This is a genomic window from Hallerella succinigenes (genome assembly GCF_002797675.1).
Lineage (GTDB): Bacteria > Fibrobacterota > Fibrobacteria > Fibrobacterales > Fibrobacteraceae > Hallerella > Hallerella succinigenes.
On record NZ_PGEX01000001.1, the window covers coordinates 1,324,575 to 1,555,260 of the forward strand.

At 48.5% G+C, this 230,686-nt stretch carries 214 protein-coding genes, 3 tRNA genes, 3 rRNA genes and 3 pseudogenes (2 of these 223 only partly in view); 120 read left to right on the plus strand and 103 right to left on the minus strand.

Annotation, left to right across the window (positions count from 1 at the left end; translation table 11 throughout):
• Window positions 1-237: the 3' portion of a hypothetical protein gene (locus BGX16_RS05940; RefSeq protein ID WP_100425225.1), read on the plus strand. 1,251 nt of this gene lie to the left of the window's left edge; the window shows 237 of its 1,488 coding nt (coding positions 1,252-1,488); the start codon falls outside the window, past its left edge; its stop codon occupies window positions 235-237.
• A 13-nt stretch (window positions 238-250) separates the two neighbouring features.
• Here BGX16_RS05940 and BGX16_RS05945 read toward each other — a convergent pair whose 3' ends face one another.
• From BGX16_RS05945 to BGX16_RS05965, 4 genes are all read right to left on the minus strand, one after another.
• Window positions 251-472 carry a DUF167 domain-containing protein gene (locus tag BGX16_RS05945; RefSeq protein WP_100425226.1) on the minus strand — a complete coding sequence of 74 codons (222 nt, stop codon included), beginning with the start codon at window positions 470-472 and terminating at the stop codon, window positions 251-253.
• Window positions 469-942 (minus strand): DivIVA domain-containing protein, encoded by a 474-nt coding sequence (locus BGX16_RS05950; RefSeq protein WP_100425227.1) that lies wholly within the window; start codon window positions 940-942, stop codon window positions 469-471. Before BGX16_RS05950 ends, BGX16_RS05945 begins: the two co-directional genes overlap by 4 nt.
• A gap of 74 nt (window positions 943-1,016) precedes the next feature.
• The gene (locus tag BGX16_RS05955; RefSeq protein ID WP_100425228.1) at window positions 1,017-1,544 is read right to left on the minus strand and encodes a hypothetical protein; all 528 of its coding nucleotides are present in this window, start codon (window positions 1,542-1,544) and stop codon (window positions 1,017-1,019) included.
• 268 nt (window positions 1,545-1,812) lie between these two features.
• Window positions 1,813-2,151, minus strand: a complete 339-nt coding sequence (locus tag BGX16_RS05965; protein ID WP_157797898.1) for a hypothetical protein — start codon at window positions 2,149-2,151, stop codon at window positions 1,813-1,815.
• A gap of 170 nt (window positions 2,152-2,321) precedes the next feature.
• Between BGX16_RS05965 and BGX16_RS05970 the strand changes: the two genes are divergently transcribed.
• Window positions 2,322-3,674, plus strand: coding sequence for an IS5 family transposase (locus BGX16_RS05970; protein ID WP_198514820.1), 1,353 nt, complete (start codon window positions 2,322-2,324; stop codon window positions 3,672-3,674).
• Window positions 3,675-3,828: 154 nt separating this feature from the next.
• Here BGX16_RS05970 and BGX16_RS05975 read toward each other — a convergent pair whose 3' ends face one another.
• The 8 genes from BGX16_RS05975 to leuS form a co-directional block, all read right to left on the minus strand.
• Entirely contained in the window at window positions 3,829-4,125 is a 297-nt protein-coding gene (locus BGX16_RS05975; protein WP_100425231.1) for a hypothetical protein, read from the minus strand.
• Window positions 4,106-4,636 carry a hypothetical protein gene (locus BGX16_RS05980; protein ID WP_100425232.1) on the minus strand — a complete coding sequence of 177 codons (531 nt, stop codon included), beginning with the start codon at window positions 4,634-4,636 and terminating at the stop codon, window positions 4,106-4,108. Before BGX16_RS05980 ends, BGX16_RS05975 begins: the two co-directional genes overlap by 20 nt.
• Window positions 4,633-4,788 carry a hypothetical protein gene (locus BGX16_RS14555; RefSeq protein WP_157797899.1) on the minus strand — a complete coding sequence of 52 codons (156 nt, stop codon included), beginning with the start codon at window positions 4,786-4,788 and terminating at the stop codon, window positions 4,633-4,635. Before BGX16_RS14555 ends, BGX16_RS05980 begins: the two co-directional genes overlap by 4 nt.
• A gap of 32 nt (window positions 4,789-4,820) precedes the next feature.
• Complete coding sequence (locus tag BGX16_RS05985) at window positions 4,821-6,173, minus strand: IS5 family transposase (protein ID WP_198514820.1); 1,353 nt, start codon at window positions 6,171-6,173, stop codon at window positions 4,821-4,823.
• Window positions 6,174-6,608: 435 nt separating this feature from the next.
• Entirely contained in the window at window positions 6,609-7,823 is a 1,215-nt protein-coding gene (locus BGX16_RS05990) for an ABC transporter permease (RefSeq protein WP_100425233.1), read from the minus strand.
• Window positions 7,820-8,587, minus strand: coding sequence for an ABC transporter ATP-binding protein (locus tag BGX16_RS05995; protein ID WP_100425234.1), 768 nt, complete (start codon window positions 8,585-8,587; stop codon window positions 7,820-7,822). Before BGX16_RS05995 ends, BGX16_RS05990 begins: the two co-directional genes overlap by 4 nt.
• 60 nt (window positions 8,588-8,647) lie before the next feature.
• Window positions 8,648-10,381 carry a maltotransferase domain-containing protein gene (locus BGX16_RS06000; RefSeq protein WP_100425235.1) on the minus strand — a complete coding sequence of 578 codons (1,734 nt, stop codon included), beginning with the start codon at window positions 10,379-10,381 and terminating at the stop codon, window positions 8,648-8,650.
• Between the two features lie 23 nt (window positions 10,382-10,404).
• Window positions 10,405-13,098 (minus strand): leucine--tRNA ligase, encoded by a 2,694-nt coding sequence (gene leuS, locus BGX16_RS06005; protein ID WP_100425236.1) that lies wholly within the window; start codon window positions 13,096-13,098, stop codon window positions 10,405-10,407.
• A 99-nt stretch (window positions 13,099-13,197) separates the two neighbouring features.
• Between leuS and BGX16_RS06010 the strand changes: the two genes are divergently transcribed.
• Entirely contained in the window at window positions 13,198-14,040 is an 843-nt protein-coding gene (locus BGX16_RS06010) for an outer membrane beta-barrel protein (RefSeq protein WP_100425237.1), read from the plus strand.
• On the opposite strand, the gene BGX16_RS06015 is transcribed toward BGX16_RS06010, so the two are convergent.
• Both BGX16_RS06015 and BGX16_RS06020 read right to left on the minus strand, forming a co-directional pair.
• The gene (locus BGX16_RS06015; protein ID WP_100425238.1) at window positions 14,012-14,593 is read right to left on the minus strand and encodes a M48 family metalloprotease; all 582 of its coding nucleotides are present in this window, start codon (window positions 14,591-14,593) and stop codon (window positions 14,012-14,014) included. The genes BGX16_RS06010 and BGX16_RS06015 overlap by 29 nt on opposite strands.
• The gene (locus BGX16_RS06020) at window positions 14,593-16,470 is read right to left on the minus strand and encodes a DUF4954 family protein (protein ID WP_100425239.1); all 1,878 of its coding nucleotides are present in this window, start codon (window positions 16,468-16,470) and stop codon (window positions 14,593-14,595) included. Before BGX16_RS06020 ends, BGX16_RS06015 begins: the two co-directional genes overlap by 1 nt.
• Before the next feature lie 61 nt (window positions 16,471-16,531).
• On the opposite strand from BGX16_RS06020, the gene BGX16_RS06025 reads away from it, so the two are divergent.
• Both BGX16_RS06025 and BGX16_RS06030 read left to right on the plus strand, forming a co-directional pair.
• On the plus strand, window positions 16,532-16,987 hold the full coding sequence (locus tag BGX16_RS06025; RefSeq protein WP_100425240.1) for a hypothetical protein: 456 nt from the start codon (window positions 16,532-16,534) through the stop codon (window positions 16,985-16,987).
• The gene (locus tag BGX16_RS06030; RefSeq protein WP_100425241.1) at window positions 16,984-18,159 is read left to right on the plus strand and encodes a glycosyltransferase family 4 protein; all 1,176 of its coding nucleotides are present in this window, start codon (window positions 16,984-16,986) and stop codon (window positions 18,157-18,159) included. The genes BGX16_RS06025 and BGX16_RS06030 overlap by 4 nt, the downstream gene beginning before the upstream one ends.
• Before the next feature lie 5 nt (window positions 18,160-18,164).
• Here the strand turns inward: BGX16_RS06030 and BGX16_RS06035 are convergent, their stop codons facing one another.
• Complete coding sequence (locus BGX16_RS06035) at window positions 18,165-19,058, minus strand: hypothetical protein (protein ID WP_157797900.1); 894 nt, start codon at window positions 19,056-19,058, stop codon at window positions 18,165-18,167.
• Between the two features lie 34 nt (window positions 19,059-19,092).
• Between BGX16_RS06035 and BGX16_RS06040 the strand changes: the two genes are divergently transcribed.
• Both BGX16_RS06040 and BGX16_RS06045 read left to right on the plus strand, forming a co-directional pair.
• Window positions 19,093-20,484 (plus strand): TrkH family potassium uptake protein, encoded by a 1,392-nt coding sequence (locus BGX16_RS06040; RefSeq protein ID WP_100425243.1) that lies wholly within the window; start codon window positions 19,093-19,095, stop codon window positions 20,482-20,484.
• Between the two features lie 3 nt (window positions 20,485-20,487).
• A complete protein-coding gene (locus BGX16_RS06045; protein ID WP_100425244.1) occupies window positions 20,488-21,141 on the plus strand; it encodes a potassium channel family protein in 654 nt (217 codons plus the stop codon).
• Between the two features lie 6 nt (window positions 21,142-21,147).
• Here the strand turns inward: BGX16_RS06045 and BGX16_RS14560 are convergent, their stop codons facing one another.
• Window positions 21,148-21,297, minus strand: a complete 150-nt coding sequence (locus BGX16_RS14560) for a hypothetical protein (protein ID WP_157797901.1) — start codon at window positions 21,295-21,297, stop codon at window positions 21,148-21,150.
• Between the two features lie 95 nt (window positions 21,298-21,392).
• Entirely contained in the window at window positions 21,393-21,605 is a 213-nt protein-coding gene (locus BGX16_RS06050; RefSeq protein ID WP_100425245.1) for a hypothetical protein, read from the minus strand.
• A 31-nt stretch (window positions 21,606-21,636) separates the two neighbouring features.
• Between BGX16_RS06050 and BGX16_RS06055 the strand changes: the two genes are divergently transcribed.
• Window positions 21,637-23,412, plus strand: coding sequence for an ATP-dependent nuclease (locus BGX16_RS06055; RefSeq protein ID WP_100425246.1), 1,776 nt, complete (start codon window positions 21,637-21,639; stop codon window positions 23,410-23,412).
• Between the two features lie 68 nt (window positions 23,413-23,480).
• Here the strand turns inward: BGX16_RS06055 and dnaN are convergent, their stop codons facing one another.
• Entirely contained in the window at window positions 23,481-24,602 is a 1,122-nt protein-coding gene (gene dnaN, locus BGX16_RS06060; RefSeq protein ID WP_100425247.1) for a DNA polymerase III subunit beta, read from the minus strand.
• Window positions 24,603-24,613: 11 nt separating this feature from the next.
• Window positions 24,614-24,757, minus strand: a complete 144-nt coding sequence (locus BGX16_RS14565; RefSeq protein WP_157797902.1) for a hypothetical protein — start codon at window positions 24,755-24,757, stop codon at window positions 24,614-24,616.
• 75 nt (window positions 24,758-24,832) lie between these two features.
• Here BGX16_RS14565 and BGX16_RS06065 point away from each other — a divergent pair, with 75 nt between their 5' ends.
• The 4 genes from BGX16_RS06065 (at window position 24,833) to BGX16_RS06080 (ending at window position 28,581) form a co-directional block, all read left to right on the plus strand.
• The gene (locus BGX16_RS06065; protein ID WP_146139431.1) at window positions 24,833-25,102 is read left to right on the plus strand and encodes a hypothetical protein; all 270 of its coding nucleotides are present in this window, start codon (window positions 24,833-24,835) and stop codon (window positions 25,100-25,102) included.
• A 9-nt stretch (window positions 25,103-25,111) separates the two neighbouring features.
• Entirely contained in the window at window positions 25,112-25,942 is an 831-nt protein-coding gene (locus BGX16_RS14830) for a M23 family metallopeptidase (protein WP_198514871.1), read from the plus strand.
• A gap of 6 nt (window positions 25,943-25,948) precedes the next feature.
• Window positions 25,949-26,911, plus strand: coding sequence for an HAD family hydrolase (locus BGX16_RS06075; RefSeq protein ID WP_100425249.1), 963 nt, complete (start codon window positions 25,949-25,951; stop codon window positions 26,909-26,911).
• A 131-nt stretch (window positions 26,912-27,042) separates the two neighbouring features.
• A complete protein-coding gene (locus BGX16_RS06080; RefSeq protein WP_100425250.1) occupies window positions 27,043-28,581 on the plus strand; it encodes an Rne/Rng family ribonuclease in 1,539 nt (512 codons plus the stop codon).
• Window positions 28,582-28,932: 351 nt separating this feature from the next.
• On the opposite strand, the gene BGX16_RS06085 is transcribed toward BGX16_RS06080, so the two are convergent.
• The 9 genes from BGX16_RS06085 to BGX16_RS06125 all read right to left on the minus strand — a co-directional run bounded on the left by BGX16_RS06085 (window position 28,933) and on the right by BGX16_RS06125 (window position 36,362).
• Window positions 28,933-30,063, minus strand: a complete 1,131-nt coding sequence (locus BGX16_RS06085; RefSeq protein WP_100425251.1) for a hypothetical protein — start codon at window positions 30,061-30,063, stop codon at window positions 28,933-28,935.
• Window positions 30,064-30,114: 51 nt separating this feature from the next.
• The gene (locus tag BGX16_RS06090) at window positions 30,115-30,504 is read right to left on the minus strand and encodes a DUF4423 domain-containing protein (RefSeq protein ID WP_241899473.1); all 390 of its coding nucleotides are present in this window, start codon (window positions 30,502-30,504) and stop codon (window positions 30,115-30,117) included.
• A 135-nt stretch (window positions 30,505-30,639) separates the two neighbouring features.
• Entirely contained in the window at window positions 30,640-32,244 is a 1,605-nt protein-coding gene (locus BGX16_RS06095; protein WP_100425252.1) for a biotin attachment protein, read from the minus strand.
• 158 nt (window positions 32,245-32,402) lie between these two features.
• The gene (locus BGX16_RS06100) at window positions 32,403-32,594 is read right to left on the minus strand and encodes a hypothetical protein (RefSeq protein ID WP_100425253.1); all 192 of its coding nucleotides are present in this window, start codon (window positions 32,592-32,594) and stop codon (window positions 32,403-32,405) included.
• A 187-nt stretch (window positions 32,595-32,781) separates the two neighbouring features.
• Window positions 32,782-33,102, minus strand: coding sequence for an HU family DNA-binding protein (locus BGX16_RS06105; RefSeq protein WP_277000087.1), 321 nt, complete (start codon window positions 33,100-33,102; stop codon window positions 32,782-32,784).
• Window positions 33,103-33,186: 84 nt separating this feature from the next.
• Window positions 33,187-34,404 carry an AI-2E family transporter gene (locus tag BGX16_RS06110; protein WP_100425255.1) on the minus strand — a complete coding sequence of 406 codons (1,218 nt, stop codon included), beginning with the start codon at window positions 34,402-34,404 and terminating at the stop codon, window positions 33,187-33,189.
• Window positions 34,340-35,119 (minus strand): hypothetical protein, encoded by a 780-nt coding sequence (locus BGX16_RS06115; RefSeq protein WP_100425256.1) that lies wholly within the window; start codon window positions 35,117-35,119, stop codon window positions 34,340-34,342. The genes BGX16_RS06110 and BGX16_RS06115 overlap by 65 nt, the downstream gene beginning before the upstream one ends.
• Window positions 35,116-35,832 (minus strand): hypothetical protein, encoded by a 717-nt coding sequence (locus BGX16_RS06120; RefSeq protein ID WP_100425257.1) that lies wholly within the window; start codon window positions 35,830-35,832, stop codon window positions 35,116-35,118. Before BGX16_RS06120 ends, BGX16_RS06115 begins: the two co-directional genes overlap by 4 nt.
• 8 nt (window positions 35,833-35,840) lie before the next feature.
• Window positions 35,841-36,362 carry a zf-TFIIB domain-containing protein gene (locus tag BGX16_RS06125; protein ID WP_100425258.1) on the minus strand — a complete coding sequence of 174 codons (522 nt, stop codon included), beginning with the start codon at window positions 36,360-36,362 and terminating at the stop codon, window positions 35,841-35,843.
• 29 nt (window positions 36,363-36,391) lie between these two features.
• Between BGX16_RS06125 and BGX16_RS06130 the strand changes: the two genes are divergently transcribed.
• From BGX16_RS06130 to hemE, 12 genes are read left to right on the plus strand one after another with little or no spacing between them, the layout of a single operon-like run.
• Window positions 36,392-37,216 (plus strand): tetratricopeptide repeat protein, encoded by an 825-nt coding sequence (locus BGX16_RS06130; RefSeq protein WP_100425259.1) that lies wholly within the window; start codon window positions 36,392-36,394, stop codon window positions 37,214-37,216.
• A gap of 13 nt (window positions 37,217-37,229) precedes the next feature.
• Complete coding sequence (locus tag BGX16_RS06135; RefSeq protein WP_100425260.1) at window positions 37,230-38,684, plus strand: M16 family metallopeptidase; 1,455 nt, start codon at window positions 37,230-37,232, stop codon at window positions 38,682-38,684.
• A complete protein-coding gene (locus tag BGX16_RS06140) occupies window positions 38,685-40,229 on the plus strand; it encodes a M16 family metallopeptidase (RefSeq protein ID WP_100425261.1) in 1,545 nt (514 codons plus the stop codon).
• Window positions 40,230-40,236: 7 nt separating this feature from the next.
• The gene (locus tag BGX16_RS06145) at window positions 40,237-41,196 is read left to right on the plus strand and encodes a hypothetical protein (RefSeq protein WP_100425262.1); all 960 of its coding nucleotides are present in this window, start codon (window positions 40,237-40,239) and stop codon (window positions 41,194-41,196) included.
• Between the two features lie 6 nt (window positions 41,197-41,202).
• Entirely contained in the window at window positions 41,203-41,886 is a 684-nt protein-coding gene (locus BGX16_RS06150; RefSeq protein ID WP_241899474.1) for a TrmH family RNA methyltransferase, read from the plus strand.
• Window positions 41,887-41,902: 16 nt separating this feature from the next.
• A complete protein-coding gene (locus tag BGX16_RS06155; protein WP_100425263.1) occupies window positions 41,903-42,811 on the plus strand; it encodes an MlaD family protein in 909 nt (302 codons plus the stop codon).
• A 22-nt stretch (window positions 42,812-42,833) separates the two neighbouring features.
• Entirely contained in the window at window positions 42,834-43,109 is a 276-nt protein-coding gene (locus BGX16_RS06160) for an HPr family phosphocarrier protein (protein ID WP_100425264.1), read from the plus strand.
• On the plus strand, window positions 43,090-44,913 hold the full coding sequence (gene ptsP / locus BGX16_RS06165; RefSeq protein ID WP_100425265.1) for a phosphoenolpyruvate--protein phosphotransferase: 1,824 nt from the start codon (window positions 43,090-43,092) through the stop codon (window positions 44,911-44,913). Before BGX16_RS06160 ends, ptsP begins: the two co-directional genes overlap by 20 nt.
• Window positions 44,906-47,152, plus strand: coding sequence for a transglycosylase SLT domain-containing protein (locus tag BGX16_RS06170; protein WP_198514872.1), 2,247 nt, complete (start codon window positions 44,906-44,908; stop codon window positions 47,150-47,152). The genes ptsP and BGX16_RS06170 overlap by 8 nt, the downstream gene beginning before the upstream one ends.
• The gene (locus BGX16_RS06175) at window positions 47,153-48,025 is read left to right on the plus strand and encodes a DMT family transporter (RefSeq protein WP_100425267.1); all 873 of its coding nucleotides are present in this window, start codon (window positions 47,153-47,155) and stop codon (window positions 48,023-48,025) included.
• Window positions 48,012-48,854 carry a 50S ribosomal protein L11 methyltransferase gene (locus BGX16_RS06180; protein ID WP_100425268.1) on the plus strand — a complete coding sequence of 281 codons (843 nt, stop codon included), beginning with the start codon at window positions 48,012-48,014 and terminating at the stop codon, window positions 48,852-48,854. Before BGX16_RS06175 ends, BGX16_RS06180 begins: the two co-directional genes overlap by 14 nt.
• Window positions 48,841-49,854: a uroporphyrinogen decarboxylase gene (gene hemE / locus BGX16_RS06185; protein WP_100425269.1), complete on the plus strand. Its 1,014-nt coding sequence runs from the start codon at window positions 48,841-48,843 to the stop codon at window positions 49,852-49,854. The genes BGX16_RS06180 and hemE overlap by 14 nt, the downstream gene beginning before the upstream one ends.
• Window positions 49,855-49,859: 5 nt before the next feature.
• On the opposite strand, the gene BGX16_RS14570 is transcribed toward hemE, so the two are convergent.
• The 3 genes from BGX16_RS14570 to BGX16_RS06200 all read right to left on the minus strand — a co-directional run bounded on the left by BGX16_RS14570 (window position 49,860) and on the right by BGX16_RS06200 (window position 53,910).
• Window positions 49,860-50,552 (minus strand): hypothetical protein, encoded by a 693-nt coding sequence (locus BGX16_RS14570; protein WP_157797904.1) that lies wholly within the window; start codon window positions 50,550-50,552, stop codon window positions 49,860-49,862.
• A 124-nt stretch (window positions 50,553-50,676) separates the two neighbouring features.
• Complete coding sequence (locus BGX16_RS06195) at window positions 50,677-51,564, minus strand: rhamnan synthesis F family protein (protein WP_100425271.1); 888 nt, start codon at window positions 51,562-51,564, stop codon at window positions 50,677-50,679.
• 3 nt (window positions 51,565-51,567) lie between these two features.
• Complete coding sequence (locus tag BGX16_RS06200; protein ID WP_100425272.1) at window positions 51,568-53,910, minus strand: ribonuclease R family protein; 2,343 nt, start codon at window positions 53,908-53,910, stop codon at window positions 51,568-51,570.
• A 106-nt stretch (window positions 53,911-54,016) separates the two neighbouring features.
• Between BGX16_RS06200 and BGX16_RS06205 the strand changes: the two genes are divergently transcribed.
• Window positions 54,017-54,661, plus strand: coding sequence for a bifunctional 4-hydroxy-2-oxoglutarate aldolase/2-dehydro-3-deoxy-phosphogluconate aldolase (locus BGX16_RS06205; protein WP_100425273.1), 645 nt, complete (start codon window positions 54,017-54,019; stop codon window positions 54,659-54,661).
• Here BGX16_RS06205 and BGX16_RS06210 read toward each other — a convergent pair.
• On the minus strand, window positions 54,630-55,439 hold the full coding sequence (locus tag BGX16_RS06210; protein WP_100425274.1) for a menaquinone biosynthetic enzyme MqnA/MqnD family protein: 810 nt from the start codon (window positions 55,437-55,439) through the stop codon (window positions 54,630-54,632). The genes BGX16_RS06205 and BGX16_RS06210 overlap by 32 nt on opposite strands.
• A 24-nt stretch (window positions 55,440-55,463) precedes the next feature.
• Between BGX16_RS06210 and BGX16_RS06215 the strand changes: the two genes are divergently transcribed.
• On the plus strand, window positions 55,464-55,748 hold the full coding sequence (locus BGX16_RS06215; protein ID WP_100425275.1) for a hypothetical protein: 285 nt from the start codon (window positions 55,464-55,466) through the stop codon (window positions 55,746-55,748).
• Between the two features lie 6 nt (window positions 55,749-55,754).
• Here BGX16_RS06215 and BGX16_RS06220 read toward each other — a convergent pair whose 3' ends face one another.
• The 7 genes and pseudogenes from BGX16_RS06220 to BGX16_RS15235 all read right to left on the minus strand — a co-directional run.
• The gene (locus tag BGX16_RS06220; RefSeq protein WP_100425276.1) at window positions 55,755-57,386 is read right to left on the minus strand and encodes a glycosyltransferase family 2 protein; all 1,632 of its coding nucleotides are present in this window, start codon (window positions 57,384-57,386) and stop codon (window positions 55,755-55,757) included.
• A complete protein-coding gene (locus BGX16_RS06225) occupies window positions 57,383-57,886 on the minus strand; it encodes a thioredoxin family protein (protein ID WP_157797905.1) in 504 nt (167 codons plus the stop codon). Before BGX16_RS06225 ends, BGX16_RS06220 begins: the two co-directional genes overlap by 4 nt.
• On the minus strand, window positions 57,883-58,254 hold the full coding sequence (locus BGX16_RS14575; RefSeq protein WP_157797906.1) for a hypothetical protein: 372 nt from the start codon (window positions 58,252-58,254) through the stop codon (window positions 57,883-57,885). The genes BGX16_RS06225 and BGX16_RS14575 overlap by 4 nt, the downstream gene beginning before the upstream one ends.
• Window positions 58,229-59,131: a signal recognition particle-docking protein FtsY gene (gene ftsY / locus BGX16_RS06230; protein ID WP_100425278.1), complete on the minus strand. Its 903-nt coding sequence runs from the start codon at window positions 59,129-59,131 to the stop codon at window positions 58,229-58,231. The genes BGX16_RS14575 and ftsY overlap by 26 nt, the downstream gene beginning before the upstream one ends.
• The gene (locus tag BGX16_RS06235; RefSeq protein WP_100425279.1) at window positions 59,131-59,724 is read right to left on the minus strand and encodes an ATP-dependent Clp protease proteolytic subunit; all 594 of its coding nucleotides are present in this window, start codon (window positions 59,722-59,724) and stop codon (window positions 59,131-59,133) included. The genes ftsY and BGX16_RS06235 overlap by 1 nt, the downstream gene beginning before the upstream one ends.
• Window positions 59,725-59,849: 125 nt before the next feature.
• Entirely contained in the window at window positions 59,850-60,818 is a 969-nt protein-coding gene (locus tag BGX16_RS06240) for an adenine-specific methyltransferase EcoRI family protein (RefSeq protein ID WP_100425280.1), read from the minus strand.
• A gap of 30 nt (window positions 60,819-60,848) precedes the next feature.
• Window positions 60,849-61,061, minus strand: a pseudogene (locus tag BGX16_RS15235) (EcoRI family type II restriction endonuclease); the annotation flags it as partial.
• Window positions 61,062-61,234: 173 nt separating this feature from the next.
• Here BGX16_RS15235 and mnmE point away from each other — a divergent pair.
• A complete protein-coding gene (mnmE, locus tag BGX16_RS06250; protein WP_100425282.1) occupies window positions 61,235-62,587 on the plus strand; it encodes a tRNA uridine-5-carboxymethylaminomethyl(34) synthesis GTPase MnmE in 1,353 nt (450 codons plus the stop codon).
• Window positions 62,588-63,331, plus strand: coding sequence for an arylamine N-acetyltransferase family protein (locus tag BGX16_RS06255; protein WP_100425283.1), 744 nt, complete (start codon window positions 62,588-62,590; stop codon window positions 63,329-63,331). It abuts the gene before it with no gap.
• A gap of 44 nt (window positions 63,332-63,375) precedes the next feature.
• On the opposite strand, the gene BGX16_RS06260 is transcribed toward BGX16_RS06255, so the two are convergent.
• On the minus strand, window positions 63,376-64,443 hold the full coding sequence (locus BGX16_RS06260; protein ID WP_157797907.1) for a glucokinase: 1,068 nt from the start codon (window positions 64,441-64,443) through the stop codon (window positions 63,376-63,378).
• 111 nt (window positions 64,444-64,554) lie between these two features.
• Here BGX16_RS06260 and lptC point away from each other — a divergent pair, with 111 nt between their 5' ends.
• The 10 genes from lptC to rbr all read left to right on the plus strand — a co-directional run bounded on the left by lptC (window position 64,555) and on the right by rbr (window position 76,183).
• Window positions 64,555-65,259 (plus strand): LPS export ABC transporter periplasmic protein LptC, encoded by a 705-nt coding sequence (lptC, locus tag BGX16_RS06265; RefSeq protein ID WP_100425285.1) that lies wholly within the window; start codon window positions 64,555-64,557, stop codon window positions 65,257-65,259.
• A complete protein-coding gene (locus BGX16_RS06270) occupies window positions 65,256-66,506 on the plus strand; it encodes a hypothetical protein (protein WP_100425286.1) in 1,251 nt (416 codons plus the stop codon). The genes lptC and BGX16_RS06270 overlap by 4 nt, the downstream gene beginning before the upstream one ends.
• Window positions 66,503-67,240 (plus strand): LPS export ABC transporter ATP-binding protein, encoded by a 738-nt coding sequence (gene lptB / locus BGX16_RS06275; protein ID WP_100425287.1) that lies wholly within the window; start codon window positions 66,503-66,505, stop codon window positions 67,238-67,240. The genes BGX16_RS06270 and lptB overlap by 4 nt, the downstream gene beginning before the upstream one ends.
• A gap of 15 nt (window positions 67,241-67,255) precedes the next feature.
• Complete coding sequence (rpoN, locus tag BGX16_RS06280; protein ID WP_100425288.1) at window positions 67,256-68,773, plus strand: RNA polymerase factor sigma-54; 1,518 nt, start codon at window positions 67,256-67,258, stop codon at window positions 68,771-68,773.
• 156 nt (window positions 68,774-68,929) lie between these two features.
• Window positions 68,930-69,262 (plus strand): ribosome hibernation-promoting factor, HPF/YfiA family, encoded by a 333-nt coding sequence (gene hpf / locus BGX16_RS06285; protein WP_100425289.1) that lies wholly within the window; start codon window positions 68,930-68,932, stop codon window positions 69,260-69,262.
• Window positions 69,263-69,264: 2 nt separating this feature from the next.
• Complete coding sequence (gene hprK, locus BGX16_RS06290; RefSeq protein WP_241899477.1) at window positions 69,265-70,293, plus strand: HPr(Ser) kinase/phosphatase; 1,029 nt, start codon at window positions 69,265-69,267, stop codon at window positions 70,291-70,293.
• A complete protein-coding gene (locus BGX16_RS06295; protein ID WP_100425290.1) occupies window positions 70,286-71,182 on the plus strand; it encodes an MlaD family protein in 897 nt (298 codons plus the stop codon). The genes hprK and BGX16_RS06295 overlap by 8 nt, the downstream gene beginning before the upstream one ends.
• 51 nt (window positions 71,183-71,233) lie before the next feature.
• Window positions 71,234-73,990 (plus strand): CotH kinase family protein, encoded by a 2,757-nt coding sequence (locus BGX16_RS06300; protein ID WP_100425291.1) that lies wholly within the window; start codon window positions 71,234-71,236, stop codon window positions 73,988-73,990.
• Between the two features lie 43 nt (window positions 73,991-74,033).
• Window positions 74,034-75,605, plus strand: a complete 1,572-nt coding sequence (gene murJ / locus BGX16_RS06305; protein ID WP_100425292.1) for a murein biosynthesis integral membrane protein MurJ — start codon at window positions 74,034-74,036, stop codon at window positions 75,603-75,605.
• A gap of 38 nt (window positions 75,606-75,643) precedes the next feature.
• A complete protein-coding gene (gene rbr / locus BGX16_RS06310) occupies window positions 75,644-76,183 on the plus strand; it encodes a rubrerythrin (protein WP_100425293.1) in 540 nt (179 codons plus the stop codon).
• Between the two features lie 71 nt (window positions 76,184-76,254).
• On the opposite strand, the gene mscL is transcribed toward rbr, so the two are convergent.
• Window positions 76,255-76,701 carry a large-conductance mechanosensitive channel protein MscL gene (gene mscL / locus BGX16_RS06315; protein ID WP_100425294.1) on the minus strand — a complete coding sequence of 149 codons (447 nt, stop codon included), beginning with the start codon at window positions 76,699-76,701 and terminating at the stop codon, window positions 76,255-76,257.
• Between the two features lie 435 nt (window positions 76,702-77,136).
• Between mscL and BGX16_RS06320 the strand changes: the two genes are divergently transcribed.
• Entirely contained in the window at window positions 77,137-78,009 is an 873-nt protein-coding gene (locus BGX16_RS06320; protein ID WP_100425295.1) for an EamA family transporter, read from the plus strand.
• Here BGX16_RS06320 and BGX16_RS06325 read toward each other — a convergent pair.
• From BGX16_RS06325 to BGX16_RS06340, 4 genes are all read right to left on the minus strand, one after another.
• The gene (locus tag BGX16_RS06325) at window positions 78,001-78,912 is read right to left on the minus strand and encodes a hypothetical protein (RefSeq protein ID WP_100425296.1); all 912 of its coding nucleotides are present in this window, start codon (window positions 78,910-78,912) and stop codon (window positions 78,001-78,003) included. The genes BGX16_RS06320 and BGX16_RS06325 overlap by 9 nt on opposite strands.
• 68 nt (window positions 78,913-78,980) lie before the next feature.
• Window positions 78,981-79,451 carry a TraR/DksA family transcriptional regulator gene (locus BGX16_RS06330; RefSeq protein WP_100425297.1) on the minus strand — a complete coding sequence of 157 codons (471 nt, stop codon included), beginning with the start codon at window positions 79,449-79,451 and terminating at the stop codon, window positions 78,981-78,983.
• 200 nt (window positions 79,452-79,651) lie between these two features.
• Window positions 79,652-80,617 carry an aldose 1-epimerase gene (locus tag BGX16_RS06335; protein WP_157797908.1) on the minus strand — a complete coding sequence of 322 codons (966 nt, stop codon included), beginning with the start codon at window positions 80,615-80,617 and terminating at the stop codon, window positions 79,652-79,654.
• Window positions 80,618-80,628: 11 nt separating this feature from the next.
• Window positions 80,629-81,663: a tetratricopeptide repeat protein gene (locus tag BGX16_RS06340; RefSeq protein ID WP_157797909.1), complete on the minus strand. Its 1,035-nt coding sequence runs from the start codon at window positions 81,661-81,663 to the stop codon at window positions 80,629-80,631.
• 91 nt (window positions 81,664-81,754) lie between these two features.
• Between BGX16_RS06340 and BGX16_RS06345 the strand changes: the two genes are divergently transcribed.
• Window positions 81,755-82,075, plus strand: coding sequence for a hypothetical protein (locus BGX16_RS06345; RefSeq protein WP_100425300.1), 321 nt, complete (start codon window positions 81,755-81,757; stop codon window positions 82,073-82,075).
• Here the strand turns inward: BGX16_RS06345 and BGX16_RS14580 are convergent.
• Window positions 82,072-82,248 carry a hypothetical protein gene (locus tag BGX16_RS14580; protein ID WP_157797910.1) on the minus strand — a complete coding sequence of 59 codons (177 nt, stop codon included), beginning with the start codon at window positions 82,246-82,248 and terminating at the stop codon, window positions 82,072-82,074. The genes BGX16_RS06345 and BGX16_RS14580 overlap by 4 nt on opposite strands.
• 254 nt (window positions 82,249-82,502) lie before the next feature.
• Between BGX16_RS14580 and BGX16_RS06350 the strand changes: the two genes are divergently transcribed.
• Window positions 82,503-83,072 carry a flavin reductase family protein gene (locus BGX16_RS06350; protein WP_100425301.1) on the plus strand — a complete coding sequence of 190 codons (570 nt, stop codon included), beginning with the start codon at window positions 82,503-82,505 and terminating at the stop codon, window positions 83,070-83,072.
• 7 nt (window positions 83,073-83,079) lie between these two features.
• On the opposite strand, the gene BGX16_RS06355 is transcribed toward BGX16_RS06350, so the two are convergent.
• From BGX16_RS06355 to BGX16_RS06365, 3 genes are all read right to left on the minus strand, one after another.
• Window positions 83,080-83,562, minus strand: coding sequence for an FISUMP domain-containing protein (locus BGX16_RS06355; RefSeq protein WP_100425302.1), 483 nt, complete (start codon window positions 83,560-83,562; stop codon window positions 83,080-83,082).
• 57 nt (window positions 83,563-83,619) lie between these two features.
• Window positions 83,620-84,972, minus strand: coding sequence for an IS5 family transposase (locus BGX16_RS06360; protein WP_198514820.1), 1,353 nt, complete (start codon window positions 84,970-84,972; stop codon window positions 83,620-83,622).
• Between the two features lie 63 nt (window positions 84,973-85,035).
• Entirely contained in the window at window positions 85,036-86,817 is a 1,782-nt protein-coding gene (locus tag BGX16_RS06365) for an FISUMP domain-containing protein (protein ID WP_198514873.1), read from the minus strand.
• 275 nt (window positions 86,818-87,092) lie between these two features.
• Here BGX16_RS06365 and BGX16_RS06370 point away from each other — a divergent pair, with 275 nt between their 5' ends.
• Entirely contained in the window at window positions 87,093-89,459 is a 2,367-nt protein-coding gene (locus BGX16_RS06370) for an FISUMP domain-containing protein (RefSeq protein ID WP_100425304.1), read from the plus strand.
• Window positions 89,460-89,554: 95 nt separating this feature from the next.
• Here the strand turns inward: BGX16_RS06370 and BGX16_RS06375 are convergent, their stop codons facing one another.
• Together BGX16_RS06375 and BGX16_RS06380 are read right to left on the minus strand one after the other, a co-directional pair.
• The gene (locus BGX16_RS06375; protein WP_100425305.1) at window positions 89,555-89,923 is read right to left on the minus strand and encodes an Hsp20/alpha crystallin family protein; all 369 of its coding nucleotides are present in this window, start codon (window positions 89,921-89,923) and stop codon (window positions 89,555-89,557) included.
• A gap of 63 nt (window positions 89,924-89,986) precedes the next feature.
• Window positions 89,987-90,361 carry an Hsp20/alpha crystallin family protein gene (locus BGX16_RS06380; RefSeq protein WP_157797911.1) on the minus strand — a complete coding sequence of 125 codons (375 nt, stop codon included), beginning with the start codon at window positions 90,359-90,361 and terminating at the stop codon, window positions 89,987-89,989.
• Window positions 90,362-90,593: 232 nt separating this feature from the next.
• Between BGX16_RS06380 and BGX16_RS06385 the strand changes: the two genes are divergently transcribed.
• Entirely contained in the window at window positions 90,594-91,406 is an 813-nt protein-coding gene (locus tag BGX16_RS06385; RefSeq protein WP_100425307.1) for a lysophospholipid acyltransferase family protein, read from the plus strand.
• Between the two features lie 198 nt (window positions 91,407-91,604).
• Here BGX16_RS06385 and BGX16_RS06390 read toward each other — a convergent pair whose 3' ends face one another.
• On the minus strand, window positions 91,605-92,336 hold the full coding sequence (locus BGX16_RS06390; RefSeq protein WP_100425308.1) for a sulfite exporter TauE/SafE family protein: 732 nt from the start codon (window positions 92,334-92,336) through the stop codon (window positions 91,605-91,607).
• Window positions 92,337-93,211: 875 nt separating this feature from the next.
• Window positions 93,212-94,564 carry an IS5 family transposase gene (locus tag BGX16_RS06400; RefSeq protein WP_198514835.1) on the minus strand — a complete coding sequence of 451 codons (1,353 nt, stop codon included), beginning with the start codon at window positions 94,562-94,564 and terminating at the stop codon, window positions 93,212-93,214.
• A gap of 497 nt (window positions 94,565-95,061) precedes the next feature.
• On the opposite strand from BGX16_RS06400, the gene rsmG reads away from it, so the two are divergent.
• The 8 genes from rsmG to BGX16_RS06440 all read left to right on the plus strand — a co-directional run bounded on the left by rsmG (window position 95,062) and on the right by BGX16_RS06440 (window position 100,284).
• Window positions 95,062-95,712, plus strand: coding sequence for a 16S rRNA (guanine(527)-N(7))-methyltransferase RsmG (gene rsmG, locus BGX16_RS06405; RefSeq protein WP_157797912.1), 651 nt, complete (start codon window positions 95,062-95,064; stop codon window positions 95,710-95,712).
• Window positions 95,705-96,490: a ParA family protein gene (locus tag BGX16_RS06410; RefSeq protein WP_100425311.1), complete on the plus strand. Its 786-nt coding sequence runs from the start codon at window positions 95,705-95,707 to the stop codon at window positions 96,488-96,490. Before rsmG ends, BGX16_RS06410 begins: the two co-directional genes overlap by 8 nt.
• A 2-nt stretch (window positions 96,491-96,492) precedes the next feature.
• Window positions 96,493-97,392, plus strand: coding sequence for a ParB/RepB/Spo0J family partition protein (locus BGX16_RS06415; protein WP_100425312.1), 900 nt, complete (start codon window positions 96,493-96,495; stop codon window positions 97,390-97,392).
• The gene (locus BGX16_RS06420) at window positions 97,389-98,180 is read left to right on the plus strand and encodes a M23 family metallopeptidase (RefSeq protein ID WP_100425313.1); all 792 of its coding nucleotides are present in this window, start codon (window positions 97,389-97,391) and stop codon (window positions 98,178-98,180) included. The genes BGX16_RS06415 and BGX16_RS06420 overlap by 4 nt, the downstream gene beginning before the upstream one ends.
• 10 nt (window positions 98,181-98,190) lie before the next feature.
• Entirely contained in the window at window positions 98,191-98,544 is a 354-nt protein-coding gene (locus BGX16_RS06425) for a bactofilin family protein (protein ID WP_146139437.1), read from the plus strand.
• A gap of 387 nt (window positions 98,545-98,931) precedes the next feature.
• Window positions 98,932-99,681 (plus strand): metallophosphoesterase family protein, encoded by a 750-nt coding sequence (locus BGX16_RS06430; RefSeq protein WP_100425315.1) that lies wholly within the window; start codon window positions 98,932-98,934, stop codon window positions 99,679-99,681.
• 75 nt (window positions 99,682-99,756) lie between these two features.
• Window positions 99,757-99,829, plus strand: a tRNA-Met gene (locus tag BGX16_RS06435).
• A gap of 26 nt (window positions 99,830-99,855) precedes the next feature.
• Window positions 99,856-100,284: a hypothetical protein gene (locus BGX16_RS06440; RefSeq protein WP_100425316.1), complete on the plus strand. Its 429-nt coding sequence runs from the start codon at window positions 99,856-99,858 to the stop codon at window positions 100,282-100,284.
• A 265-nt stretch (window positions 100,285-100,549) separates the two neighbouring features.
• Here the strand turns inward: BGX16_RS06440 and lnu(C) (BGX16_RS06445) are convergent, their stop codons facing one another.
• Both lnu(C) (BGX16_RS06445) and BGX16_RS06450 read right to left on the minus strand, forming a co-directional pair.
• On the minus strand, window positions 100,550-101,044 hold the full coding sequence (gene lnu(C), locus BGX16_RS06445; protein WP_100425317.1) for a lincosamide nucleotidyltransferase Lnu(C): 495 nt from the start codon (window positions 101,042-101,044) through the stop codon (window positions 100,550-100,552).
• A gap of 23 nt (window positions 101,045-101,067) precedes the next feature.
• The gene (locus tag BGX16_RS06450; protein WP_002837184.1) at window positions 101,068-102,105 is read right to left on the minus strand and encodes an IS1595-like element ISSag10 family transposase; all 1,038 of its coding nucleotides are present in this window, start codon (window positions 102,103-102,105) and stop codon (window positions 101,068-101,070) included.
• A gap of 129 nt (window positions 102,106-102,234) precedes the next feature.
• Here BGX16_RS06450 and BGX16_RS06455 point away from each other — a divergent pair, with 129 nt between their 5' ends.
• Window positions 102,235-103,551: an ISL3 family transposase gene (locus BGX16_RS06455; RefSeq protein WP_100425318.1), complete on the plus strand. Its 1,317-nt coding sequence runs from the start codon at window positions 102,235-102,237 to the stop codon at window positions 103,549-103,551.
• An 89-nt stretch (window positions 103,552-103,640) separates the two neighbouring features.
• On the opposite strand, the gene BGX16_RS06460 is transcribed toward BGX16_RS06455, so the two are convergent.
• On the minus strand, window positions 103,641-104,924 hold the full coding sequence (locus BGX16_RS06460; RefSeq protein WP_100425319.1) for an O-acetylhomoserine aminocarboxypropyltransferase/cysteine synthase family protein: 1,284 nt from the start codon (window positions 104,922-104,924) through the stop codon (window positions 103,641-103,643).
• Between the two features lie 97 nt (window positions 104,925-105,021).
• Entirely contained in the window at window positions 105,022-105,897 is an 876-nt protein-coding gene (locus tag BGX16_RS06465; RefSeq protein WP_241899478.1) for a Fic family protein, read from the minus strand.
• A gap of 406 nt (window positions 105,898-106,303) precedes the next feature.
• Between BGX16_RS06465 and BGX16_RS06470 the strand changes: the two genes are divergently transcribed.
• The 5 genes from BGX16_RS06470 to tmk all read left to right on the plus strand — a co-directional run bounded on the left by BGX16_RS06470 (window position 106,304) and on the right by tmk (window position 113,177).
• On the plus strand, window positions 106,304-107,254 hold the full coding sequence (locus tag BGX16_RS06470; protein ID WP_100425321.1) for an aldolase catalytic domain-containing protein: 951 nt from the start codon (window positions 106,304-106,306) through the stop codon (window positions 107,252-107,254).
• Between the two features lie 74 nt (window positions 107,255-107,328).
• Window positions 107,329-108,513: an acyltransferase family protein gene (locus BGX16_RS06475; RefSeq protein ID WP_241899479.1), complete on the plus strand. Its 1,185-nt coding sequence runs from the start codon at window positions 107,329-107,331 to the stop codon at window positions 108,511-108,513.
• Between the two features lie 194 nt (window positions 108,514-108,707).
• Window positions 108,708-109,508, plus strand: coding sequence for a hypothetical protein (locus BGX16_RS06480; RefSeq protein ID WP_100425322.1), 801 nt, complete (start codon window positions 108,708-108,710; stop codon window positions 109,506-109,508).
• A gap of 121 nt (window positions 109,509-109,629) precedes the next feature.
• A complete protein-coding gene (secA, locus tag BGX16_RS06485) occupies window positions 109,630-112,539 on the plus strand; it encodes a preprotein translocase subunit SecA (protein WP_100425323.1) in 2,910 nt (969 codons plus the stop codon).
• Window positions 112,540-112,544: 5 nt separating this feature from the next.
• A complete protein-coding gene (gene tmk / locus BGX16_RS06490; protein WP_100425324.1) occupies window positions 112,545-113,177 on the plus strand; it encodes a dTMP kinase in 633 nt (210 codons plus the stop codon).
• A gap of 12 nt (window positions 113,178-113,189) precedes the next feature.
• Here the strand turns inward: tmk and BGX16_RS06495 are convergent, their stop codons facing one another.
• Window positions 113,190-114,638: a DUF3943 domain-containing protein gene (locus BGX16_RS06495; RefSeq protein ID WP_157797913.1), complete on the minus strand. Its 1,449-nt coding sequence runs from the start codon at window positions 114,636-114,638 to the stop codon at window positions 113,190-113,192.
• A 162-nt stretch (window positions 114,639-114,800) separates the two neighbouring features.
• Here BGX16_RS06495 and BGX16_RS06500 point away from each other — a divergent pair, with 162 nt between their 5' ends.
• Together BGX16_RS06500 and BGX16_RS06505 are read left to right on the plus strand one after the other, a co-directional pair.
• A complete protein-coding gene (locus BGX16_RS06500; RefSeq protein ID WP_241899480.1) occupies window positions 114,801-115,112 on the plus strand; it encodes a nucleotidyltransferase family protein in 312 nt (103 codons plus the stop codon).
• Window positions 115,113-115,115: 3 nt separating this feature from the next.
• Complete coding sequence (locus BGX16_RS06505) at window positions 115,116-116,921, plus strand: penicillin-binding protein activator (RefSeq protein ID WP_100425326.1); 1,806 nt, start codon at window positions 115,116-115,118, stop codon at window positions 116,919-116,921.
• On the opposite strand, the gene BGX16_RS06510 is transcribed toward BGX16_RS06505, so the two are convergent.
• Complete coding sequence (locus BGX16_RS06510) at window positions 116,922-117,143, minus strand: hypothetical protein (RefSeq protein ID WP_100425327.1); 222 nt, start codon at window positions 117,141-117,143, stop codon at window positions 116,922-116,924.
• Window positions 117,144-117,452: 309 nt separating this feature from the next.
• Between BGX16_RS06510 and BGX16_RS06515 the strand changes: the two genes are divergently transcribed.
• Window positions 117,453-118,403: a tetratricopeptide repeat protein gene (locus BGX16_RS06515; protein ID WP_241899481.1), complete on the plus strand. Its 951-nt coding sequence runs from the start codon at window positions 117,453-117,455 to the stop codon at window positions 118,401-118,403.
• Between the two features lie 100 nt (window positions 118,404-118,503).
• Here BGX16_RS06515 and BGX16_RS06520 read toward each other — a convergent pair whose 3' ends face one another.
• Together BGX16_RS06520 and BGX16_RS06525 are read right to left on the minus strand one after the other, a co-directional pair.
• On the minus strand, window positions 118,504-120,366 hold the full coding sequence (locus BGX16_RS06520; RefSeq protein WP_241899482.1) for a glycosyl hydrolase family 5: 1,863 nt from the start codon (window positions 120,364-120,366) through the stop codon (window positions 118,504-118,506).
• Between the two features lie 43 nt (window positions 120,367-120,409).
• Window positions 120,410-121,816, minus strand: coding sequence for a glycosyl hydrolase family 5 (locus BGX16_RS06525; protein ID WP_100425328.1), 1,407 nt, complete (start codon window positions 121,814-121,816; stop codon window positions 120,410-120,412).
• Window positions 121,817-122,064: 248 nt separating this feature from the next.
• Here BGX16_RS06525 and BGX16_RS06530 point away from each other — a divergent pair, with 248 nt between their 5' ends.
• From BGX16_RS06530 to BGX16_RS06545, 4 genes are read left to right on the plus strand one after another with little or no spacing between them, the layout of a single operon-like run.
• Window positions 122,065-123,537: a TolC family protein gene (locus BGX16_RS06530; RefSeq protein ID WP_100425329.1), complete on the plus strand. Its 1,473-nt coding sequence runs from the start codon at window positions 122,065-122,067 to the stop codon at window positions 123,535-123,537.
• On the plus strand, window positions 123,534-124,523 hold the full coding sequence (locus BGX16_RS06535; protein ID WP_100425330.1) for an HlyD family secretion protein: 990 nt from the start codon (window positions 123,534-123,536) through the stop codon (window positions 124,521-124,523). The genes BGX16_RS06530 and BGX16_RS06535 overlap by 4 nt, the downstream gene beginning before the upstream one ends.
• Window position 124,524: 1 nt before the next feature.
• Window positions 124,525-125,667 (plus strand): ABC transporter permease, encoded by a 1,143-nt coding sequence (locus tag BGX16_RS06540; RefSeq protein ID WP_100425331.1) that lies wholly within the window; start codon window positions 124,525-124,527, stop codon window positions 125,665-125,667.
• On the plus strand, window positions 125,655-126,878 hold the full coding sequence (locus BGX16_RS06545) for an ABC transporter permease (RefSeq protein ID WP_100425332.1): 1,224 nt from the start codon (window positions 125,655-125,657) through the stop codon (window positions 126,876-126,878). Before BGX16_RS06540 ends, BGX16_RS06545 begins: the two co-directional genes overlap by 13 nt.
• A 167-nt stretch (window positions 126,879-127,045) precedes the next feature.
• Here BGX16_RS06545 and lnu(C) (BGX16_RS06550) read toward each other — a convergent pair whose 3' ends face one another.
• The 6 genes from lnu(C) (BGX16_RS06550) to rpmH form a co-directional block, all read right to left on the minus strand.
• Entirely contained in the window at window positions 127,046-127,540 is a 495-nt protein-coding gene (gene lnu(C) / locus BGX16_RS06550; protein WP_100425317.1) for a lincosamide nucleotidyltransferase Lnu(C), read from the minus strand.
• Between the two features lie 23 nt (window positions 127,541-127,563).
• Window positions 127,564-128,601 carry an IS1595-like element ISSag10 family transposase gene (locus BGX16_RS06555; protein WP_002837184.1) on the minus strand — a complete coding sequence of 346 codons (1,038 nt, stop codon included), beginning with the start codon at window positions 128,599-128,601 and terminating at the stop codon, window positions 127,564-127,566.
• Between the two features lie 146 nt (window positions 128,602-128,747).
• Entirely contained in the window at window positions 128,748-130,595 is a 1,848-nt protein-coding gene (gene yidC / locus BGX16_RS06560; RefSeq protein WP_100426781.1) for a membrane protein insertase YidC, read from the minus strand.
• A gap of 2 nt (window positions 130,596-130,597) precedes the next feature.
• The gene (gene yidD / locus BGX16_RS15130) at window positions 130,598-130,843 is read right to left on the minus strand and encodes a membrane protein insertion efficiency factor YidD (protein WP_198514874.1); all 246 of its coding nucleotides are present in this window, start codon (window positions 130,841-130,843) and stop codon (window positions 130,598-130,600) included.
• Window positions 130,840-131,178: a ribonuclease P protein component gene (rnpA, locus tag BGX16_RS06570; RefSeq protein WP_100425334.1), complete on the minus strand. Its 339-nt coding sequence runs from the start codon at window positions 131,176-131,178 to the stop codon at window positions 130,840-130,842. The genes yidD and rnpA overlap by 4 nt, the downstream gene beginning before the upstream one ends.
• An 8-nt stretch (window positions 131,179-131,186) precedes the next feature.
• On the minus strand, window positions 131,187-131,342 hold the full coding sequence (rpmH, locus tag BGX16_RS06575) for a 50S ribosomal protein L34 (RefSeq protein WP_100425335.1): 156 nt from the start codon (window positions 131,340-131,342) through the stop codon (window positions 131,187-131,189).
• 311 nt (window positions 131,343-131,653) lie between these two features.
• Between rpmH and ahcY the strand changes: the two genes are divergently transcribed.
• A complete protein-coding gene (gene ahcY / locus BGX16_RS06580; RefSeq protein ID WP_241899483.1) occupies window positions 131,654-133,114 on the plus strand; it encodes an adenosylhomocysteinase in 1,461 nt (486 codons plus the stop codon).
• Window positions 133,115-133,327: 213 nt separating this feature from the next.
• On the opposite strand, the gene BGX16_RS15090 is transcribed toward ahcY, so the two are convergent.
• Both BGX16_RS15090 and BGX16_RS06585 read right to left on the minus strand, forming a co-directional pair.
• Window positions 133,328-133,453 carry a hypothetical protein gene (locus BGX16_RS15090; protein ID WP_277352368.1) on the minus strand — a complete coding sequence of 42 codons (126 nt, stop codon included), beginning with the start codon at window positions 133,451-133,453 and terminating at the stop codon, window positions 133,328-133,330.
• A gap of 39 nt (window positions 133,454-133,492) precedes the next feature.
• Entirely contained in the window at window positions 133,493-134,830 is a 1,338-nt protein-coding gene (locus BGX16_RS06585; protein WP_100426782.1) for an ATP-binding protein, read from the minus strand.
• Window positions 134,831-135,259: 429 nt separating this feature from the next.
• On the opposite strand from BGX16_RS06585, the gene BGX16_RS06590 reads away from it, so the two are divergent.
• The 3 genes from BGX16_RS06590 (at window position 135,260) to BGX16_RS06605 (ending at window position 138,369) form a co-directional block, all read left to right on the plus strand.
• The gene (locus tag BGX16_RS06590) at window positions 135,260-136,909 is read left to right on the plus strand and encodes a hypothetical protein (protein WP_100425337.1); all 1,650 of its coding nucleotides are present in this window, start codon (window positions 135,260-135,262) and stop codon (window positions 136,907-136,909) included.
• A gap of 673 nt (window positions 136,910-137,582) precedes the next feature.
• On the plus strand, window positions 137,583-137,738 hold the full coding sequence (locus tag BGX16_RS14585; RefSeq protein ID WP_157797914.1) for a hypothetical protein: 156 nt from the start codon (window positions 137,583-137,585) through the stop codon (window positions 137,736-137,738).
• Between the two features lie 25 nt (window positions 137,739-137,763).
• Window positions 137,764-138,369: a metallophosphoesterase gene (locus BGX16_RS06605; protein WP_100425340.1), complete on the plus strand. Its 606-nt coding sequence runs from the start codon at window positions 137,764-137,766 to the stop codon at window positions 138,367-138,369.
• Here the strand turns inward: BGX16_RS06605 and BGX16_RS06610 are convergent, their stop codons facing one another.
• Window positions 138,370-139,776, minus strand: a complete 1,407-nt coding sequence (locus BGX16_RS06610) for an NAD(P)-dependent oxidoreductase (protein WP_100425341.1) — start codon at window positions 139,774-139,776, stop codon at window positions 138,370-138,372. It lies immediately after the preceding gene.
• A gap of 570 nt (window positions 139,777-140,346) precedes the next feature.
• Between BGX16_RS06610 and BGX16_RS14590 the strand changes: the two genes are divergently transcribed.
• Entirely contained in the window at window positions 140,347-140,526 is a 180-nt protein-coding gene (locus BGX16_RS14590) for a hypothetical protein (protein WP_157797915.1), read from the plus strand.
• Here BGX16_RS14590 and BGX16_RS06615 read toward each other — a convergent pair.
• The 3 genes and pseudogenes from BGX16_RS06615 to BGX16_RS06625 form a co-directional block, all read right to left on the minus strand.
• On the minus strand, window positions 140,523-141,104 hold the full coding sequence (locus tag BGX16_RS06615; RefSeq protein WP_241899484.1) for a hypothetical protein: 582 nt from the start codon (window positions 141,102-141,104) through the stop codon (window positions 140,523-140,525). The two genes, BGX16_RS14590 and BGX16_RS06615, sit on opposite strands and share 4 nt — an antisense overlap.
• 54 nt (window positions 141,105-141,158) lie before the next feature.
• Window positions 141,159-141,521, minus strand: a pseudogene (locus tag BGX16_RS15135) (transposase); the annotation flags it as partial.
• Window positions 141,472-141,909 (minus strand): DUF4372 domain-containing protein, encoded by a 438-nt coding sequence (locus tag BGX16_RS06625; RefSeq protein WP_100425343.1) that lies wholly within the window; start codon window positions 141,907-141,909, stop codon window positions 141,472-141,474. The pseudogene BGX16_RS15135 and the gene BGX16_RS06625, both read right to left, overlap by 50 nt.
• Before the next feature lie 507 nt (window positions 141,910-142,416).
• Between BGX16_RS06625 and BGX16_RS06630 the strand changes: the two genes are divergently transcribed.
• The 11 genes from BGX16_RS06630 to BGX16_RS06680 all read left to right on the plus strand — a co-directional run bounded on the left by BGX16_RS06630 (window position 142,417) and on the right by BGX16_RS06680 (window position 155,649).
• Window positions 142,417-145,593: a type I restriction endonuclease subunit R gene (locus BGX16_RS06630; RefSeq protein WP_100425344.1), complete on the plus strand. Its 3,177-nt coding sequence runs from the start codon at window positions 142,417-142,419 to the stop codon at window positions 145,591-145,593.
• A gap of 62 nt (window positions 145,594-145,655) precedes the next feature.
• Window positions 145,656-146,039, plus strand: coding sequence for a GxxExxY protein (locus tag BGX16_RS06635; protein ID WP_100425345.1), 384 nt, complete (start codon window positions 145,656-145,658; stop codon window positions 146,037-146,039).
• 55 nt (window positions 146,040-146,094) lie between these two features.
• On the plus strand, window positions 146,095-147,513 hold the full coding sequence (locus BGX16_RS06640; RefSeq protein ID WP_157797916.1) for an AlbA family DNA-binding domain-containing protein: 1,419 nt from the start codon (window positions 146,095-146,097) through the stop codon (window positions 147,511-147,513).
• Window positions 147,503-149,170 (plus strand): HsdM family class I SAM-dependent methyltransferase, encoded by a 1,668-nt coding sequence (locus BGX16_RS06645; protein ID WP_198514875.1) that lies wholly within the window; start codon window positions 147,503-147,505, stop codon window positions 149,168-149,170. The genes BGX16_RS06640 and BGX16_RS06645 overlap by 11 nt, the downstream gene beginning before the upstream one ends.
• A 107-nt stretch (window positions 149,171-149,277) precedes the next feature.
• Window positions 149,278-150,189 carry an Abi family protein gene (locus BGX16_RS06650; protein ID WP_100425347.1) on the plus strand — a complete coding sequence of 304 codons (912 nt, stop codon included), beginning with the start codon at window positions 149,278-149,280 and terminating at the stop codon, window positions 150,187-150,189.
• A 143-nt stretch (window positions 150,190-150,332) separates the two neighbouring features.
• Entirely contained in the window at window positions 150,333-151,748 is a 1,416-nt protein-coding gene (locus tag BGX16_RS06655; protein ID WP_198514876.1) for an ATP-binding protein, read from the plus strand.
• Window positions 151,749-151,818: 70 nt separating this feature from the next.
• Window positions 151,819-152,202: a GxxExxY protein gene (locus tag BGX16_RS06660; protein ID WP_100425349.1), complete on the plus strand. Its 384-nt coding sequence runs from the start codon at window positions 151,819-151,821 to the stop codon at window positions 152,200-152,202.
• Window positions 152,203-152,268: 66 nt separating this feature from the next.
• Window positions 152,269-153,570, plus strand: coding sequence for a restriction endonuclease subunit S (locus BGX16_RS06665; RefSeq protein ID WP_100425350.1), 1,302 nt, complete (start codon window positions 152,269-152,271; stop codon window positions 153,568-153,570).
• Window positions 153,571-153,628: 58 nt separating this feature from the next.
• Window positions 153,629-154,792: an ABC-three component system protein gene (locus BGX16_RS06670; RefSeq protein ID WP_100425351.1), complete on the plus strand. Its 1,164-nt coding sequence runs from the start codon at window positions 153,629-153,631 to the stop codon at window positions 154,790-154,792.
• Window positions 154,779-155,417: an ABC-three component system middle component 1 gene (locus tag BGX16_RS06675; protein ID WP_100425352.1), complete on the plus strand. Its 639-nt coding sequence runs from the start codon at window positions 154,779-154,781 to the stop codon at window positions 155,415-155,417. Before BGX16_RS06670 ends, BGX16_RS06675 begins: the two co-directional genes overlap by 14 nt.
• Entirely contained in the window at window positions 155,410-155,649 is a 240-nt protein-coding gene (locus BGX16_RS06680) for an AAA family ATPase (protein WP_100425353.1), read from the plus strand. Before BGX16_RS06675 ends, BGX16_RS06680 begins: the two co-directional genes overlap by 8 nt.
• Window positions 155,650-155,717: 68 nt before the next feature.
• On the opposite strand, the gene BGX16_RS06685 is transcribed toward BGX16_RS06680, so the two are convergent.
• A complete protein-coding gene (locus BGX16_RS06685) occupies window positions 155,718-156,929 on the minus strand; it encodes an IS4 family transposase (protein WP_100425354.1) in 1,212 nt (403 codons plus the stop codon).
• Between the two features lie 153 nt (window positions 156,930-157,082).
• Between BGX16_RS06685 and BGX16_RS06690 the strand changes: the two genes are divergently transcribed.
• Window positions 157,083-158,717 carry a hypothetical protein gene (locus tag BGX16_RS06690; protein WP_100425355.1) on the plus strand — a complete coding sequence of 545 codons (1,635 nt, stop codon included), beginning with the start codon at window positions 157,083-157,085 and terminating at the stop codon, window positions 158,715-158,717.
• 4 nt (window positions 158,718-158,721) lie between these two features.
• Here the strand turns inward: BGX16_RS06690 and BGX16_RS06695 are convergent, their stop codons facing one another.
• Window positions 158,722-160,074 (minus strand): IS5 family transposase, encoded by a 1,353-nt coding sequence (locus BGX16_RS06695; RefSeq protein WP_198514820.1) that lies wholly within the window; start codon window positions 160,072-160,074, stop codon window positions 158,722-158,724.
• A gap of 134 nt (window positions 160,075-160,208) precedes the next feature.
• Here BGX16_RS06695 and BGX16_RS06700 point away from each other — a divergent pair, with 134 nt between their 5' ends.
• From BGX16_RS06700 to BGX16_RS06750, 11 genes are all read left to right on the plus strand, one after another.
• On the plus strand, window positions 160,209-160,589 hold the full coding sequence (locus tag BGX16_RS06700; RefSeq protein WP_157797917.1) for a hypothetical protein: 381 nt from the start codon (window positions 160,209-160,211) through the stop codon (window positions 160,587-160,589).
• A gap of 24 nt (window positions 160,590-160,613) precedes the next feature.
• Window positions 160,614-162,065, plus strand: a complete 1,452-nt coding sequence (locus BGX16_RS06705; protein WP_100425357.1) for a KAP family P-loop NTPase fold protein — start codon at window positions 160,614-160,616, stop codon at window positions 162,063-162,065.
• A gap of 144 nt (window positions 162,066-162,209) precedes the next feature.
• Window positions 162,210-162,482 carry a DUF4372 domain-containing protein gene (locus tag BGX16_RS06710; RefSeq protein ID WP_100425358.1) on the plus strand — a complete coding sequence of 91 codons (273 nt, stop codon included), beginning with the start codon at window positions 162,210-162,212 and terminating at the stop codon, window positions 162,480-162,482.
• 168 nt (window positions 162,483-162,650) lie between these two features.
• Complete coding sequence (gene istA, locus BGX16_RS06715) at window positions 162,651-164,192, plus strand: IS21 family transposase (protein WP_100424729.1); 1,542 nt, start codon at window positions 162,651-162,653, stop codon at window positions 164,190-164,192.
• Entirely contained in the window at window positions 164,189-164,965 is a 777-nt protein-coding gene (gene istB, locus BGX16_RS06720) for an IS21-like element helper ATPase IstB (RefSeq protein WP_100424728.1), read from the plus strand. Before istA ends, istB begins: the two co-directional genes overlap by 4 nt.
• Before the next feature lie 83 nt (window positions 164,966-165,048).
• Entirely contained in the window at window positions 165,049-165,996 is a 948-nt protein-coding gene (locus BGX16_RS06725; RefSeq protein WP_100425359.1) for an IS4 family transposase, read from the plus strand.
• Between the two features lie 110 nt (window positions 165,997-166,106).
• Window positions 166,107-166,850 carry a hypothetical protein gene (locus tag BGX16_RS06730; protein ID WP_100425360.1) on the plus strand — a complete coding sequence of 248 codons (744 nt, stop codon included), beginning with the start codon at window positions 166,107-166,109 and terminating at the stop codon, window positions 166,848-166,850.
• A gap of 54 nt (window positions 166,851-166,904) precedes the next feature.
• Window positions 166,905-167,186, plus strand: coding sequence for a hypothetical protein (locus BGX16_RS06735; RefSeq protein ID WP_157797918.1), 282 nt, complete (start codon window positions 166,905-166,907; stop codon window positions 167,184-167,186).
• 18 nt (window positions 167,187-167,204) lie between these two features.
• Entirely contained in the window at window positions 167,205-168,131 is a 927-nt protein-coding gene (locus BGX16_RS06740) for a nuclease-related domain-containing protein (RefSeq protein ID WP_100425362.1), read from the plus strand.
• 132 nt (window positions 168,132-168,263) lie between these two features.
• Window positions 168,264-168,827: a Panacea domain-containing protein gene (locus BGX16_RS06745; protein WP_100425363.1), complete on the plus strand. Its 564-nt coding sequence runs from the start codon at window positions 168,264-168,266 to the stop codon at window positions 168,825-168,827.
• Window positions 168,827-169,318: a hypothetical protein gene (locus BGX16_RS06750; protein WP_100425364.1), complete on the plus strand. Its 492-nt coding sequence runs from the start codon at window positions 168,827-168,829 to the stop codon at window positions 169,316-169,318. The genes BGX16_RS06745 and BGX16_RS06750 overlap by 1 nt, the downstream gene beginning before the upstream one ends.
• 25 nt (window positions 169,319-169,343) lie before the next feature.
• Here BGX16_RS06750 and BGX16_RS06755 read toward each other — a convergent pair whose 3' ends face one another.
• Window positions 169,344-170,603 (minus strand): AAA family ATPase, encoded by a 1,260-nt coding sequence (locus BGX16_RS06755; RefSeq protein ID WP_198514877.1) that lies wholly within the window; start codon window positions 170,601-170,603, stop codon window positions 169,344-169,346.
• Window positions 170,604-170,820: 217 nt separating this feature from the next.
• Here BGX16_RS06755 and BGX16_RS06760 point away from each other — a divergent pair, with 217 nt between their 5' ends.
• From BGX16_RS06760 to BGX16_RS06775, 4 genes are all read left to right on the plus strand, one after another.
• Entirely contained in the window at window positions 170,821-171,246 is a 426-nt protein-coding gene (locus BGX16_RS06760; RefSeq protein WP_157797919.1) for a DUF3392 family protein, read from the plus strand.
• Window positions 171,247-171,280: 34 nt separating this feature from the next.
• The gene (locus BGX16_RS06765) at window positions 171,281-172,096 is read left to right on the plus strand and encodes a lysoplasmalogenase family protein (protein ID WP_100425367.1); all 816 of its coding nucleotides are present in this window, start codon (window positions 171,281-171,283) and stop codon (window positions 172,094-172,096) included.
• A gap of 427 nt (window positions 172,097-172,523) precedes the next feature.
• Window positions 172,524-172,718, plus strand: coding sequence for a 4Fe-4S binding protein (locus BGX16_RS06770; RefSeq protein ID WP_100425368.1), 195 nt, complete (start codon window positions 172,524-172,526; stop codon window positions 172,716-172,718).
• Window positions 172,708-173,913, plus strand: coding sequence for an NAD(P)/FAD-dependent oxidoreductase (locus BGX16_RS06775; RefSeq protein WP_100425369.1), 1,206 nt, complete (start codon window positions 172,708-172,710; stop codon window positions 173,911-173,913). Before BGX16_RS06770 ends, BGX16_RS06775 begins: the two co-directional genes overlap by 11 nt.
• Window positions 173,914-173,940: 27 nt before the next feature.
• Here the strand turns inward: BGX16_RS06775 and BGX16_RS14595 are convergent, their stop codons facing one another.
• Window positions 173,941-174,081: a hypothetical protein gene (locus BGX16_RS14595; protein ID WP_157797920.1), complete on the minus strand. Its 141-nt coding sequence runs from the start codon at window positions 174,079-174,081 to the stop codon at window positions 173,941-173,943.
• Window positions 174,082-174,234: 153 nt separating this feature from the next.
• On the opposite strand from BGX16_RS14595, the gene BGX16_RS06780 reads away from it, so the two are divergent.
• The 7 genes from BGX16_RS06780 to BGX16_RS06805 all read left to right on the plus strand — a co-directional run bounded on the left by BGX16_RS06780 (window position 174,235) and on the right by BGX16_RS06805 (window position 179,812).
• Window positions 174,235-176,712, plus strand: a complete 2,478-nt coding sequence (locus BGX16_RS06780) for a glycogen/starch/alpha-glucan phosphorylase (RefSeq protein ID WP_100425370.1) — start codon at window positions 174,235-174,237, stop codon at window positions 176,710-176,712.
• Window positions 176,713-177,414: 702 nt separating this feature from the next.
• Window positions 177,415-177,567, plus strand: coding sequence for a hypothetical protein (locus BGX16_RS14600; protein WP_157797921.1), 153 nt, complete (start codon window positions 177,415-177,417; stop codon window positions 177,565-177,567).
• Between the two features lie 146 nt (window positions 177,568-177,713).
• A complete protein-coding gene (locus BGX16_RS06785) occupies window positions 177,714-178,361 on the plus strand; it encodes a hypothetical protein (RefSeq protein ID WP_100425371.1) in 648 nt (215 codons plus the stop codon).
• A 135-nt stretch (window positions 178,362-178,496) separates the two neighbouring features.
• Window positions 178,497-178,787, plus strand: coding sequence for a DUF7724 family protein (locus tag BGX16_RS06790; protein ID WP_100426784.1), 291 nt, complete (start codon window positions 178,497-178,499; stop codon window positions 178,785-178,787).
• On the plus strand, window positions 178,768-179,001 hold the full coding sequence (locus BGX16_RS06795) for a DUF7723 family protein (protein WP_100425372.1): 234 nt from the start codon (window positions 178,768-178,770) through the stop codon (window positions 178,999-179,001). The genes BGX16_RS06790 and BGX16_RS06795 overlap by 20 nt, the downstream gene beginning before the upstream one ends.
• The gene (locus BGX16_RS06800) at window positions 179,001-179,285 is read left to right on the plus strand and encodes a DUF4160 domain-containing protein (protein WP_100425373.1); all 285 of its coding nucleotides are present in this window, start codon (window positions 179,001-179,003) and stop codon (window positions 179,283-179,285) included. The genes BGX16_RS06795 and BGX16_RS06800 overlap by 1 nt, the downstream gene beginning before the upstream one ends.
• A gap of 308 nt (window positions 179,286-179,593) precedes the next feature.
• Window positions 179,594-179,812 (plus strand): hypothetical protein, encoded by a 219-nt coding sequence (locus BGX16_RS06805; protein WP_100425374.1) that lies wholly within the window; start codon window positions 179,594-179,596, stop codon window positions 179,810-179,812.
• Between the two features lie 600 nt (window positions 179,813-180,412).
• On the opposite strand, the gene BGX16_RS06810 is transcribed toward BGX16_RS06805, so the two are convergent.
• The 8 genes from BGX16_RS06810 to BGX16_RS06845 form a co-directional block, all read right to left on the minus strand.
• Entirely contained in the window at window positions 180,413-181,180 is a 768-nt protein-coding gene (locus BGX16_RS06810; RefSeq protein WP_157797922.1) for an arginase family protein, read from the minus strand.
• 12 nt (window positions 181,181-181,192) lie between these two features.
• On the minus strand, window positions 181,193-183,331 hold the full coding sequence (locus tag BGX16_RS06815) for an ATP-dependent helicase (protein WP_100425376.1): 2,139 nt from the start codon (window positions 183,329-183,331) through the stop codon (window positions 181,193-181,195).
• Between the two features lie 6 nt (window positions 183,332-183,337).
• Complete coding sequence (locus tag BGX16_RS06820; RefSeq protein WP_100425377.1) at window positions 183,338-184,345, minus strand: polyprenyl synthetase family protein; 1,008 nt, start codon at window positions 184,343-184,345, stop codon at window positions 183,338-183,340.
• An 8-nt stretch (window positions 184,346-184,353) separates the two neighbouring features.
• Entirely contained in the window at window positions 184,354-186,264 is a 1,911-nt protein-coding gene (gene gyrB / locus BGX16_RS06825; RefSeq protein WP_100425378.1) for a DNA topoisomerase (ATP-hydrolyzing) subunit B, read from the minus strand.
• A gap of 24 nt (window positions 186,265-186,288) precedes the next feature.
• On the minus strand, window positions 186,289-186,609 hold the full coding sequence (locus tag BGX16_RS06830) for a DciA family protein (protein WP_100425379.1): 321 nt from the start codon (window positions 186,607-186,609) through the stop codon (window positions 186,289-186,291).
• Entirely contained in the window at window positions 186,606-187,391 is a 786-nt protein-coding gene (locus BGX16_RS06835) for an MlaE family ABC transporter permease (protein ID WP_100425380.1), read from the minus strand. Before BGX16_RS06835 ends, BGX16_RS06830 begins: the two co-directional genes overlap by 4 nt.
• 1 nt (window position 187,392) lies before the next feature.
• Window positions 187,393-189,207, minus strand: a complete 1,815-nt coding sequence (locus tag BGX16_RS06840) for a S41 family peptidase (RefSeq protein ID WP_241899485.1) — start codon at window positions 189,205-189,207, stop codon at window positions 187,393-187,395.
• Window positions 189,208-189,330: 123 nt separating this feature from the next.
• Window positions 189,331-190,155 carry a sigma-70 family RNA polymerase sigma factor gene (locus BGX16_RS06845; RefSeq protein ID WP_100425381.1) on the minus strand — a complete coding sequence of 275 codons (825 nt, stop codon included), beginning with the start codon at window positions 190,153-190,155 and terminating at the stop codon, window positions 189,331-189,333.
• Between the two features lie 181 nt (window positions 190,156-190,336).
• Between BGX16_RS06845 and BGX16_RS06850 the strand changes: the two genes are divergently transcribed.
• Window positions 190,337-191,569: a sensor histidine kinase gene (locus tag BGX16_RS06850; RefSeq protein WP_100425382.1), complete on the plus strand. Its 1,233-nt coding sequence runs from the start codon at window positions 190,337-190,339 to the stop codon at window positions 191,567-191,569.
• Window positions 191,570-191,651: 82 nt separating this feature from the next.
• Here BGX16_RS06850 and rplT read toward each other — a convergent pair whose 3' ends face one another.
• Genes rplT through infC form a run of 3 tightly spaced genes read right to left on the minus strand, consistent with a single transcriptional unit; the run spans window position 191,652 to window position 192,817 of the window.
• A complete protein-coding gene (gene rplT, locus BGX16_RS06855) occupies window positions 191,652-192,005 on the minus strand; it encodes a 50S ribosomal protein L20 (RefSeq protein ID WP_100425383.1) in 354 nt (117 codons plus the stop codon).
• A gap of 13 nt (window positions 192,006-192,018) precedes the next feature.
• Complete coding sequence (rpmI, locus tag BGX16_RS06860; RefSeq protein WP_100425384.1) at window positions 192,019-192,216, minus strand: 50S ribosomal protein L35; 198 nt, start codon at window positions 192,214-192,216, stop codon at window positions 192,019-192,021.
• Window positions 192,209-192,817 carry a translation initiation factor IF-3 gene (gene infC, locus BGX16_RS06865; protein ID WP_100425385.1) on the minus strand — a complete coding sequence of 203 codons (609 nt, stop codon included), beginning with the start codon at window positions 192,815-192,817 and terminating at the stop codon, window positions 192,209-192,211. Before infC ends, rpmI begins: the two co-directional genes overlap by 8 nt.
• Before the next feature lie 151 nt (window positions 192,818-192,968).
• On the opposite strand from infC, the gene BGX16_RS06870 reads away from it, so the two are divergent.
• Window positions 192,969-193,040 (plus strand) — tRNA-Gly (locus tag BGX16_RS06870).
• 63 nt (window positions 193,041-193,103) lie between these two features.
• Here BGX16_RS06870 and BGX16_RS06875 read toward each other — a convergent pair.
• The 10 genes from BGX16_RS06875 to BGX16_RS06920 form a co-directional block, all read right to left on the minus strand.
• Complete coding sequence (locus tag BGX16_RS06875; protein ID WP_100425386.1) at window positions 193,104-193,469, minus strand: hypothetical protein; 366 nt, start codon at window positions 193,467-193,469, stop codon at window positions 193,104-193,106.
• Between the two features lie 87 nt (window positions 193,470-193,556).
• Window positions 193,557-194,750, minus strand: a complete 1,194-nt coding sequence (gene fabV, locus BGX16_RS06880) for an enoyl-ACP reductase FabV (protein ID WP_100425387.1) — start codon at window positions 194,748-194,750, stop codon at window positions 193,557-193,559.
• 22 nt (window positions 194,751-194,772) lie between these two features.
• Window positions 194,773-196,023 carry a beta-ketoacyl-ACP synthase II gene (gene fabF / locus BGX16_RS06885; RefSeq protein WP_100425388.1) on the minus strand — a complete coding sequence of 417 codons (1,251 nt, stop codon included), beginning with the start codon at window positions 196,021-196,023 and terminating at the stop codon, window positions 194,773-194,775.
• A 5-nt stretch (window positions 196,024-196,028) separates the two neighbouring features.
• A complete protein-coding gene (locus tag BGX16_RS06890; RefSeq protein ID WP_100425389.1) occupies window positions 196,029-197,723 on the minus strand; it encodes an AMP-binding protein in 1,695 nt (564 codons plus the stop codon).
• 24 nt (window positions 197,724-197,747) lie between these two features.
• Window positions 197,748-198,614: a DUF2334 domain-containing protein gene (locus BGX16_RS06895; RefSeq protein WP_100425390.1), complete on the minus strand. Its 867-nt coding sequence runs from the start codon at window positions 198,612-198,614 to the stop codon at window positions 197,748-197,750.
• A gap of 61 nt (window positions 198,615-198,675) precedes the next feature.
• Complete coding sequence (locus tag BGX16_RS06900; RefSeq protein WP_100425391.1) at window positions 198,676-199,443, minus strand: acyl-ACP thioesterase domain-containing protein; 768 nt, start codon at window positions 199,441-199,443, stop codon at window positions 198,676-198,678.
• Window positions 199,444-199,542: 99 nt separating this feature from the next.
• The gene (locus tag BGX16_RS06905) at window positions 199,543-200,472 is read right to left on the minus strand and encodes a PorV/PorQ family protein (RefSeq protein WP_241899486.1); all 930 of its coding nucleotides are present in this window, start codon (window positions 200,470-200,472) and stop codon (window positions 199,543-199,545) included.
• Window positions 200,473-200,479: 7 nt separating this feature from the next.
• On the minus strand, window positions 200,480-201,934 hold the full coding sequence (locus BGX16_RS06910; protein WP_100425393.1) for a phosphomannomutase: 1,455 nt from the start codon (window positions 201,932-201,934) through the stop codon (window positions 200,480-200,482).
• A 91-nt stretch (window positions 201,935-202,025) separates the two neighbouring features.
• Entirely contained in the window at window positions 202,026-202,415 is a 390-nt protein-coding gene (locus BGX16_RS06915; protein WP_100425394.1) for a hypothetical protein, read from the minus strand.
• 101 nt (window positions 202,416-202,516) lie between these two features.
• Entirely contained in the window at window positions 202,517-202,927 is a 411-nt protein-coding gene (locus BGX16_RS06920) for a hypothetical protein (protein WP_100425395.1), read from the minus strand.
• A gap of 29 nt (window positions 202,928-202,956) precedes the next feature.
• Here BGX16_RS06920 and rsmA point away from each other — a divergent pair, with 29 nt between their 5' ends.
• The 6 genes from rsmA (at window position 202,957) to BGX16_RS06950 (ending at window position 207,102) form a co-directional block, all read left to right on the plus strand.
• Window positions 202,957-203,739: a 16S rRNA (adenine(1518)-N(6)/adenine(1519)-N(6))-dimethyltransferase RsmA gene (gene rsmA, locus BGX16_RS06925; RefSeq protein ID WP_100425396.1), complete on the plus strand. Its 783-nt coding sequence runs from the start codon at window positions 202,957-202,959 to the stop codon at window positions 203,737-203,739.
• 68 nt (window positions 203,740-203,807) lie between these two features.
• The gene (locus tag BGX16_RS06930) at window positions 203,808-204,293 is read left to right on the plus strand and encodes a hypothetical protein (RefSeq protein ID WP_100425397.1); all 486 of its coding nucleotides are present in this window, start codon (window positions 203,808-203,810) and stop codon (window positions 204,291-204,293) included.
• A 3-nt stretch (window positions 204,294-204,296) separates the two neighbouring features.
• Complete coding sequence (locus tag BGX16_RS06935) at window positions 204,297-205,214, plus strand: hypothetical protein (protein WP_100425398.1); 918 nt, start codon at window positions 204,297-204,299, stop codon at window positions 205,212-205,214.
• The gene (gene rdgB, locus BGX16_RS06940) at window positions 205,211-205,825 is read left to right on the plus strand and encodes an RdgB/HAM1 family non-canonical purine NTP pyrophosphatase (protein WP_100425399.1); all 615 of its coding nucleotides are present in this window, start codon (window positions 205,211-205,213) and stop codon (window positions 205,823-205,825) included. The genes BGX16_RS06935 and rdgB overlap by 4 nt, the downstream gene beginning before the upstream one ends.
• A 15-nt stretch (window positions 205,826-205,840) precedes the next feature.
• Window positions 205,841-206,401: a phosphatase PAP2 family protein gene (locus BGX16_RS06945; RefSeq protein ID WP_100426786.1), complete on the plus strand. Its 561-nt coding sequence runs from the start codon at window positions 205,841-205,843 to the stop codon at window positions 206,399-206,401.
• Entirely contained in the window at window positions 206,398-207,102 is a 705-nt protein-coding gene (locus tag BGX16_RS06950; protein ID WP_100425400.1) for a histidine phosphatase family protein, read from the plus strand. Before BGX16_RS06945 ends, BGX16_RS06950 begins: the two co-directional genes overlap by 4 nt.
• Window positions 207,103-207,160: 58 nt before the next feature.
• On the opposite strand, the gene BGX16_RS06955 is transcribed toward BGX16_RS06950, so the two are convergent.
• Window positions 207,161-207,248 (minus strand) — tRNA-Ser (locus BGX16_RS06955).
• Between the two features lie 108 nt (window positions 207,249-207,356).
• On the opposite strand from BGX16_RS06955, the gene BGX16_RS06960 reads away from it, so the two are divergent.
• The 9 genes from BGX16_RS06960 to BGX16_RS07005 all read left to right on the plus strand — a co-directional run bounded on the left by BGX16_RS06960 (window position 207,357) and on the right by BGX16_RS07005 (window position 226,633).
• Complete coding sequence (locus BGX16_RS06960; RefSeq protein WP_241899487.1) at window positions 207,357-210,524, plus strand: transglycosylase domain-containing protein; 3,168 nt, start codon at window positions 207,357-207,359, stop codon at window positions 210,522-210,524.
• A gap of 3 nt (window positions 210,525-210,527) precedes the next feature.
• A complete protein-coding gene (locus BGX16_RS06965) occupies window positions 210,528-211,709 on the plus strand; it encodes a hypothetical protein (RefSeq protein WP_100425401.1) in 1,182 nt (393 codons plus the stop codon).
• Window positions 211,706-212,473, plus strand: coding sequence for a sulfite exporter TauE/SafE family protein (locus BGX16_RS06970; RefSeq protein ID WP_100425402.1), 768 nt, complete (start codon window positions 211,706-211,708; stop codon window positions 212,471-212,473). The genes BGX16_RS06965 and BGX16_RS06970 overlap by 4 nt, the downstream gene beginning before the upstream one ends.
• Before the next feature lie 181 nt (window positions 212,474-212,654).
• Entirely contained in the window at window positions 212,655-216,011 is a 3,357-nt protein-coding gene (locus BGX16_RS06975) for a fibro-slime domain-containing protein (RefSeq protein WP_100425403.1), read from the plus strand.
• A 742-nt stretch (window positions 216,012-216,753) separates the two neighbouring features.
• Window positions 216,754-218,277 (plus strand): 16S ribosomal RNA (locus BGX16_RS06985).
• A 257-nt stretch (window positions 218,278-218,534) separates the two neighbouring features.
• A 23S ribosomal RNA gene (locus BGX16_RS06990) occupies window positions 218,535-221,474 on the plus strand.
• A gap of 118 nt (window positions 221,475-221,592) precedes the next feature.
• Window positions 221,593-221,707 (plus strand): 5S ribosomal RNA (gene rrf, locus BGX16_RS06995).
• The 16S, 23S and 5S rRNA genes sit together here, the layout of an rRNA operon.
• A 69-nt stretch (window positions 221,708-221,776) precedes the next feature.
• Complete coding sequence (locus tag BGX16_RS07000) at window positions 221,777-222,418, plus strand: MBL fold metallo-hydrolase (protein ID WP_100425405.1); 642 nt, start codon at window positions 221,777-221,779, stop codon at window positions 222,416-222,418.
• A gap of 93 nt (window positions 222,419-222,511) precedes the next feature.
• Window positions 222,512-226,633: a fibro-slime domain-containing protein gene (locus tag BGX16_RS07005; protein WP_100425406.1), complete on the plus strand. Its 4,122-nt coding sequence runs from the start codon at window positions 222,512-222,514 to the stop codon at window positions 226,631-226,633.
• A 288-nt stretch (window positions 226,634-226,921) separates the two neighbouring features.
• Here BGX16_RS07005 and BGX16_RS07010 read toward each other — a convergent pair.
• The 4 genes and pseudogenes from BGX16_RS07010 to BGX16_RS07025 all read right to left on the minus strand — a co-directional run.
• A pseudogene (locus BGX16_RS07010) lies at window positions 226,922-228,505 on the minus strand (ABC-F family ATP-binding cassette domain-containing protein); the annotation flags it as partial.
• A 193-nt stretch (window positions 228,506-228,698) separates the two neighbouring features.
• A complete protein-coding gene (locus BGX16_RS07015) occupies window positions 228,699-229,079 on the minus strand; it encodes a BspA family leucine-rich repeat surface protein (protein ID WP_100425408.1) in 381 nt (126 codons plus the stop codon).
• A 62-nt stretch (window positions 229,080-229,141) separates the two neighbouring features.
• Complete coding sequence (locus tag BGX16_RS07020) at window positions 229,142-230,494, minus strand: IS5 family transposase (protein WP_198514878.1); 1,353 nt, start codon at window positions 230,492-230,494, stop codon at window positions 229,142-229,144.
• Between the two features lie 114 nt (window positions 230,495-230,608).
• Window positions 230,609-230,686: the final stretch of an IS30 family transposase gene (locus BGX16_RS07025; RefSeq protein WP_100425409.1), read on the minus strand. The gene runs 858 nt beyond the window's last position; only the last 78 of its 936 coding nucleotides appear in the window; its start codon lies beyond the right edge, outside the window; its stop codon occupies window positions 230,609-230,611.

Here is a 230,686-nt window from a genome sequence, read left to right on the forward strand (position 1 = left end):
GAAAGCATCACCTATAAAAATACAAGCGAAGTCTTCCTCAAAAAGAATGCGGCAAAGCCGACAAGTCCGCGCCTTGTTTCGGGCGGTAAATGCGCTTTGGTTTTGAACACGAGCGTAGAAGACAACGGGATTCTCTTTACCAATTCCCTCGTAAAGATGAAGCGGAATCCCTACTCGCAATTCTTTGGAGATACACTTTCGTTCTCCACCCAAAAATTCCCCTGCAAATTGAAATAAGAAACCCCAAAAATCAGTCGTCGATTTCGACAACCTTTCGGCTATTGGTAGAACCCATCGCAACGCGGACCGCGCTTTTGGGCTTTTTGAAATATTCTGCGATGACTTTACAGACAGCTTCGTTCGCCTTGCCTTCAACGGGAGGCGCTTTCACGTCAACTTTGTAGGAGCCGTCGGGTTGCGGAACAACGCTTTCGCGTTTGCTCCGAGCATGGACTTTTATCTGGATCTTCATTCCGGAAATTCCGGAGCCTGTTCCTTTTCCATCGCGGCAAGCAGGTCGGACTGGCTCTTGATCATAGCGCGGATGCGGATAAAATAGTTCGTGCGGAGCTGCTTCAGCTGTTCGATTTCAGAGCGGAGATCTTCGGCTTCGCGCTTCGTATTTTCCACTTCGTGCTGGGCGCGGGTCTTTGCTTCGGCAACAATCAGTTCGCCTTCCTTTTCGGCGTTGCGCTTGATCTCTTCCATCGTGCGCTGCATTGTGACCGCCGCATCCTGAATCGTCTTTTCGATTTGCTTGTAATAGTTCACACGTTCTTCTGCAATTTTCAAACGTTCCGTGAGCTCGGTACGGTTACGACCGGATTCTTCAAAAGCCTTGGCGGCCGTTTCGAGAAAAGCCTTGACCTCTTCCGGGTCAAAACCGCCAAAGCGTTTGGTGTGGAAAGTCTGGTTGCGGATGTCGAGCGGCGTGAGTTCCATGAAATAAACCTCTGATTACCCATAATATAGGATTTAAATTTTAGGCGGAATGTGGAGTGAGATAAAAACCATCCCTAAAACCGAACAACCGCATTTACTCCGCCACGCTTTTCGATAAAATTGAGTTCGGGGAAAATCATCAATTGCAGCGCACTGGATTCGCCACCGCGCTTTCGCAGCTTATAACGATCGAGCGCAGCTTGGTATTCATCGCGCTTATTGGCATGTCCTTTGTGGACAATATACTTGTAAGTGTTGTACGAAAGAACAGGAATACCCACGCCAAGAAAAGGGATGGAAGTTAATAGGCTTAAAGATCCTAAAACATTCCCGGCAACATTCTCGTAAGGATCGTTTGAATTGTACAATATGGCGTATAGTCCAAACCCGACAAGAGCCCCCCCTACAACGGTCAAACTCCCCCCTGCAATCATTCCAATCACATTTGGCCTGGAGTACGCCTGGTAGTTTTCTTCCGCAATCAAGTCATAATATATCTTGGCGCTATCGATCGTTGATTGAGGCGAAGTAATCTCGTGACCAAAACTGAAATTATATGAAACGGCAAAAAAGAATGCGACTATAATTTTCTTTAAATTCATTGCTCTAGCTTCCCGTCCAACATCTTTTCAATTGTTATAATTCCTCCATGCTTTGTTTTAACGGTCCATTGAAAAATCACGATGTTCAATCGAATATTTTATTGATGTTGGTTCTTCCTCGCATATTTCGTAAAGATCGAAATCCTTTTTTATTTCAAGCGGGATGTTTTTACATGATCTCAAGACCGAACCAATCATCATGGAACTATTCGGCAACAGCCGATAATTAATTTTTGTTATTTGAGCTTGAATTAAAATTTTACCATCCCTAAAACCGAACAACCGCATTTACTCCGCCACGTTTTTCGATAAAATTGAGTTCGGGGAAAATCATCAATTGCAGCGCACTGGATTCGCCACCGCGCTTTCGCAGCTTATAACGATCGAGCGCAGCTTGGTATTCATCGCTTTTTCTAAGATGACCTTTATGGACATTGTATTGATAGATATTATATATTAAAATGGGAGTTCCAATAAGGTAAAAAGGAACTGATATGGCAAGCATAATGCTACCGGCTATTGTCGTAAAAATCTCATCGGTTGCATCACCGTTTTTGTAATTCATCCCATATATTCCTCCGACCAAGAAAAATGTACCTACTCCCATAATTCCACCTCCAACAATCATGCCGACAATATTTGGCTTGTAATCAGAATTATAATAGTCGTCCCTTAAAATCCCGCCCAGCCCGCATAACTATTGGGAAAAACTGATTTCTACCCTGTGAAAATATTGCAAGGTTTTCTAAAATATGATTGAAAACCTTGCAATTTTTTATGTACAGACCGCCAAAATCCCACGCACAGACAAGCCTTTTCTGTTCCCTTGAGGAGCAGTTGAACCACAAGCATTCCCTCTACGTTCTCGCGAACAAGATTGACTGGAACAAGTTCGAGACCGAGTTTTCGAAACGGTTTGACGACAAAATGGGTGCGCCGAACAAGCCGATCCGTCTCATGACCGGGCTCATCATCCTGAAGCACATCCGCAACGTATCGGACGAGTCCGTCGTGGAGCAGTTTCAGGAAAACGCCTATTACCAGTATTTTTGCGGAGAACGGTTCTTCTCGACGGAGCAACCCTGCGACCCGAGCGAACTTGTTCACTTCCGGCACATGATTGGCGAAGCGGGCATGGACATGATCCTCAAGGAAAGTATCCTCGTCAACGATGACCACGATAAACAAGGACCGACAGGATGCGGCACGGTCTTTCTTGACACGACCGTGCAGGAAAAGAACATCACGTTCCCTACAGACGCCAAACTTGCGAACAAGATAATAGAACAGGTACAGAGGATCGTGGAAGAGCATGATCTTCCGCAAAGACAGTCCTACAAGAGAACCTTGAAGAAGGTCCATCGTGACCAGCGTTTCCGCAATCACCCGAAGAACGGCAAGAAGGCTCACAAGGCAGATCGCAGGCTGAAGACAATCGCGGGACGGCTCGTCCGTGAATTAGAGCGAAATCTCGCCAGCAAGAACTTGTTGAACACGTACAAAGAAAAAATCGAGCTTTTCAAAAAAGTTCTGGCACAGAAGAAATGCGACAAGGACAAGGTCTATTCGCTTCACGAACCCGAAGTAAAATGCATCGGCAAGGGCAAGGAACACAAGAAATACGAGTTCGGCAACAAGGTGTCAATCGCCCGGAGCTACAGCGGCATCATTGTCGGCGCGGTCTCGTTCCGGGACGAGTATGACGGACATACGATAGACGATACGCTTGACCATGTTGAACAAATGCTTGGATTCAGGCCGAGCCAGGCCGCATGCGACCGAGGCTACCGCGGACAAAAGGAATCCGGAACGACAAAGATCGTGATACCGGACGTCCCGAAGAAAAACGCGACTTACTACCAGAAGGAAAAGGCTCACAAGCTTTTTTGCAAGAGGGCAGGCATCGAGCCTATCAACGGCCACCTGAAAAGCGACCACCGTATGGGTAGAAATTTCTACAAGGGAATCTTTGGCGACATGCTCAATGCAAAGCTTGCAGCAGCGGCGTTCAACTTCAAGAGGGCCATGAGGCGCTTTTTTGTCCTGTTGGAATGGCTATACTGTTGCTTCCTTTGCCGGGAAGGGGTGAATAAAAACGGCGAACCTCCTTATCCTGCGCTCGCGAAGTGACTTTTTAAGGGTCAACTATAATACTCTTTAGTAATCAATTCGTGGTATATTTGAACGCTATCCACATTCGTTGATTGAGGCGAGATCACCTCGTTGCCAAAGCTTAAGCTATATGAAACGGCAAAAAAGAATGCGACTATAATTTTCTTTAAATTCATTGCTCTAGTTTCCTATCCAACATCTTTTCAATTGTTATAATTCCTCCATGCTTTGTTTTAACGGTTATATCCATTGAAAAATCACGAAGTTCAATCGAATATTTTATTGATGTTGGTTCTTCCTCGCATATTTCGTAAAGATCGAAATCCTTTTTTATTTCAAGCGGGATGTTTTTACATGATCTCAAGACCGAACCAATCATCATGGAACGATTCGGCCACAGCCGATAATTAATTTTTGTTATTTGAGCTTGAATTAAAATTTTACCATCCCTAAAACCGAACAACCGCATTTACTCCGCCACGCTTTTCGATAAAATTGAGTTCGGGGAAAATCATCAATTGCAGCGCACTGGATGCGCCACCGCGCTTTCGCAACTTATAACGATCGAGCGCAGCTTGGTATTCATCACGCTTATTGGCATGTCCTTTGTGGACAATATACTTGTAAGTGTTGTACGAAAGAACAGGAATACCCACGCCAAGAAAAGGGATGGATGCGCAAATGAATAATCCACCAACAGCTCTACCAAGAGCATCGCCAAAGGTTTGAGGATTTGAAGCATCTAATATGGCGTATAGTCCAAACCCGACAAGAGCCCCCCCCACAACGGTCAAACTCCCCCCTGCAATCATTCCAATCACATTTGGCCTGGAGTACGCCTGGTAGTTTTCTTCCGCAATCAAGTCATAATATATCTTGGCGCTATCGATCGTTGATTGAGGCGAGATCACCTCGTCGCCAAAGCTTAAGCTATATGAAACGGCAAAAAAGAATGCGACTATAATTTTCTTTAAATTCATTGCTCTAGCTTCCCGTCCAACATCTTTTCAATTGTTATAATTCCTCCATGCTTTGTTTTAACGGTTATATCCATTGAAAAATCACGAAGTTCAATCGAATATTTTATTGATGTTGGTTCTAAAATCTGGGCATATAAAGCTGTATCTTGCATACCCGAAATTTAAGTAGTTGACCCTTAAAAAGTCACTTCGCGAGCGCAGGATAAGGAGGTTCGCCGTTTTTATTCACCCCTTCCCGGCAAAGGAAGCAACAGTATAGCCATTCCAACAGGACAAAAAAGCGCCTCATGGCCCTCTTGAAGTTGAACGCCGCTGCTGCAAGCTTTGCATTGAGCATGTCGCCAAAGATTCCCTTGTAGAAATTTCTACCCATACGGTGGTCGCTTTTCAGGTGGCCGTTGATAGGCTCGATGCCTGCCCTCTTGCAAAAAAGCTTGTGAGCCTTTTCCTTCTGGTAGTAAGTCGCGTTTTTCTTCGGGACGTCCGGTATCACGATCTTTGTCGTTCCGGATTCCTTTTGTCCGCGGTAGCCTCGGTCGCATGCGGCCTGGCTCGGCCTGAATCCAAGCATTTGTTCAACATGGTCAAGCGTATCGTCTATCGTATGTCCGTCATACTCGTCCCGGAACGAGACCGCGCCGACAATGATGCCGCTGTAGCTCCGGGCGATTGACACCTTGTTGCCGAACTCGTATTTCTTGTGTTCCTTGCCCTTGCCGATGCATTTTACTTCGGGTTCGTGAAGCGAATAGACCTTGTCCTTGTCGCATTTCTTCTGTGCCAGAACTTTTTTGAAAAGCTCGATTTTTTCTTTGTACGTGTTCAACAAGTTCTTGCTGGCGAGATTTCGCTCTAATTCACGGACGAGCCGTCCCGCGATTGTCTTCAGCCTGCGATCTGCCTTGTGAGCCTTCTTGCCGTTCTTCGGGTGATTGCGGAAACGCTGGTCACGATGGACCTTCTTCAAGGTTCTCTTGTAGGACTGTCTTTGCGGAAGATCATGCTCTTCCACGATCCTCTGTACCTGTTCTATTATCTTGTTCGCAAGTTTGGCGTCTGTAGGGAACGTGATGTTCTTTTCCTGCACGGTCGTGTCAAGAAAGACCGTGCCGCATCCTGTCGGTCCTTGTTTATCGTGGTCATCGTTGACGAGGATACTTTCCTTGAGGATCATGTCCATGCCCGCTTCGCCAATCATGTGCCGGAAGTGAACAAGTTCGCTCGGGTCGCAGGGTTGCTCCGTCGAGAAGAACCGTTCTCCGCAAAAATACTGGTAATAGGCGTTTTCCTGAAACTGCTCCACGACGGACTCGTCCGATACGTTGCGGATGTGCTTCAGGATGATGAGCCCGGTCATGAGACGGATCGGCTTGTTCGGCGCACCCATTTTGTCGTCAAACCGTTTCGAAAACTCGGTCTCGAACTTGTTCCAGTCAATCTTGTTCGCGAGAACGTAGAGGGAATGCTTGTGGTTCAACTGCTCCTCAAGGGAACAGAAAAGGCTTGTCTGTGCGTGGGATTTTGGCGGTCTGTACATAAAAAATTGCAAGGTTTTCAATCATATTTTAGAAAACCTTGCAATATTTTCACAGGGTAGAAATCAGTTTTTCCCAATAGTTATGCGGGCTGGGCGGGATTTTAAGGGACGACTAAGTAAATTACGCCAAGAGAGGGTTCAATTTACCCACACATATTCGGGAAGAGATTACAAATTTAGCGGATTCCAAATTTTTCGTCGATGAAAGACGATTTCAAACAAGTTAAATTTTAGTCCCGATCTCTTCCAGAATAGCACAAAGGACTCTTCTGGCTTCGGGTTGGATATTTGCCGGAACAATTTCCTTTCTCCAGTTTTCAAGACATTGTTCCGAAGGCATTTCCAAATCAAGCATATAGCGTGGACTATGTGTAATTGCCACATCTGCCCTTGTTCTTGGTGTGTCTGAAAAAATGGTCGCTCCCCAAAAACCGCCTATTCAAACCGCAACGCTTCGATGGGGTCGAGCCGAGAGGCTTTTCTCGCCGGATACCAGCCGAAGAAAACGCCCGTGGCAAAGCAAACGCCAAAGCTTACCACGACGCTCGAAAGGGTAATGCTCATCGGCCAGTTCAAGAAGAGCTTCACCCCGGTCGTCGCAAGCACGCCGAGCAAAATACCCACCAGGCCGCCAAGAAGACTAATCATCACCGATTCAAAAAGGAACTGCAATAGGATATCCCAACCGCGTGCACCAATCGCCATGCGAAGGCCGATTTCACGGGTACGTTCTGTCACCGAAACATACATGATGTTCATAATGCCGATACCGCCCACGAGAAGGCTAATTCCGGCGATTGCCGTCAGCACAAGCGAAAGCAAATCCGAAGTGCTCGTAATCATTTCGATCATTTCTTCCTGCGTGCGTACGCGGAACGGATCCCTCGGTTCTTTCCACGAACGACGTTCCTTGAGAATTTTCATGATCTCTTCGCTTGCAAGGCTCGCATAGCCTTCGCCGATCGAGTTCGCGTAGATAGTGCGAATGTTCGTCGTCGCATTAAAGCGTTTCATCACCGTCTGGTACGGAGTAAAGATGACTTCATCCTGGTCCTGCCCGAAGTCGCTCGAACCTTTTGCCTTTAACGTGCCTATCACTTTGAGCGGAATGTTTTTATAACGGATCGTTTTGCCAATCGGGTCCGTATCCGGGAAAAGCGTCGAGACGACCGTCTGCCCGATGACGCAAACCTTTGCCATGCGATCCGCCTTGTCGTCAAACATCACACCCTGATCGATTTCATAATTGCGAATCTTCAAATAATCGGAGCTGATGCCCGAAAGCGAAACGGCTTCATTCTTGTTGCCGACAATCGCTTGCCCGCTCGCTGTCACCATCGGAGAAACCCCGTTGATGTACTGCGCCTTTTCACGAAGCGCAATCACGTCCGCTTCTTCAAGCGTCACGGTCGAAGAGTTCGCATCGAGCTGTACACCGCCACGGAAAGAAGAACTAGGCATAATCGTAATCGCATTCGTTCCCATCGCCGAGATCTTCGACTTGATCGACTGTTTGGAACCTTCGCCCATCGCAACCATCGTAATGACCGCCGCGACTCCAATCACAATGCCGAGCACCGAAAGGAAAGTGCGCATGCGATTGCGGAGTAATGCGCGGAATGCAATTTTGATGAGGGTGAAAGGACTCATACGGACTCATCCTCATCGTCAAAAGTTTCCGGAGGCGGAAGCGCCATAAAGGCTTCATGCGCATTCTGGACATCTCCATTCGGCGTATCGCGCTTGATCTGTCCATCGCGTAAAACGATTGTGCGGCTGCTGAAAGTCGCAATGTCCGGTTCGTGCGTCACAAAGACGATCGTCTTTCCACGGGAATTCAGCTCCTGAAAAATTTCCATGATTTCATAGCTTGTACGCGTATCCAAGTTTCCTGTCGCTTCATCGGCAAGAAGGATCACCGGGTCGTTCACCAGGGCGCGCGCAATCGCGACTCTCTGCTGCTGACCGCCCGAAAGCTGATTTGGCAAATGGTTCATACGCGATTCGAGGCCGACACGTTTTAACGCTTCGACAGCGCGGTCGTGACGTTCGGACGCAGAAATTTTGGAATTGTAAAGGAGCGGAAGTTCAACATTTTCAATCGCCGTGGTGCGGGCGAGAAGATTGTAGCTCTGAAAAACAAATCCGAGCTTACGGCTTCGAATACGCGCCAAAGCATCGGACTTGAGTTTTTCAATATGGTTCCCGTCGAGAATGTATTCGCCAGAAGTCGGCTTGTCCATGCATCCCAAAATGTTCAGCATGGTACTTTTTCCCGAACCGCTCGTTCCCATGATCGTCAAAAATTCTCCCGAGTATACATCAAAGCTCACGCCCCGCAGAGCGTGAACCGTTTCGTCGCCCATTTTAAAATCACGACGGAGATGCAGAATCGAGAGAATCGGATCGTTCATAGCTTCCTATTGTCTGCCTTATAGGTTAGATGCTTCAGAACGTAGCCGGTTGCATCGAAATTAAAGTTTCTTCACGACGAAGAGATGGCCCGGAGCCTTATTCGGATCGAGACGCACAAAATTCTGCGAACCGCGCCAAACATAGGATTCATCCGTAATCAAATCCTTCACAAAGAAGAATGCGTCTTCCGCAAGGCCGAGCTTCGACATATTCAAAGCGATTGTGCCTTCCTGCGGATTATGCATGTCCATATTCGCTACGCAAAGAATCGTATCGTCATCCTTCTTCTTCGAGTACACCATCAAATTGGAATTTTCCGCATAGTGGAATTCCAAGTTATCGTATTCCTGAAGAGCCGGGTGATTGAGCTTTGCCATATTCACGCGACGGACAAAGTCGTGGATGTTCACCGGGGAATCCCAGTGGTGCACCTTGTACTGGTACTTTTCACTGTCCCAAAGTTCTTCCTTGACCGGAGAGGCGACATTTTCGCATAGTTCATAACCGTTGTACATACCGGTCAAGCTCGAAAGCGTACCGGCGAGGAAGTAACGCTGCTTGAACTGTGCCGGGCCCTGACTTGCCAAGTACTTCGGGAAAATATCCGGAGTCGTCGGAAAGAGAATGCCGCGCATGTATTCTTTGGCATTGCTCTGGGTGAGTTCCTTGAAGTATTCTTCAAATTCCCACTTCTGTTCACGCCATGCGAAGTACGTGTAGCTCATATCGAAGCCGGCTTTCGCCAAACGGTGCATCATCTTCGGACGGGTAAAGGCTTCTGCAAGGAACACGAGTTCCGGGCGCTTTTCCTTGACTTCGCGCACGAGCCATTCCCAGAACGGGAACGGTTTCGTATGCGGGTTGTCGATGCGGAAAATTTCGATTCCCTTGTCGGCCCAGAAAAGAATGATGTCGCGAATCTCTTTCCAGAGAGCCTTGTAATTCCTGTTGTAGTAATCAAACGGATAAATGTCTTCGTACTTCTTCGGCGGGTTTTCGGCAAACTTGATCGATCCGTCCGGTTCGTGGTAGAACCATTCCTGATGCTTCTTCGCATACGGATGGTCCGGGGAACAGTTGAGAGCGATATCGAGAGCGAGGCGAAGTCCCTTGGAACGGGCGGCCTTGGCGAAGTGTTCGAAGTCCTTCATCGTGCCGAGTTCCGGGTCCACGTCGAAGTGGCCGCCGAACTTGTTGCCGACTGCATACGGGCAGCCCGGTTCAAGCGGTTTGCCGTTCTTGTCGACCTTCGCGTGCAGGGCGTTGTTTGCGCCTTTACGGTTCGTGATTCCGATTGGATGAATCGGGACGAGATAGACCGTATCGAATCCGAGGTCGCGGATATAATCCAAGCGAGCTTCGCAATCCTTGAAGGTAGCGCTCTTCGTCGGATCGTTACCCTGGCTCTTCGGCCACATTTCGTACCACGTACCGGTGCGGGCGTAAACCGGATCCACGCGGAGTTCGTAGACCGGGCTTTCTGTCGGAACGTCTTCCGGGGAAATGGTCCAGGCGATGATCTTGTAATCGTAATAGCCGATGCTATTAACAACAAATTCACCTTCCCACATGTCGTTATCGACAAAATGCATCGGGACTTTACGCCAACGCCGTTCCGAGCGGTGCTTATACACAATCGCCGCATCGTACTTTTCATGGCTATGACGGAAGATGTCCGCCGTAATTTTTACCGTGTCGCCCGGTTCACGCTTCAACGCGAAGCGGCCCGCATCCACGGAAGGTTGAATGTTTTCGATAACGAGATTGTCTTTTTTCGAAGGGATTTCAGCCATAACTTAAACCTTCTTTACGTGAATTACTTACCCGGTTTAACAACAAAGTTCACGAGCTTACCTGGAACGGCAATCGTCTTCACGATCGCGACGTCGGTGAGGTAAGTTTGAATTCGTTCATTCTGCTTTGCAAGTTCGATCATCTGATCCTTGGTCGCATCCTTCGGCATCGAAACCTTGGCGCGAAGCTTGCCGTTCACCTGGAACACGACTTCGACTGTCGAATCCACAGCCTTGGATTCATCGGCAGACGGCCATGCGACGTAGGCGAGGCATTCCTTGTGACCGAGCTTTTCCCACATTTCTTCGGCGAGGTGCGGAGCAAACGGCTGAAGGAGCTGTGCAAAAATTTCACAGGCTTCGCGATAACGTTCCTGAGTCTTCGTAAGTTCGTTGTTGAAGATCATGAGCTGGCTGATCGCCGTGTTGAAGCTCAGTTTTTCGATAGCGTCCGTGACCTTGATGATGCTCTGGTGCATCACCTTCGAAAGATCTTCCGGCATCGAAGCATCCGAATACGTCACGGAATCTTCTTCGCCGATTACCGCACGGTAAGCGCGGGAAAGGAAGCGGAACATGCCTTCAATACCCTGGGTCTGCCACGGCTTCACCGCATCGAGAGGGCCCATGAACATTTCGTAAAGGCGGAGGGAATCGGCGCCGTACTTTTGAACGACGTCATCCGGATTCACCACGTTCTTCAAAGACTTACTCATCTTGGCGACAATCTGGTGAAGTTCCTTGCCCGTGCCTTTTTCGAAGAACTTGCCGTCCTTGTTTTCCACCTGGTCCACAGGGACCTTCGAGCCCGCAGCGTCTTCGTAGGCGTAGGCAAGGATCATGCCCTGGTTGTAGAGCTTGTGGAATGGTTCATCCGTCGAAACGAGTCCAAGGTCAAAAAGAACCTTGTGCCAGAAACGGCTGTACAACAGGTGAAGCACCGCATGTTCTGCACCGCCGATATAAAGGTCTACCGGCATCCAGTACTTTTCAAGTTCTTTCGCCACAAATGCGTCACCGTTGCACGCATCGATATAGCGGAGATAGTACCAGCAAGAACCTGCCCACTGCGGCATCGTGTTCGTTTCACGGATACCCTTGCGACCGTTCTTGTCGACCACGTTCAGCCATTTCGTCGCACCTGCAAGCGGAGACTGTCCGCCGTCGCCCGGCTTAAAGTTTTCGACTTCCGGAAGGAGCACCGGAAGATCCTTGTCGTCCACGGTCGAAATTTCGCCATCTTCCCAGTGGATAATCGGGAACGGTTCGCCCCAGTAACGCTGACGGCTGAACAGCCAGTCACGAATCTTGTAATTGACAGTCGCCTTGCCTATCTTGTTCGCTTCGAGCCATTCGATCATCTTCTTGATGCCTTCCTTCTTGGAAAGGCCGTTCAAAGAGAGCGTTTCGTTCGAGCTCTGAATGTACTTGCCATCTGCCGGCCAGCAAGCTTCACCCTTGAGGACGAGTTCCTTCGTTTCTGCCGGGCAAGAAGCGTCCGGATCCATGATGCAGATAATCGGAAGATTGAACTTCTTGGCGAAGTCGAAGTCACGCGTATCGTGAGCCGGGACCGCCATGATAGCGCCCGTGCCATAACCCGTGAGAACGTAGTCCGCAATCCAGATAGGGATCCTTGTGCCGGTGAGCGGGTTCACCGCGTAAGAGCCGGAGAATACGCCTGTCTTTTCCTTGGCGAGTTCCGTGCGGTCCATATCGCTCTTGAGAGCGGCGGCGTGAACATAAGCGGCGACCGTTTCCTTGTTTTCTGCGGTCGTGAGTTCATTCACCATTTCGTGTTCCGGAGCGATTACCATGTAGGTCGCGCCAAAGAGCGTATCGCAACGGGTCGTGTAAACGCGGAGATGCTTTTCGGTTGGCTTGCCATCCTTATCAGCAATAGCGAAGTCCACTTCAGCGCCTTGGCTCTTACCGATCCAATTCTTCTGCATGTCCTTCACGCCTTGCGGCCAATCGAGATCGTCGAGGCCCTTGAGCAGGCGTTCCGCATAAAGCGGTATGCGCATGAGCCACTGCTTCAGGTTCCGGCGTTCGACTTCCTTCTTGCCGCACTTTTCATGGGAACCGTCCGCAAGGACTTCTTCGTTTGCGCAGACGATCTTGCAGTGTTTGCACCACCAGACCTGAGCGTCGGCGTAGTAAGCGAGACGCTTGGAGTCGCGGTACTGGCGGACGGCGCTTGCTCCGAGAGCCTGAACATCGGCAGGAATCGGAAGTTCCGAAATCGGTCGGCCCTTCTGTTCTACCTCATCAAACCAAGTGTTGTAAAGACGGGTAAAGATCCACTGCGTCCACTTGTAATACTTCGGATCGGTCGTGTTGATTTCCTTGTCCCAGTCATAGGAAAGTCCAAGGCGCTTAATCTGGCGACGGAAGTTATCGCAGTTTTTCTGAGTCGTCACCGCCGGATGTGTACCGGTCTGAATAGCATACTGTTCCGCAGGCAGACCAAACGCGTCCCAGCCCATCGGATGAAGGACGTTGAAACCACGATTACGCTTATAACGGCAGATGATATCTGTTGCGGTATAGCCTTCCGGGTGACCCACGTGAAGGCCCGCGCCCGAAGGATACGGGAACATATCCAAGCAGTAGTACTTCGGCTTGGACATATCGGTTCCGGTTTTAAAAGTCTTATTAGAATCCCAGTAAGACTGCCACTTGGTTTCAATCTGTTGCGGATCGTATTTAGCCATTTTGTGAAACTCCGATTTTAAATCGCTCTTTACACATTTTTACGGACTCAATTTAACAAAACGAGGCTCTCCCCACAAATCTTTTATAAATTTCTCACTATGAAAAAGCTGATTACAGGATTCGTTTTCCTGAGCCTTGCGCTCGCATGCCCCGCTACCATTTTTGCGCAGTCCAGCAGCACGTTCGACTACGAAGAAAATACAGACGAAGACGATTTTGAAAACGATGACGTTTCGCGTACATACGTGGATGAGGATGGCGTGACCCATTTCCGTTCTGCCGAACAGATTCAGGAAGAAGAATTTTCCCGTGACACCCGCGAAGAAGACGCCCGGCGCCGTGCCGAATCGGAAGCTCGTCTTGAAAACTGGACGGCTCCGGTCACCTTCGGCGTTCGCGCAAGTATCGGCTTAAACTGGCTCGCTGGCGGTGACGCCGACACCTGGGGCTGGGAGACGGGCTTTGAATTCAGTGCCGGCGGCATTATGTCCATCAACCTTTCGAGCATGCTCCACATCGTCCCGGAAGTGGCAATCGCCTACCGCATGAACTCTTACGAATACACCTCCGAAAACATCACCACGTCAGGTGACATTTCCGCATGGGAAATCGACGTGCCGTTGCTCGTGCGCGTAGACCTTCCGGAAGGCACCGAAATTTTAGAAGACATGTTCATCGAAGCGGGTCCGCAACTCAGTCTCAACCTTTCGAGCAGTGACTCTTATGAATTCGGCAATTACGAAGGCGAAGACATCATCACGCCGGCCACTCTCGAAGCAGGCATCGCCATCGGCGTCGGCTACGCACTTTCCCGTGAAATGGCTGTGGATTTAAGATTCTATCGCGCTTTCACCGACTTCGCTAAAAAGACGAAAATCTTCAACAACAAGCGCAGCTATTCGACAATGCAGATCAACGCAGGCTTTTCTTACATGTTCTAGAAATGCGGCCTAAACGCATCTGCGCAGTCGGATGCGTTCTGTACACATACGCAAAAAGAGAGGTCCTTGGAAATTCCTTTAACAAAAGGGATTCTAAGGCGCGTATGGCGACACCCCGCTGCACGCGTTTTGCCGCCACAAAATCCGCTTCATATTCTTCCGCAAAACAGATCATGTGAAAGCCAAGCTTCGCCACGGCAAAGATCAAATGGAACAACAGCAACAGTTCTACCAGATTGAATCTCAAATAAACGCCTGCCGCTCCCAGAGTAAGCACACAAAGCAACGCAAATCCGCCCTGCAACGAACGGCGCACAATGCCATGATGGAGTTCCGCATGCGCCTTTTCATGCGCATTCACAAAGGCTCCGCCGTGATCACTTGTAAAGTTCGCTTCCGCAGGGAAAACGTCATTCACAATCGGCAAAATTCGGAAAAACGTAAAACGGTCCAGCTTGCCGTTCATGCGACGCACTTCCCGAACTTCGAGAAGAACGCGCAAAACAAATTCCACGACAAGCGCAGAGATCAAGATCCATTCGGCAAAAGACATTAGCCTTCGACCTTCAATTCCTTCAGAAGCACCGTCGAACGGCGCACGAAGTCTTCAAAACGCGCCTTTTCCCAGTCGATAAAAGCCTGGTCAATCGGATGCGATTCGTCGTAATCGTCAAAAATTCGACGGCCGCGAACAAAGTCCTTATCTGTTCCGTGGACAACCGCTTCCGACCACTGTTTTTCGATCACGCGAAGACGCTTGACCAAATCGCTGAATGTATCCGGCAGCGGAATGTCCTTGATGAGTTCCTTGAAAAGATCTCCCGGGAAATTCTTGCGAACGTCGTTCGGATTCAACGCAAGAAGCGTATGGTCCGTTTCGGTGGCAAGGAAAATCTTCATCAGCATGTAACGTTCGAGGAATCCCTTGTAAATAATTTCCGCCAAATGACGGGAAGATTCCTTGAGGTAGTTACTGCCGAGCCCTGGAATATCCTCTTCCGTATAAATTTCTTGAATTTGCGCAGCCTGTAGACGGCGGAGCGCATCCACCACGAGAATCGCATTCTTATCGCTCAAAACCTGGGATTCTTCAGGCGCCACAAACCCCTTTCCGCGAATCGCATACTTGTAAGCGTTACGCGCGACGGCATAAGCGTTCTTTCCGTAGCACCATCCCGGACGCAGTTCGTTCAAAGAAGGGCTTACGCTGTGCACGCGCGGATTGTTCGGAAGAATCAAGCTGAAGGGAAATTTGAGGCGCTGCGGCGAAGCGGTGACGCCTGTCGAAATGACCGTGTACGGAGATTCCGAAAAGTTCGCAGGGAACTTGATACTAGAACCGAGGCCGAAGAACATTCCAAGGCCCGGCATGATTTCCTGATCGGGCATACGGCTTGTATGGTTCGAGCCTACGTTTGCACCGTATCCGAGGTTTCCATGACCTTCCGGCCAAATCGCCGCGATGAGCAAAGAGTGGTGATGCATCTGGGTCAAAGGGCCCACAAAGCTGTGGGTGACTTCCGCTTCATCGATATGGACGCACGGGCAGATGATCGAAGAATTCACAATCGCCTTGTTGCCGATTTTGGTACGACGCATCAGCACGGAATCTTTGAGAAGAGCCGTCGAATGGAGCTTTGCCCCTTCCTGCACACAGCTGTTTTCAAGAATCACGCCATCATAAATGTACGTCGGTTCTTCAAGGCTTCCCAGCACGACCGTATTGCGAATTTTTGAAGCGCCGTCAATGCGCACATGTTCGCCAATCCAGGAATTGCGCACAATGTTCGTATTCGCAACGATGGCGTTTTTTCCAACAATGCCATACGGCACCAAAACTTCTTCGCGCCAAGCGTTCATCTGCGAAACAAAGGCGCTCATCGTTTCGGCATCGGTCTTGGTGAAGAGCTGCATTTTCACAAGTTCCGGGGTAATGTCGGGGAAAATTCTCACCGGGCGTCCGCCCATTTCATTTCCCACGCAAACCTCCGCGGCTATCTGGTAATGCGACTTTCCATTGGCGACGATCGAGCCCACATTCTGCACGACTGCTCCCTGCGAAACCCAGATGTTCGACATCAGGCTTGCATGGTGAATCAAAGAGTTTTCAATCCAGCAATCGTGAATGGCACTCGAATAAATGCCCGTCGGAGCAGCGACATCTCCCGGCATCAAAAGTGTGCCGTAAAACGCAGGCAAATGAACCCGTCCCGAAAAAGAAGAACTAAAAATTCGGCCCGGAGTGAAAAGCATATCGACAGTCACCAAAGACCAGTCCGAACTGCGGTTGCCGTTTTTTTCCAAGGTTTCGATTTCTTGCGGCGAAAGGGCGCGTTCTTTGGCAGCGGCACGACCTGTCTGGAAGAGCTCCGCATAAGAATTCATCGAACTTGCCTTGAGGGCCTTTTTCAATTTGAACAGACGTTGCATATTTGCAATTAAAAATACTATTTTCCCTGTCGAAGCAATTCTTTTATCTTAAATTCGTAATATGATTCCTGAATTTTTCCATCGTTATATCAAGAAGCAGAAAAACGGAGTGGTACTCTATCCGAACGATCTGTTCGACCAGCGCGTTCAAGAAGAAATGATCCGTGCCGACGAATACAAGAGCTATTTCGTCTACGCGGAAATCGATTTTGACTCTATCCGCAACGCTCTTCCGAAAGATCAAGAGGAAAAATTCTGGGAAGCGGTGTTTAAGAGTTTTGCCACCAAGGGTCGCGGTTCCGATGTTCTCGGCCTCCTCGAAAACGAATCCGGTGTCGGCATTATTATGCTCGATTCCACGATGGACGGTTGGGACCGTCTCGTTGGTCGTATCAAGGAATTCTCCAAAAATTTCATCACCGATTTCGGCAAGCCTTTGAGCACCATCAAAGCGTTTGTCTATCCGGCTTACCTCGATTCCAAAACCCCTGCCGCAGCCCAAGAAAACCACGCATGAAAGTTCTCGTTGTAGGATCAGTCTACCCTCGTTTTCCAGAAGACAATGAAGTTCCCTGGCTTCGCAAGTCCGTCGCCACTCTCCGCGATGCAGGCGTTGAAGTCGAAGTCATGGCTCCGTCCTACAAAGGTTTAAAATCGCACACAATCGACGGTGTACCCGTTCATCGTTTCCGTTACGCCGTCAAAAATCTCGAAATTTTGACGCACGACGAAGGCGCTCCGACCAAGATGGCGAAGCACCCGTCCATGCAGCTGCTTGCGATTCCCTACTGCATCAGCGGATTCTTCAAATGCCTTTGGCTTGCGAAGAAGAAAAAGTTCGACGTGATCCATGCTCACTGGCCGTTTCCCCATGCGCTGATCGTACTTGGAGCCTGCAAGCTGTTCCGCATTCCGCTGGTGTTGAATTTCCACGGCGCAGAACTTTTGCTCATCCGCAAAAAAAAGTGGATCCGCCCGATCATGAAGTTTATCATTGGGCAGGCAAATGCGATTTTTGCGAACAGCCGTTTTACCGCTTCCAAAATTTCGGCACTTCGCCCGGCCAAGATCGAGTGGAGCCCTTATGGATCTCCGCTTTCTTCGGGAAAAGTTCCGCCACATGCACGTGGCGAACGTTACAAGATTCTTTTTGTCGGACGGCACATTGAACGCAAAGGCATTGAATATTTGATCCAGGCGGCAAAACTTTTGGATCCGAAAAAATTTGAAGTCCGCATTGTCGGAAAGGGGAACCTGACGGAATCTTTGAAAAATCTTGCAAAAAAGATTCAAACGGAAAACGTCACCTTTACCGGTCCGCTTTCTCCCGACGATCTGCGCAAGGAATATCAGGAAAGTAACTGCTTTGTACTGCCTGCGATCGTCGATTCCAAAGGCGACACCGAAGGCTTAGGAGTCGTACTGATCGAAGCCATGCAGTATGGGCTTCCGGTCGTCGCATCGAATGTGGGCGGCATCCCGGACGTTGTTGTTGACGGAGAAACGGGCATTCTCGTTCCCGAAAAAAATCCCGAAGCTCTTGCAGCCGCATTCCAAAAGCTCGAAAGCGATCCCGCTTACGAAACCGAACTTTTGAAGGGCGCAGAAAAAAGAATCAACGACTGTTTCAACTGGGAAAAAATCGCGAAAAAACAGATTGCGGTGTACGAGAAGTTGATTGGCAAATAACCATTTTACTTCTTCTTTTTCCTTCCACACATCCAGCTGAGCACCAAATTCTGCCAAATCACATAGCACGTCGGAGCGATTGCCGCCACCGGACCCGCATACAAGCTCGAAATCCAGATTACGAGAGTCGTATTCTTCTGTCCCATGCTCTGCGAACTTTCAATCGGGTGTTTCTTATCGCTGAACCATCCGACGGTGAACTGCACAATGCAAAGGATCAACGCAACGAGCGCAAGCATCGAAAGCTTTCCGCTGTTCCAGAGTTCCGCAAATCCCATTTCCCGAATGTCATAGCTCGCCTTGGCAAGAATCAAAAACACGGAAATCGTCCACACGAGCAGCGTGTACTTCTGAAAGCGAACCGCCTTGTCCGCAAGTTCCGGGTAAAAGGCTCGCAAGCCTAAAGCGATGGCGAGCGGAATCGAAATGATCGGCTGAATGGAATTAAAAATTTTCATGGCGACTTCGGCAAAGCTCGCATCGGCTCCCGTCAAATATCCATAAATCAACGGAATGCTAAAGCATGCAATGATATTTCCGCTCAAAAAAATCTTGAGCGCGAGCACCGGATTTCCACCGAGCACTTTTGCCATCGCAGGCGCCGCATTGGCAGGCGGGCACAGGCAAATAATCGCGCCGCCCAAAAGAACTTCACGCGGCAGCTGGAAAAACTCCACAACACCCCACAAAACGGCAAGCATCACAAGGCTCGCTAAGAACGCCTTGACTTCAATCTTAAAAGTATAGCCGTGTTGTTGAGGCGGCACTTTTCCCACAAACGAGAGAAACATCATCAGTCCAATCATAAAGGGCAACGCGGGGGAAAGAACATGCGCCTGTGGCAGTAAAATGCCCAAAAGAATGGCCACCGGCATCAAAATAGATCTCAATTTCGCCATGGTAGAGCCAAAGTTAGTAAATTGGAGGTCGAAGATGTTACTCTCGCGATACAAGGACATTCCGGTCGACAGACCCGTTTTTAAGAAGAAGAACTCCAACCCGATGCTCTTCCTCGTGAAAGGCTATTTGGCGGTCATCGCCCTCGGAACGATCCTTCTCAGTTGCCCTTTTTCCCTCCAAAAGGATCTTTCGATTCTAGACGCCTTTTTCACGGCGACTTCCGCCGTCTGCGTCACGGGCCTTTCCGTCATCGACATCGGAACGACCTTTACCCATGCGGGCCTCTGGATTCTTGCCGCTCTCATCCAAATCGGCGGTCTCGGCATCATGACTTTTTCTACGGCAATCCTGCTCCTTTCCGGAATGAAACCGGGATTTAACCAGCAGGCTCTCTTTAAATCGGGCTTTACCACCGAAGGTAGCATTGAACCGAAAAAAATTCTCTCCGCCGTCCTCCCATTTACGGTTGTCCTGGAAGGGCTCGGCATGACGGCGCTCTTTACGCAGTTCGACCATTTGCCCTTGAACGAGCGCATTCTTTATTCCGTCTTTCACGCGATCAGCGCCTTCTGCAATGCGGGATTTTCCCCGCTTCCGAACTCGCTCGTGAGTTACCAGTTCAATCCGGTCGTTTGCCTCGTGGTCATTCTTCTTGTGCTCGCAGGCGGCATCGGATTTCTCTCCATGTCCGAAATCAAAAACCTTTTCGACTTTAAAACGCGGACCATCCAAAAGATATCACTCCACACCAAAATCGCCCTCAGCGCAACCCTTATCATTTCCTTGATTGAAATGTTCAGCGTTCTCCTCATCGAATGGAACGGAGCCTTTGACGGGCAAAGCTGGGCAGAAAAGCTGCTTTCGGGCGCATTTGTCGCCCTGTCTTCCCGCACCGCAGGATTCAACACGATCGATCCTTTGAGCCTTCGCGAAACAAGTACGATCATCATCATCATTGCAATGTTCATCGGGGCAAGCCCCGGTAGCTGCGGCGGAGGCTTAAAAACGACGACCGCTGCGGTCATCACCCTTCTCGGCATCAACCGTCTTTTGGGACGCGATAAGACCCAGGCGATGGGCAGAACCATCCCGGAAGAAACGGTGGACAAGGCCCTGCGAATCTTTATCGTTTACGCGGTCCTCGCACTTGTCGGGACGCTCACGCTTCTCTTTACGGAATACCCGGCCGGAGCGATCGGAAGTACCCATTCACACTTTGTATTCGTTTTCTTTGAAGTCGCGAGCGCCCTTTCAACCTGCGGACTTTCCCTTGGTCTCACCCCGGAGCTTACCGCTTCCGGCAGAATCTTTATTTGTATCTTTATGTTCGTAGGCCGTATGGGCGCCCTCTTCCTCATCTCCGCCGTGGTGAAGAAAAAGGATGCGGGAACCTGGTACGCAGAAGAAGACATCATGGTGGGTTAAAAAATGGCAAAGAAGCAGTTCATCATCATCGGACTTGGCAACACGGGAATCTTTCTCGCCAACCATCTGACGAGCCTCGGCAGTGAAGTGCTCGCTGTAGACAACACGCCGGACAAAGTGCAGGACATCACCCCGAACGTCGCCCATGCAGTTGTCGCCGACACAACCCGCAAGCAGCAACTCGCAGCGCTTCCGGTGACGAAGGTCGACGCGGTCATCTGCTGCATCGGCGCAGACCTCGAAGCTTCGCTCCTCACCATTTTGAACTTGAAAGAACTCGGCGTCAAGCATATCATCGCCAAGAGTTCCAGTTCCCAGCATACGTCGATCCTCGAACGTTTTGGCGTCTCGGACATTTTCCAGCCGGAACGCGACATGGCGATTTCCATTGCGGAACGCCTGACTCACCCGAACATGCTCGACCGCTTACCATTCCTCGACGGCTTCTCGATCATCGAGGTCCTTTGTCCGAGCAAGTTCATCGGCAAGACTTTGAAGGAACTTTCCTTGACGTCCAAATACGGCATCCAGATTATCGCAATTCGCGATCCGCTACAGCCACAGGCTTTGATCGGAAACCTCGCCGATTACCCACTCAAGGAAAACGATATTCTGTTTATTCTCGGACCGAACGACATACTCGAAGACTTCGGATAATTTCGTCTAGACTTCGTTCATCACCTTCTTGATTTCATCCTGGCATTTCACAAACGCTTCGACAATTTCCGGGTCGAAGTGGGTTCCACTTTCTTCCTGGATAATCGCCACAGCCTTTTCGAACGCAACGCTCGAAATGAACAAAAGCCAAGTCACCTGAGCCTCTAAAGAATGGAAATCGACTTATCCGAAATTTCCGCACAGAAATCGGCAAAGATCTGCGCCAGCAGAACTGGGAATCCCTTGCTGTGCTAGGATTCCGCAATCGGTGTCACCACGTTCTGCGCAATCTGAAAATCGAACAGGAAGCCCGAAAGGAAGGCGCACGGAATGCCCAGAAGCATTAAAAAGAAGAGCCGCTTCGGCAGACGGATGAGTGAGAAATCCGACGATTGCACCCGGGCAGAAATCCACCCAGGACCGTTGCGTAGATTGTTATATGTTTTTTTTCGAGCATTTTTCATCAAAATCCGTGTTTTTGTATAGTTTAAGAATATGCAAGAATCGCTTAGACTCAAATCCATTACCATCCGGAATCTTCGCTCTATTCGAGAGGAGACGTTTCCGCTAAGCGATTTTACAGCCTTGATCGGTTACAACAATGCGGGAAAAACGACCATTTTGATGGGAATCCGCTGGCTTTTGTACCGTTCTTCGCTGGACAATTCCTATTTCGATAATCCCGATTTGCCGGTAGAAGCGGAAGGACTTTTTGCAGGTATCACCGATTCTATTTTGAGCAAGCTCGAAGTCTCCCAGCAAGAAGTCATCAAGCCTTTCCTCAAAAATGGAAAGCTGCGCGTGCAACGTTCCCAGCGTGTGCCGGGAGAAAACGCGTCAGATGTAGAATTCTGGGTTTTGGACTGGAACGGAGACAACGGTCACGGAGAATGGATCAAGGCGCCTTACGGATTTGAAGACATCTTCAACGTGTTTTTTCCGCACCCGATCCAGATTTGGGATTTTGAAGGGGACAAGGCCTTCACCAAACTTTTGAACGAAATCTTTAAGCCGTTGCAGCGCAGACTCGGTAAGGATTTCAACGAGCTGATCCAGCGCTTCGCTTCCCTGCTCGATGCGCATAGCGATTCCCGTGCGCAGGAATTTGAACTTTTTGAACGCGGATTGAATCAAAAGCTCCGTCCGCTGTTCCCCTCGGTGAACGTGCGGATCGACATTCCAACGCCGAGCCTTGCATCGTTTCTTTCGACTGCAAAGCTGAACGTCTATGACGAAGACGACGGCTTTGAACGCGACATCCATTCGATGGGCGCAGGTTCCAAGCGCGCCATTCAGATGGCGCTTGTGCGTTACCTCGACGAAGTCAAACGGCATCATCACAATCATTATTTGAGTCGGACGCTTTTGCTCATCGATTCCCCGGAACTCTTTTTGCATCCGCAAGCCGTGGAACTTGTGCGCGTCGCCCTCAAGAACCTTTCTCGCGAAGGCTACCAGGTAATTTTTGCGACGCATTCCGCGCAAATGGTCACCAGTGAAGATGTGAGCACCTCCCTTCTCATTCGAAAGAACAAGGAACGTGGCACGTTCATGCGCCGCCGAATGGAAGACGCGGTTCACGCGGTGATTACCGATGCACAGGCGCAGCTGCAAATGCTCTTCTCGCTTTCGAATTCAAACGAACTTCTGTTCGCCGACTATGTGCTTTTGACCGAAGGTAAAACGGAATGGCGTGTGCTTCCGACGCTCTTTGAAAAGATGTCCGGAATGTCCTTTGCGCTCATCCGCTGTGCGCTCGTCCACCAGGGCGGCGTGAGCAATACGCGCAAAAGTATGCAGGTCTTAACCGCCATGGATTTGCCCGTGCGCGCAATCGTCGATTTGGATTATGCCTTCAACAATGCGCAGCAAGACGGCTTCTTAGAAAAGGACGATCCCGATATCGAATTCTGCAAGGATCTTTTCCGTGAGCTTTCGCTGCAGGAACACATTCGCCTGGTGCACGGAATTCCGGTCAGCAAAAAGAGCCGTATCTCGGCAAGCGAAGCCTATGCGATGATGGCCGCCATGCCCGAAGCGCGCAAACCTTTGCAAAACATCCACGACAAACTTTCCAAGGTCGGCATCTGGGTCTGGACACGTGGAGCGATCGAACAGCATTTAGGTCTAGAAGGCAAAAACGAACGCGCCTGGCACCACTTTATTGAACGCGTCCACAACGAAGATCCGCACCGTTTCTTGCCGGATTACGAAGACATTCACCGTCTTTGCGCTTGGATCATCGAAGGCTCTCACGAGTCGGACGTCTAAAGCATTTTTCATTTTCAAATACAAAAAAGCGACGGTCATCCGTCGCTTTTTTGTTTTGCAATAATCGTTTAATCTTCGACCAAACGAAGCGGCATGAGCAAGAACATGCAGTCCATGTCGGAACCGACCGGTTCTATCACGCAAGCGGCCACAGGACCGTTCATCTTGAGGATCACGTCATCGCTTTGACAAAGCTTCAAGACATCCAACATGTAAAGTCCGTTGAAACCGATGCTGAACACGTCTTCGCCTTCGTGAATCACCGAAAGAGCTTCCGTCGAATCGCCACCCACGTTCGGGTCGTTTGCGGAAAGTTCCATCTGGTTGCCGTCGAGCTGCAAGCGGATCATGCGCGTGCGAGCGTTAGCCATGGAAATCACCGTCGTGATCTTGTTGAAGAGATCTGCGCGATTCACCTGGACCGTGCGCTGGAAATTCGTAGGGATCACCGCTTCGTACTTCGGATACGGGCCTTCGATCAGCTTGGAAATGATCTGCACGCCTTCGCTTGCAAAGAGAACGTAGGTATCGGAAATGCGAACTTCGATTGTCGATTCACCCGAAACGCTCTTGAGCGCGTACTGGATTGCCTTCGGCGGAACGATGACTCCCTTTCCCAAGGTACAGTTTTCAATGTCCACGTAAGCCTTGCCCAGACGGTGACCATCGGTCGCCACCATAATGAGCTTGCCTTCCTTCGTTTCCATATAAGCACCGTTCAGGCTCATACGGGTCAGGTCGTTCGAAACCGCAAAAAGCGTTTTGCCGGCGAGGAAGTCAAGTTCGCTCTTGCCGAGCTGGAACACGCAGCCGTCTGCCACATCCGGAAGCGGCGGGAAGTCGCTCACGTCAAAGCCCGTAATGGAAGCCTTGCCGCGTTCGCTCCAACGCACTGTCACGAGGTAATCGACGACTTCAATAGAAATGTTCACGATCTTCGGATCGATCAAGCTCTTGACCAAGTCCAAAAGCTTGCGAGCGTTGACCACTACGGCACCGTCGGATTCACCCTGGACATCGAGCATCACCCTAATCCCCAAGTCGAGGTCAGTCGCGCTGATTTCTAAGGAATTGCCTTCCAAGCGGATGGCAAAGTTGTTCAAAACCTGAATGGTAGCCTTGTTCGGCACTGCCCCGATGACCATGTTCAAGGCACTGAGGAATTTCGCTTTTTCAATTTGAAATCTCATAGCGCCTTACCTTAGTTTCTAGCCATGACAAAAGCAATCCATGCGGCAACGGCGATCACAGCGAGAATCGTCACGCCGACAGAACTCATCTTGTTCTTCTTAGGCGTGAAATTCTTTGCATCCTGCATCGCTTTTCTACGGTCTCTACGGCTCATAAAAAATCTCCATTGTTTTTTACGAGTAAAAACTATTATTTTATGTTCGAAAGGATTTGCAAGGAATTGAAATTTATGGCAGAAAACACGTTAAATAAGATCAAAAATGGTGCATTGAGTTGCGCATGCTCCGTGCTGAACAAGATCAACATCGCCACGGAAGAATCCCGTTTGAAGGCAAAATACGAGTCCCTAGGCCGTCGCCTTCTGCCGGCACTTGAAAAAGACGCCTTGGACGAACTCAAAAACGACCCAGAAGTCGTCGAACTCGTCGGAAACATTTCTGAAATCCGCGCCCGTATCCGCGACATGAAGAAGCGGGAACAGAAAGGCTTTCAAGCTTAAGGTTCCACGTTGAAAAAACTGAATCTTCAGCTCTTTTACGAAAAAACCGGAAAATCAAAATCTTCCCAGGTTTCTTTGTGGAAGCCAATCCTTTGGACCATCGGCGCAGTCATCGCGATTTGCGGGTTTATCTTCTTTTCGCCTCTCGAAATTTACAACAAATTAAGCGACGGCACATTGCTGGATCTACGGGCGCAAAACCGCGAAATCAAGCAGAACGTGAAAGCCCTCAAAGCGGACAACGACAGCGCAGAACTTTACTTGAACCGAACCAAGGCGCACCAGGATAGCATTTACAAGATCGGCGGCATCAAAAACGTCGTCCCTTCGGAAAGCGCGGACTCGATTCACAAGGCAGAACGCACCGAAGCTCTCTTTGAAACATACACGACCTATTCCATCTTCCGCGATTCGCTTCTTGCAAATCCGAAACTTGCCGAAGCCGTCCCCGTTCTGCATCCGATTAAAAAACATTCCGTGATTACGAATCACTTTGGCATGATCCAGGATCATTTTACAGACCAGCAGCTTCCTCACCGCGGCGTGGACTTTTTTGCCGAGGAAGGGGATACGGTCATCGCCACCGGAGCGGGAAAAGTCATCGAAGCTCGCACGCACCAAGGCTTTGGGCAAACGGTCAAGATTCAGCACTCCGATCACATTCGCACTTTCTATGCGCATCTTGAAAAGGCTTTAGTCAAGAAAGGGCAAACGGTCAAGCGTGGCGATCCAATCGCTCTCGCAGGACGTTCCGGACGTACCGCAGGCACCGTTTTGCATTATGAAATTCGTATCGATGGGGAATCGGTCAATCCGGAAGATTACTTCATCATTCCCTGAGGTTTTATGGACAACTCAAGACCTTTTGAACAAAACATCATTGCCATGGTCTGGGATTTTGACAAGACGCTCATTTCGGGCTACATGCAAGATCCTCTTTTTAAGCGCTACGCGATCGACGCCAAACAGTTTTGGAAAGAGGTCAACGCCCTTCCCGCCTACTATGCAAAGTTCGGCATTCAAATCAACCGGGACACCTCTTATCTGAATCACATTCTGACCTATGTGAAGGCCGGAAAACTAAAGGGACTTTCGAACAAGATCTTACGCGAATGCGGAAAGGAACTCGGATTTTACCCGGGCCTTCCAGAATTTTTCCCGAAAGTTAAAAAGCTCATCGAAGAAAATCCCGTGTACCAGAATGCGGGCATTCGCTTAGAGCATTACGTGGTGAGCACCGGTTTTGCAGAAACGATCCGCGGCAGCATCATTGCCCCGTATCTCGACGGAATCTTTGGTTGTGAATTCATCGAAGCGCCTGCTCAGCCCGGCTATTTAGACAATAGCTTTGACCCGCAAGAAGGTGAAATTTCACAGGTGGCAATCGCCCTCGACAACACTTCGAAAACGCGTTACCTGTTTGAAATCAACAAAGGTTCAAATAAGTTCCCCGACACGATCGATGTGAATTCGCAGATCGACAAGAACAATCGTCGCATTCCATTCGAAAACATGATCTACATTGCAGACGGTCCTTCCGACGTTCCCGCGTTCAGCATTTTGAATCAGCACGGCGGCGCAACCTATGCGATTTACCCCGCAAAAGACCGCATCGCCATGCGACAGGTCGATTCCCTGCGCCGCGACCATCGCATTCAGATGTACGGCGAAGCGGACTACCGCGAAGATTCCATGACGTGGATGTGGCTTTCGGAGCAGGTTTCTCATATAGCGGACAACCTTGTGCAAAAGCAGCGGGAAATCATCCGCCAAAGCGCCTCAAGACCGCCGGAGCACCTGAATTCCTAGTCATTTTCCACGGTTTTAAAATCGCTGAACCGTGGAATTCTTATATTGCTACTACCCAAAATTTTAGAGGTTCCCGTTCCTTTTGAACGGGACTGATAGATTTTATTGTTTTTGTCCATTTAGGAGTTTTAATGGCTATTCAGAATACGAAGCGTGGCATTTTGATTAGCATGACGCCGTACGAAAAGAGAATTGCCGTAATGGAAGGTGGAGACCTCGCTGAACTCGTTGTCGAGAGCGCAGAGTCGAACCGAGTCCTGGGTAATATCTACAAAGGCGTCGTGCAGAAAGTGCTTCCCGCGCTGAAAGCCGCGTTTATTGACATCGGGCTTGAAAAGGCCGGTTTCCTTCACCAGGAAGATGCAATAGACCGGAACATCCTCCTTTCCCGCGAATACGGCGATAAGGATGATGAAGAAACAGTCGGCGAAGAACTTTCGATTGATCAGATCTTGCACGAAGGTCAGGAAATCATGGTGCAGGTAGTGAAAGAACCGATCAGTACCAAGGGTGCTCGTTTGACGACACACTTGAGCTTTGCCGGTCGATTCCTCGTCTGCATGCCGAATACAAACTTTGTCGGCGTCTCGAAGCGTGAACGCGATCCGAAGAAACGTCGCGAATTCAAGAAAGTCGTTCGCCGTCTCAAAGGACCGGATGTGGGCTACATCGTCCGCACGAACGGCCTTTCCGAAAGCGAACTTGAAATTTCGAAGCAGATGCGTGAACTGGAAGCAAAGTGGGATGCCACAAAGTACAATTTCCAGCATCAGCCTGCCGAAACTTGCATTTACAAAGAATCGGATTCCGTCAATCAGACAATCCGCGAATACTTCAGCGATAACACCGACTACGTATATGTCGATAACCGCGAAGAATATTTCGCCATCCGTGAAGAACTGCAGAAGCTCTCTTCCGATAAGATCAACAAGGTGAAGCTCTGGAGCTCCAAGGAAAGCCTTTTCGAATACTTCAAGATTGAAGACGATTATGCGCGTTCCCTGCAGCGTTCCGTTCCGTTGCCTCATGGCGGCAACCTGGTAATCGATCAGACCGAAGCTCTCGTCGCCATCGACGTGAACACCGGTCCTAAGGTCCACGGTAAGGATCAGGAAAAGATCATTTTCGAAACGAACGTCGACGCTTGCTACGAAATCGCAAAGCAGCTCCGCTTGCGCGATATCGGCGGTCTTGTGGTAATCGACTTCATCGATATGGAACTCCAAGAAAATCGCGACGCTCTGTACCAGGAATTCCGTAAGGCAATTCGCAAGGACAAGGCTCCGATTACGCCGACACCGCTCAGCCAGTTCGGCCTCATGGAAGTGACCCGCAAGCGCGTGCGCACAAACCTCATGACCGAAAAGACTCACGTCTGCCCGGTCTGCCGCGGCACCGGTCACGTGTTCCGATTGGAAACGACCCTTTCCGCCATCGACCGTTGGCTCTCTCGCGCCCGCACCAAGGGACGCATCAAGAAGGTCAAGATGGTCGTGAGCAGCGAAATGGTTGATCTCCTTTGCAAGGATATGGCCCGTATGTTCCACTACTTGGAATACAAGCACGAAATGTCGATCGAACTCGTGGAAGACGACAAGATGTTCCCGAACCAGTTCTACATGTTCAATGACAAGGACGAGGACATCACGGAAGAATACAACTTCGCCTAATCGGCAAGTGAAAATTCCAAGCCATTCGAAAGCTCCGCAGAAAACTGCGGAGTTTTTTGTATCCCTCCTGTAGTCATTTTGGGAAAAAGGCTCGGGAGATTTTCATCACAAAAAAGCTCCGCAGCAATTCTACCGCGGAGCTTTTGGTGTGTTGTGTTGGATGATGGAATACTCCTTTCCGTTTAAAGTATCATCCGTATTGATGAAAGTCTCTAGGCGAGGAAAAACTCCCGTGGACATATTGTCCAAACTACATCCTGAATTCAAACAACACAACCACAGCCCGCCCCACCACATTCTGGAGCGTTTTAACACCAGACGACAGCCAAAAAGCCAAGGTAAGATGAGCGATTATTCCCAATCGACACCATAAAATACGATTTCATCGATCCAGAATTCACCGTCCTTTCCACCAAAGATCGACAGATTCGTCACATGATCCTTGATCGCATCCCAGCCGATATTTCCACCGATGCTATCCGCAGCGAGAAGCGAATCCGGTGTCACCACGATACGGCTCCATTCCGACGGAACATCGATATGGATCCAGGACTTTCCGCTTGTATAAGCCGAAGTGCTGTCAGCCAAAACATCGAAAGCAAAGCTGATGTAATTGTCTACGCTGCCGCGGACCCAGAACGAAACGGAATCGAGCGCGCTCAAATCCACTTCCTTTCCCAAATAATGGCCCATCAGTGCCCAGCCCCCCACGGAATCATTTTGAGAAGTAAAGTGGGCAGCCATCCCTTCACGGCCTTCGCCCGCCTCCACTCTTTCCAAGGACGCCGTCGCATATTCCGAATAAGAAACATACCAGGCAAACGAGCTGTCTTCAAAATCTTCCAACAGGAATTCACGCACAAGCGTATCTGTTAAGACAAGCGATTCATTTTCTTCATCGGCCTTCACCGAATCCGAAGCGATGACCTGATTTTTGTATACAAGGAGAATTTCAAAATCGCCCTGCGGAATCTGCATCGAGAAATTCCCGGTCGCATTCACCGCCTGCACGTGGCGCGTTCCCCGCACAATCACATAAGCAGGTGACATGTCCGTTTCCACATGGCCCGAAAGCGTTCTCGGTGCGTCCACCTGCACCGAAATCGGAATGCTCGTGTCCGGAAGAACCGCCGGGATCATCACTTTCGTCGCCCCTAAAAGAATCGATTCATCTTCCCGATTCGTCTGGGCTTCCACAATATAATCGCCCGGTTTCAAATCTTTCAATGTCAAAACGCCGGCATCATCCGTTTCATAGGACTCTCCTACATCGGAAAGTCCCGTTCCTAGGAAATTGACAAAGGCATCCTTTTCGCAGACCTGCACGTGGCTATAAGCCGCAGGAGTCCCGTCCGCGTGCAAAACAACAACCGTCGCTACGGAATTTTCCGTTTCAAAGGTCGAACCCGCCGTTTTTTCGGAGCAAGCCGCCAAGACACCACTCAAAGCAGCCGCTAATCCCATCATCCAACTCCACTTCATTGATTCCTCACCCTTACCACTGGATAAAACGCCATCGAAAGTCGCACAACCCTATCCGGATACTTTACTGAATCTACTCTTTTTTGGACGAGTCGGCGAAACATTGCGTTCATTTACAAGCACATTATCCAAAGCTTCGATTGCCAAATTCAACGTCTGCTTTCGAAAATTTCGCACTGCCAAAGCCTTTTCCGGGCCGCCCACGGTCAAATGCGCATCCATCAGGGAAAGCTTCCCCGAGGCGAGTTTTTCTTTTGCCTTTTGCAGGGCATGCACCGGCAGGCGATGCTTCTTTTGCAACACGCGGAATAAAAAGCTCGAATCCAGTCCGAGCTTTTCTCCCATCATTCTGTACGAATAGAGCGGCATCTCTTTTTTGCGCCGTTCATAGTAGGACTTTAACAGGTCGCGGTAATCCGCTGTGTCCAAAAACAAATTCATCCCATTTAAAATACACTGAGATTATCGATTCGAGGATTGCAAAAAAGCCAAATTCCATGGACTTTTTGTCCAAACCCAGCAAAAAAAAACCGCCCTGGGAATTCCCAAAGCGGTTTGTAGATATCCTTAAAAGGGTTACTTGCTGAGGGTGCTGACCTGAACATCCCAGCTCTGACCGTTGACGGCCACGCGGTAGGTGTTCGTTCCAGCCACCTTCATGCCTGCGGTATTGACAGCTCCAACAGCCGGTTTTGCAGCGGCAGGAGCCGGAGCATTCGGATCCTTCTTCGGCACGCCAATGTGACGATTACCCTTGAGGAAGTCGATACCCTTGTTGCCGCCCTTCGTCTGGAGGCAGCCCGTGATAAAGATGTTTTCATCCGTCACCGGGAGATTGTTTTCTTCGAGGAGCTTCTTCGCCTGAGGAATACCCGGTTCAATGATTTCAGCAGCGCACTTGACGCCCGGATGAACCTTCGCAAACGGTTCCTTGCCCATCTGTTCGGCAGCGATCTTCACGAGTTCGGCATCCGGCTCGCACGGAGTCTTACCGAGGTAGCCGAGGATCATGTTGCCGTAGCCTTCCGTAATCTTGTGCCAGGTGTCAAGGCCCTTGCTCTTGTTTACCGTATTGACATAAGCCTGCTGGAAATAGTACTGGGAAACCGGCGTCACGGAAGAAGCAAAGCCACCACGGCGCACGCATTCGGACATGTTCGCAATCACCTGCGGATACAGGTGGAACGTCTTCGTTTCGCGCATCATGAGGGTATTGGCCGTGAGAGCGCCACCCGGCATCGGGGAGAACACCACATCAGAAGAAATCTGACGGGATTCCGGCGGGAAGTTGTAATCCTTGAGGCATTCCACAGCCACGTTGTTCGCTTCCATGAGCTTAGGAATTGCATTTTCATCCACAATGCCGTCTTCGCCGAGAGCGAGAGCGTAATCCGTACCCTTGAGAGCATGGAACATGCTGAAGAGATCCGGCTGGGAAGTACCGCCAGAAAGCGGCTTACGAGCAAGGTCGATTCCATCAGCACCACCGTCGATTGCAGCGAGGTACTGGCGAAGGCCCGTACCGCAAGTTTCGTGAGAGTGAATGCGGAGTTCCACCTTGTCGCCAAGGAGCTTGCGAGCCCGCTTGAACGTTTCGTAAACCTTCATCGGGTTAGCGGTACCGGAAGCATCCTTGAAGCACACAGACACGAACGGAACGCCTGCGTCGAGAATGCTTCTCAAAGTCTTTTCGTAGAATTCCGGATCGTGTGCACCGGTGCAGCCGAGCGGAAGTTCCATCATGGTGACGACGACTTCGTGTTCGAGGCCTGCGTCCGTGATGCACTTACCCGAATAGATCAGGTTGTTCACGTCGTTCAAGGCGTCGAAATTACGAATACGGGTCATGCCGTGCTTCTTGAACATGTCCGCGTGGAGCTTAATCATGTCGTACGGCTGCGGAGCGAGAGCCACCACGTTAATACCACGGGCGAGAGTCTGCAAACGAGCCTTCGGGCCAACCGTCTTGCGGAAGGTATCCATCATATCGAACGCATCTTCACCGCAGTTCTGATAGAGAGCCTGGAAACGTGCGCCACCACCCGCTTCGAAATGGGTGATGCCTGCCTGGGCAGCCGCTTCAACTGCCGGCATAAAGTCCTTTGTAAAGACTCGGGCGCCAAAGATGGACTGGAAGCCATCACGGAAAGACGTATCTTGGAATAGGATTTTCTTTTTCATAAGTTATCCATTTGGGGGAATTTCACCCCCTGTCTAAGGTTCAAACGATCGATTTGTTACAATATAGAAAAGCAAAGAGCCCGCACCACATTTCTTGAAGGCTTTCTGGATAAAGCCCTTAGAAATATCTTGCTCGAGTTCTTCGCCGTGTGACATAATTATTCTAACGACGTATCGTCTTCTGAATTATCTGGTTTTGTATTGTCAATGCAGTTGATGGAACCCGGATCAACCGTGCATTCATCCGTGATATCATTTTCTGCTTCCGTGCTGCTGGAACCGCAAGCGGTCAAAACGGAGGCGAACAAAGCCAAAAGTGCAAAAACAAATAAGCCAAATCTCTTTTTCATAGCATTATTATAGATTTTTTTTCGACAAAAAGGTAAAAAAAAGCCCCTTATATTCGCCGAAGGCTCCAAATTCACACGCCAAAATTGTCACCCAAAATTCAAAACATGACATTTTCGCTACAAAAGCAAAAAACCCATCCAAGGGACGGGTTCTTTACAAACTTTACAGTATCAGCCGTAAACGAAATTACTTCTTAGCGGCCTTAGACTTCTTAGCGGTAGCCTTGAGTTCTGCACCGACCTTGAAGGAAACGACCTTCGTAGCCTTGATCTTGATCTTTTCGCCGGTGAGCGGATTGCGGCCCTGACGAGCAGCGCGTTCCTTCACGCTGAAGGTGCCGAAGCCGATCAACTGGACCGGGCCACCCTTCTTGATGCCTTCCGAGATACCGTCGAGAACGGCATTCACTGCAGCAGTAGCAGCCACTTTCGTTTCGATGCCAGCAGCCTTCTGGACGTATTCAACGAGTTCTTGCTTATTCATGGATTTATTTCTCCTTAAGTGTATTTTTGAATTCGATACATTTATTATACTTTTTTTTCTGTGCAAAACAAGAGTTTTTGACAAAATATTTTTCCGTGAGCCCTTATTTTATGGGACTTCTCTCCCTTTGGGAACAACCTCTTCCCGGCGGCGACGGGGGAACAGACGGTGTTCCACATACTGCTGAAAAATCGCTATCACGATGCAGGTGAACGGAATCGCGCACACAAGGCCGATAAAACCTAAGAGTTTGCCCCACACGGAGATAGAAAGCAGTATCAACACCGGCGGAAGGTTCATTTCCGTGCCTACGATCCTCGGGATAATGAGCATATCTTCGACAATCTGGATAATCAAATAGATTGCAGTAATCACCAAGAGCACTTGCCAATACGGCATTCCCGTGTCGAGAGAATAAATGATTCCGAGAAAGGCTGCGATAGGCATACTCGCCGCCTGCAGGTACGGAACCATGTTCAAAATACCGATAAACATCCCAAACGCAATCCCCATCGGAAAGCCGATAACAGCAAAAGAGACCGCATACAGACCGCCCACGATGAAGGCGACAAGGCTCTGGCTGCGGAAATAGGCCTTCATCAAAAGGTTCGTCTTGCGCAAAATATCCGGACGATCATCCGATTCAAGCGGAATCAGAATACGCACCTTACGGGTGATTTTCGGCATATCAAGCATTAAGAAGGTCGTGTACATTGCAATAAAAACAATGCTCACCAAGGTCAACACCACCGTCGCCGTCCCCGAAAGCACGCCCAATGCACCCGGCAAAAGTTTGGCGATCATCGACTGCAAAGTTTCCCAGAAGTCAATGCTCTGCAAAGTATTGACAAGCTCCGTGCCCACCGTCATGTTTTGCAGTTCCGCACGCCAATCCGAAGGGACAATCGAAAGAACCGGTTGCAACCAGGCGCTGTCCGACATAAACTTTTTTACAAGCGTCACGAAACGGCTGCATTCCGCCGTCACCTGCGGAATAAAAATCAGGCAGAAAACGGTAATCGCAAGGCACATCAAGAGCAAGGTCGCAAGAGTCGCCACGATTCTCGCCACCCTTTTAGGCACCGCAGAAAAACGCGGTTTGCGAAGACACAGGCGTACCCAGAATTCGATCTTGTCCACAACCGGGTTCACCACATAGGCGATTAAAAACGCGCCGACAAACGGAGCGAGAACGCCTCTTAAATAATAGACAAGAGCAATCGCACACAGGGCGATGATCAAGATCGTGATGTACTTCAGCTTAAGCCGAGTGCTTGCCGAGACGGTCGTCGCGATTGTTTTTTCGATTTGAGGATCCTTTTCCATAAACTTTTATCGTCCCCCAGATATAAATTCCTGTTACAACAATCAATATACATAGGCTCAATCGGAGAATTTGGTCATTCGTCCCCAAAAACTCCAATTTTTCAATTTCGATTTCAGTCGGAAGCCCCAAAAGAGAGCCCCTTCCCGTTTCCACGGCGACTTGAACCACGTGATCCAAGTGCAAAAGCGAGTCCGGTTCCACCCCGCGGATATCAAACCAAATCTTGTTCGTTCGCGCCTTGGAAAGCCCTTCGCGGTGTTCCGTGTAATGGCGCGTCGCCGGAATGTCGAGGCGCACCGGGCGCAGACTCAAAGCGTCTCCCACCTTGGATGCAACCGGATCCGCCGTGTACAGTACAAGCGCAATGTCGGCGTTTGAGCGGAACGTAATCGCGACCGAGTCCATGTGGGAAAAATCCCGGCCTTCTAACGAAAGCGCTTCGAAGCCTTGGGCAAGCGGAAATTCGATGCCCGCATGCGGGTGATACAGGCCCGAATTCAAAGTCGCCCGCATCGCGATCGCACTGTCGCTTTCAAAAAATTCGGCAGTCGAGAATCCCCCTTCGCGGATGTCGGTATAGATTCGCGGATTTCCCAAGGCTTTGTTCTGAGGCCAAAGGACGAGCGATTCCGTGTGAAAGCGGAAAAAGAACAAAGCGATAGCGAAAAGGCAAAGGAGGTACGCAAGCGTGAAGCGCAAAGAAAGGCTTTTCATTTTTTCTTCAAAAATCCAAAAATGACGATGATGATCGAAAGACACGCGCCGAGGAAAATCGCAAGTTCAAGCGACCCCGTTCCCTTGACCGCAATCTGCGAAATGCGAATGTGCAAAGGTTCGCCACGTTTCACGTTCCATCCCGGCGTAATTTCAAAACGGGCGGCGTGTTCCTTGTGACGCTGTGAAAGATCCTTGGCGGCGCCGGTCTGCTCAAACCAAAATTCCGGAACGTAAAAATCTTCGAAGGGAAGTGTAATCGTATTTTCACCCTTCTCTAACGGAATTTCTTTGAGCATCTGACGGAAGGTGTGCAGGGAATCTTCTTGCGTCACATCCGGATCGAATGTCCACACCTTTGCAATGATTTCCGTTTTCTCTTCTGCAAAGATTTTGAATACGACGGAATCGACAAGACTCCAGTTTTCGTAACGGTTCTTGGCCGTATCTTCCCCGCTAAAGGTCCAAATCAGTCCGCACCATGCGCCTTTGGAAGTGTCCATACCGAGCGTGCAGTGAAAATCCAAAATGGAATCCGAAAACTCCATTTTCGAAATGGAAGACCCCCCATCCGAAAGGTCGTCGTACACCATCAAAGTTTCATGCGCCCGCAACGGGAATATGTCTATCGAAAATTCACGCTTCGGAATAAAAACAAAAGCGATGAACAAGCAGATAATCGCGATGCATAAGATTGCGACGCGTTTTGCCATCGTATCTCCTAGTGTTTTTCGAGGATATCCTTGAACTTCAAATTATACTGCATAAGTTCAAACGCATCTTCTTCCGGATCGCCCGAACCCAAAATTTTGTCCACCATCTTCCCCAGAAACACGATGAAGCCGAAATGTTCCTTCTTTTTTGTGGAAAGGAGCATTCCGTCCGAAGGCGTCCCGACCATGCGACGCAGCAAAACATCCATTGTCGAAGCCGGTAACTGGAACATGCCGCAACACGTGGCAACCTTCCCCGGATTTCCATAATCTGGAAGCTTGCCGTCCACGAGCTTTTCCCCGTGATCAATACAACAGGTATTTTCATCCGGTTCAACCCAATCCGCCTTACGCGCTTCCAAAGTCTGAAGCCAAAGAATACGGGTTTTGTCGAAAATTTCCCTGCGGAACGCCATCGTCTTATCGCTCGGGAAAAAAGTCCCTAGGCAATGCGGACAAATGCGCAAGTCCAAGTGGGAAAGCTCGACTTTTTTTGTTTCGGATTTGCAGAAGGGGCATGTAGAGTTCATCGTCTTTAGAAAATAGTAAATTTTAAGGTATGGCAAAAATTATCCAAGTTACAATCGAAAATTTCCAGACCGAGCTGATGCAAGAGGCAGAAAATCGCCCGGTCGTCCTGACATTTGCCTCTTCCCAGATGCCGGATTGCGCATCTTACAATGCGATTCTTGAGAAACTCTCTTCCGAGCTGGACTTTACGCTCGGCGAAGTCAACCTGGACATTCCGGAAAATATGGCATTTGTCCAGACCTTCCGTCTGCAGTCGCTCCCGTTTGTCGTCGTGCTGCACAATGGCCAAATGGAGGATGCCATTCAGGGAAAGCTTTCGGAAGACGAACTGAAAAAACGCCTTTCCAAGTTCTTCATATCGGACGAAGACCGCGCAAAGCAAGAAGCCGAAGATGCGATTGCAGAAGGCAACTTCGCTGCCGCTAAACCGATTCTCGAAGGGCTCATCGCAAAAACTCCGAACGAAGACCATTTTAAGGTTCTTCTCGCCAAATGCGAACTCGGCATGGGCGATCCCGAAAAGTCCAAGGAAATCCTAAAGCAGATTTCGAACAACAGCGCCGAATATGCAAACGCAAAGTCTCTTCTCGACCTGATGGATCTTCTCGTTGAAGCAGCCAAGACGGATTCTGTCGAAGGCGACGCCAAGGCGTTCCGTGAAGCTTGCAAGGACGCAGAACGCAAAGATTACCGTTCGGCACTCGAAGGTTTTTTCCATTTGGCGCTTTCCAATCCGGACTTTAAAGACGGCGCTGCGAAAAAGTCCATGCTGATCCTTTTCGGCGTACTCGGTCCCAAGGACCCACTGACGTGGGAATACCGCTCCAAGCTGAATACGTTCCTCTTTATTTAATTCTTGGAAGATCATGAAACTGAAACTGATTTCGACTCTTCTATTGGCTTCGGCGACGCTCTTTGCCGCCGAATTCCCGATTCACAAAGAAGTTCTCGACAACGGAATGACCGTACTCCTGTATCCGAACAAGCAGGCGCCTACCGTCAGTTGCAGACTTTTTTATGTGACAGGTTCCATTCACGAAGTTCCGGGAAGCTCGGGCCTTGCCCACATTCTCGAACATGAACTTTTCAAGGGAACAAAGAAGGTCGGCGTCACCGACTTTGCCAAAGACTCCGTGTTGATGGTAAAAGAAGATTCCGTGATGGCACTTTCTCACAAGTCCGCGTTAGCAGGAGATTCCGCCCGTGCGAAAAAGTACCGTGCCGAATACGATTCTCTGGTGAACGTCGAAAGACAGTACATGATCAAAGAAGAAATCTGGTCCGCTTACCAGCAGGCAGGCGGCACCGGACTCAACGCATTTACAACGGACCTTGCAACTGCATACTTTGTAACGCTTCCGAAGAACCGCATCGAGCTTTTCCTTTACCTCGAATCCGACAGAATGCAGAATGCGATTCTGCGCGAATTCTACTCGGAACGCGACGTGGTGCGCGAGGAACGTCGCATGCGTTATGACGACCGCCCCACGGGCCGCTACTTCGAAACGCTGAACGGCATCATCTACGAGGCTTTCCCCTACCGCATCCCGACCATCGGTTGGCCGTCGGACATTATGAACCTGACCCGTGAACAGGCTGCGGAACATTACCGCAAGTATTACAAGCCTCGCAATTCGATTCTCGTTCTCGCCGGCGACTTGGAAATCGAGCCGACGATGCAACTCGTGAAAAAGTACTTTGCCGAAATTCCGGCGGGAGAAGCCTTTGCGCCACTCGTCGTCCGCGACCCGGAACAGGCCGGAGAAAAGCGCCTGACCGTTTACCGTCCCGATGCACCGCACCGTGTGGACATCATTTTTAAAACGCCAGCCGCAGGAGACGAATCGCTCTACGCTTTGGATATTGCCGAAGGCGTTCTGAATGGACGTTCCGGTCGCCTGTATAAGAAACTCGTGGAAGAAAAGAAACTCGCCGTTTCTGTCCGCGCCGGGAATTCTATCAACAAGTACATGTCGGAATTTGCAATCCACATTTCGCTTCGCCCAGATGCAAATCCGGATTCCGCAGAAGCCGTAGTATGGGAAGAACTCGAAAAGCTCAAGAACGAACCGGTTTCCGAACGTGAATTGCAAAAGGTCAAGAACCGTGCCATGATGAGCCTTGTCGAAAGTTTTCTCGACATGGAAAACGTCGCTACGCAGCTCGCCTTCTACGAAATTTTTGGCGATTATCGCTTGCTCCTCGACTGGCCGAAAAAACTCGAAACCGTGACCCCTGCCGACGTGCAAGAAGCGGCAAAGAAGACGTTCAAGCACAAAGGCGTCACCGTCGGACGCTTGCTCAAAGGGGAGGAACGCTAAATGAAGATTCGTCATTCCATTTTCGCCTTGACAGCGACCGCATCGCTCATCGCTTGCGCAAGTACCGCTGAACAAAAAGCAGAACCCGTCCATAACGCACGGTCGACCGTACAAGCTGAAAATTCAGTTTCAGTCGAAAGCGCCACAGCCACTGCAAACATTTCCGCTCCGAGCGCAAAAAAAGATTCCTTCCCAGCCACGTATAAAGACATCGTCTTCCCGGAATTCAAGTACGTTGCCCCGAATGCATCCGACGCCCGCATCAAGCTTTCGGAAAACGTTACGGGCTACGTGATCGAAGACAAAACGCTTCCGCTCGTTCACTTCAACATCTTCTTTGAAGAGCCTTATGTGAACGACAAGATTGAAAACGAAGCCGCCTTTGAATTGCTTTCTGCAATGTTCCGCCGCGGTGGCTCCACCAAACTTTCTCCGCAGGCATTAGACGATTCTCTCGAATTCATCGCAGCTTCTCTTGTGGGATCCGTCGGAACTTTCACAAGCGTCATCAGCGTCGAATGCATGACGAAGGATTTTCCGCAAATGCTTGCGCTTGCCAAGGAAGTCTTCCTTTCCCCGGCATTTGACGCCCAGGCTTTGGAAATTCAAAAAGCAAATGCGGCGAACGCTTACGAGCATCGCTATGACAATCCGGCATCCGTACTGAATGCGTTAGAAGAATACGCAAACTACAAGCCGAATCCGCGCCTCTGGAACGCGACCGCCGAAGAATTCCGCAAGGTCAAACGGGAAGACTTGGTGAAGCTCGCCAAGGGACGTTTCCAAAGCGGGAATATCATTTTTGCGATTTCCGGTGACTTCAGCAAAGATTCCATGGTAACAGAACTCAAAAAGTATTTCGAAACCTGGCCGTCAAATGCGAAGAACACGACAGTCGTACCGCCGATGACCCACAAGAACAAGCCCGGCATTTACCTTGTAGATAAAGACATAACGCAGGCGAACATTTCCATTTTAGCGCCATTCGTCAAACGTCCACACGCAGACTACTACCCGACCGCAGTCGCAAGCTTTATCCTCGGCGGCGGAAGCTTCTCTTCCCGTCTCATGACGCGCGTCCGCTCCGATAACGGTCTCGCTTACAGCATTCACAGCCACGCAGGAAATGATTACCGCGACACATCTTATGTCTATATCCGTTTGCAAACAAAGGTTGAAAGCGCACCTCTCGCTTTGAAACTTATCCAGGAAGAAATCGACAAGCTCGCCAAGGAAGGCCCGACCGACGAAGAGCTTGCCCACGCGAAAAAGACTTTGATCGAAAGCCTCCCGAGCCTTTTCGACTCGCCGGAAAATTCCACAATTCTCTTCGCCCGAGATCAGATGCTCGGCAAAAAGGATTCTCATTACATCGATTACGTAAACGAAATCAACGCGGTCACCAAGGAACAGGTGAAGGCGATGATTGCCAAGTATTTTGACGCAAGCAAGATGACAACGAGCATCGTCGGCCCCAAGGACAAGTTGAAGGACATCGGAAACTTTACGCTCGTTCCGATCGACAGTCTTGACTTCCGAAAGTGAGAATCCATTGAAACGTGATACGTTCCTATTTGCCCTTCTCTTTTGTACGGTCGCTTTCGCCGCTCCGACAAAGGACGAGCTGCGCCATAACGCTTGCGCCGCTACCAAAAAATGCTTAGACGTGATTCTCCCGGGATGCTCCGAACAGGAACTTTCTCCGGTAGAAGATGTGAAATACGACGGTGAATTCTGCTCGATTTTTCACGATTTAAAAAATCGAGGAATCGATATGAGAAGCCCTGTCACCAAGGAAATGTTCGGACACTTGGGAAGTCGTTACCGCGTGACCTACGAGAACACGGGAACGCTTCCGGTTTCCGGTTCGATGATGAGCTATCTCTTTGACCATTTCCCGTTCACGACCGTTCTTGTGAACGTGTTCCAAGAGACGCATTACACAATCCATTACAACTCTCCGGACCACCGTCTTTTTAGCGGGAATAACGGTGGAAATCTCTTTGGCGATTTTTACTGGGCCTTGCAAGATAGCGCAGGCGTTGGCAAAGGATTTCACGACGTCTTCTACGGCAGCGGTCGATGCAAAATTCTCCGCTGGAATCTGCACGGAATCGCAATCGCGATTCTCGATATGTACCCGGAAGGCAACAAGACCCATTACAAGTTCCGCGCGATCGTCTTCCCCGCGAACGCCGTCCTCAATTCCATTATGAAGATGGGCGTCTTCCGCGATGTGGTGAACTCCAAGATTGGAGAAATCATCCACAATATTTCCGAATCCTCGGAAAGCTATGTATCCGGCAATCATACGCCGGTCGATACGTCCACCATCATCCGAAAGAAGTACGCCAAGGAACTCGAAGAATTCAAGGAAGTCGCCGCCGGCAAGCGCAACTGGACTCTTGGCGACGCTGTGGAACAGGAACGCGCCGAAGCACGCAAACACAAACCTGTTTTCGTTACAGAAACTCCCATGATCTTTAAACAAACCAAGCCCGCAGGAAAATAAAAGTCTATGGAAAACTACGTCTACTCTTCCCCGGAAATGCAGGAAAAAATCGAAGCCTATCTTCCGCGCATTACCGAACACCGTCGCGACCTTTTGGTGAAAGTCGTGCAGAACCGCACCCGTCACTTTTGCATGGTGCTTGAAGATCTTTTTGACCCGCACAACATTTCGGCTGTGATCCGTACCGCCGAAGTCTTTGGCTTGGAAGACGTCCATGTGATTGAAGAAGTGAATCCGTACAAAGTAAACAAGTCCATTTTGAAGGGTTCCATCAAATGGATGAACATTTACCTGCACAAAAAGCGCATGGCCTGCATGGAGCATCTGCGAAAAAAAGGATACCGCATCGCCGTGGCGAGCACCAACACGAACAACTCCGTCTTAGACCTGGATCTTTCCCAGCCGACCGCTTTTTATCTCGGCAGTGAATTTACCGGAAACCACCCGGACACCCTCGCCGCAGCCGACTGCGAATTCAAACTTCCGCAGTACGGGATTACGGAATCGATGAACGTTTCCGTCGCGGGGGGAGTGCTCATGTGCTATCTCGATCACTTTATGCAGCAGAAAGGTCGCCAAAACTTTACACTTTCGCCAAAAGAACGTGACGAACTACTCCTCGAATGGCTGGAAAGGCACCTAAACGATGAAAGCGCCTCTAGCTCCATTACGCGCATCGGTGATGAATAGCTAAATTAATTTTGAGATGAAAAAGAATACCAGTTTATATCTCGCGGTCGGGCTAGTCGTTCTTTTAGCCATTATCATTTTGATTTTTGGCTTGTTCTTCTTGAACGACAAAGACCCTCGGGAAGTCTTTGACACCTATTTTTTGCGTTTTCCACAGGTGAGCACGTTAACGCTTGACGACCCTGTGAAAATCAACGGGGTAAAACTCGGCAAAGTAGAAGACATTCACTTGGCTGGCACCAAAGTTCTTGTCGTCGTGCGTATCCGCAACGATGTCCGGATTCCTGTCGGCTCCGAAATCCGTGTGCAAAACATCGGCATCATGGGTGAACGTCAGATCGGAGTGATCCTCTGCGATTCGAGTCAAAACTATGCGCCGGGCGATACGATTGACGGTCAGTTTGACGCCGGCATCGCCGAAGCCCTTGGTCTTGCAGGCGAAATCATCGACTCCACAAAGATTTTGATTTCCTCCGTTCACCAGGTGATGGATTCTACGATTGCGAATCCGGAATTCCGTGAAAAGTTCCGCACCATGATGGATAAGGCAGAATATTTGGAAGATCGTCTTTCGAAGATGCTTGCAGATACCGATCCGCAGCTCAAGAAGAGCCTCAAGAACTTGAACGATGCGACCGTGAAGGTCAACGCATTGCTCGACACGACAGCGGCTCCGATCGGCGGACTTCTTTCGGACGCAAGCGAACTCATGAAGGACGCCGGCGGTGTCATCGGAAAGTTGGACGCCGTGACCGATCGTTTAACAGCGCTGACATCGAAGCTCCAGTCAACGGACAATACCGCGGGTATTCTCTTAAACGACCGCGCCCTCCACGACGACTTGGTGCAGACGTTGCATTCCGCAGACAGCTTGTTCCAAATCATCCTCCAAGACGGTTTGGACATCAATGTGGACTTCTTTTAATTAGAACTGGTAGTGGTCTATTATGCAGAGTAAGGAAATTAATGTCACAAACAAACTGGGTGTTCACGCTCGTCCGGCAGGCATGATTGTCGACATCACAGGGAAATCCAAATGCGACGTCACCCTCGAATACGAAGGGAACAAGGTCAATGCGAAGAGCATCTTGAACGTAATGATGCTCGCCATTACACCGGGTTCCGTCGTCAAGTTCAACGCAGACGGTGAAGACGAAGAACAGGTTCTCGCCCAGCTGGAACAACTTTTCCGTGACAATTTCCATGAAGAACAAAACGACTAATCGTCAAAAAATCCGTACCGTACTCGTCGGCGTCGCGGCTTCCCCCGGCTACGCTTATGGTCCTGTACGCAAAACAGAAAGTCGCAAGTTTAGCCTGGATTCTTCTGCAATTCCCGCAAGCACTCTTGTCGCAGAAGAAAAACGCTTCCGCAAAGCGGTCGATACCACCGCAAAAGAAATTGAAGAACTGAAGAAGGTGGCCATCGAACGCCTCGGCGAAGAAGAGGCTCGCATTTTCGATTCCCACCTGATGATGCTCAAAGATTCGATGCTCATTGACCCCATCGTCGATAGCATCCTCAAAGACGCCCACAATGCCCGTTGGGCTGTGCACAGCACGCTCTCCGGCCTCATCACGCAGCTCGAAAACAGCAAAAACGAAGTGCTGAGCGAACGCGCATCGGACTTGAAGGAACTGTACAACCGCCTTCTGTCCGCCCTTGACGAATCCATTCCCAAACGCCCCCCCAAAAAGTCCAAGGGACCATCTCTGCTGGTCGCCCACGAACTGACTCCGGGCATGCTCATGACCGTCGAAAAAGACGACGTTCTCGGGTTCGCAACAGACATCGGTGGCCGCACAAGCCACATCTCGATTTTAGCACGCGCCATGCAGATTCCGGCCGTTTCCGGCCTGCGCAACATTTCGAACCTGATCGAAGAAGACGACTTGCTCTTCCTCGACGGTACGGGCGGCATGGTCATCTTGAACCCGAACGAAGACGACTTAAGCCGTTATAAAGAAAAGCTCTCTGTTTACAACAAGCAGAAACAAGAGCTCTTCATGATGCGTCAGCTCGAACCGATGACGCTCGACGGCAAGTACATCACGCTCCACGCGAACATCGAACTTCCGATGGAAGCGGACACCGTCCTCGACTTCGGCGCCACGGGCATCGGTCTTTACCGCTCCGAGTTCCTCTTCTTTAGAAAGGGCGCTCCAAGCTGCGAAGAACAAGCCCAAGCGTATGCGCACATTTTGAAAAAGCTCGAACCGCATCCGGTTGTCATTCGAACTCTCGATGCCGGCGGTGACAAGCTTGTTTCCGATATTTCTGCGACAGACGAAGCGAACCCGTTTATGGGCTGGCGCTCCATTCGCGTATGCCTTTCGCGCAAGGATCTTTTTAAGGAACAGTTGAGAGCGCTCCTTCTCGCAAGCCGTGAAGGACACTTGCGCATTATGTTCCCAATGATCAGCAGTCTCGATGAACTGCGCGAAGCCAAACGCCTTTATCAAGAATGCCGTACCCAACTTTTGAACGAAGGCGTTGAACTGCCCAAAGTCAAAGTGGGCTGCATGATTGAAGTTCCCGCCGCCGTGATGATGGTAGACGCCCGCGCCAAGGAAGTGGACTTCTTCAGCATCGGCACGAACGACTTGATTCAGTTTACACTCGCCGTCGACCGTACAAATGAACTCATTGCGAACATGTTTGAACCGCATCACCCTGCCGTTTTGAACATGATCGACCGTACGGTGAGAGCCGCACATCGCGAAGGAATTCCGGTTTGCGTCTGCGGTGAAATGAGTTCCGACCCGCTCTCCACGCTGGTACTGGTGGGCCTCGGAGTGGACGAGCTTTCCATGACGCCATGGAGCATTATGGAATGCAAGAAGATCATCCGTTCGGTGAACTATGAAGACGTAAAGGCGACAGCACGTACCGTTCTGAAAATGGACACGGCGGAAAGCGTCAATCGCTACCTGCGTCAAAAGTACCTGCAGATGATCATCGATCTCGGCATTTCGAGCTTTATTACTTCGCACGATGTCAAGAACCCGATGGACAAGAATGCTTAAAAAAATCTTTGCTGGACTCTTCATTTGCGCAGCAACCGTTTGCGCTGCAGAAAATTCGACCGATGACGCTCTCGTCCCCGGTTATGAATTCCAAAACAAGGTCATCCGTTATGATCGCAACCAGAAGAATTGCGATTCTTTGCCAGCGGGTCTTGAAAAGGATTTCGCCTGCGCAGCGGCCGCCTACTACAAAGGAAGCTTTGTTAAGTCTTTGGCTGCATACAAGAAGTTGATCGGCAAAGATTCGAGCCTCGACAAGAGCATCCTTTCGCGTATTGCCCGTTCCCAGTTTGAAGACAAGCAGTTTGCCAAGGCACGCGAAACCTTAAAGCTGGGCGACGAGCGTTTTTCTAAAGACGACGAATGGAAAGAGTTCGCCGACCGCATCCGTCTAGACTTGACCCTTCAAGAATCGGGCATCAAGCCAAAAGCAAAGGCCGATTCGATTGACGTCTTCTTAAAGAATTACGGAGACGATGAGAGCGTTCCTCGGTTGCGTTACAAGAAAGGCGTCTTGCTTGAACAGGCTCACTGGTTCAAGGCGGCGAAAAAAGCTTACCTGTATGTGATTGCCCATCCTTCGGAATATGGAGATCAGGCGTGGGAAGCTCTCCGCCGTATCCGTTCCCGTTCGATTGCAGAAACCCTCGACGAAAAGATTACTTATTCAAGCCGTCTTTGCGCCAAAGGTTTCCATGAAGAATGTATCGCTATCGTCGATTCCATTTTGGCGCAAGGCGAAGCAGAAGCTCCTGCCCGCGACACTTCTAAAATCCCGAACTTAAAGACTTCCGAAGATTCTTTGAACTGGAAACTCGCCCCGAGTTCTATCTCTTTAAAGACGCGCATTTCCCTTTGGGAAAATCGGGCGAACGCTTACAAACGATTAAAAAAAGACTCGCTCGCTATCGGCTACTATGAATTTTTGATCGACAGCGTTGAACCGCGTGCCGGTTGGCTGCAATCCCTGGCGCGCCTTTACCGCGCAAACCGCATGGATTCTCTCGCCCAAAAAATCGACTTGTTCTTCCAGGAAAAGTTCCGTTACACCATGCAGAACGCGGACAACATTTGGGTGCGCGCCTTTGAACAAGAACAGAAAGGTCTTTACGACGACGCCATTTCAAGCTACGATTCTTTGACGATTCGCCAGTTCAAGAACAGCCCGAAAGTCAAATGGGTGCAGTTCCGCATTGCCCTCTGCTACTTAAAGCAAAACAAGATCGATTCCGCGATCGCTCATTTTGAAAAGGCGAAGAGCGAAGAATATCTTTGGAGTTCAAGCGGCGCACGCATGTTCCTCGGCGACATTTATCTCGCCCAAGGAAAGCTCGAAGAGGCAAAGGCCGCTTACCTCGACTGCATTCAGGATTTTCCCGTCGGCTATTATGCACACCGTTCCCGCATCAAGCTGATCGAAAGCAAGCTGATGGACTCCACCACGGTTCCGTGGCTCGCTCCGCGCGATATGTCGGAAGAAGAAACAATCCGCTGGATTCAAACGACGCAAGCGGGAACTTCGGATTCTTCGCATAGCGTTGGCCGTTACGAAATGGTCAAGCGCCTTCTCGATCTAGGCTTTGCCGAGGAAGCTTACGACGTTTTCCAATTCGCCAAAAAGAAGAACCAGAAACGCCTCGATTTTTTGTATACCTACGGGGCCCTCTTCCTTTCTTACAACGAAATCATTCAGGGTTATGCTCTTGCCCGTCAATTCCAAAACGCAATACCGCGCCGTTACTTGGCCGACGCACCGCGTAACGTGATGAAGTTCCTTTACCCGAAACCGTTCTACGACAAGGTCGTCGCAGCAGCCGATTCTTCGATCGACCCGCTTTTTGTATACAGCGTGATGCGCCAGGAATCGACTTTCAACTATTTGATTACAAGCCCGGCGAATGCTCGTGGACTTTTGCAGGTGATTCCGCCGACCGCCAAAAAACTCGCCAAGGCAGAAGGCATTAGCGATTACCATCCGAACCTGCTGTACAACCCGTACATGAACATTCGACTCGGCGTCCGTTACTTAAAGGATTTGCTCGTCGAATATGAAAACGATCCGATGTACGTACTCGCCAATTACAATGCAGGCCCAAAACCTGCCAAACGTTGGCAAGCAGCCGGCAAGGATATACCTTGGGACAGACGCGCTGAAGAAATCAGCTACTGGGAAACCCGAGATTACGTAAAGCGTTGCCTTGGCAATTATTGGGTCTACTCCGAAGTTTGGAATCGCTAAATGCTGTTTTTTATTCTCACCCTCGGTGCAGCGGTATGCTTCGCATTTGGAAATGTCCTTGCGAAATCGGGCGTTGCGAAGTCCGGAGAAAAGGCGGACTTTCACCATCCGATTCGCTTCATTGTGAGCTTTTTGACGTCGAAGCGCTGGTGGACAGGCTTTAGCCTTTCCGCACTCGGAAACGTGGGAAACTATACGGCGATGGCGCTGTACAACTTGAGCCTTGTCAAGCCGATCTCTGCGTTAAATCCGGTGCTGACGGCGATTTTTGGGCGTCTCTTTTTGAAGGAGCCGATCAACCGGCGCGTCGTAACGGCAATCGTCTGCGTTCTCTGCGGTCTTCTGTTCGCAAGTTCCGAAGTGGGCGAAGCTCCTGGCGTGCAGAACATTCCGGCGCTTTGCATCTTTGTGGGAATCCTTCTCGCCTTCGCCTTTGCGAGCCACTTTATTTTTCGCAGTCCTGAAGTCGGCGATTCGATTACGATGGGAACCTGCTATGGTCTCTCCGATGTGCTGTACAAGAGCCTTGCGATCGATGCGACTGCCAAGGGCATTGAACTTTCGGCAGATGAACTTTTGTACTGGATTGCGGACGTGCGCGTGTGGGCCTTTGCAGCAACTTACCTAACCGCCTTTGTCTTTACACAGGTTGCGTTCTCCCGCGGTAGAGCCTTGTTCGTGATTCCATTCAGTGCGGCAATCGGAGCTGTCGTTCCGATTCTTGCAGGCGCCCTTGTTTTTGCAGAACCGTTTCCGCCGACAAAGATCGTGAGCATTGCGCTTGTAATTCTCGGTTCGAGCCTGTTCATTGCAAGTCCGCGCCAAATGATCCAAAAAACTTTGAAGAGGAACATGTCCCATGCAAACAAATGATGTTTGGTACAAAGCCACCGGTTACTGCTCTCCCGAAGAATATGAACTCGCCACATACTTCTTGATGGAAGCGGGCGTAGGAGCCTTGGAAGAACTCGAAACTTCTACCCCGGAACGCACGGACTTCTGCTTTTATACAGGCGACAAAGCGGAACGCGACTCCATCATTGAAAAGTTCCCGCAGTACAACTTCACCACCGAAGACGAACCTGCAAAAGATTGGGACCGCTGGTGGAAAGACCGTGCAACGCCTGTTCACGTTTCCGACCGCGTCTGGGTACGTCCGCCTTGGGTAAACTTTACCCCCGAAGAAAAAGATGCGATTCTGCTCGTTCTCGAAGCGAAAAGCGCCTTCGGCACCGGCGACCATGCAACAACCGCACTCATGGCCGGGATGATGGAAGGCTTGGATTTGCAGGGCAAATGCGTTCTCGACATCGGAACGGGCACAGGCATTCTTTCGATGATCGCCGACAAGCTCGGTGCAAAAAAAGTCATCGGCACCGAAATCGATATGCTCGCCCTCCCCTGCATCGCTGAAAATTTTATCCAAAACGGCTGTAAAAATTCTCGCGCCCTCTTCGGATTTTTGGACACCTTTAACGACAGCGCCAAATTTGACGTCATCGTTTGCAACATGATCCGCACGGAATTCTGGCCCATGCGCAAAGACGTGGAACGCATGCTGAAAAAAGGCGGTCACTTCCTTTTGACAGGCCAGCTCACCGCCGAAAAGGATTACGTTCTCGACTGGTTTAAAGAAGCGGGCTTTACAGCCGTCCGCGAAAACACCCGTGACGAATGGTGGATTGTCGATGCTGTTCGTTGATGCTGCACTCGGAAAAACCACAAAAAAGCCGGTCTGGATGATGCGTCAGGCGGGCAGAGCCCTGCCCGAATACCGCGAACTCCGTCAAAAATTTCCGGACTTCCTTTCCTTTGTGCGGAATGCAGAAGCGGCTGCCGATGCAACGCTCATGCCGACGAACCGTTTTGATATCGACGCGGCGATTCTCTTTAGCGACATTCTCGTGGCGCTTCCCTATATGGGATTTGATTTGAAGTTCGTTCCGGGAAAAGGTCCCGTGATTTCAAATCCGTTCCGTTCCGAATCTGACATGCAGAATCTGCACCCGGTAAATCTCGACAAAGACTTGGAATACACAAAGCTCGCTTTGCAAAAAGTCCGCAAGGAACTTTCCAAGGAAAAAGCTCTGCTCGGATTCGTCGGAGGCCCGATTACCGTCGCCTCTTATGCGATTGAAGGCGGAAGTTCCAAAGATTTGCACTGCACCAAGGCGCTTTACTACCAGAACAAAAGCGCCTTTGAAAGTTTCTTAAGTCTTCTTGCCGAAATGACCGGCGAATATTTGGCAAGGCAAGCGGAATGGGGCGCAGACGCGCTCGTCATCATGGATTCTTGGGCAGGACACCTTTCCCGCGAAGATTACATTCGCATGGCAAAGCCTTTCACGGAAAAGGTTATTAAAATCGTGCGCCATCACACCGAAGCCCCGATTATCCATTACGCAAACGGAGCTTCGCATTTGGTGGATACATTTACCACATTAGACGTAAATGTCGTCGGCGTGGATCACCGCTCCGAACTTTCGGAACTTTTTAACAAGCATCCGAACACGATTTTCCAAGGCAACCTGGATCAGGCTCTGCTCTTTGCAAATCCCGAAGAAATTCAACAGCAAACAAAAAAGATCCTCGAACTTTCCAAGAATCGTTCGCATGTGATGAACCTGGGACACGGCGTCTTGCCGGACACGCCTCTCAGCGGAATCCAAGCGTTTGTGGACGCCGTTAGAAATTTTGATTGATTCCCTTAAAGGGATTTCGAAGAAGCGGAAGACATCGAAGAATTTTCTTTCGGTTCTTCGATCTCTACCCAATTTTCCATAGCAAAATTCAAAAATTCTTTTGCAATAGAATTTAAAGCTTCTACAGAATCTGTATATTCATATGGATATACACAAGACAGTTGAAGGTTATTGACAGAGCACCCTTCATTATAATCGACAAGTTCCCCGACTAATTCCGCACATCGGTTAGCGAAATAAGTTGAATCCTGTACGCAATTATCGCTCCAATAAGCTCCATCCAACAACCAACCGACAAAAGTACGCATCGAATCCGCCGAAGAATTCAGAAGGCGATATGTAAAAATGGCCGATCCGCCAACACGATTATCATTTCCATAGAGACCTTTTTCCTCATAATAAGCATTCACATAAATTCCCAGCGTATCATAAAGTTCTACCCGTTCTGTCGTAAACCGATAATATGTCTTCGATGACGATGTCATACTTATCATATCATCAATTCCTGTATCGGAACCTTGTTGAGCAGACGACGTATCTATGGGAATGATTCCATAAGAGATCGAAGATGACGATATCATTTCGCTTGAACCCGTCGAAGTCTCCTCATTTTTCTCTGCCGATGACACAGAAGAATCGGAAGAGCAAGCCGAGAAAAGAAGACTTACAAATAGAGCAAACCATTTGAAATTATTCATCTTTCCTCCAAAAATTAATTTGTGATTTGGATCTGCCGTTTTAACTTATCTATAATATACTCTAAAGGGGTTATAAAATTAATGGATGACTCCATATTCGTGTTGAAAGTCTGTAAAAAATGCATCATTTCCCCATTTTCGCTTTCGCATTCGAAAGCTTCCAGCGGAATTTATAATATACAAATCGGACCACGTCTTGCAATTTCTGCAAGAACGTCTTTTCCGGTTCGCAGAGCCATTTCAAATCGAAGTCGCGATCGGGTGAACCCTTTTCTCGAATCCAACGGGTATAATCCAAAAGGAGCGCATCCCCAGCATCATGATCCCAGAAGAAATAGGCTTCTCCTCGGGTCCATCTTTTTTGCAAGAACTTGCGTTTTACAAAGCCAAACTTTTGCTCGATTAGTTCCGGATACGAAAAGAGCACTGGCTTCGGCGTATGAATGATCGAATCAAAAGTCAAACCCTTTTCACGCAAAGCGACACTCGTGCCGACTTCAAAACGGGTCACCGTATCGTAAAAATCTTCCCCTTCCGGTTCATCCATTAAACGTTCGCAAAACGGCGCAATCGCCTTCGGCTTCAAAAACAAAAAGAACGACTGCAAATGCGGAGCCTGCTCTTCATTCGAAGTCAGAGAAACCACATCGGCAGACATTTCTTCTGCGGTCTGGAAAAGCTTCACAAACCGATTCTGAAAATAAACGATGGAATCGTTCACGAGCACCAAACGCTCCCACTCTTCTCGGCGAAACTGGGCCGTGTATGCGATATAGCGATGCCACATGCCAAAGTCATAACCGTGATTTACGGTAAAGAACAGCTCAATGTGATGCGAGTCGAGAAACGCGTGCGAAGACGCGTCCAAGTCACGTTCGTTTGTCAGGTAAACAACGGAATAACCCGTTTGGCAAAGAGCTTCCAGCGCATAGCGAATGTAGCCCGGTAAAGATTCCCCCGTTTGAAACGAGGCGTAAAGGACCTTGCGAAGGTTGGAAGTTGGATTCGTCATCGGTTATCGCTTTTTACCATGAATGTGTCCGGAATCGCGTCGCGAATTTCCAAAAGTCGAAGTTTTCTTTTTTCGACCAAAGGATTTTTTTCCGCGGCTTTGACGGCCACGCGGTTCGTCATCCATTTCACTACGGCGGCTTGTACGCTTACGCCCACGTCCGTATTCGACGCGTTCTTCACGTTCCGCTTTGCGTTTGTTCGCCTTGCGGTCGCCACCGTAGGATTCCCGCACCTTGCGACGTTCGCTCGGGCGAAGCGTTTCGAGTTCGCTTTCATCCGGTTGCGTCACAAGGCCCAGATTTTCGGCGGCTTCGGCACGGTCGAGCTTTGCCATTTTAGAGGTTCTGCCGTCGCCGATCTTTTCGAGGATTGCAAAGTCCGCTTCACCGCGAACCGGATTGGCCCGGAGAAGCCTCACGCGAACCTTGTCGCCGCGGGCAAAGGTTTTGTTGCTACGCTTGCCGTAAACGATTCCCTTGTCCGGATTAAACACGTAGAAGTCGGAGCCTGCGATGTCGCGGAAACGCACAAGGCCTTCGGCCTGCGGATCTTCCACACCTACGTAAATGCCCCATTCCTGCACACCGGTCACGGTCGCATTGAATTCTTCGCCCAAATGTTTACGCAAAAGCCAGGTAGCGCACACCTTCAAAGACATGCGTTCCGTCTTCTGATTCTTCACTTCGTTTGCCGAAATTTCGGAGCAGACGGCCACCACATCCCAGGCGCGCTTCACATCGGTTTCATCCGGAGTCTTGCGCGAAAGTTCGCGGTGGCACCAAAGGTCCGCATAACGGCGGATCGGGCTTGTGAAGTGTGCATAGTCCTGCCAGTTCAACGCAAAGTGACCGAAGCAGTTGCTATCGTAATGCGCCTTCTGCATACTGCGAAGAATGCGCATGATGATTTCATCATCTCCCTTAGCACGGGCGATCAGATGCTGGTAAAGCTTAAAGATATCCGGGTTCAGGTTCGTATCGCCGCGGCGCGGCTTTCCGAGTTCACGGAGCGAAATCGGGCTGTCCTTGAACAGGTCGGGCATCTGGTAATAAAGTTCCATAATGTCCTTCGTATCCGGAGCTTCGTGAATACGGTACACACCTTGCAAATGGCGACGTTCGAGTTCTCGGGCGCAGCACTGGTTTGCAATGAGCATACATTCTTCGACCCAGTGGTCGGATTCGTTTTCTTCTCGCGGCACGATCTTTTCTGGTTCGCCGTTTTCGTCAAACTTACAACCGAATTCCGTACTGCCGAGTTCCAAAATGCCGTTCTTGCGACGATTCTCACGAAGGAGCGCTGTCACTTCCTGCAAGGCCTTCACATGTTCATCGCCCGCTTCCAAACGTTTGACCGCTTCGCCGTATGTAATGCCCGCGGTAATGTTCACCATACTCTTCTTGAACGCAAAGGATTCCACATGGGCATCTTTGTCAAGTTCTATAAGGCAGCTGAACGCGAGACGGTCCACGCCCTGGTGCAAAGAACACAGGTCGCTCGAAAGGCGATCCGGAAGCATCGGCACAGAAGTCCACGGCAAATACTGCGTAAAGCTGCGCGTCAAAGCTTCGTCATCGAGTTCCGAACCCTCCGGCACGTAATGGCTCACATCGGCAATGTGCACGCCCAAATGGAAACCGCCGTCCGGACGCTTTTCCACCGAAATCGCATCGTCATGGTCCATGGCGCCGTCCGGGTCAATGCAAAGAATATACAGGTTTCGCAAATCCACGCGGCCGTCCTTCAAATCCTTTTCGCTCGGAGCCTGCTGCTTGTTCACAAATTCCATGATGGAATCCGAGAAGCCTTCCGGAAGCGAAGAATCCTTGAGGAACTGAGCCTTTACATCGCTCCACTTAAGGTCACCTTCCATCGCAGAACGGTCCACCTTCGCGAGCATCGAATGCTTGAGCTTCGGATGCGGATACAGCGTAAACGCGATCGTTTCGCCGTCCTTGCCCGGAACCTTGCTGCGATGCGCCATCTGGTAAACCTTACCCGTGCTCGAATCGGTCACCTGCCACCAATCGTTTCCATCCGGGCTTAAAACGCCACGGTGGACGCGGCTTTCGTCATCATCGTAAGTCGCCTTACGACGGCTCGCCGCTGACGGGCGGCGGTTATCTTCGCTGTCTTCTGCATACTTCGGCTCGCCGGCCCCAGGCGTGTATTCCTTATTGCTTGTACGGGCGAGCGATCCTTCGTTCACCATTTCCGCAAGCAACTGCTTAAAAGCCAATTTCTTGTGTTTCGTAATGCCCATCGCACGGCGGAGCTGACTGCCGACCATCGGCTCGTCTCGCACAACGGCGATAATCTGTTCTTTCGAGGGCAAATCTTGCATAAAACGCCTCCTATTTACACTTAGAAAATAGGTTAATCAAAGGCTAAAAACCAAAAAAACGCTAAAAAACGTAAATTCATCACAGAATCTTGCTATTTTCCGAGCTATGAACAAGCTCCTCTCCTCACTCCAAGACATGCCCGTCGTCGGCATTCTGCGCGACATCCCGGAAGGCGCCGAAGAATCCTGCGCCAAGACCACCGCCAAATGCGGTTTAAAAGCCATCGAAGTCACCATGAATACCGATGCAGCGGCAAGCATCATTGCAAGGCTCAAACGCTTCGCAAAGCCGCTTGGCATCCAAGTGGGAGCAGGCACCGTCCGCAACCTGAAAGATCTCGACAAGGCTCTTGCAGCGGGCGCGGAATTCATCGTTTCCCCGAATACCGTCGAATCGGTCATCCGCAAATGCGTCGAAGAGAACATTCCCGACATCCCAGGCGCGCTGACCCCGACCGAAATCCAGAGCGCCTATGAATTTGGCGCAAGCTGCGTCAAAATCTTCCCGGTGAGCCATGTCGGCGGACCTTCCTACATCAAAGCATTACGCGGCCCATTCCGCGACATTCCACTACTCGCCTGCGGTGGAGTCTCTACCGAAAACGTCGCGGATTACTTTAAAAGTGGCGTGAACCTCGTCGCCTTTGGCGCTAGCATTTTTAAGCCCGCACGGATGCAGGCAAACGATTGGGAAACCATCGGAAAGGATCTTTCGATTTTTATAGAAAGCGTAAAGTCGGCGATTCGCTAAGGATCTCCTCTTTTACACACAAATTAAAATACAGCTGCAAGGATTTTTTTCTTTCGTCTGTAAATTCGTAATCGAGAGAATCGTAATAGCCTTTTAATTCTTCCGCAGTGAATGGGACGGGGTAACGCTCCGCCCATTTTTTTAATGCTTTCTGCGGACACGCACGAAACTTTGCAATCGACTCGCGCACATTTTCAAGGAAGGCTTCAAGTCTTGGACGCATCTCGCACGAAAGCGCCAAACGATGAATACTCCACGCCCCGAACACGAACGGAAGCCCGTGCCAGTCTCTCCAGAGAAGAGCCATGTCGTAGCAATACGGCCAAGAGCCTTTCGCCTTTTCGATCAAAGCCTCATCTCCGATAAGGAGTGCCGCGTCACAATCTGCGCGTTCTGTCACATATTCCGGGCGAACGTTTGCATACTGCGAGCAAATGACCCGCAAAAGGGCAACCGACGTTCCACTCTGCGAAGTCATGTAAATGCGCTTGCCCGAAAGCTCGTTCAGCGGATAGCGGGAAAAGAGTTCCACAGAATTCACTTCGAGCTTGCACGATGTGCAAAGATCCGGAGCAAGGACAAGATCCTGCGGCGCACGGGCATAAGCGATCGAAGATGCAGGCGCCAAGTGGATTTCACCCGTCCAAAGTTTTTGATTCAGAGCGCTCGGCGCTCCATCGTCAAAAGAATAGCCTTCAAAACGCGCTTCATCGTTCAAAAAAAGATGAAAAAACGGAGCGCACACCAAAAAAGGGATTCTTCCAACACGCAAGTTCATGAGAATAATTTAACTTTTTGGCATATGGCAAAATTTCATGTGAAAAGAACTCTCTTTGGTGAAGATCAAAAAAGTTTGGTTTTTCGTGGATCCATTTTGGAAGGCGATATCGCCAAGGGTATGTCGATTAAAATTCCTGTCACCGACAAAGCCGTCATTGACGTGAAGATCGATGATGTGATTGAACTGATTACCCACGATACAGGCGAAAAGCGCACCGGCCTGATTGCCAAGTTCCTGGACGAACCGGACGCCCTCGAAATCGTCGCCGACTTGAATGTGGCAGACGAAGATCTCATCGTGGAATAACTTTTCTTAAAGTTCTAGCAGGAGACCGCAACGGAGATAGACTAAATCTCCGGTTTTTCGCAGATTCTCGTAACCGCCAAGCACAAGCATCGACGAATAGCGGCCAAGCTTAATATCCAAGCCACCGCCTACGCGCCAAATCATCTGGGCATCATTTCCAAACGCATAACCGATGTCGAAAGTCGCCGCAGGCATCATCACGCTGCCAAACGGCAAACGCATATAGGCGCTTCCCATCACCGGAACAAGAGTCACATCGCCAAAGCGCTGGTAGTCCACTCCAAGGCCCAAAAAAACCATCTGATCGACCGGATACCACCAGTGGCCCGACACGTTAAAATTGAATTCGGAAAGATCTTCCGTCGCATTCACAACGCCCGCACTCACATCCGCGGTCAAGGCTTGCGCAGGCGCTGGTGCTAAAGCCGCAAACGAAAGGGCACTTGAAAGCACAAACGGCAAAACCTTCACAACCGTCGAAGTTCCTTCCTCTTCTTCATCTCCACGGGCTTCACGCTTCCAACCGCCACCGTGTTCCTTCGCAAGCGAAAGGAAGCTGCCCTTGAGCATCGCAAAGTTCATCAGCAAAAAGTAGTAGGCGCTTCCCGAAAGTTTTGTCAAAGCCACAAGCAAGAACAAAACGGCAAGACCCATCGTCACAAAATAAACCGGACGACCGGAAGTCAAAAGAATACCGTTCAAAACGAGCAGCACAAGCGCAATATGCGGAGTCAGCCAGCGCAAAAGTTTATGCGAAAGGAACAGGTAAGCGAGCAACGGACGGAACGGATTGAGCAGCGGCAAGTAAGAGAACAAGTAGTTGAAGTTCGCACGCCCAATGCGCACCTTGCGACGGTATTCGCCCGAGCCTTCCTTCGAAGTCTGCTCCGTTCCGATAGCACTCGAATCGAAGGTGCAGAAGGAACCTTTCTGCAAAACCTTGACCGTAATGAAGAAGTCATCCATCACACTCTTCTTCACCGGGAGCTGTGTGTACAGCGATTTGCGGATTGCATAAAGGGCGCCGTTACCGCCGACAAGGCGATCGAGAATGCCTTCGAACTTTTTGATTTCCGATTCTAGATCCCAGTAGCTGCGTTCGCCCGAGCCGAGCGGACTTCCGCTCTTGTCCGTCAAAATCAAATGCCCGCAGACGCAGCCGATTTGCGGATCGGCGAACGGAGCGACGAGCTTTCGAATCACGTTCGGAAAGAGCATCGTATTCGCATCACAGAAAACGAGAATTTCGCCCGAAGCCTGTCCCTGCAAACGGTTGAGCATGGCGGCCTTCCCCGCGTTCTGCGGAGCCTTCACCAGGCGAATGCCCTTGTCCGCATAGCGTTCTACGATTTCCGCGGTACGGTCCGCAGATCCGTCGTCGCCGATCAAAATTTCGAGCAGTTCCTTCGGGTAATCGATTTCGAGAAAGTTCAAAATCTTCTTTTCGATGACCGCTTCTTCGTTGTACGCCGAAACGAGAATCGAGACCTTCGGAAGATTTACTTTATCTGCAATCATGCGATTCTTACGAGAGAAAAGTTCGCTCAAAAAAGGAAGTGTCACTGGGAAAATCAAATAGCAGTGAACGAGCAAAAAAAGCAGCACCCAAAAGGCGATTTCTATCGGCGTAAAATTCATTCAGCAATCCATTCCTTTTCCTTCGACAGGAATTGCATCAAAAGGATATTCATCTGATCGGCGGAAAGGCCGTTCGAATAAGTGAGAATCGAAAGTCCCTTCGGCGCGATCAGCACGTATGAAGGAACCGCTTGAAGATTCCAAACGTTAAAGAAGCATCGGTTCACGGGCAAGCGTTTGTCGTCGCACTGGATCGTATCTTCTGCGGCCTGGTTTAAGCGTACCGGGTGAAAGCGTTTATTCAAAGTTTCAACGACCTGCTTGTCGCGGTAAGTCGTCTTTTCCATTTCGCGGCAAGGAATGCACCAGTCCGCGACGATGTCGACAAAGATCATCTTCTGATCTTTTTTAGCAGAAGAAAGGGCCGCCGTGTAATCTTCCCAGTGCACAGAATCGCGGGCCGTCGTCACCGCTTTGAATTTCGGAGCGTCTTTTGCAAAAACGGACGCAATCATTCCGCAAAGGAGAACAGCCAGGCAAAGCGCGAAAGAGAGCTTCATTTTTTTTCCCCTTTCTTTGAATCGGGCTGGTTTCGAATCTGCGGAGCTATAGCATTCACCGCCACCGCAATCGAATCCGTATATTCGACGACCGCTTCCTGGAACGGCTCCCAAAGGTCGGGACTTTTTTGAATGCATTCCGCGACCGAATCAAAGCGCTCCGCCGTATAGCCGTACTTTTCTAGAATTCGCATACGGACTATGCGACCGTCCGTCGAAGTTTCCCCATACTCGCGCGAAGCGACTCGGAGATCGACGTACAGGCGCACAAAATCGGGGGGAATAGAATTGGAACTCTCGGAACAGGCAAGCACCGAGAGTGCAAAAATTCCAAGCCTGATTTTATTCCTTAAAGAGTCCATCGACATATTCCGCCTTGTTAAAAGGCACGAGCTGGTCGATGCGTTCACCCATTCCCACCCAGAGAATAGGCACCTTCAGAGAACTTGCAATCGAAAGAACGGAACCTCCGTGAGCCGTACCGTCGAGCTTTGTCACAACAAGACCCGTCAGCGGGAAGCTTTTGTGAAAGATCTTCGCCTGGTTGATTGCATTCTGCCCCGTGTTGCCGTCGAGAACGAGCATCATATCGTGCGGATAAGACGGATCGATCTTCTTTAGCACGCGGACGATTTTTGCGAGTTCTTCCATCAGGTAATCTTTATTCTGCAAGCGACCAGCGGTATCGATGAACACGACGTCACAGCCACGCGCCTTGGCCGCCTGGCAAGCATCAAAGGCGACCGCAGCCGGGTCCGAGCCTTCCGCGTGGCGCACGAATTCCGCACCCGAACGTTTTGCCCAAACTTCAAGCTGTTCAATCGCCGCCGCCCGGAACGTATCCGCCGCAGCGATCATCACCTTGTGGCCTTCGTCTGCAAACTTCTTTGCAAGCTTTCCGATTGTCGTCGTTTTACCGGCGCCGTTCACACCGATTACAAGGAACACGTGCGGATTACCCTTGAATTCAAACTTCGGCGGGTCCACCAGAAAGCGTTCCGCTTCGGAGCGCAAAATATCTAGGACTTCGTTTTGCGAAAGGGACTTGCCCAAAGCCTCTTCACGGAGAGCGTCCGTCAAAAGGAATGCGGCACTCGTACCGACATCCGCCTTGATCAAACGTTCTTCGAGTTCCTCGAGCATTTCATCTGTGACTTTCCCTTGACCGGCAATGCCCTTGATTTCGCCAAGGATCGCCTCGCGGGTCTTCTGAAGGCCCTTTTTGATGGCAGAAAACAAACCCATTAGAGAATGCTCTTCACTTCGTCGATCAGTCCGTAAGCCTTGGCTTCGTCTGCCGACATAAAGTTATCGCGTTCCGTATCACGATCGACTTCTTCGATTGTTTTGCCGCTTGTCTTCGCAATGATGCTCGTGGTAATGGAGCGGATGCGAAGCATTTCTTCGGCCTGGATCTTGATGTCGCTTGCAGGGCCTTCCATTTGACCTTGGATCAACGGTTGGTGAATCATGATGCGGGCGGACGGCCAAGCATAACGCTTTCCCTTTGCACCGGCAGTCAAAAGCACAGCACCCATCGAAGCCGCCTGACCACAGCAAACCGTCACCACGTCACTCTCAATTGCGTTCATCGCATCGTAAATTGCAAGGCCGCTAGAAATCACGCCGCCCGGGCTGTTGATGAAGAAAATAATATCGTCATGGGAAAGGGAATCCAGATACAAAAGCTGCTTCACAATTTTGCCGGCACTTTCGTCGTCCACTTGATTCCACAAAAAGATTTTACGATTGTTAGAAAAGTACTCTTCGGCCTTCTTCATGAAGTCCGGCATCTGTTCCTTTTCTTGTTCTTTTTCGGCTTTCTTTGCGGCGTTCATTCAAAAACTCCATCGGGTAAAATTTGTTCCGCACTAATTTACAAAATTTCACAAGCACCATTTTTCAAAAGCCTAAATCAAAGGCTTTATTTAGGACCCGAAGGCTTACTGGTCTTTTTCCGCCGTCAGCGGGATTTGGATTGACCTTGAATCAGAATTCTGAAGTATGTGGGCTTGCCGTTGATGCACAAATCCCGTTCATCGTTTCCTTTGCGGAATTTGATAATCTTGAACTGGTCTGGGTTGAACTTATGCAAAAAGGTAATGGGAACGCCCATAATTCCATTGTAATCTGACGGAATATCCTGAGTCTTGTTTACGTTGATAGCATCAAAGTTGTCAAATCGCGGATAAGCGTGTTCATTTCCCCTGTATTCCTTGACCAGAGGAATAAATTCATGCCTTTGTGCATTATCCAGATTTGTAAGCCACATGCAGTTGTTCGGCGAAATAATTCTTTCGCCATTGCCATTGATTTTAGTTTCTAGGCCATAGAGTTCGTAATGTTTTGGCACAATAAAACCAGAAATTCCACGACCCATATTGACTCCCATCCACACCTTATTTTCTTTTATCAGTGCGAAAACTTCTTTATATGTAATGGCGTTAATATTGCTGATGATCAGGAATTTTTTCTTGTATTTTTCTAATTGGGAAACATATTCCCTGAACAAGGAAAATGGTGGGTTGGTCACGACTATATCACTTTGCTTCAGGAGTTCAACGCTCTCGTTGCTCCGAAAATCACCGTTTCCCTTGAAATAGTTAACATCTTTTAGGGTTGGGTATTTTTTTTCTTTTCCGGCATATTCGTAGTAGAACGCATGTTCATTTGCTTCGAATAAGTCCTGAGAGTCTCGCTTGTAGCAGGCGCAAATCAATTTTTTTAGACCTAGCCGTTTGAAATTTTCTACAAAAAATTTGTAAAAATTGCTGACTCTGGCATCATCGCAGTTGCAATAGACCGTTTTGTTCTTGAAGTGTTTTTCGTAATACTGTAATTCTCTTTCGATATCCAAAAGCTGCGTGTAGAATTCGTCCTTTTTGTTTGCCTTGGCGTTGTCCAAGAGAGAATGATCTATTTTACGCACTATAAAATCCCCTAGTTAGATTTTGTCAGCTGTTTGGAGCATGACGCTAGAATCGCCAATTTGGACAATTTTGTTTTTGCAAAGATTTCTGTTGATTGGCATTCCGTAATTAGCCGCCGTCAAACGGTCGAGCCTGTTTATTGCTCCCGAATTATAGGTCAGGGTGACTTTTCTACCGTCGGGTCTTGTCACGACGACATCCTGCGTTAGGAAATTGGAACCTTCCAGGAAAAGGACGTAGCCATAGGAATTCCTTATTCTTTACATAAATATACAATATAATTTTGACAGTAAAATGACAGAACCAGCCATTCATTTTAGGGTAAAATAACGTTCAGAAACCCTTCAAGACAGCCTTTTTAACCTTCCCCAGGTGCCCGCAATTCTGGAAGTGGATGGGAAAAATTACTTTTGAAGTAATGAAGAAAACTGTAGAACAGACGATTGTTGCCCCTGCTACCCCGCACGGAACATCCGCGCTAGCCGTCATCCGCGTGAGCGGACCTGAAACGCGCTCCATTTTAAGAAAAATGTTCCACTGCGAATCCCCGACACCTCGCATGGCAACTCTTGCAGTGGCAAGGCATCCCGAAACGCAAAAAAAACTCGATTCCCTGCTGTACATTTTTTACGCAGCCCCCAATTCCTATACAGGCGAAGATTCGCTCGAACTTTTTCCGCACGGGAACCCTCTGATTGTCCGCAGCTTAATCGATGCGATGTGCAGCCTTGAAAACGTGCGCATCGCTTACCGGGGAGAATACACAAAGCGCGCTTTCTTGAACGGCAAAATGGACCTTGTGCAAGCGGAATCCGTAGCCGATGTAATTCACAGTCAAACGCTTTCTGCTTTAGACAATGCGCACAAGCTTTTATCGGGAAAGTTCTCCAAGGACGTTCACGAACTTGCGCACAAATTAAAAGACATCTCTGCCCGCATCGAACTCGAAGTGGATTTTGTGGAAGAAGAAGCGGACCCCGATTTTGCGGGCTGGAAAGATCGTTTTAGCGAAATTCAAGAAAAAGTCAAAGACCTTATCCGTCATTTCAAAAATTCCGGAGCGATCAACAAAAAACCGCGTATCGTTCTGTACGGAGCACCGAATGCGGGAAAATCGAGCCTGCTGAACGCCCTTCTAAAAGAAAACCGCGTTCTCGTCAGTGATATTCCCGGCACGACCCGCGACTTTATCGAAGTTTCTTTACCGCTTCCCTCGGGCGAAGCGACGCTGATCGATACCGCAGGCATCGCCGAAGTCGCCCAGAATGCGCTCGACGAGCGTTCCATGGAAAAAAGCGTCGAAGCGATCGAATCCGCAGACCTCGCGATTTGCCTTGTGGACGCCACCCAAGCAAACACAGCCGAAGCGCAAAAGCAAATCGCCGAAGCCAAAGAAAAAGGGCACTGGATCGTCTATTCCAAAATCGATCTCGCAGGTAACGCTCCCATTCCAAGCGACGTCACGCTCACCCTTTCTTCCAAAGCGGGAACAGGCCTTTCGGAACTCGTGCAAATGCTCGACAAGGCGCTCTTTCCCGAAGGCGAAACAAGCGACGAATACTGGATTACAAGCGAACGAGAATGCGCCGCCCTGCGTGAAGCCGACGCAGGACTTGACCGCATCCAAACGCTTCTCGACACCAATCCCGCCGTGGAACTCATCGCCTTCGAACTTCGCTCCGTCGCCAATTCCTTGGCAGAAATCGTTGGCGAAATTTCGAGCGAAGACGTTCTGCAAACGATTTTCAACGGCTTCTGCATCGGAAAGTAAATGCAACAGCAAATTCTCGATCTCTGCAATCGCATTTCAAACGTCACCTACGAAAACCTGACGAAGATCATTCGCTATTCCGAAGCGAAAAGCGCGGACGGTGCCCGTAAACTCGACGACAGTTACGAAAACGATTTGGACGCTTGGATGGGCGGCGGTACCTGTTTTAGCCTCACCTGGCATCTATACCAGGAGCTCCGCAGCATGGGTTATGCACCCAAGCTTTTAATGGGCGACAAGCGCATCGAAAAAAACATTCACTGCGCCCTGCTCCTTCCTGTAGACGGTGAAGACTTTTTGCTCGATCCAGGATACTTGATCTTTGACCCGTTAAAAATTCCCGTCGCCATTCCATTTCAAAAAAGCGAAGCCTTTTATCCGCTCGTTCCGAACGTGGTCCGTTTAGAGCTTGAAAACGGTGTCCTTGGACTGTACACGGGTTCCCTCAAAGGTCCTTTGAAGCTCCGGTTTGAATTCAACATTTTGGGCGTCACTCCGCAGGAATTCCAAAAACACTGGAGCGAATCCTTTGACCGCGAAATGATGACTTATCCGGTACTGAATAAGCTCGACCGAGAAAAAGGCGTCCAGTACTACTTCCAAAAAGGGAACCTGCTCATCCGCGATAAAGACGGTTCGCGCATGGAAAAGATCCTGCCAGAAGACCAAGTTTCAAAGCTCCACGCGATATTTGGCATTGAAGAAGAAACGATCGAAAGAGCTCTCGGCGTTTTAAGGAAATAAAAAAGACCCGCACAACAGCGGGCCTTTTTCACATTCAAGCAGAATTACTTCTGCAAGCAAACGCTTGCATTTGCAGCGCCGTAAAGGCTAATGCTGTAATCCTTGATCACGTACACCGGAATCTTCTTCAAGAGCGGCTGGATGTTCGGGTTGTAATTCTTTTCAAAGTATTCCATGAACAGATTGTTGTTCACGAGCCAGCGCAAATCCTTTTGCACCGTACCGCCGGCGAGGTAGAAACCGCCAAACGGAAGGAGGAGCGTGCACACGTCACTGGCATAACGGGCAAGCATCTTCACAAAAAGGCGCATCATTTCGGCAGCAACCGGATCCGTATCGCTTGCACGGCTAATATACTTTGGACGGTCGTTCCAGACCGTTTCTTCGATTTTCTTGAACGCATCGTTCTGCGGAACGCCCTTCGTATCGCGCCACCATTCATAAAGGTGCGCAAGGCCCATGCCGGAGCAGAGAGGTTCCACGCCCGGAACTGCGCCAATGCGCTTTTCCATGTAATCGCGGAAGTCCTGCATATCCTTGTCGAACGGGGCAAAGGTCATGTGACCGCCTTCCGAACTCGCCGGAATGTACTTCTTGCCGTCATAAGCGAGGAAAGAAACGCCCATGCCCGTACCCGGGCCGATCACCGCCTTGGTCGTCGGTTTTGATTCCGGGGTCGAACCGTCCAAGTGAGGAATCTTATAAATCTGTTTCGAATCGTTCACGTTCAAAGTCGGAATTCCGTAGCTGATTGCGATAAAGTCGTTCACGACGAGCACCGGGAAACCGAACTTACTTGCGAGATCGTTACCGTCCACGCTCCATTTGAGGTTCGTCATCACGCAGCGGTTATCGGCAACAGGACCTGCCGCGCTGATGCAACAATGGCTCGGCTTCAAATCCGCACGCTTTTCCGCAGCAATTCGAAGGGTTTCCGCAATCGGTTCTTCAAGACCGTTGATTTGAGAAGAAGCGTAGTCCGCCTTCATCACCAGGGTAAACTTGCCTTCTTTGCAGGCAACAAGTGCCAAATTTGTATTCGTACCGCCGATATCAATGGCTAAAACGAGACGATCAAATTCAGCTTCTGGGTTGCACCATTTTAATTCCATAAAAACTCCGTAAATGTTGCTATAAATATATCCAATATTTTTGCAATTCAATCAAATTTGCCCCTGTTTTGTTCTACTCCGGCGCCTATTTTTATAGTATCTTTGATACTGATGGCATATTTTTTGCTAGGCAATCTAAAACATTTACGGCGGACGCTCGCGCTGAGCGCCTGCATTTTTTTGACCATTCTTTCGACTGCCTGCGAAGATGCCGAAGAAAACAGCCCACCGCCGGGCTTTGAAGCAGTCGAACGTCCAACGATGCTCTTCACGGACACGACCCTGCTCGATTTTTATGAAAAAGAAAAACTTTCATGGAAGGTGAAGACCGCCTATCTGGAACGCTGGGGCAGCACCGAAAAAATTTTTGCAAAGCCGATTCTTGTCGACATTTTTGATTCCGCGGGAGAACGCTCCGCATTTTTAAGGGCTGATTCAGGAACTCTCGACAGCAAGATGAATTACGTCTACGCTTATGGACATGTTTACGCGCTAACCCCGAAAGGCGCTTCTGTTCGAGCGGACTCTCTTTTGTGGAATAAAAAAGACAACCTGGTGAAAACCGAAAGCTACGTCCGCGTGGTAAGCGAAGACGGCGACGTTCTCCAGGGAAAAGGCTTTGTAAGCGACGCAAAAATGGAAAACTGGCACATTCTTTCCGATGTCACAGGAATTTTTCAGGACGCAGCCAGACGCTTAAAGGAAGAAGACAATAAGCAAAGCGAAAACATTGTAGAAGATGTGCCTGCTCCGCATCGACCGCCTGTACAAAAGCAGCCCGTTCCAAATAAAGCGGTTCCGGGAGGCAGAAAATGACGTTTCGCATTCTACTGCTAGCGATTCTTTTGGGCGGATTCTGGGAAAGCTCCATTGCGCAAAGTTCCCCGCTCGTGATGCGCCACGCCGACAGCCTTGCGGTAATGCGCAAAGCGGGCTTTTTGCTGCTGAACGGACACGTTTATTTTACGCATGATTCGATCGCATTCCGCACAGCCCGTGCCACGTGGAACAAGCATCTCGATAAAGTCGACTGCGAAGGGAGCTTTCTCTTTACCCATCCCGACGGTTACATCAAAGCGAACTACGGTTCCTACCAGCGCAAAACGGAAATCGCCATCGCCAAGGGCTATGTCGAAGCAAAAGATTCCGCAGGCTCTTACGCTTTCTTCGGAAACAACCTTGTTTACAACAAAAAGAAAAAGTTCTTAAAGCTCACCGACCAGCCACTTTTACATCAGTATCAAAAACAAAAAAAGGACACGACGAAAATCGACACGACCGTCGTACGCGCAGAACTCATCACGTTCAATCAAGAAACGGAATTCGCCGAAGCCTTTAGAAACGTGACCATCACCCAGGGCGAAATGATCGTCACCTGCGACACGGGCTACCTTGATAAAAAGAACAACTGGGTCGCCCTCAAAGGTTCCCCCAAATTTAACCTCGAAGGCTACGAACTGACCGGAGATTCCATCTACCTCACAATCGACTCCGAAAAGCGCACCCTCAAAAGCGCCCTCGTCATTCGCAACGCCAAAGGCAAGCAGCACGAAAAGGGCAAAAAAGGAAAACCCGATCACTACACGGAAGCGATCGGCGACACGCTCTACGCGGAATTTAAAAACGACAAGATCAAGCGCCTTTATGTGAACTTAAACGCCCGCGGGTTCTTCTACGAAGCGGACTTTGCCGATTACAAGAACCAGATGGAAGGCGGTCGTCTGGACCTTTCCTTTAAAAACGGAAAGCTTAAACGCGCCCTGATTTCGGGCGATGCCCAAAGTACCTATTTTCACGTGATGGAAAAAAAGCGCCAGATCGACGGCAGAAACGAAGCCACTGGCGACACGATTCGAATCGCCTTCGCCGACGGAAAGGTTAAACATTTAAAACTCGCGGGGACAAAGACGCTCGCCAGCGGGCGTTACACCGACCTGACCAAACAAAACATTTTACCCAAAGTGGTAAAGGATTCGAGCGTCAAAAAATGGACCGAGCAATCCTTGAAGAAACTGGAGAAAACCGACAAAAGCGCTCCCGCGAAAAAAGAGGATACCAAATGAAAAACCTCATTCGAACCATTCGCACGGATAAGATTTGCAAAATCTACAACGGTCGTAAAGTGGTGAACGACGTTTCGATCAGCGTTTCCCAGGGAGAAATCGTCGGCCTTCTCGGTCCGAACGGTGCCGGCAAAACGACTTCATTCTACATGATTGTGGGCATGGTCCGTCCGGATTCCGGTCACATCTTCTTGGACGATGTGGAAATGACCGAAAAGCCGATGTTCCGCCGTGCAAGACTCGGCGTCGGCTATCTTCCACAGGAAGCTTCAATCTTTCGCAAGCTGAGTGTCCAGGACAACATCATGGCAATCCTCGAAACTCAAGGCTACAGCCGCAAGGAACGCAAGGAACGCTTGGAACAGCTCCTCGAAGAATTCAAAATTACGCACATCCGCAAAACGAAATCGATGAGTTGCTCCGGTGGCGAAAGAAGACGCTTAGAAATCGCCCGCGCACTCGCCGCAAACCCGGACTTTTTGCTGCTCGACGAACCGTTCGCAGGCATCGACCCGATCGCCGTCGCCGACATTCAAGCGATCATTTCCAGTTTAAAAGACAAGGGCATGGGAATCCTCATCACGGACCACAACGTACGTGAAACGCTTTCCATCACAGACCGCGCCTACATCATGTACAAAAGCCAGGTTCTGACCGAAGGCACTTCCGACTACCTCGCAAGCAACGAAGAAGCGAAGCGTATTTACCTCGGTGAATCTTTCCGCCTGGACTAAATCAAGGACGCTCTTATGGATTTAGGAATTCAATTAAAGCAAGGCATGAAGTTGGATCAGAATCTGTCCCCGCAGATGCTGCAGTCCATTAAAATGCTCCAGATGAACACGATCGAACTCCAGGCGGCAATCACTCAGGAGATCGAAACGAACCCGCTCCTCGAAGCAGAAGAGCCTGTCGATAACCGCATGGAATCCTTGGATGAACCGGTACGCGAAAGCTCGGGCGTCGATGGTGACGACAACAGCCACGATCTGATGGAACCCGGTATCGAAAATTCGATCGACTGGAATCAGTATATGGAAGACGGGTTCCGCAATTCCGAAGCGCCGTATAAAGATTTGGGCGGCAGGGATCCCGATGAAGACCTGCGCCCGGAACCGACGCGCGGCCTCAGCATGCAGGAGCTCTTAAAGAATCAGCTTCGCGAATGGAAACGTTCTCCGCAGATTGTGAAGATCGTGGAATATCTCATCGGCTGCGTCGGCGACAACGGCTTCCTCGCACCCGCCGACAAAGATCTTTTACTCGATGAAAATGCCGAAGAACAAAAAGACCCGGACATTGCCGAAGTCGAAGAAGTTCTGCAGAACAAAAAACCTTTAGAAGAAGCCTCTTACCCTGTGCAAGAAGCGTTCCACGTTCTACAATCCTTTACTCCGCCGGGAATCGGCGCTCGCAACCTGCGCGAATGCTTTTTGATTCAAGCCTACCGCATCCCGGACTTTTCCCCTCTTGCGATCCAGATTCTGGAAAAGCATTTCGACGCCCTGACCGAGCTCCGCTACGCAGCCATCGCCAAAGCTTTAAACAAAAGTACGGAAGAAGTGCAAAAAGCGGTCCACGAGCTGCATGTGCTTTCTCCGCATCCAGGCGCCCAGATTAACAACACGCCAACCCAGTCGATTGTCCCCGACATGGAAGTCGTCAAAACAGGCGAAGGAAAGTTCAAGGTCGTCATGCGCTACGAACACATTCCTCGCTTGCACATCAACGAGACCTACCGCAAAATTTTACAGCAGCCGAATGCGAGCAAAAAAGACAAGGACTATGTGCGCGACAAGCTCAACGCCGCGAACACGTTTATCAAAAGCGTGGACAATCGCCGCAGCACAATCGAACTTGTGATGAATGCGATTCTCGAAAAGCAACACGACTTCTTTGCCAAAGGCCCTGAAAATCTAAAGCCGATGATTCTGCAAGACATCGCCGATGAAGTCAAGCGCGACCCGAGTACGGTCAACCGCGTCACGAACGGCAAATACGTCGACACGCCTTACGGTATTTACGAGCTCAAGCAGTTCTTCAGCTCGGGCATCATCCAGAGCGACGGCAGCGCTGTCGGCTCGGCAAAGATCCTCGACACGATCAAGGACCTTGTCGCAAACGAAGACCGCTCAGCTCCGCTTTCCGACCAGGCGATTGCCGATGCCCTCGAAAAACAGGGCATGAAGGTCGCCCGCCGCACGGTCGCCAAATACCGAGAAGAACTGAAAATTCTGCCCGCAAGGCATCGAAAAGCCTTAAAATAAGGGTTCACAAAGGAGCTATTCCAAATTAGAAGCCGAAAAAGAAAAAATTTTTCTCGAAAAGCGTTCTTTTTTGGAAAATAAAGATGTATATCCATTGATGGGAGGACGTCCAAAGTTCTCCAAAAGTTATTTTCCACCCTTAACTGGAGGTTCGATATGGAAGTTCAAATTGCCGCTCGTCATTGCACTATTTCTGATACTCTTCAAGCTACCCTTAAAGATGCAGTGGACGCACTTGGAAAATTCTATCCGAACATTACTTCTGCTTCCATCGTTCTCGACAAGATCAGCGATCTCAGTCGCCATGTGGCAATTTCTCTGAATGTGAAGGGCGCAACCGTCGTCGCCTCCGCAGACGAAGAAACAATGGGAAAAGCGATTGATGTCGCTTTTGAACGCGCGAAAGTGCAGCTCAAGAAGGCTAACGAAAAGCAGAGCGCCCATCAGGCGGAATCGATGGCAGAAGTCACCGCTGCTGCACAAAAGTAAAAGTGGCATACTACTGTTTTAACAATCAAGATATCAAGCGCCGAGCCCTGTGCCCGGTTCTTGATTTTTTTAAACACTTCCAGAAACCGCTGAAGCTCAAGCTTCACACGCCGGAAAATTCCTTAAAAACCAATATTTCTCATATCGGGATTCATCGTCCGGGCCTTGCGATGTCCGGGTATCTTTCTGTTTATAATCCCGATCAAATCCAGATGATCGGCTCCACGGAATGGAGCTATCTAGAAAGCGTCGGCAGCGAAGCCCGCGAATATATTTTCGCCAAGCTTTCTGAATTTCGATCTCCCATGTGGGTGCTGACACACAATTTGACGCCGCATCAAGAACTTTTGAACATGTGCGTCAAACAGAACGTTCCGCTCATGACAACGGAACTTTCGACCTTTGACTTTGCAAAAGAAACGCAGCGTTTCCTTGAACAGTATTTTGCGGAATATACGTCCGTCCATGCGAGCCTCGTTGACGTTTACGGCGTGGGCATGCTCTACGTGGGCGACAGCAACGTCGGCAAATCCGAATGCGTGCTCGATCTTGTGGAACGCGGTCACCGCCTGGTTGCAGACGACTCCGTTCGCATCACGCGCATCGGCGATACGCTCATCGGTCGCTCAGAAGCCCTGATCAAACATCACATGGAAATCCGCGGCATCGGCATCATCGATGTCAAATCCATGTTCGGTATCAAATCCGTGCGACGAAAAAAGAAGATCGAAGTCGTCATAGAACTGCAACCGTGGCAGCAGGGTATGACTTACGAACGCACGGGCCTTTCCAACGCATACGAAGAAATCCTCGGAGTTAAGGTTCCCAAAGTTTTGATTCCGGTCGCTCCGGGCAAGAGCCTAACCGTAATTTCCGAAGTCATCGCCATGAACGCGCTCATGAAAATGAACGGCGTGGACGCCGCCAAGGAATTTAATGCTAATTTGTTGAAAGTCATTCAAGATAAGGCGCAAGGCCTTTTCAAGGATGACGGTTTTAACGACGTTCTGATCGGTACCACGTATGAATAGCAAGATTTCGATGCACGGCAACAAGCGAATGCTCTTCGGCGTTCTGTTCCTTGCCAGTCTCATCTTCTTGCTCTGGTATTTTTTTCACCCTCTCAGCCCTTATAACGAGCGCACCCATTACACCGCCGCCTTTAGCGTTGTCGGTCCCATCGGCAGTGGAAGCAATGTGAAAATCGGCGGACTCCCCAAAGGCCGTATTCTGGGAATGCACAAAACAGATTCCTGTATCTACGTCACCTTCGAAGTGGTCTCCACAGTTTCTATTCCCAAGGATTCGAAACTCACCTTTACGACAGTCGGATTCCTCGGCAACCACGAAATCTGCATCCATCTCGGCACCTCCGATACAGTCTACACATCCAAGGATACGATTTTTAATACTCTCTTCGATAAGGGATTGAACACCGCCCTCGCCGAATTCAATGCAACTCTCGAAACAACCCTCGCCCTGCTCGACACCATCGAAAAAGATTCCGACCGTCAAAAGCTTGACCGCGTGATTCGCAAAGGCAAGAACTTGGTCGCAACCGCAAACAGCGACATGGAAAGTTGGAAAAACGAAGCGAAAACCCTCTTTGAAAATCTTTCCTCTTCCGCAGACAAGCTTCAGAATTCCTTTGAAAAGTTGAAGTCCGACGCAGGCACCCTCGAAGGAGACGGCTCCGAACTGCTGTCCAAACTGGAACAGTTGACAACTTCCGTCGAAAATACCAAAATCCAGTCGAAAAACGTTCTGGAAAAGCTCGCTCGAAACGACAACACCGCCGCTCTCGTGATGCAAAAAGGCAGCGAAGTTTCTAAACAGCTGGATGCAATCCGAGCAAGTGCACAGGCCCTCATCGCTGACGTTAAAAAACACGGCATCAAGCTGAACGTAGACATCTTCTAAAGATACCTTTTTTATAAGTTTCTTCCCCTCATAAATACTTATGTTTAGGGTATGGTTAGTTTGAAAAAATATGCTTTGGCAATCGCCACTCTCAGCGGTCTACTTCTTTCTTGCAGTGACAATCTCGATGACGTCTCCGAAGATGATTTGAATCCTCCGGGAGAAATTCCTGCGGATGCCGAGAATTTTATGCGCAGCGCTCCAGTCGTCTTTACCGAAGTGAATCCTCAGAATTTCACGTTCCAAGATGAAGACGGCGACAATTCCGATTGGATCGAGCTTTTTAACCCCGCCGATACCGCAGTGAACCTGAAAGGCTTTTCTCTTTCGAATTCCGAAAGCGAGCCTCGCAAATGGACATTCGGAAACGCGATTGTTCCGCCTCAGAGTTTTTTGATCGTTTATTTTTCGAAAAAGGACCGTGCCGATTACGAAACTCCTTCAGATTCTACCGATATGCTGGGGAGCGGCGCGTGGAGCTGGAGCGATTCCCAATCCACCCCTGTTGCAGGCAATAGCATTGCAGAACCTTGGCAGACTTCGAATTACGTTTCTAGCGTAAACGGAAGGCGCTCCATTTCGGGGCAGATGCAACTTGCGGTCAATACGGAACTTGGCTGGAGCAGCGCCTGTATTTTCGTCGGGGTGAATTCCGGTTCGACTTCCGATGTGCAAGACTTGAAAACGGCGAATCAGCTTCTGCTGACGGGTTACGTGACAAAGGACGAACCTTTGGAAATTCGCCTTACGCAGCCCGATTACGATGATTGGCTCGGCTGGTCGACAACGATTACCGGCACCGGGGATTCTTCGACAGTGTACAAGATTTCCCTGCCGACGGGAACCTCCTTTCCGGATTTGCAAAACATTTACGGGACGCGTTTCGCCGCGGTCAACAATCACTACAACCGTGTACAGTTCAAGTTCACCTCATACATCGCCTGCAACCAGGGACATTTTCCCCATACAAATTTCAAACTTCCCAAATCAGGCGGGAGCGTTTTCCTGTTTGATTCCACAGGCGCCCTGCGCGATTCCATTCTTTACCCTAGCGTTCCCCAAGGAAAAACCTTTTCCTTCGCCGGAAACGGTTGGGGCTTTGCAGAGCCTACTCCGCTCGGGATTACGAGTGAAGCTTATGCTGTCCAAGCCACAAACCGCTTTGAGCTTCCCGAATCCGGATTTTACACGGATCCGTTTACGGTCTCCCTCACAAGCGATTCTTTGAGCGTTGCCCGCTGCGAACTCGGCGGAAAACTTCCGACGGAAACAAGCCCCGTCGTCACCACGCTCGACATTTCCCAAACTACAGTTCTCCGCTGCGCCACGTTCCGCACAGGCGCCTTGCCAAGCGATGTCAGCACACGCACCTACATCTTTGAAAGCGCACCGAGCATCGCTACGGCTTTCATTACCGCCGACCCGAATTCTCTCTTTGATCCGGACTCGGGAATTTACGAAGAAGGCCCAAACGCAAGCCCCGAAGAACCGCATTACGGCGCAAATTACTGGCTCGACAAAACGATCCCTGCCGAAATCACCTTCTTTGAGCCTGGCGCCCAAACGCCCGCATTCAGCAAAACGGTCGGCTACGAAATCTTCGGCAATTACAGCCGTACAAACGCTAAAAAATCCTTCGCCCTCAAATTCCGCAAGCGCTACGGAGATTCCGAACTCGAATACAAGATTTTCCCCGAATTTCCAAACCTCGCCGTTTTTAAGGATCTCGTCTTCCGCAACAACGGCGGGAACTTTTACCAGGATTACATCCGAGACAGACTCGGATCGAGCATCACGCAAGGCTTAGGCGTCGATTATCAAAAGGCTCGCCCATCGATCGTCTACGTAAACGGAAAATACTTTGGCATTCACAATATCCGTGAACGCCTGAACGAAAACTACTTTCTCACGAATTACGGCTATGACGAAGGCTCCATTGACCTGCTCAAAACCAACAACGAGGTCACCTGTGGCAGCGCAAGCGATTACCTCGCCCTCGAAAGATATATCCAAGCTAACGATCTCCGCGACAGCGCCGCTTACGCCTACGTTCAAAGCCTGATGGACGTGGACAATTACACGAATTACATCCAAACGGAAATGTTCATCGCCAATCGCGACTGGCCAGGCAATAACCTTAAAAAGTGGAAAAGCCATTCGCCCGAAACCAAGTGGAAATGGATGCTCTACGATTTAGACTGGGGATTTGACAACGGTCACGCCGAAGACAGATACGCATCCATGAACATGTTCGAATACACCTTGGATTCCACGGCGACCAGTTACCCGAACGGCGTCGAATACACGGTTCCCATCCGAAACCTGCTCAAGAATTCCACCTTCCGCAATCGGTTCATCAACCGCTTCGTCGCGCTGACCGTAACCAAATTCAGCGTCGATACCGTCCTTGCAAAAATACACAGCATGATGCAAGAAATCCAAGCGGAAATTCCCCGCGATCAGGACCGTTGGGGCCATAACGCGAGCTATATGGAAAACCAGCTTTCCAAGATCGAAAATTTTGCCAAGATCCGCCCCGCTCAAGTCATCGCCGAAATGGAAGACTATTTTGGGCTTTCTGACTTCGCCACAGTCACGCTCGACCCAGGAAGCTGCGGCACGATTTCCGTTGACGGCATTTCCCTGCACCATGCGACCGCGCTCAAGCTTTACCCGAATATTCCGGTAACGCTTACCGCAGAACCTTCAGCCGGTTGCACGTTCATCGGTTGGAACGACGGTGATACTTCTAGCGTTAAAACGCTCCTCCCTGCCGACGGAAGCGTCTATACCGCACTCTTCCGCTGAAGCAAAAGTTCAAAGCCTTAAACTTTTCTAAAATTGCGTTCAAATGAACAAAGCGACTCTTATTATTGCGGCGAGCATGCTCGCCAGCCGTGTACTCGGCATTCTCCGTGAAATGCTCCTTGCCCGTGCAGCGGGCGTCACCGCAGAAAAGAACGCTCTGGATCTCGCCTTCCTCATCCCGGATATTCTGAATCACGTAGTGAGCACAGGCTTTCTTTCGATTGTCTTCATCCCGATCTTTTTTGGCTACAAGACAAAAGACGACGAAGAGGGTGCCTGGAAATTCTTCAGCAATGTGCTGAACACGATTGGCATTCTTTTCCTAGCTTTAATCATCCCGTCCTTCATTTGGATGAAGGAACTGATCAGCCTCTTCACTTCGGCGGCGGATTTGCCCGAAGAAATCCTAGACTGCGCAACATACTTCGGCAGAATCATTTTGCCGGGACAGCTCTTTATCTTTGCCGGCAGCTTCCTCGTCGCCGTACAACATACCCGCAAGCAGTTCACGATTCCTTCGTTGACGGGCGTCATCTACAACCTTGCGGTTATCGGCGGCGGTATCATCGGAAGCGATCACGGTCTCGAAGGATTTGCGTGGGGCGTTCCCATCGGTGCGTTCATCGGTTTCTTTGTTCTGCAGATTTTTGGAGCCTACCGTAGCGGGATACATTACCGCTTCTATTTGAACCCGAAGCATCCCGACATAATACGGTATGTGAAGATGATGTTCCCGATGTCCTTTGGCGTCGGAAGCATGTTCGCATTTGAATTTATCATTCGAAGCTTCGGCGGCATTTTCGGTTCGAGCGGAATTTCTAGTTTGAATTACGCCTACCGTGTGATGTACACTCTCGTCGCGGTCTTCGGATTTTCCGTTGGCGTTTCCGGCTACCCGGATATGGCGCGCCTTGTCAAAGAAAACAAGTTCAGCGAGCTGAATAACAAGATCTGGTCGAGCCTTTCGAGAATGTTCTGCATTCTCGTTCCAGCGGTCATCACAATCTGGGCACTTTCCTTCCCCGCTGTAAGAATTCTTTTTGAACGTGGCGCCTTTTTACGCGATACGACGGAATACGTGGCAAAACTTTTGCACTGGTATTTGCCGGCAAGCCTTGGTCTTTGCCTGCAAGCGGTGCTCGTGCGTTCCTTCTATGCAAAAGAAAAGATGTGGACGCCAACGCTCATCAACACGGGCATTTTCCTGCTGACGATTCCCGCCTACCTCTTCTTCGCCGAGGACTTCGGTATTTATGTAGTCCCAATCATCGGAGCCTCAGGCGCCATACTCCAAGTGGCAACGATGGTGTTCCTCTGGGCGCGTCAAACGGGTACGGAGGGCATGGAACATGCTCTTTGGAATATGGGAAGAGCTCTCGCCAGTTTCGCCGCAATGATCGTCATCGCTATTGCTATCGAGAATATTTCATACGACTTTGTCCGCAGTTGCTCGCTGTTCGCTCTGATCGTTTATTCAGGCTTTATCGGCATTCTTCTTTTCCCTACGTGCCTTGGACTACAAAAAGCAATTGGTTCCGATGACGCAGGCGATATTTTAAATGAACTTCTCGGAAAAATTCTCCGTAAGTCGCGCATTACAAAAAAAAATTTGTAAATTAATGCAGAACACTTTCGCGTTCAAGGAGATAATCTATGGAATTAAAAGGCTCTAAAACAGAGAAGAACTTGTGGACCGCTTTTGCTGGAGAATCTCAGGCTCGTAATAAATACACTTACTATGCGTCTAAGGCGCGCAAAGATGGCTACGTTCAAATCGCAAACATCTTTGAAGAAACAGCGGGCAATGAAAAGGAGCACGCTAAACTTTGGTTCAAGTATCTGAAGGGTGGTGAAATTCCCGATACCATCGCAAACTTGAAGGATGCCGCTGATGGCGAAAACTATGAATGGACCGACATGTACGCTCAGATGGCGAAGGAAGCTCGTGAAGAAGGCTTCAACGAAATCGCGAGAAAGTTCGAAATGGTCGCCAAGATTGAAAAGGAACACGAAGAACGCTATCGTAAGTTGCTGAAGAACGTAGAAGAAGGGCTTGTCTTCTCGCGTGACGGTGACACGATTTGGCAGTGCTCCAACTGCGGTCACATCATCATCGGCAAAAAGGCTCCGGCCGTTTGCCCGGTCTGCAACCATCCGCAGAGCTACTTCGAAATCAAGAAAGAAAACTATTAAAGCTTGTTGTCAGATCAACAGCAAAAAATCCCCGTGCGAGTGCATGGGGATTTTTTTGAATCTTAACCGAATTACTTCTTGAGCAAATCGCGGATTTCCGTCAAGAGAACTTCTTCCTTGGACGGTGCCGGCGGTGCTGGCGGCTCGGCCGGCTTTGCTTCTTCCTGCTTGCGCATGTTCTGCATAAAGCCGAGGAACTTCTTCATCACGATGAAGACGACAAGAGCGACAATGAGAAAGTCCAAAACGCCACCGATGAAGTTACCGTAAGGAATCGCGACACCAGATTCCGTCGTGTAGGAAAGCGTCTTCAAACCTTCGGCAGCATTCTTTGTACCCGAAACAGCTGCGATGATTGCTGTCACGCACGGCATCACGATGTCGTTCACGAAAGAAGTGACAATTTTACCGAAAGCACCACCGATAATGACACCTATCGCCATGTCGACGATGTTGCCCTTAAACGCGAACGCCTTAAATTCAGCAAGAAGGCCTGTAGCCTTATTTTTAATGTCCATACATGGACTCCTTTTTAATGGATAAGTTGAATCACTAGTGTCCTCAAAAATTTAAAATAAAAACAGGCCGTTGAAAAGATCAAGTATTCCTTCCTCGACTTTTCGTGTTTTTCAACACTTCTAGCAGTCAAAAGTTCCTGGAGCGGGGTCTTATCGGTAAGCGAACTAGCGCCAGCCGTTTGACGGCCTTTCCTCGAATCACCCCGCTATCCCAAATGCGAAGAAGCTATTTCTTCTTATTCAAGAATTCGGCTCGTTTCCGCAACCATTCATCCATCAATGCTCGTAGTTCGCGGGTATTGACCGTGCAGATTTCCGTTTTATTTTCATTCTCGGGACAGAGGAATTCTATTACCGTTTTGTCCTTGTCAACCTCGATTTAGAGGTGCCCATATAATAATTATTCCAAGTTGGCATAATTACTATCTTTGGCCCATGCTTTGGGTCACACTCGCACTTGGATCCGCCTTATTTTTAGGATTCTATGACATTGCAAAGAAAAAGGCTCTCACCGGCAACGCCGTTTTGCCCGTCCTGTTCTTTGTCAGCTTAACCTGTACCGCCGTTCTTTTGCCGGTTTACTTCCTCGGTAAAATTCCATCGCTTGCGCTTTCCGAGCATTTGATGCTCCTCGTCAAAGCGGCGATCGTGACCGCAAGCTGGATCTTTACCTTCAACGCGGTCTCCCGTCTACCGCTCAGTCTCACCGCTCCCATCCGCGCAAGTGCGCCGATCTTTACTATCGCGATGGCGGTCGCCATCATGGGAGAACGTCCGAGCTCCTTTGAATGGATCGGCATCGGCTTTGCCATGGTGAGCTATTTCCTCATCAGCATCGCATCCCGAAAGGAAACGGGACACTTCTTTACGAACATCTGGATTCTTTCGATGTTCTTCGGCACCTTTCTCGGATCGTGCAGCGGCGTGTACGACAAGTTCCTATTGCAAAGGGCAAAGCTCGACCCGCTCGCAATCCAGTTCTACTTTAACATTTACATGGCATGCATCCAAGCGTTCAGCATTCTATTACTCTGTTTCTTGCAACGTAACAAGCCGGACCGAAAACGCTTTGAATTCCGCTGGATCATTTTGGCGGTGGGCGTTCTGCTCGTCATCGCAGACCGTTTTTACTTCCTCGCCGTCCACGAACCGGACGCCCTGATTTCCGTCGTCACGGTCATCCGCCGTTCGAACGTGCTGATCAGTTTCGCCGGTGGGCTGATTTTCTTTAAGGAAAAACGCACCAAACTCAAATACGTCGCCATGGTGGGTATTCTCATCGGGCTTTTCTTCTTTGGCTTAAAATAAACGATTCAAGAATTTCTGCGCGTCTTCGCAGACGACAACGTCCTTGTCGAAAAGGCGTTGCAAGCGTTCGATTGAATTGTCCTTCTTAGGTTCAAAAACGACGACATTTCGAATACGGGTCCGATGTTTCAAAAGAAACGGGAAGCTGTTTCCGTCCGTCTGCGGAAATCCGTAGCCGATTACATAGATTTCATCCGCTCTCGAAAGGTAATAGTCCGCCTTCGCCCAAATGACGTTAAAAAGGCTCCCCCGCAAAAAGGAATCCTTCGCATGCGCCATCGGAATAAAAATCGGATTGTCCTTTTGATACATCGGAAAACTGCGGTCGCCAGGTTCTATACGACAAACGCTTTTCAAATCAAAATCTTCGCCCGTCCCCTTGACCGGATACCAGTTGAGCGACCCGTGCAGTTTCAAAAGGTCAATCGTCCGCGAACGGGAGCCGCATTCCGCAGAACGGTCCGCGCGCTCGATGTTCACCCCGTAATCCACAGCAGTCGAAGCGCAAAGTTCCGGATCCTGCAGCACCTGGTCTTCAATCAGCGTGTCGTAATTGAAAGAGAGAATCAGATTGTCCCGCTTAGAATTGGCACGGTCATTTGCCACCGCATTCAAAAAATGCGAAAGGTTCCGGGAAGCCTCCGCCGAAAGCGGCACCGAGCGGTGCATCGAAAGAGCGATAAACCGGAGCAATTCAAAACGGAGCGTCGCATTGTGCAAACGCTCTTCTTCGCTCGGAAAAATCTGCGTCGCGAGAATGTTCGTCGCGACCGATTCAATCTTTAAATATTCCGATTCACCACGGCAAAGTTCCCGCAAAAAGTAGCAATAATTCCGGAGCGTCATGCACTCCGGATAAATCCCGTCGGGGATGCGACCGTTCAAATCCTTGAGCGTCGGCATCTCGGGGCAATAGGACTTACTAAAGCCCGAGCCGACGAGAAAAACGCGACGGTAGTGATCTGAAGAAATCAGGAATTGCCTCTCTGCGCCATGCGCTGTTGCTGGGCGTAAAGGCGAGCCATTTCCATACGGTTTTCTTCGCGTTCACGCTTCTTCGTTTCGGACTTGCAGCTCACGCACTTGGTCGCCGTCGGCACCGCTTCGAGGCGAGCCTTCGGAATCAACTTCTTGCAGACCTTGCAAATGCCGAACGTGCCGTCTTCGATACGCTGAAGGGCTTCTTCCAAGTATACGAGGTACTTGCCATCGCGAGCGGCTAAGTCAAAGTTCGTTTCGAGGGAATTGTAGTCGGAAGCGACGTCCGCCATGTGAGTGGCATAACCGGCCGTTTCACCGCCCTGATCACGCTGCCCTTGGAACGTTTCGTTGTTCGCGACGTCGCTTTGAGCAGCGACCAGTTGACGGCGACGTTCTTGCAAAAGGGCCTTGAAGTAATCCAAATCCTTCTGACTCATTTTTTCTTGCTTCTTTTCTGCCATCTTAACCATTCCTCTCTTGGACTACTCTCTGGATTGAGAGTACCATTGCCCGCATAAACTATTCTTTTTTTTAGAAAAGGGGCGGGCTTTTATAAAAATTGTTCAAATTTCCGAAGTCCCACACCAAAAACTATCCCGGTGAATGATCGCAAACCGATGATTGCCACCTGTTGCCGTGTCATAATGAGCCAAAGGCGTGATTATCGAACGGATATTCCAAACTCCGCGCCCCAAAGGAGTTCAATCGACGCATTCGGAATGATTTCTATCAATTCACGGTGATGGTTCAGCACATCGGGCGCAGAACTCATCGGTTCAAGCGCAATGCTTTCACGGTCAGGGGGAGTGTAAATTTGAATACCGCGCCACAGATCCTTGCCCGTCTTCTGCCAAACGTCAATCTGGTTTCCCGTTTCGGGATCCTTCAAAATGACCGAAACCCGGTCCGAACTTTCGGCGTCAAAAGCGAAATAATCGTTGATGAAAGTTTCCGCGATCGGAGTGTTTCCTGTGAAACGCGTTTCCGCTTCGAGTTCCCCTGTCGGAATATCCGCGGAATCGAGCAGCGCCTTGTGAGAAGCCGGCATCGAAAGAGTCAAAGCGTTCACCTTTTTGCCGAGCATAAAGTACGGGTGGAATCCCTGTGCATAGGGGAGCGTTTCGTGATACGTATTTTTCACAATGGATTTTACGGTAAAGGATTTTCCGTTGAACGCATAAATGTTTGTTACTTTGTATGTAAATGGATAAGCATTTGCGTCACCGTAAAAGTCTCGCGAAAGAGTCAACACGGCTTCTTTTTCATTGGACGCAAAGGATTCGAACTTCCACGGGAGAACATGCAAAAAACCGTGAAGCGCATGCGGAGCCCAGCTTACGTTGTTCACCAACTTGTAATCCTTTCCCTTCCAAGACCACTTGGCGTTTGCCGTGCGGCCCGGCCACGGAGAAAGGCAAACGCCTGCGTTTGTATCCGCCTGAATTTTGCGGAAGGTTTCCGCGTCGCGGTAACCGTAAAGCAAGTCCATTTTTTTGCCGTTCACCGGGACGCGCCAAGCGTTTAAGCCTGCGCCCCATCCTGCAAGGATTTCCAGTTCGCAGTCATCCGCATGGACCACGTAACGTTCTACTGTTCCGAGCGGTTTCGATTCCAAGAAAAAGTTCATTTGTAAAGTCCTCATTTTTTCACTTTCAAAAATTCCGCATGAATCCAATCATAAAAACGTTTGGAATCATTCGCATGGATCAGTCGCCATTTCGCATAAACAGACCTGTCGGCATTTTCAACAATCGTGTAAACAAAAGCGTCCACTAGATTTTCTTTCACAAGTCCCTTGTAAAAAGGAGTCAAGACATTCGAATAGTGACTTTCATCAAATCCCGCGATTAATTCGACAGCATCCTTAAACATGTGGGCCAAGTATTCTGCGATCTGTTCTGACGTGGTATCCTTTTCATAAAATTTTCGATTCCCTAAAGAATCCATGTTCGCCAACGCATAAGCTAAAATAAAAGCATCGTGCAAATCCGCCTTTTTTGACTTCTTCGGCAAATTCATCGTAATGGTATCCTTTGCCCGAACCGTCACAAGTCCCTTTGAATTCTGATACAAAATACGAAGCATATTCTGCATTTGATCTTTTTTCTGGGTAAGCAAAAGCGAGTACATGCCATAAGAAAAAACGTCCGTCCAATTGCCCAAATTTTCAGAAACGAAAGTCAAATAGTAATATGTACTTGGATGAAGCTTTGTATTCCGCGTTGCTTTTACAAACCATTCAGCAGCCTCTACATCCCGCTTTGCTCCCATGCAAGTTACACCCGCATTGAAAGGAATATTGTAAGAATGGGGAGCCTTCGCAAATCCCGCTTTGTATGCTTCTAAAGAGGAATCCGGCATTTTCATCGCATCATAAATCGTACCGACCATGCTTGCAATCGATTCTACCAAGCGAGGATCCTGATTCAAGCGTTCCGCCTCTTTCGCAAATTGAAGCGCCTGTTTTACATCGCCTTTTGCGTAATAGGAATAACCGAGCTCGTACTTGACAAGTGCACTTTTCGGATCGAGTTTTTCGGCTTCTTTATATTTTGCGATTGCGTAATCGTATTTTCCCTTGTCGTGAAATTCAGTTCCTTCTTGAACCAGCTCGTTCACGCCGGCAAACGAAAACGCCATAAAACTGATGAGAAAAAGAAATACATTCTTCATTTTATACACCATTCATTTTTTTCAAAAAAAAAGTAAAAATAAAAGCTCCACAAAAATTCGGCAGCACGGAACTTTTTATATTAAAAGGCAAATGAGTACACGTTATAAAATTAAAGATGTCCGTTGCGAACAACCCGGTGACGGCATGCCGACGATCTATAAAACGAGCAAAAGTATTTTCGGAAACCTGATCATGCAGGATTATTCCGAAGAAGTCGACAGCTATATCGTTTACACAAGTCGGAATTACGAAAGATTTTTGAAGGACAGTGCAAACCCTTTATTCCGCGCCATGCACTATCTGATTTACATTGTGCAAGCGGATTGGGCGGAATCCAAAAAATTCATCGACGAAACTAAAGGAAAATTCGTCGATGAATTGACGACCCCCGAGATTCGGACAACGCTTTAGGCTTCGACTTTATCTTCGACAGCCTTTTCGTTCTTCGCTTCGTTCTTGGTTTCACACTCGTCTTCGATTTCCTGCTCCGCTTCCACGTTGCGCATCATCGCAATGCGGGTAATCACAGCCACAGCTGCGGCAAAAACAGTCACGATAGCGCCGACGACAATTCCCTTCTTCATGAAAACTCCTTTTTTCTGATTCTAAAATAATATTAAAATTTACATATCGGCGATTTTTATTTTAAAACAAAAAGTCTACGGCATAAAACTACGCCGTAGACTTTAATCACTGCTCCAGTTTCCTGGATTAAACCCTTCCTTCATTCAATATAACGGCAGTTTTCAAAAATCGGTTCAAAAATTCTCACCGGCAAATGTCCAAGTTAGAACATTCAAACCTATAATTTGATAATTTTATTCAAAAAGGAGTTTTTATGAGAAAGGATTTTGGCAAAAAGGCAATTATCACACCGCTTCCTGTTTTGATTATCGCCACTTACAACGAAGACGGCAGTGCAAACGCCATGAATGCGGCCTGGGGCGGCCAACGGGAAGACGACCAGATCACGATTTGCCTCGGAACAAGCCACAAGACCGTGGAAAACCTGAAAAAACGCAAAGCTTTTACCGTGAGCTTCGGCACTCGCCAAACCGCAGTCGTCTCCGACTTCTTCGGTATCGTCAGCGGCAAAAAGTTGCCGAACAAGGTGGAAAAATCCGGACTGCACGTTATGAAAAGTGCAAACGTGGACGCCCCGATGTTCGAAGAATATCCGCTGACTCTCGAATGCACGATTCTTGAAATGAGCCCGGACTGCGACGGCAGCACTTATATCATTGGACAGGTTGAAAACGTGAGCGCTGACGAAAGCGTTCTCGGAGAAGACGGAAAGGTGGATTTAGGCAAGGTACAACCGATTTCTTACGATTCCGTCGCCAAGGCTTACCGCGTCCTCGGTGAAAAGGTCGGCAAGGCATTCAGCGACGGAAAGCAGCTGCTTTAATTCACAACTAGTCTTCATCTTTGATGCAGCGAACGGAGCGGTAATCGTTCTTCCAGTTGCCGCCCACTCCTGCATCATACGCACAGACGTAGAATGTTGCCACCTCGCGATCGTCACTGTAAACTTCGTCGATAGCCCAGAATCTGCCACCGATCCATCCATTTCCAAATGAAAATGGATAAACCGAAAAGCCAAGCATGTCGTTTGCCTTGGAACTTATTCCACCACTTTGAATTCCTTCGTCGGACCCTAAAATTCGCAAAATGTTTCCAGGATGCTGATACGCAAAGTCATCTGTCGCATATACGGAATTTAACAATTCTTCCCATTCCGCTTTACTCGGAATATGCCAGCCGTAATCACAGGCACCGCGAATTTTACCCGTCAAATTGCAGGTTTTGTTAAAACCGCATTCCATAGGATTTGTCTTATCGTTTGCTAGCGCGATCGAATCAATGGCTGCGACCCAGAAATAGCCACGACCCGTCACTTCGCAACCGGCGGATCCACCACCATCCGTCGGATTATATAGTTGACCCTTAAAAAGTCACTTCGCGAGCGCAGGATAAGGAGGTTCGCCGTTTTTATTCACCCCTTCCCGGCAAAGGAAGCAACAGTATAGCCATTCCAACAGGACAAAAAAGCGCCTCATGGCCCTCTTGAAGTTGAACGCCGCTGCTGCAAGCTTTGCATTGAGCATGTCGCCAAAGATTCCCTTGTAGAAATTTCTACCCATACGGTGGTCGCTTTTCAGGTGGCCGTTGATAGGCTCGATGCCTGCCCTCTTGCAAAAAAGCTTGTGAGCCTTTTCCTTCTGGTAGTAAGTCGCGTTTTTCTTCGGGACGTCCGGTATCACGATCTTTGTCGTTCCGGATTCCTTTTGTCCGCGGTAGCCTCGGTCGCATGCGGCCTGGCTCGGCCTGAATCCAAGCATTTGTTCAACATGGTCAAGCGTATCGTCTATCGTATGTCCGTCATACTCGTCCCGGAACGAGACCGCGCCGACAATGATGCCGCTGTAGCTCCGGGCGATTGACACCTTGTTGCCGAACTCGTATTTCTTGTGTTCCTTGCCCTTGCCGATGCATTTTACTTCGGGTTCGTGAAGCGAATAGACCTTGTCCTTGTCGCATTTCTTCTGTGCCAGAACTTTTTTGAAAAGCTCGATTTTTTCTTTGTACGTGTTCAACAAGTTCTTGCTGGCGAGATTTCGCTCTAATTCACGGACGAGCCGTCCCGCGATTGTCTTCAGCCTGCGATCTGCCTTGTGAGCCTTCTTGCCGTTCTTCGGGTGATTGCGGAAACGCTGGTCACGATGGACCTTCTTCAAGGTTCTCTTGTAGGACTGTCTTTGCGGAAGATCATGCTCTTCCACGATCCTCTGTACCTGTTCTATTATCTTGTTCGCAAGTTTGGCGTCTGTAGGGAACGTGATGTTCTTTTCCTGCACGGTCGTGTCAAGAAAGACCGTGCCGCATCCTGTCGGTCCTTGTTTATCGTGGTCATCGTTGACGAGGATACTTTCCTTGAGGATCATGTCCATGCCCGCTTCGCCAATCATGTGCCGGAAGTGAACAAGTTCGCTCGGGTCGCAGGGTTGCTCCGTCGAGAAGAACCGTTCTCCGCAAAAATACTGGTAATAGGCGTTTTCCTGAAACTGCTCCACGACGGACTCGTCCGATACGTTGCGGATGTGCTTCAGGATGATGAGCCCGGTCATGAGACGGATCGGCTTGTTCGGCGCACCCATTTTGTCGTCAAACCGTTTCGAAAACTCGGTCTCGAACTTGTTCCAGTCAATCTTGTTCGCGAGAACGTAGAGGGAATGCTTGTGGTTCAACTGCTCCTCAAGGGAACAGAAAAGGCTTGTCTGTGCGTGGGATTTTGGCGGTCTGTACATAAAAAATTGCAAGGTTTTCAATCATATTTTAGAAAACCTTGCAATATTTTCACAGGGTAGAAATCAGTTTTTCCCAATAGTTATGCGGGCTGGGCGGGATTTTAAGGGACGACTATATACATCTTCAAGGCAAACGCTCTTTTTATATTTCACATAATTTTCGTCTGTATAATTCAAATTTTCCGCAAGCCATGTCTGGTTTCCGATTTTGACCGTATAGTAAATCTGTCCATCACGGCTGTCCGTCATCTTTCCATATTGAATATCCGGATTCAAGCGAGCGCTCTTCGGAACTTCATTTGCCTTGCGGCTCGCGTCTGTAACACTTACCCAGCCGTAACTTGGCGTACAGTAAAAACGGAAAGCCGGGTTTAGATTTCCATTCGTCATGGTTCCTACTTCCGATGCGGTACAAGGCTTACCGTCGGTATTGATTTCAACCGTTGTCGCTAAGCGGTACCCAGTCGTATCGCACATGTAATATGTAGAATCATAGTGATAAAGATCTTCGATCGCTGTCGCTGAAGTATCGATAATCAACGTCAACTTTTGGATTTTTCGGGATGTGCAAATTCCATAGAGGGAGTCGTAATGATTGACCCTTCTCCACGAGCGATTACTGAGACAGATGTAGCTCGTATCGTTTACTATCGAAATTTCATCCACATTTTTTTCTGAGCATTCACCACGGGCAATTTGTTTTTCATTGGCATACTCCCAAACAGAATCTACGCAGATGTAAATATTTTCGTTGAACGTTTGAAGTTCGGTCCTACGTTCCACGGTGCACTTGGGCAGCATATCGTTGGCATCGGGTTCTTCCCATCTGTAGATGGGAGTAATCGTACCGATCGCATGACAGGAATAGGTTTCACCCAGATAGGTTTTCATTTCTCGAAGTTTTTTTTCACTGCACTTTCCAAGTGCTTCGCCAAGCTTTGCCACTCGCCATTGAGAAGTCAATGAATCGCAAATATATGCCGTGTCACTTAAAATACGTACAGAATCGAACATCAAAGCTTTGCATTCCCCAAATTCAAAATTGAGACTTTCTTCGATAGTCGATTTTTGCCATGACGAATCTGTACAGGTATAATGTTCGTTTCTCCATACGCCGATAGAATCTTCCTTGGAATCGTTGCAAGTACCGAGCGTTCCCACTAGAGTATTCTTATCGTTCAAGCATCGTACATAGATTTCTGCACGATATGCGTAAAGTTCCGGAGAATGCCAATCTGCATCGTCATAATCAAAGCGGATTGCGGTAGCATAGCCGTCCCAATCCATATCGCCATCGACCCAGAATGCAGTATACTGACCTTCCAAGGCATAATAACCATTATAAAATCCGGTCGGCTTCACCGAAAATCCAATCAGATTTCCGCCATTTCCGCTGGTTCCATTTTCATCCGATTCCCATCCGGATGTGGTCTTGAGCACCCAACCGGCCGAATCCTCGTGAGCTTCTTCCAAAAGTGAAAAAAGTTCTTTCCATTCCGCATAAGTCGGCAGGTGCCAACCTTCAGGGCAAACTTTCTTTGCCTGTTTTAAGGAATAAAGCACTCCATAATTTTTAGAAGTGCCGTAATCCCTGCTGTTTTTGGAACCTTCCAGCTTGTAGTTCAGGTTTTCCGCCATCCAGGTGTAATCGCCCACGGTGACAGTGGAATATTTTTGACCGTCTCTCTTATCCGTAAAAGAACCTGACTTGATGACGATTGTAGAATCGTTCCCGTCCGGATCGGTGTAAGAAAGGTCCGAGGGATCGCCCGATGTAGAATTTCCGCAAGCAGAAAGATGAAACATTGCCAAGAACAACATGGCAATCATTGCTACAATTTGCATTTTTCTCATGAGTGACCCCATTCTAATTCTCTTTTTGCAAAAGATAACCATTCTTTTGAAAAAAGGTGGAAAATATCAAAAGTTAATTTGTTTATAAAAATTTATAGCGGGGGGGGGTAAAGGAAGCTCGTGTTAGCTATCTTTTGTTAAATCCTATTTGGAGGAATATTATTTCAAAATCAATTACTATGGACGCCTTGTGTAATCCGTTTATTTATATATAAATTAGCCTACATTTGGCAAATTATACGGGGATGCTTTGTTATTTTTAGGGAATGAAGTTTATGAAAGAATATTTTTATAAAAACACGTTCGCGAAAAAGTTCACTGTCTTAGCCCTTGCGGGGGTGCTCGGGTTTGCCCTTTCGGCTTGCGATAATTCGTCATCGGCAAGTAACAATGCACTTCCTGCAGAAGTCTATGACTTGGCTGAACTGGATACTTACGAATGTAATGACGAAATAACAGGGAAAAAAATCTATGTCTCTGAACAGTCTCTGAATTACGAATGTGACGGCAAAGCCTGGCAAAAAACAAACGACAAGACCAAACCGAGTTCCTCTTCGAACAAAACATCCAGCAGCTCATCCAAGAAAAATACATCGGATATAAATCCCGAAAATTTAAAAACAGCAGACTTCTTAAATCCGGAAATTTCCTATGGAGAAATCAAGGACAGTCGCGACGGCGAAGTCTATAAGACTGTAAAAATCGGGGACCAGACATGGATTGCCGAAAACTTGAGATACCGATACAAAGGAAAAACAGCCTCTTTGGACTCCTCAAGTTTCTGCTATGAAGACAATCCGGAAAACTGTAAAAAATTCGGACGCATGTATCTTTGGAGTGCTGTCATGGACAGTGCGGGAATTTTGAATGACGACGGAAAGGGATGCGGAAACGGCGTCACATGCACCCCGTCTTATCCTGTACAGGGAATCTGCCCAGAAGGCTTTCACGTGCCGAACGGAATCGAATACCAAAAGCTTTTATATTATGCGGGAGCGCATTATCAACGAATAAATACGGGGTACTATCTTCATGATGCAAATGCCTTTTACTCGGAAATAGGTTCAAACGGGAAAAAAACGACTGGAACCGATGATTACGGATTCTCTGCGATCATGTCAACTCATTCCGAGTATTATAAAACCATCTTTTCCGTCTTTTGGACTTCTGTGCAAAGAAGTTCCAAGTACAGCAAAATATTCTATCTCAGTCCACAATATGCCGCAATCTACGATAATGGCTCTCTGGAATCTTCCCACAAAAATTACCTGCGCTGTATTAAAACAGAAGAAGATTCCACTTATGCCATTTCCACCGATATCCAACATGACCTTAACCGCGCTGTAGCCTGTAAAACAGACGAAGTCGATACTTGTAAATATGGAACTCTCGTCGATTCCAGAGATGGACAAAAGTACAAGACCGTTCAAGTCGGGTATATGATCTGGATGGCGGAAAATTTGAATTACCGCTATTTGCAACCGTCGGCTACAGAAGATTCCACGAGTTCCTGCTACGAAAACGATCCGGAAAATTGTAAAAAGGATGGACGCCTGTATTCGTATAGTGCGGCGGTGGATAGCGCAGGAATTTTCAGTGACAATGGAAAAGGCTGCGGCTACGGAATTAAATATTGTCCCTATCCGGACACGGGATTTATCCGCGGAGTCTGCCCAGAAGGTTGGCATTTGCCGTCTGGTGCTGAAGTGTTGGATCTTAGATATATGGCATACAAAAATAAGGATATCGAATCCAAAACGGAATTCAGTGCCGGCGGAGCTTTTTCACTTGGGTTAAACATCCGTCCTGTGGGAATCAAACGAGGACACTGGTACGAAGGCTATGGCGCCCTTATGTGGACAAGTTCATCTGTCGAAGAAAAATATGCCACCTATATACAAGTACATAGTTATTTATTCGATCATGATTGGGAGTATCAGGAGAAAAATAACCACATGTCCGTAAGATGCGTTCGACATTTCGATTCTTACGAACCGACCGAACCGGATACAAAAATTTCCTTCCCGACTTTTGACGAAACCATTCCCGTCGTAGATCCCTGCCGCGGCACCGGATGCAGTGATTCCATTGTGGATGAGAGAGACGGAAAAGTTTACCGAACTGTTAAAATTGGAGACCAATGGTGGATGCAGGATAACCTACGGCTTCAAGATACGACAGACACGCTTTACAACAAATATGATAAAGAATATCCTTGGAGCGTTGCCATGGATAGTGCAGGAATTTATTCAACAGACGGCAAAGGCTGTGGCAATGGAAAGTTCTGTTCTACATCCGGCAAAGTTCGAGGCATTTGTCCAAAGGGTTGGCATTTACCGACCACAAAAGATTTCTGGACTTTGATGGCCCATGCGAGCGATAAACCCCTAAAATGGAAAGACGATATAAATAATCTCTATTTTAGACACACTGCAACCCAGTATACCACCCAATATTACGGTAGCAAGGCATTGACTTCTTGCTATTGGGCTTCCACAGAAAAATCTGAAGAAACCGCTTCCCAAATGTGCGTTTCCGCAGATGATGGATCCTTGTTTGCAAATTTTGTCAGCACGTCAGGAGGCATCAAAAAGAATAAGGATAAACATACGATACGCTGCATCAAGGATTAGTCTAATCGGAATTCACACCGCTCTAAAAAATATCCTTATATCAAAAAACGGCTCCCGCAGGGGAGTCGTTTTTACTTAGGGTTTAGGATGAAACATTATTTGATTGTCAATTTGTGCTGAGCGGCGCTCTGCTTTCTCGTGAACTTGAATGTGAGAATACCGTTTTCGAGGAACGCCTCGGCGGATTCCGGATTGATTTCATCAGCGAGCTTGAAAGAGCGTTCATAATGCATTTCTGCAGAAGCGCTCTTACGGGTCGCCTTGATGCTCAAGGAATTGCCTTCCACATGCACATCGATATCGCTCTTTTTTACACCGGGCAATTCGACTTCGAGCGTGTAAATACCGCCTTTTTCCGAAACGGTTGCACGCGGAGTGCAAGAGGAGCAAGCCTTGACATCGTCATTCAACGTGTCGAACAGATCGCTAAATCCAAAAACCGGAAGCAATTCATTTGTATACATAGTGTATCTCCTTTTTTTGAATTTTACCGAAACGAAAATTCCGAAAAGCCTAAAGTGAAAAATTTATTTGATGACGAGCTTGTGCGGAGCCGCCGAAGCCTTCTTGGAAAGCTTAATCGAAAGCAAGCCGTTTTCAAAAGTCACATCGGCAGCTTCCGTATCGAGATCCTGGGAAAGCTTGAAAGAACGTTCGAACTTCATATCGGCAGTCGCGGACTTACGAGAAGCCTTGATGGTAAGCATGAAGTTTTCGAGGTTCAGATCGATGTCTTCTTTCTTGACACCCGGAAGATCGACTTCGAGAGTATACTGGCCATTATTTTCGGCGACAGCGGCACGCGGCATGCAGGAGCCACAAGCCTTACCTTCATTTTCGAACGCATCAAAGAACTTGTTGAGTCCAAAGAAGTGAGTCGGAATCATTTGAGTGTTGTACATGGTGTTATCTCCTATTTGTTTATTTTTTCTTTTCTCACCCATGCTTATTGCAAAAGCCGTGCCAAAGTGCCGAGTTCGGAAAATTTTTTGAATTTTGGTAAAAGAGGAGCGGGGGAGTATTTCAAATTCGAACTAGGAGTTTTAAAACGAAATTTTTAGCTGATTTATTTTGAAGCAACTTCCAACCTACCTCTGCGAAGAAAAAATTTTCTAATTATGATTTCAGCAGTCTATGACGATTCGCGCAAAAATTCTTCAAACCATCCTGTACGCAGTCCTGAAGGTTTCGGGCTGGAAAAAGAAGGTGCTCTGGGAAAACTTGGAGCATGTCCGTCCGGGATTGTTAAATACTCAAAAAAAAGCTTTCTATCAAAAGCTCTTAAAAAACATCACCCGGGACGCTGCGGATTTCATCACCAAGAGCCGTATCTATTCAAAGGAAGATCCTCGTTTTGAAATAGACCCGGCGAGTCTTCCTGTCCTTGAAAAAATGAAAAAGGGTGGGCTGATGTTGACAGCTCACTTCGGAAATTACGAAATCATTGGCCCGTGGCTTGTCCGTATAGGCATTCCGCTTGTAGCAAGTTATGCACATTTGCACCCAAAAATTCTCGATAATTGGGTATATTCACATATAAGGTCTGTGGATAAATATAATTATTCACTTTTTATAAACAATCCTAGAGACATTATCAAAACCCTAGATGCGAATAACTTGTTCTGTCTAATCGCCGATCAAGACTATAGAAAACCTCGTTTTATTCCTGGAAAACTGTTCAAAAAGCTAGTTCACTGCAATCCGATTCCACAATTTATCCTCGAACACCGTCCACAGACACCTGTTTATATCTGTTGGCTGAATTCACAAAACGATAAAAGAATTCTCTCTGCACAAGAAATAACTGCTACAGATGGTGGAGAAATTTTTGATAAATATCATCTATGGTTAGAAAAACAGATAGAAAAATCCCCAGAAGAGTGGTATGGGTGGATACATCGCCGTTATTTATCCACTCAGAAATCCACCGAAATTCAGACAAGCTAAATTAACTATTTATTTGCCTTAAATGATTGAAATTCATCTATTTACAGCAATATTTTGATTTTTACTTTATTTTAAATTGAATTTAATCCACAATAAATCCCAAAATTTTATCTCATTTTTTAAAAAAAATAATGTTTCACGTGAAACAATGGAGGATAAAATAGGGAATGTTGAATGAAAGTGAATTGGACTTTGGGATTAAATGTTGAAAACTACGAGACCGCTCACGGACAAATAAATATACACGCAGCGTCGCAAAACTTTATCCGAAATCCGATTGAAAACTTTTCCACCTATAAAATTACCCAACAGCACAAATAAAATTCCAAATCCATAAGCCAGCCCTACCGCTGGAGTTAAAAACCCGTTATATCCGCGAACTACAGTCATCATAACATTTCCCGAAAACAAGTAAGCTTGCATACATGCTATATAAACATCTTTATTCGGACAGGAAGCAAGAAAATACAAAACCGCCGGCGGACCCTGCATTGCAAAAAGTCCACCCATTACACCGCTCAAAGTTCCCATGGAAATCTGAGTCGGAAGCGTCGGTTTCAAATGAATTTTTTTATTGAAAAATAAAAAGTAAAAGCTCGCAAAAAACAAGACCAAACCCAGAATCTGCCTAATCGAATGTTCTTCAATGCGAGTCAAATAAAAAATGCAGATAGCGGAAGCCACCATAAAAGTTATCAACAAAGGGAGGAACATCCTCCATACGATGAACTTCCACTTCTGCAAAACGATTAAAATCGAATTCGTTCCTGCCAACAGTCCGGAAAGTGCAGTCGCTTCACCATAACTTGGAAGCAAGAACGGAAAAATCGTCATCACGAATATTCCGAATCCAAAACCTGTCACACGCTGGATAAAACTTCCAGCTAAGCAAAACAGGCAAAGCAAAATAATATTCGCAGGATCCGTCATATTTAGAAGGCATCGCAAATATAACAAAGACTTTTGATAAAGAAAGTTACAAGTATATTATATAGTGTAAGAAAATAAAAAAACTAATTTTTAAGCAATTTCCTTCTTCAATTTTATCATTTCAAAAGAAAGCAATCGTGAGGCGGAATATTCATAATAGAAAAACTCCCGTTCTGAAAAAGGATTTTTTTTCAAAGGCCTAATGGAAAATATCGCTGAACAACCGGTAAAGTTATAAACGATGACCTTATAAATTAAGTTAAACCTCAAATTATGTATATACATTAATCTAAAGAGAAGGGCGGATATAACAATTGAGCATGTAGCGATATGGGTTAAAATTTTATAGAATTTTTATAAAGTTTTCAATACTAAATTCACATTTGGAGTACGCACATTTTTCCGTTGAATTCAAAGAACGAGTGGATAACCTCACAGAAAAATTCTATTTTCATCAGAATTATCCACATCATTTTACTCCATAAAATTTTTTTGTTTCACGTGAAACATTTTTTATACTCTTTCTTTAAGGAGGCCTTTATGGTTAAACAAAATTCCAATAACGGGACAACATTACGAACTCGAATTGTCCGGGATAAAACAAAATACAATCGAAAACAGAAACACAAGAAATCCTTCGCAGAAGCGGGGGATTTTTCCTTTATAGAAACTTTCCTTTTATTTTTCACTTGAATCATTTATAAACCGAAAGAACGTTTACAAACTTGGTTGTCGACACAGCCGACCCGAGCCATTTCGGATATATCTTGTTCAATATAGCATATACTATTCATGCTACAATATAGATACATACTAGGCGTTCTCAACTAACCACACTTTATTTTCAAAAGTTTATATAGTTGACCCTTAAAAAGTCACTTCGCGAGCGCAGGATAAGGAGGTTCGCCGTTTTTATTCACCCCTTCCCGGCAAAGGAAGCAACAGTATAGCCATTCCAACAGGACAAAAAAGCGCCTCATGGCCCTCTTGAAGTTGAACGCCGCTGCTGCAAGCTTTGCATTGAGCATGTCGCCAAAGATTCCCTTGTAGAAATTTCTACCCATACGGTGGTCGCTTTTCAGGTGGCCGTTGATAGGCTCGATGCCTGCCCTCTTGCAAAAAAGCTTGTGAGCCTTTTCCTTCTGGTAGTAAGTCGCGTTTTTCTTCGGGACGTCCGGTATCACGATCTTTGTCGTTCCGGATTCCTTTTGTCCGCGGTAGCCTCGGTCGCATGCGGCCTGGCTCGGCCTGAATCCAAGCATTTGTTCAACATGGTCAAGCGTATCGTCTATCGTATGTCCGTCATACTCGTCCCGGAACGAGACCGCGCCGACAATGATGCCGCTGTAGCTCCGGGCGATTGACACCTTGTTGCCGAACTCGTATTTCTTGTGTTCCTTGCCCTTGCCGATGCATTTTACTTCGGGTTCGTGAAGCGAATAGACCTTGTCCTTGTCGCATTTCTTCTGTGCCAGAACTTTTTTGAAAAGCTCGATTTTTTCTTTGTACGTGTTCAACAAGTTCTTGCTGGCGAGATTTCGCTCTAATTCACGGACGAGCCGTCCCCCGATTGTCTTCAGCCTGCGATCTGCCTTGTGAGCCTTCTTGCCGTTCTTCGGGTGATTGCGGAAACGCTGGTCACGATGGGCCTTCTTCAAGGTTCTCTTGTAGGACTGTCTTTGCGGAAGATCATGCTCTTCCACGATCCTCTGTACCTGTTCTATTATCTTGTTCGCAAGTTTGGCGTCTGTAGGGAACGTGATGTTCTTTTCCTGCACGGTCGTGTCAAGAAAGACCGTGCCGCATCCTGTCGGTCCTTGTTTATCGTGGTCATCGTTGACGAGGATACTTTCCTTGAGGATCATGTCCATGCCCGCTTCGCCAATCATGTGCCGGAAGTGAACAAGTTCGCTCGGGTCGCAGGGTTGCTCCGTCGAGAAGAACCGTTCTCCGCAAAAATACTGGTAATAGGCGTTTTCCTGAAACTGCTCCACGACGGACTCGTCCGATACGTTGCGGATGTGCTTCAGGATGATGAGCCCGGTCATGAGACGGATCGGCTTGTTCGGCGCACCCATTTTGTCGTCAAACCGTTTCGAAAACTCGGTCTCGAACTTGTTCCAGTCAATCTTGTTCGCGAGAACGTAGAGGGGGTGCTTGTGGTTCAACTGCTCCTCAAGGGAACAGAAAAGGCTTGTCTGTGCGTGGGATTTTGGCGGTCTGTACATAAAAAATTGCAAGGTTTTCAATCATATTTTAGAAATCCTTGCAATATTTTCACAGGGTAGAAATCAGTTTTTCCCAATAGTTATGCGGGCTGGGCGGGATTTTAAGGGACGACTATATAGTTAGGTAAGGTGGAACCTTTTATATAATTTCAAAAATTTATTCGTTTAGACTAGATGGAATATTGTATATAATTCCCTTTATTTTTTATATTATTGAAACAATTCTTGGTTGATACTGCAACAAAGACACTCAAACCTAAGCACGAGCTTTACAATGCGATCAAGAAAACTTTTCTTTTACCGTAAAGTATTTCTTCAAATGTTTCACGTGAAACATTACCTCAAATAAAACTTTAAACAATCATCCAAAAATCAAAATTTTATAATTTCAAAAAATCCTTTCAAAATCACTTTATCCACATCTTATATTCATAAATCGTAAAACATTTAAATTACCCACTCTTCTTTTCCTTTCATATAATTCTAAATTTTTTCACGTGAAACATTACTCAGATTCAAATCAAGAAAAATTGCTCGTTGAATTTCTTTCAGCGAATGGAATTTCCTTATCTGAAAATATTCTTGAAAAACTTTTCGCTTACGTAAATTTGGTAATTATCGGAAATGAAAAAGTAAATCTGATTTCCAAAAATGATATTCCCAAGTTTTTGACTCGCCACATTGCGGATTCTCTTTTTCCGTATATCGTTCTGTCTAAAGCAAATTATTTAAAACCTGGAATGGTCTGGACCGATATGGGCGCCGGTGGTGGCTGTCCTATTTATCCGCTTGCGATTGTTTGTCCGTATATTCAATTCTATGCATCTGAACCTCGTCACAAGAGAGTTCTCTTTTTGGAAGAAACCAAGAACGCTTTAAAACTCGAAAATCTGACTGTTGTCGGCAAACGTTTTGAAACTTCTAATATCCAAAATTGCGACATCATTTCTTGCAGAGCGCTTTCCCGTTTTGAAGCGGATTATGAAAGAGCTCTTCCGGGCCTTAAAAAAGACGGAATATTTGTGACATTTAAAAGTCGTGAAATTGCTCAGGAACTGAAGGACATTCCGAATGTTCATTTAATCGATTACAATCTTCCTCTTGAAACTCAAGAATACTCATTAGTGATCAAAGGAATCTATGGGTAAAGTTATCGCTATTTGTAACCAGAAAGGTGGCGTGGGTAAAACAACTACAGCAATCAACCTTGCTGCCAATTTTGCCGCTTTAGAAAAGAAAACCCTCCTGATCGACATGGACCCGCAGGGGAACGCCTCTCAAGGTTTGGGTTATCTGGAAAGCCAGGAAGAAGACGTGCACGAAGCACTCGAACTGGCAGAAAGTCCAGATGCGATTACAAAAACAGCTCTGAAAAAGTTCGTTTTGAAAACGGACTTGGACTATTTGAACGTCATTACTTCTGGTCCGGACCTTTCCGTAATGGAATTGGAATTGGTGAACGCAATGAGTCGTGAACACCGTCTGAGCCGTATCACGAATGTATTGAAGGAAGAGTTTGAATATATCATTATAGACGCTCCTCCTAGCTTGAACCTTTTGACCTTGAATGTCTTGACCGCAGCCGACAGCGTTTTGATCCCTGTCCAGTGCGAATACTACGCTTTGCAAGGTCTTGCAGAACTTTTCAACACAATCCGTCTTGTTCAGAAAAACTTGAATAATCATTTGAACATCGAAGGCGCACTTCTCACCATGTACGATAACCGCTTGAGCCTTTCCCGCCAGGTGGCAGAAGAAGTTCGCAACGTCATTCCGGAACGTGTTTTCAAAGTCATGATTCCACGCAACGTCAAACTCAGCGAAGCTCCGTCCCACGGAAAACCGGTTATTCTTTATGATGTCAAAAGTGCCGGTGCACAGGCTTATATGAAACTCGCTGAAGAAATCATCAATGGGGTGAAGTAACTATGGGAAAAAAATCGATGGCGCTCGGTCAGGGACTGAGCACAATCATGCAGAGCCACGCTCAAACTTTGAACGATCAGCTCAACCAGGATGAAAATGGAAATACCATCCAGGTGAAAAAAATCAACCTTGACTTGATTGACCCAAACCCGTATCAGCCCCGTACCGAATTCAACGAAGAAGAACTCGTTGAACTCGCAGAAACCATTGAACAGCAAGGGTTGATCCAGCCGATTACGGTTCGAAAATTCAACGGACGTTACCAAATCGTAAGCGGTGAACGCCGTACCCGTGCAGCACGTCTTGCCGGTTGGACGACCATCGACGCTTATGTGCATGAACTCCTTTCCGACAAAAAAATGGCGGAATGGTCTCTCATCGAAAATATCCAGCGTGTGGATTTGAATGCGATCGAAGTCGCTAAGTCCTATGAAAAGCTGATTGAAAATTACGGTTACACCCATGACGATCTCGCAAAGAGCGTGGGCAAGTCCCGTTCGGCAGTCACGAATGCACTCCGTCTTTTAAAGCTCCCGGAACAGGTCCAAGCCTGGATCAGCGAAGGAAAAATTTCCCAGAGCGCAGCCCGTACCTTACTCAGCCCGGAAATTTCCGACCCGGAAGCCGTTGCCCGTGACATCATTGAAAAGGGAATGAACGTCCGAGAAATTGAACAGATTTCCAAGGACAAGAAAAAGGAAAAGGCTCCAAAGGATCCGGCAGTCGAAACTCCTCTCGACCCGAACATCGTTTCTTTCCTCAAAAAAATGGAAGAATTTTTCGGCACGTCCGTCAAACTCCAGAAGGGAAGTGAAAACGCTTCCAAGGGAAAGCTCATCATCGATTACTATTCCTTTGAAGATTTGACCCGCATCCAGGAAAAAATGGAAGGATTGAATTGAAGAACCGATATCACATTATCCAGATCATCCCTTCGGATTCAGGAAAAACTATTTCCTTTAAAATCAGCTCTCTGAAGTGGAAGATTTTTGGAATTTTGATTATCGCCATCTTTTTGATGGGCGGTTTCTTTATCTATAAACTTTCCACCATCAACGCGATCATCATCAGTTCAAGACAGGTTCACGCCCAGAACGAAATGCTGCTCAAAAAACAGCAGGAATATGAAATGTTTTTCTCGGAATTGGATTCCATTTCCACCATGGAAAAACAGATCAAGAATATTCTAGGCACCTTCTTCGAAACGGATTCTACCAAACTTTCCAAAGTCATCGACAAGAATCGATTTGACTTTACACCGCTTTCCAAGAACCGCTTCAATGCGGAACTTCAAAGCTATACCAACGGCGGAAAATCAGAGAACTGGTCCAAAATGCCGAGCATCAACCCGACCATCGGCATCATCAGTAAACAGTTTTCCTCGGAACATACAGGCATTGACATTTCTGCGAAAAACGATGAACCGGTCTTTGCGACTGCAGAAGGAAAAGTTATTTCCGCTGCAAAAACAAAGGATCGCGGATTGCATTTGCAAATCAATCACGGAAATGGTTACATCACCAGTTATTCCCATCTTCAAAAAACCTATGTAAAAAAAGGTGAATTCGTGAAGAAGGGAGAAGCAATCGGGACGGTAGGCTCTTCTGGAAACACAACAGGCCCTCATATCCATTATGAAATCCTGAAGAATAACGTTCCCGTCGATCCAGAACTTTTTATTGAAGAATAAGGAACCTTTTATGGCAAGAGAAAACGACAGTCAGTTTACACAGATTAGCCCTTCCATGTTCATTACCGGGGATCTTACCGGTTCGAGCGATTTGCGCATTGCCGGTAAAATCAAAGGCAATATCGCAACGACAGGTGATGTCGTGATCGAAGAATCAGGGTATGTCGAAGGAACGATCAAAACAAAAAATGCGACGATTGCAGGAAAAGTCAGCGGTGACATTGAATGCAGCGAAAAGGTGGTTCTGGAAGCAAAATCTTTAACCATTGGAAATCTGAAAGCAAAACTCTTAGTCATCCAATGCGGAGCAAAGCTAAAAGGAAACTGCGATGTTTCCGTCGAAACTGAAACCAAGAAGTCTTAACGGACTTCTTTTTTTTATCCACTCTGTCTTTAAATTTTCTTCTTATATATATAAAAGGTATAGGTATTGATAACGTGGATTTGTGGACAAAATGTAAAATTGTGGATATAAGTAATTGATTTTTAAAAAGATATAAAAGAAGTGGATAAGTTTTTTCTTTTGAAAACTCGGGAATCTATCAACAGAATTCAATGTTGAAAACTCGGAAAGGTTAAATTTTCAATATCAATCCCCAGAATGGGCACAAACCGACGTTGAAAGTGAGTTTTCAATAGGTTATCCATCCACATGTTGATAAATTTATTAAATTGTTTTGCATCACATTGAAAGTCAAAGACTTAGAGTTTATATAGCTCTAGGGATTAAACTTTAATTAGATTAAAGGGTATGGAAAAGAGAGTGGGATATTTTCGGATAGGGCAGATTACGGATATCCATCTGATTGTAAAAAACGATCAGGAGGATAGTTTACAGTCCGTCGAAAGCTTTAAGAAAACTTTAGAAGACGCAAAGAAGTTCAATTTGGATCTTCTTGTCTTTAGCGGTGACTTAAGCGAACACAGTTATAGGGAAGAATACGAACTTTTCTTTCGGATGATCCAGGGTTATGACCGTCCCTGGTGCTTTATCACCGGAAACCATGATAATTCGGTAGAACTTTCAAAAATTTCCCCGGTGCCAATGGTATTGAAAGAGGGGAATTATTTTTACAAGAAGGATGTAAACGGTTCCACTATCTTCTTTTTGGACAGTTCTATGGGAATCGTTTCGAAGCAACAGCTCGAATGGCTCGAACAGGAAGCGGCGAAAGAAAAGAAGGAAGTTTTTCTTTTTGTACATCATCCGCCTTGTCATTGTGGACACCTGTTCATGGATTCCCGTTATGCGCTCAAGAATTTGAAGGAAGTCGGGTTTGTTCTCGACCGTATTTCCAATTTGCATGCGATTTTTGTGGGACATTACCATTCTGCGATGGAAGTGGATCGTGGAAATGGCCAGACGGTTTACCTGACTCCTTCGACGCAGATGCAGCTTGATCCGGATTCTGTGGACTTTCACATTTTGAGTACGGTCCCAGGCTGGCGCTACATTGAATATCGGAATGGTAAACTTTTCACAGAATTAAGATATCTTTGATTTGTTATAAATTTCTAATTATTTTAGGGAATACCCTTGATTTTATTTCAAGACTTAGCTAAATTATTCCCACCCGGCGGTTTAGCTCAGTAGGTAGAGCAACGGAATCATAATCCGTGTGTCTGTGGTTCGACCCCACAAACCGCTACTATTTCCTTGTGGAAGGAGCTCAATATGAATAATAAGCTTTTTGCGTTTTTGTTCTTACTGGCTTCTTCCCTTTTTATTTTTGGATGCGGCAGCGATAAAGCCGATGAACTGACTCCGGATCTTCCTGCTAAAACCGCATCGATTGTAACCGCTCCGATTACGGTTCCAAACTTTGTGACTCCGCAGAATTCTTCGATTAACGAGAATAAGGCAAAGCAGTATGTGAATGCCAGTGCAGCGCTTATCCTTCTCGGTGAAGAATGGTCCGAAAAAATTGAGAAGGCCAAAGGCGAAGAAAGGCTCGTTATTCTTAAAAACTACGAAAAGGCTCGCGATCAGGTTTGCAGTCGCATCGGTCTTGCAGGCCTCGCTGAATACAACTGGATTACGAATGTGGCCGTCAAAGATTCGAGCAACGCCGACGTCTTTGCAAAAGCAGGCTTGAAGCTTTAAGTTTTCTAAAAAATGGAAAAGAGCATCCGTTACCCTACGGGTGTTTTTTTTGTAAGCATTCAAAATGAAGAGCTATGCTTACGTGATTTTTAAGGCTCTTCATCAACATGTGTGGGTGGCTTCGCCACCTTTTTTTGTTGACTTTCGCCTAAATCAAACAAAAAAAATGGGCTATTTTCTAAAAGGCTATGTCACAACAAACAGTTGATAAATAGCCATTTTTATAGGGGAGTATCAGAACTCCCCTACAAACTGTTATTTGCAGTTATCTATACTCATTTGGAATTTCGATATGAAATGTCTCACACAATAACTTCACATCATGTGCATCATTTTCATCAAACTCGTATCCCAGATGGAACATTACTTGACTATATGGTTCAATACAGGAAACCTCTATTTCCTCAATTCTTCCTTTACCCGAAAAAGTTTCTACCGGAAAACAATCCCCATCATAAAGAATTTCACCTTCGTCCGTATATTCAAAACAATGCAAATCAATAATTCTGTTTTTCAAATCTTCCCATACAGTATGGTTCAATGTTGTATATTCCATCTTAATCTCATAAAAGCCATTAGCTTTCATTATTTCTATAAAGTTCTGATAATCGTTCTTTTCTACAAGAATGTCAATATCATTATGGGCTCTTGACTGATATCCAAGAAGAGCATCTACACCCCAGCCACCATCAAGAAAGACTTTAATCTCCGCATCTATTGCAAATTGAAGAATCTGTTTTACATCTGTTATATTGACCATCTTATCATCTCCACAAATTCTAATTAGGCGACCAGAGGAACTGCTGGTCTGTTTGATAAATCTCTGCATTTAGCAGTTTTCAATGTTGCCAAAACAAAAGTTAAGAAGATGTTCCTTTTCTCCATGTCGCTTTCTTTGGCGTAATTTACAAGGTTATTCCACACAAGATAGTTGTTCAGATACTTGGTAGAAACACCGTTAAAGCCACGCATAAACCTCTTTAGCTGGCTATGGTAGCTATTGATATGTTGGATATTATAAATGCCTTTCTTGGCTTTGCCAGTCTTTAACTGCACAAGGTCAATACCATTGGCATTTGTAAATCTCACATAGGAGTTCATCTTGTCCGTAACAAGAGTGGAATTGGTCTTAATCCTACCATCATAAATATGATGTAAATCTCTTGTAGAAACTCTACCAGTATTCGTAATCTTGGAGATAGACAAGCCATTCCTATTAACCGCACAAGGAACACATACCTTTTCTTGGGACAAGCCTCTGATATGTGTAGAATGACCACGCTTATGAGCCTTGCGTGGCATAGCAAATGTCTTACTCTTGCTATGATTGCCCTTGTACGAGATGGCGAAAAAAGTTTCGTCAGCCTCAATAATGCCGTCAAGGGTAACATCGTCTGCCATATTCTGAAGTGCATCCAAAATCTTGTGTCTCCAAAGGAATGCGGTGTTTCTGTGAATCCCACAAGCAACAGCAGTCTTACGAATGGATAAGCCATTCATCATACAATCAATGTACTGCTCCCACACGGACAAGTCTTTTCTTGTACCAGACACAATGGAGTTCGTAGCAATCACGAAGGACTTGCCACAATCCTTACATACATATCGCTGTGTGCCATCTTTACGATGACCATTGCGAACCACATGGATACAGCCACAAAGAGGGCATACACGACCATTTGCAAAGCGTTCCTTTGCTACGAAATCTTCAATATTCAAAGACTTTACAAAGGCAGGACTTAAAAGCATTGTTTTAAGGCTTTCCTGCTCTGCGACAGTCAACTTACCGATAATATCTAATGCGTCTTTGATAGTAGGCATATCCAATTACCTCCTTCGGTGGTACTGTTTCTTACTATTATTATACGCTATTTCTCGTCAAAAATCAACCATTTGTTGTGACAGAGCCTTCTAAAATTTAATCGCCAAAAAAAACAGAAGAAAAAGCCCATGTCAAAATTATACAAATCCATCTTCAATGTCAACGGCTGTTCAGTCGTCAAGCAGGAGCAAACCGACACCACGGTCACCATCACGGTAAGACTCACCAAGGGCAACGCCAGCAGGTGCGGCTGTTGTGGGCGAAAAGGGAAGCTCTACGACAACGGCCGGGAACAGAGGGTATGGCGGACGCTCGATCTCGGCACGAAGATGGGCTTCATCAGGATGGACACCTACAGGGTGAAGTGCAAGAAATGCGGCGTAAAAACGGTGAAGGTGCCGTGGGCAAGCCACAGGTCAGGCTTCACCGACGCCTTCGAGCAGCAGGTCGCATGGGCCGTATGCAGCATGTCGAAAAAGGCTGTCGCAAAGCAGCTACGCATCGCCTGGAATACCGTGGGGGAAATTGCCGACCGCGTATGGGATCGCCTGGACACAAGGCCGATCAAGGCAGGCTGCATCTTCAGGCGCATAGGCATCGACGAGACCAGCTACAAGAAAGGGCACAAGTACATAACGGTGGTAGTGGATCACGACAGGCGCTGCGTGATCTGGGTCCACGAGGGCTACGGGAAGGAGGTGCTGGACCTCTTCATGAGGGAACTCAGCGAAGAGCAGCGCAAGGGCGTGGAGCTTGTGACTTGTGACGGAGCCAAGTGGATAAGGTCAAGCATCGAGGAGTTCCTGCCCAATGCCGAACGGTGCGTGGACAGCTTCCATGTCGTACAGTGGGCGACAGAAGCCCTGGACAAGGTCCGTGTGGAAGCCTGGAAGGAGGCCCGCAAGGAAAACCGCAATCAGAAACGGGGCCGAGGCAGGCCCACGAAGGATAGCGTCCCGAAGGACCGCACCGCGGAGGGGATAAAGAACTCCAGGTACGCTCTGGGCAAGGCTCCAGAGAACCTTAACGAAAGCCAGCAGAGAAAAATAGAACTCATAGCAAGCCGCTATCCGCGTCTCTACAGGGCATACCAGCTCAAGGAGGAACTGCGCATCATCCTGAAGATGGGCTATGACGATGCCAGGGAAAATCTGGACAGGTGGCTGTGGCGTGCAAGCCACTCACGCATCGGCTCAGTAAAGGATCTGTACGCAAAGATCAAGCGTAACTACGACGGAATCCTCAACACAATCAGGCTGGGCGTGTCAAACGCAAGGATCGAGGCGACGAACAACAAGATAAAGCTACTGATACGGACTGCCTATGGCTTCAGGAACATGAACAACATGCTGTCGCTGATAATGTTGAGCTGTTCCTATGTCGATGTAAAGATAGCCTACGAATGGGAATCGGAATCGAGAGAATCATCTAGCAAGGCTGCCTAAATGCTACCACACATATTGATGATGCCTCATTTTTAAAGCAAAAAATAGCCGGGAAAAAAGCCCAGCTATTTTTCAAAACTGTGAACAAATTAAATCTGTTCGAAAGCTTGTTGAATATCCGCGATGATATCGTCTGCATTTTCGATGCCGACGGAAAGACGGATCAGGTCCGGACGAATGCCTGCTTCCATGAGCTGTTCATCAGAAAGCTGACGGTGGGTGTGGCTTGCAGGGTGAAGCACGCAGCTACGCGCATCGGCTACGTGAGTTACGATGGCGATGAACTTGAGAGAATCCATAAATTTGATGGATTCTTCACGACCACCCTTGATGCCAAAGGCCATTACGCCGCAAGGAATCCCTCCCTTGAACTGCTTCTGGGCAAGAGCGTGTTCCGGATTGCTTTCGAGGCCGGCAAAGTTCACCCAGGCAACCTTCGGATGGTTTTCGAGGAACTTGGCAACCTTCAAAGCGTTTTCGCAATGCTTTGGCATACGGAGAGCGAGAGTTTCGATACCCATATTCAGAAGGAATGCGTTCTGCGGAGACTGGATGCTGCCGAAGTCGCGCATGAGCTGAGCCGTCGCCTTCACAATGTAAGCCTTCTTGCCGAAAGCCTTGCTGTATGCGAGGCCGTGGTAAGACGGATCCGGTTCAGTCAATCCCGGGAACTTGTCGTGATGAGCTTCCCAGTCAAAATTACCGCTATCGATGATAGCGCCGCCGACGGTCATGGCGTGACCATCGAGATACTTGGTGGTGGAGTGCGTTACAATGTCTGCGCCATACTGGAACGGCTTGCAGAGAACCGGAGTGGCGAACGTGTTGTCTATGATGAACGGAACGCCGTGCTTATGAGCTATATCCGCAAACTTCTTGATGTCCGTGATATGGCAGGTCGGGTTAGAAATCGTTTCGCCGAAGAAAGCCTTGGTGTTCGGGCGGAAAGCTTTGCCGATTTCTTCTTCGCTAGCGTTCGGATCGACGAATGTAACTTCGATGCCGAGTTTTTTCATGGTCACTGCAAAAAGGTTGTAAGTACCACCGTAGATAGTGGAAGAGCTTACGAAGTGATCGCCACTTTCGCAAATGTTGAAAATGGCGAAAAAGTTTGCAGCTTGACCTGAGCTCGTGAGCATGCCTGCGACACCGCCTTCGAGTTCCGTGATCTTTGCAGCGACGAAATCGTTTGTCGGGTTCTGGAGCCGAGTGTAGAAGTAACCATCCGCCTTGAGGTCGAACAGGTCGGCCATCTGATCGCTTGTGTCGTACTTGAAAGTGGTGCTCTGGTAAATCGGGAGAATACGCGGTTCACCCTTCTTCGGTTTCCAGCCACCTTGAACACATACGGTTTGGTCATCAAGATTCTGCATGTCAGATACTTCCTTTTGCATAGATGTAAATTTACGCTATAGATAGAATTTATCTATTTAGCGAGGCTTTTCTATTAAAAATCTAGCAAAGTGTGGGTTATTTGTTCAAGAGGTAACGTGTACTGCGCCCGCGTCCGTTGGACTTGAGAAGCACCTTCTTTTGAACGAGACCGTTTAAGTCCCGCAAAGCGGAATCGTGCGAAATTTCGGCAAGGCTTGCCCATTCCGAAGAAGAAATCGGATGTTTCGGATTTTTGCGCAGCTGCCCGACGAGTTTCTGTTCGCGTTCGCTCAAAGCGATTCCGCTAATCGAAAGCTGCTGTTTGGTATCTTCAAACTGCGTTGTCATTTTTTGAGAAGTTTTGGCGAGCGCTTCCTGCATTTTTTCTAGGAACCAAAGGATCCAACTGGTGATTTCCCCATTCGAAGTCTGTGCTTTGTATAGGGCTTCAAAATAAGAATCCTTATTTTCGAGAAGAGTTTCGTTAAAAGTGTAATAGCAACGAGAAGTGTTTTCACTTTGTGCAAGGAGCATTTCGGAAAGCAGTCGCGCCAAGGCTCCATTCCCGGAATCAAAAGGACGGATTGTGACAAAGTGAAAATGGACAATTGCCGCCTTTAACACAGAATCAGTCGAATCTTCGTTAAAGTATTGGATAAACTTTGCGACTTCACGCGGAATGCGTTCGCTTGAAACGCCTTTGAATCCGCGGAGAATCTGGGAATGATAAAGTTCGCCGCTTTCTCGAAAATGTCCGCCTCCCGGAACGAGCGAAGCGTGCAAGGCGAGCAAACGCTTTTCGGTCATCGGCAAGGAATAGTTGCGCACCGCGGATTTGAAAACTCCGGGAACTTCGAAGCGGCCATCGATTCGAACGAGTGCCTCGAAATCCTTTTGACTCAAGGATTCGGCGAGTTCTTTTGAAGCGGCAAAGGAAGCTTTTCCCTGGAGCAGGCCCTGTAAAAATCTCACTTGGCAAAGCGGATTAATAATCTTAGAACGGAGATATCTGAAGTTCGTCCAGTCGGGATATTGATGAATAAAAAGCATATCTGTAATATAGAATAGGAAATTGCGTATGTCATCTAATTAACGCATAATTTGCGTAGAAATTAAAAAAGGAAAAGACGTCTGTAATTGATAGGTGGATTTAATTGAATAACTTTACAGAGGAGAGGAAGATTTTGAGCAAATTAGACTCATTAAACATTGTTGTTTTTTTTATTTATTTAATTAAAAATCAATGGTTTAGATATAAATAACGCAAAATATGCGTATAAAATAAGGGTTTTAAAGAAAGTTTTGATTTTACCGTTGGATTCGCCAAAAACGAATGCTAACTTATGAAAAAAACGTTTAGTGAAAAAAGGAATACAAAATGTACTACCCATCTATTAAAGTTCTCGACTGCACCATCCGCGATGGTGGCCTTGTCAACAAGCACGACTTTAGCTTGGAATTCGTCCGTCGTCTTTTCCAGCTTCTCACCGCTGCAGGCGTCGACTATATGGAAATGGGTTATAAGAACTCTCCGGAACTCTTCGACGCGAAGGAATACGGTCCGTGGAAGTTCTGCGAAGACGATCTTCTTTGGAAGGTGCGTGACGGAATCGATAGCAACCTCAAGATGGCTGTGATGGCTGACGTAGGCCGTGTGAATCTCGCCGCTATCAAGCCGGCTTCCGAATCCCCGTACCAGATGTTCCGCGTGGCAAGCTACGTGAAGAACATCGACAAGGGTATCGAACTTGTCAATACATTCCACGATATGGGCTATGAAACGACTTTGAACATCATGGCCGTAAGCCGAGACCGAGGTCCGGAACTCGACGAAGCTCTCGACCAGGTGGAAAACGAATGCAAGGCAGACGTCCTTTACCTCGTGGATTCCTTCGGTCACTTCTACCAGGAAGATATCGACCAGTGCATCAATCGCTATCGTCAGCATGTGAAGTCGAAGAAGTTCGGTTTCCATGGTCACAACAACCAGCAGCTCGCTTTCAGCAACACGATCCAGGCTGTCATCGACCACGTCGATTACCTCGACTGTACAGTCACCGGCATGGGCCGCGGCGCTGGTAACTGTACCACGGAACTTCTCCTCTCCTTCCTCAAGAATCCGAAGTTCGACGTTCGCCCGATTCTCGAAGCGATTACCGAACTCTTCGTTCCGCTCCGTCAAAAATACGAATGGGGCTACATCATTCCGCAGATGATCACCGGTTCCTTGAATCTTCATCCGTCGTCCGCTATTGAATTCCGCAAGGGTGCAGAAAAGGATAACTACCGCAAGTTCTACGAAATGATGCAGAACGAAATCAACATTTAAGCCTTTTAGCTTTTATGGATAACTGACTTCCAAATGCCGGGCAGCACTGCCCGGCATTTTCTATCTTTTGCGCTGTGAACGAAAAAGCTTATTTCCCTGCGATTGACGGTCTGCGCCTTTTGGCATCGATCAATATTGTGATGCTGCACTTGGCGTCGTCTTCGGCTCTTGGCTATATGTCGAACTGGGGATACGTTTTTCCGATTATTACGGCGCCTGCGTTTGCGGCGGGCCTTTTCTTTATTCTCGCAGGATTTTTGTTCGCTTCCAAGTTCAACGATCCGGACCGTCGGATGCCTGTGATTCCGTTCATGTTTGCGCGCATTGCAAAGCTTTACCGTTGCCACTTTGTAATGACGCTTTTGATGTTTGCCGCCACTCTTTTTAAGCTGAGTCATTGGACGCATATCCCCGCCTGGGGAGAATGGATGGATTGCATTTCGACGGGTCTTGGGAACATGTTCCATCCGATCCGTTCTTTAGTTATGCACCTGACTTTGACGTGGTCGCTCTTTCCTCAGCAGGGAATGAAACTGAATGAACCGAGCTGGTCGCTCACCGCATTCTTCATTTGCTATGCGATTACGCCTTTCTGTGCGCGTCAATTGGCGAAGATTTCTGACAAGAAAACGCTCTGGATTTTGTGCGGTCTTGTATTTTTGCCGGGAATTGCTTGGGGTATTTTCTTTGAACGTGCGGGATTCCTTGGGGAACTTCCGCTGCTCGGAAATTTTGCGAACTACGATTTGCGTTATCAGTATTTTCACATGTTCCCGCTGGTGCGCATTTTCGAATACCTCTTTGGCATGATTCTCTTCCGGTTGTACCGCTCGGGTGCATTCGACTTTTTGCAGAAGAATTACCTCGCCGGCATTTTGCAGATTTTCCTTCTTGTTATTTTGTATGTAAGCCTCTTTACGATGAAATCGAATTCCGTCGCCTGGAATTTCATTTGTCATCACACGGTGGCCGTAATGATCTACGGCGGACTGATCATTAGCATCACGACTTCCAAAGGCTGGCTCTGCAAAATTTTCTGCGTCCCGATCATCCGTTCTGTCGGTCGTGCTTCTTTCTATCCGTATTTGATTCATCTTCCGTTGATTACGATCGCCTGGTCGTTCTGCAACATGAACAAGCCTCTTTCGACGGTCGTATTCCTTGTCTTTATCTATACGATTAGCACCTTGTACCAAAAGCATAAAGATCATCTGCATCGCTTGAAAAAGCAGGCGCATTCTCTTCCGCCGCAGAAATAAGAAAAAAATCCAAAAAATTTTCAAAATTTTGAAATTTTGCAAGTTGTTGATTTCAAACTGTTTGCAAAATCTGTACTCCGTTTATCCACATTTGACAGTTCCAAACTGTGAGTTTCCTCACTTGAGAAAACGGGAATATGTGAACTATTTTTTTTCGCGGGTCATGGAGAGTAAGACTCTTCGGGAAGGTTTGAATGAGGGAATTTAGTTTTTTACTTGCAGTCGTTTTGACGACACTGGCCGTGATTTCTTGTGCAGGCGAGAATGCGGTGAGCGGCGAAAGAACGATTACGGTGGAAGAAAATTCTCCGGTTGCTGCGCTTAGCTCTTCAAAGTTTTTTTACCACGCAAAGAGCGCGTACGAGATAGACATGGAGAAGTCGATGCTCGTCACGTATGAACCTGTCTGCAGGGAGCAGGGGGATTCTCTTTACTGGTCTTTGAAGGGTGAAAAGCGCATAGCGACATACAAGTTCCACAGCCAGCAGAAAAAAGTGAGTTTGGACTTTGGCAAGGAAAAGCATTCCTTGCATTACGAAGGAAATGTTTTCCCGTTCGGCAAGTGGAAGGATACCGCTTCGACAGACGGTGTCGTGAAAGGCTTTGCCTTGGACGATGCAGGCGTGATTTCCCGTTCGAGTTTCTTTGAAACCTCTTGTGCGATTTCCAATTTGAAGAGCTTCCGCTTTTTTGAAACCTTCTTTGGCGATGGGAATTTCACAGCGGAAGATTGCGAGGTGGCAATTTCTTCCCACGGCTATGCGGTAAAGGTGGAAAATGTCGTAGAAAATGAAATCGATATTTTGGTTTTGAAAGATAAAGAACGTTGTGCCCTTTCGCTTTCTCCCCGTTTTGCGGTAAACAAGTCCGATTGCGAAGCCGCCTATGCGGAATATAAACAGGGAAATGGCGGTGAAGCGTTTTCTTTTGAGGATTACAATCTTGAAATTTCCGGTGATACGGAATGCTTTGTGAATCTGATGAAGTCTCTATAGTCCGCATGAAGGTTAATTTTTGAAAACGGCTTGAAAAGGTGGCTGAAACCGGTGAATGGTAGGTCGCCTTTTTCGTTTTTGTTAAATTTGAACGGTAATTTCAAAAAGGATTTGAACATCTATGAGCATTTTGGATTCTCTCCTCCATAAGGTTTTCGGTACTCCGCACGAGCGCAAGGTGAAGTCGCTCCGTCCGGTTATCGCGCAGATTCACGAAGCGCGCAAAAAACTGGAAGTTTTGGACGATAAGGATCTCGCTGCAAAGTCGGCAGAATTCCGCGAAGCGTTGAACAACGGAAAGACCCTGGAAGACATCAAAGTGGAAGCCTTTGCAGTTTGCCAGGAAGCTTGCGACCGCCGTCTCGGTATCTTCAACATTTTCAAGCCGAAGTTTGAATTTGATTTCGCCACTCTCGGAAATGATCCGGAAATCCTTTCCGCTGTGGAAGCGGCCAAGGCGGATCTCGCAGCGGGCAAGCCGGAATGGGAAATCTTTATGCCGGCAAAGTTCTATGCCAAGGTGCGTGAACTTTATCCGGAATCTGTGAAGCCGTTCCGTATGCTTCCGTTCGATGTGCAGCTCATTGGCGGTCTCGTTTTGCATGAAGGCGCTATCGCTGAAATGGCGACGGGTGAAGGTAAGACCTTGGCAGCTGTCTGCCCGGTGTACCTGAACGGTCTTTCGGGTAAGGGCGTGCACGTGGTGACGGTGAACGATTACCTCGCCGGTCGTGACGCAGAACAGATGGGCTACGTTTACAAGTTCCTCGGTTTGACCGTGGGCTTGATTGTTCACGATCTGACTTCGGAACAGCGCCGCATCAGCTATAACTCCGATGTGACGTACGGTACGAACAACGAATTCGGCTTCGACTATCTCCGTGACAACATGGCTGTGGATCCGAAGGATGTCGTTCAGCGCGAACCGAACTTCTGCATTGTTGACGAAGTGGACTCCATTTTGATCGATGAAGCACGTACGCCGCTCATCATCAGCGGTCCTGCAGAAGATGCGACGGACAAGTATCAGAAGGCTCGTGAACTCGTTTCGCAGCTCGTGCGCGGCAAGGATTACACGGTTGACGAAAAGGACAAGCTCGTTCAGCTGACCGAACGCGGTACGAACCATGTGGAGCAGCTCATGGGCTTCACGAACCTTTACGGCGAACATGCAGAATGGGTTCACTTCATTCAGCAGGCCTTGAAGGCGGAAAACCTCTTTATCCGCGACCGCGACTACATTGTGCGCGACGGCGAAGTGGTGATTGTAGATGAAAACACGGGCCGCTTGATGGAAGGCCGTCGCTACTCCGACGGTATCCATCAGTCCATCGAAGCGAAGGAAGGCGTGCAGATTCGTCGCGAAAACCAGACGCTCGCAACGATCACGTTCCAGAACTACTTCCGCATGTACAAGAAGCTTTCCGGTATGACCGGTACTGCCGAAACGGAAGCGACGGAATTCATCAAGATTTATAATATGAACACGTGGGTCATTCCCACGAACAAGCCTTGCATCCGTAAGGATATGCAGGACATGGTTTACAAGACCGAAGACGCGAAGTGGAAAGCGATCGTCGCCGAAATCAAGAAGCGTCATGAACTCGGTCAGCCGATTCTTGTCGGTACCGCCTCGGTGGAACGTTCCGAAAAGATGCACCAGTTGCTTTTGAAGGAAGGCATTCCGCACGATGTGTTGAACGCAAAAAATCACAGTCGCGAAGCGGAAATCATCCAGTACGCGGGTTACAAGGGCAAGGTCACGGTGGCGACGAACATGGCTGGTCGTGGTACGGACATCGTTCTTGGACCGGGCGTTCGTGAGCTTGGCGGTTTGCACGTGCTCGGTACGGAACGTCACGAAAGCCGTCGTATCGATAACCAGTTGCGCGGTCGTTCCGGCCGTCAGGGTGACCCGGGTTCTTCCCAGTACTTCCTTTCTCTCGACGATGACCTGATGCGCATCTTCGGCGGTAGCAATGTCAAGCAGTTGATGGACCGCTTTGGAGTCGGCGATGACGAAGTGATTACGCACCCGATCGTTTCCCGTTCGATCCGTGGCGCCCAGAAGCGCGTGGAAAGCCAGAGCTTCGATACCCGTAAGTATTTGCTCGACTACGATAATGTGATGAACGAACAGCGTAAGGTGATTTACGGTTTGCGTCGTCGCATTCTGAACGGCGACGATATCCGCAGCGATATTTGGGCAAACGTTCAGGACGCTTGCGATATCAAGGTCTCCCAGTTTGTTTCCAAGGATCGCTTTGCCGATGAATGGAACTGGGAAGGTCTTTCGACCGCTGTCAAGTTGAGCTTTGCTGTCGAATACAATCCGAGCGAAGAAGAACGCGCTCAGAAGTCTGCCGACCAGGTTCTCGACGACGTCATCGAACTTTGCCAAAAAAAGTACGACAAGCTCGTGGAAATCATTCCGGAAAATGATTTCCGCAATATCGAACGTCGCATCTTCCTCTACACGATCGACCAGCATTGGAAGGAAAACCTTTACGCAATGGACCAGCTGAAGGACGCAATCCGCTACCAGGGTTACGCCCAGAAGGATCCGCTGGTGATGTACAAGAACCAGGCGTTCACCACGTTCCAGAACTGTCTCGAAACGATCGCAACGCTTACCGCTCAGCGCATCTTGAACATTCGCATTCAGCTCGGTAACGGCATTTCCGTTGCACCGGAACAGATCCAGAAGGTAAACCGTCCGGCTCCGCAGAACGCAGAAAACGCACTGTCCGCTCAGCCGATCGAAGCCGCCAAGGTTCCTTCCCAAGATGCTTCGACCGCAGAACAGCCGGCTGAAGAAGCTCCGAAGGCCGTGGATCCGGTGCCGGAAGCGCCGACTTCGAGCGCGATTCCGAGTTCCGCACTTCCGGGCACGCGTCCGCAGGCTCTGCGCCGTCGCACGATCCCGGCTGCCCAGGTGAAGAGCGCAGGTCCAAAGCTTGGACGTAACGATCTTTGCTGGTGCGGTTCGGGTCTCAAGTACAAGAAGTGCCACGGTAAGAATCTCGATTAATTTCGATGCAGACTGCCGAGCGTTTCTTTTGCCTTGAAGGCATTGATGGCTGCGGAAAGAGCACGCAGCTGAAGCGCCTTGCCGAATTCTTGACTGGCAAGGGCTATGACGTGCTCACGATTCGCGAACCGGGTGGCTCCGAAATCTCGGAAAGCATCCGGAGCCTTCTGCTAGATATCCGCTATAAAGGCGTGATGGATTCCAGAACGGAACTCTTGTTGTACAATGCCGCTCGTGCACAGGTCATTGCCGAAAAGATAGCTCCGGCTCTTGCCGCAGGTAAAGTTGTCCTTGCCGATCGCTTTGCCTGGAGCACTCTCGCTTATCAAGGTTACGGTCGAGAAATTGACCCGCAGATGGTTTTGAATCTTTCAAACATCACATGTGGAAAATTCAACCCCGCTTTGACGATTGTTCTCGACGTTTCTCTCGAAGAAAGCCGTCGCCGTCAGGCGGGGGAAAACCGTGTCGCGGACCGGCTCGAAAGCGAAGCGGTCAGCTTCTTTGAACGTGTCCGTAACGGTTACTTGAAAATTGCGGAAGTTTTTCCGGATTGCGTGAATGTTGTGGATGCAAACGGCGACATGGACAAAATCCAGGATCGGATTCGCGATTTGATCTTAAAGCGTCTCGCTTAAACTTTCAAAATTTTAGAGGGTATAACGCACATACGCGCCAATGGCGTGCATGGAGCGCGACATCGGTTCGACGCGTTCGTAGGCGGCGATCTTTGCGTAGGAATTCAGGCGAAGTCCCACGGCGAAGTCGAGTGGCAGATTCACTTCGAGGCCTAGATTGTTGAGAAAAACAAAGTCATAGCCGTTCGTGCCGTAGTGAGGCTCGGTATTCGGCCAGCTGCGGAAGAGGTAAGCGGCGGCGTAGTTGTAAAAGCGTCCGATGTTTTTCCATTCGAGCTGGAGCGTCGCCTTGTAGCTTCCACCCAGGCTGTATTGGTAATTTCGGGTTACTTTGTAGTTGGAATCCGCGGAGGCAAGGACATTGTCGTAGTTGAAGTCCGAAGATCCGAGGAGCACGTAAGAAGGCATGTGGATCATGCGGAAGTTGAAGCGGTCCGAAAGATCCACGCTTACGTCTGCGCCAAGGCCGATCGAAAGGGCGGACATTTCGACGAGGTCACCGTAGAAGGTATCGAAATGCAGGTAAGCGGCGAGGTCCATCCAGTTCGTGTTGTTGTGCCGCATATTCAAGTTCTTGAGTTTTCCGACCGAGGAAACGCGCATCAACATACCGTCTTCGCTCTGATCCTGGACAAAGCTAAAGGTGAAGTATTCGAAAGGTTCCTTGATCTTTCTGTCAGGGCGTCCATAGACAAGGTTAAGTCCATAGAAGGCCGATGGGGAATCCCAGTCGTTGTCGGAGCGGTCGTCGGCGTCCTGGTCGTAGCGGTATTCGTCGCCGAAACGGTGCCCTACGCCTGTGTAGATAGACCATTCCATTGGGGCATAGCCTGGGTTTGTTAAGCTAGGTCCGTTGATCCATTCCTGGAAAGTCGCGACCGGGCTTGCTGCAAAGGCGAAGAGGTTTTCTAGGAGTCCTGCTCCGGGTTTTGAAACGGCCCGGGTCGCAATGCGGTAAAGCATTTCACCGTAGATCGTACCGCCGACGCTCGTCGCGATCAGGTCGTTCGGCGCTGGATATTCCGTTTCGCAGAATTCTTCCCACATCCATGAGCCTGTCAGGGCAAAGAAGAAGCTCGCGTAGAAGTCGTAGCCCGCGGAACGTGCCGCAGCGTAGTACATGGAACCTTGGTACGGGTGACCGAAGAAGTTGATCGCGAAGTGGTTGTCGTCCCACTTCCAGCCTTCCTTAAAGTTGCGTTCCCAGTAAGAAGGTCCGGTCTTTGCATAGTCTTTTTGCAGAACGTAGCGGTCCCAGCCCCAGACGAACAGGTTTAAGAAGGTGACTTCTCCAAACGGAACGATTACCGGCAAGCGACTGCCGGTAGGGCTTCGAGGGGTGAATTCCGGCATCGCGGAAGAGGTAGAATCCTGCTTTAAGGAGTCTGCAACAGCGCCTTCGTTTGCAAAAACGTGGGCTGTAAGAAGTGTAAAACAGAGGATGCCTATCAATTTTTTCATTGCATATACAAAAATGCTCTTTTTTGTAAAGTTTTGTAGGCTATTATAAGATAAAGAGTGCGAAATATTGATAAAAAGGGTCATCGGGTTCGAATTCGCTTAAAAGCGACTGTTTGTGATTCGGATTCGATTTTCTATATTTGGGGCACAATGCAGTTATGCTTGGAAAAAGATCAGCTGGAAAAGATTCAGCGTATATTAAAAGTCCACTTCTCCGGTTTGGAAGTGGATGCCTATGGTTCGCGTGTGACGGGAGTCGAACTGACTCCGGATTCCGCTCTGGATATTGTAGTGCTTTCTCCTAAGCCGATCTCCTTTGAAGAAATGGTCAGCGTCGAGAAGGCGTTTGCCGATAGTGGACTTCCGTTCCGCGTTGACATCGTGGACTGGGCCAAGCTCACGGAGAACATGCAAAAGAACATTAAGAAAGAGCATATCGTTATCCAGGAAGCGAATGTCTCTGAAACTCGATAGATTATGGTAAAAAACGTCATCTTCCCCATGATTTCGGCAGTTTTGTTTTCTGCCGTCGTTGCAAGTGCAGCTTCTGCAGAACTTTCCAAGGCTGAAACCGCGATTCAGAACGGCGACTGCGCTACGGCGATGCCGCTGCTCCAGCCGCTCGCCGAAAAGAAGATTCACAAGGAAGACGGCGCCAAGGCTGCAGAACTTTTGGCCCACTGCTACGTAAAGACAAACGACACTGCGAACTTGGATCGTTTGACGAGTCGCTATCTGGAATACTATGCAGGCAACCCGAAGCGTTCTCGCATGGAAGTGATTGCCGCAGAACGCATGCTCCACTCGGATTCCCAGATGGTGAAGGGCGTGGAAACGCTTTTGAACGTGCTCGTCTACAGCAAGAACGGCGAAATCAAGGAAATGGCACAGAACCTCCTCGCTCAGACAATTTCAAAGGACAAGCGTTTGACGATTAGCCAGCTGACCGCATTTGCGGACAAGGCTGTGGTCAGCAAGAAAGTGTCGAACGTGACCTGGCTCCGCTTGGGCAGGGAACTTGCCGAAAAGAAAAATTACAAGGCTGCCCGTTACTGGTATAAGAAGGTCCTTGTTGCAAATGAAAATGAAGAATGGGTGGAACTAGCAAAGGATGCGATGGGAGCTCTCGAAGGCAAGTCTTCGATTCCGACGGTTCTTGTGCTCGCTCCGGTTTCCGGGGACTTTGCAGAATTCGGCTTGGACGCTGTGAAGGGTGTCCGCCTCGCTTTGGAAAAGGCGAACCTGAACGGTAAGGTGAACCTTCGAGTTGCCGATACCCGTGCAGATGCCGTGGAAGCTCTTCGCCGCACAAGACAGGTCGTGGCGCAGGACAGCGTCATTGCGATTGTCGGTCCGATCATGAGCGCTCCGGCTGCAACGGTCGCCGCTTGGCTCTCTTCGACACATTCGAATATCCCGATGCTCACCCCGACAGCGACGGATGCTGGCATTTCCCGCATGGGCTGGAATATTTTCCAGGTGAACGTCAGCATGGACAACCTCGCGACGGGCATTGCGAACTATGCAGTGGACTGCCTCGGCATTCGTGAATTCGCCGTGCTTTCTCCGATCGGGGATTTTGGAACGGCGATGACGCAGAGCTTTAGCCGCGCTGTGGAAAGCCGTGGTGGCGTGATTCTTGCCACGCAGGAATTTGAAGAAGGCCGTCCGGATTATACGACGGAGTTTCGCAAGCTCCGAGCGGAACGTTTTGATCAGATTTTGCACAAGATGAATATTGCCCGCGGCGCGAAGAATTTGGATGCGATGGGTGCGAAGGAAAAGCGTTCCTTCATGAAGGATTCCGTCTTTAAGGTTCCGGGAATCTTTATTCCGAGCTCTAGCCCGTCGGATGCAGGCTTGATCGCTCGTCAGGTCGCTTATCACAAGCTGGACGGTACGCTGCTCGGTACTTCGGGTTGGTATGGTCAGGACTTGATCGATGAAGGTAAGAAGCTCGTCGAAGGTTCTTACTTTAGTGTTTCCTTTGGAAATGCCGATACGAACCAAACTTATAAAGACTTCAAGAGCGCTTACAAGGCAAAGTGGAATGAAGAACCGAAGGCAGACAAGGTCAGTGGTTTGAGCTACAGCGCAGCAAGTATTGTCTTCTCGCTCATCGCTTCCGGTGAAACGGATCTGGTGAAGAAAATCTATTCGCAGAAGGTGTTCCGCGGCGTATATGGCGATATCCGCTTTGAAAAGGGCGCAAACGCAAACGTCCAGATTATGAGCGTGGATTCGAGCGCCTTTGTGAACAAGACGGTTTGCCCGTCCAAGTAATCAGTATTCGTCGACAGCGCACCCGCAGAGAGCGTCCATGACGTAGTTCTCGGGTTCGCCTCGTAAATAGAATGTGTAAAGGTCTTCGTCGTCTGTGCAATCTTCTAGATTGACGCCCTTGCGGAGCATCAATTCTTGAGAGATGCGTCTTTTGAAAGTTTGAAAACCGGAGCTTAAAAGGGTCAGGGAAAGCGAGGCCGGTTTGTGAAGAATCTTCATCATAGGTTGCCTTCTTTGTTTGACTTTGGGCTCGGGACTTTGACGGAATTTGTCAAGCGTCTCTATTTTGGATATACACAAATTGCAAAAAGCTGTGAAATTACAAATTTATTATTTTGAACTTTCAGATTGTTAATTTATATGTAGAAAATGATGGATAGGACTGAATGTTACGGGGCAAAAATCGCATGACAGATGGTTCCACGCTAAAATTTTTGGAGAGCGTAAAATGATAAGTCTTTGATTCCGAATGCTTTACAATTTTTTCGCCCTTTAGAAATCGTTCCTGCTTTTTGGTATATTTAAAATCAAATGTTATTGCATGTTGGAATAAAAACTGTCGCTTTCGCTACGCTTTTCGGCGCGGCGCATGCTTTTGCGGGCTCTTCGCTCTTTGCTTTGCCCGGTGATTTGCAGTCCGAAGCCAAGCGTTCCGTGAAGCTCGCTCTGAATGCGGATTATAAAACTTCTTACCAGGTTTCGGAAAAGATTCGGGCAAAGAATCCCGGCGCGGCCTGTGTGCTGCGGAATGTGGTGCGCCTAAGTGAATTCGATGACGTCGGGGATACGCTTGCCTTGGAAAAGGCGGCGAAAGAACTTTCGGAGTGCACGGCAGAGGGCGCCTGGGATGTGCTGCGCGCCTTTGAACTAGGCTATGCGCAGTCAGCGCTCGGAAGCTCTTTGAAAGGCGCTCTCGGTACGCGGAGTGCGGCAAAGAAGTTTGAAGATTCCGAGGACAAGGATGCGAAAGCCTTTTATTCAATCTACGCTTACTATGTAGACGATGGCCTGAGTTTTTTGCCGTTCGTTTCAGACGATCGGGATGCTTACTTGAAAATCTTGGAAGAGCGTTCGGCGAATTCCGAGCTGTTCTGGGCGCTGTTCGCGACGCCGCTCGCCTGGATGTATTACGACAAGCAGGAATACGGCAAGGCGTTGAAGGTGGTGGAACGGGCCATTTCGAAGGCGCCTGCAAACCCTGTTTTTTGGCAGATGAAGGCCGATATGCTGTACAAGCAGAAGAAGTACGCGGAAGCGGCGAAGATCTACGAGAAAAGCGCTGCGGAGTATTTGAAGCGCACGGGAAAGTCGGTCCGCTATTTTTGCGCGATCGGTAACCTCTCGCGGATCTATTTGGATGCGGGCGACAAGGAAAAGTCCAAATTCTATGCGGATAAGCTTTTAGATCCGGATTATGAAAAGATCGAAAAGTGGATGCCCGGATCGCTTGTGAAGGATTTGGAGAAAAAAGATCTTTTATAAGATTTCTGTTTTGAAAATGCCTCTTTAGAAATTTCCTATTTGCAAATAAAAAATCCCGCTCGCACCGAGCGGGATTTTTCAGAGTTCATGAAGACTCGGATTAATACTTCGCCTTGAGTACATTCGGGCATTCGACTTCGGTGTAAGTATGGTTCGGGTTGCCTGCGGCTTCCATGAAGTTCGCGAGGAAGAGGCAACCTTCCTTGGCCTGAGCGTCGCTGCTGAAGCTGGCGTTGCACTTTTTCACCAAACAAGCCTTACGATCGGTGAGGTAATTGACACCATCGGAGTATCCCACTTCTTTTTCGCATTCGCTAAGGAGACCGCCGTATTGGGCGCCCTGGCTACCCCAGCCGTAGCCGGCGGTTCCGTTGAAGATACCGACGCCGCCGCCTGGGATCATGATGTCGAACTGGCCTTGGTTCACATCTGAACCGATATTTGTCACCATGACAATCAGCTTTTTGCCGACGAGAGCCTTGTGGTTGGCCTTGGTTTCGTATTTGCCCGTACCCGTGAAGGTCAGTTGGAAGCACTTTCCGCATTGGCCACCATTGGACGCGGGGACAGCCGCAAAGGCGAAGCCGATGTTGTCGCAACCGCTAATCGTAAATGGAATTTGGCTTGTGCAAGTAGCAGCGGAACCGCCATCACAGACGCTCTTGGCGTTGAAGTCGCTGAGTTCGGTTTTTCCGTTGGCGTTGCACTGCTTTGCTTCGTTTCCGTTGCCCGCATTTGCGGACCAAGAACAGCTTGGCTTACAGCCGTCCCAATAGCGGGTTGCCCAGCCGGAGCCGCTAGATCCGCTCTTTGTGACGATAGTCGGGCAGCCGGTAGAGATGCTGACAGAACTCGAAGAAGCGACAGAACTCGAAGAAGCGACTGAGCTCGAGGAACGCACGCTCGAAGAAGACGATCTAGCGGAGCTTGAGCTAACAATCTGCTGAACGCTCGAAGAGCTGACAAACGTGGCGTTGCCGACATTTATCGTTAGGGAGAAAGCTCCATCGCTGAATGTGAAGGTTTCTGTAGAAGTTCCATCGGCAAAGTAATCAGGAACTGTACCCGTTACGGTATAGGTCTTCGCGTTTTCGTCAAATTTTGTCGTGAGCCAATAGAGCGTCCAGTTGCGGGACGGTTCTGCTGTAACGCCGCTAAAGACGATGGTCGAAATCGAAGCGTTCTTGGCAACGGTCTGGGTCAGATTTCCGGTTACGGTAATGCTCCCGCTTTGCTGCTGACTTGCAGAAGAAAGGATAACGGATGCGGAGGAGTTGGTAACGACAGAAGTGGAAGACTTTCCGGTAGAAGTGGAAGACTTTTCGGAAATGATTGTGCCGTTGGTATCCACAACAGTTCCGTCTGTAAGAGTAATGTTGCCCGAATCGGAGTCAAAAGTTCCGATAATGTTGCCATTTGCATCCCGGACGGTCATGTCGGAATAGATATCGCCGACCACAACACTTGCGACGAGAGTCGCACTTGAATCTACAGAAATCGAAGAACTGCTAGCGACAGTTGCACTCGAAGTTTTGGTCGCTTCGGAAATCACGTTACCGGAAAGATCCTGAACGGAACCGTCGGTGAGGGTGATGCTCTTGCCGTCTTCATTGAGAATGCCGATGATGCTTCCGCTCAAGTCGGTGACGTTGCCATTATTGTCGATGAGGTAGCCGATTGAGGTGATGTTCGGAAGCAGAGTCGTATCTGCAGCAAGGAAAGTGTTGCCGGCAGCATCGGTAATGGTTCCGTCTGCGTTCAACTGACCGGCAGTTTCGCCCGTGGCAAGGTTGTAAACGATGCCTGTCGCCGGGTCAATGGTGTAACCGCCGACGTAATATGGCAGTTCCGAAACCCTCGGTGTGTCGTTATCGGAAGATTCGTTGGACGAACTTTCTCCGCAGTTCCATGTAAAGAGAGCTGCGGAGAGGGTGATAATAGATAAGTAACGTTTTTTCATCATGATTCCTCTGCTTGGATCCAAACACACACACCGTTAAGTTCTATTACTTATTGCAACCCTGCGGATAACTGTCGGAAAGACATTCGAGGGTGTCCAAGGCGCCGCCCGTATAGGTAGACCAGTCGTCCTTCCAAGCAATGCGAGTATCCTTGGTGGTGTTGATGGTTGTTTTATACTTGTCGATCAGGTATTGCGGGCATTCGATTTCTTCCCAGTTGTAAGTCGGGTTGTCGGCGGCCATGTACCAGTCGGCAAACCAATTACAGCCCTTGAGAAGGTTGTCGTAGCCGGTAAATGCCGCTGCGCACATATCCTTCACGCATTCCTGATACTTGGCGACCGTATTATCGTAACCGAGAGACTGCTGGCAGTAAGTCAGGAAGCCACCGTACTGAGCGCCCCATTGTACGTTGGAACCGCTCACCATGGTAGAAAGAGCGTCATAAAGACCGACGCCACCACCCGGGACCATCATGTCGAACTGGCCTTCTTCCACGTCATAACCGATGTTCGAAGCCATCACGATCATGTGCTTGCCGGCAAGAGCCTTGTGCGTTGCCTTGACATCGTTTGCATGGTTTCCACCATTGAATTGAATGTGGTAGCACTTACCGCAACCCGCATTTCCGCTACCCGGTGCGGCGACAAAGCCATAAGAAAGCGTATCGTTCACGGCGACAGGAGCCATATCCGTGCAGGCGAATGCGCCGCTACTTCCACCGCCACGATCGCTCGAGCAGGCGCTGGTTGTGCCCTGATAGCCCATCCAATACTGCTGAACGTTATAGCTCAAGGTGTAAGTCGGAATTTCAACGTCGTGAATGTTGCAGTTGCGGGCCGTGGTGTAGCTTGCCTGGTAGGTCGCTTCGCTCGTGGTGTCCACGTTACCCGGCCAAGAGCAGTGCGGTTTGCAAGCATCCCAGTAGCGGGAGCTCCAACCGGTGGCACCATTGTTCAAAAGGGAGTTCAAAACAGGAACTTCGTAACCGCTCGGGTCCATGACACCGCTACCGCTAAAACCGGCTGTGCTGCTCGAAGAAACGGTTTCTACAGCTTCGCTGCTCGAACTAGCGATGTCTCCGCTGGCCGAAGACGTTACGTCGCCCGTTGTTGCTGAAGACGTGATGTCGCCTGTCGCGGCAGAAGATGTCGGGCCGGAAATCACCGTGCCGTTCGTATCGACAACGCTTCCGTCGATCAAGGTAATTGTACCAGTGGCCGAATCAAATGTACCGATGACGTTGCCGCTTGCATCGCGTACGGTCATATCGGAATAAATTTCGCCAACTGTCACGGTGGCGACCAAAGTGGCGCTCGGATCTGCGGTAATCGCTGCGCTCGAAGACGAAGCGTCTGCGGGGTCTAAACCGCTCGAAGAATCACTCGAACAGTTCCATGTAAAGACAGCTGCACATACAAGCAGAGCGGCTTTTGCAAAAGGAAATTTCATAGAAACCTCGTCCCGTCGGACTTGATCAAATTTGACGGATTTAAAATAATTTCGGCCGTCTTATTTTTCTTGTAAAATTCTCTTCACTGTGATTAAGTGTTCTTTAATCGTTCCCAAGGAATCTTTTTTGTATTTTATGTAAGAAAAAGAAAACAAAGTTTTGAGCGGGAAAAAAGTTGGAAACAAAAAGGGTGTGGAATATCATTCGGGGACGCTTGATTTGTAAATAGTTAGTATTTTTATAGAAAATGAACAAGCATTTATTAACTCTGATTTTGATGGGATCTAGCCTTGCGCTGTCCGAGCCTCTTTCTTTACAAGATGCGATGCAGAAAGCGAAGCAGAAGAATCCCCAGTTGGTGGCGAGTAAAACGCACCTCGACAAGGCAGAAGCGCAAAAGACTTCTGCACGTTCTCTTTTTATGCCAAAGCTTTCGATTACCGGTAAGGTGACAAAGATCGATGACGATATCACGATCGACCTTCGCGATATGCGCACGGCGATTCTCGGGTCGAATTACGCTTCGACTTACACGAGCGTTTACGCGCTCGCCAGTCAGCAATATGCCGCTTATGGAGACGAGGGGAAGGCGATGGCTCAGAAGGCAGCTGGAACTGCAGCTACTCAGGGACAGCAGACTTTGGCGGCACAGATGCCCGAAGACAAGTTCAAGTTAAAAGTTCAGGATGACCTCTTCTTCAATGCGACGGCGACTCTTGTATGGCCGATCTTCACCGGTGGCAAGATTTATTCCGCCTACAAGGCTTCGACGGAAAACGTAGAAGCGGAAAAGGCGGCATACAATCTCGTCGAAAACACCGTGATGATGGAAGTCTGCACGCGGTACTTTACCGTGCGCCTCGCCGAAGAAATGGTTTCGCTTCGCACGGAAGCCTACAATACGATTCAGGCGCACGTCGATCAGGCGAAGAAGCTTGAAGAAGGCGGTCAGATCTCTCGAGCCGAGCGTTTGCGCGCTGAAGTCGCTTTTGTCGAAGCGGAAACGGAAAAGGACAATGCGGAACGCGACCTTTCGCTTGCCCGTCTCGCCTTGGCGAATACGCTCGGTGAAAGTGATACCGCTCTCACAACGACCACTTCGATCGTGCCGAAGGAACTTTCGGAAAGCCTTGAAGAATACAAGAAGCGCGCGATTGAAAATTACCCCGGCATGAAACAGCTTGAACAGGCGAAAAAGCGCAGCGAACGAGCCGTGACCGCAGCCCGTGGCGACTACTTCCCGACGATAGCGCTCTTCGGCAAAAAGGAGCTTTACACAAAGGATCTGACGATTCTTGAACCGGAATGGGCCGTGGGCGTTGTCGCCGAATGGAACATTTTCCATGGGGGAGAAACCGCAGGTAAAGTCGCCGAAGCGAAGGCGACTCAGCGCGAAGTCTTGAGCTTGCAGAATCAGGCGGTGCAAAACATTTCGTTGCTCGTCGAAAAGCGTTACCGCGAATATCAACATGCAAAGGGACGTCTTGAGTCGTTGAAGAAAACGGAAGAGCTGGCCAAGGAATCCTTGGAAGATCAGCAGAAGGTTTTTAATGCGGGCATGGGAACAAGCTTGGACGTGGTGGATGCCCAGCTTTCCTTGGAACGCCTTCGCATTGCGATGCTCAAGGCGAATTACGATGCGACGATGGCTTTGGCTGGACTGTTGGAAACCAGCGGTCAGGTAGAAAAGATTCAAGATTATCTGGAGAGTGGAAAATGAAAAAGATTCCCGCTGTTTTGACTTTGGTGATGATTGTCATGCTGCTTGTGGCTGCATTCCTCACGATTCGAAATTTTGCATTGACTCCGCAGCAGGAATATCTGCAAGGTCAGATCGAAGCCCGCCGTGTGATGGTGGCAGGAAAGCTCCCGGGCCGCATCAGTTCGATTGCGGTGCATGAAGGAGACGCCGTGAAGAAGGGCGATATCATCGCCGAAATTTCAAGCCCGGAAGTCGAAGCGAAGAAGATTCAGGCGGAAGGCGCTTACAAGGCGGCAAAGGCCCAGGCGAAGAAGGCTAAAAACGGTGCCCGCTCGGAGCAGATCGATGCCGCGAAGGCAGTGCTTACCCGTGCTGAACAAGCCGCTAGTCTCGCAAAGACGACTTACGAACGTGTGCAAAAGCTCTATGATGAAGGCGTGATTCCGGTGCAGAAACGCGACGAAGCGGAAACCCAGATGAACGCCGCTAACGCTCAGGTGGAAGCGGCCAAGGCTCAGTACACGCAGGCGGTGAACGGTGCCCGTGAAGAAGATAAGGCCGCTGCAAACGCTCTCGTTTTGCAGGCGGACGGTGCGAAGGCAGAAGTCAAGGCTTACCTCGATGAAACCCGCATCATCGCTCCGATTACGGGTGAAGTTACCCTTAAGATTTCAGAAGAAGGGGAAGTCGTGGGTGCAGGTATGCCGGTTGTGGCGATTACCGATTTGAAGGACGCTTGGGCGGTCTTCAATGTGCGTGAAGATGAACTGAAGGACATTCAAAAAGGCAAGGCTTTTGAACTCCAGGTTCCGGCTCTCGACAAGGTGGTTCCGATGGAAGTCTATTACATTGCAAGCGCTGGCAACTATGCGGTTTGGAAGAGCAGCAAGGAAAGCGGAGGCTTTGACCTGAAAACCTTCGAAGTGCGCTTGCGTCCGCAGACTCCGGTGGAAGGACTTCGCCCGGGTATGACTGTTCTTTGGAAACGCAATCTGGAGAAGTAAGTTGCTCCGCAATATTTGGGCAGTTGCTTGGAATGCGTACGCACGGAAGGACCTTCCGACGGTCCTTTTGCTGTTTGTATTCCCGATTGCGCTCTGCACGATGATGGTTTCCATGTTTTCGGCAGAGGCTCCGTACAACCTCCCGGTGGGCATTGTCGCGGAAGGCGGGGGAGAACTTCAGGGAAGAATTTTACGCGCGATTGAAACCACTAAGGCTGCAACGATTACCGTGCGCTGCAAGGACATTTCGGAATGTTCCTCGGCAATGCGCAGTGGGGAAATTCTTGCGTTCGTCTATGTGCCGCATGACTTGGAAGAAAAGGCGATCCGTTACGAGACGCCCGCGGTTACCGTTTATACGAATGGACAGTCCTTGCTCACGAGCAAGGTGATAACGAACGACATCCGTATGGCCGTGGCGACGCAGGGTGCGGTCCTTGTTCAAAATACGATTCAGAACCCGATCGGCGTAGAAGTTCACATTGTGGGAAATCCGACGGGAAATTATGAACATTTTTTGGGCATCGGTCTTGTAATCGCTCTTTTCCATGTGATTGCGATGCTCTTTGGCGCTTACTTCTTTGCGTTTCCGATTCGCGAAAGGGAAGTGGGAACCTGGCTTTCGGCAGCGGGAAATTCGATGATTGCCGCCTATTTGGGAAGGCTCTTGCCCGCCGTATTTGTGCTTGGAACGGAAATGATGAGCGTTCTTTTGCTTGTGCGCATGGGAATGCCTGCGCTAGAACCGATAGACCGTGCGGTGCTTTTTGGCGGTGGCTATTTGATGGTGGCGACGTGCATGGCGCTTGGAGCTTCCTTTGTGGGAATTGTCGGCGAAATGCGCGTTGCGTTGAGTGCGGCGGCGGTTGTTGGCGGGCCTGCTTTTGCGTTTTGCGGTCAAACGTTCCCGGTATTTGCAATGCCATTTGTGATTCGTTGCTGGACGTTTATCCTGCCGATTACGCAGATGATGAAGCTCCAGTCGGCATTCTTCTTTGGGCACTTGGGGATAGAACGCGCGTTCTGGTCGTTTGAAGTTCTCGCGGTGTTTTTTGTATTTTGGTCGCTTGTGGCGATGCTTACGTTGGGAATTCGTTTGCCGAGGGCCTTGCGTAAAGAGGAGGCTGAATTATGTTCCGCATGATCAACCTTCTTTTTAAAGTGGCGCTCACCGAATGGAAAGCTCTCTTAAAGGATCCTGCTGTGATGCTCGTTGTCGTCTTCGGCGTGATCTTCTATTCGTTCTATTATCCGTATCCGTACAAGAACCAGATTGCGGACAAGGCTCCGGCGGCGATTGTGGATTTGGATCATTCCGTGATGTCTCGGCAAATCATTCGTGCGGCTTCCGCGATGCAAGAAGATACGATTGTCGCCATTTATGAAAACGAACTCGAAGCGCAAAAGGCTCTTGCCGACGAAAAGATTTACGGCTACATGAAGATTCCAAAAGGTCTTGAAAGGGATCTGCGGAACGGTCAGAATGTGTCTGTGGGCGTTTACTGCCACGGGGGATTCATTCTTTTGTACGGAAACGTGGCGACGGCTTTTACGACTGCCGCCATGACGGTCGGGGCGACGACACAGGTGAAGCGCATTGTGATGCAGGGACATTCCCTGAACGAAGCGATGGCGATCCGCGATCCGGTGTCGACGCGTTTCTTTAGAATGTTCAACGCTTCGGGCGGCTACGGGATTTATGCGGTGAGTGCCGTGCTGATGATTATTTTACAGCAGACATTACTCGTAGGTGTCGGTGTGATGGGCGGCCCGCGCAAAAACCGTCATTTCAAAGTTTTGAAGGGCGCCGAAGAAACGGAGAGCGCTCCGCTTTTGATCCGCTACTTTGGGCGTTCGCTTGCGTACATTCTGCACTACATGCTTGCTCTTTTCTTCTTTAAGTATGTGATTTATCACGTCTTCGAGTTCCCGGACCGTGGCGATGACGGACTTGTGCTTTTGTTCGGCCTTTTCTTCTTTGGAGCGACGGTGAATATGGGTATGTGGATGGCGCAGTTCTTTAAGCACCGTGAAACGGCGTTGTTCGTATTCGCAAGCGTTCCGATTTTTGTCGTGTTCGCTTCGGGCTTTAGCTGGCCTTCGGGGAATATGCCGCGCTGGATTCAGATGATTGCGTCGTTCATTCCTTCGACGTATGCGATTCCGACGTGGCTCAGTATTCAGAATCTGGGTGCGAACTTCCACGAAGTCGCCCCGAACCTGATCAAGCTTTTTCAGCTTTCCGTGTTCTATCTGTCCCTTGCGCTGATACACGCCAAACGGGATGATCTCCTCGCTCCGATTTTCCACAGGGCGAAGCGTTTCCGTGCACGGTGGCGCTGCAAGGAACTTTAAGGCAGCTTCCAGCTTCGATTATTTCGGACGTTTCATTCCGCAGGCGGGCCCGCAAAGGCTCGCCGGTGGATGTTCCTTTTATAAATGGCTATGTCACAACAAACAGTTGATAAATAGCCATTTTTATAGGGGAGTATCAGAACTCCCCTACAAACTGTTATTTGCAGTTATCTATACTCATTTGGAATTTCGATATGAAATGTCTCACACAATAACTTCACATCATGTGCATCATTTTCATCAAACTCGTATCCCAGATGGAACATTACTTGACTATATGGTTCAATACAGGAAACCTCTATTTCCTCAATTCTTCCTTTACCCGAAAAAGTTTCTACCGGAAAACAATCCCCATCATAAAGAATTTCACCTTCGTCCGTATATTCAAAACAATGCAAATCAATAATTCTGTTTTTCAAATCTTCCCATACAGTATGGTTCAATGTTGTATATTCCATCTTAATCTCATAAAAGCCATTAGCTTTCATTATTTCTATAAAGTTCTGATAATCGTTCTTTTCTACAAGAATGTCAATATCATTATGGGCTCTTGACTGATATCCAAGAAGAGCATCTACACCCCAGCCACCATCAAGAAAGACTTTAATCTCCGCATCTATTGCAAATTGAAGAATCTGTTTTACATCTGTTATATTGACCATCTTATCATCTCCACAAATTCTAATTAGGCGACCAGAGGAACTGCTGGTCTGTTTGATAAATCTCTGCATTTAGCAGTTTTCAATGTTGCCAAAACAAAAGTTAAGAAGATGTTCCTTTTCTCCATGTCGCTTTCTTTGGCGTAATTTACAAGGTTATTCCACACAAGATAGTTGTTCAGATACTTGGTAGAAACACCGTTAAAGCCACGCATAAACCTCTTTAGCTGGCTATGGTAGCTATTGATATGTTGGATATTATAAATGCCTTTCTTGGCTTTGCCAGTCTTTAACTGCACAAGGTCAATACCATTGGCATTTGTAAATCTCACATAGGAGTTCATCTTGTCCGTAACAAGAGTGGAATTGGTCTTAATCCTACCATCATAAATATGATGTAAATCTCTTGTAGAAACTCTACCAGTATTCGTAATCTTGGAGATAGACAAGCCATTCCTATTAACCGCACAAGGAACACATACCTTTTCTTGGGACAAGCCTCTGATATGTGTAGAATGACCACGCTTATGAGCCTTGCGTGGCATAGCAAATGTCTTACTCTTGCTATGATTGCCCTTGTACGAGATGGCGAAAAAAGTTTCGTCAGCCTCAATAATGCCGTCAAGGGTAACATCGTCTGCCATATTCTGAAGTGCATCCAAAATCTTGTGTCTCCAAAGGAATGCGGTGTTTCTGTGAATCCCACAAGCAACAGCAGTCTTACGAATGGATAAGCCATTCATCATACAATCAATGTACTGCTCCCACACGGACAAGTCTTTTCTTGTACCAGACACAATGGAGTTCGTAGCAATCACGAAGGACTTGCCACAATCCTTACATACATATCGCTGTGTGCCATCTTTACGATGACCATTGCGAACCACATGGATACAGCCACAAAGAGGGCATACACGACCATTTGCAAAGCGTTCCTTTGCTACGAAATCTTCAATATTCAAAGACTTTACAAAGGCAGGACTTAAAAGCATTGTTTTAAGGCTTTCCTGCTCTGCGACAGTCAACTTACCGATAATATCTAATGCGTCTTTGATAGTAGGCATATCCAATTACCTCCTTCGGTGGTACTGTTTCTTACTATTATTATACGCTATTTCTCGTCAAAAATCAACCATTTGTTGTGACAGAGCCTTATAAATAAAAAAAGGACTGGCGAATTGCCAGTCCGATTTCCAAAAGACCGTGTGAATTACTTTTTCTTCACAATGACGGCGTCTTGGACCTTTTTGCCCTTGAGCTTTGTCGATCCCTGTTCTTCTTCAAGACGGCGGGAACGGTTCACGAGAGCGTACTGTCCAATGCCCCAGAGGTTCGAGACGATCCAGTAGAGCACAAGGCCCGACGGCATCACGGCGCTGAAGAGGAACATCATGATCGGCATCATCCAGACCATCATCTTCTGCTGGGCCGGGTCCGTCATCGAAGCCATGGACTGCTTCGTCTGGAAGTAAGTCGTAAACACCATGATAATCGGAAGGATTGCGATACCATCCGGCATCACGAACGGAATCGTAATGCCGTTCCAGATTACGTCGGAACGGGAAAGGTCGGTAATCCAGCCCATGAACGGCTGACCGCGGAGTTCAATCGCACGACCGAAGACCATGAAGAGACCGAAGAATACCGGCATCTGAATGAGCATCGGGAGGCAGCCGCCCGTGCAGGATGCCATCGGGTTTACGCCGTTCTTCGCATAGAGTTCCATGATCGCAGCCTGCTTCTTTTGCGGATCGCTGCGGTACTTCACATTGATTTCATCGATCTGCGGTTTGAGCTTGCTCATGCTACGGGTCGAACGGAGCTGCTTCAAGGTGAGCGGCGTCGTAATGGAACGCACGACGATCGTCAAAAGGATGATGCCCACGCCGTAATTCGGAATGATCGAGTAGAAGAACTTGAGAAGCCAGAGCAGGAAGCCGCAGATGGCGACGAACCAGACGTCTGCACCGCACCAGGTCCAGCCGCTCACGATTATCTTTTCAAATCCGAGATCGAAGCTCTTGATTTCGCTCCAACTCAGCGGAAGAATCATAAAGTCGAAGTCGATCGTTTCGTTGTCGTTCATGTAATCGGAAAGCTTGATACGATAAGTTCCCGGATCCTTCGAGTTTTCTTTGTTCGTATCGAAATGTTCAGCCGTCAAAGTGGCTTCGGAAGCTTCCGGATACTTGATCACGGCGGCGACGTACTTGCGGCGCATACCTGCCCAAAGAATCTTGCCATCCTTTTCGTTGAACTTTTCTTTTTCGCGGACCGTTTCGCGTTCCACGTTCACCATGTCGTTGAAGATCACTTCGCTGAAGAAGTATGCGCCACCGCCAAAGCTTTTGCCCTTCGGGAACTCTTCGGTTTCTTTCATACCGCCGTCCCAGATGATTTCATAGTCGTTCGGGCGGAATCCTTCGAACTTCACCGACTGCTGAATCGAAACGCCTTTTTGGGTGAAGCTGTAAATACGAATGACCTTGTTGCCGTTTGGATCGCTAAAGGTAAAGGTCAAAGACTGGTCGCTATCGACGAGAATCTTTTCCGGAGTATTTTCCGGCAGGGCAAAAAGCTGGTTCGAAAGGTCCACGCCGTCGATCTTGAGACCGAGAGCGCCTTTCGCTGTGTCGGCGATAATTTCCGGATAGGCGCCGGTCGAATCCGGGAGAGCCTTGACGATGATGCTCGAAATCTTTGCGCCGAGGTTATCGAAAGTGGCGGTGAAGTGATCGGTTTCGACGGTCACCTTTTTGCGTTCGATCGGCTTCGGAGCTTCGGCGACCTTGGTCGAATCCTTGGCGGAATCGGTGACCGCGACTTCAGCTGGCTTGCTTGCGGCCGGTGCGAGTGTTGCCGGGACGAGCTTTGTCGAATCGAAAGAGGTAAGTTCAGGAACCTGGAGGGAGCCGGAGCGAGCCTTTGCCGTTTGGGCGACTTCTGCCTTGGCTCTTTGGGCCGCAGCCTGTTCTTCGGCGCGACTGGTGGACATTGTCATCGACCAGACGAAAAGACCGACGAGGAGGATGAGACCGATGAGAGTGGAGGGTTTCATTTTCATAGTTTTTCTTTCTTAGGCGGTACCGGGTCGTAACCTCCCCGGCAGAAGGGATTGCAACGTAACACTCGAAAAACTGCAAGATAGAAACCTTTGAAGATTCCGTGTACGCGGATCGCTTCGATTGCATACTCAGAACACGTCGGTGTGAATCTGCAGACACCGTGGAAAAAAAACGGATGAACTTTTCGGTAAATACGAATGGGGAAGATCAGGGCCTCTTCCAGGACGTGCTGGATGCTCATAGCCAGCCCATTTTTTCAAATAGCTTCTCGGCACTGCGGTGCATACGCTTGGAAGTCATTTCCCCTTCTTTGTCTTTGACGATAATCATAGCCCAAACGGGAGCAAGAACGTTTGGAGCCTTCTCGAAGAAGATCGGGCGTAAAATACGACGACAACGGTTCCTGTATACGGCACTGCCATTTTTTTTGCGTGCTAAAAAACAAAAACGACAAACCCCATCCGGGCTTTCGATCCATTGCATCATCAAGGATGGTGAATGAACTCGTTTTCCGTGGTGGGCGATTTGTCGATAATCGGACTCGGATTCGAGTCTAAAAGAGCGGAGACTGGGAATACCTAGCCTTACTTCTTATAGATGGTATCACTGACCGTGAGACGCTTACGGCCCTTAGCGCGGCGACGGCTGAGAACTGCGCGGCCCCAACGATCTTCCATACGAGCGCGGAAGCCATGAGTATTGTGACGCTTGCGGTTGTGCGGCTGGAATGTTCTTTTCATAGTTCTAAACCTTTAGGTAACAATAGGTTACCATTGAAAAAACTTTTTGGAGTCCCAAAAATAACAATATTTCGAAATTTCACAAGGGAAAGGAGCGGCTCTCTCCTACACAACGGGGTGGATTCCTTGTGGATAAATTGTTAAAAATGTGGATTTGTTACAAAAGGCTAGCAAAAGTATGGAAAGTGGCGGATTCTCGACCACAGGGCCGTTTTTTTAAAAAGGTTCTGGGACAAAATCATTGAAAAAATCTTATGCGTTTTTTTATATTTACGCATAAAAATAAAACTCAGATCATCCAAGAGGATAATATGGAATACAAGATTAAGGATATCAACCTGGCTATCGAAGGCCGTAAGGAACTCGATCTCGCCGAAACCGAAATGCCGGGCCTCATGGCTCTCCGCAAGGAATATGAAGGGAAAAAACCGCTCGCTGGAGCTCGCATCATGGGCAGCCTCCACATGACGGTGCAGACCGCTATCCTTATCGAAACTCTCGTTGACCTTGGCGCAGATGTTCGCTGGGTGAGCTGCAACATTTTCAGTACGCAGGATAACGCTGCTGCTGCAGTCGTCGTCGGTAAGAAGGGCTCGGTTGAAAATCCGCAGGGTGTTCCGGTGTTCGCTTGGAAAGGTGAATCCCTTGAAGACTATTGGGAAAATACCGCGCGCGCTCTCGTGTGGCCGGACGGCAAGACCGCCGACTTGATCGTGGACGACGGAGGCGATGCTACGATGCTCGTGACCTGTGGCGCCGAATTTGAAGATGCAGGCAAAGTGCCGGAATTCAACCCGGAAAAGGATTCCGAAGAATGGGGTGCCTTCCTCGCTACCTGCAAGAAGGTGTTCGACAAGGATCCGAAGCAGTGGACCCGCGCGCGAGAAGCTTTGAAGGGAGTTTCCGAAGAAACGACAACCGGTGTTCACCGTCTTTATCAGATGGCTCAGGCCAAACGTCTCAAGTTCCCGGCGATTAACGTGAACGATTCCGTCACTAAGTCCAAGTTCGATAACCTCTACGGCTGCCGTCATTCCTTGATCGATGGAATCAACCGTGCAACGGACGTGATGATGGCTGGCAAGATAGCTGTCGTCTGCGGTTACGGCGATGTGGGTAAGGGCTGCGCGCAGTCCCTCCGCGGTCAGGGCGCCCGCGTGATCATCACCGAAATCGACCCGATCTGCGCTCTCCAGGCTGCCATGGAAGGCTATGAAGTGAAGACCCTCGACGAAGTCGTGAGCATGGCCGACATCTTTGTGACCACCACCGGTAACACCGGCATCATCAGCGCATCACAGATGAGCAAGATGAAGCACCGCGCCATCGTCGGTAACATCGGCCACTTCGACAACGAAATCGACATGGCTGGCCTCAAGAAGGTTCCAGGCATTGTTCGCAACGAAATCAAGCCGCAGTATGATGAATGGATTTTCCCGGATGGCCACAGCATTCTCGTTCTCGCGGAAGGTCGCTTGCTGAACCTCGGCTGCGCTACCGGTCACCCGAGCTTTGTGATGAGTGCAAGCTTCACGAACCAGACGATTGCGCAGGTGGACCTCTGGCTTTCCGCAACGGGCAAGCAGACGGTTTCCGGTCTCAAGTATGAAACCGGTGTCGTGTACACGCTCCCGAAGATCCTCGACGAGAAGGTCGCACGCCTGCACCTTGAAAAACTCGGTGTTCACCTGACGAAGCTTTCTCAGGCCCAGGCCGACTACATCGGCGTGCCTGTGGAAGGTCCGTACAAGGCAGATCACTACAGATATTAGTGATTAGTGGTTGGTGGTTAGTGGTTAGGAATAACTGCCAACCGCGCGATTGTCATCCCGGCCCCAGTGCCGGAATCACCTTTAAAAAATTTCCCCGTGCAATTAAAATGCGCGGGGAGTTTTTTTAGGGCGAAGAATCGACAAAATGTCATTTTATCGCCCTGAAGTCATTCAATTGTCATCTCAAAAATTAATGTTTATCAAGTCATTCAATCATTGAATTGCCGTTTTTTCTTTCCAGCAATAAATTCTCTGATAAGCAGGTATTTTCAATGTTTTATCAACTAGTACCTGTTTTAATGATAACTGTTCTAATTCAACTGATTCTTTTGTACTCATTTCACCCTCTTGCTATATTTGTTAATTCGAATAATCCTCTCAAACCTCTGTCAACAAAAATCCCATGTACATGGGCAGCGTGAGCGTTTCACCGTTGCGACCGACATTGTAGTCGCCCAGTTTCAGGGCTTGTTCCACATGGTATTTTTCTTTGTTCTTGAGCACGGTCCGCATGGATTTGGCATTCCCGTTTCGAGCCTTGCATTCTACCGGCGTACATTTGCCGCGGTAGCGCATGACAAAATCAAGTTCGACTCCGCTGTCCTTATGATAGTAATAAAGCTTGCGTCCCATCTTGCCAAATATGTCGGCAATCAGGTTTTCAAAAATGGCTCCCTTGTAACCAAGCAAGTCGCCGCTCAGAATGCTCGACTGCGTTCCATCTTCGAGCATAGAAATCAGCAGCCCGATATCAGCCATATAAACCTTGAACTCGCTTGGAATCTTGCTGCCGTCTAAAGGCAGTTCTGTCTTTTCAATATTATAGCAACGCCGGATGATTCCCGCGTCCTCGATCCATTGCAGGCTTCCGGCGTAATCACGCCCACGACCGCCCTTCTTTACAACGCTATACGAAAATTTTTTGTATTCACGCGCAAGTTGCGAGGGGATTGATTCAAAGCATTCGCGAATACGCGCCTTGTCCTCTTTCGCGGCATACTTGACCATGTCGGCCTTGTATTCGTCAACAATCCGCTTTTGTATGGCTAGTGCCTTGCCAACTAGCCCGCTTTCTAAAAATGTTGTCACCACTTCCGGCATGCCGCCGACAATCACATACTGGTTGAGCAGTTCCCTGAATCGATCGTGAATCGCTACATCAACAGGCGTTTCACTTTGCAGACATTCCTTGAGGTAATCGAAATGCATCGGCTTGATTCCGTTAGCCCAGAGCCATTCCTCAAAATCCATCGGGAACATTTCGACAATGTGTTCGAAACCCACCGGGATAGATGACTCCTGTTCACCCCCCTTCTCGTCTTTTGTCTTGTAGCCATGCACTCCAAGTAGCGAGCCCGTACACATCACCTCGTATTGACCGTCCAGAAAAAAATACTTGAGGGAACTGCGGGCCAGCGGGCAATCCTGAATTTCGTCAAACACAAAGCACGTTTCATGGGGCACGATTTCTGCCGCAGGGAGCGCTGCAGAAATGCGCATGATGATAGACGCTACGGAAACATTGGGTTCGAAGAATTTCTTGTAATCCGGGTGCTCCCGAAAATCCAGGTACACCACGTGCTTGAAATGACTTTCCGCAAAAGCCCTAATGCTGCTGGTTTTGCCACACTGGCGAACCCCTTTTACCACAAGGGGCTTGTGCTTCGGTTCGTCCAGCCAGTTTTCCAGAATTTGGTCAATTTTTCTCTTAAACACGTTTTCCTGCCCAATTTTTTTATAAACATACACGTTTTCCTGCCCAATTTTCAAGAAAATTGCACATTTTTACAAAAAACTATTTACTGAGTGTTTTTGCGGCATTTGATCAGGCGTTTTACCCCCCACTCCTCAAAAACATTCCACCCACTTGCCGCGGGCGAGGGCGTGAATGGGTCCGGGCATTCGGCTGCCTTCCAGCGCCCAGAACACGAGGTAGCTCGATGCGAGGTCGACCATGTGCATGCAGTACCTGGCAGTCGCGAGGTTGTGCCGTTCGCGGGTTGTTCTTTGTGCCGAAGACGATGCGTTTCATCACAAATTCTTCATTTGTAAACTTAAATTTACCCAAAATGGGGGGTATTATTAAATTTACATTCATTGAGGAAACGTACTTATCCACAAAAATCAGCGATGAGGAAAATAAACATGCCGATGATGCGTGACACTCGAATTGCCTTCCCTTTAGTTTCTCTTGCTTGCGCGGCGGGGCTTGCCGTATTCGGCTGCGGAGGGGATTCCGGCAGCGGTCCTAGCGCTGCTCAAAATGATGTGTGTTCTGTAACCAAGACGACAAATTCGGTTACCGTAAAAACATCTGTCGATGGAGCATCGGTCACTACCGTCTACGTGTTTGACACGGAAGGCAATATGGCGTCTCAAACGACCGTTTCGGATTATTCCGCCATGGGTGACGAGACAACTGCTAAGGCTGTTTGTGAAGCGAACGGTTCCGTGGAAGGCTTTACGGCGACTTTTGAAAATGGCCTGTGCACGGTGGTTCAGAAGGTGGGCCTTTCTGGTTCGCTTGAAGATATTTATGAAGCGCAGAACTCTGCTTGCGAGGCGGCAAATGAAGTGGCGAAATCGTCTAGCAGTTCTATCGGCGGTCTTTTAGGAAAAAGTAGTTCTTCTGCAGAAGAAACGACTTTGACCGAAGTCGATGATTTGGACGCATTGATGGAAATCGAGTGCGCTGACAATGTGCTTGGCAACAAGGTTTTTGTGAAGTCTAAAGAGAAGGATTATATCTGCGCAAGTTATGTAAGCTCGGGCATGTCCTTTACGCTTTGGCTTCCCACGATTGATGACATCAAGAAAGCTCCGACGTGTACTGCGGAACTGATTCTTGGTGACGATGATGCGACCTATTACTCGGAAAAGGACAATGCCGTTTATGCCTGCGTCTTGGATATTACGGATCCTTACAATTATGACGACGCAGAATATGTCTGGAAAAAATATGGCTCATTAGATGTTTCGAGCAGCTCATCGGCGGTCTCGTCTTCTTCTAAAAATTCGAGTGAGGTTTCGTCGAGTTCGGTGGCTGTAGTTTCTTCCTCTTCTGCGACAAAGGAAAAGGTGGTGACTTTTAAGGATGGTATCATTTGGGAACCGTCTTATCAGTCTCGCGCGAGAACGTTCTTTAATACGGTTGATGAATACAACTTCTTGGACAGCAACTCTGCAACTGGCGATAGTTCGGGCTGGTGGTTCAAATATTTGGATGCGGCAGATGGCGGAATTTCGACTGCGGTAGGAATTTTTGGATCTACGGCGCTCGACCTTTCGATTACGCTGGAATATATTAACTGGTATGTCGCTTATGATGGCTCGTATTATTACAACGCTCCGGATCCGTATCCGTATGCGGGCTTTGGATTTAATTGGTCTACCGATGGTGAAAATGAAAGTGTGGATCTTTCGGATTGGACGGGCATTTGCCTGACGTATGAATCGACTAAATCTTTTGAAGTCGCGATTCCGGCTGTGGGCGATGGAGACTTCTCTTATTACTATCCAGTCACTTACAGTTCGTCGCCCAAGACGATCGATATCCCGTTCTCCAGTTTAACGCGTTCTAAATATGCGACGACGAGCTTCTCTAGGTCCAGTGCGCTTAAGAATGCCACAGCTTTGCACATCAAGTATACAAATGACGAAACAAAGGTGGAATGTGACAGAACCTATTATTCGGCAAGTGAATGCCGCTATTACTTCAATTCGTATTCCAATTCCATCCAGATTTATAGAATTGGAAAGTATGGTACTTGCAACGATACCGGAACGATTCTTTAACGATCGTCAAATGTGAAAATGAATGCGTCCGGGCCTGTTTGGCTCGGACATTTTTTGATTGGGGTGTTAGCTAGAAAATATTCATTAACAGCCAAATCTTCCTATGATTTTATTCAGTATTTAGACACTAGCAGTTTGACTGAAAATGCTTTAAAATCTGTGCAAAGATACGAGTCCATTGCTGAGTGTCCTAGCCGAGCTAAAAGAACTTGATAAAATTAAGTGCTATTGCCGATTCCAATGCCTCATCGTATCCGTCGTTGACGCCTCCATCGTGGAGGCCCCGCGCCAGCGTGCACGACAGCAACGTATACGGCAAGCTCGCCAAGGGCGACAAGAACGAAATGAAGTGTGCCCAGCCCGCGTAGCGGCGGCCCTCCGGGGCAAACACCGGGCGGAAACGCCCGGGAACCGGGGTCGAAAAGACCCGTCGAACGGCTAAGTTACGAATCAATCGACATTAAAATGCCGGAATGACGGCGTTCTATGCTATTTTTAGGGGTGGCCTTAAGATAAACGCCTATGAAAAAATCCTCCTGATGGCGATTTGCCTTTTTCTTCTCTTGCCTTTCGGAATCCAGTTCAAGAAAAGCTTGGACGAAAACAAGAAAATTGAAATCCACAACCAACGCGTGAAAAATGCACAGGAATGTATGGATGTCAGACAATGGAAATGCGCCGAAAATTCCTCCTGCAAAAATCCAGACAGCTGATCCGCGAAAATCAAGAGCTGGGCATTGAAAATTCGGGACATTTCCGTTTGGAATTCGAAGGCAACCCGACACGGATGGATGTGATGGAAGCCCTTTCCGTTTTGGAAGTCGCCTAAAAGCCCGGAATACCAGGGAATCGGTTTGCGCCCCGATTTGATTCTTTTTGGGGGCGACTTGGCGGACATTTCCGATTCGGCGCTGGATGCCGCCGGTTACGATTCGCTGTTTCGCCGGTTGACTTCCGCAGCTAAAGCGGGGGCATTCGCCGTCGTGGGAAATCACGAAGCCTTTATGGAAAGAAACGGTTCGAATCCCGTGCAATGGATGCAAAAAAACGGCATGGCCGTTCTAAACGACGAAACGGTTTGCACGCCTCTCGCCTGCATAACGGGCAGGACGGATTTTCAAATGGCGCGCGCCCGCGACATTCCCCGGAAAAATCTGGAGGAGATGCTCCCCACGGATACGAGCCTTCCCTGGATTTTGCTAGACCATCAACCCAGAGGGATTGAAAAAGATTATTCCGGAGCGCTTCCGGACTTGGCGCTTTCCGGACACACCCACAACGGGCAATTTTTCCCGGGAACGGCGATTATCCACCTCGTGTGGGAACATGCTTACGGGCCGGGAAAACTCGACGGCATCCCGTGGCTAGTTTCCTCGGGTTTGGGTTCCTGGGGGCCGCCCGTGCGCATCGGCAGCGATACCGAATTCTGGATAATCCGATTCCAAGCGGAAAGCGATTGATTATTCCATCAAATCCCGGTGGATTTTCGCTGCGGTTTCACGCCCGGTGCGAATGGCAAGCACGACCGTTTTAGGGCCATACAGGGCGTCTCCGCCGACATAAACTTTCTTTTTGGATTCTTCGCTGGCGGATTCCAGCACATCCGGTGCCGTTTTGCTGCCAATCGCCATCACGACCGTATCGCAGTCGATGACCTCCGACGCGCCTTCTACTTTAACCGGAGTCGGGCGGCCTTTTTCATCCGGCTCGCCCAAAGTGAACACGTCCAGTCTGGCGCCCTTCACTCGCCCTTCTTCATCGGCAATCAATTCGCAGGGGTTGCGGAGTTCCACAATTTGCACCCCCTCGCTTGTCGCATCGAGAACCTCCGCACGGCAGGCCGGCATTTCATTCCGGGTGCGGCGATAGACCAAACGAACCGTTTCCGCTCCCAGACGATACGCCATGCGGGTCGCATCCATCGCCACATTGCCGCCACCGACGACAATGACGTTCTTGCCGGAAGAGAGCTCCGCCCCGCGATTCGCCCGTTCCAAATAATCCTTGGCGTTGAATACGCCTTTTAAATCGATTCCCGGAATTTTGGGAACCGAGGGGACGCTCGCCCCGTTTGCGACAAAAATCGCATCGAATCCTTGCAGCAAAAGCTCGTCTATCGAAACATCCTTGCCCACATGGACTTTGGTATGGCAAACAACGCCCATCTGTTGAAGCGTCGCAATTTCATAATCCAGAATTTTCTTGGGAAGTCGGAATTCCGGGATACCGTAGCGCAGGACTCCGCCGAGCAAATCGTATTCCTCAAAAATTTCCACCTGATGCCCGTAAGCCCGCAAATCAATTGCCGCTCCGATTCCCGCAGGCCCCGAACCGACAATTGCGATTTTCTTGCCGGAGCTTTCTCCGACCGGAATCGGTTTTTTGCCTCCCAAATGCTCGCGCTCGTAATCCGCGCAAAAACGTTCCATATTCCCAAGATGTACGCCCTTTGCGGGATCTTTCAAGAGTTTTCCCAACGTGCAATTGGACTGGCACTGGCGTTCATGCGGACAGACGCGGCTGCAAATCGACGGGATAAGCGAAGTCCGCCGGATAATATCGATGGCACCCTGAAAATCGCCCGCCGCCACCCGTTCCAGGTATTCCGGAATCGGCATTCCTATCGGGCAAGCCGGAGTGCAAGTCGGCTTCTTGCATTTCAAACAACGGTTCGCTTCCAAGCGGGCCTGGGCTTCGGTAAACCCCAACGAGGATTCGTCCATGGAAGTCCGGCGGGAAATCGGATCCAGCTCCGCAGCTTCCTGCGGAGAAATCGTTCTCTTTTCTTTCACGGTCACTTCAGGGAGCCGGGCGAGTTGCGCAAGTTCCTCTTTGGCCGCCATATCCAATGCGACGATATTTTCCATAAATGGCCTTTTCCAAACGCTAAAACAACGAAAATGTATCGGTTTAAAAAATATAAAAATAGACGGAAATCCGGGATATGCGTGATGAGAGGTTCGTGGCTAGCGGGAAAAATCCCCCTTTTAAAACAGCGTGAGGCACGCGAAAGGTTTCGCAGATTCTGCGAAAGTGCGCAGCACCGACCGGAGGGTAGCCTGTAGCACGCCGACAGCCGATGGCTGGCACGCCCAGGAATTCAACGACGTTATTGCATTTCCGTCCAATAAACCCATGTAAAAACCGCCTCGGCCAACTTTTTTAACTAAAATTCATTTATAAATAAATCAAAATTCATTTATATATAATAAATTGCTTGCAAGTCAGAGACATCCTTTAAAAATACTTTTCCATTAACTAGTGTATCTCCACTTTTTGAACATCGGTTAATTTATGCACCTTACCAAAATAATCCCTTTTTCTCGGTAGCCGCTTTTGCCGAAGACGGTCTCTATGTTTCCGCGCACAGCCAGACCGTTTGGCAGACTCGCGAAATCGAAACGGATGCACTGGGAGATTACGAGGGAGAATCCTTCGTGCCTTTCATGCCCAGCTTCCTGGTGAACTGGCACCACAAGCAATTCGCGATTTCCGGCGGCTTTTTCATTATCGGTGGCGGCGGCGAAGCGAAATTCAACGACGGCCTTCCCATGATAGATCAATTTATTTCGGGCACCCGCGCTTTGCCGAATGGAAAAAGCGGTAATCGGCACTAATCGCAGTCGAGGCAAATCCACTCCACAATTCCCGAACCGTAATTATTGAATCGTTCCCGGGTGTATTTTTCGATATCGATTAAAAAGCCGACCGTGCCCGCGTTCTTGGTGCAACAACCATCGCAATCGCTGTCGGAGCACATATCGTAAACGACGGCGTCGACCGTGTAACCGTTTCGGCGAAGGCGGAATGTTTTCAATTTGTAAATGTCCCAATCCTTTTCATGGACGGCGATAATATTGTGTTCTCGAACCCATTCTTCCGTTTGCTGCTCTTCGAGGCCGGCAAACCAGCCAGCCCAAGTGCAACCGTTGTATTCAATACATTCTTCGCTCTCCGGAGCCGGATAGGATTCATACCACGTCAGCTTTGCACGATTCCACAATGTATCTTCAGCAAAAGAGGTGCTAGACGAGGATTCGGGAATCACAACACTCGCCGAATCGCTGGAACTGGATTCCACATACTTGTTTTCGTTGGCATTGCTAGAATTGTCGTCGCTGCAGCAGACCCAAAACGCACTTACCGACAATAGAGCGAGAATTTGAATGGATTTTAGAAATAATCTAGACTTCATGTATTTCAATATAACACCTAGAGACACTAGTGTCCTCTAAGAATTTAACATAAAAAGAGAAATTCCCAGAATCTGGAGAATTTCGTACAGGGGGGGGCAATTTCATGTCGTGGTGGACAATCGCGACGAGGCAATAGGTGATGATGGCGCTACATGGATCTGAATCTTCACGGAATTTTCCGACGTGCCCCAGAACTTCTTGATTTTCAGGTGCTGTTTTAGCCACTTGAAGAACAGCTCCACCAGCCAGCGATTCTTGTAGAGTTCGGCCACGCGGCTTGTCATAGAGTTTCTTCTGGCCCTAATGATAAAGAAACAGCCCAAGGAATCAATCAGCGCATGACGCCCGAAATCATTGTAGGCCCTGTCAAATACGTAATAGGAACTTGTCTCGTAGGGGATGAAGTCCACTACCGTTTACGTCGTTCACCTTGGCCTCCGTAATCAACAGGAACGAGGGAACTTGAGTTTCGACATCAAGAAGCGTATGGACTGTGACGCCGCCCTTTGTCAAGCGAAACTTCGCCCACTCAAACAGTTCCAGACAGAGGTCTATAGTCGTCGAGTCAAACGCATAGACATGTCCCCCGAACCCGAAAATTTTCTTTGCCCGTTTTTTGCGGGCGAGTTCAATCATGTAATAGGCGAAATCCTCGAAGATACGGAAATCCCTGTTCTCGTTAGCCTTCGCCAGGTTGCTTCTGGTTACATGACGAGCGACACCGAGATGGTAGCATTTTGAGCGGTGCGCATCAAAAGCGACAATCAGGGCGCGCAGCCCATCGCGATTGGAAAGTTGCTTCATTTTTTAGTGGACAGCAGTGAATTTACATAAAATAGGAGGGGATTTTAAATTTGCAATGGTTCTTTAACGATCGTCAAATGTGAAAATGAATGTGTCCGGGCCTGTTTGGCTCGGACGTTTTTTGATTGGGGTGTTAGCTAGATTGGTCAGAGATTTTGACTAGAATTTGAATGTCTAGTAATTTTTCCCAATCGGTGCGAGTCCTTTGATCGCTAGGGATGCTCCAAAAATGATTCCATATTTGATGGTTTTTGGATTTAATTTGTTCAGCTTTTTCATCGGAGATAATTTTGTTCTCGACGTAGTACATGCTTGCTCCTTTCTGCGTACATGCGAATTGGTTATTTGTGAATAACGCAGATATTTTGGTTGATATGTGTCATTAATATAACACATTTCTACTCTGCAAGTCAATGGGCTTCCAACTTTTTAATTGTCATTTTTTGCGACGGATAAAAAATTATATTCATGTAAGAGCGTTTTATACACACAAGCGATATTGTTTTTATGCCAGGTCTTTTTACGGAAGCGACACGCGTTCAACTGACTGCGATTCAACATTTGGCTCGCATCGGCTATACGTATTTGGGAAAAATTCCGGAGTCTGACGCAACGCCGGCGATTCCCTACGACCCAGAGACGAACATCCTTGTGGACATTTTTGCGGAGCAGTTCAAGAAGCTGAATCCGGCTGCGACTGTTTCTGCGCAGAGCGTACTTTCGGACATTCAGAAGGAACTGGATGACGACGATTTGGGCCAGCAGTTCTACAAGCGCTTGACTAGCTATTCTCCACTTCGCCTGGTCGATTTTGAACACCCGGAAAACAACACGTACCATTGCACGGCGGAATTCACTTGCAAGAACGGCGATGAAAGCTTCCGCCCCGACATTACGTTGTTCATCAACGGGCTCCCGCTCGTGTTTATCGAGGTTAAGAAGCCGAATAACGTAGGCGGCATGGTGGCCGAAAGCAAGCGGATGAACGATGAGCGGTTCCCGAAGAAAAAGTTCCGCCGCTTTATCAACATCACGCAGTTGATGATTTTCTCCAACAACATGGAGTACGATGCCAAGGGCGGTGTTGTTCCGATTGAAGGCGTGTTCTATTGCACGGCAGCGAAAAACGAAGCGCGTTTCAACTGCTTCAGGGAAGAGAACCCCAAGCGTGCGGCAATCGCGCCGTTCCACGCCAATTATCCTTATTTGCCGATTCCTGCGGATCTCGAAAAGAGAGTCCTGATGGATTTCAATGTTCCGGTCTTGAAAGAGAATCCGGAATACAAAACGAATCTAGACATCAACACGCCCACGAACCGCGTGCTTACTTCGATGGTGAGCCCGGAGCGTTTGCTCTTTTTGCTCAAGTATGGCATCGCTTACTTGCATGTTGAAAAGGAGAAGGACGGCCAAATCGAGAGCCGCCACGAAAAACACATCATGCGTTACCAGCAATTTTTTGCGGCCATGATTATCCGTGAAAAACTGGCAGCGGGGGCGACATCCGGCATTGTATGGCATACGCAGGGTTCGGGCAAGACGGCGCTTTCTTTCCACTTGAGCAAAGTCCTCAAGGACTATTACGCCAAGCAGAACAAAGTCGCGAAATTCTACTTTATTGTGGACCGTCTGGATTTGCTGGAGCAGGCGACCGAAGAATTGAGCAATCGCGGCCTCAAGGTGACAACGGCAAATTCCCGCACGGAACTCATGGAGCAGTTCCGCACGCAGCAGGCCTTGCAGGGCAACGCCGGTGTCGATGAAATTACTGTGGTGAATATCCAGAAGTTTGAAAATGACACCGAGAAAGTGGAAATCCCGAATTACGCCACGAATTTGCAACGCGTGTTCATTATGGACGAAGCGCATCGTGGTTACAAGCCGGGCGGATGCTTCCTTTCGAACCTTTTCAATGCCGACAAGAATGCCATCAAGATTGCACTTACCGGCACACCGCTCATCGGGAGTGAAAAGGCGAGCTGCAAGGTCTTTGGCGATTACTTCCACACGTATTATTACGACCGTTCCATTCAAGACGGCTACACGTTAAAGATTATCCGCGAAGATATCGAAACCAGTTACCGCAAAAAGCTGAACGATGCTTACGAAAGCGTGCAGAAACTGGTGGAGAAGGGTTCTGTCTCGAAGGACATGATTATTCGGCACCCCACATACGTGAAGGCGCTGCTCCGCTACATCATCAATGATTTGGCGAAGTTCCGTGCCATGCAGGGCGACAACGACCTTGGCGGCATGATTATTGCAGAATCTTCGGAACAGGCGCGAAACTTGTACAAGTTCTTCAACGAGATTCAGGACGAACTCAATGAAAACCGCATCCAGAAAATTAACTTGAAAGCGGGATTGATTCTCTTCGATAGCGACGACAAGGAAACCCGCAAGCAGATTATCAACGATTTCAAGAAGAATTACACGATTGATGTTCTGATTGTCTTCAACATGTTGCTGACGGGCTTTGACGCACCGCGCCTTAAGCGTTTGTATTTCGGTCGCAAAATCGAAGATCATAATTTGTTGCAGGCAATTACACGCGTGAATCGCCCGTACAAGAATATGAAACGCGGATTCCTGATTGACTTTGCCGACATCAAGAAAAATTTCGACGAGACCAATGCCGCGTATTTGCAGGAATTGAACCGCTACAACGATGCCGATACTGACTCAGACGATAACTTGCCCGACATGTACAATCAAGTCATGGAAGACAAGGAAGCCCTTATCAATCACATGAAGGTGGCACGTCAGGCTCTGTTCAGTTACACCACCGACAACGCGGAAGTTTTCTCTACGGAGATTTCTAGCCTTGAAGACAAGAAGGTTTTGATTGAACTGCGCAAGGCGTTGGAACTCGCCAAGGACGCGTTGAACCTTGTGCGTACTTTCGGTGACGACGCCCTTAAAAAGGACTTTGAAAAGCTGAACATCGAAAAGTTGCCGCTTATGCTTTCGGAAGTGAACCACCGCATTGCGATGATTAACCAGAAAGAGGCATGGACCAATAGCGAAGTGACTCAGTTTGCAGTGAACGAAGCCATGATGAACATCGAGTTCAACTTTAGCTGCATTGGCACGGAAGAACTGAAAATCATCGACAATGGTACGGAACTGCGAGAAAAATACAAGCGCGCACTTCGCGGATTCCTGGATAACTTCGATCACGAAGACCCTGTATTTGTTGAACTAGAACAGGAGTTCAAGCGCATCTTTGACAAGCATGGCTTTACCCCGGAAAATCTTGCCGTTTATAACGAGCAGAACCAGGCGATGAACGACATCCTGAAACGCCTCGAAGATCTTCGCAAATCAAACGACGCCCTTTTGCGCAAGTACAACGGCGACACGAAATTTGCCTACGTTCACAAGCGCATCCGCGAAGAGAACAAGGCCCGCGAACCCAAGCACCAGGCACCGATTATCTCGAAGTTTGACGAAGAAATCGTGCAGGCGCTCTTGACCATCAAGGGAACGATTGACGCGAAGGTTTTCGACCGCAACGACATTCTGAAGCAGGACGCCTACTTCGGCAAAACCGTGATGAAAGAAATTGCAGATGGGCTCGCGCAATTCCCGCAAATCAAGCCCGAAATGCCCGATTACCTGTTTATCCAGCAGCGCATCGCCAAGCAGTATATAAACCAGTATAACGCCTATTATGGAAATTAGAATGCTATAAAATAAGGAGCCACACGGATTCGATTTTCCTAACGGAAAATCAAGGAAAATGTATGATAATTAACGAGAAAGAAACGGGAAATATAATAAAGGCTTGTTTTGAAGTCCATAATGAATTAGGTCATGGATTTCTTGAAGCCGTATATCAAGAAGCGTTGGAAGAAGAATTTAAATTGCAAGGCATCCCGTATGAGAGAGAAAAACTGCTCCCTGTATTTTACAAAGGAAAAGCTCTTAAGAAAGAGTATTATGCGGATTTCATCTGCTATGATAAAATAATTGTTGAATTAAAATCTGTGAGTGTTTTGTCTAAGCCACATAAGGCTCAGGTGCTAAATTATTTGAATGCAGCAAAAAAGGATATCGGATTGTTGGTAAATTTTGGTGAAACATCGTTAAAATGGGAAAGGATAACGAATTTTAAAAAGGAAAATTAATCAGGAAAATCGTTAGATTTTCCAAATCCGTGTGGCCAAAAGAAAGGATTTAAAGATGACGATAGATGAAATCAAGCAGGGGGAATCCGACACCCTTGAATTCAAAAGAGAGATGCCTTCGAAAGACTCGAAGCTTTTGAAAACTATTGTCGCCTTTTCTAACGGCAGGGGCGGTCGGATTGTATTTGGTGTTGACAACAGAACGCTTGACATTGTTGGAATTGAAGCCAGCAAAGTTTTTAAGTTTATGGACGGTCTTGCGAACATGATTAGCGATGCAATTTATCCGCAGGTTAATCCGCGTATCACGTTTGAAACCATAGATGACAAGACCATTGTAATCGCTGATATTTTGCCCGGTCAAAACCAGCCGTATTGCCTTAAAGCCGAAGGTAGCCTTGATGGTGTATATATCCGCGTGGCCGCTACCACAAGAAAAGCAGAACGGGAGAAAATAAGGGAACTGGTTCTTTTAGGCGAAGGGAAATCATACGACAAGCTTTTCGAAAGGCATGCCCCCGCGAGTGAACAGGCTATAAAGAATCTTTGCAAAGTCATCGAGCAGTATAGCCATAAACGCTTTGTTCGGCTTGAAAACATGCTTGGATGGGGACTCCTTAAAGAGGAAAGTGGCAAATTATTTCCCTCTATTGCCTTTAGGCTGTTGGCTGAAAACGACCTGCATTTTGCCCGTATCCAGTGCGGACTTTTCAAGGGAACTGACAAAGTATATTTTCTCGACCGCAAGGAATTTGACGGCCCGCTTAACGAACAAATCGATAACGCTTACAACTTTATTTTGCAGCATATAAACATCGGTGCCGAAATTAAGGGTTTGTATCGCAAAGATGTCCCGGAAATTCCCACTGAAGTAATTCGTGAACTCATCGTAAATGCTGTGATGCACAGAAATTATCTGGCTCATTCGAATATTCAGGTTTGCATTTTTGACGATCGTATCGAAATTACGAATCCGGGCGGTCTTTATGGCGGATTGACCCTTGAAAAGATGCTGTCGGGAATTTCGAGCATCCGAAACGAACTGATTGCCGATATTTTCTTGAAGATGGGAATCGTTGAAAAATGGGGGACTGGAGTAAAGCGAGTCAGGGAACTCTGCAAGGAAAATGGCTTGGCCGATGTTGAATATTCTGCGGATGAAGACTTCTTTACCGTTGTAATTCGCAGACGCAAAAAGTTCCCCAAAAGTTCCCCGAAAGTTCCCCGAAAGTTCCCCGAAAGAATTCACCCAAAAAGTTCCCCAGAACTCCCCGAAACACTATCCGAAGGGGCTGTGAAAACATTTAAGGAATTAAAAAAGAATCCCAGTGCGTCTTCTACAGAAATCGGCAAAATTATTGGCCTTACTTCAAGGGCCGTGAAGAAACATTTCGCGATTCTTAAGGAACACGGCTTAATTGAGTATGTTGGCAGCCAGAAGGGCGGCCACTGGATTATAAAGGATGGTAAATAATACCATGAACATCAAAGACAAGACCATTGCCCTTATCGACTCCCTCAAGGCCACTTGCCAAACGTATGGCATGGGCAATGACGGCAACGAATACAAGATTATCACCCAGGTGTTTTTGTATAAGTTTATGGCCGACAAGTTCGGCTACGAACTCAAGAAAATCAATGACCCTTGTTTGAAGGCCCTCAAAAAATCTGACAAGTGGGAAGAGGAATACGCGAAACTCTCCAAGGCCGACCGCGAAAAGGTGAGCCTCTTCTTGCCGCCCGAAGTCCCGGTGTTCAAGCCCGACTACCTGATTGCAAACCTCTGGAACAAGCAGGCCAAGGGCGATTTCGACGTCATCTTTGACGAGACCATGGTCGCCATCGCGAAGGACAACCTGGACGTATTCTACACCAAGACCGCGCAAGAAACGAAAATTCCCATCTTCGAAAAGCTCACCATCTTTGTGACCGACGACGCCCAGCGTGCAAACTTCGCCCGCGCCCTTGTCGATAAACTCGTGAACTTCAGCTTCGAAGACGCCTTTGCCGAACATTACGACTTTTTCTCGGACATCTTTGAATACCTGCTCAAGGACTACAACACCGCAGGCGGCGGCAAGTACGCCGAATATTACACCCCCAAGGCCATCGCGAAAATCATGGCCCGCCTCTTGGTGGGCGATGGCGCCGACCTGCACAACGTAGAATGCTACGACCCCAGCGCAGGCACCGGCACCTTGCTCATGGCGCTCAGCCATCAGATTGGCGAAGACCGCTGCACCATCTTTGCGCAAGACATCTCGCAGCGCAGTAACAAGATGCTCAAGCTGAACCTGCTGCTGAACGGACTCGTTTCGAGCCTCGATCACGCCGTGCAGGGCGACACCCTCCTGGAACCCTACCACAAGAGCGACGACGGCAAGAGCCTCAAGCAGTTCGATTACGTGGTGAGCAATCCGCCCTTCAAGATGGATTTCAGCGACACACGCGACGACATCGAAAAGAAATGGAATGCCCGTTTTTGGGCTGGCGTGCCTAAAGTCCCGAACAAGAAAAAGGAGAGCATGGCTATCTACACCTGCTTTATCCAGCACGTGGTAAACAGCATCAAGGCAGGCGGCAAGGGCGCCATCGTAATCCCCACCGGGTTCATCACCGCGAAATCCGGCATCGAGCACAAAATCCTCGAACGCATCGTTGACGAACACATCGTCTATGGCGTGGTCAGCATGCCGAGCAACGTATTCGCGAACACCGGCACCAACGTGAGCGTGCTCTTCTTCGACAAGACCCGCAAAAAGACCGACAACGACAAAGTCACACTCGTTGACGCAAGCAAACTCGGCAAGGAATACAAGGACGCGAACGGCCTCAAGAAAGTCCGCCTCGAAGATGACGAAATCGAGAAAATCGTGACCACCTTCCGCAGGGCCAAAGCCGTCGAAGACTTCAGCGTAGTCGTGACCTACAGCGAAGTCAAGGAAAAAGGCTACAGCCTGAGCGCCGGCCAGTATTTCGACATCAAGATAGACTACGTGGATATCACCGAGGACGAATTCAACGCCCAGATGAAAGCCGACACCGAAGAACTCGCCGCCATGTTCGCCGAAAGCCACAAACTCGAAAAGGAAATCCAGAAACAGTTGAGCAACCTGAAATTTGTAAAGTAAAATCTTGATATTAGGCCTTTTATTATGTATATTTATGAACAAGAAAACCCTGCACGCCTCTTTGCAATGCGCAACCAGCGGGGTTCTTTTTTTTAGGGGAGGGTTAGGTGTCGCTAATTGCTTACAACAAACCTCCCTTGTCGTTGCAGGATCAGGCGAGACTTTTGATTTCCAGAGGACTTCAAGGAATTACGGAGTCGGAACTTGTACAGGTCCTTTCAAATATCAGTTATTACCGCCTGCGTGGATATACATATCCATATCAGAATAATGCCGTGCCGGGGAGCCCATTCCTTACTGGGGTCTGTTGGGCTTATATCAAGAACGATTACGAGTTTGATGCGGGTCTAAGGACCATTGTTTCGGAGGCTTTATCTTACATTGAAATAGCTGTTCGCACACAGATGGAATATCATCTTTCGTTATCCCATGGTTCGCGCTGGTATGAAGATTCGGCCCTGTGCAATAGCCAGAATATTTTCCGGGACAACTTGGACGAACTGCGTAAGCACTGGAACCGTTCGCGGGAGGTTTTTAAGGAGCATTATCTAAACAAATATGATTCCTCTGTTTCGCCGCCTGCATGGATGATTTTTGAAACGACCACTTTTGGTACTGTATCAAAGACCTTCTCTAACCTCAAAAACAACATTCCCGCCAAAACCGCCGTGGCCCAATATTTTGGATTCAGCCGCAATACCATGCGTGTCCTGGTAAGCTGGTTTCAGCATTTAAACCTTGTCCGTAACATTTGTGCCCATTATTCGCGACTTTTCACTAGAAGTTTTATCGTGCGACCGATGATACCGACTCACAGGCCTACAAAATGGGTTGATAGCATTCCACGACAGGACCGGATTTATTTTTCTTTGTGTATCATTACAAAGTTGTTGGATAGTTGTGCGCCAAATTATCAGTTCAAGGAAAAATTGAAAGAACTGATGAAAAAAGTTCGTCGTGATCAGCTGCCTTCATTGGGATTCCCAGAGAACTGGCGAGAACAGGATTTATTTACATAAAGAGGAAATTGAAGTTATTGATGCCACACGGATGCGATTTCCCTAACGGAAAATCAAGGAGAATTGATAACAACGTCATTGCGAGGACCCTGTAAGGGGACGAAGCAATCTAAGTGAATGTTTAATTAAAGATGGGAATAAATATGAGTTTGGAAAAAGAAATCAAACTGGGTGAAAGCCGGACCTTGGAGTTCAAACAGGAACTCCCTAGGGAATCCCACAAGTGGCTGAAGACAATCGTCGCCTTTGCAAATGGTGCCGGTGGCAGGTTTGTTGTAGGCGTCAATGATGAACGACAGGTTGTCGGCCTGCCCGCCCATGCGGACATTTTTAAACTCAAGGACTCAATCGCAGATGCCATTGCTCAGGCCTGCAACCCGCAAATTGTATTCGACATCTATCAGGAATCGGTAAATGACCGCGTTGTCTTGGTAGCGGAAGTTTTTCCTGGTAATAGCACGCCTTATTATCTCAAAAAACTTGGTATTGAAAGCGGGACATTTATTCGCCTTGGAGCCACGACCCGATTGGCCGATGCCAACACGCTGTTTGAACTGAATTTAAAGAAACAGCGCCGCTATTATGATGAACTCCCTCGTGCAGAACTGAAAGTATCCAGAAGGGATGTGCAGCGACTGTGCCGGAATTTTGAAAGTCATAGCGGAAAAAGGATTCCCAAGGATTTTCTTTTCAATACGGGCCTACTCCGTGAAGACGGCGGGTCTTTGGTTGCCACTAATGCCTATGCGATTTTTGCAGGAATCCCTGATTTCTTTTGCAAGATTCAATGTGCTCGTTTCCGCGGAAAGGACCGGGTTGAATTTTTAGACAAGAAGGACTTTGAAGGCCCCTTGCTGGATCAAGTTGACGGAGCGTTTAAGTTTGTACAAACTTATCTCAAGACGATTGTCAAGTTTGAAGGACTTTACCGTCGGGAATCTTGCGAATTGCCGGAGAAGGCTTTGCGTGAACTAATCTTAAATGCGGTTATCCACCGCAATTACATGATGAGTTCCTGCGTGCAAGTCGCGGTTTACGATGACCGCGTGGAGATTTCGTCACCTGGGGCCTTGTATGGAACGCTGACTCTGGAAGAGGCTCTTTCTGGACGGTCTTCTATTCGGAATAAACTCCTGGCATCGGTCTGCGAAAAACTGGGCGTGGTCGAAGGTTGGGGAACTGGACTCAAAAAGATTATTGATACTTGCAAGGAACTCAAGATCCGACCGCCCGAATTCCTTGAAATCGGTGATTTGCTTAGGGTCAACTTTTATAGGGCAAAAATGAGTGACCCTAATAATGACACAATAAATGACACAATAAATGACACAATAAATGATACAATAAATGACACAATAAAAACGACCAAATCGGAATCAAAGGTTTTAAAGCAGATTGAAAAAAATAATGAAATTACACGTGAACAATTGGTTGCAAATACAAACCTTTCTGATAGTACCGTTGCCAGGGCACTCAAAACTTTGCAGGAAAAAGGAATTATTGAACGAGAAGGAAGCAAGAAAATAGGCTTTTGGAAAATTCTCAATCAAGGAAAATAGATGACAGTGTTGATCAGAACGCTATAGCCACACGGATTCGATTTTCCTAACGGAAAATCAAGGAATATGTATGATAATTAACGAAAACGAAACGGGAAATATAATAAAGGCTTGTTTTGAAGTCCATAATGAATTAGGTCATGGATTCCTTGAAGCCGTGTATCAAGAAGCCTTGGAAGAAGAGTTTAAAATGCAAGGTATCCCGTATGAGAGAGAAAAACTGCTCCCTGTATTTTATAAGGGAAAACCGCTGAAGAAAGAATACTATGCGGATTTCATCTGTTATGACAAAATAATCGTTGAACTAAAATCAGTGAGTGTATTGTCGAAACCGCACAAAGCTCAAGTATTGAATTATTTGAACGCTGCAAAAAAAGATGTTGGATTGTTGGTGAACTTTGGGGAAACCTCGTTAAAATGGGAACGTATAACGAATTTCAAAAAGGAAAATTAACCAAGAAATTGCGTTAGCAATTTCGAATCCGTGTGGCAATAAAAAAGAATCTTGGTGAACTTGAATATGGAATTGAAAGAGTATAAATTAGGTGATTTGATTGAAGTGACTCGTGGCATGAGTTTGCCTGGGGAGTTCTATTCTACAGAAGGCGAATACATTCGCTTGACATGTGGAAACTTCGACTATGTGAATAATTCCTTTAAGGAAAATAAATCAAAAGACGATTTATATTATGTTGGAAAGATAAAGCCTGAATTTATAATGGAAAAGGGTGATATTATTACTCCGTTGACCGAACAGGCTATTGGATTGCTTGGATCTACGGCGATTATCCCTGAAAGCGGTAAGTATATTCAGAGCCAGGATGTGGCAAAGGTTACTTGCAAAAAAGGAATGATTGACCATGATTTTGCGTATTATTTAATTCCTTCTAAATGCGTAAAGGAACAACTTAGTGCTGCCGCTCAGCAAACAAAAATTCGTCATACATCTCCAGATGCGATAAAGGCATGCAAAGTATTTGTTCCTCCATTATCAGAGCAAAAGAAAATCGCTGCTGTTCTTTCCGCATTAGACGACAAAATCGCCCTGAACAAAAAAATGAACCAGAAACTTGAAGCAATGGCAAAACGCCTATACGACTACTGGTTCGTCCAATACGACTTCCCCGACAAAAACGGCCTCCCCTACAAAACCACCGGCGGACCCATGACCTACAACCCAACCCTCAAACGCGAAATCCCTGTGGGTTGGGAAGTGGTTCGCTTGGGAGATTTGTTTAAGACTAATCGTGGCGTTTCTTATAGCACTCCGACATTAGGTGCTGAAGGCGACGGCGTTCCCATGATAAATTTGGCATCGTTTTCTCCTAATGAATCCTATAATGAAAAGGGGATCAAATACTATAAAGGCGAATATACCGATGAAAAGGTGCTGAAACCATTTGATTTTGTCATGTGTAATACCCAGCAAACGGCAATAGATCCGCAAAAGGATATTATCGGTAGGTCTATGCTTGTGCCTGATATCTTTGATGGCGACATTGTATCTTCACACCACGTCAATACAATCAAACTTGAAAAAGAAAATTTAAAATTTTATTTGAATAGACTTTTCAATACAAAGTTCTATCATGCGTATATTTCCAAGTTCGCCAACGGCACTAATATCTTGGGACTAATATTCTCTGGTGTTGAAGATTACATGTGCGAAATTCCTTCAGATGACTTGTTAGAAAAATTTGCAAAAATTTCTTTGGATATTGAAAAGAAAAAATCTAAGATTATCAAAGAAAATCAAAAACTCACCGCCCTCCGCGACAAACTCCTTCCGCTCCTCATGAACGGCCAAGTTGTGGTAGAGTAAGATAAATTATATTTTTGTAAAGGTCTCACTTTAAGAAAATTATTAGCAAAGTAATAAAATGTCGATTATTGATAATACTGCCATTGGAAGCTGGTCAGGCTTCGTATATCAAGGTTTATGTGCATTATATCATTGCTTAAGACTTATAGAGTCAACTTCAGGCGGAATATGCCCTGATTATTTTTTGAACCTTGATTCATTTGAGGATTTTTCCATACTTGATGCAAATGATGATATTGTCAGTATGCATCAATGTAAAAATGAAAAAAAAATAAAGAATTATACTGATGAATTCAATAAAATGGTGGATAAGAAAAATGCATCCCCTAAAGCAATTCATGCAATCTTATATTTTCATACAAATAAAAATGTTAACGTAAATAGTCCAATTATTGCATATCAGTTTACGTCGACAGCAACTTTTTGTACGTCAAAAGATTTAATTCAATTAATAGAGGCTTTAGTAAAAAAGTTAGCTTGTTGCGATGAAGCTACATGTCAAAAAAAATCAGCATCTTTGTACAAGTTGATTGATGATAGGGTTCTGCAAATACATCAAATGTCATTTGGACTTGATTATCCATTGAGAGATGTTGCAAGAAGAGATCGGATTCCTTTGCAAGATATTTATGAAATTGTGCACAGAGAAGAAAAAATAATTTTACTTGATAAAAGTAGTATTGTTCAATATGCGAGAATTTGGTTGATTAACGATTTGCTTGAATTCTTGCAATTTGAAGAAGATGATATTTTAGAAAAGAAAATCAATGAGACTGTCACTAATATTCAACGCTTTGATGATGATTCTTTTTTTGATTTTTTAACTCGACTTCATCCTAGACAGAATTTTAATCAACGAGATGTTCGCTTGTTAGCAAATATCATTAATGAGGATACAAATTCGAGTGTTTATGAAGTTGTTTCCAAAACTCCAAAATTAAATGATGAATTAAACTGGATTTCTCCAAAAAAAGAAACTCCTGCAGCATTTTCGCGATCAATGCGCCCAGAACTCATTTGCAGTAAAATCTATGAAAATGCGCCAAATTTAAACGTCTTATATGAATATGATTGGCTTGTTGGAGACATCCAAAAAACAGTTCAAGATGTATGTAATCAGTATAGCATTTTTAATTATGTGCAAAAAAATGAAAGCAATATTTTTCATCAGAAAAAGGTTGGTCTTTTAAGCATCGAGGATAAAATTAATGGAAACTATTAAATCGTACATTGAAAAAATATTCAAGAGATATGGATATAAAACTCTGATAGCTAAGGATGAGTATTTAATATTATCAGGCCTAAATAATAATGATTTTTGGATTGTAACACATTCTTTTGATGTCAACAATCAGGATCTTTTTTTTAAGATTTGTGAAAAAGAAATCGAAGAAAAACGTTATGAAGCTTTTGAAAAAAATGTATCACTATTATATTTAAATGAGGTTGATTCAATTACAACAGAAATTCGGAATGAATCTGTAAAAATAGAAAATAATCCCTTTTATTTCAAAAAATATGTTTTACTTTATGAAAAAAGTGCTTGGGATGATTTGGCTACAAAGATATCAGATGATATAAACACCTGTCTTTTAAATCCCCTATATTTTGATGAATTGAAAACAGATAATTGCAGCCCATTTTCTCTGCTATATGAAATAGCTCATAAACTTCCTTTTTTTAAAATACAAGTCGAAAGTTCTGAAAATATTGAGGTGGAAAAGAATTTTTCCACAAGCAACGAACAAATAAATGATACGTATAAATGGTTGACTTCGTTAAAAAACGACAAAGACACAATTGAACATTGCATTGAAAAAGAATTGGAGGCAATTTCCAATGATTAATATTAAAATCCTGTCTATAGAAATGATTAATTTTAAGGGATTTGAAAATAAAACTATTTTTTTTAACAATGCGAATAGTGTGATTTTAGGCGGAAAAAATGGATTTGGGAAGACTACCATTTTTGATGCCGTGGAACTCGCTTTTACTAATCAAATAAAGCGCCTGTCAAATTACGAAGGGCTGCATGATAAAAAATTATTAGTGTCCGGAGAAAATTTTCAAAGCGTCTAGACCCCAGAATTTACGCGGTCTAGACTTTGATTTTGCCGTTGCAAGCCCCCTCCCTAGAAATTTGGACGCTACGATGGGCAAGGTGGATGCTGCAGCATGCGTTCCCAGTCCCTTGTGGGATGTTCAAAAAAGTCAAACATGTCAATGTAGAGCATCAGGATTATTCGCATCATTGTCGCAAGTCCGGAAAAGCTCCAGCGCCGTTCAAGGCTGCGCTGCACAAGGGTCAGGAGAAGGTTCGCGATGAGGGTTACCCAGATCTGGGTCTTGATGGCGTTCTCGCTTACCCCATAGAAGTAGCGCAGGGGAAAGTTCTGCTTAAGTTGCTTGAAAAGCGATTCGATCTGCCAGCGCCTTTGATAGATGGCGATAACTTCATCCACGCCGAGGTCGTGGCTGTTTGTCAGCAGCTGGACCTCCTGCTCCTTGCTCCCTCTCCTCGAAGTCTTGGTCTCGGTGTACGAGATAATCCGGGCCCTATGCGTTGTAGCGCCCTTGTGGAACACGACGTCCCTGACCGACCTGTTCCGGTACCTGCCATCGTCGAGCAGGACGCTCTCCGAGATCGTCTCGTAGGTCAGGTTTCTTTTCATCTTGGTCACGTAGGTAACGCCATGCTGCGTCAGATCCTCCAGCTTTTCATAGTCGATGTAGGCGCGGTCCATGGCGAGCACGTCGCCGTCGTCAAAGTCGCATGGCTTGAGCATGAAGCTGTCGTGGGTGGCCGCGGAAGTAAACTTGATGTCGCCGGGAACCCCCTCGTTCGCGCTGATGACTGTATGGACCTTTATGCCGCCTTTCTTCTTTCCAATTTTCGGGTCCCTGCCGACACCCCTGAAAACCAGGTTGGAGAACAGCGTCACCGTTGTGGAATCGATGATTTTGAGCCGTCCCAGCCATCCGGGCAGCCCGTTGAGGCGGCTGTCCGGTAAAAGTCGGCTTCTGTGCGCTCTTAGCAGGCTGAAATAGGTGTCCCCGAAGATGGACTCGCTTCTCTTCGCGTTGGCGTCCCCCAGCGTACTCCGCTTGGGCACGCAGCTCATCTGCAGGTGCGGCATTCTGCTCACGAATGTCAGCGCAGACGCCTCTATCTCCCGCAGGGAATCGAACCGCATCACGACCGCATAGAGCATCGAAAGCAGGTGAGTCCATGCGTCAAAGGACTTTCTGTAGCGTTCTCCGCCGGATTCCGTGCTGATTCTGAGGATTTCGTCCCTGTCGAGATACTTGCAGAGTTGCGCGAAGACCGGCTGTCCGGTAAAAAATGTACTTTTGGCCATAGCGTTTTGTTTCCCTTTGTTTTGTGGTAATTACAAGGTAAAAACAAAACGGGCAGGTTCTTCGTCTGAGGAGCCTGCCATTTTTATTTTTGGCTATATTTTTTATCGGACACTAATAATAAAAAATACAATTATAACCATGATACGGTTCCTTTGGCGTGGAATAGCGCGCTGCCTATTGTGAAGGTATGTGTAAAAACTCTGTTAAATGGAGAAATAGTTTTATTTTCCAGTGAATCAAAAACAAGTGAAATAAAGAATCCTCTTAATTTTTCTTCTTTTATTCAGAAAATTTGTTTAGAAGATGGAAGCTGCATTGCAAAAGAAAAAGAGCAGAGCATAAGAAAAATCTTGTCAAATTATAATTTGTTGAATTATGTAAGTCAAGAGGATGCAACAGCGTTTTTAAAATGTAAAGATGCTGAAAAAACAAGGATTATTGACTCTTTTTTCAATACAGATTGGATGGATGAATATATTGAAAAAGCCGAAAAAGCTCAAAAAATATTTAGTGTGAAGGAAAAACAGTTCGAGAAAGAAATAGATGGATTGCAAAAAGAACAAGCGACATTAAAAAAATCTGAAAGTCAATCCTCTTGCGAATACATTAAACTATGTAAATCAGATCAGCTCTGGGATATTGAAAATACTGCGCTGTCATACGAAGAGTATGATGCTTTTTTACGCAAAGACGGTGTTTTAGATAAAATTCAGGAATTCATAAAAAATCGGGATTTGTTTAATCAATGGAAATTGAATACAGAAATTCGAGAGATATTAAATCATCATGATTTAAACAATATTGTCTTTTATTCCTGGGCTCAGCGAAATAAGGCGAATATTCCTCGTATAAAAGAGTATAAAGATTTAATCAAGCCCTCAATAAGATCTTTTTCCGTTTCCCAAAGCAATATAGATTTTCTTGAATCAATAAAAAATTTTTTCACAGATATTGTCCGCAATGATGATATGGAAGAAATTCAAAATGCTTTTGAGATTCTTCGATCAACAGTCGAATCTGGAAATGAGTTGCAAAAAATCATTGTAAGGCTGCAAAATGCAAGAGAAGAAATAAATGAAATTATAAAAGGCGATGTCGTTTTAATTGCTCTTAATGAATGCCCGATTTGTGGTACGAATTTCAAAAGTCCAGAATTACTTATAGAACATGTGGACAAATATAAACCTGAATTTAAAACATCACAGGGCCTTCTTTACGACAATGCAAAAAAAATAGCGGACAAAATCCAAATTCTACTTGAAGAAAAAATTGTAAAACCAATAGAGTTCTTTTTTAATAAGGACAACTCCTTTGATATGTACGAGAGTTGTAAGAGTAAAAATTTAGATGATACAGCGACTCTTTTGAAAAGAATAAAAAAAATCCTCAAATTAGATGAAAATGTCGTTTTTAATGAAGAGTCATTACAAAATTTAATTATAGCTCCACTTGAAGCTAAAATAAAGGATGTTCCTGAAAATATAAACTTTGCAAGTATAAATAAAATATATGATACTTATGTAAAATATATTGAAGACATAAAGCTTAATTTGGATACAATTGAAAAGAAACGAAATTATCTTGCTTATTGTTGGAATAAATCTGAATCTGAGCGATATCAAAAATTATCATCTCGAATAAAACTCGCTCAAAAAAAATGTGAGTATTGTAAAAGTCAAATTCAGCATCTAAAAGTAATAAAAAATAATTTAAATGAAAAAAGAAAAGAACATTTGAAAAAGGTTGTGAGTGAAATAGAAATTTTATTCTATATAGTTGACCCTTAAAAAGTCACTTCGCGAGCGCAGGATAAGGAGGTTCGCCGTTTTTATTCACCCCTTCCCGGCAAAGGAAGCAACAGTATAGCCATTCCAACAGGACAAAAAAGCGCCTCATGGCCCTCTTGAAGTTGAACGCCGCTGCTGCAAGCTTTGCATTGAGCATGTCGCCAAAGATTCCCTTGTAGAAATTTCTACCCATACGGTGGTCGCTTTTCAGGTGGCCGTTGATAGGCTCGATGCCTGCCCTCTTGCAAAAAAGCTTGTGAGCCTTTTCCTTCTGGTAGTAAGTCGCGTTTTTCTTCGGGACGTCCGGTATCACGATCTTTGTCGTTCCGGATTCCTTTTGTCCGCGGTAGCCTCGGTCGCATGCGGCCTGGCTCGGCCTGAATCCAAGCATTTGTTCAACATGGTCAAGCGTATCGTCTATCGTATGTCCGTCATACTCGTCCCGGAACGAGACCGCGCCGACAATGATGCCGCTGTAGCTCCGGGCGATTGACACCTTGTTGCCGAACTCGTATTTCTTGTGTTCCTTGCCCTTGCCGATGCATTTTACTTCGGGTTCGTGAAGCGAATAGACCTTGTCCTTGTCGCATTTCTTCTGTGCCAGAACTTTTTTGAAAAGCTCGATTTTTTCTTTGTACGTGTTCAACAAGTTCTTGCTGGCGAGATTTCGCTCTAATTCACGGACGAGCCGTCCCGCGATTGTCTTCAGCCTGCGATCTGCCTTGTGAGCCTTCTTGCCGTTCTTCGGGTGATTGCGGAAACGCTGGTCACGATGGACCTTCTTCAAGGTTCTCTTGTAGGACTGTCTTTGCGGAAGATCATGCTCTTCCACGATCCTCTGTACCTGTTCTATTATCTTGTTCGCAAGTTTGGCGTCTGTAGGGAACGTGATGTTCTTTTCCTGCACGGTCGTGTCAAGAAAGACCGTGCCGCATCCTGTCGGTCCTTGTTTATCGTGGTCATCGTTGACGAGGATACTTTCCTTGAGGATCATGTCCATGCCCGCTTCGCCAATCATGTGCCGGAAGTGAACAAGTTCGCTCGGGTCGCAGGGTTGCTCCGTCGAGAAGAACCGTTCTCCGCAAAAATACTGGTAATAGGCGTTTTCCTGAAACTGCTCCACGACGGACTCGTCCGATACGTTGCGGATGTGCTTCAGGATGATGAGCCCGGTCATGAGACGGATCGGCTTGTTCGGCGCACCCATTTTGTCGTCAAACCGTTTCGAAAACTCGGTCTCGAACTTGTTCCAGTCAATCTTGTTCGCGAGAACGTAGAGGGAATGCTTGTGGTTCAACTGCTCCTCAAGGGAACAGAAAAGGCTTGTCTGTGCGTGGGATTTTGGCGGTCTGTACATAAAAAATTGCAAGGTTTTCAATCATATTTTAGAAAACCTTGCAATATTTTCACAGGGTAGAAATCAGTTTTTCCCAATAGTTATGCGGGCTGGGCGGGATTTTAAGGGACGACTATATATATACAGGACGAATCATGCAAGATAACTTTTATGGCAGAGGTTTGTTCATGAAATATAGTCCTGATCAAAAGAGGGTTCTGTTTGTTACCGAATACAAATCTGATGTAGACGCGCTTTATAATTTGAGTTCGGGTCAGCTGGTTGCTGTTATTTTTTCATTTATTTTGTCACTAAATCAATTGTATAGTAAAGTCAATTTGTTAGCAATTGATGATCCAATCCAAACTATTGATGATATCAATGTTTGGGGATTTACTGAAACATTACGTCATTCTTTTAGCGACCTCTTTTTGTTGCTCTCAACACATGAAGAACAATATTCTTCATTAATTCGCTATAAGTTTGATAAGAAAGGAATGGGACCGATACCTATTAATATGGCAGACGAACACTAAATGTGATTGTATAGGAAGGTTTATATGGTAGATGAATTTGATGAAATGCTAAAAGAATATGTGAAATCCAAAAATGGGGATTCCGTAAAATCAAAAGATTTACTAAAAAGAGATGTGGTCGTTAATGATATTTGCGATATTATACGCGAACGCAGAGCATCCCGTTTAGGTGCTGCCATAGCTTTGGATGGTGAATGGGGTTGTGGAAAAACCTTTATTTTACGGCAAATCGAAGAAAAATTAAAGAATGAATTCCTGATATTTCATTATGATTCTTGGGAAAATGATTTTTACGAGGAGCCTTTAGTTGGAATTTTAACGGTTTTTGCAAATTCTTTGAATAAAAAGGAGCGTGACAATCCTGATGTGCAAAGAAAAAAATATTATAAAGCAATGCGAAAAGTTTTTTCTTTGGTAGCAAAGGGACTTGTAAAAAAGTACACATCCATTGATATTAATGCAATCAATTCTGCAATAGGAGATGTTAAGACTATTTATGGAGAGCCTTATATTGATTTAAAGGCGTTTAATTCTTTTTTGGGTGTGCGAGAAACAATCGATCGTGTTAATGATATGCTTTGTTCGTATATGGCATATGAACATAAATACATACTTTTTGTTGTAGATGAATTAGATCGTTGCCTTCCTAATTACGCACTGAAAGTTTTGAACAGATTGCATCATATCTGTGCGGATGCTCCCATAATTCAATTGCTGGCGATGAATAAAAAAGAATTGTATGGAAATATCTGTGATGCTTTTGGTCGTTCAAAGAATGATGAATCATTTTTTGCAGAAAAATATCTTGATCGTTTTGTTACGAGTACATATAAAATTGATAATGGTTTTATTGCATCTAATTTGATAGAACCTTGGGAAAAACTTGCAGGAAATATAGATGAAGCGGTTGTTTCAAAACAATTTGCTCAAGTATTCTGTCATTCAGTTTTATCACAAATTCCTATTAGGGAATGGAAACGAATTATAGATAAGGTCTGCTTATTGCACAATAGAATTGTAAATGTTATTGGTGATGATGTGAAAATATCATTGGCTTTACTTTGTGCAGAGCTAATGGAATTTTTAAATAGGTTATATTATAAAAAAGAGTATATATGGAATTTCGAATGGTATCCAGAAATGGATTATAACGAAGAGGTCGATGAACATTACGAAACTGGCAATTATTTTTATACAATGATTGTTGTGAACTACAAAAAAGATGATGATTGGAAATATAAAAGTTTTGTCGAAAGTGTAGCGCGGCTATTGTCTTCTCCATATAGAAAACCTGAAGATGGAAACTGTTTTCATATAGAACTTAATAAAGAGGCCGATTGTATAAAGGCTCTATTTGCAAAACCTTCTGATTATCCTGATCACGAACATTTTGTATTTGATAGTGACAATGATGTATATAAGGCTGATAGTAGAATTTTGGCGAGTTTTGTAGTAGATCTTCGTAAGATTGTTTAAACATCATCAAAGGAAAATAAATTTATTATTAGTGTCCGGTAAAAAATATAGCCAAAAATAAAAATGGCAGGCTCCTCAGACGAAGAACCTGCCCGTTTTGTTTTTACCTTGTAATTACCACAAAACAAAGGGAAACAAAACGCTATGGCCAAAAGTACATTTTTTACCGGACAGCCGGTCTTCGCGCAACTCTGCAAGTATCTCGACAGGGACGAAATCCTCAGAATCAGCACGGAATCCGGCGGAGAACGCTACAGGAAGTCCTTCGACGCATGGACTCACCTGCTTTCGATGCTCTATGCGGTCGTGATGCGGTTCGATTCCCTGCGGGAGATAGAGGCGTCTGCGCTGACATTCGTGAGCAGAATGCCGCACCTGCAGATGAGCTGCGTGCCCAAGCGGAGTACGCTGGGGTGATTATTCCGGCGTACTTTGAGCCACCAGTCCGGTGCTAGAGAGCCACCCTTCCGGAAAATGCGGAGCCACCGTTCCGGTCGAACAGAGCCACCCCACAAACGGTCAAGAAAAACTCTATAATGGGATAGCCCGTCGCAATGTCGCGACGGGTTTTCCAATGGAGGTCACATGACCAAATACCGCGAAATCCTCCGGCTGAAGCATCTCGGCTTCAGCGAGAGGAACATCGCAAGGACGGCGGGCGTATCCCGCAACACGGTGAAACGTGCCGTGGAGGCGGCGAACGCGGCCAGGATCGACTGGACGCATGCCGAAAGCATGGACGACGCGACAATCGAGAAGGCGCTCTTCCCCGACAGGAAACCGGCACAGCCGAGCCACTCGATAGACTTCGAGTACATCCGCAAGGAGCTGCTCCGGAACGGCGTGACGAAGAAACTGCTTTGGACCGAATACTGCGAGAGCTGCCGGCTCTGCAACCGCGAGCCGCTCATGTACTCGCAGTTCTGCCACTACATCCAGCAGGAGGAACAGAAACGCAGGGCGACAATGCGCATCCCCCGCCGCCCCGCGGAAACCGTGGAGGTGGACTGGGCCGGGGACCCGGCGCACGTCATCGACCCGGACACGGGTGAACTCATGGACGCCCACCTGTTCGTCGCGACTCTGCCGTACAGCCAGTACACCTACGTGGAGGCGTTCACCGACGAGAAGACGAGGAACTGGATCAGGGCGCACGTGCACATGTACGACTACTTCGGCGGGGTGACCACGATGCTCGTGCCCGACAACTGCACGACGGCGGTAAACCACTCCCGCAGCGACTGGTACACGGCGCAGCTGAACCGGACCTACGGCGAGATGGCGGAACACTACGGGACGGCCGTCGTCCCTGCAAGGGTGCGCCACCCCAAGGACAAGGCGAGCGTCGAGGGCAACGTCGGCAAGATATCCTCGTGGATAACGGCCGCGCTGCGCGACGAGGAGTTCTTCTCGCTCGCGGAACTGAACGAAGCCATAAGGGAACGGCTGGAGACGTTCAACGCGCGCCAGTTCCAGAAGAAGGAATGCAGCAGGCGGGAAATCTTCGAGAGCGAGGAACGCCCCCTGCTGAAGCCCCTTCCCGCCACACCCTTCGAAGTGGCGGAGTGGAAAACGTCGACGGTCCAGTTCAACTACCACATCGCCCTGGACGGGATGTACTACTCCGTACCCTACCAGTATATAAAAAAACAGGTGGAATCGCGCCTGACCGACACCGCCGTGGAGGTCTTCTACGGGCACGAACGCATCGCGAGCCACGCGCGGCTGCGCGGAAGGCCCGGCCAGTACTCCACGGTGAAGGCGCACATGCCCGAGGGCCACCGGGAATACCTCGAGTGGGACGGCGACCGGTTCCGCCGCTGGGCTTCCGGGATAGGCGAAAAGACCGCCGCCGTGATAGACGCCCTGCTCAGGGCGGGGAGCGTGGAACAGCAGTCGTACAGGGCGTGCATGGGAGTGCTCAAGCTCGGCAAGCGCCACGGCGAGGCGATGCTGGAATGGGCCTGCGGCAAGGCGCTCGGGTTCACGAGCCGGCCCAGCTACAAGAACATCCGCGACATACTCCAGTACGGGAAGGGGAAGTCCGCAAGCCCGCCGCCTACCGAAGCACGGCGGCCCGCCCGCGGAATCACTCGCGGAGCCAGGAACTACGGAGGCGAAAGATGAGCGTCAGCACGACAATCGACAAGCTGGTGGAGATGCGCATGACGACCATGTCGGAGATGTTCAGGAACCAGCAGAACGACCCGAAAATGAAGGACGTCCCCTTCGAGGAGAGGTTCGCCATGCTCGTGGACGCCGAACACGCCAGCCGCAAGAGCCACGCCTTCGAACGGCTCGTCAAGAAGGCCGAGCTCGAGCAGAACGACGCGGGAGTCGCTACGATCGACTACCACTCGGGACGCAAGCTGAACAAGGCGCTGATCCAGAAACTCGCCAGCTGCGAGTACATATCGCAGTGCCGCAACATCTTCATCACGGGCGCTACCGGAAGCGGCAAGACGTATCTGGCCTGCGCGTTCGGGATGGAGGCCTGCAAGCGGTTCTACTCGGTAAGGTTCACCAGGCTGCCCGACCTGCTGATGGACCTGTCCGCCGCGGAAGACAGGCACGCCCTCGAAAACGCGTTGCAGAAGTACACCAAGCCGACGCTCCTCATCATCGACGAATGGCTGCTGTTCAAGCTCCGCGAGAACGAGGCCAGGTTGCTGCTGGAGGTAATCCACAAGAGACGCAAGAAATCGTCGACCATATTCTGTTCCCAGTACGAGGAAAAGGACTGGTACAACCAGATATGCGACGGCGAAAGCACCCTTGCTGACGCCATCATGGACCGGATATCGTTCGACTCGTACAAGATAAACATCGAGTACATCGACAAGTCGGTTGACAAGTCCATGAGGGAAGTGTATGGGCTGAACCCGTCGGAAGCCCAGTAGGGCAAAAAACAGGTGGCTCCGTCAGGCCGGACTAGTGGCCCTCACTTCTCCGGACTGGCGGCTCCGCCGCTCCGGAATAATCACTGGGGGACGCCAACGCGAAGAGAAGCGAGTCCATCTTCGGGGACACCTATTTCAGCCTGCTAAGGGCGCACAGAAGCCGACTTTTACCGGACAGCCGCCTCAACGGGCTGCCCGGATGGCTGGGACGGCTCAAAATCATCGATTCCACAACGGTGACGCTGTTCTCCAACCTGGTTTTCAGGGGTGTCGGCAGGGACCCGAAAATTGGAAAGAAGAAAGGCGGCATAAAGGTCCATACAGTCATCAGCGCGAACGAGGGGGTTCCCGGCGACATCAAGTTTACTTCCGCGGCCACCCACGACAGCTTCATGCTCAAGCCATGCGACTTTGACGACGGCGACGTGCTCGCCATGGACCGCGCCTACATCGACTATGAAAAGCTGGAGGATCTGACGCAGCATGGCGTTACCTACGTGACCAAGATGAAAAGAAACCTGACCTACGAGACGATCTCGGAGAGCGTCCTGCTCGACGATGGCAGGTACCGGAACAGGTCGGTCAGGGACGTCGTGTTCCACAAGGGCGCTACAACGCATAGGGCCCGGATTATCTCGTACGCCGAGACCAAGACTTCGAGGAGAGGGAGCAAGGAGCAGGAGGTCCAGCTGCTGACAAACAGCCACGACCTCGGCGTGGATGAAGTTATCGCCATCTATCAAAGGCGCTGGCAGATCGAATCGCTTTTCAAGCAACTTAAGCAGAACTTTCCCCTGCGCTACTTCTATGGGGTGAGCGAGAACGCCATCAAGACCCAGATCTGGGTAACCCTCATCGCGAACCTTCTCCTGACCCTTGTGCAGCGCAGCCTTGAACGGCGCTGGAGCTTTTCCGGACTTGCGACAATGATGCGAATAATCCTGATGCTCTACATTGACATGTTTGACTTTTTTGAACATCCCACAAGGGACTGGGAACGCATGCTGCAGCATCCTCCTTGCCCATCGTAGCGTCCAAATTTCTAGGGAGGGGGCTTGCAACGGCAAAATAAAAGTCTAGACCGCGTAAATTCTGGGGTTTAGACGTTTTGAAAATTTTCTCCGGACACTAATATAAATTTATGCTAGGTGCAATTATCTCGGCTTCGGCAGCCATTATTGGTGTTTTAATTGGTGTGCTTTCTACACATTTTCTTCATTATGTAAATCGCAAATCCGAAGAACGAAAAATCATAAATGAGTCTATACATTATTTGACTGAACTTTTTTTCTTGGTGAATCGATTGAATAGTGAGAAAATGCTTGACGCCTATTTGGATTGCTATTTTTCGGAAGTAAGAAAACTCATTCCTGCAATAGATGAAAAATCTATTGAAACAGCTAAAGCTCAATTCTATCCGCAACTGAAAAAGGTGATAGTTCCTCTGTCTCAAAAGCAAACCTTTGAAAAGTTAGAGGAAATGAATGAGGGCTATTTATCTATGTTGGAAAAACTAGCTACGGTTTTGCCAATAGATGCATTCCATTTGAGAGGCAAGAATAATCTTAAGAGTCTCTTGGACTTACTGACGGAATATTTTGAAGGTATTAGATCCGCAGACTTTGACAAAGAAGAAATAGCAGAAAAGATTGTGAATCAAATGCAATCAACTATAACAAAATCGCTTGTTGCAGAATATACGGATGATATAAGGAAGGAATTGCTTGTATTGCTTAGAAAGACAGACCGGTATAATCGTAAGACTGGTGAGAATGCGATAAATTCTATAGAAACAACAATACTTACTGAAAAAGAAAAAAGTGAAGTCAAATCATACATCATTGGTATGTTGAATCTGATGCCCCTAATGCAAGGAAAAAATTAGCACTTATCTTCCCCCATGTCCTCCCCGTTCCTTACAATTCCTCGCGCGCGAAGCATGATTTGGCCTGGTTCCCAGCAGACCATGGGCGAGCTTTTGGACCAAGACAAGCTGACTTGCAAAATGCTACGCCAGGCGTCTGCCAAGGCGGAAAACGAGCAGGTCCGCAAGGCGGCCGAGGTTCTCCTTGTCGATAGGGAACGCAAAATCCGCGAATATATCGACGGCGGCAATCTCCCCAGGAATATTGACGAGGCTGTCGCTGTCAAGGTTGCGGATAACGGCGGCTGGGCGACTATTAGGGAACTGTGGTATAGGCATAACGGCTGCATGGATTGAAACCGCCTGCATTCGCTCATGGGCGAAACCCAGAGCGCCCAGATTCGCTCGGCTTGCGTCATTCTGCTGGGTTACCATTATCAGGTTGAACGCCAGAAGATTCTGGACGGCAAGGGCCCGCTGCTGGAGACTTCTCCAAAGAGTTCGTATCTGCTGCGCAAAACGGAACGTTACCTTATAAGGGAAGGTCTCGTGATTGGCGCTGCCTTTGGGCTCTGCATTGCATACTTGTTGTGGTATGCATACAAGGCGTTTTTCGTGTATGATTATTCGTCGCTTGCCGATTTGAATTGGCTTGCCTGGATGATTGTCGTCGTTGGTGCGGTGCTCATGCTTGTTGCAGGCTATTTTGTAATCATAAGGCCCCTCGACAAGATTATCAATTATCTCGATTCCAAGATTGCGTCGTTCAAGAAGGGGTTCGAGGGCGAGGACCACGTTGTCGATGCCCTGAGGGAATCGCTGGACGGCAGTTGCCATATTTTCAGGAATCTGCATTTTAACGGCCGCAAGGAAGATATCGACATCGCTCTTGTTTCGCCGTGGGGCGTGTTTGCAATCGAGGTGAAAAACCGCTTTGGGACTTTTGAATATTCCGGCTCCGATTTCTACGAGAAGCGGAAAGGCGGATACGAGAAAGTCGCTGACGATTCCAACCCGATTAAGCAGGCGAGGCGCAATGCCGCGGCCTTGAAGGAATTCCTTGACCCCGATTTCAACCGGAACAAGGAACATGCGTTCGTCGAGCCGATTGTCGTGTGGGCGAACCCCGAAATAAAGGTGTACCGCAAAAAGCCGGCGGATTCCCAGGACCCGCACAGCCAAGAAACCAAGTGCTGGCGAATCGAGGATCTTTCCTTTGAACTGGATTCCATCCGCTGCAAAAAGCTCCTTTCCGAAAAGGCCCAGCGCGAGATAATAAAGAAACTGGAAGGTTGCTATTGAGTTTTTTTCAAAAAAAATGCGATTTTGTCAGTTTGTGACATGTGAAATTATGTATTTTTGGGGTGAAAATGCGTTTTTGTCACGCTGTAAGGTTTGACAAACGTCGTTTTAACTCTATCTTTGTGGCGTAAAATGAAGACTCTAGAGCAAATACAGAAAATAGAGAATGTAATACTGTATGTATTGCAGAAGTTTGATGACGGCGTGGACTACATCAAGCTTTTCAAGATTATCTATTTTGCCCAGAGGGATTACCTGTGCCGTTTTGGCAAGACTCTCATCCCGGAAACATTCAAGGCCAGGATGCATGGCCCGATTCCGACATTGACTGACAAGGTCATAAAGAATGTTGAAGATGGGGTGGGTGACGATTTTCCCGATTTGAAGGAGTTCATGGAGTCCATCAAGGTTATCGACCAAAAGGTCTATGCCTTGAGAAAGCCGAATCTGGATTTTATCGCAAAGAAGGAACGCGAGTGCCTCGACAAGTGGTTTGATTACTGCAAAGACAGAAGGTCCTATGACCTGTCCGAGGAATCTCACGATGATGTTTACCATAATGTCGTTGCAAGGTCCAAAAAGGATCCTCAGCAAGACATTATGACGAACATTGACATTGCGATGTCCGGTCACGCTTCCGACAAGATGATCGAGTATATTCGCGAAAAAGAACTTCTTGTCGCTGAGCTTGCATAGTGGAAGATAAAGACGGAGTTCTCGCCAAACTTCATGAAGAAGTTTGTATCGTAAAGTCTGCCGAAGACTTGTCTGTTGGCGATATTATCTATGTGGAATTGGATCAGGCCGATGGCATTAACACCCAAGGGTATCCTACTAGGCTGAAATATGTGGTCGTATCTGGTGCCAAGTCGGATAGAAAACAAATTGCTGCGGTTCTGATAAATTCAGAAAACGATTATTCCAGCGATCCCGAATGGCAAAAAGAACAGTATTTGCTTTCTCAAAAAAACTACGCCAATTTTTTGGAATACGACAGCTGGCTGGACTGTTTTGAAATTAAAGAGCTCAAAGTCCGCAAGATTGTTGCAAGGAAAGCCGAAAAGAAAGGTCGCCTGAACACTTACGACCTGTGCATCATGATGCAGAAATTGAAAGATTCAGAGTTCATTGATGAACACCTGAAGAAAGTGTATGGGATAAATTCTTTCGAAGTGCCGGAAGTATAGGTGGAAAGTTTCATTCAAGAAGTTTTTACGACTTAAAATTAAACAGCGGCACGCCGCCATAGCGTCCTTCGAGATACGCCTTGTCTATTTTCTTGTCAAAGCGTTCGTTGTATTCTTCCAGCGAGTAGATGTTGCTTGCTCCGCTCTGGTCTTTGTCGACAAACCAGATTTCGTCACGACGCAACAAATCAAAGTCCATCAGACGTGATTCATGGGTGGTTACAATTAATTGGACGTTGCGGTTCTTGGAATATTCAAAGAACGCCTTCACGAACTGATACGAAAGGCATGGATGCAGGCAACGGTCCAGTTCATCGATAACATAAGTCTTGCTGGATTTGGAAAGCAATATTTCTAGGAGGTCGAAAAGACGCGCGGTGCCGTCGGATTCTTCGGCCATCTTGAACAAGGTTGCATTCTGGAAGTTATGCTTGAACTGGATGGAATACGCCTTGTCCCGTTTCCCGCGTTCCATTTTCACGACGAAGATTTCATTTCTATCCCTGATGAAAATGTCGTTCTTGGGAGTATTACTCAACTCCATCTGTTTTTCCATATCTTGGAGCCAATGTGGCGGAATGAACGGAGCGACTTTTTCCAGGGGAACCTGAACGGACTTGACATCTTCGATTCCAGTGCCGAATGCCTTTAGCAGTTTCGAAGCTTGACAAAGAGCCTCTTCGTTTGCAAGGAATGAAGAAGTCGAAAGCGGGTTTGCTGGGAAGTTGATGTCCAAGTTGCGCACGATCCAGTTGAATGCTGAACGCAGAACTTCTGCCTTGGGGTTGGTCTTGTAAAAACCAGCCATGGTGCGGTTGATGAAATTCAAAAACAGGCCATTGCTTCCGGCAAAGCTAGAAACCAAGACTTTTAGCATTTCGTTCTTTTCGAGCGGTCCGCCAAATATGTATTTGTGCTGAGCGTCCTCTTTTTTGAAGAGATACTCTTCCTTAGTGGGGCTTAGTTTGCAAAGCCATTCCGAAACAAAAACTCCGGTGCTTAAAATGACTTCAAAACCATACGCAAAAACTTCGTCATCGATGGTAAATTCAGCTTCAAAGTAGCTAGGCTTATCTTTGTTGCTGGAATCGTTTTTGCAGTACATATCGGACGCTTGCATTGGGAAGGCGCCAATCAAGGCGCAGTCCCTATAAAAAGCCATCGCCTTAATCAGGTTGGATTTCCCTGCCGCGTTAGCGCCGTAAATAGCGGCAAACTTAAGAAGGTTCTGCTTATCGGTCTTGAGAATGTGGTCTTCTTTGCTACGGACTTTCCCGGGAATCATCGAAAATTCCTGGCTAGAAGTATCGTGGGTTGCACGATCTTCTGAATCGAAAGAGAGGAAATTCTTAACATTAAAACGTATCAGCATATCTTCCGTCCGCGTTTAGTTGTGAAAATTTCTCTTTTATATCATTTAATTTAACAAAATCGCAAACAAAAAGCAGATACGAAAGTGAAAAAATCACTTTTAACTCTGTTTTTTTTTAGTGAATTTTTAAGTGAATTTTGAAGAAAAATGCAAAATAGTTTTTTCAGATAGAAGAACATCCTGTATTACCCATGTCCCCCCGCTCTCCCCTCGAATATTTATATTCCTAGCCATGCAGCCCTACATTCACCAGTTTGCCAATTTTTTGCGTTTGCACATGGATTCCATTTCGGTGGGTCTTGTGGCCACTTTTTTGATTATTTACGGTGGAAAAATCAACGGGTATTTTAAGAAGATTACAAAGAGCATCCCGTTTGTGGCGCGCTTTGCCTTGTTTGTGGTTTTGTGCAGCGCGGGCTATGCGTTTTTGACGTCCCAGATGGTGAAGTATTTGAAAACTTTTTTACGTGTTCAACCGGACTTGCCGTTAATCGGGATCATTGCCGGAGCCTTTCTTGTGCTAGCGTTTCTTGCTAGAAGCGGCAAGGATATTTAGGTTTAGATTCAAAAAATGGATGTAAGGAGGGAAGATGAATGCATCTATAAAAATGAAGATTGTATACATCGTTTTGACTGTATTGATGGTAACTTTCTTTGTTCGGGACTGGTATGTTTATCTGGTGGGCTGCGGAGCCGTGGAACAGTGCTTGCAAGATTCGAGCCATTACCAGAATTATGCAAAGTTTGCCGTGACGCTGATTGTAACGATCGTGACTTTTTCCATTGGAAAAAATCAAGTTTCGCCGCAGGATCGTAAGTTTTTGCAGGCTGGATTCGTGATGGCGCTCTGTGCAGATTTTTGCCTTAAGATTTTGCACAACGTAAGCGCACTTTTTAAGCACAGCTCGGATTATACGCTTCTCGGAATCTGCTTCTTTATGGTTGTGCAAGCTTTGTTCATTTATCGTCATAGTCGAACGTCCGATGAAGACTACCATTTCCCTTGGATTCTCTTTGTTCCGTTCGGGGTGATGTTCGTGTCGAATGCCGCGTTGATTTTTACGCTGGGAAATTCTGTAAATGCAGAACCATTGACCTCGAATCCTGCGCTTGTGCCGATCATTGCGACTTACGGAACTTTTTTAATTTGTTCGTTGATCGTGGCTTGCAAGGCTCCGAAAGTCGGGTATTTTCCCGTGCACAATGCGACGCTCATTAAACGCGGCATGATCCTGTTCTTTTGCTGTGATGCGTGCGTGGGAATTTCCCTGGCGACAGGCCCGGATTACAGTGTTCAGGAGCATGTGGCGACCATTGCGAATAATTTTGTGTGGTATTTTTACACGCCGGCTTTGATTCTGCTAGCCCGCAGCGGATTTAAATCGGCGAATTTGGAACATTCGTAAAAGCGGAACGATTCGTTCTAAAAATGGAAAGAAGCTCCTTGGCTCGGGGTCTTCTGTTTCTAAAAAACTTTATGTCTGCGACGTGGGCTCTTTGGGAATTCGAATCCTCGCAATGACAGTTCTTCGTCCAGTATCATTGCGAGTGAAGCGAGGCAATCTTCCTCTTCTGCGAAAGAGACGACTGTAATAACGGAAATGCAGTTCCACAAGGTGAATTGGAACGGACCTGTCCCAGTCTTTAACGTGCAGGGGCGCTTCTTAGGAAGTGAGACTCCGCGGATAGCGGAAAATCGGAAGCGTTCTGCGGGAAAAATTCGAAAATTCGGGCGTGTATTTGGTACGTCAGGGCGACTATCTACTACGAGTGCGTATAAAGTAGCGCGTCGGATTGGATCCGCGGTCGACAAAAAGCTATATTGTGAATTATATGAAGAAGCTTGTCCATGATCGCGAAAAGTGCCTCGAATGTGCGGGCTGTGTCGGAGTATGTCCGTTTGGCGCGCTCGACATGTTTGGACTGGATTTGCAAATCGATGCAGAAAAGTGCAAACGTTGCGGTCTCTGCACGCGCGCCTGCCCCGTCGGGGCTTTAAAACTCAAAGAGGTCGGCGATGCTCGATAACGAATATGATGTTGTTGTGATTGGGGCGGGCCCTGGCGGATCTGTTGCAGCACGTAATCTGGCTCGCTTTGGGTATAAAACTCTGCTACTAGAAAAGCGTGAACGTATCGGCTATCCGGTGCGCTGCGGAGAGGCGAGTACAAACCTTGCCGATTTAGAGACCTACGGCCCGATCGATGAAGACTGCATTGAAACGATTATCAACGGTCTTTTTATTTACGGTCCGGACGGGGTGAATATTGAAGTTCCCAAGCCGAATATGGGCTTGATGTTGAACCGCCTCAAGTTTGATCCATGGCTTGCGCACCTTGCTGCAAACGACGGTGTGGAAGTGGTAACCTGCGCCCGTGCGACTTCGGTCAGCGAAGTGCAGGGCGATTGCCGCATTGTCTGCGTTTCGCTGGGGCAGGGCGACGGCAACGGTAAAGTAACGGAAACTTCGACACAGGAAATCCGTGCGAAGATGGTCGTCGGTGCCGATGGCGTTGAAAGTCAGATCGGTCGCATGGTGGGCCTCAAGTCCGGCCAGCTGCCGAATTTGACCTGCACCGGCGTCGATATAGAAGTCAAGGGGCTTTTGACAAAACCGGATTATTTGACCTTTTGGCAGGGACACGATTTTATCAATGACGGTTACATTTGGAGCTTCCCCAAGCAGCGTTCGGATGTGACAAATTTTGGCGCGGGCTTCATTGTGCCGAACAAGCCTGGTCCAAACATTTACGAAGTCACGCTCGAATGGCTCGAAAAACTTTTCCCGGGTGCGAAGATCAACCACACGGTCGGCGGACTCGTTCCGGTTTCGGGATTCTTGAAACAGTACACGCTGGATCGCTTCGCTCTCGTCGGCGACGCAGCGCATCACACGAACCCGCTTACGGGCGGCGGAATTGCGGCCGCCATGCGTGCCGGTCGCTTCTGCGCACAGCGGGTCGATGAAGGTTTCAAGGCTCACGACTTAAGCCAAAAGTTCTTGCAGGGTTACGAAAAGCACTGCTACAGCTACTTCGGTCGCATGCATGACTTTGAACTCAAATTCCGCAAGTTCCTGCTTGCGCTGAACAAGCCGGACCAGATCGAACTTTACAAGGTTCTGCAAGGCTTTGCACTCAGTGGATACAAAAAACGTGCCTTCCTCAAAACGCCGATTCAGACGACCAAGTATCTGTATCGCTTCCTCAAGTTCAAGGGTTAATTCAGTTAGACGAAGTTCTGGGCGGCGCTAGAAACATCGTTGAAGAATGTGGGCCGTCTTTTGATGCGAATTTTTCGGATCGAGAATCTGTAAAAGATTGGCTCCCAGAATGTAGCCGAAGCTTGCGTCTTTCAAGTGCGGAATTTCTGGGATGGAATCGGACTGCATCCGGGTTCCTGGCCTCTTCGTGTTTTTAAACATTCGTTCAAAAGGTTTTTGCTGAGATTTTACTGACAATTTGTTGTGGATTTTTCCAAAAAAAAGAAAATTTTTTGCTAGTATTTATGTAAACAAATCGTTTCACTTTAAATAGGCGGAAACATGGCAAAAAAAGAAAAGGCAAAGACCAATCTTGAAGTTTTGGGCAATACCGTGGAAGCTTTCAAGAAGGCTTTTGACGATCACATTCATCATACGCTCGCCCGTGACGAACATACGGTGACGAAGCATGAAAAGTTTTTGGCGGTCGCTTACTCCGTTCGTGACCGCTTGATTGACCGCTGGATCAAGACCCAGGAAACCTACTATGAAAAGGACGTCAAGCGCGTCTATTACCTCTCCCTCGAATTCTTGATCGGTCGTACGCTCGGCAACTCCGTGTTGAACCTCGACGTGGAAAAGGCTGTGGAAGAAGCTGTCGATGAACTCGGCATGACTCTTGAAGAACTTCGTGAAGAAGAAGTCGACGCAGGTCTCGGTAACGGTGGTCTCGGTCGTCTCGCCGCTTGCTTCCTCGACTCCATGGCAACTCTCGAACTGCCGGCTACGGGTATGGGCATTCGTTACGAATACGGTATGTTCAACCAGAAAATCAAGGACGGTCAGCAGGAAGAACTTCCGGACAACTGGCTCCGTCTTCCGAACCCGTGGGAAATCGCCCGTCCGGCAAACTCGATCAAGGTTCCGTTCGGCGGCTACGTCATTTCTTGGACCGACGAAAAGGGCAAGCTTCGCAACCGTTGGGAAACGAAGGACTACGTGATCGCTCTCCCGTACGATACCCCGATTCCGGGTTACCGCAACAACACGGTGAACAACCTCCGCCTTTGGAGCGCTCAGAGCGCCGACGAATTCGGCCTCGCTTACTTCAACAACGGTGACTACCTCGCCGCCGTGCAGGACATGGAACTCTCCGAAACGATTTCGAAGGTTCTGTATCCGAACGACACTTCCGTGAACGGTAAGATCCTCCGTCTCCGTCAGCAGTACTTCCTCTGCTCCGCTTCCTTGCAGGACATTGTCCGTCGCTTCAAAAAATCTCACGAAGGCGAATGGAAGCTTTTCCCAGAAAAGGTTGCTATTCAGTTGAACGACACGCACCCGGCAATCTCCATTGCGGAACTCATGCGCATTCTCCTTGACGAAGAAGGTCTTGAATGGGATGAAGCATGGGACATCACGACGCACACGTTCGCTTATACGAACCATACGCTCATGCCGGAAGCTCTTGAAAAATGGCCGGTCAGTTTCTTCGAAAAGCTCCTCCCGCGTCACCTTCAGATCATTTACGAAATCAACTCCCGCTTCCTTGCCAAGGTCGCTCTCAAGTGGCCGGGCGACACCGCTCGCCTCACCCGCATGTCCTTGATCCAGGAAGGCAACGAAAAGATGATCCGCATGGCGTACCTGTCCATCGTCGGCTCTTTTGCTGTCAACGGTGTTGCGGCTCTCCACAGTGATTTGCTCAGGACGAGCCTCTTCAAGGACTTCTACGAATTCTGGCCGGAAAAGTTCAACAACAAGACGAACGGTGTGACACCGCGTCGTTGGGTTCGCAAGGCTGACCCGGCAATGTCTGAACTCGTCTCTTCCAAGATCGGCGACGGCTGGGTCAAGGATCTCGACGAAATCAAGAAGCTCGAAAAGTTCGCTGACGATGCCAAGTTCCGCAAGCAATTCCTGGCGGTGAAGCTTGAAAACAAGAAGCGCCTCGCCGCTTACCTCAAGCGCACTCAGAACGTGGATGTCAACGTGAATACTTTGTTCGACATCCAGGTGAAGCGTATCCACGAATACAAGCGTCAGCTGTTGAACATTCTTCACGCCATTCACCTTTACCTTGAAATCAAGGACGGCAAGAAGATCACTCCGCGTACGATTATGATCGGCGGTAAGGCGGCTCCGGGTTATTGGATGGCCAAGCAGATCATCCGTCTTGCAAACGCCGTGAGCGCGATTATCGACAGCGATCCGGATTGCAAGGGCAAGCTCCAGATGGTGTTCCTCGAAAACTACCGCGTGAGCTTTGCAGAAAAGATCATCCCGGCTGCAGAACTCTCCGAACAGATTTCTACAGCAGGTACGGAAGCTTCCGGTACCGGCAACATGAAGTTCGCGATGAATGGCGCTCTCACCATCGGTACTCTTGACGGCGCGAACGTAGAAATGCGTGAAGTCATTGGCGCCGACAACTTCTTCCTCTTTGGTCTTACCGTGGAAGAGGTTCAGGACATTCTCGCCAAGGGTTACCGCCCGCGTGATTACTACGAAAAGGACGATGACCTCCGTCGCGTTCTCGACCTCATCACGAGCGGTTTCTTCTGCCCGGACCATCCGGAATCCTTCCGCCCGATCGTCGACAAGCTCCTTTCGAGCGACCCGTTCCTTCTTCTTGCCGATTACCGTTCCTACATCGAATGCCAGGAACAGGTGGCAAAGGCTTACGAAGATCAGGATAAGTGGGCCAAGATGGCGATCCTCAACGTGGCTCGCATGGGCAAATTCAGCTCTGACCGTACCATTGATGAATACGCGAAGGAAATTTGGCACGCGAAGGCTTGCCCGATTTCCCTCAAGTAAGGGCTTTCGAAAGCTTGAAAAAGACTCCTCCGTTCGGGGGAGTCTTTTTTGTGGGCTTTGAATTGTTAGTGAAAGGATTGTTCGTGGAATCGTACAGAAAAAGGCTTTCGGAGCGGCCTGAAGAAAAAATACAGTGGGGGTACGATCATTTATCCATTTTTGCATCACACAATTAATATCTAGTATAGTCTATCTACCAAATATCCGTTGAATCAAAATACACAGGATAGTCTCTATCAACGGGATCTATTTTGCATTCAATGACCGGAACCTCTGTCTGGCCGATTTGAAATGCAGGGACTTCCAGAGTCGTTAAAAATATTCAAGTCTCTATTTCGTGGAAGCCACAGGGAATCTTGTCCTTTTAAATAAAAAGGCTTAGAAGTAGGGAATACCTTAGGAGCCCATGTCATTTTCAAAGACTTATACATGACCTGTCTAAATGGCGGTAATAGCTTATAATGAATTTCTTTTCCACGCCTCTTAACAGAGTATGGCTTGCTCTCGATGCTCCATGCGGTCGTGATGCGCTTTGATTCTCTGCGCGAAATAGAGGCGTCCGCGCTGACATTCGTGAACAGGATGCCGCATCTGCGAATGGGCTCGTACCAAATCGGAGCACTCTGGGGGATGCCAACGCAAAAAGGAGGGAGTCGATCTTTGGAGACAACAATTTCATGCCGAAGCACGCGAACTTGGACGATGGTGACGTTCGTCTTTCACAAGGACGGCACGACGCACAGGGCGAGGATCGTTTCGTATGTTGAAACCAAGACATCCGGAAGGGGATGCAAGGGGCAGGAAGTCCAGCTCTTGACGAACAGCTTCGACCTCGATCAAGATCCCGTTTTTTAGGGAGGGGCTTGCAACGGCAAAATAAAAGTCTAGACCGTACAAATTCTAGGGCCTAGACGTTTTCGACGATTTACCCGGGCACTAATAATTTTTAATATTTTTTTATCAAACTAATAAAAAATATTAATAGTAGAAAAGGAGCTTGTATGAGAAAATTGAAACTTGCTTTGGCGTTTGCTTCAGCCTGTGCGCTTTTGCTAGGTTGTGCTGCACCGCGTTCTGTGATGGATCAGGGGTGGACGCAGAAACCAGCGAATGTCAAGGTCGTTTTCACGGAACCGTTTATTGCAAACCCGAAAGATTTACAAGACGATTTGCCTGATTATGTAAATAACTTCTCGGATTGGTACAAGGCTCAATTGGACTCTAATTTTGCTTCCCAGACGACTGGCGTTCAATATTTCGTGGAAAAAATTTCTCAGGATAAGGTTAAGTTCGAAGCTGCCGCTGTGAATGGCGTGAATATCAAGGTCCCAAAGATTGAGGAAATGGACAATCAAGCTGATGTCTATCTTGTTATAAATGATATTTGGATTGGTCGTGTTGAATCCGGGACGACGTGCTCAACGGGTGCTGGTGGTGGTGTTGGTATGGGCATGACTTGTACACAAAATAAGGATTTTACAGGCAAGGGTAATTTTGCTTACTTTGACGCTAAGACGGGCAAGAGGCTTGGATATGGAGATATTGAGGCTAAATCCAGCTACACGTTTACCGTTTCGCAGAGTGATTGGCTGAACGTTATGACACAAACTGTTGCGACGATGCTGGAAAACACACCGATTAAGAAATAATTTTGGAAGGGCCGCTGCTCCTCAAAATACAGAACCCAATGGTTGCTGTGGTGGCTTAGGTGTCGTAGAAACTAATTCAAATGCTTTGTTTTTTCCAAAGGTCGCCCCAGCGGCCTTTTTATGTATATTAGCGGTATGGTCAATTCAAAGGCGCTCCTGTCGAATGACGGGGAGTACATATCTTTCTCGTTTAACGGACGGACAATCCGGTTCAAGGGCCCGTATAGTCTTGTTCGGATAGCGAGGGTCAAGGAATGGGACAACGGCTACCTTGTGGTCGATGCCGTCTATAGCCATAGCCAGGATAAGCTTGTCGAAGATTATATTGACATGGTTCCGATACTGGAAAACCTTTATATTGATCCGAAGCTTTTCTTGAAACCGATAAAGTCCGTTGAGGTGGAAAATGTCCGAGCTACAGCTTAAAGAGATTGCCGACAACGCAGACATGATTATCGCAAACTATTCGTTTACCGTTATGGAAAACGGCGACATCAAGATACTTTATCTAAGCAATCCTGACCAAGCCTGTGTGCTCAACAAAGATGGCGACATGATAATGTCTTCGATGGATGATGGCCGCCTCGCTCTTGTACAAGCCTATTATTTGAAAAACAAGGACTTGATTGGTAAAGACTGATGCCGAAGTATTTCCCTTTCAAAATCGCGGGCTACTATCTCTATTTCACGATGGCGTGTATCGTCGAATGTATCCACGCACACGCGAGCGATTCGAAACTGACAGAAACGGGCTCTGCGAAACTTGTCATCAAGTCGGATGGTGATACGATTGTCCAAAAACGCGGGACGCTTTCCGATAAAGAACTTGCGATTATCCAGAAATACATCAAGAACAACTATCTGACGATGTTCGAGATGTGGTCGCAGTATTCGGAACATGGATTCTTCGGCGAAAATAAATAGTTTTACAGATCCTGCCTGAAAATTTCCCATGTTTGGAGAGGTATGCCTATCGAGTTCACACAATATCCTCCGCAGGAGAATACGGGAATACAAGCCAAGGAACTTCGTGCGGTATACGGACTCTGTGGGGGTGGCCCGACACGGTGAAGGCCGTCATCCCGCTGCCGCATGGACTCGAAACAAATAACTACGATGAGTTTTGAAAGGTTTGTTGTCAAACCTGCTGAAAAATAAACGAGACGACTTGGAATGGAATTTCTAAAACACTTGAGGTTGAAGGAAAGGCGGCTAAGTATACGTTAGATGGTATGTCTGTTGTTTATCCGGCAGCAAAGCCTGCAGTTGTGGTTCTAGATGCTTTGAATGGTTATTTACAAAATGGCTCCGAGGGTGCTCTTACAGCATTTGCTTGTGATGCGGTGTTAAGTGTTAAAGACGCTAGAATGTTGCGTGAAGTAGATAGGTCATTTGATCAAAAAATGATTGACTATCCCACAGCTCCTTCAGATAATACAGATGTGAAATAATTGATATGTCTTTTATAGTATTTGTCCTATTTTTTTGCTTCTAATAGACGCTTTGATTACAAAAAACAAAGCTTGGGTGGAGTCCTGTTGTGACAAAAAAGGATAGTCCAAAAACGTATAAACTTTATTTAATTTTCTATTTGTTTGTTATATTGTTTTCTCTTCTTTGTATGATTGGCATATTTGAAACTACCTCATAAAAAATTTTTAGAATTATGCAAGGTCGCCCCAGGCGACCTTTTCCGATACGATTCCAAGGAAAACTGATTGCGAATTTCTCCAAGGGTTTGACAATTTCCTTTGATTGAATAGGAACGCCTATGCAGGCCCGCTGTAGAAAGTGACCAACGCATTTAAAAAACCTTTAGACAAGGTCAATCGTTTTATGTATCCGTTTTTATTATATTCACAATATGTTTGGCAAGTACAAAATTCCGTACGTAAATATGTGTATAAGGCTTTTTGCCAAACACTTCCAACTCCCGTTGCAGAATGCGGATGGATACTTTTTTTCTAGATTCCCCAAATTTTCAGGATTTTAAAATGGCTTATGACTCCACAGCATTATCGAATTGATTGGAAATACTCCGCTTGTCCGCATCAACAAATGGAACGAACGGGTTGATACCGGGAAAAGAATTTTACCAATTCGCCATTGACGCGGTCGCTTTCCGCTTCGTACAGAAGAACCTGTTCTTCATCTTGTTCGGAAGGTTCTCCGCAAATGTCGACGCCTAAAACCTTTCCCTTTTCAAAAATCTTAGAAAGAATCTTGAACAGGTTTTGCAAGGTAAAGCTGCCCCCGTCCCAATTCGTGTGCACGATCTTTTCGAGTAGAACATCCTTGTCGATTGAAATGTAAATCGGGTACTTGAAAAAATCCTTGTCAAAGGTAAAGAGGTGGGCGAAATCCGGATGGATGCATTCGCCTTGTTTTAAAATGTCCATTCGCGGCAAGTACTTGGAATCGATTTCTGAAACGTGATCGTCACCAACTCCAAGTAGAATCAATTTTTTCAGATTCGGATTTTTATCGAGAGAGGCTTTGATCCAATTGCCACAAGAAAGGATGCCGTCAAAGAGAGGATCCTTCATATCGGAGTGATGATCGAAAACGAGAAGCGTAAATGGTTCCTGGATGCGATCTGTCCAGAGCTTGCTCATGTAATGCGTGTTGCCCGAGTCGATAAAGTGCAGCCCGTGTAGCGGGAATGCGGAGATTTCCTTGCGCAGTTTGTTTTCGGTATCGGGATCGAGATAGCAGTCGGTTCCCTGCATTTCTTCGCAGTGGATCCATTGAAAATCGGGACCTTTGCAAAACTCTTGATCTTCGTAAATTCGGGTAAAGTTCATTATCACAGTTTGCATAGTCCCTCCGTTTTAAAGCCGCTCAAACTTGGCAGTAAACTGTAAATTTCGGGTGGTCTCAAGCTTATCAAATTGAATCACGTAACTCGAATTCTTGGCGTCGATTTCTAGGATAGTTCCTTCGCCAAAAACCGCATGTCGTATCCGGTCGCCGACAAAGAGCAGGTTCTGCAAGAGCTCCAACCGCTCGGTATCCTGCTGAATGTGCTGCAAGGCTTTCTTTTTCAAATCATCGGGAAGCGGACGTACAAATTCCAAGTTGTGTTCGCCCGCATCAAAGATGAATCGCGACGGGAATTTGCTCAGGTTCGCACTTCCACCGCCTTCGTTTTCCGAAAGGAATAACCTTTCCTTGGCACGGGTAAACGCTACATAGGCAATGCGGCGTTCTTCTTCCATCTCTTCTGCCGTCTCGATCTGTGCACTCGGGAATACACCTTCTTCAAGGCCTGTCACAAAGACAAATCGAAATTCTAAACCTTTGGCTGCGTGAATGCTCAAAAGTTTGACCGCGTTTTTGCGTTCTTCCTTGTCGAGGTTCCCATATAGCGCCACGCGCGAAAGGAACGTTTCTAAATTCTCGTCCGGATCTTTTGCCGCAAGTTCCGCGTTCTGCTTGAATTCCGCGATGTTGTCCAAACGATCCTGGTCCGCGTCCATGCGGATGAATTCCGTGTAGCCGGAAAGGTCTAGCACTTCGTCGAGAATGTCGTCGAGTTTTTTGTCGGCGATGCTTTTCTTTGTGGTGTTGATCGCGTGGATGTAGTTCTGAATGTTTGTGCCTTTGAAAACGGCGCTGTCCTGATTTTCGAGCAAGGCGTTCCAAAGCGAAATGCGATTGGCGTTTGCGTATTCTTTGAGGAACTGGATTTTCTTTTTACCGATTTTACGGCTAGGCACATTGATCGTTCGCAAAAAAGCGATGTCGTCTTGCGTCGTGAGCATGCGCAGGTAAGCGACGACATCTTTGATTTCACGGCGTTCGTAAAAAGAGACTCCCGAAAGAACACGGTAGGGAATCTTTCGCTGAATTAAAATTTCTTCTACTCCGCGAGAAAGAAAATGCGAACGGTACAGCACCGCGATATCGCTTAGGACCGCGCCCTGTTTCACGAGCGTCTGAATGCTATCTGCAATCCATTCCGTTTCGTCTTTTGGTGATTTGCTGTGAAAATAAAGAGGCTTTGCTCCGTTTGGGCGAACCGCGTTCAGTTCCTTGGGAAAGCGCAGTACGTTGTGCGAAATCAGCTCGTTTGACATCCGCAAAATCTGTGGCGTGCTGCGGTAATTTTCTGTGAGCACAATCGTCTTTGCGCTCGGATATTTTTTATCAAAGTCTAAAAACAGTCGAACATGGGAACCGCGCCAGGAATAAATCGTCTGATCGCTATCGCCCACAATAAAAAGGTTCTTGTGCTTTCCCGAAAGAATACGGGCGATCTTGTACTGCTTTTCGCTCACGTCCTGGAATTCATCAACCATCACATATTCAATTCGCTTTTCCCATTTTTCACGGGCGTCGGGGAAGTTCTCGAGAATGTACAGGGTAAAGTTGATCAGGTCGTTAAAGTCCAGGCCGTAGTTCTTTTTTTGCTCGTAGAGATAACGCAAGAAGATTTCGTTGTTCTTGTCTTTTTCCTTTTCAATGCACTGCTGCAATTCTTCGGCGGAAATCTGAATGAAACCGGAGATGTATCCCGGCGTGAATTTCTTCGCCTCTAAAACCTGGTCGATCGTCCGCTGCATCGTCGTGTCGCGGAGGGTAATCTTCATGTCGGCGAAAATGCGCTGGAGCATTTCCCGTTCATCTTCGGTATCGAGGATAATGAAATTTTTCGGGTAGCCGAGATGATGGATTTCTTCCTTCAAAAAACGCGTGCAGAAGGCGTGAATGGTACTGATGAAGCCCAAGTCCGCATCGCCGAGAATCGAACGCATTCGCGCCTTCATTTCGTTTGCGGCGCGGTTGGTAAAAGTCACCGTGAGGATATTTGCAGGAGAAATGCCGAGCTCTGAAACGAGATAGCAGTATCTGGCGGTTAAAGCTTTTGTTTTTCCCGTTCCGGCGCCTGCCATGACCCGCACATACCCTTCGGTTGTCTGTACAGCCGAAAGCTGTTCCGGGTTGAGTTTTGAAAGCAGGTCGTTCAAATTCGTTTAGTTACCGCGTTCCGCCATTGCATAGAGGAACGACTTGAGAGATGACGTGTGTTCCGTCATCGGCAGGGTATCGGCGATTTCCATCGCGTCTGCGATGTGCTGCAAGGCGGTTTCTTTTGCCTTGTCAAAAGCTTTGGCCTCTTCTAGACGCTTGCAAATTTCTTCGGCAACGCCCGGATCTGCGGCACGCTTCAAAAGAGCCTGGAGCGAGGCTTTTTCTTCGGTGGAAACGCTTTCAAAGTAATAGATCAACGGCAGGGTTACAAGACCGTTCGAAATATCGGTAAACTTTGCCTTGTCGAGATTCGTAGCCCCTATGCCGTAATCCAAAAGGTCATCGATAATTTGGAAGGCAAGGCCGAAATGCGTACCGATCTTTCCACAGGCTTCTATGCGTTCCGCATCAAAGCCTGCAATCGTCGCACCGATCTTTGCACTCGCTTCCACGAGGGCTGCGGTCTTTCCTTTGATGATCGCATTGTAGTCCGCTAACGGCAAATTCATATTACCCGTGTGATCGAGCTCGCTGATTTCGCCGACGATCAAACTATTCGCTGCCGAAGAAAGGATGAGAGGAATCTCACGGGACTCTTCGTCGATCACGCAACGCATCGCCTGCGAAAGAATGTAGTCGCCGATCAAAACGGCAACCTTGTTGCCCCATTCCACATGGGCTGTTCTTTCGCCACGGCGCATCGTCGTCTCATCGATGATGTCGTCGTGGACAAGGCTTGCCAAATGCAAAAGCTCAATGCCTGCGCAGGCATGTGCGATGCGAGATTCATCTGCAGGCGTTTCGCCTGAAGTCGCAATAAGAGCGAGAATCGTGGAACGGATTTTTTTACCCTTGCGGGCGATCAGCTTTGTCATGCGTTCCGAAACGCCCGCAGGTGCTGTGCGAGCGACTTCGGCGATGACTTCGTCGGATTTGTCGAGATAATTCTGAACTTGTCCCCGCACTGTAGACAGCACGGCTTGAAAAGACGGATGTTCGGCGGGATTCATGCTCACGATTAAACGTCCAAATCGTTGATGACTTTGTAAGCGTTGTCTTCGATGAACTTGCGACGCGGTTCCACGTCTTCGCCCATCAGCATGCTGAAGACGCTGTCCGCGAGAACGCCATCGTTCACGTGGCACTTCTTCATGATGCGGGTTTCCGGATTCATGGTCGTTTCGGCCAACTGTTCCGGGTTCATTTCACCAAGACCTTTGTATCGCTGGATTTCGTAATTCTTCTTTTCGTTGGCGTCGATGCTCGAAAGCTCGGCTTCGTCGAAGATGTACTTGATCGTCTTGCGGCCCTGTGCCAAGCGGAACAGAGGCGGCTGTGCGATAAAGACATATCCGCCGTCCACGAGAGGCTTCATGTAGCGGAAGAAGAACGTGAGAAGAAGAGTCTGAATATGGGAACCATCGACATCCGCATCGGTCATGATAATGACCTTGTGATAGCGGAGCTTTTCCAGCTTGAACTCGCTGCCGATGCCGCAGCCGAGTGCGTTCACCAAGTCCTGAATGGTGTCTGCATTCAGCACACGGTCAAGACCTGCTTTTTCCACGTTCAAAATTTTACCGCGGAGAGGAAGGATAGCCTGGAATTCACGACGACGACCCTGCTTTGCAGAACCGCCTGCAGAGTCACCTTCCACAATAAAGAGTTCGCACTTTGCCGGGTCGCGTTCACTGCAGTCTGCGAGCTTACCCGGAAGTCCGCCGCTTTCAAGGACGTTCTTTCTGCGGGCGAGGTTACGCGCCTTGTGAGCCGCTTCACGAGCGATGGCTGCGTTGTAAACCTTGTCCACGATCATCTTCACGATGTTCGGATTTTCGGCAAAGAATTCGTCAAGCTTTGTACCGAAGGCGGTGTTCACAAGACCTGCGACTTCGGAGTTGCCGAGACGACGCTTTGTCTGGCCTTCGAACTGCGGTTGTGGAATCTTGATCGAGATAACTGCGGTCAAGCCTTCGCGGATATCGTCCGCAGAAATCGCTGTGTCCTTTTTACCCTTCGGCAAAATTTCCTGAGCGTACTTGCCGATGATGCGGGTCATGGCGGTTTTGAAACCGGTGACGTGCGTACCTCCATCGTGCGTGTTCACGTTGTTCACAAAGCTAAAGAAGTTTTCTTGGTAACCATCGTTGTACCAAAGCGCGATGTCGAGCGGATAATTGCCCGCTTCCGTCGAAATGTGAATCGGTTCTTCGAACAAAGGCTTGCGGTGGGAATCCACAAACTTCACAAAGGCAGAGATGCCGCCCGGGAAGTGGAAGGAATCCTTCTTACCATCCGGAGTGCGTTCGTCGGTAAGCGTAATGCGGATACCGCTCATGAGGAAGGCGTATTCGCGGAACCGTTCTGCGAGAATGTCGTAATTGTATTCCGTTGCCGTAAAGATCGTTTCGTCCGGGTAGAATTCAATCGTTGTACCGGTAGAACCATCGGAGTATGTGCCGATATCCTTCTGCGGTCCAAGAGGATTGCCCTTCGAAAATTCCTGCTGCACAATGCGACCGTCGCGGCGGACCGTGACGATGTGCTTCTTGGAAAGTGCGTTCACGCAGCTCACGCCCACGCCGTGCAAACCAGCGGAGACCTTGTAAGAATTGCTGTCGAACTTACCGCCGGCGTGAAGCTTCGTCATCACGACCTGGATCGTTCCCACATGTTCCTTCGGGTGAATATCGATAGGAATGCCACGACCGTTATCGGTTACGCGGATGCCGTTGCCCGGCAAAATCGAAACTTCGATATGATCGCAGAATCCAGCGAGAGCTTCGTCGACCGAGTTGTCTACGACTTCCCAAACCAGATGGTGGAGGCCCACAGAGTCGGTAGAGCCGATGTACATTGCCGGACGGACACGAACAGCTTCAAGTCCTTCGAGAACGGTAATGCTCGAACCACTATATTCTTCAGCCATCAAAACCTCAAATATTCAATACAATTAAATAAAACGGATACCCTTGACGCGGGGTGCACCGAGGAGTCCGTTGCACCTATCAATAATAGCTTTTTTCTGATACGATGCCTCGTTCTTCCACACGGAATTACTGGCTTTTATCACGAGAATCCCGTCTTTCAAATCGGTGATTTTCAGGTGCTCCGTCAGGTGTTTCCCGAACAGCTTTTCGAAGTTCGAAAACAGGGTGAAAAGGTCCTGCTTTTGACCAATGTTACGCTGCGCTAAAACCTTCGCAAGCAACACGCTCGCGTGAGTCGGCTGGGGAGTTTTATGAAGCTTTGGATTGTTTTCTTCGGCACTCATACAAGCAACAATTTCGAAAGGGCGAAGCTCCCGATTAGGATGCTCGTCATGCCGGCGACGACCGTCGCCTTGGTGCTTTTTCCGACGCCTTCTGCGCCACTATGGGTGTTGTATCCAAAGAAACAGGCGTAGCTTGCTATGAAGTAGCCGTAGAGTGCCGCTTTGATTAGGCCCACGGCAAAGTCCCAATCTTCGTAGAACATACGCACGCCGTAGAAGAACGTCGAGAACGTGACTTCCTTGTAAAGCGCGGCCGTAGCGTAACCGCCGACGATACCGATGAAGATACTGATGATCGTCAGAACCGGAAGCATGATGATTGTTGCAATCAGGCGCGGGGCAAGTAAAAAGCGGTACGGATTTAATCCCAGAACATTGTAAGCGTCGAGCTGTTCTGTGACCGCCATCGTGCCAAGCTCCGAACACATCGAAGCGCCCACGCGGCCTGCGAGAACCATTGCCGTGAGAATCGGACAAAGTTCCACCATCACCGATTTGCCAACCGCCATACCGACGAACACAAGCGGAATCATATCGCCAAACTGGTAAGCGAGCTGCCACGCCATAATTGCGCCGGTCGCAAGGCTTGCCGCAAAGACGACGGGAATGCTCGTCACTCCGGTCACGTACATCTGTTCCACGATGGTGTGGAAGTTGTGAATGGTACTCGGACAGTTTTTGCCGAGTTCCCACATAAAAGCAAAATAGCCGCGGACAGAGTCAAAGAACTTGCGGACGTAATGTCCCAAGCTCTTTGCGGCAATGTCCATCAGTGAAAACATTTTACTTCTTTTTCTTCTTGTCGGACTTCGCAGGAGTCTTGGACGGGGCGCTGATGGTCTTCTTGTAAAGATCCATGTCCGAAAGATACTTGATAGCTTCGTTTACCTGAGCATCGCTCTTGAGAGTGAAAGCGGTGCTTGCGGAGTCGCCTTTCACCGCGGTCAAAAGTTCACGCTTAATCCCGTTCATGATGTATTCACGGTTGTCGTCAAACTGCTTTGTACGGTTGTCGTCCAAAGCCTTGCGCAGTGCAGAGACCTGCTTGTTCAAAGTCGTGTCGGAGAGCGTCTTCGAAGAGTCGCCCATAAAGTTCTGTTCGCGGATCAAATCCTTTTCCAGAATCTCAAGCGTTGCAATGGAATTGCTCTTGATCTTGGTGAAGTTCGTATCCTTCAGGCAGAAGTCCTTGAACTGTGTAAAGAGCGAATCCGGAACGACCCATTCGCCGTCGATCTTTGCACCGCTCTTTTCAAGGCTCGGACGCATCTTGACTGCGAACTTGAAGTACATCGCCATGCGTTCCTGAACCTGCACCACCCAAGGAATCGGATCGAGTTCCACGTCGACGTCTGGCGTGATACCGCCACCGCCGTACATCTTACGGCCTGCGTTGGTGAAGAACGTGTCGACCTTTGCCGTATCGGCTTCCGCCTTGACAGTCGTGTTTGCGGAAGCGTCTTCGCCTTCTTCTTCGGCAAGAGCTTCTTCTTCACGGATCTTCAAACCTTTGATTCCGTTTTCCGGCTTGTTGATGCAACGGCCGAACGGAAGGTAGTAGAAGGCGGTCGTGAGCTTCAAGGCGTAACCCTGATTGTCGAGCGGGAAGATCGTCTGCACGGAACCTTTACCGAAAGAGGTCTTGCCGATAATCAAACCGCGGTCCCAGTCCTGAATTGCGCCGGAAACGATTTCTGCAGCACTTGCAGAACCCTGGTTCACGAGAACGACCAACGGCACATCCTTCGGAACGATACCGTCCTTGCGGGCGCGGCTTTCGGTTGCTTGAGTGCGTCCGCGCGTTGAAACGATCGTGTTGCCCTTCGTCAAGAAGAGTTCGCCGATTTCCACGGCCTGGTTCAAAAGTCCACCCGGATTGTAACGCAAGTCGAGAATGAGCTTCTTCATGCCCTGCTTCTGGAGCATTTGAATCGCTTTGACAACTTCATCACGGGTCTTGAGCGAGAACGAGGCAAGCTTGATGTATCCGATGTCCTTCGTGAGCATGCCGCTATACGGAACTGCATGGACGACGATCTTTGCACGGGTAATCGTGAAATCCATGAGTTCGCTTACGCCGGAACGCGCAATGCTGATCGTCACATCGGTGCCGACTTTACCACGGAGCTTACCCACAGCTTCATCGAGAGTGAGGCCGCGCGTATCCTTGCCGTCGATTTTCATAATGCGGTCACCGGCACGAATGCCGAGACTGAACGCCGGAGTTCCCGCAAGCGGGGAAATCACCGTCAAAATTTCGTCACGCAAGCTAATCGTGATGCCGACGCCACCGAATTCCCCTTCGGTAGAAACCTTCAGGTCTTCGTAATCCTTGGGAGCAAAAACGGCGGTATGCGGATCCAAAATGTTTCGCATGCCCTGAATCGCAGCTTCGGAAACTTCCGCCGGATCCACATCTTCGACGTACTTCAGATTGACTTCCGAAAGGACCTTGTTCAAACGGGAGAGTTCTTCGTAAAAATCCCCCGGAGCCTTCTTTTCGGATTTAGAGGATGCCGCCAAGGCGACGCTAGCCGCAAGACCTGCAAAGGTGATCCCGCGGAAAATGCAACGAGCAAAAGACATTTTGGATTTCATATTCATAAAAATACAATTTCAAAAAAGAACGAAGCTTTAAAAAGGAGAAAACCCAGCCATATCGGCTGGGCTTCAAAGAAAGGAGAGAGATGAAACGTTTGGGTAAGGGGAACGGGACAGCGTTTATGCGGCGTCCAGCACCTGATTGATTTTCGTCGTGCGGAGCTTTGCCAAGGCTTTTTCCTTCACCTGGCGAACGCGTTCTTTCGAAAGTCCGACCATTTTGCCGATTTCCTTCAAGTTCAGGTCTGCATCCACATCCAGACCGTAATAAAGGCCAATCACCTTGTGTTCCTGATCGGTGAGGTTGTCCTTCAAAAGCAAATTGAGAGACGCCTGTTCGTTGTTCTTGGCGGCGAGGGCGTCGGTCGCATCTGCCGAAGACGCAATGCAGTCGCCAAGGGTCGAATCCCCATCGTCACCGACTGGCGAATCGAGGGATGCGGAACGGGCGCCCATCATCAAAATCTTTTCGATGTCCTTTGCCTTGTAACGGCTAGCGCCTTCGAGACTCTCCGGATCAATCGTCAAGCTTCCGCCTACGACCTGACGGGTCTTGGAGGAAACGCGGTTAAAGCGGCGAAGGACGAGTTCCTTTTCTGCGCTAATGCGGACAAGGCGAGCCTTTTCGGAAATGGCGCGGGTGATGTTTTGACGGATCCACCACACGGCGTAGCTGATAAACTTGATCTTTTGATTCGGATCGAAACGGCGAGCGGCTTCGATCAGGCCCATGTTGCCTTCGTTGATCAGTTCGTTCACATCGAGACCCTGGCCTTTGTAAAGGTTTGCGATGTTCACGACAAACTTCAAATTGGACTTGACGAGAAGATCCTGCGCGCGACGGTTACCCTTGGCGGAAAGTTCAATCAAAACCTTTTCCTGTTCACGGGTGAGAAGCGGATATTTAGCGATGTCATTCAAGTATTGGAAATAAATGGAATTCATCAGGACCTCTTTTAGTTTTGTAACATTCGATTCGTTACATTTGAAATCTAACGTTTCCAAAAATCGCAAGTGTCAGAAAGAGCCCTAGTTTTGGCAAAACCTTCATCGGTTTTCTGTCTATGTTTATCGGGTTTTTGTCATTTTTTTGTCATTTTAGGCTGAAAATCCCTATATTGACGGCATGTCAGATTCGATTTCAATAGAAAAGCTGAATGCAACCGATACTTCTATCGTCAGTTCTTTGGGTATGCCTTTGGGTAGAATTCCGAAGAGCCTCTTAAAGGAAAACTCAATTTCCGAAAAGTGGATCCGTGTGATGATGGGAATCTTCTTTCTATCGATCGGCTTGGTGGCGGCGGCCTCGACAATCGATAAAGGCGAGTATTCCTGGAAGGCGTATGTCGTTCCGATGGTCGTGACGGTGAACTTCCTTTGCGGTTTCTTTTTGAACCAAAGAATCTTGGTGCCGCGTTTTTATTTTGCCCGCCGAATCAAACTCTTTGTCTTCTTCAATTTCCTGTTTACGATCGCTTCGATTTTGATTCGCGATATTGCGATTTATCTCATGGGAACTGGCGCAGGCTGCGTTTATGAAGTCCTTGGAACGGGACGGTCTTTTTTGACGATTCTGAGTATTTTCGGTATTTTTATCGTGGTGACGGGGATCAACTGCGTTTTCAATGTGATGGTGCGCTTGGAAGGCATTCGCATGCAGGAGTCCTACATCCGCAAGCTCCAGGAAAACTTTATGTTGCAGGCGGACCTTACCTTCTTAAAGCAACAGCTTTCTCCGCATTTTCTTTTTAACACGCTGAACAATATTACGGCGCTCGTGGATATCGATCCGAAGCTCGCTCAAAAATCGATGGTGCGCCTATCGTCGCTCTTGCGCCAGGTTTTGCAAGAAACTCAGAAAAGAAGCGTGGCGATTGAAACGGAAGTCGATATTTTGCAAAAGTATTGCGAACTGGAAAAGCTCCGTTTTGGATCGAATGTGGAATTCTCTTTTGACGTGCGGTTGGAACATCCGGAGAAGAACGTGTCTCCGCTATTGATGATGCCCTTGGTGGAAAACGCAATCAAGTACGGAGTGCATCCTTCGCAAAAGAGCCGCATTGCGATTTCCATTTCGGAAAAGGAAGATGTTTTGCATTGCCATGTAGAAAACACGATTGTTCCCAAAGCTTCTTCGACACATGTGAAGAGCGGCATTGGACTTGCAAATTTACAACGCCGTCTGGAAGTTTGTTACCCGAACAGATACCAGTATTTAGCGAAAAAAGAAAATGGGGTTTATATCGCGGATCTTCAGATTTCGGTTAAGGACACTCCTCTTTCGTTTGCACAGACAATGGATCATGCAGAACGTGTTTTTAATTCTGTCGATGGATTTGAAAAGGCTGTTCACGGCTAGCGAACGTTTCCTTTGTTTGTGTTTAAAACAAAAATGCCCCGGTTGAAACCGGAGCATTTTTTTGAGAATCAATCTCTTCGGCTTAAGCCTGAGCCTTCACCTGCTTGACGACCGCGGCAAATGCTTCCGGATCGCTCACAGCGAGGTCAGCGAGAACCTTGCGGTTGATGCTGATGTTAGCCTTGCTGAGCAAGTGGATGAACTGGCTGTAGCTCAAATCAAATTCACGCACAGCGGCGTTCAAACGGGTGATCCACAAAGTGCGGAATGCACCTTTCTTGTCGCGACGATGAGCGTATGCGTATTGACCTGCATGGGCGACGGCGTCCTTGGCAAGGCGAAGGTTCGACTTGCGGCGGCCATAGTAACCCTTAGCAGCCTTGAGAATGTTCTTGCGGCGTGCGCGAGAAGGAACTCTAGTCTTAGAACGTGGCATTCTTACTTACTCCTTATGCTTTGACAAGCAGACGCTTGACTCTGTATTCATCGGACTTCTTGACGGTTCCGGCCTTGCGCAGATTGCGCTTACGCTTTGTCGTCATCTTGGTAAGAATGTGGCGAAGACCAGCGCGCTTGAACTTCACGTGGCCGCTGCCGGTCACGCGGAAGCGCTTCTTAGCACCACCGTGGGTTTTCATCTTAGGCATTGTTTACCTCTTCGGTTTGTTGTTTAGCCTCACCTGCTGCCTTCGGCTCGGTTGCGGGCTTTTGCGGTGCGTTTTTGGTCACACCGCGTTTAGGACCGTAAATGTAAAGCAACGTGTTGCCTTCCATTCTCGAATCCGTTTCCAAATCGCCAACGTCCGCCAGGTCTTGCTTGGCGCGTTCCATGAGTCGGCGGCCGTAGTCCATGTGCGCCATTTCGCGTCCACGGAACTGCATAATCAAACGTACCTTCATGCCACTCGTGAGAAAGTCACGCATCTGCTTGACACGATAGAGATAATCGTTTTCAGCGGTCTTCGGATGCATTTTGACTTCTTTGAGCTTGACCACGTGTTGCTTGGCTTTTGCTGCCTTTGCTTTTTTGGCCTGTTCAAACTTGTACTTGCTGTAATTGATGATACGGCATACCGGTGGCTTCGCATTCGGCGAGACTTCCACCAGGTCCAGTCCGGCGTTCTTTGCCATCTGCAAAGCTTTGCGCGTATCAAGAACTTCCTGAGTTCCGTCTTCTTTAATGACACGGACCGGGGAAATGTGAATGGCTTCGTTGATACGGGTTCCGTCTGCAGGACGGTTCGGCATTTGCCTCATGCGCGGATTAGGATACAAGTATGCTACCTCATGATAGTGGTGATGTTTGCGACGAAAATTTAGCAAACCCAAAGGAAATCTTCAACTTTTCAGAGAATCCCCCTTTGGAAAAAAGCCTAAATTTTGTATAATTGAGGGCGTTGCGGCGGTAGCTCAAGGGTAGAGCTTTAGCCTTCCAAGCTAATGGTTGCCGGTTCGATCCCGGTCCGCCGCTCTAAAAAATCAAGCCTCCGAATGTTTTGGGGGCTTTTTTTTGTGCTTTTTTGCGTTCAAACGATTAGCGGTGGAGCAGGCTCGGCGCTTCGAGCTTCACAGGGGTTTCCGTCTTGACTACGTCAAAGGCTTCGAGGACTCCGGACTTCCAGATGAAGAAGAGCACGGCGAAGAAGAGAATCACGCCGAGAATCGTGCCGAAGTTTGATTTTTTGGGGACAAGTCCGCGGATGCGGGCTGTTTCGACCTTGTTTACGCTTCGCGGTACGAGGGAGTCGATCGTGACGATGTCTCCGACGATCGGTTCGCGGGGAATGCGGCCAAAGGCGCTTTTGTCGACGGTGTACGACTTATGGGTAGCGTCGGAATAGATCGTACCTGTATGCTTCGATGCATTCCAGCTTTCAATGCGTCCAATGTCAAGAACCATGCTTTACCTCCATCTTGAGCTCCATCTTCAATATAAAAAAACCGCCCTAGAAGGACGGTTTTTCAAAGAGAGGAATCTCGTTGAGGATTAGATCGTATCCATGCGAGTCACTTCCTGAGAGTAATCGACTCCTTCGATGTCGAAGCCGTTCGTGGCGAGGAAGTCGTGGCGGTATCCTTCGATGTCGCCGAGTTCAGCGATGTTGTCTTCGCTTACGATCGGCATGTATTTCGCGACTTCTTCCTGAACCTTCGGATTGAGTTCGAGTTCGTCGATACGGATGCGGTGCTCGTCGTCGGTGGGAATTGCGGAGCCCGTGTAAAGACGTTCTGCGAAAAGACGTTCCATCTGTTCGATGCAGCCTTCGTGCGTACCGTTTTTCTTCATGATCTTAAAAAGGATGGAGATGTAAAGTGGGATCAGAGGAATGACGGCGGAGGAACGGGTGACGAGACCCTTGTTCACGGAGATGTAGGCTTCGCCGTTCAAAGTCTTCTTGAGCTCCGCGTCGAGTTCGCGAGCAGTGCGTTCGATGTCTTTCTTGGCGGCTCCGATGGTGCCGTCGCGGTAGATAGCGTGTGTGTAGGTCGGGCCGATGTAGGAGTAGGCAACGGTCTTTACGCCGTCAGCGAGAACGCCCGCTTCGGAGAGCTGCTTGATCCAGCGAGCCCAGTCTTCACCGCCCATCACCTTCACGGTCTGGCGCTTTTCTTCTTCGTTTGCGACTTCAGCTGTAATGATCGAGAACTTGCCAGAAACGACGTCCATTGTTGCACCGGAGAAAGTCTTTTCAAGCGGTTTTAAAACGCTGCGGTACATTTCGCCTGTTACAGGGTCCACGCGGACGGCGCTTGCGACGCTGTAAATCACGAGGTCGAACTTGCCGAACTGTTTAGAGGCTGCGATCACCTGCTTGCGCATTTCGTCCGAGAACGCGTCGCCGTTAAACGTGACTGCACCGAGGCCCTTCGCCTTGGCGGCACGGTCGAATGCCATGTTGTTGTACCAGCCCGGAGTACCGCTCTTGTCGGCGGTGCCTTCTTTTTCGAAGGAAACGCCGATGGTGTTGGCACCGCATTCGAATGCTGCAGAAATACGGCTTGCGAGACCATAACCGGTAGAGCAGCCGAGGACGAGGACATTCTTCGGAGCGTTCGGAAGAGGACCGCGTTCTTTTGCCTTCTTTTCCACGTAAGCGATCTGATGTTCCACATCCTTGGCGCATCCGATCGGGTGTGCGTTGATGCACATGTTGCTACGAATAAGAGGCTTGATAATCATTATGTTTTCCTTGTTCCTAGAGTTAGTCCCTAAACTTTTTGAGAATCACAATGCCGTTGTGTCCACCGAATCCGAGGGATGCGGAAGCCGCACAATCGATATTTCCCGAAACGCCGACGTTTGGCACGTAGTCGAGGTCGCAGTCTTCGTCCGGATTGTCCAGGTTGATGGTTGCCGGGAAGTAGGAGTTTGTGATGGCGAGAGTTGAGATAATCGCTTCGATGGCGCCAGCGGCGCCGACGCAGTGGCCGGTCATGCTCTTTGTGCTCGAAACCTTGATCTTGTAAGCGTGTTCGCCGAGGGCGATTTTGAGCATTGCGGTTTCGGTGGAATCGTTCAGGTGGGTCGAAGTTCCGTGAGCGTTGTAATATTGAATGTCGGTCGGAGCGATGCCTGCATCCTGGATGGCGCGGGTCAAGGCCTTGGCACAGGTTTCTCCACCCGGACGCGGACTGGTGATGTGGTAAGCATCGGCAGAAGCTCCGTAGCCGGCGAGTTCCGCGTAAATGTGTGCACCACGAGCCTTGGCATGTTCGAGTTCTTCGAGAACGAGAATGCCGCCGCCTTCACCCATGACAAAACCGGAACGATCCTTGTCGAATGGGCGGGAAGCCTTTTCCGGAGCGCCGTTGAACTTGTCGGTGAGCGCGTGCATGCCTGCAAAGCTCTTAATCGAAAACTCGGTAACACCGCTTTCCGAACCGCCGGCAAGGCAAATGTCCAAACGTCCAGAACGGATCGTGTCCAGGGCGAGGCCCAGGGCGTCCGTACCCGAAGCGCAAGCCGTTGCAATTGTCCAAGCGGAACCGGTAATGCCGAGCGCAATCGAAACGTTTGCACAGGCTTCGTTTGCAATCAGTTCCGGCATGGCGAGAGGCGATGCTCTGCGCTTGCCGCATTCGATATACTTTGAATAAGAAGCGTCGACAATATCCATACCGGCAAGACCGTTACCGGCGATTATGCCCGTCTTTTCCGCGGCGAGATCTTCTTTGGTGAGCTTTGCATCTGCCACAGCTTCGTTTGCGGCGGCAAGAAGGTACTGTGTGAAGCGAGCCATGCGGCGCGCTTCCTTCGGATCGATGCCGTGTTCTTCCGGCTTAAAATCCTTGATTTCTGCCGCAATCTTTACCGGGGAAGAACTTGCGTCAAAAAGCGTAATGGGAGCGACACCGCTCTTGCCCTGCTGAATGGATTGCCACATCGAGGGAACTGTTTTTCCAATCGGAGTGACAGCGCCCATACCGGTGATTACAATTCGTCTTTTATTCATAAATCTTAATTAGCCTTTTCTGCGTCGCTCTTTTGTTGATCTTGTTTATCCTTTTCACGGATCGAGGCGCGGCGGATCTTGCCGCTGATCGTTTTAGGAAGTTCGGTCACGAAGTCGATGATGCGCGGGCTCTTGTAAGAGGCGGCCACCTTCTTGGTGAAAAGCTGGATGTCCTTGGCGAGTTCCTTTGATGCATTGAAGCCCTTTTGCAAAACGATCGTCGCCTTGATCGCCTGTCCACGGGAAGGATCTTCTACGCCGGTCACGGCGACTTCCATCACCGCTGGATGCTTGAGCAGAACTTCTTCCACTTCGAAGGGGCTGATGCGATAACCGGAGCTCTTGATCAGGTCATCGGTACGACCGATGAACCAGCAGTAGCCATCCTTGTCACGCCAAGCGGTATCGCCTGTGTGATACACGCCGCCTTCAAAGACTTTTTCGGTGCGTTCCGGATCTTTGTAATAGCCGCCGAACATGCCGAACGGTTTTCCGCCATCGATTTTGATGATGATTTCGCCGACTTCCTCGTCGTCACAAGGAGTGCCGTCCGGACGGACGATTTCAATACGGTATCCCGGCGACGGCTTTCCCATAGAACCTGGATGCGGATCCATCCATGGGTAGTTGCCTTCGGAAAGGGTGACTTCCGTTTGACCGTAACCTTCGCGCAGACGGTGGCCGGTCTTTTCGAACCAACGATTGTAAATGTCCACGTTCAGGGCTTCACCAGCGGTCACGCAGTAGGTGAGGCTTGAAAGGTCGTACTTGGAAATGTCGTGCTGGAGCAGGTAGCGGTAAACCGTCGGCGGTGCGCAGAACGTGGTAATCTTGTAATCCGCCATCTTTTCGAGAAGCTTTCCCGGGATAAAGGTGTTCATGTCATAGGTGAACACGGCACTGCCTGCGAGCCACTGACCGTAGATCTTTCCCCACAGAGCCTTTGCCCAGCCGGTTTCGGCCACGGTCAAGTGACGTCCGCCGTCGACCACGTTTTGCCAGTACTTTGCCGTCACGATGTGACCGAGCGGGTAGGTGAACGTGTGGGCGACCATCTTCGGATTGCTGGAGGTTCCACTGGTGAAGTAGATGACCATGATGTCATCGTTCTTGATTTCGTTTTCGCCGGTCGGACGTTCGAATTTGGATGCACAGATTTCGTAATCGTCGTAAAAAGATGTCCAACCTTGGCGCGGCTGACCGACAGCGACAAGCGTTTCCACGGATGGAGATTTGGCGCGGGCGGTTTCAATTTCTTTCTGCATTGCCGGGTCATCGTAGGCGACGACCATCTTGATTTCGGCCGCGTTAAAGCGGTATTCGAGGTCTGCGGCAGAAAGCATGTTCGTCGCCGGAACGGCGATCGCGCCAATGCGGTGCAGAGCGAGAAGGAAGAACCAGAATTCATAGCGGCGGCGGAGCATCAACTGGACGCGGTCGCCTTTCTGGATTCCGTGCATCTTCAAGAAATTTGCTGTACGCTTGGAAGCGAGCGAAAGGTCCTTGAAGGTGAAAATGTGCTTTTCATCGTTATCATCGCACCAGACGAGAGCTTCTTTCTTCGGGTCTTTCTCGGCGTAAACATCGACGACGTCATAGGCGAAGTTGAAGTTATCAGGGACATTGATCTTGAAGTGAGTGTAGAGATCTTCGTAAGAAGTGTAATCTACACGGTCGATAAAGTTTAAGAGAAGATGCATAGTTAAACCTGTGCTGACTGAAGATTAGAGATCCCGGTAGAAGATTTTTTCACGCTTCGACATCGCGTAGCGGATGAGGTTCATCACGCGGTTTTCGCCGATGGAAGTGAAGTCCACATGGTGGATGGTCAGACGCGGAGTTCCGATTGGAGCCTGGATTGTGAGACAGGCGGAAGTCTGAGCCACACCGAGGGAAATATCCGGAAGGCCTGCAAAGCTGATGCCGAAGGAAAGGAACTTTTCTGTATTTTCTTGTTGATGGACCTGCTTTTCGGCGTTTTCGGTAGCCGCTTCGCCCATTGCTTCTTCGTCGGTTTCGTCATCTTCGTTCACGGAAACGATCAGTTCGCTTTTCTTGTAAATCGTCGTGCGATCTTCGTAAGTCTTGAACTTGGCAAGAATCTGATCCTTTAAATAGTTGTTGTCATACCAGGCGGGCGGAACATAGCCGATTGGGAGTTCTTCCTGCCCGAGTGCGTGCCAGAGGGCGATCGAACGGTCGAGGAGCGCCTGGGATTCTTCTTCGTTCAAGCCTGCAAATTCGGCGACGTTGTTCGAGAACATGAGAGCGCTCTTCCCGAAGACGGAACGTTCCTTGCTGAGGTTAGCCGCATGACGTGCACCGTGGAGCAAAAGTTCATGTCCGCTGGCCTTGAGCTTTTCGATGGATTCGCAAAAGCGTTCGCGTTCTTCTTCCGGGACCGCTCCGATCGACGGAACAACTGCAATAGAAATGGGGGATCCCACGACTTTCGTGATCTTTTCGATCTGGACAAGAGCGCTTTCAAAGTTCTTGATGTTATAGTCGTGGTAGCACAGAATGAATCTTTTGCCTTTGTAGCTTTCTGCTTCTGCGGCAGAAATGTCGGCAATGTCTTTATTGAGTTCCATTGCGTTTCTCCTATTAAAGTGGTGCGTAAAATAGAAAAAGCCGTGGGCGGGCTTGCCACGACTAAAAGCTGAGTTCGCTTATGAATGAGACTTCGTCCTGCTTCTTCCCTACGACAATAATTCGATTTTCTGCGGATTTCGTCATAAAAAGTTCCAAGGTTTCTCCGTAAAGCGCTTCCTTGGAATAATTGATTCGAAAATCAATAAGCGGTTTCGTGGCGAATTCATCGGGTAATGAGTTTATGATGAAAGCCGCGTAGTAAGCGTTGTCCGTATGATTATTGCTATCGAGATGGGAACGACGAATGGTCTCTTCGCCGACTTTTTCCATGTTTTCCGGCTCGATGATTTTCCCGCAGTGGAGGGTTTCCGGTTTTTCGAGCGGAACCGTGTTCAGCTTACGGAATTTTTCAATAGCCTTGGTCGGCAAGATCTTTCGGGTATCAAAAGCGGTAATCATCCATTTGGAAACACCCGAAATCAACGGATTCCCTTCGGAATCCAGAACCTTATAGATGCGATTGAACTGGAAGGAATCCGACTTGTCTTCGGCGGTGATGAATTCAATTCGATCGTCGAGTTTCGGCATTTGATAAAAGTGGAAGGCGCTTCGGACGACAAAACGGGCGATGTTGTGCTGGTTCAAAAATTCTATAGGCGTACCGCGCAAGCGGATGTCTTCTGTCGAAAGGTCTGTCGTCAGCCGTAAAAAATCAAACAGCATCATCTTTCCGTCGGGGCCGCACTGCGTAAAAGGAACGCGCATCTCGGCGTGGAAAGTGAAACCGTCTTCATCATACCAACGGTTGAAATTTTCGGTCAATCCCATGTCCGCAAAATAAAAAAATGGACTGTCTTCGGGTAGAAAAACGGTCCTTTTTTTGAGAATGACGAAATTTGTAAAATTTCGGTCATTTAAACGAGATTTTTAGAAACCGATGCCCAAGTGAAACAGGTGATTTCCATCGAGAACAGGGCTTGAAGCGTAGGCGTAATCGAACTGGAATCGTCCAAAAACGATGCCCAAACCGGCAGAAATTCCGCTATCCGTTTTGTCGCGGTAGGCGTAACCTGCGCGGAATGCGAGACTCTTTTTATAGAGCAGTTCACCGCCGAAGCGCCATTCCGGATTATAGTCAGCACGGCGGTATGCATCGGCATGGACGGCAATATCAAAAATCTCGAGAATCGGATGGGAACCGGTGATGCCTGCCTGCAAAGCCATCGGAGCGGATTCTTCTTCGCTTTCGTATTCCGAAACCCAACCGAAGTTCGTCACAGTCGCGCCAAAGGTAATGTATCGATTGAGCTTAAAGCTTGCACCGCCATCGGCAAGAAGTGCGATAGCTGTCGAATTGTCGATTGTCTGCGAAGCGAATCTTGCGGAAATGGCCCAGTTAAAGATGGACGGCTTGCTTCCGATGCCGAGCTGGACAGCCCAAGCCATCGCACCGTAATCTTCTAGCTTAAAGCCTTCTTCGTCACGGCCTTCGATATCGCCGTAGCCCAGATATTCGACCGCCGCACTGGTATTTGCATATTCAAAAGGAAGTCCAAAGTAGACGGAGGTGAGCTTCGCATCGACATTGCTCGAAAAGACGATGTGTCCGATACCGGCTTGAGCCGAATTCGAAGATGTCGTGGCGAGAGGGTTGCGTGAAACTTCCGAAAATCCCTGCGGAGTTGCGACTCCTGCACCGGCAAGGGCTGCAGAACGCGGCGACGTGGGCATGGAAAGGAACTTCATCGTCGTGCCGCCTTCGTCTACATTCCAATATTTTCCTCCTGCAAACGAAAGGGAGCAGGCGCAAAGAACGGTCGAAATGGCGAGATGTTTGAAGTTCATGAGTCTAAACATATAAAATTTAGGCTTTCCAACCCTGCATAATGGCGAGAACCTTTCCCTTGAGTTCTTCGGCTCGGGCAGCGGTATCGCATTCGATGTAGCAGCGGAGTTCCGGAGCGTTGCCGCTCGGACGCAGGTGAATGATGTCGCCCTGGTCAAAGGTCATGCGGTAGCCGTCAGTCGAATCTTCGGCGACGAGCTTTCCGACGAGTTTTCCAAAATACTTTTCACCGAGCTTCTTTTCGGCGATTTCGGCGACTTTCGCCTTGCTCTTTTCGGTCGGGAATTCCTTGACGCGGTCGCTTGCGGTAAAGCGCTTCGGAAGACTCTTGAACAGATCTTCAACGCCGGTGAGTTCCTTGCGGGCTCGCACGAGGATGGCGAGCTGCGGAAGCAGGGCGTCGCGGGTCGCGAGAGCCTTGAGGGTCTTGCCGTCCAAAGTGATGTCCGTTTCGAGAAGGAATCCTCCGTTGGCTTCGTAGCCTGCGACGGTTTTACCTTCGCCGTCGAGTTCCTGCATGCCGGCGATGACGTACGGACTTCCGATGCGGGTGCGGAGAGTTTTATCGAAAAGTCCACATTTTTCAAGAGCCGTATTGCAGCTCACCGGAGTTGCTATGCGTTCAATGCCAAGAGATGCGGCGGCGAGAATGCCGAGGACGTCCCCACGGACCCACTTGCCGGTCGCGTCTGCAAAGAGCGGGCGGTCGCTGTCGCCATCGGTGCTGATAATTGCGTCAAGGCCTTCCTTTGCCCATTGGATGCCGAGTTCAATGTCTTCCGGACGAACCGCTTCGGTGTCGACCGGGATGAACGTTTCGGAACGTCCGAGCGGCTTGACGTAAGCGCCGAGCTTTGTCAGAATGTCCGTGATGATGTCGCGGCCCACTGCGGAATGTTGGTACATACCGATGGTGAAGCCGGAAAGAGCCTTTTCGCCGAAGAAGGCGATGTAGCGGTTTGTGTAGTCTTCACGGGCGGTCGGGTCTTCTGCTGGAAGGGTGGCCGGGGACTTGAGCATGCCCTTGTCGAACTTGGAATCTTCGACTTCGAAGGATTCGGCTCGGATGCCCGTTTCGTCTTTCTTCGAAATTTCACCCTTCGGGTGGTTAAACTTGATGCCGTTGCGGTCGGCTGGAATATGGCTTCCGGTGACCATGATGGACGGGAGAGCCTTTTCGATTCCGTAAAGGGCGATCGCCGGGCTCGGAATGCGTCCGCTGTAAATGACCTTCCAATCCATATCGATGGCGGCCGTCGCGAGAGCCTGTAGAATGCGACCCGTGCTCGGGCGTAAATCGCCTGCAATTGCAACCGTCTTTTCGGACGGGTAATTCTTTTCGCAGTAGGCGAGGAATGCGTGGGTGTAGCTGTAGCACACGAGGTCCGTCATTTTGGAAACGAGACCGCGGGCGCCACTCGTACCGAAGCCGACGCCGCTCGAATTCATCATGTCGTTTACGGAAATCTTCATGCTTGAAATATATTAAAAGCAAAAGAAAGGCTGCCCGAAGCGATACCGAAATGACGCCCGGGCAGCCCGGCTTTTGGGGATTTAAGTCGAATTAGACAAATACTTGGAGGATTTGCCTTGCTTCATCGCCTTCGACAATACGGATTTCTCCGACGGGGGCGTAAGAAAAATCGCTGTATTCCGAAAGCTGGAGAGCCGCAAAACGGTGATCCTTGGAAGCTAGAAGATACAAGCTAAATTTTCCGTTTTCGGAAGCTTTCAGCTTATGATTGCAAAGTGCAGAAAGTTCAGTACTGGGTGCAAAAAGAATTTGTTCCACAAGAGCGCCTTCCGCAGGGTCGTATTCGAGGTAAGTTTTGCTGATGGGAGATGCTGTTGGTTTATAAATGACCTTTGTCAGTAAACCGAAGAACTTTGTTGAAATTTGAATATTGGAATTTTTAGCGAGCGCATTCTGCATCGCGAGTTCATTTTCTTGCATGATGTTCTCTTTTTAAAAGGTGTATTTTGGCGCATACGCACAAAAAGAATTCCGTCTTTTAACGGGACTTCTTTAGAGGATTTTTTAGAAAGAGAATGTTTTCAACAGAGAATGCGTTCGAGAGCGAAGATGTAGTAAGCCTTTGGGGTACAGTAGGAATCCTGCGACGTGGGCTTGCGGTCTTCTTTCTTCAAGAAGACGCGCTTTTCGTTCCAGGTGAAAAGATTGTGCTGAAAAACGGTGTGACGACCGTCGGTTTGCAAATTTGGGTGAAGGCGTTGGCCGCGGAAAAAAGTCTGCGGAATCGTTCTGCGCGTGTCAAGAATGGCGGCTGCAGAAGTGAAATTGTCAGGGCTGGAAATGGAAGCGTCTTCGGAAAAATCCGTCTGGACGTAATTTGAATTCGAAGGTCTCGGTGCCTGGGATGAGACGGCGAGGGCATGGAATCCTAACGCAAAGGCGAATAATAAACTTGCGAAAAATAGAATTGCATTTTGCGACTGTCGTTTCATGGCTTCTTTAATATATCTAAATTTACAGCATGGATAGAGATCGTCGACGCCGCTTTGGCCAAAATTTTTTGGATGTGGAGACTGCGAACCTGCTTGCCTCGGATATTCCGCTGTCTGCGGGTGACTCCATTCTAGAAATCGGTCCGGGCCATGGATCCCTGACGGAACCTTTGCTCGCTCAGGGCGTTCCGGTAACGGCTGTCGAAATCGACGAGGAATGCGTCGCCTATCTCAAGGACAAGTTCGCCGGCTATTCGAATTTCCATATTGTGAACCAGGACATTCTCCGTTTCCCGATCGACGAATGGCTTAAAGAAAATCCGAAGCCTTGGCTTGCGGGGAATTTGCCGTACAACATCTCCACGGGCATCGTCGCAAAAGTGATGCCGTTACTGAAAAAGACGCACGGTTTTATGTGCATGGTCCAGTATGAAGTTGCGGAACGGTTCTGTGCAGAACCGCATTCCCGAAACTATGGAAGCCTTTCCGTCTGGATCCGTGCTCATGCGACGGGAAAGATGCTTCGCAAGATCGGCCCCGAACATTTTACGCCGAAACCGAACGTAGATAGCGCCACGGTGCTTCTCACGCCGCGCCCCGATCCGCTCGATGCTCCGCTGGATTTTTTTGATTTTGTCCAAGACGCTTTTTCGCAAAAGCGCAAGGTCATCACGAATTCGCTTTCTTGCCGTTACGAAAAAGCGAAAATTGCGCAGGCGCTTGAACGTTGCGAATTTGCTCCGACAACGCGTGCAGAAGAACTTTCGCCCGAAGAACTTTTGAAGCTTTACGAAGTTTTGAAGTCCAACTAGGCCATTCCTGGAATGAGAGGCTTTTTCTCCGGGTAAAAAATGTGTATTTTGAAAGAAAAGGAATCGTTATGAAAAAAATCGTTCTCGCTCTTTTAACTGTTGTCATGGCTAGCGTTTTTGTCGCTTGCGGTCCGTCGGCGTTGGAAATCAAGGAAATGTCTTCCGACTGCGAGTTCAATGTGGAAATTCGCTATGTACCGGATGATTCGATTGCAATCTTGATGGGCAACGCTCTTTACGTCGCCACGTCGCAGCTTGTTTCTGGAAACCTTTACCCGCTTTCGATCAGCACGCGTTCCGATATCGACAGCCGTGCTCCGACGGACGTGGTGAATTCCGATGAAGAATTCGCCGCATACATCAACCGTCGCATTCCGGGAGTCATGAATTTTGGCATCGTCGTCGATGATAATTCTGCAAATGAAATCGGTTTTGAAAAGGAAACCGCTGTGAAAATGTTCCAGGACTTCTTCAAAAAGTCTTATCCGGGAGCCAAGTCCGTCTACTTCTCTTCTCGAAACGGGGAACTCGTCAGCGCGAAAAAACTGGATTAAACGATGTTAGGCATTCAACAAAAGAAAGGGGATCCCGAAAAGCTTTGCGGTCGCTTGGTGGTGTATGCAAAAATCATCCCGTCGGCGTCCAAAGATCAGAACGAGGGACCGATACCGTTTGCTTCGATGGTTCGAAATGGCATTCTCGCTGTGCGCGGGGAATTCGAAAAAATCAACAGCATAAAACGTTTTTTGCAGCATGAAGATGGATCTTCTTCCGTGGATAAGGGTATTTCTGATATAATCGAACATATTAAGGAATCCGGCGGAGAACTTCCCGAAGGCTTGGACGTGGATTCATTCAAGGATCGCCTGGAAGAACTTTCGAGCATGGAAATCATTCCGGTTCCGGCGAAAATCATGTTCTACGATAACGAAGAAGAAATCCTCGAAGAGAACGCGGACATTTATTACATCGGCGAATTCTCCGGAATGAGCCAGGCGCACCTCTGCATCACGAGCCTTCCGATCTTTTACCAGGCGAAGTTCCGTGAACAGCAGAATGCAGAAGAGCAGTCCTACATTAACGAACTGCTTTCGCAGATAGAATCGGACGGCCTTGTTACGAACAAGCCGGAAACGGGTGAGTTCTTGCCGGGCAACGGCAACCTCGTCACGTTCGTCGGCAATCTGCAGGAACTTTTGGAACGTCAGGTGGTGCCGTACCTTTTGTACCAGGCTGCCGACGAAGAACAGTTCTCGACAAACCTCGACCGCTTTTATGCGTTTATGGCTCCGTACAAGAATCAGCGTGATGTGCAGCTGATTGGGGAAACGCTCCGCCGTTTGCGTGTAAACGAAAACGATGTGAAGGAACGTTTCCGCCTGGAATTGCTCTGCCGCAAGGTTGGCGCGATGTACCACGAAAAATTCGAACAGGTTCCGGAAATTCAAAAAAAACTTTCGGAGCTGGACTTGTGAAAAAACTCGTGGTCATCGCAACTGGAAACGCTGGCAAGGTTCGCGAATTTTCCAAGGCATTTGAAAATTCCGATCCGAACTTGGAATTCAAAACACAGAAGGAAGTCGGCTTCTCTATCGACGTAGAAGAAAACGGTTCCTCCTTTCAAGAAAACGCTCGAATCAAAGCTTTGGCGGTTGCCGAATTCTTAAAGTCGAAGCAGATTTCGGCGACGGTCATCGCGGATGATTCCGGTTTGGAAGTCAAGGCTCTTGACGGTGCTCCGGGCATTCACAGTGCCCGCTTTGCTGGGGAACATGGAAATTCCCGTGCAAACAATGAAAAACTTTTACGTGAACTTTCGGACGCATCCGATCGTTCCGCACGATTCGTCTGTCACTTGTGCATTGTGCATGTGAATGGAAAAATCGATGATGTCGAAGGGGAATGCCCGGGAAAAATCATCGAGGAATTTCGCGGAGAGGAAGGCTTTGGTTACGATCCGCTTTTTGTGGCGAATGGAAAAACGCAGACTTTTGCAGAAATGTCTCTCGAAGAAAAACAGGCTTTGAGCCATCGCGGTCATGCGATAGAAATCCTCAAGTCTCGAAAGATTCTTTCGGAGCGTTAAGTTTTGGAAAAAGAGATGCTGAAAAAGATTCTTGATTTCGACGAAAGATTTTCCCGTTATCTCTACTCGCATCGTTTTTCCGCGAAAACGGACAAATGGTTGCGCCTTTATACGCGTCTGGGTGATGGCTATGTTTGGGCGTTGATTATCATTTTGATTCTGGTGTTTCACGGTCCGATGATCCTTGCGGAAGTTCTTGCTATGGTTTTCCCTTCGCTCGTGGCGTCCCTTGCGCTGTACTGGACTCTGAAACTTTCGACCAAGCGTCCGCGTCCTTTTGTGGCGATTCCGGAATTCAAGGCTTTGGTTCCGCCTCTCGACAAGTACAGCTTTCCGTCTGGTCATACGATGAATAACCTCGCGATTGCGACGACTGTGCTTTTGACGGTTCCGGCAGCCGGGGCTGTGATGATTGCTCTGCCGCTTACGTGGGGATTTCTCCGCGTGTATTTCGGAGTGCATTGGCTGACGGATGTCATCGGAGGCTTTATACTTGGCGTTGCGAGTTTTGCCATTGGACATCTGGTCTGGGTCTTCGCCCTTTCACCGCTCGTTTCAGGATATTTCCAGGGATGAGTTTTTTATCGGCAGAACAGGTTCTGTGCTGTATTGCGCCGGGTGAACGCGTCACCTTGTTGCTGCGCCATGCGGAACGTCGCCATATTACCGCTCAAGACGCGGACCACGGCGCTCATGTGCCGCTCACCGAAAAAGGCGGCGAGCAGGCTTTGGCCGCGGGCAAGGAACTTTCCGTTTTGAACGGTCCGTATTTCTTCGGATCGAGTCCTGTTTTCCGCTGTCGGCAGACCGCTGCCTTCATTGCAGAGGCCTGTGGAGCTTCGGAATATGCAGTTCCCGAAAAAGTGGCGCCTTTACAGCCTCTTGCCGAGTTCTACGTATCTGATTTTGAAGAATATATGCGCCATTTGCGTGAAGGTTTTTATCCGGCGATCTGCAAATGGGTCGCGGACGGGCGACTTTCGGGATTTACTCCGGTTAAAGAAGGCTCAGAAGCCCTCCTCAAGTTCGTTTTGGAACATTCGACGGGAAATTTTAACGTGTTTTGCACGCATGATGCTTGGGTTGTGCCGTTTCTTTCGCATTTTACCGACGTCAGCTTTAACCCAAACCGTTGGTTGAACTTCCTTTCGGGTGCTGCGATTCTGTATAAACCGGAAAATCCACTTGAAACGGCAAAAATATTACCGATCAAGTTTATCCGTGACGGATATCTCGTCTTCTCGGATTGGGAAGCGAATAATAAAACACAAGTCTAATCGGAAAAATCCCTTAAAAAAGCTTAAAGGTCCCTGCTTACGCAGAGACCTTTAAGAGCGGGAAGGGCGAGATTCGAACTCGCGATAGGAAAACTCCTATACGTCCTTAGCAGGGACGCGCCTTCGGCCAACTCGGCCACCTTCCCTAATTCGGGGGTTCACAATTCTAGATATTTTTCGGTGAAATTTCAAGTTCAAATTTTGAAAAAGCCACGATTAGCTATTTTTTTCCTGATTCAGCTCCGGAAAATGCTATGAAATTCTTGAAAACCCTCTTAAAAATCGCCGTCGCGTTTTTCGTTGTCGGGATTCTGTGCCTGATTCCCCTCTATATTATTGTATTCCGTGTCCTGCCGACCAAGGATCCGGACGGTATTTTTGACCGTCATTACATCCTTTCGGAGCTTTCGGGGGAATCCCGCGTGTATTACCGTGACGGGGAACGCCTTTTGGGTTCATTTTTCGATGTGAACCACCGTATTTATGTACCTTATGGGGAAATTCCGGAAAATATCGTGAATGCTCTCGTGGCGGCAGAAGATGCCCGCTATTTTGAGCATGGCGGTTTTGACATTACGGGCTTTTCCCGTGCAATGGTAAACAATATCCGCGCCGGACGCTTGCAGCAGGGCGGTTCAACGCTTACCCAGCAGACGGTCAAAAATATTTACGGGCGTGAAGAACGGAGCATCAAGGCGAAGTGGAAGGAATTGATCAATGCTCTTCGCATGGAAAAGCATTTTTCGAAAGAAGAAATTCTCGAATTCTACCTGAACCAGTTCCACGTTTCCGGTACGGGTAAGGGTGTGGCGATTGCCGCCCAGTATTTCTTCAACAAGGATCTTCAGGAATTGACTCTGGCGGAATGCGCGTTTATCGCGGGCTCCGTCAAAGGTCCTTTCAATTACGATCCGTTCATTCAGCGTAATCAACAGCGCAGAGACCGCGCGCTCGAACGTGGCAAGGCTCGTTTGAATTATGTGCTCGGTCGCATGGTCGAGGAAGATTACATCACCCAGGAACAGATGGATTCGGCGCTTGCAAAGCCTCTTGAATTCAACCACGGAAATTTCCGATTTTCGCTTTCGACACAGCTGGAACGCATTGAAGAAAAGTTCGATTCCGATTTCTACCAGGCTCTCTTTGAAAAAGAAGGCATTTCGGACTGGCGCAAGGCGCAGTTGCAGATCGTGACGACTCTCGATGCGGATTACCAGATGGCGGCAAAGCGTGCCGTGCAGAATAACATTTCGAACTTGCAGGTGAAGCTCGGCGGTTTTGTTCTGCCGAAGTCCGATCTTCCGAACCGCGCCGCTTTTGCCCGTACCGGCGACTACCTGTACGGCGCGGTGGATTCGGTGAATTACGATGGGAAGGGAAACCTTTCGGACATCTATCTGTCTTTTGGTCAGTTGCACGGACATGTCGGTGCTGCGGACTTGGCGGATCTTGGCAAACGGATGAATGCGGATGTAAAAACGGTTCTTTCTCCGCGTCTTGCCAAGGGTTCCGTGTTGCTCGTGAGTGTGAAGGATTCGGTCAAGGTGAACGGAGCTGTTCCGTGCCTCGTCGAAACGGAACCGGTTCTACAGGGGGCGCTGGTCGCGTTGCAGAACGGAGAAGTCGTGGCGAGCCAGGCGGGTTTCCACAATACGGGCTATGACCGGTCCTTTAAGGCGAAGAGACAGCTCGGTTCGAGCTGGAAACCTCTTTTGTATGCGGCTGCTCTGAATTACCACTGGCACTATCTGGATGAACTTGAAAATGAGTTCAACCTGTTCCAGTATGAAAATGAATTTTACTTCCCGCGACCCGATCATAAGAACAAGGGCGAAACGGTCAGCATTCTGTGGGCTGCGGTCCGTTCGGAAAACATTTCGAGCATCTGGCTTTTGGACCATCTTCTCGATAAGGTATCAATCGAAGAATTCGCTGGGATCGCTGCCGATGCAGGATACTTAAAGCGTGACGACGAATCCTTTGACGATTACCGCAAGCGTCTTCGCGACAAGCACGGCTTGTATCTAAACGAAATCGCTAAGCAGGAAATTGAGTTTTCCAAGGCGCAGAAAGCCCTTTACGAAAAGTTGCTTTACGAAAATCGCCCGGCCGCTGCCCGTGCTCTTCGCAATATGTTCTACGGTAGAAATGTCGAAAACGGCAAGAAAAAATATCGCAAGATTCAAAAGGAATACTTCGCCTATTTCAATCACAACTTCTTGCACTATCTCGCCATTCTTAAAGACCGCGACTTAAAGGCGCTTAATCCAGAAGAGCCGACAGCCACGACAACCCTTACCGACGAAGAAGTTTACCCGGGCTTGAACCTTTCGGATATTCGCCGCTTGAATGGAATGATGGGCATTCCGCGCGAAGACATCGATTATTCGAAGGTGGAAGAACTGTTCTATTGGCCCGACTTTAGACGCTCCGTCGCCATGGCGGCGTTTGCCAGGTTCGCCGAGGAAATCGGCATTCACGGAAAGCTTCGTGAAGTGCTGTCCATGCCTCTCGGCGTGAATGAAATTCCGCTCGCCGAAATGACGACCGCTTACCAGACGCTTCTCACGGGCAACCTTTACAAGTGCGCCGATGGCGAATGGAACGAACCCTGCCTCATCCAGGAAATTCGTGATCGCGACGGACATCGCATCTTTGAAAATTCCATTGAAACGAAAAAAGTCCTTTCCGATACGATCACAGAACAGATGGCGGTCATGCTCCACGCGGTCTTCCAATACGGTACCGCTCGCAGCCAGTATCAGAACCTCACCATGCGTTCTCCGTCGGGCGACAATACGCTTCTCTATCCGGCCTTTGGAAAAACGGGTACGACAAACGATTACCGCAACGTGGCGTTCCTCGGAGCAATTCCGACTTTCGTTCCGCAAAAGAACGGCTTCGGTTTGGATTCGGTCATCGCCATCGGGAGTTATGTGGGCTTTGACGACAACCGCCCGCTGAAATCCGGCAGAACGCGCATTGCAGGTTCTTCGGGCGGTCTTCCGCAATGGGCGGACTTTGCAAAGAAGGTGGTTGAAGTTCGCAAGGAAAACGAAAAGGTGGACTTCCTCGACATTTCGATGCTTGCGAAAGGGACGATTCCGCTTCGCTTGGGAACGGAACGCGGCGAAGTTCAGGTGCATCCGATGACAGGTCTTCCTGTTTATGCGGCAACGGAATCGGTCCGCAGCATTCCGCTGCTCGATGTGCCGGGCTACATGTCTCCGGTTCAGATGGAAACTGCAGCGGCGACCGCGGCGAATACGGGAATTGTCACGTCTCTTTCCATGCCGAGCTTTGCGCCGGAAGTTTTGCCTGCTCAGAATGTCCCTGTCCCAAAGGAAGAAGACGAATTTGAACTTCCCGCAGACTTTACAGGCGACAATGCTTTTGTTCCTATCGAACCGGGAGAATTTTAATTTATGCATTTGACAAAGCGTTTTTCGATCATTCTCTGCACGGGCGTTCTCTTTTTGATGGCTTGCGTGGGAACGACTCCGCAAACCGTACCGCAGTCCGACCCGCAACCGACCTCGCAAACTGTTTTGCAAACAGCTCCGAAAAAAGATTCTTCCGAATCTTCCGTCGCATCCGATAAAAACACGGAAGCCTTCGCCCCGGTTGCGCCTGCCAATGAACCGATGACGCTTGAAACAGAACCGATGGCGCCTGAAACAAAACCGATGGCGCTTGCAAATGCTGTGCCGGATATCTACGTGGAAATTCCAAGGCTCGCCCAAAAGGCGTTGACTCGAGCGGATTCTTTTTACGCAGCGGGAAATTTGGATTCTGCGGCAGCGATTGTCGAACGTTTTTCCGTATTGAATCCGCTGTGGAAGGAATGGCAATCCCAGGCAAAATCGATCGGAGAAAAAGTACGCAGTGGGTATTCGAAAAAGGATGCGGACTTGCAACAGTTTTTAATCGCCATGGTGAATGCGAACTCGCGTCGCGCTCCTTATGCAGAAGTCAAGGCTCTTGCCGACACGATTTGCGCAAGCACTCCGAGCGATTCTATTCGTCGCATTGTCGATTCTCTTTCGCGAATCGCTTACGTTCGCACGTTTGAAAAAGTCAAATCCAGCCGTGATGAAGCTCTGACTCTTGCCGGCGAAAAGGCTGCCTTCGATGCCGCCGAACAAAAACTTTCCGATTTGATTCTCCGTTATTCGGATTTTGTCGATACGCTTGGACTTCAAAATGCACTGCTTAAAATTTCTTCCTTGCGCATGGATGAATCGAGTTCGTCCGCCGAATATTGGAAGACTCACGATCCTAAAAAATCTTTGGAAGAAGCAAAACATCTTTCCGCGAACAAAAAGTGGTCCGCCGCCAAAGAAATTCTCTTTAAGCTCAAATCGAGCAGTCTCCGTGGAGAAGCCCTGCGTGAACTGGATGCTGTGTATGTAGGTTACTGCACCGAAAAGCGCAAGCTCACGGCAACGCTATTTGCACAATCCCAAAACAAAAAGGCGAACAAGGTCGATAAAATTTCCAAAGCGATCGCGGAACTCGACGATTGCCTTGAATTCGCCCCAGAATATAAAGACCGTGCCACGGTTCTTTCGAATAAGCAATTCTTGCAATCGGAACTCTCCAAATGATATTCGGTTATGAATGGTATCTCTACGTTGCCTTTTTCTTCGTCGGTATTTTGGCAAGTGCCATCAACAGCATTGCAGGCGGCGGCAGTACCATTAGCCTTCCCATCATGATTTTCCTCGGCCTTCCGCCAACCGTGGCGAATGGCACGAACCGCATCGGACTTTTCCTCGGAAATTTGACGTCGGCGCTTAACATGTGTAAGCATGGGCTCTTAAACAAGGAGATTTATTTCCGCCTTCTTTGGCCGACTCTGATCGGTTCATTGTTCGGCATTTTCTTTCTAGCGAAGTTGAACGACAAAGTTTTTCAGGGAATCCTTTCCTTGGCAATTCTTTTGGTGGTCATCATGGGGCAGCTTAAAAGGGATTTCTTGGGAAAGCCTCCTGCAACGCCTCCCGAAAAAATGTCCTTGCCGGCCTTTCTCGGTTTTTTTGCGATCTCGATTTACGGTTGCATTATTCAGGTCGGTGTAGGATTTCTTCAAATTTTTTCGCTTTCCCGTTATACGGGTCTCGACCTGTTGCATGTGAATGCAATCAAAAATGCGCTGACTTCTACATTCCTGTTTGTGAGTACCTTGGGTCTGATTCTGATCGGCAAGGTAGAATGGGGACTTGCGATTTGCGTTTCTGCGGGCTCTATTTTGGGAGGGCTTCTCGGCAGCCGTCTGCAGCGTAAAAAGGGAAATGTCTTTGTTAAGCGCTTTATTTCGGTGTCGAGCCTCGTGATCGCGACCGTTTTGCTGAAAGATTTGTTCGTTTAAGGCGTTCCCGCGCGATTTTAAGCGTTTTATACGATCTTGCCCATTTTCTATACGAAAATTGGTACAAATTCACCCGAATCGAAAAGCTTTATGTAAACTTTTAATATGTTTTCGTCGAAAACGCTTTCTCGAGATTAAATTGAAATTTTGGTTATTTGGTGGGTGAAAAGGAGATGTTGGGATGAGATTGTATGTATGGGTCTGGGCGATTGCCCTGATGACCTTTTCGTCAGCGTTTGGCGCTGTGACGTTTTATGTTTCCGTTTCGGAAGAGTGGGCAGAAAATGGGAATTTATATCTTGCTTTCTCGGGTAGTAACAAGAAATATACTCTAACGGAAGATGCGAGTGGCTATTATACCGCTACTTATAATAATTCCATCGGTGGAAACAAAACGGTTACGGTTTACAGTGGCTCCGATTATTCGCAATCCTATTCGCTCTCCGCATTATCGGACGAAAGCGTTATTTATTTGACTGTAGATGCGTATGGCAAAATAATGGCTTTTGCGGGTGAGCCTCCGTCATCTTCGGGTTCCAGCGGATCTTCCGCTTCGGGAGGACTCTCCAATCAAAAGCTCATCCGTTTTTTAGATCCGTGGACAAGCACTACTCCGAGCATTGTTTATAATGGTGCAAAGGATACTTTAAAAATGACTGCGGTCAAAGATACCTGCGGCTGGTACGAAGCGATGATTTCTGCAGATTACATGGATGTCATCTTTATCCAGACAGTAGGCCCGGAAATTTTTACTGCCGCGGGTGCGACTATGGGCGATCAGATTGTGCTCGACAGCATTGCAGGGATCAGTGATGTCGTCTGGATTAACACGAAAAGCGGCGTTCCGGTTCTCTATTCGGCTTATCCCAAGGTTTTGGGCGATTGCCCGTCGCGCCAGCTTTCCGTTACTCTATACGACTGGTTTGACGGAACGAACAGTTCGAGGGCTACCGTTGCCGATACGGGTACGAGTCTAGACTTCGGTAAGCATAATAATGAAGGCAAGTGCGATAAGGTCGCCAAGGGAATGGTGAAAACGGAACTCGGCTCAAACGGTCTTCCTGTTCGCAATGACGAGGATTTCCCGGAAAACTGTAAAGCTTCGGATCACATCAACCATTGGTTCCTTCCGGATACGCTTGCGGTGGTGGATGGCAGTATTTATACCAATGCGACCTGCCGTGACATTACGATTATTTTGGAAGATACAACGGGACTTTGGCTCGGCCAGATTAACAAAAATTATTCCACTACTGATTGTGCGGGCTGTAATAAAGGTGGCGCATTCCTGCTAGATGATTTCAAGTACCTGGATGAAGCCCAGACGATTAAGAATCCGTATTATGACAGTTTGAGTGGAAATGTTATGGATTCGAGAGGCAATTATTATTATCACAACTTCGGTTTCACGATGAAGGTTCATGCGGAATTCACCTATGTGGAAGGCCAGTATTTTGACTTCTACGGTGATGATGATGTTTGGGTCTTTATCGATAACCGTTTGGCGGTGGATATCGGCGGTGTTCATAACCAGCAGCCAGGTGCAGTCAACTTGGACACGATGGGGCTCACACCGGGTGAAACTTATACCTTCGACATGTTCTATGCTGAACGCAAACAGTCGGAAAGTAACTTCCGCATGCGTACATCCATGGATCTTCACACGTCCATCAAGTATTACAGTATGCGCGATTACAGCTCGACTTCGGGCGGTAAGGCTTACACGATTTGGCAGAATATCAAAACGACGGGCCTTGCCTGTGATTATTCTGCAACAGCAGAAGATGAACCGGCTGCGTCCCTCTTCCGCTTGTACGGTGGAAATCTTCCGGCAGAAGGTGTTTCGCTTGATACCGCTGGATCGTATTACGGAGGCATCATCATCAATTCGACGATGAGTGGCTTCGCTATCGATACGACTGCTATCACGGGCCTCGTTCCGGGGACCTATACTTTTGAATTTACGTCGCAGGCGAATGAAGCTGCGAGCAAGACGATGACGTTCACGGTTCCTGAACCGGCAATCGATGTTCCGGATATCGCCATCGCATTTGCGGATTCCGAGTACAATGTAATCGATGCAGATACGGCAACGCTTGGTGAATGGGCAAGCATCATGTATCCGGTCTATGTCGCTTTGACGTATGACACTTTGCTTTCAACGGACCTCTTCTTGAATGCTTCAACTTCGAAGCTCATCTTTCTCGATGAAGAAGGAAACCGTGTCTCCACCGTCAAGATGGTAAAAGGTCAGGCGAAGTTCTTTGTGATGGCTCAGGAAGCAGTGGATAATGCGTCATTCATGGTGCAGGCTTCTGCCGTGGAAAACCTCTTGGTTTGGAGCGGTATTACGCTCAAAGAACCTCCTGTGCCAAAGATCGAAACAGCTGGCATGTATGACCGCAATGGTGATGGTATCGGAGACAGCATTTATGTGAAGTTCTCTTACGCTCCTGATAGAGAAGATGCTCCGGATTCTCTGTACTGGGTCTTCCGTGATACTTCTTCGAGCAAGTTCAGTTCTTTTGAACGTGTCGATAACGAATCGGTGAGCCTTACAAGTGATGCGTTCACATCTGGAATCTTCACGGGCCTTGCTTCTGTTGCTTATAGCGGTAGCATTTCCGCGTACTATACGTATGACGGGGATGTGTTCCGTTTGGATGGAATTCTCGATGATCACGTCGGCGAAATTCTTACGGGAGCTTCTCTCTCCGTGGAAGATGATATCTCTGTGCTGACGCTTAGTATCAGTGAAGCGCTTGCCGACAGTCAAACGGTGAATCTTCCGCAGGCGTTTGAATTCAAACGTTGGCGCTCGGGCACTCTTTCCATGGGAGTCGTTGAAGCGAGCTATAGTGTTAGATCCGCTCCGGATCGAGTTCAGCTGTATTACCACGTCCTTGCAGGAGATGCTCCGGAACCGGGTGACAGCGTCCGCTTTGTTCCAAGTCTCGCCATGGATATGTCGGGCAATACAGCACACGAAAATAATCCGTGGGTCCGTGTCACGGGAGGTGGTGCTGTATCCGTCGCATCGACTGAAGTGGTTTCGCTTACACCGGAAACTGTTCCTTCTGAAAAATCTCCGACCGTTGAAACAATTGCCGTTGCTGCAGGGAGATCTGCCGAAGAAGTGGCGGTTGCTACCGGACGCCACGGGCAGCTGGTTTCCTTTGATGGAATTCTCGGCGCTTTGGAAGATGTGAATTCGAATCTCAAAGAAGGAGAAAAAGCGTACACGGTCGATGACATTGAAATCGAGTACGAAACGTATTACTTCACAAACCTCGGCGAGTATGTGAATTCCGCATACGGAACGATCAATTGTTCTGACGCCATTTTCTCGGGGGATTGCACCACGGGCAAAAAGGCTTTGTTCCTCGCCTGGAATATGCGTAGCAGTTCGGGACGTCTCGTGGGAACAGGCGCTTACGTTGTTCGCTTAGATGTTCGAATGCTCGTCGGCAACCGTGTCCTTAAGAAGACAACGGAAAATGTCTGGGGCGTCAGAAGATCGGTCGGCCTTCTTCGCTAAACAAGAAATCCCTTGAATCATGCCTTGGCCCGCACAACGTGGAATTGCAGGTGTCATATCGTGTTTGCCCCCAAAATTCAGGGGGGGAGTTTTTACGGAGAAAGCGGCTTGAAACAGGCGCGATACGCCGCAGGCTCTGCGTGGTCCCTGCCCGGCAAGACGCGGCCCTTTCTGCCTGACCGTCCGTGTGAGTACAAACGAACTGGAAGTGAATTTGTTGCAAAATGACGGGAAGGTCTCCAGGCAGAGGACGGCCCCGTCTGCGGGAACGGCGTCGAGGACGGCATCGCGGTAGAGATGGCGGTAGAGATGGGGGCCAGAAAGCGCATCAAAGGAGGGGGGGGCGCCTTCGAGGGGCGCCTTCGGACGTCCCGGAGCGGTTTCGAGAGGCCTCCGGGACTGCATTTTCGGGGGGATCGAAAAAAAATGGCGGCGAAAAAGGAAGAAATGCGTGGATTGATTGTGGACAATATGGAAATATGCGGCTTTTTGACGGCGTTTAGACGGAAAACAGGCGTTGTAAGAAAAAAAAACGAGGAAATTCGCAGAAATCTGCGCAGGAACCCCTTGACGATTCCGTGGGGATTTCTATAATTGGCCTCGTTCCGGTCGGAAACGGCCAGGAAACGCCCCGGACGGGATCCGGGCAGGCTGATTGAAGGATTTGGAGATGTGCTTGAGTGATGCTCCGGTCAATCAAATTTGACGGAAAAGGAAGCGTGTCGGGACAGGCCTTTAGAAAACAATGAAGAGTTTGATCCTGGCTCAGAACGAACGCTGGTGGAGTGTCTTATACATGCAAGTCGAGCGAGGACGTAGCAATACGAGCCGAGCGGCGAATGGGTGAGTAACGCGTAAGCAATCTGCCCCGCATTCCGGAACAACCGTGCCAACGCGCGGCTAATGCCGGGAGCCGTGGCGGCCCGCATGGGCCGTTGACGAAAGAATCATCGATGCGGGATGAGCTTGCGTCCGATTAGCTAGTTGGCGGGGCAACGGCCCACCAAGGCGACGATCGGTAGCCGGCCTGAGAGGGCGATCGGCCACATTGGGACTGAGAGACGGCCCAGACTCCTACGGGAGGCAGCAGTAGGGAATATTGCGCAATGGGGGCAACCCTGACGCAGCAACTCCACGTGTGGGATGAAGCATTTCGGTGTGTAAACCACTGTCGAGAGGGAATAATTCGGCCTTTCGGGGCCGTTGAATGTACCTTTAAAGGAAGCACCGGCAAACTTCGTGCCAGCAGCCGCGGTAATACGAGGGGTGCAAGCGTTGTTCGGAATCACTGGGCGTAAAGGGAGCGTAGGCGGGCCGCCAAGCGTTCTGTGCAATCCCGGGGCCCAACCCCGGACCCGCAGAGCGAACTGGCGTCCTTGAGTGGTTCAGAGGCCGGCGGAATTCCTGGTGTAGCGGTGGAATGCGTAGATATCAGGAAGAACACCGATGGCGAAGGCAGCCGGCTGGGGACCCACTGACGCTGAGGCTCGAAAGCGTGGGAAGCAAACAGGATTAGATACCCTGGTAGTCCACGCGGTAAACGATGCATACTAGGTGTCCCGGGGCGACCCGGGGTGCCGTAGCTAACGCGTTAAGTATGCCGCCTGGGGAGTACGTACGCAAGTATGAAACTCAAAGGAATTGACGGGGGCCCGCACAAGCGGTGGAGCATGTGGTTTAATTCGACGCAACGCGCAGAACCTTACCAGGGTTTGACATGGAATCGCCGCGGCGAGAGATCGCCGTTTTGCAGCAATGCAACGGTTCACACAGGTGCTGCATGGCTGTCGTCAGCTCGTGTCGTGAGATGTTGGGTTAAGTCCCGCAACGAGCGCAACCCACGTTTCCAGTTGCCGCCCGCAAGGGGGCTCTCTGGAGAGACTGCCGGGGACAACCCGGAGGAAGGTGTGGATGACGTCAAGTCCTCATGGCCCTTACATCCTGGGCCACACACGTGCTACAATGGGCGGTACAATGGGCAGCGGGGCCGCGAGGCCGAGCCAATCCCCAAAGCCGCCCTCAGTTCGGATCGGAGTCTGCAACTCGACTCCGTGAAGCTGGAATCGCTAGTAATCGTGGGTCAGCACACCACGGTGAATACGTTCCCGGGCCTTGTACACACCGCCCGTCAAGCCATGGAAGAAGGGAGTGCTCTAAGTCGCGATGCCAACCCGCAAGGGAGCCAGCGCCTAAAGCAAGACCTTTGACTGGGGCTAAGTCGTAACAAGGTAGCCGTACCGGAAGGTGCGGCTGGATTACCTCCTTTAAGGAGTAAACCGCGGTCCTTTTGGACCGCCACCCGATTCGCAAACCAAGGCATCAAGCAAGTACATCTCCAAGTTTTGCAAGAAGCTAACGCGGCTCCGAGAGAGCCCGCGGCCGATTGACAGTACGGGAAGCAATTCCAGAGAAAGTGATAACAAGCATACAAGAAGCGAAGCAGTTTCGAGTGACTGGGTGGCCCGATCAATGACAGGGCGCCGAGCTGCTCATGCGAAGCGAGAGCTATATCGCTGGAAAGAAGGAATTAAGCATAGGAACGCACACGGGGGATGCCTAGGCATTCGCCGGCGACGAAGGACGCGACAAGCTGCGAAAATCCCGGACGAGGCGCAAAGGGCCCGTGACTCCGGGGACTCCGAATGGGACAACCCGCGCGGGGCGACCCGCGCATCGCGGGGCCGAACACATAGGCCCCGTGAAGCCAACCCAGTGAACCGAAACATCCAAGTAGCTGGAGGAGAAGACATCAACCGAGATTCCCCAAGTAGCGGCGAGCGAACGGGGAGGAGCCCAAACCGGGAGCGATCCCGGGGTTGTAGGACTGCCGCGTGACGCGAAGAGAGGTGCTGAAGCGGGATGGAAAGCCCCCCCCCAGCAGGTGACAGGCCTTTAGGGACCGATCTTCGCGCTTGGCAGTATCCTGAGTAGGGCGGGGCACGTGAAACCCTGCCTGAAGCCGGGGGGACCACCCTCCAAGGCTAAATACGAGCGGATGACCGATAGCGACCAGTACCGTGAGGGAAAGGTGAAAAGCACCCCGAGAGGGGAGTGAAAGAGCGCCTGAAACCGTGTGCGTACATTCTGTCGGAGGAGGGACTTGTCCCTCTGACGGCGTGCCTTTTGTTTAATGAGCCAGCGAGTTGCTCGTGTACGGCGAGGCTAAGGTCCTGAGGACCGGAGCCGCAGCGAAAGCGAGTCTGAAGAGGGCGCCTAGTCGTACGCGGCAGACACGAAGCCTTAGTGATCTACCCATGGCCAGGCTGAAGCGGGGGTAACACCCCGTGGAGGGCCGCACCGATATACATTGAAACGTGTCCGGATGAGCTGTGGGTGGGGGTGAAAGGCCAATCAAACTGGGCGATAGCTTGTTCTCTCCGAAACATATTTAGGTATGGCGTCGCGACAGGCTGCCGGGGGTAGAGCACTGGATGGACTAGGGGGCACACCCGCTTACCAAACCCAACCAAACTCCGAATACCGGCCAACCGATTCGCGGCAGACAGCCCGCGGGTGATAAGATCCGCGGACGAAAGGGAAACAACCCTGACCACCGACTAAGCGTCCCCAAGTGCGCGCTAAGTGGGAAAGGATGTGGGACTGCTCAGACAGCCAGGAGGTTAGCTTAGAAGCAGCTATCCTTTAAAGAAAGCGTAATAGCTCACTGGTCGAGCGGTCCCGCGCCCAAAATTATCGGGACTAAGCGCGTCACCGAAGTCGTGGGCTCCAGCGATGGAGCGGTAGGAGAGCGTTCCGCAGGCCTGGGAAGGCGGGTGGCGATGCCCGCTGGAGGTACCGGAAACGAGAATGCTGGCATGAGTATGCGAAAACGCGGGTGGAAAGCCCGCGCACCGAAAATCCAAGGTTTCCCGGGTAAAGTTAATCTTCCCGGGGTCAGCCGGGACCTAAGACGAGGCCGAGAGGCGTAGCCGATGGGGACGGGGTCAAGATTCCCCGGCCTCCCACGAGGCGTCCGACCGACGGGGCGACGCATCGAACAGTACACAGCCACCGATGGACGCGTGGCGGAAGGAGCGTAAGGCGGCAGGGAGGCAAATCCCCCTGCCACGTGCCCGAGACTCCCGACCGGAGGAGGGCTTCGGCCCGAATCCGAGCTGTACATGCCGGTGCCAGGAAAACCCCCTAAGGGAGCCGCGAGGGAGCCCGTACCGTAAACCGACACAGGTGGATGGGGCGAGCAGCCCAAGGTGCTTGAGACAACCCAGGAGAAGGAACTCGGCAAATTAACCCCGTAACTTCGGGATAAGGGGAGCCCCCGGCGGTCAGCGCGGACAGCGCGGAGCCGCTGGAGGCCGCAGAGAAATGGCAGAAGCGACTGTTTACCAAAAACACAGGGCCATGCAAACCTGCAAAGGGAGGTATATGGCCTGACACGTGCCCGGTGCCGGAAGGTTAACAGGAGGGGTCAGCGCAAGCGAAGCCCCGAATCGAAGCCCCGGTAAACGGCGGCCGTAACTATAACGGTCCTAAGGTAGCGAAATTCCTTGTCGGGTAAGTTCCGACCTGCACGAATCGTGTAACGACTTCTGCACTGTCTCCTCCTGAGACTCAGCGAAATTGCAGTGCCGGTGAAGATGCCGGCATCCCGCACCTGGACGGAGAGACCCCATGAACCTTCACTGAATTTTGACATTGGTTTTAGGCCTTGCATGTGTAGGATAGGTGGGAGGCTTTGATGGCGGGGCGCCAGCCCCTCCGGAGCCGCCGTTGAAATACCACCCTTGCCAGGCTTGAGGCCTAACCCGCGCCCCTCACCGGGGCGGGGGACCGTGTCTGATGGTCAGTTTGACTGGGGCGGTCGCCTCCCAAAAGGTAACGGAGGCATCCAAAGGTTCCCTCAGCGCGGTCGGTAATCGCGCGCAGAGCATAAAGGCAAAAGGGAGCCTGACTGCGAGGCGGACACGCCGGGCAGGTACGAAAGTAGGGCTTAGTGATCCCGCGGTACAGCGTGGAACGGCCGTTGCTCAATGGATAAAAGGTACTCTGGGGATAACAGGCTGATCTCCCCCAAGCGTTCATAGCGACGGGGAGGTTTGGCACCTCGATGTCGGCTCGTCGCATCCTGGGGCTGGAGAAGGTCCCAAGGGTTTGGCTGTTCGCCAATTAAAGCGGCACGCGAGCTGGGTTCAGAACGTCGTGAGACAGTTCGGTCCCTATCCGGTGTGGGCGTACGAGACTTGAGGGAACCTGTCCTTAGTACGAGAGGACCGGGACGGACGAACCTCTGGTGTACCGGCTGTCGCGCCAGCGGCACCGCCGGGTAGCCATGTTCGGATCGGAGAAACGCTGAAAGCATCTAAGCGTGAAGCCGTTCCCAAGATAGGGTCTCGCGGGGGCAACCCCCTGAAGGGCCGTCGGAGACTACGACGTCGATAGGTCGCAGGTGTAAGCGCGGCGACGCGTTGAGCCGAGCGATACTAATAGCCCGTGAGGCTTTTCCTTTTCTTCCTACGATGTGGCTTTGCTGCGCGTGAGCAGCCTGGCGTCCGGAGGCACCCCATTCGAGGGCTTCGCCGGCTATGCTTCTTTCCCTGGGCATCCCGTACTGAGACATTGAAATTTCGGCGGTCATCGACGGTGGGTCATACCCGTTCCCATTCCGAACACGGAAGTCAAGCCACTTGTCGCCGATGGTACCTGGCCCCCGGGCCCGGGAGAGTAGGTCGCCGCCGGATCCACGGGCCCCCGCGGGACATCGCGGGGGCCCTTCCTTTTTCCCCCGGAATCTTTCTATATTCGTTTGCATGAAGATCCAAGGTTTCGTTTGCAATCCGTTCCAAGAAAATGCGTATCTTGTTTATGATGAGGCGAACGGTGAAGCTCTACTTATCGATCCCGGATTTTATAACGAAGATGAATTTCTCAAAGCGGACTGTTTTGTGAAAAAGAACGGTCTTACAGTGCGGCGTGTATTGAATACGCATTTGCATTTAGATCATTGCATGGGAAATGGATGGGTTCTGCGGAAGTGGAATTTGGAAGCGGAAGCTTCAGAAAACGATTTGTTTCTGATTCAGCATGCAGATCACCAGGCGCAGATGTTTAGCCTTGCGCTAGAGGAAACTTTGCCCTTGCCCAAATCCTTTTTGAAGGAAGGAGATTTGATTCTGGTTGGAAATATCCAACTGAAGGTTATAGAAGTTCCAGGACATTCCCGTGGCGGTCTTGCGTTTTATGAAGAACGTGAGAACATTTTATTTGTGGGGGATACCCTTTTCCGCGGTAGCTATGGCCGTACAGATTTGCCAGGCGGCGATACAGAAAAGCTTTTTGATTCTATTCGCCAAAAACTTTTGGTTTTACCCGATGATACTCTAGTGCTGTGTGGACATGGTCCCGCTACAACAATCGGGGATGAAAAATTGCAATTCGGATTGCAAAGCTAAATAGTTGTATTAAAGAATTTATGAGGAATTTAACTCCTCATAATTTATTTTAAGCACTGAGTGTTTGCAAAAGGACTTTAAGGAGAGTTTTGGATGAGATTGGTCCTTCTGATTAGTCTGCTGTATGTTGTGGCAGCACAAGCTTCTTTGACTTTACATATTCAATCGCCGTGGCGTGGCGATGCGACGAAGTCATCGTATAAGCTGCACATTCTTGGCAGCCCTACAAGCTACAATCCGATCTACGGTGAAAATTCTGTGACGAAGATGACTTCGGAAGGAAACGGTTGGTTTGTCTATACGTGGAACAAGAGTGTTTCGGATTTCCAAAGTTGGGAATCTTTTAGCGTAAAGCTTTGCCCAGATTCTTCGGACCAGAATTACAACAACAATAACTGTGTCGCTTGGACGGACGGGACGAATGCCCTCTCGTTTACACCGTCAACCCTTTTTGGCTCGGATACAGAAGTTTGGCTTTATACGACGTCCGACATGTCTTATACGAAATCCTTTGCGGCTCCAGGCTCCAAGATGGTTTGGTTTAAGAGCCCGTGGGGAAACAAGGCTCTTCCTCGCATGATTTTTGGTACAGATTCCATTTTGATGCGCTTTGCCGTGGATGATTCGACGAAATGCGGTTGGTTCTATGGTGCGATAACGCCCTCTGCGCTTTCGAACAATCCGCTGAAGACTGCTTACTTTGAACGTTTCTACGCTTCTTACATGACGGCTCCTGCGGAAGGGACTGTGGACCTTTCTTCGGCGTTGGCTTCTTCGGATACGATTTTTGTGGATGGTACCGATTCAAAACTATCCGTCTCGTCCAAGATCGGTTCGCTTGGTGCGTGCTTTGATTCTTCCCGTACTTTGCACATTTATCACCCGTGGAGAACGAATACGTCTTATCGTGACAGTACGTTCTACATCTCGGTTCAAAATAATATTTTGGGAAATCCGACCGCCCTTGATTCGACGGGTGAATATAAACGCTGGAGGCATTATACTTTCCCAGCGGCAACGGCTTCCAAACCGGAATGGAGTTCGACTTCTGCGCTCTTCAACATTTACCGCGGCGCAAATGATTGGCCTGCAGTGACCTTTTTTACAGAGGCCAATCGTCCGCTGATTTCTTCGTTCTTCCCGTCGGGTGTTTATGAAACTTGGCTTTTCACTTATACGAATGAACGCTATGACGTGGTGTATGCTCCGCTCGAAGAAAAAATTATCCGTGTGATGAGCCCGTGGGAAAACATGTCGCCTTCGATGATCGTGAATGGTGATACGGTGAAGATGGGACCGTTCTCGAATGATACTTGTGGCTGGTACCAGGGCGCTTATTATAAGCATGTGACGGATTGGGGCATTACCTTGAGACAGACTTTTGGCTTTGAGATTTATACGTCTGCAGGACAGAAGGATGGGGAACCGATTCAGATCGATTCGATCATGGCGATTTCGGATACGGCTTGGGTCTTCCCGTACCCGACGCTTTACAGTACACCCGCTTATACGACGGATTTCCCGGGGCGTCTCGGTATTTGCCCGACAATGCAGATTTCAGCGATGGTGTTAGACTGGGCGGGTGAAAATCATCACGATAGTATCGATGTGGACTTTGGCGGTATCTACAACGGTAACGACTATACGATGGTGACCTATTTGGATTCCACGGGAAAAATTGCGACAAATAATAAATGCGGTGGTCATGTTCTTGGCATGGTCCTGGATTCTTTGGTGAATGGAAATCCTGCTCGTGTGGATTCGTCGGTTTTCCCTTGGTCGATGTGTTCTGCTGCGCGTGAAATCGAAAAATGGTTTGTTCCGGAGACGCTTGCGACGGATGCTTCGGGCAAGAAGTACACGAATGCGGTTTGCCGTGACATTGATTTGACTCTGGACGAAGAAGGTTTTTGGCTTGCGGATATTACAGAAGCGGGAAATTGCAACGATCCGGATAATCCAGGGTTTTACCCGATTGACGATTTTAAATATTTGGATTCGGCGATGACGCTGTACAATCCGAAGTATGATTCTGTGGTCCAGGGATGCAGACATAACTACAGCTTCTCGATGAAGATTTCGGCACAGTTCCAGTATGTGAAGGGACAGTATTTTGAATTCCGTGGCGATGATGACGTTTGGGTGTTTATCAACAATCGTCTTGTGGTGGATATCGGCGGTTGCCATAGCCCGGTAGAAGGTTCGGTGAACTTGGATACACTTGGACTTGTCGAAGGCAAGGAATATCCGTTCCACATCTTCTTCTCGGAACGCAATGCAACGGGTTCGAATTTTAAAATGCGGACTTCCATCAACTTGCAGACGGAAAAGACCTATTACCCGGTGGAAATTCCAACGTCGGATGGAACGATTCAGTATGAAATTTGGCAGATGCTGATCGATGAATCGCTCAGCTGTGACGTTTCGAGCGTGACGAAGGTCGATACGATTCCAGCGGCGTCACTCTTTTTGCTGATGGGACCGGGGCTTCCGATTGATGGCGATACTCTCGTTCCGGGCGTGAACTACGGCGGTATTACGGTTTCTGAAACGATGTCCGGCTTTACGATCGATACGGTGGCCGTGGTGAAGTCGAGAACTCTCGCTCCGGGTACTTATACGCTTTACTTCTATCTGGAATCGGATCTTTCGCAGTCTTCGAAGGTCTATTTCACGGTTCCGGAATATCCGCTTCCTTCGATCGTATTTGCGGATTCCCTGTGGAACGAAATGGATCCGGACACGGTAAAGCTTGGACAGTATGCGTTTATTCCGTATCCTGTACAGGTTCTTGTGGAATATATGGGAACGCTTTGCGATAGCGGATGCGATGCGCCGCTCTACTTCTCGTCATCGGATTCGCTTGCGCTGACAGACGAGTTTGGCGGATTATTGGATTCGGTTGTACCGGTGAATGGTAAGGCGCATTTCTATGTGATGGGAACGGCGGCTGTGGAAGACGGTTCCTTCCAGATTTCGGGCGCTTCGTATGACAACATTTTGACATGGTCAAATATCGATTTGGAAAAACCTCCGGTGCCGATTCCTTCGGGCGGCTATATGTTTGACCGGGATGGTGATGGCGTTGCCGATAGCTTGATGCTTTCGTACGGCGAACCGATTACGGGAGAAGATGAACCGGATTCCGTTTCTTGGCAGTTCGGCGATTCGACGTGGCATCGCATTGTAAAGAAGGACTTGAAAAAGTACCGCTTCCTGGACTCTCTCCTCGTCTTTGAAAATGATTCGCTTTTGAACTTCCTCTTTACAGGAACTTCTTCGGGCGATGCTTACGCGGGAAGTTATACGACGCTCTTCAAGAAGGCGGTGACGGATTCGCTGACCGGTGAAACGGACACTCTTTCGTTCCATGTGACGGGAAAGATCCAAGACCGCCTAGGACCTGTGATTACGAATGCCATTGTGACGCCGCGCAGTGAAGACGTCTATCAGCTTGCAATCGTCTTCAGTGAAGCTCTCGATACGAACAGCTATCCGTTGGATTCAATCTTTGAATTCAAGGCGTGGCGTAACGGCGAAGAATCTTCTCGGAATATTTTCCCGATTTCGGGAACGCGTCGCACGGCCCGTTATGAAATCTTCTATTCGAGCAAGAACGGTGTGCTGCCTTCTGTGGGCGACAGCATTCGCATTGCCCCGGGCGTTCTTTCGGACGTTTCGCAGAATGCGGCTTCGGAAGATAACCGCTGGGTTCGCATTATCGGTGAACAGTATATTGTCGTGGAATCTTCGAAGCTCTTTGATGCAAAAACGGAAAAGCTCGATGCGTTCAAGCAGTCTTCAACGGTGACGCCGCACAAGGTAACGCTTGGACTTCCGTATGAATCTGTTGAAAAACAGATTGGAATTCCGGGCTTCCTCATCCGTTACGATTTGAATGAACTATCCGCTTCGACGGGAATCGGCCCGGACAGCCTTTATGTGAAGTACGAAACAAGCTTCTTTACGAATCTCGGCGCGTACATCAATTCCGCAAGTGGAAAGATTCTTTGCACCGACAAGATTTTCGACGGCGACTGTACCCAGAATCCGGGTAACATTTACCTCGGCTGGAACATGCGCAGTACCTCGGGTCGCTTGGTCGGAACAGGCGCTTACATCGCCCGTTTGAAGGTCAAGATCGGCGCTGTCGGCGGCGATTCTCAAAAGAAGGAAGTCGTTCGCACGTGGGGCGTGCGCCGTGTCGCGGAATAAAATTTTCGAAAACGCTTAAAGCGGATATTTCTTTTGGGCCTCTTCTAATTCGGCAGAGGCCTTTTCCCATTCTTCGTAAGCTTCGTCGGTCTTCTTTTTCGCTTCGCCAAGATCCTTGGCAATCTGTGAAATCAAAGCTCCGTCGTTCTTTTCGCTCGCTTCCACGAGGTTTTGTTCTAGTTCGGCGGCGAGGGCTTCTTGCTTCTGGATTTCCTCTTCCCATTTCTTGATGCGCTTTTCGATGGGACGCACGATTTTCGAACGTTCTTCGACGTAAGCGGCTCGGGCGCGACGGCTCTCTTTATCTTTTGCAACAGGAGCTGCCCCGTTTGCAGAAACATTGGAATTTTCGACGGCGACCTTGGTCGTGCTTTCGCTTTTTTCTTCTGCCCAACCGACTTTTTCGAGGAAGTCCGCATAAGAGCCTTCGAACATAAAGCATTTGCCACCATCAAAAACAATGAGCTTGTTCGCAAACACGTGGAGAAGCTCTTCATCGTGCGAAACGACAATCGCCGTTCCTTGGTAATCTTCCAGGGCGTCGATCAGGCTTTCGATGCTTTCCATGTCCAAGTGGTTTGTCGGTTCGTCAAGGAGCAAAAGATTGCAGGGCGTGGCGAGAATCTTACCGAGAAGCACTCGGCTGCGTTCGCCACCGGAAAGAACCTTGATTTGCTTTAAGGCAGCGTCTCCGCTGAACATCATAAGGCCGGCGAGATTGCGGGCTTTTCCGCGTTCTGCGCTGGTGATGGAAGATTGCAGTTCTTCTTCGACGGTCTTGTTCAGGTCCAAACGGTTGATGTTTGTCTGTCCAAAGTAGTTGATGATGACGTTCGGGTTCAGAGATACTTCTCCGCCGACCGGTTTTAACTCGTTTGCAATTAGGTTCAAGAGGGTCGTTTTACCGCGCCCGTTCGGGCCGATGATAGCAATGCGGTCGCCCTTGAAAATTTCGGCTGTGAGCTCCTGGATGAGGGTTGGACCGCCTTCAAAGTGAAAATTCAGATTTTTAATCTGAATCATGCGCTTTCCGGGGAAGTCCGCCTGGTTGAACGAAAATTCCAGATTGCGTTCATGTTCTAAACGGGATACTTCTCCCAGGCGCTCCACGGCTTTGATTTTGGACTGCACCATCGCAGCCTTGCTCGCCTTGAAGCGGAAACGGTCAATGACTTTTTCGAGCTGTTCGCGCTTGTGCGCTTCGTTTTCTTGCGTACGCTTTGCGACTTCTTCTTCGATGGCGATCGTTTCTTTGAGCTTTGCAACTGTACCCTGGATTTTACGCATTTTTTTGTGGTAAATGCCCACGACGTGAGTGCAGACGCTGTCCATGAATTTGCGGTCGTGCGTAATCAGTAAGACTTCGCCCTTCCAGCCCCTTAAAAAGCGGGCGAGCCAACGCGTTGAAACAATGTCCAGATAGTTTGTCGGTTCATCGAGCAAGAGCATATTCGGCTCGCTCGCAAGCACCTTTGCCAAATTCAAACGGATTTGGAAACCGCCTGAGAGAAGCATCGGATCCTTTTGCATAGATTCTTCGTCAAAGCCGAGACCGAAAAGGATGGATTCCACTTGATGCGTATCGAGCCAGCCGTCTTCATTGACTTTGAGAACGGAACAGGCTTCTTCGTGAACCGTCTTGTGCGTGAAGGCGATATGCTGCTTCAAGTATCCAAGCGTATAATTTTTGGGAATGTCGATGTTTCCACCGTCGATATATTCTTCGCCGAGGATCATCTTGAAAAGGGTGGACTTTCCGCAACCGTTGCGTCCGACGATGCCGACGCGTTCACGGGGGGCGACGAGAAAGCTCGCGTCGCGGAAAAGATCTTGGGTTCCAAAAGACTTGGTAATGTTTTGTACTTGGATCACGCTTGCAAATTTAGAAAATGGAATGGGTTAGATGTATGAAAATCTTCGAATGGCATGCCATCGACAAGAACGCCCGATACAAGAACTACATCAGCGCGTTCAACTTCATCAGAGAATCGATGATTGGCAATATATGCACCAATGTAACAGTTCCCGATGTCGCAAAATTCCAACAACTGATGACGCATGAATTTTACGGCCAGCTAAAAATTACTCCGGGAGGATTTTCGTACACGGGGCCATTGTACCATTTGGGGAGCTTGCCCTTTTTCTCAAGCATCGATTGTCTAAAGATTTCGAATGTGTCCGCCTCGCTCAAAACATTCCACCGGTCGATATCGCCCTCAAAGTTCGAACGTATGAACATGCGGCCCATCTTCCGCACGTTTGACACGTCCCAGTTACTGATGTCGCCATCGAAGCGCGACCTGGCGAACAACCGGCTCATATCCATCACCTTGGACACGTCGATAAAATTGAGGTCGCAATTCGGCCCCTGCTTATTGATGGTCCTGTTGATGAGCTGCTTGAGATGCTCGCGGTGCTTCGCCACGACGGTTGCAGAACTGGCCATGGAATCCTCCTGCGACGATTACAGCGGGTACTGCGACAGGTATTTAGTCGTCCCTTAAAAAGTCAATTCACGAGTGCAGGACAAGAGCGTTCGCATTTTTTGTTCATTCCGTTCCACAGAAGGCAAAAACCGTACAGCCATTCCAACAGGACAAAAAAACGCCTCATGGCCCTCTTGAAGTTGAACGCCGCTGCTGCAAGCTTTGCATTGAGCATGTCGCCAAAGATTCCCTTGTAGAAGTTGCGACCCATGCGGTGGTCGCTCTTCAAGTGACCATTGATTGGTTCGATGCCAGCCCTCTTGCAAAAAAGCTTGTGAGCCTTTTCCTTCTGGTAGTAAGTCGCGTTTTTCTTCGGAACGTCCGGTATCACGATCTTTGTCGTTCCGGATTCCTTTTGTCCGCGGTAGCCTCGGTCGCATGCGGCCCGGCTCGGCCTGAATCCAAGCATTTGTTCAACATGGTCAAGCGTATCGTCTATCGTATGTCCGTCATACTCGTCCCGGAACGAGACCGCGCCGACAATGATGCCGCTGTAGCTCCGGGCGATTGACACCTTGTTGCCGAACTCGTATTTCTTGTGTTCCTTGCCCTTGCCGATGCATTTTACTTCGGGTTCGTGAAGCGAATAGACCTTGTCCTTGTCGCACCTCTTCTGCTCCAAAACTTTTTTGAAAAGCTCGATTTTTTCTTTGTACGTGTTCAACAAGTTCTTGCTGGCGAGATTTCGCTCTAATTCACGGACGAGCCGTCCCGCGATTGTCTTCTGCCTGCGATCCGCCTTGTGAGCCTTCTTGGCGTTTTTCGGGTGATTGCGGAAACGCTGGTCACGATGGACCTTCTTCAAGGTTCTCTTGTAGGACTGTCTCTGCGGAAGGCCGTGTTCTTCCACGATCCTCTGTACCTGTTCTATTATCTTGTTCGCAAGTTTGGCGTCTGTAGGGAACGTGATGTTCTTTTCCTGCACGGTCGTGTCGAGAAAGACCGTGCCGCTTCCTGTCGGTCCCTTTTTGTCATGGTCGGCATTGACACGGATACTTTCCTTGAGGATCATGTCCATGCCCGCTTCGCCAATCATGTGCCGGAAGTGGACAAGTTCGCTCGGGTCGCAGGGCTGCTCCGTCGAGAAGAACCGTTCTCCGCAAAAATACTGGTAATAGGCGTTTTCCTGAAACTGCTCCACGACGGACTCGTCCGATACGTTGCGGATGTGCTTCAGGATGATGAGCCCGGTCATGAGACGGATCGGCTTGTTTGGCGCACCCATCTTTTCGTCGAACAATTTGGAAAACTCGGTCTCGAACTTGTTCCAGTCAATCTTGTTCGCAAGAACGTAAAGGGGATGCTTGTGGTTCAACTGTTCCTCAAGGGAGCAGAAAAGGCTTGTCTGGGCGTGGGATTTTGGCGGTCTGTACATGGGAAAAATTGCAAGGTTTTCAGTCATACTTTAGAAAACCTTGCAATATTTTCACAGGGTAGAAATCAATTTTTCCTAATAGTTATGCAGGCTGGGCGGGATTTTAAGGGACGACTAAATATACTCTAAAGGGGTCATAAAGTCAAGCCTTTTTCGAGGCCTGTTGTTCAGTTTATCCTGTATCCAGCGAAC

What these genes read in the sequence shown, in the direction of transcription:
- BGX16_RS06140 (WP_100425261.1), top strand. Translation starts at nt 38,685, where the DNA reads ATGAAGATTCGTCATTCCATTTTCGCCTTGACAGCGACCGCATCGCTC.
- BGX16_RS06030 (WP_100425241.1), top strand. Translation starts at nt 16,984, where the DNA reads ATGAAAGTTCTCGTTGTAGGATCAGTCTACCCTCGTTTTCCAGAAGAC.
- BGX16_RS06220 (WP_100425276.1), bottom strand. Translation starts at nt 57,386, where the DNA reads ATGAATTTTACGCCGATAGAAATCGCCTTTTGGGTGCTGCTTTTTTTG.
- BGX16_RS06115 (WP_100425256.1), bottom strand. Translation starts at nt 35,119, where the DNA reads ATGAAAAGCCTTTCTTTGCGCTTCACGCTTGCGTACCTCCTTTGCCTT.
- BGX16_RS06635 (WP_100425345.1), top strand. Translation starts at nt 145,656, where the DNA reads ATGATAATTAACGAGAAAGAAACGGGAAATATAATAAAGGCTTGTTTT.
- BGX16_RS06425 (WP_146139437.1), top strand. Translation starts at nt 98,191, where the DNA reads ATGGCAAGAGAAAACGACAGTCAGTTTACACAGATTAGCCCTTCCATG.
- BGX16_RS06710 (WP_100425358.1), top strand. Translation starts at nt 162,210, where the DNA reads ATGGCCAAAAGTACATTTTTTACCGGACAGCCGGTCTTCGCGCAACTC.
- BGX16_RS06370 (WP_100425304.1), top strand. Translation starts at nt 87,093, where the DNA reads ATGAAGTTTATGAAAGAATATTTTTATAAAAACACGTTCGCGAAAAAG.
- BGX16_RS06410 (WP_100425311.1), top strand. Translation starts at nt 95,705, where the DNA reads ATGGGTAAAGTTATCGCTATTTGTAACCAGAAAGGTGGCGTGGGTAAA.
- gyrB (WP_100425378.1), bottom strand. Translation starts at nt 186,264, where the DNA reads ATGGCTGAAGAATATAGTGGTTCGAGCATTACCGTTCTCGAAGGACTT.
- BGX16_RS06910 (WP_100425393.1), bottom strand. Translation starts at nt 201,934, where the DNA reads ATGAAGATTTCCGTAAACGACATGATGAATTCGAGCGGCGTCGGCTTC.
- leuS (WP_100425236.1), bottom strand. Translation starts at nt 13,098, where the DNA reads ATGGCTAAATACGATCCGCAACAGATTGAAACCAAGTGGCAGTCTTAC.
- BGX16_RS06000 (WP_100425235.1), bottom strand. Translation starts at nt 10,381, where the DNA reads ATGGCTGAAATCCCTTCGAAAAAAGACAATCTCGTTATCGAAAACATT.
- hemE (WP_100425269.1), top strand. Translation starts at nt 48,841, where the DNA reads ATGCTGTTCGTTGATGCTGCACTCGGAAAAACCACAAAAAAGCCGGTC.
- BGX16_RS06665 (WP_100425350.1), top strand. Translation starts at nt 152,269, where the DNA reads ATGGAATTGAAAGAGTATAAATTAGGTGATTTGATTGAAGTGACTCGT.
- BGX16_RS06065 (WP_146139431.1), top strand. Translation starts at nt 24,833, where the DNA reads ATGGCAGAAAACACGTTAAATAAGATCAAAAATGGTGCATTGAGTTGC.
- BGX16_RS06040 (WP_100425243.1), top strand. Translation starts at nt 19,093, where the DNA reads ATGTTACTCTCGCGATACAAGGACATTCCGGTCGACAGACCCGTTTTT.
- BGX16_RS06215 (WP_100425275.1), top strand. Translation starts at nt 55,464, where the DNA reads ATGGCAAAATTTCATGTGAAAAGAACTCTCTTTGGTGAAGATCAAAAA.
- BGX16_RS06480 (WP_100425322.1), top strand. Translation starts at nt 108,708, where the DNA reads ATGAGGGAATTTAGTTTTTTACTTGCAGTCGTTTTGACGACACTGGCC.
- BGX16_RS06160 (WP_100425264.1), top strand. Translation starts at nt 42,834, where the DNA reads ATGCAGAGTAAGGAAATTAATGTCACAAACAAACTGGGTGTTCACGCT.
- BGX16_RS06225 (WP_157797905.1), bottom strand. Translation starts at nt 57,886, where the DNA reads ATGAAGCTCTCTTTCGCGCTTTGCCTGGCTGTTCTCCTTTGCGGAATG.
- BGX16_RS06685 (WP_100425354.1), bottom strand. Translation starts at nt 156,929, where the DNA reads ATGGCCAAAAGTACATTTTTTACCGGACAGCCGGTCTTCGCGCAACTC.
- BGX16_RS06075 (WP_100425249.1), top strand. Translation starts at nt 25,949, where the DNA reads ATGGACAACTCAAGACCTTTTGAACAAAACATCATTGCCATGGTCTGG.
- BGX16_RS07005 (WP_100425406.1), top strand. Translation starts at nt 222,512, where the DNA reads ATGAGATTGGTCCTTCTGATTAGTCTGCTGTATGTTGTGGCAGCACAA.
- BGX16_RS06900 (WP_100425391.1), bottom strand. Translation starts at nt 199,443, where the DNA reads ATGGGATTGACCGAAAATTTCAACCGTTGGTATGATGAAGACGGTTTC.
- BGX16_RS05945 (WP_100425226.1), bottom strand. Translation starts at nt 472, where the DNA reads ATGAAGATCCAGATAAAAGTCCATGCTCGGAGCAAACGCGAAAGCGTT.
- BGX16_RS06330 (WP_100425297.1), bottom strand. Translation starts at nt 79,451, where the DNA reads ATGGCAGAAAAGAAGCAAGAAAAAATGAGTCAGAAGGATTTGGATTAC.
- BGX16_RS07015 (WP_100425408.1), bottom strand. Translation starts at nt 229,079, where the DNA reads ATGGCCAGTTCTGCAACCGTCGTGGCGAAGCACCGCGAGCATCTCAAG.
- ftsY (WP_100425278.1), bottom strand. Translation starts at nt 59,131, where the DNA reads ATGGGTTTGTTTTCTGCCATCAAAAAGGGCCTTCAGAAGACCCGCGAG.
- BGX16_RS07020 (WP_198514878.1), bottom strand. Translation starts at nt 230,494, where the DNA reads ATGTACAGACCGCCAAAATCCCACGCCCAGACAAGCCTTTTCTGCTCC.
- BGX16_RS06905 (WP_241899486.1), bottom strand. Translation starts at nt 200,472, where the DNA reads ATGTTTAGACTCATGAACTTCAAACATCTCGCCATTTCGACCGTTCTT.
- BGX16_RS06270 (WP_100425286.1), top strand. Translation starts at nt 65,256, where the DNA reads ATGACGTTTCGCATTCTACTGCTAGCGATTCTTTTGGGCGGATTCTGG.
- BGX16_RS06380 (WP_157797911.1), bottom strand. Translation starts at nt 90,361, where the DNA reads ATGTACAACACTCAAATGATTCCGACTCACTTCTTTGGACTCAACAAG.
- BGX16_RS06505 (WP_100425326.1), top strand. Translation starts at nt 115,116, where the DNA reads ATGGTAAAAAACGTCATCTTCCCCATGATTTCGGCAGTTTTGTTTTCT.
- ptsP (WP_100425265.1), top strand. Translation starts at nt 43,090, where the DNA reads ATGAAGAACAAAACGACTAATCGTCAAAAAATCCGTACCGTACTCGTC.
- BGX16_RS06195 (WP_100425271.1), bottom strand. Translation starts at nt 51,564, where the DNA reads ATGACGAATCCAACTTCCAACCTTCGCAAGGTCCTTTACGCCTCGTTT.
- yidD (WP_198514874.1), bottom strand. Translation starts at nt 130,843, where the DNA reads ATGAGCATCCAGCACGTCCTGGAAGAGGCCCTGATCTTCCCCATTCGT.
- BGX16_RS06080 (WP_100425250.1), top strand. Translation starts at nt 27,043, where the DNA reads ATGGCTATTCAGAATACGAAGCGTGGCATTTTGATTAGCATGACGCCG.
- BGX16_RS06050 (WP_100425245.1), bottom strand. Translation starts at nt 21,605, where the DNA reads ATGAAAAATGCTCGAAAAAAAACATATAACAATCTACGCAACGGTCCT.
- BGX16_RS06670 (WP_100425351.1), top strand. Translation starts at nt 153,629, where the DNA reads ATGTCGATTATTGATAATACTGCCATTGGAAGCTGGTCAGGCTTCGTA.
- BGX16_RS06830 (WP_100425379.1), bottom strand. Translation starts at nt 186,609, where the DNA reads ATGAGTGCCGAAGAAAACAATCCAAAGCTTCATAAAACTCCCCAGCCG.
- BGX16_RS06950 (WP_100425400.1), top strand. Translation starts at nt 206,398, where the DNA reads ATGAGTTTTTTATCGGCAGAACAGGTTCTGTGCTGTATTGCGCCGGGT.
- BGX16_RS06130 (WP_100425259.1), top strand. Translation starts at nt 36,392, where the DNA reads ATGGCAAAAATTATCCAAGTTACAATCGAAAATTTCCAGACCGAGCTG.
- BGX16_RS06460 (WP_100425319.1), bottom strand. Translation starts at nt 104,924, where the DNA reads ATGCAGAATCTTGATGACCAAACCGTATGTGTTCAAGGTGGCTGGAAA.
- BGX16_RS06415 (WP_100425312.1), top strand. Translation starts at nt 96,493, where the DNA reads ATGGGAAAAAAATCGATGGCGCTCGGTCAGGGACTGAGCACAATCATG.
- BGX16_RS06320 (WP_100425295.1), top strand. Translation starts at nt 77,137, where the DNA reads ATGCTTTGGGTCACACTCGCACTTGGATCCGCCTTATTTTTAGGATTC.
- BGX16_RS06970 (WP_100425402.1), top strand. Translation starts at nt 211,706, where the DNA reads ATGATATTCGGTTATGAATGGTATCTCTACGTTGCCTTTTTCTTCGTC.
- BGX16_RS06530 (WP_100425329.1), top strand. Translation starts at nt 122,065, where the DNA reads ATGAACAAGCATTTATTAACTCTGATTTTGATGGGATCTAGCCTTGCG.
- BGX16_RS06935 (WP_100425398.1), top strand. Translation starts at nt 204,297, where the DNA reads ATGTTAGGCATTCAACAAAAGAAAGGGGATCCCGAAAAGCTTTGCGGT.
- BGX16_RS06835 (WP_100425380.1), bottom strand. Translation starts at nt 187,391, where the DNA reads ATGTTTTCACTGATGGACATTGCCGCAAAGAGCTTGGGACATTACGTC.
- BGX16_RS06180 (WP_100425268.1), top strand. Translation starts at nt 48,012, where the DNA reads ATGCAAACAAATGATGTTTGGTACAAAGCCACCGGTTACTGCTCTCCC.
- BGX16_RS06255 (WP_100425283.1), top strand. Translation starts at nt 62,588, where the DNA reads ATGCAACAGCAAATTCTCGATCTCTGCAATCGCATTTCAAACGTCACC.
- BGX16_RS06770 (WP_100425368.1), top strand. Translation starts at nt 172,524, where the DNA reads ATGAAGAAGCTTGTCCATGATCGCGAAAAGTGCCTCGAATGTGCGGGC.
- BGX16_RS06745 (WP_100425363.1), top strand. Translation starts at nt 168,264, where the DNA reads ATGAAGACTCTAGAGCAAATACAGAAAATAGAGAATGTAATACTGTAT.
- BGX16_RS06790 (WP_100426784.1), top strand. Translation starts at nt 178,497, where the DNA reads ATGGTCAATTCAAAGGCGCTCCTGTCGAATGACGGGGAGTACATATCT.
- BGX16_RS14555 (WP_157797899.1), bottom strand. Translation starts at nt 4,788, where the DNA reads ATGCAAGATACAGCTTTATATGCCCAGATTTTAGAACCAACATCAATA.
- fabV (WP_100425387.1), bottom strand. Translation starts at nt 194,750, where the DNA reads ATGATTATCAAGCCTCTTATTCGTAGCAACATGTGCATCAACGCACAC.
- tmk (WP_100425324.1), top strand. Translation starts at nt 112,545, where the DNA reads ATGCAGACTGCCGAGCGTTTCTTTTGCCTTGAAGGCATTGATGGCTGC.
- BGX16_RS06110 (WP_100425255.1), bottom strand. Translation starts at nt 34,404, where the DNA reads ATGGAAAAGGATCCTCAAATCGAAAAAACAATCGCGACGACCGTCTCG.
- BGX16_RS06545 (WP_100425332.1), top strand. Translation starts at nt 125,655, where the DNA reads ATGTTCCGCATGATCAACCTTCTTTTTAAAGTGGCGCTCACCGAATGG.
- BGX16_RS06640 (WP_157797916.1), top strand. Translation starts at nt 146,095, where the DNA reads ATGACGATAGATGAAATCAAGCAGGGGGAATCCGACACCCTTGAATTC.
- BGX16_RS14575 (WP_157797906.1), bottom strand. Translation starts at nt 58,254, where the DNA reads ATGTCGATGGACTCTTTAAGGAATAAAATCAGGCTTGGAATTTTTGCA.
- BGX16_RS06025 (WP_100425240.1), top strand. Translation starts at nt 16,532, where the DNA reads ATGATTCCTGAATTTTTCCATCGTTATATCAAGAAGCAGAAAAACGGA.
- BGX16_RS14565 (WP_157797902.1), bottom strand. Translation starts at nt 24,757, where the DNA reads ATGAGCCGTAGAGACCGTAGAAAAGCGATGCAGGATGCAAAGAATTTC.
- BGX16_RS06235 (WP_100425279.1), bottom strand. Translation starts at nt 59,724, where the DNA reads ATGAACGCCGCAAAGAAAGCCGAAAAAGAACAAGAAAAGGAACAGATG.
- BGX16_RS05970 (WP_198514820.1), top strand. Translation starts at nt 2,322, where the DNA reads ATGTACAGACCGCCAAAATCCCACGCACAGACAAGCCTTTTCTGTTCC.
- BGX16_RS06590 (WP_100425337.1), top strand. Translation starts at nt 135,260, where the DNA reads ATGCCGATGATGCGTGACACTCGAATTGCCTTCCCTTTAGTTTCTCTT.
- BGX16_RS06700 (WP_157797917.1), top strand. Translation starts at nt 160,209, where the DNA reads ATGCAAGATAACTTTTATGGCAGAGGTTTGTTCATGAAATATAGTCCT.
- BGX16_RS06805 (WP_100425374.1), top strand. Translation starts at nt 179,594, where the DNA reads ATGTCTGTTGTTTATCCGGCAGCAAAGCCTGCAGTTGTGGTTCTAGAT.
- secA (WP_100425323.1), top strand. Translation starts at nt 109,630, where the DNA reads ATGAGCATTTTGGATTCTCTCCTCCATAAGGTTTTCGGTACTCCGCAC.
- BGX16_RS06085 (WP_100425251.1), bottom strand. Translation starts at nt 30,063, where the DNA reads ATGAAGTGGAGTTGGATGATGGGATTAGCGGCTGCTTTGAGTGGTGTC.
- BGX16_RS06810 (WP_157797922.1), bottom strand. Translation starts at nt 181,180, where the DNA reads ATGCAAACTGTGATAATGAACTTTACCCGAATTTACGAAGATCAAGAG.
- BGX16_RS14595 (WP_157797920.1), bottom strand. Translation starts at nt 174,081, where the DNA reads ATGCAGTCCGATTCCATCCCAGAAATTCCGCACTTGAAAGACGCAAGC.
- BGX16_RS06610 (WP_100425341.1), bottom strand. Translation starts at nt 139,776, where the DNA reads ATGGAAAATATCGTCGCATTGGATATGGCGGCCAAAGAGGAACTTGCG.
- BGX16_RS06360 (WP_198514820.1), bottom strand. Translation starts at nt 84,972, where the DNA reads ATGTACAGACCGCCAAAATCCCACGCACAGACAAGCCTTTTCTGTTCC.
- BGX16_RS05990 (WP_100425233.1), bottom strand. Translation starts at nt 7,823, where the DNA reads ATGAGTCCTTTCACCCTCATCAAAATTGCATTCCGCGCATTACTCCGC.
- BGX16_RS06960 (WP_241899487.1), top strand. Translation starts at nt 207,357, where the DNA reads ATGAAATTCTTGAAAACCCTCTTAAAAATCGCCGTCGCGTTTTTCGTT.
- BGX16_RS06175 (WP_100425267.1), top strand. Translation starts at nt 47,153, where the DNA reads ATGCTGTTTTTTATTCTCACCCTCGGTGCAGCGGTATGCTTCGCATTT.
- BGX16_RS06495 (WP_157797913.1), bottom strand. Translation starts at nt 114,638, where the DNA reads ATGAAAAAATTGATAGGCATCCTCTGTTTTACACTTCTTACAGCCCAC.
- dnaN (WP_100425247.1), bottom strand. Translation starts at nt 24,602, where the DNA reads ATGAGATTTCAAATTGAAAAAGCGAAATTCCTCAGTGCCTTGAACATG.
- BGX16_RS05955 (WP_100425228.1), bottom strand. Translation starts at nt 1,544, where the DNA reads ATGAATTTAAAGAAAATTATAGTCGCATTCTTTTTTGCCGTTTCATAT.
- BGX16_RS06850 (WP_100425382.1), top strand. Translation starts at nt 190,337, where the DNA reads ATGTCAGATTCGATTTCAATAGAAAAGCTGAATGCAACCGATACTTCT.
- BGX16_RS06615 (WP_241899484.1), bottom strand. Translation starts at nt 141,104, where the DNA reads ATGAAGTCTAGATTATTTCTAAAATCCATTCAAATTCTCGCTCTATTG.
- BGX16_RS06785 (WP_100425371.1), top strand. Translation starts at nt 177,714, where the DNA reads ATGAGAAAATTGAAACTTGCTTTGGCGTTTGCTTCAGCCTGTGCGCTT.
- BGX16_RS06200 (WP_100425272.1), bottom strand. Translation starts at nt 53,910, where the DNA reads ATGCAAGATTTGCCCTCGAAAGAACAGATTATCGCCGTTGTGCGAGAC.
- BGX16_RS05965 (WP_157797898.1), bottom strand. Translation starts at nt 2,151, where the DNA reads ATGGGAGTAGGTACATTTTTCTTGGTCGGAGGAATATATGGGATGAAT.
- mnmE (WP_100425282.1), top strand. Translation starts at nt 61,235, where the DNA reads ATGAAGAAAACTGTAGAACAGACGATTGTTGCCCCTGCTACCCCGCAC.
- BGX16_RS06800 (WP_100425373.1), top strand. Translation starts at nt 179,001, where the DNA reads ATGCCGAAGTATTTCCCTTTCAAAATCGCGGGCTACTATCTCTATTTC.
- BGX16_RS06150 (WP_241899474.1), top strand. Translation starts at nt 41,203, where the DNA reads ATGGAAAACTACGTCTACTCTTCCCCGGAAATGCAGGAAAAAATCGAA.
- rsmA (WP_100425396.1), top strand. Translation starts at nt 202,957, where the DNA reads ATGGATAGAGATCGTCGACGCCGCTTTGGCCAAAATTTTTTGGATGTG.
- yidC (WP_100426781.1), bottom strand. Translation starts at nt 130,595, where the DNA reads ATGAAACCCTCCACTCTCATCGGTCTCATCCTCCTCGTCGGTCTTTTC.
- BGX16_RS06645 (WP_198514875.1), top strand. Translation starts at nt 147,503, where the DNA reads ATGGTAAATAATACCATGAACATCAAAGACAAGACCATTGCCCTTATC.
- BGX16_RS06055 (WP_100425246.1), top strand. Translation starts at nt 21,637, where the DNA reads ATGCAAGAATCGCTTAGACTCAAATCCATTACCATCCGGAATCTTCGC.
- hpf (WP_100425289.1), top strand. Translation starts at nt 68,930, where the DNA reads ATGGAAGTTCAAATTGCCGCTCGTCATTGCACTATTTCTGATACTCTT.
- BGX16_RS06095 (WP_100425252.1), bottom strand. Translation starts at nt 32,244, where the DNA reads ATGAAAAAGAAAATCCTATTCCAAGATACGTCTTTCCGTGATGGCTTC.
- BGX16_RS06755 (WP_198514877.1), bottom strand. Translation starts at nt 170,603, where the DNA reads ATGATTCCCGGGAAAGTCCGTAGCAAAGAAGACCACATTCTCAAGACC.
- BGX16_RS06705 (WP_100425357.1), top strand. Translation starts at nt 160,614, where the DNA reads ATGGTAGATGAATTTGATGAAATGCTAAAAGAATATGTGAAATCCAAA.
- BGX16_RS06820 (WP_100425377.1), bottom strand. Translation starts at nt 184,345, where the DNA reads ATGAATCCCGCCGAACATCCGTCTTTTCAAGCCGTGCTGTCTACAGTG.
- BGX16_RS06660 (WP_100425349.1), top strand. Translation starts at nt 151,819, where the DNA reads ATGATAATTAACGAAAACGAAACGGGAAATATAATAAAGGCTTGTTTT.
- BGX16_RS06205 (WP_100425273.1), top strand. Translation starts at nt 54,017, where the DNA reads ATGAACAAGCTCCTCTCCTCACTCCAAGACATGCCCGTCGTCGGCATT.
- BGX16_RS06730 (WP_100425360.1), top strand. Translation starts at nt 166,107, where the DNA reads ATGCTAGGTGCAATTATCTCGGCTTCGGCAGCCATTATTGGTGTTTTA.
- BGX16_RS06525 (WP_100425328.1), bottom strand. Translation starts at nt 121,816, where the DNA reads ATGAAATTTCCTTTTGCAAAAGCCGCTCTGCTTGTATGTGCAGCTGTC.
- rplT (WP_100425383.1), bottom strand. Translation starts at nt 192,005, where the DNA reads ATGCCACGTTCTAAGACTAGAGTTCCTTCTCGCGCACGCCGCAAGAAC.
- BGX16_RS06350 (WP_100425301.1), top strand. Translation starts at nt 82,503, where the DNA reads ATGAGAAAGGATTTTGGCAAAAAGGCAATTATCACACCGCTTCCTGTT.
- BGX16_RS06520 (WP_241899482.1), bottom strand. Translation starts at nt 120,366, where the DNA reads ATGATGAAAAAACGTTACTTATCTATTATCACCCTCTCCGCAGCTCTC.
- BGX16_RS06775 (WP_100425369.1), top strand. Translation starts at nt 172,708, where the DNA reads ATGCTCGATAACGAATATGATGTTGTTGTGATTGGGGCGGGCCCTGGC.
- rbr (WP_100425293.1), top strand. Translation starts at nt 75,644, where the DNA reads ATGGAATTAAAAGGCTCTAAAACAGAGAAGAACTTGTGGACCGCTTTT.
- BGX16_RS06335 (WP_157797908.1), bottom strand. Translation starts at nt 80,617, where the DNA reads ATGAACTTTTTCTTGGAATCGAAACCGCTCGGAACAGTAGAACGTTAC.
- BGX16_RS14570 (WP_157797904.1), bottom strand. Translation starts at nt 50,552, where the DNA reads ATGAATAATTTCAAATGGTTTGCTCTATTTGTAAGTCTTCTTTTCTCG.
- BGX16_RS14585 (WP_157797914.1), top strand. Translation starts at nt 137,583, where the DNA reads ATGCGCCGAAAATTCCTCCTGCAAAAATCCAGACAGCTGATCCGCGAA.
- infC (WP_100425385.1), bottom strand. Translation starts at nt 192,817, where the DNA reads ATGCCGAACCGTCCTGCAGACGGAACCCGTATCAACGAAGCCATTCAC.
- BGX16_RS05975 (WP_100425231.1), bottom strand. Translation starts at nt 4,125, where the DNA reads ATGCGGTTGTTCGGTTTTAGGGATGGTAAAATTTTAATTCAAGCTCAA.
- BGX16_RS06340 (WP_157797909.1), bottom strand. Translation starts at nt 81,663, where the DNA reads ATGAAGAATGTATTTCTTTTTCTCATCAGTTTTATGGCGTTTTCGTTT.
- BGX16_RS06680 (WP_100425353.1), top strand. Translation starts at nt 155,410, where the DNA reads ATGATTAATATTAAAATCCTGTCTATAGAAATGATTAATTTTAAGGGA.
- BGX16_RS06915 (WP_100425394.1), bottom strand. Translation starts at nt 202,415, where the DNA reads ATGCAAGAAAATGAACTCGCGATGCAGAATGCGCTCGCTAAAAATTCC.
- BGX16_RS06895 (WP_100425390.1), bottom strand. Translation starts at nt 198,614, where the DNA reads ATGGAACTCAATAAAGACATTGCCGACATTTCTGCCGCAGAAGCAGAA.
- BGX16_RS06430 (WP_100425315.1), top strand. Translation starts at nt 98,932, where the DNA reads ATGGAAAAGAGAGTGGGATATTTTCGGATAGGGCAGATTACGGATATC.
- BGX16_RS06675 (WP_100425352.1), top strand. Translation starts at nt 154,779, where the DNA reads ATGGAAACTATTAAATCGTACATTGAAAAAATATTCAAGAGATATGGA.
- rpmH (WP_100425335.1), bottom strand. Translation starts at nt 131,342, where the DNA reads ATGAAAAGAACATTCCAGCCGCACAACCGCAAGCGTCACAATACTCAT.
- BGX16_RS06765 (WP_100425367.1), top strand. Translation starts at nt 171,281, where the DNA reads ATGAATGCATCTATAAAAATGAAGATTGTATACATCGTTTTGACTGTA.
- BGX16_RS06010 (WP_100425237.1), top strand. Translation starts at nt 13,198, where the DNA reads ATGAAAAAGCTGATTACAGGATTCGTTTTCCTGAGCCTTGCGCTCGCA.
- BGX16_RS06090 (WP_241899473.1), bottom strand. Translation starts at nt 30,504, where the DNA reads ATGAATTTGTTTTTGGACACAGCGGATTACCGCGACCTGTTAAAGTCC.
- BGX16_RS06100 (WP_100425253.1), bottom strand. Translation starts at nt 32,594, where the DNA reads ATGAAAAAGAGATTTGGCTTATTTGTTTTTGCACTTTTGGCTTTGTTC.
- BGX16_RS06535 (WP_100425330.1), top strand. Translation starts at nt 123,534, where the DNA reads ATGAAAAAGATTCCCGCTGTTTTGACTTTGGTGATGATTGTCATGCTG.
- BGX16_RS06630 (WP_100425344.1), top strand. Translation starts at nt 142,417, where the DNA reads ATGCCAGGTCTTTTTACGGAAGCGACACGCGTTCAACTGACTGCGATT.
- BGX16_RS06470 (WP_100425321.1), top strand. Translation starts at nt 106,304, where the DNA reads ATGTACTACCCATCTATTAAAGTTCTCGACTGCACCATCCGCGATGGT.
- BGX16_RS06740 (WP_100425362.1), top strand. Translation starts at nt 167,205, where the DNA reads ATGGGCGAAACCCAGAGCGCCCAGATTCGCTCGGCTTGCGTCATTCTG.
- murJ (WP_100425292.1), top strand. Translation starts at nt 74,034, where the DNA reads ATGAACAAAGCGACTCTTATTATTGCGGCGAGCATGCTCGCCAGCCGT.
- lptB (WP_100425287.1), top strand. Translation starts at nt 66,503, where the DNA reads ATGAAAAACCTCATTCGAACCATTCGCACGGATAAGATTTGCAAAATC.
- BGX16_RS06655 (WP_198514876.1), top strand. Translation starts at nt 150,333, where the DNA reads ATGAGTTTGGAAAAAGAAATCAAACTGGGTGAAAGCCGGACCTTGGAG.
- BGX16_RS06385 (WP_100425307.1), top strand. Translation starts at nt 90,594, where the DNA reads ATGACGATTCGCGCAAAAATTCTTCAAACCATCCTGTACGCAGTCCTG.
- BGX16_RS06020 (WP_100425239.1), bottom strand. Translation starts at nt 16,470, where the DNA reads ATGCAACGTCTGTTCAAATTGAAAAAGGCCCTCAAGGCAAGTTCGATG.
- BGX16_RS06945 (WP_100426786.1), top strand. Translation starts at nt 205,841, where the DNA reads ATGCTGAAAAAGATTCTTGATTTCGACGAAAGATTTTCCCGTTATCTC.
- BGX16_RS06890 (WP_100425389.1), bottom strand. Translation starts at nt 197,723, where the DNA reads ATGCATCTTCTCTTAAACTTTATCGACCGTGTAGATTACACTTCTTAC.
- BGX16_RS05995 (WP_100425234.1), bottom strand. Translation starts at nt 8,587, where the DNA reads ATGAACGATCCGATTCTCTCGATTCTGCATCTCCGTCGTGATTTTAAA.
- BGX16_RS06845 (WP_100425381.1), bottom strand. Translation starts at nt 190,155, where the DNA reads ATGAATTCCATTTATTTCCAATACTTGAATGACATCGCTAAATATCCG.
- BGX16_RS06510 (WP_100425327.1), bottom strand. Translation starts at nt 117,143, where the DNA reads ATGATGAAGATTCTTCACAAACCGGCCTCGCTTTCCCTGACCCTTTTA.
- BGX16_RS06695 (WP_198514820.1), bottom strand. Translation starts at nt 160,074, where the DNA reads ATGTACAGACCGCCAAAATCCCACGCACAGACAAGCCTTTTCTGTTCC.
- BGX16_RS05950 (WP_100425227.1), bottom strand. Translation starts at nt 942, where the DNA reads ATGGAACTCACGCCGCTCGACATCCGCAACCAGACTTTCCACACCAAA.
- BGX16_RS06390 (WP_100425308.1), bottom strand. Translation starts at nt 92,336, where the DNA reads ATGACGGATCCTGCGAATATTATTTTGCTTTGCCTGTTTTGCTTAGCT.
- BGX16_RS15090 (WP_277352368.1), bottom strand. Translation starts at nt 133,453, where the DNA reads ATGAGTACAAAAGAATCAGTTGAATTAGAACAGTTATCATTAAAACAG.
- BGX16_RS06325 (WP_100425296.1), bottom strand. Translation starts at nt 78,912, where the DNA reads ATGCCGACGCTCAAGGATTTGAACGGTCGCATCCCCGACGGGATTTAT.
- BGX16_RS06625 (WP_100425343.1), bottom strand. Translation starts at nt 141,909, where the DNA reads ATGAAGCAACTTTCCAATCGCGATGGGCTGCGCGCCCTGATTGTCGCT.
- BGX16_RS06555 (WP_002837184.1), bottom strand. Translation starts at nt 128,601, where the DNA reads ATGCCTACTATCAAAGACGCATTAGATATTATCGGTAAGTTGACTGTC.
- BGX16_RS14600 (WP_157797921.1), top strand. Translation starts at nt 177,415, where the DNA reads ATGGTGACGTTCGTCTTTCACAAGGACGGCACGACGCACAGGGCGAGG.
- BGX16_RS06450 (WP_002837184.1), bottom strand. Translation starts at nt 102,105, where the DNA reads ATGCCTACTATCAAAGACGCATTAGATATTATCGGTAAGTTGACTGTC.
- BGX16_RS05980 (WP_100425232.1), bottom strand. Translation starts at nt 4,636, where the DNA reads ATGAATTTAAAGAAAATTATAGTCGCATTCTTTTTTGCCGTTTCATAT.
- BGX16_RS06155 (WP_100425263.1), top strand. Translation starts at nt 41,903, where the DNA reads ATGAAAAAGAATACCAGTTTATATCTCGCGGTCGGGCTAGTCGTTCTT.
- BGX16_RS06120 (WP_100425257.1), bottom strand. Translation starts at nt 35,832, where the DNA reads ATGGCAAAACGCGTCGCAATCTTATGCATCGCGATTATCTGCTTGTTC.
- BGX16_RS06515 (WP_241899481.1), top strand. Translation starts at nt 117,453, where the DNA reads ATGTTATTGCATGTTGGAATAAAAACTGTCGCTTTCGCTACGCTTTTC.
- rpoN (WP_100425288.1), top strand. Translation starts at nt 67,256, where the DNA reads ATGGATTTAGGAATTCAATTAAAGCAAGGCATGAAGTTGGATCAGAAT.
- BGX16_RS06875 (WP_100425386.1), bottom strand. Translation starts at nt 193,469, where the DNA reads ATGGTTCTTGACATTGGACGCATTGAAAGCTGGAATGCATCGAAGCAT.
- BGX16_RS06170 (WP_198514872.1), top strand. Translation starts at nt 44,906, where the DNA reads ATGCTTAAAAAAATCTTTGCTGGACTCTTCATTTGCGCAGCAACCGTT.
- BGX16_RS06920 (WP_100425395.1), bottom strand. Translation starts at nt 202,927, where the DNA reads ATGAAACGACAGTCGCAAAATGCAATTCTATTTTTCGCAAGTTTATTA.
- istA (WP_100424729.1), top strand. Translation starts at nt 162,651, where the DNA reads ATGACCAAATACCGCGAAATCCTCCGGCTGAAGCATCTCGGCTTCAGC.
- rpmI (WP_100425384.1), bottom strand. Translation starts at nt 192,216, where the DNA reads ATGCCTAAGATGAAAACCCACGGTGGTGCTAAGAAGCGCTTCCGCGTG.
- BGX16_RS06035 (WP_157797900.1), bottom strand. Translation starts at nt 19,058, where the DNA reads ATGGCGAAATTGAGATCTATTTTGATGCCGGTGGCCATTCTTTTGGGC.
- BGX16_RS06735 (WP_157797918.1), top strand. Translation starts at nt 166,905, where the DNA reads ATGATTTGGCCTGGTTCCCAGCAGACCATGGGCGAGCTTTTGGACCAA.
- BGX16_RS06260 (WP_157797907.1), bottom strand. Translation starts at nt 64,443, where the DNA reads ATGGAATTAAAATGGTGCAACCCAGAAGCTGAATTTGATCGTCTCGTT.
- ahcY (WP_241899483.1), top strand. Translation starts at nt 131,654, where the DNA reads ATGGAATACAAGATTAAGGATATCAACCTGGCTATCGAAGGCCGTAAG.
- BGX16_RS06135 (WP_100425260.1), top strand. Translation starts at nt 37,230, where the DNA reads ATGAAACTGAAACTGATTTCGACTCTTCTATTGGCTTCGGCGACGCTC.
- BGX16_RS06930 (WP_100425397.1), top strand. Translation starts at nt 203,808, where the DNA reads ATGAAAAAAATCGTTCTCGCTCTTTTAACTGTTGTCATGGCTAGCGTT.
- BGX16_RS06975 (WP_100425403.1), top strand. Translation starts at nt 212,655, where the DNA reads ATGAGATTGTATGTATGGGTCTGGGCGATTGCCCTGATGACCTTTTCG.
- mscL (WP_100425294.1), bottom strand. Translation starts at nt 76,701, where the DNA reads ATGGACATTAAAAATAAGGCTACAGGCCTTCTTGCTGAATTTAAGGCG.
- BGX16_RS06440 (WP_100425316.1), top strand. Translation starts at nt 99,856, where the DNA reads ATGAATAATAAGCTTTTTGCGTTTTTGTTCTTACTGGCTTCTTCCCTT.
- BGX16_RS14580 (WP_157797910.1), bottom strand. Translation starts at nt 82,248, where the DNA reads ATGAAGAAGGGAATTGTCGTCGGCGCTATCGTGACTGTTTTTGCCGCA.
- lptC (WP_100425285.1), top strand. Translation starts at nt 64,555, where the DNA reads ATGGCATATTTTTTGCTAGGCAATCTAAAACATTTACGGCGGACGCTC.
- BGX16_RS06015 (WP_100425238.1), bottom strand. Translation starts at nt 14,593, where the DNA reads ATGTCTTTTGCCGAATGGATCTTGATCTCTGCGCTTGTCGTGGAATTT.
- istB (WP_100424728.1), top strand. Translation starts at nt 164,189, where the DNA reads ATGAGCGTCAGCACGACAATCGACAAGCTGGTGGAGATGCGCATGACG.
- BGX16_RS06210 (WP_100425274.1), bottom strand. Translation starts at nt 55,439, where the DNA reads ATGAACTTGCGTGTTGGAAGAATCCCTTTTTTGGTGTGCGCTCCGTTT.
- BGX16_RS06300 (WP_100425291.1), top strand. Translation starts at nt 71,234, where the DNA reads ATGGTTAGTTTGAAAAAATATGCTTTGGCAATCGCCACTCTCAGCGGT.
- BGX16_RS06400 (WP_198514835.1), bottom strand. Translation starts at nt 94,564, where the DNA reads ATGTACAGACCGCCAAAATCCCACGCACAGACAAGCCTTTTCTGTTCC.
- BGX16_RS06795 (WP_100425372.1), top strand. Translation starts at nt 178,768, where the DNA reads ATGTCCGAGCTACAGCTTAAAGAGATTGCCGACAACGCAGACATGATT.
- BGX16_RS06455 (WP_100425318.1), top strand. Translation starts at nt 102,235, where the DNA reads ATGTCAAAATTATACAAATCCATCTTCAATGTCAACGGCTGTTCAGTC.
- BGX16_RS06965 (WP_100425401.1), top strand. Translation starts at nt 210,528, where the DNA reads ATGCATTTGACAAAGCGTTTTTCGATCATTCTCTGCACGGGCGTTCTC.
- BGX16_RS06295 (WP_100425290.1), top strand. Translation starts at nt 70,286, where the DNA reads ATGAATAGCAAGATTTCGATGCACGGCAACAAGCGAATGCTCTTCGGC.
- BGX16_RS05985 (WP_198514820.1), bottom strand. Translation starts at nt 6,173, where the DNA reads ATGTACAGACCGCCAAAATCCCACGCACAGACAAGCCTTTTCTGTTCC.
- BGX16_RS06780 (WP_100425370.1), top strand. Translation starts at nt 174,235, where the DNA reads ATGGCAAAAAAAGAAAAGGCAAAGACCAATCTTGAAGTTTTGGGCAAT.
- BGX16_RS06375 (WP_100425305.1), bottom strand. Translation starts at nt 89,923, where the DNA reads ATGTATACAAATGAATTGCTTCCGGTTTTTGGATTTAGCGATCTGTTC.
- BGX16_RS06045 (WP_100425244.1), top strand. Translation starts at nt 20,488, where the DNA reads ATGGCAAAGAAGCAGTTCATCATCATCGGACTTGGCAACACGGGAATC.
- BGX16_RS06840 (WP_241899485.1), bottom strand. Translation starts at nt 189,207, where the DNA reads ATGAAATCCAAAATGTCTTTTGCTCGTTGCATTTTCCGCGGGATCACC.
- BGX16_RS07000 (WP_100425405.1), top strand. Translation starts at nt 221,777, where the DNA reads ATGAAGATCCAAGGTTTCGTTTGCAATCCGTTCCAAGAAAATGCGTAT.
- BGX16_RS06345 (WP_100425300.1), top strand. Translation starts at nt 81,755, where the DNA reads ATGAGTACACGTTATAAAATTAAAGATGTCCGTTGCGAACAACCCGGT.
- BGX16_RS06365 (WP_198514873.1), bottom strand. Translation starts at nt 86,817, where the DNA reads ATGCAAATTGTAGCAATGATTGCCATGTTGTTCTTGGCAATGTTTCAT.
- fabF (WP_100425388.1), bottom strand. Translation starts at nt 196,023, where the DNA reads ATGAATAAAAGACGAATTGTAATCACCGGTATGGGCGCTGTCACTCCG.
- BGX16_RS06125 (WP_100425258.1), bottom strand. Translation starts at nt 36,362, where the DNA reads ATGAACTCTACATGCCCCTTCTGCAAATCCGAAACAAAAAAAGTCGAG.